The 171,336-nt window shown below is 60.8% G+C and carries 155 protein-coding genes and 6 pseudogenes (1 of these 161 cut by a window edge); 83 read left to right on the forward strand and 78 right to left on the reverse strand.

What is annotated here, in order from left to right; translation table 11 throughout:
* On the reverse strand, positions 1–322 hold the start of the coding sequence (locus G9X64_RS14540) for an alpha/beta hydrolase (protein ID WP_171376777.1). It extends 566 nt beyond the left edge of the window; the window shows 322 of its 888 coding nt (coding positions 1–322); the start codon lies at positions 320–322; the stop codon falls past the left edge of the window.
* A gap of 124 nt (positions 323–446) precedes the next feature.
* Between G9X64_RS14540 and G9X64_RS14545 the strand changes: the two genes are divergently transcribed.
* Entirely contained in the window at positions 447–1,388 is a 942-nt protein-coding gene (locus G9X64_RS14545; protein ID WP_171376877.1) for a LysR family transcriptional regulator, read from the forward strand.
* Between the two features lie 99 nt (positions 1,389–1,487).
* Here G9X64_RS14545 and G9X64_RS14550 read toward each other — a convergent pair whose 3' ends face one another.
* A complete protein-coding gene (locus G9X64_RS14550; protein ID WP_171376778.1) occupies positions 1,488–4,514 on the reverse strand; it encodes an alpha-mannosidase in 3,027 nt (1,008 codons plus the stop codon).
* A 267-nt stretch (positions 4,515–4,781) separates the two neighbouring features.
* Here G9X64_RS14550 and G9X64_RS14555 point away from each other — a divergent pair.
* Positions 4,782–4,989, forward strand: a pseudogene (locus G9X64_RS14555) (glycoside hydrolase family 32 protein); the annotation flags it as partial.
* 126 nt (positions 4,990–5,115) lie between these two features.
* Positions 5,116–5,301 (forward strand): hypothetical protein, encoded by a 186-nt coding sequence (locus tag G9X64_RS36550; protein ID WP_168308932.1) that lies wholly within the window; start codon positions 5,116–5,118, stop codon positions 5,299–5,301.
* 65 nt (positions 5,302–5,366) lie between these two features.
* On the opposite strand, the gene G9X64_RS14560 is transcribed toward G9X64_RS36550, so the two are convergent.
* Positions 5,367–5,909 (reverse strand): hypothetical protein, encoded by a 543-nt coding sequence (locus G9X64_RS14560; protein WP_171376779.1) that lies wholly within the window; start codon positions 5,907–5,909, stop codon positions 5,367–5,369.
* A gap of 149 nt (positions 5,910–6,058) precedes the next feature.
* Between G9X64_RS14560 and G9X64_RS14565 the strand changes: the two genes are divergently transcribed.
* Complete coding sequence (locus tag G9X64_RS14565) at positions 6,059–7,198, forward strand: ROK family transcriptional regulator (protein ID WP_168308931.1); 1,140 nt, start codon at positions 6,059–6,061, stop codon at positions 7,196–7,198.
* Between the two features lie 8 nt (positions 7,199–7,206).
* Here the strand turns inward: G9X64_RS14565 and G9X64_RS14570 are convergent, their stop codons facing one another.
* Positions 7,207–8,253: a Gfo/Idh/MocA family protein gene (locus tag G9X64_RS14570; protein ID WP_171376780.1), complete on the reverse strand. Its 1,047-nt coding sequence runs from the start codon at positions 8,251–8,253 to the stop codon at positions 7,207–7,209.
* A gap of 369 nt (positions 8,254–8,622) precedes the next feature.
* On the opposite strand from G9X64_RS14570, the gene G9X64_RS14575 reads away from it, so the two are divergent.
* The 6 genes from G9X64_RS14575 to G9X64_RS14600 all read left to right on the forward strand — a co-directional run bounded on the left by G9X64_RS14575 (position 8,623) and on the right by G9X64_RS14600 (position 15,140).
* Positions 8,623–9,921 carry a type 2 periplasmic-binding domain-containing protein gene (locus G9X64_RS14575; RefSeq protein ID WP_168315825.1) on the forward strand — a complete coding sequence of 433 codons (1,299 nt, stop codon included), beginning with the start codon at positions 8,623–8,625 and terminating at the stop codon, positions 9,919–9,921.
* 171 nt (positions 9,922–10,092) lie between these two features.
* On the forward strand, positions 10,093–11,022 hold the full coding sequence (locus tag G9X64_RS14580; protein WP_171376781.1) for a carbohydrate ABC transporter permease: 930 nt from the start codon (positions 10,093–10,095) through the stop codon (positions 11,020–11,022).
* Positions 11,019–11,861 carry a carbohydrate ABC transporter permease gene (locus G9X64_RS14585; RefSeq protein WP_011649125.1) on the forward strand — a complete coding sequence of 281 codons (843 nt, stop codon included), beginning with the start codon at positions 11,019–11,021 and terminating at the stop codon, positions 11,859–11,861. Before G9X64_RS14580 ends, G9X64_RS14585 begins: the two co-directional genes overlap by 4 nt.
* A 38-nt stretch (positions 11,862–11,899) precedes the next feature.
* Entirely contained in the window at positions 11,900–13,138 is a 1,239-nt protein-coding gene (locus G9X64_RS14590; protein ID WP_171376782.1) for an ROK family transcriptional regulator, read from the forward strand.
* Between the two features lie 63 nt (positions 13,139–13,201).
* Complete coding sequence (locus tag G9X64_RS14595) at positions 13,202–14,056, forward strand: sugar phosphate isomerase/epimerase family protein (protein WP_171376783.1); 855 nt, start codon at positions 13,202–13,204, stop codon at positions 14,054–14,056.
* A 22-nt stretch (positions 14,057–14,078) separates the two neighbouring features.
* On the forward strand, positions 14,079–15,140 hold the full coding sequence (locus G9X64_RS14600) for an ABC transporter ATP-binding protein (RefSeq protein WP_171376784.1): 1,062 nt from the start codon (positions 14,079–14,081) through the stop codon (positions 15,138–15,140).
* 171 nt (positions 15,141–15,311) lie between these two features.
* On the opposite strand, the gene G9X64_RS14605 is transcribed toward G9X64_RS14600, so the two are convergent.
* On the reverse strand, positions 15,312–15,785 hold the full coding sequence (locus tag G9X64_RS14605) for a ProQ/FINO family protein (protein WP_168308924.1): 474 nt from the start codon (positions 15,783–15,785) through the stop codon (positions 15,312–15,314).
* Positions 15,786–16,061: 276 nt separating this feature from the next.
* Between G9X64_RS14605 and panC the strand changes: the two genes are divergently transcribed.
* Entirely contained in the window at positions 16,062–16,991 is a 930-nt protein-coding gene (gene panC, locus G9X64_RS14610) for a pantoate--beta-alanine ligase (protein WP_171376785.1), read from the forward strand.
* On the forward strand, positions 16,988–17,809 hold the full coding sequence (gene panB, locus G9X64_RS14615; protein ID WP_171376786.1) for a 3-methyl-2-oxobutanoate hydroxymethyltransferase: 822 nt from the start codon (positions 16,988–16,990) through the stop codon (positions 17,807–17,809). Before panC ends, panB begins: the two co-directional genes overlap by 4 nt.
* Positions 17,810–17,830: 21 nt before the next feature.
* On the opposite strand, the gene G9X64_RS14620 is transcribed toward panB, so the two are convergent.
* The gene (locus G9X64_RS14620; protein ID WP_171376787.1) at positions 17,831–18,745 is read right to left on the reverse strand and encodes a hydrogen peroxide-inducible genes activator; all 915 of its coding nucleotides are present in this window, start codon (positions 18,743–18,745) and stop codon (positions 17,831–17,833) included.
* Between the two features lie 143 nt (positions 18,746–18,888).
* On the opposite strand from G9X64_RS14620, the gene katG reads away from it, so the two are divergent.
* Positions 18,889–21,075 (forward strand): catalase/peroxidase HPI, encoded by a 2,187-nt coding sequence (gene katG, locus G9X64_RS14625; protein WP_171376788.1) that lies wholly within the window; start codon positions 18,889–18,891, stop codon positions 21,073–21,075.
* A gap of 64 nt (positions 21,076–21,139) precedes the next feature.
* On the opposite strand, the gene G9X64_RS14630 is transcribed toward katG, so the two are convergent.
* The 4 genes from G9X64_RS14630 to G9X64_RS14645 all read right to left on the reverse strand — a co-directional run bounded on the left by G9X64_RS14630 (position 21,140) and on the right by G9X64_RS14645 (position 23,532).
* Positions 21,140–21,550, reverse strand: coding sequence for a type II toxin-antitoxin system VapC family toxin (locus G9X64_RS14630; protein ID WP_171376789.1), 411 nt, complete (start codon positions 21,548–21,550; stop codon positions 21,140–21,142).
* Positions 21,547–21,807 carry an antitoxin gene (locus G9X64_RS14635; protein WP_168308918.1) on the reverse strand — a complete coding sequence of 87 codons (261 nt, stop codon included), beginning with the start codon at positions 21,805–21,807 and terminating at the stop codon, positions 21,547–21,549. Before G9X64_RS14635 ends, G9X64_RS14630 begins: the two co-directional genes overlap by 4 nt.
* An 81-nt stretch (positions 21,808–21,888) precedes the next feature.
* The gene (locus G9X64_RS14640; RefSeq protein WP_171376790.1) at positions 21,889–22,449 is read right to left on the reverse strand and encodes a DUF3299 domain-containing protein; all 561 of its coding nucleotides are present in this window, start codon (positions 22,447–22,449) and stop codon (positions 21,889–21,891) included.
* A 108-nt stretch (positions 22,450–22,557) separates the two neighbouring features.
* Positions 22,558–23,532: a zinc-dependent alcohol dehydrogenase family protein gene (locus G9X64_RS14645; RefSeq protein ID WP_171376791.1), complete on the reverse strand. Its 975-nt coding sequence runs from the start codon at positions 23,530–23,532 to the stop codon at positions 22,558–22,560.
* A 53-nt stretch (positions 23,533–23,585) separates the two neighbouring features.
* Here G9X64_RS14645 and G9X64_RS14650 point away from each other — a divergent pair, with 53 nt between their 5' ends.
* From G9X64_RS14650 to G9X64_RS14660, 3 genes are read left to right on the forward strand one after another with little or no spacing between them, the layout of a single operon-like run.
* On the forward strand, positions 23,586–24,002 hold the full coding sequence (locus G9X64_RS14650; protein ID WP_171376792.1) for an acyl-CoA thioesterase: 417 nt from the start codon (positions 23,586–23,588) through the stop codon (positions 24,000–24,002).
* 29 nt (positions 24,003–24,031) lie between these two features.
* The gene (locus G9X64_RS14655; protein ID WP_171376793.1) at positions 24,032–25,561 is read left to right on the forward strand and encodes a class I adenylate-forming enzyme family protein; all 1,530 of its coding nucleotides are present in this window, start codon (positions 24,032–24,034) and stop codon (positions 25,559–25,561) included.
* Positions 25,539–26,744, forward strand: a complete 1,206-nt coding sequence (locus G9X64_RS14660) for a thiolase family protein (RefSeq protein WP_171376794.1) — start codon at positions 25,539–25,541, stop codon at positions 26,742–26,744. The genes G9X64_RS14655 and G9X64_RS14660 overlap by 23 nt, the downstream gene beginning before the upstream one ends.
* Before the next feature lie 20 nt (positions 26,745–26,764).
* Here the strand turns inward: G9X64_RS14660 and G9X64_RS14665 are convergent, their stop codons facing one another.
* A complete protein-coding gene (locus tag G9X64_RS14665) occupies positions 26,765–27,223 on the reverse strand; it encodes a carboxymuconolactone decarboxylase family protein (protein ID WP_171376795.1) in 459 nt (152 codons plus the stop codon).
* A gap of 381 nt (positions 27,224–27,604) precedes the next feature.
* Between G9X64_RS14665 and G9X64_RS14670 the strand changes: the two genes are divergently transcribed.
* Together G9X64_RS14670 and G9X64_RS14675 are read left to right on the forward strand one after the other, a co-directional pair.
* Positions 27,605–28,369: an SDR family oxidoreductase gene (locus tag G9X64_RS14670; protein WP_168315840.1), complete on the forward strand. Its 765-nt coding sequence runs from the start codon at positions 27,605–27,607 to the stop codon at positions 28,367–28,369.
* Between the two features lie 49 nt (positions 28,370–28,418).
* Positions 28,419–28,832, forward strand: coding sequence for a cupin domain-containing protein (locus G9X64_RS14675; protein WP_163873572.1), 414 nt, complete (start codon positions 28,419–28,421; stop codon positions 28,830–28,832).
* A 44-nt stretch (positions 28,833–28,876) separates the two neighbouring features.
* Here G9X64_RS14675 and G9X64_RS14680 read toward each other — a convergent pair whose 3' ends face one another.
* Positions 28,877–30,160 carry a cystathionine gamma-synthase family protein gene (locus G9X64_RS14680; protein WP_171376796.1) on the reverse strand — a complete coding sequence of 428 codons (1,284 nt, stop codon included), beginning with the start codon at positions 30,158–30,160 and terminating at the stop codon, positions 28,877–28,879.
* A 73-nt stretch (positions 30,161–30,233) separates the two neighbouring features.
* Positions 30,234–31,313: a YihY/virulence factor BrkB family protein gene (locus G9X64_RS14685; protein ID WP_171376797.1), complete on the reverse strand. Its 1,080-nt coding sequence runs from the start codon at positions 31,311–31,313 to the stop codon at positions 30,234–30,236.
* Between the two features lie 2,007 nt (positions 31,314–33,320).
* On the opposite strand from G9X64_RS14685, the gene G9X64_RS37000 reads away from it, so the two are divergent.
* A complete protein-coding gene (locus G9X64_RS37000; protein ID WP_281360233.1) occupies positions 33,321–33,446 on the forward strand; it encodes a hypothetical protein in 126 nt (41 codons plus the stop codon).
* Between the two features lie 1,076 nt (positions 33,447–34,522).
* Here the strand turns inward: G9X64_RS37000 and G9X64_RS14690 are convergent.
* The 18 genes from G9X64_RS14690 to oiaX all read right to left on the reverse strand — a co-directional run bounded on the left by G9X64_RS14690 (position 34,523) and on the right by oiaX (position 54,780).
* Positions 34,523–35,416: a protein-L-isoaspartate O-methyltransferase family protein gene (locus tag G9X64_RS14690; protein WP_246270956.1), complete on the reverse strand. Its 894-nt coding sequence runs from the start codon at positions 35,414–35,416 to the stop codon at positions 34,523–34,525.
* A gap of 330 nt (positions 35,417–35,746) precedes the next feature.
* Positions 35,747–36,256: a GNAT family N-acetyltransferase gene (locus G9X64_RS14695; protein ID WP_168315844.1), complete on the reverse strand. Its 510-nt coding sequence runs from the start codon at positions 36,254–36,256 to the stop codon at positions 35,747–35,749.
* Positions 36,257–36,396: 140 nt separating this feature from the next.
* Positions 36,397–37,467, reverse strand: coding sequence for an ABC transporter ATP-binding protein (locus tag G9X64_RS14700; RefSeq protein WP_168308907.1), 1,071 nt, complete (start codon positions 37,465–37,467; stop codon positions 36,397–36,399).
* Positions 37,468–37,487: 20 nt separating this feature from the next.
* Entirely contained in the window at positions 37,488–39,008 is a 1,521-nt protein-coding gene (locus tag G9X64_RS14705; RefSeq protein ID WP_168308906.1) for a DUF5060 domain-containing protein, read from the reverse strand.
* Between the two features lie 33 nt (positions 39,009–39,041).
* A complete protein-coding gene (locus G9X64_RS14710; RefSeq protein ID WP_171376799.1) occupies positions 39,042–39,926 on the reverse strand; it encodes a carbohydrate ABC transporter permease in 885 nt (294 codons plus the stop codon).
* Positions 39,923–40,822, reverse strand: coding sequence for a carbohydrate ABC transporter permease (locus tag G9X64_RS14715; RefSeq protein ID WP_171376800.1), 900 nt, complete (start codon positions 40,820–40,822; stop codon positions 39,923–39,925). The genes G9X64_RS14710 and G9X64_RS14715 overlap by 4 nt, the downstream gene beginning before the upstream one ends.
* Before the next feature lie 93 nt (positions 40,823–40,915).
* Positions 40,916–42,169 carry an ABC transporter substrate-binding protein gene (locus G9X64_RS14720; protein WP_171376801.1) on the reverse strand — a complete coding sequence of 418 codons (1,254 nt, stop codon included), beginning with the start codon at positions 42,167–42,169 and terminating at the stop codon, positions 40,916–40,918.
* A 71-nt stretch (positions 42,170–42,240) separates the two neighbouring features.
* On the reverse strand, positions 42,241–42,885 hold the full coding sequence (dhaL, locus tag G9X64_RS14725; protein WP_171376802.1) for a dihydroxyacetone kinase subunit DhaL: 645 nt from the start codon (positions 42,883–42,885) through the stop codon (positions 42,241–42,243).
* Positions 42,886–42,888: 3 nt separating this feature from the next.
* Entirely contained in the window at positions 42,889–43,893 is a 1,005-nt protein-coding gene (locus G9X64_RS14730; protein ID WP_171376803.1) for a dihydroxyacetone kinase subunit DhaK, read from the reverse strand.
* Between the two features lie 56 nt (positions 43,894–43,949).
* Positions 43,950–45,833 carry a D-apionate lactonase gene (gene apnL / locus G9X64_RS14735; protein WP_171376804.1) on the reverse strand — a complete coding sequence of 628 codons (1,884 nt, stop codon included), beginning with the start codon at positions 45,831–45,833 and terminating at the stop codon, positions 43,950–43,952.
* Positions 45,830–46,864: a Gfo/Idh/MocA family protein gene (locus G9X64_RS14740; RefSeq protein WP_168308900.1), complete on the reverse strand. Its 1,035-nt coding sequence runs from the start codon at positions 46,862–46,864 to the stop codon at positions 45,830–45,832. Before G9X64_RS14740 ends, apnL begins: the two co-directional genes overlap by 4 nt.
* 1 nt (position 46,865) lies before the next feature.
* Entirely contained in the window at positions 46,866–47,930 is a 1,065-nt protein-coding gene (locus G9X64_RS14745; RefSeq protein WP_168308899.1) for an ABC transporter permease, read from the reverse strand.
* Positions 47,927–49,477, reverse strand: coding sequence for a sugar ABC transporter ATP-binding protein (locus G9X64_RS14750; RefSeq protein WP_171376805.1), 1,551 nt, complete (start codon positions 49,475–49,477; stop codon positions 47,927–47,929). Before G9X64_RS14750 ends, G9X64_RS14745 begins: the two co-directional genes overlap by 4 nt.
* Positions 49,474–50,118, reverse strand: coding sequence for a DUF2291 family protein (locus G9X64_RS14755; RefSeq protein WP_171376806.1), 645 nt, complete (start codon positions 50,116–50,118; stop codon positions 49,474–49,476). Before G9X64_RS14755 ends, G9X64_RS14750 begins: the two co-directional genes overlap by 4 nt.
* A gap of 72 nt (positions 50,119–50,190) precedes the next feature.
* Positions 50,191–51,132, reverse strand: coding sequence for a D-ribose ABC transporter substrate-binding protein (locus G9X64_RS14760; protein ID WP_027664512.1), 942 nt, complete (start codon positions 51,130–51,132; stop codon positions 50,191–50,193).
* A 75-nt stretch (positions 51,133–51,207) separates the two neighbouring features.
* Positions 51,208–52,035, reverse strand: coding sequence for a phosphogluconate dehydrogenase C-terminal domain-containing protein (locus G9X64_RS14765; protein ID WP_003550403.1), 828 nt, complete (start codon positions 52,033–52,035; stop codon positions 51,208–51,210).
* A gap of 145 nt (positions 52,036–52,180) precedes the next feature.
* On the reverse strand, positions 52,181–53,518 hold the full coding sequence (locus G9X64_RS14770; protein ID WP_171376878.1) for a four-carbon acid sugar kinase family protein: 1,338 nt from the start codon (positions 53,516–53,518) through the stop codon (positions 52,181–52,183).
* A 5-nt stretch (positions 53,519–53,523) separates the two neighbouring features.
* Complete coding sequence (oiaX, locus tag G9X64_RS14775) at positions 53,524–54,780, reverse strand: 3-oxo-isoapionate-4-phosphate decarboxylase OiaX (RefSeq protein ID WP_171376807.1); 1,257 nt, start codon at positions 54,778–54,780, stop codon at positions 53,524–53,526.
* A gap of 178 nt (positions 54,781–54,958) precedes the next feature.
* Here oiaX and G9X64_RS14780 point away from each other — a divergent pair, with 178 nt between their 5' ends.
* From G9X64_RS14780 to G9X64_RS14810, 7 genes are all read left to right on the forward strand, one after another.
* Positions 54,959–55,663, forward strand: coding sequence for a transcriptional regulator NanR (locus tag G9X64_RS14780; protein ID WP_168309090.1), 705 nt, complete (start codon positions 54,959–54,961; stop codon positions 55,661–55,663).
* 191 nt (positions 55,664–55,854) lie between these two features.
* On the forward strand, positions 55,855–56,175 hold the full coding sequence (locus G9X64_RS14785; protein WP_168315856.1) for a hypothetical protein: 321 nt from the start codon (positions 55,855–55,857) through the stop codon (positions 56,173–56,175).
* A 190-nt stretch (positions 56,176–56,365) separates the two neighbouring features.
* On the forward strand, positions 56,366–57,124 hold the full coding sequence (locus G9X64_RS14790; RefSeq protein WP_168308893.1) for a FadR/GntR family transcriptional regulator: 759 nt from the start codon (positions 56,366–56,368) through the stop codon (positions 57,122–57,124).
* Between the two features lie 23 nt (positions 57,125–57,147).
* Entirely contained in the window at positions 57,148–58,122 is a 975-nt protein-coding gene (locus G9X64_RS14795; protein ID WP_168315858.1) for a sialic acid TRAP transporter substrate-binding protein SiaP, read from the forward strand.
* A gap of 294 nt (positions 58,123–58,416) precedes the next feature.
* Entirely contained in the window at positions 58,417–58,989 is a 573-nt protein-coding gene (locus G9X64_RS14800; protein ID WP_171376808.1) for a TRAP transporter small permease, read from the forward strand.
* Positions 58,990–58,993: 4 nt separating this feature from the next.
* Entirely contained in the window at positions 58,994–60,400 is a 1,407-nt protein-coding gene (locus tag G9X64_RS14805) for a TRAP transporter large permease (protein ID WP_168308890.1), read from the forward strand.
* A 9-nt stretch (positions 60,401–60,409) separates the two neighbouring features.
* Positions 60,410–61,444, forward strand: coding sequence for an L-idonate 5-dehydrogenase (locus tag G9X64_RS14810; RefSeq protein ID WP_171376809.1), 1,035 nt, complete (start codon positions 60,410–60,412; stop codon positions 61,442–61,444).
* A gap of 82 nt (positions 61,445–61,526) precedes the next feature.
* Here the strand turns inward: G9X64_RS14810 and G9X64_RS14815 are convergent, their stop codons facing one another.
* Positions 61,527–61,991: an Lrp/AsnC family transcriptional regulator gene (locus tag G9X64_RS14815; protein WP_003550368.1), complete on the reverse strand. Its 465-nt coding sequence runs from the start codon at positions 61,989–61,991 to the stop codon at positions 61,527–61,529.
* 125 nt (positions 61,992–62,116) lie between these two features.
* Between G9X64_RS14815 and alr the strand changes: the two genes are divergently transcribed.
* Genes alr through G9X64_RS14830 form a run of 3 tightly spaced genes read left to right on the forward strand, consistent with a single transcriptional unit; the run spans position 62,117 to position 65,631 of the window.
* Positions 62,117–63,250, forward strand: a complete 1,134-nt coding sequence (gene alr, locus G9X64_RS14820) for an alanine racemase (RefSeq protein ID WP_171376810.1) — start codon at positions 62,117–62,119, stop codon at positions 63,248–63,250.
* Positions 63,251–63,279: 29 nt separating this feature from the next.
* Entirely contained in the window at positions 63,280–64,554 is a 1,275-nt protein-coding gene (locus G9X64_RS14825; protein WP_171376811.1) for a D-amino acid dehydrogenase, read from the forward strand.
* Between the two features lie 54 nt (positions 64,555–64,608).
* A complete protein-coding gene (locus tag G9X64_RS14830) occupies positions 64,609–65,631 on the forward strand; it encodes a helix-turn-helix transcriptional regulator (RefSeq protein WP_168309089.1) in 1,023 nt (340 codons plus the stop codon).
* Between the two features lie 85 nt (positions 65,632–65,716).
* Here the strand turns inward: G9X64_RS14830 and aptA are convergent, their stop codons facing one another.
* Positions 65,717–67,051: an omega-aminotransferase AptA gene (aptA, locus tag G9X64_RS14835; RefSeq protein ID WP_171376812.1), complete on the reverse strand. Its 1,335-nt coding sequence runs from the start codon at positions 67,049–67,051 to the stop codon at positions 65,717–65,719.
* A 144-nt stretch (positions 67,052–67,195) separates the two neighbouring features.
* Here aptA and G9X64_RS14840 point away from each other — a divergent pair, with 144 nt between their 5' ends.
* Positions 67,196–67,744: a cupin domain-containing protein gene (locus tag G9X64_RS14840; RefSeq protein ID WP_171376813.1), complete on the forward strand. Its 549-nt coding sequence runs from the start codon at positions 67,196–67,198 to the stop codon at positions 67,742–67,744.
* On the opposite strand, the gene G9X64_RS14845 is transcribed toward G9X64_RS14840, so the two are convergent.
* Positions 67,741–68,523, reverse strand: a complete 783-nt coding sequence (locus tag G9X64_RS14845) for a pyrroline-5-carboxylate reductase (protein WP_168308885.1) — start codon at positions 68,521–68,523, stop codon at positions 67,741–67,743. The genes G9X64_RS14840 and G9X64_RS14845 overlap by 4 nt on opposite strands.
* Positions 68,524–68,824: 301 nt before the next feature.
* Here G9X64_RS14845 and G9X64_RS14850 point away from each other — a divergent pair.
* Positions 68,825–69,122: pseudogene (locus G9X64_RS14850) on the forward strand (hypothetical protein); the annotation flags it as partial.
* A 28-nt stretch (positions 69,123–69,150) separates the two neighbouring features.
* Here G9X64_RS14850 and G9X64_RS14855 read toward each other — a convergent pair.
* From G9X64_RS14855 to G9X64_RS36555, 6 genes and pseudogenes are all read right to left on the reverse strand, one after another.
* Positions 69,151–70,197, reverse strand: coding sequence for a hypothetical protein (locus G9X64_RS14855; RefSeq protein ID WP_210259672.1), 1,047 nt, complete (start codon positions 70,195–70,197; stop codon positions 69,151–69,153).
* A gap of 77 nt (positions 70,198–70,274) precedes the next feature.
* Positions 70,275–70,793, reverse strand: a complete 519-nt coding sequence (locus G9X64_RS14860; RefSeq protein WP_171376815.1) for a hypothetical protein — start codon at positions 70,791–70,793, stop codon at positions 70,275–70,277.
* A 112-nt stretch (positions 70,794–70,905) separates the two neighbouring features.
* Positions 70,906–71,487, reverse strand: coding sequence for a TadE/TadG family type IV pilus assembly protein (locus tag G9X64_RS14865; protein WP_168308883.1), 582 nt, complete (start codon positions 71,485–71,487; stop codon positions 70,906–70,908).
* A gap of 1 nt (position 71,488) precedes the next feature.
* The gene (locus tag G9X64_RS14870; RefSeq protein ID WP_168308882.1) at positions 71,489–72,019 is read right to left on the reverse strand and encodes a TadE/TadG family type IV pilus assembly protein; all 531 of its coding nucleotides are present in this window, start codon (positions 72,017–72,019) and stop codon (positions 71,489–71,491) included.
* On the reverse strand, positions 72,016–73,401 hold the full coding sequence (locus G9X64_RS14875; protein WP_171376879.1) for a TadE/TadG family type IV pilus assembly protein: 1,386 nt from the start codon (positions 73,399–73,401) through the stop codon (positions 72,016–72,018). The genes G9X64_RS14870 and G9X64_RS14875 overlap by 4 nt, the downstream gene beginning before the upstream one ends.
* Before the next feature lie 148 nt (positions 73,402–73,549).
* Positions 73,550–73,849 (reverse strand): annotated as a pseudogene (locus G9X64_RS36555) (hypothetical protein); the annotation flags it as partial.
* A 215-nt stretch (positions 73,850–74,064) separates the two neighbouring features.
* Between G9X64_RS36555 and G9X64_RS14880 the strand changes: the two are divergent.
* The 4 genes from G9X64_RS14880 (at position 74,065) to G9X64_RS14895 (ending at position 76,641) form a co-directional block, all read left to right on the forward strand.
* Positions 74,065–74,256, forward strand: coding sequence for a CsbD family protein (locus tag G9X64_RS14880; protein WP_168309086.1), 192 nt, complete (start codon positions 74,065–74,067; stop codon positions 74,254–74,256).
* Positions 74,257–74,320: 64 nt separating this feature from the next.
* Positions 74,321–74,659 (forward strand): hypothetical protein, encoded by a 339-nt coding sequence (locus tag G9X64_RS14885; protein WP_168308881.1) that lies wholly within the window; start codon positions 74,321–74,323, stop codon positions 74,657–74,659.
* A 233-nt stretch (positions 74,660–74,892) separates the two neighbouring features.
* The gene (locus tag G9X64_RS14890; RefSeq protein WP_168315923.1) at positions 74,893–75,297 is read left to right on the forward strand and encodes a host attachment family protein; all 405 of its coding nucleotides are present in this window, start codon (positions 74,893–74,895) and stop codon (positions 75,295–75,297) included.
* Positions 75,298–75,375: 78 nt separating this feature from the next.
* Positions 75,376–76,641, forward strand: coding sequence for a cation:proton antiporter (locus G9X64_RS14895; RefSeq protein ID WP_171376816.1), 1,266 nt, complete (start codon positions 75,376–75,378; stop codon positions 76,639–76,641).
* A gap of 63 nt (positions 76,642–76,704) precedes the next feature.
* Here the strand turns inward: G9X64_RS14895 and G9X64_RS14900 are convergent, their stop codons facing one another.
* The 3 genes from G9X64_RS14900 to G9X64_RS14910 all read right to left on the reverse strand — a co-directional run bounded on the left by G9X64_RS14900 (position 76,705) and on the right by G9X64_RS14910 (position 79,695).
* Complete coding sequence (locus tag G9X64_RS14900) at positions 76,705–77,169, reverse strand: hypothetical protein (RefSeq protein ID WP_376766397.1); 465 nt, start codon at positions 77,167–77,169, stop codon at positions 76,705–76,707.
* A 469-nt stretch (positions 77,170–77,638) separates the two neighbouring features.
* A complete protein-coding gene (locus G9X64_RS14905; RefSeq protein ID WP_171376818.1) occupies positions 77,639–78,502 on the reverse strand; it encodes a transglutaminase family protein in 864 nt (287 codons plus the stop codon).
* Positions 78,503–78,627: 125 nt separating this feature from the next.
* A complete protein-coding gene (locus G9X64_RS14910; protein ID WP_168313525.1) occupies positions 78,628–79,695 on the reverse strand; it encodes an AI-2E family transporter in 1,068 nt (355 codons plus the stop codon).
* Positions 79,696–80,293: 598 nt separating this feature from the next.
* Between G9X64_RS14910 and G9X64_RS14915 the strand changes: the two genes are divergently transcribed.
* Positions 80,294–81,322, forward strand: coding sequence for an extracellular catalytic domain type 1 short-chain-length polyhydroxyalkanoate depolymerase (locus G9X64_RS14915; protein WP_168313524.1), 1,029 nt, complete (start codon positions 80,294–80,296; stop codon positions 81,320–81,322).
* 256 nt (positions 81,323–81,578) lie between these two features.
* On the opposite strand, the gene G9X64_RS14920 is transcribed toward G9X64_RS14915, so the two are convergent.
* The 8 genes from G9X64_RS14920 to G9X64_RS14955 form a co-directional block, all read right to left on the reverse strand.
* Positions 81,579–83,024 carry an aldehyde dehydrogenase gene (locus G9X64_RS14920; RefSeq protein ID WP_171376819.1) on the reverse strand — a complete coding sequence of 482 codons (1,446 nt, stop codon included), beginning with the start codon at positions 83,022–83,024 and terminating at the stop codon, positions 81,579–81,581.
* Between the two features lie 23 nt (positions 83,025–83,047).
* On the reverse strand, positions 83,048–83,833 hold the full coding sequence (locus G9X64_RS14925; RefSeq protein ID WP_171376820.1) for a coniferyl-alcohol dehydrogenase: 786 nt from the start codon (positions 83,831–83,833) through the stop codon (positions 83,048–83,050).
* Between the two features lie 40 nt (positions 83,834–83,873).
* Entirely contained in the window at positions 83,874–84,923 is a 1,050-nt protein-coding gene (locus tag G9X64_RS14930; protein WP_168313521.1) for a branched-chain amino acid ABC transporter permease, read from the reverse strand.
* Complete coding sequence (locus G9X64_RS14935) at positions 84,920–85,828, reverse strand: branched-chain amino acid ABC transporter permease (protein WP_168313520.1); 909 nt, start codon at positions 85,826–85,828, stop codon at positions 84,920–84,922. Before G9X64_RS14935 ends, G9X64_RS14930 begins: the two co-directional genes overlap by 4 nt.
* The gene (locus G9X64_RS14940; RefSeq protein WP_168288522.1) at positions 85,825–86,553 is read right to left on the reverse strand and encodes an ABC transporter ATP-binding protein; all 729 of its coding nucleotides are present in this window, start codon (positions 86,551–86,553) and stop codon (positions 85,825–85,827) included. The genes G9X64_RS14935 and G9X64_RS14940 overlap by 4 nt, the downstream gene beginning before the upstream one ends.
* Entirely contained in the window at positions 86,550–87,305 is a 756-nt protein-coding gene (locus tag G9X64_RS14945) for an ABC transporter ATP-binding protein (RefSeq protein ID WP_171376821.1), read from the reverse strand. The genes G9X64_RS14940 and G9X64_RS14945 overlap by 4 nt, the downstream gene beginning before the upstream one ends.
* Positions 87,306–87,309: 4 nt before the next feature.
* Complete coding sequence (locus G9X64_RS14950) at positions 87,310–88,629, reverse strand: ABC transporter substrate-binding protein (protein ID WP_171376822.1); 1,320 nt, start codon at positions 88,627–88,629, stop codon at positions 87,310–87,312.
* A 69-nt stretch (positions 88,630–88,698) separates the two neighbouring features.
* On the reverse strand, positions 88,699–90,162 hold the full coding sequence (locus G9X64_RS14955; protein WP_171376823.1) for an aldehyde dehydrogenase: 1,464 nt from the start codon (positions 90,160–90,162) through the stop codon (positions 88,699–88,701).
* A gap of 247 nt (positions 90,163–90,409) precedes the next feature.
* On the opposite strand from G9X64_RS14955, the gene G9X64_RS14960 reads away from it, so the two are divergent.
* The gene (locus tag G9X64_RS14960) at positions 90,410–91,309 is read left to right on the forward strand and encodes a helix-turn-helix transcriptional regulator (protein WP_171376824.1); all 900 of its coding nucleotides are present in this window, start codon (positions 90,410–90,412) and stop codon (positions 91,307–91,309) included.
* 452 nt (positions 91,310–91,761) lie between these two features.
* Here G9X64_RS14960 and G9X64_RS14965 read toward each other — a convergent pair whose 3' ends face one another.
* The 3 genes from G9X64_RS14965 to G9X64_RS14980 form a co-directional block, all read right to left on the reverse strand.
* The gene (locus tag G9X64_RS14965) at positions 91,762–93,168 is read right to left on the reverse strand and encodes an adenylate/guanylate cyclase domain-containing protein (RefSeq protein WP_171376825.1); all 1,407 of its coding nucleotides are present in this window, start codon (positions 93,166–93,168) and stop codon (positions 91,762–91,764) included.
* Between the two features lie 348 nt (positions 93,169–93,516).
* Positions 93,517–94,626, reverse strand: coding sequence for a sulfite oxidase (locus tag G9X64_RS14970; protein ID WP_246270957.1), 1,110 nt, complete (start codon positions 94,624–94,626; stop codon positions 93,517–93,519).
* Positions 94,627–95,156: 530 nt separating this feature from the next.
* Positions 95,157–95,330 (reverse strand): hypothetical protein, encoded by a 174-nt coding sequence (locus tag G9X64_RS14980; RefSeq protein WP_171376827.1) that lies wholly within the window; start codon positions 95,328–95,330, stop codon positions 95,157–95,159.
* Positions 95,331–95,681: 351 nt separating this feature from the next.
* Here G9X64_RS14980 and G9X64_RS14985 point away from each other — a divergent pair, with 351 nt between their 5' ends.
* Entirely contained in the window at positions 95,682–96,158 is a 477-nt protein-coding gene (locus G9X64_RS14985) for an NUDIX hydrolase (protein WP_171376828.1), read from the forward strand.
* Positions 96,159–96,259: 101 nt separating this feature from the next.
* On the opposite strand, the gene G9X64_RS14990 is transcribed toward G9X64_RS14985, so the two are convergent.
* On the reverse strand, positions 96,260–96,745 hold the full coding sequence (locus G9X64_RS14990; protein WP_171376829.1) for a MarR family winged helix-turn-helix transcriptional regulator: 486 nt from the start codon (positions 96,743–96,745) through the stop codon (positions 96,260–96,262).
* Positions 96,746–96,944: 199 nt separating this feature from the next.
* Between G9X64_RS14990 and G9X64_RS14995 the strand changes: the two genes are divergently transcribed.
* The 7 genes from G9X64_RS14995 (at position 96,945) to G9X64_RS15025 (ending at position 107,013) form a co-directional block, all read left to right on the forward strand.
* Entirely contained in the window at positions 96,945–98,531 is a 1,587-nt protein-coding gene (locus G9X64_RS14995) for an AMP-binding protein (RefSeq protein ID WP_171376830.1), read from the forward strand.
* Positions 98,532–98,572: 41 nt separating this feature from the next.
* A complete protein-coding gene (locus G9X64_RS15000) occupies positions 98,573–99,397 on the forward strand; it encodes a p-hydroxycinnamoyl CoA hydratase/lyase (protein ID WP_168313314.1) in 825 nt (274 codons plus the stop codon).
* 37 nt (positions 99,398–99,434) lie between these two features.
* Positions 99,435–100,541 (forward strand): NAD(P)-dependent alcohol dehydrogenase, encoded by a 1,107-nt coding sequence (locus G9X64_RS15005; RefSeq protein ID WP_171376831.1) that lies wholly within the window; start codon positions 99,435–99,437, stop codon positions 100,539–100,541.
* 21 nt (positions 100,542–100,562) lie between these two features.
* Complete coding sequence (locus G9X64_RS15010; protein ID WP_171376832.1) at positions 100,563–102,002, forward strand: coniferyl aldehyde dehydrogenase; 1,440 nt, start codon at positions 100,563–100,565, stop codon at positions 102,000–102,002.
* A 424-nt stretch (positions 102,003–102,426) separates the two neighbouring features.
* Positions 102,427–104,355 carry a diguanylate cyclase gene (locus G9X64_RS15015; RefSeq protein WP_171376833.1) on the forward strand — a complete coding sequence of 643 codons (1,929 nt, stop codon included), beginning with the start codon at positions 102,427–102,429 and terminating at the stop codon, positions 104,353–104,355.
* Between the two features lie 82 nt (positions 104,356–104,437).
* On the forward strand, positions 104,438–106,732 hold the full coding sequence (locus tag G9X64_RS15020) for an FdhF/YdeP family oxidoreductase (RefSeq protein WP_171376834.1): 2,295 nt from the start codon (positions 104,438–104,440) through the stop codon (positions 106,730–106,732).
* Positions 106,729–107,013, forward strand: a complete 285-nt coding sequence (locus tag G9X64_RS15025; RefSeq protein ID WP_171376835.1) for a hypothetical protein — start codon at positions 106,729–106,731, stop codon at positions 107,011–107,013. Before G9X64_RS15020 ends, G9X64_RS15025 begins: the two co-directional genes overlap by 4 nt.
* 10 nt (positions 107,014–107,023) lie before the next feature.
* Here the strand turns inward: G9X64_RS15025 and G9X64_RS15030 are convergent, their stop codons facing one another.
* From G9X64_RS15030 to G9X64_RS15060, 7 genes and pseudogenes are all read right to left on the reverse strand, one after another.
* A complete protein-coding gene (locus G9X64_RS15030) occupies positions 107,024–108,022 on the reverse strand; it encodes an AraC family transcriptional regulator (RefSeq protein WP_171376836.1) in 999 nt (332 codons plus the stop codon).
* A gap of 997 nt (positions 108,023–109,019) precedes the next feature.
* A pseudogene (locus G9X64_RS37105) lies at positions 109,020–109,504 on the reverse strand (Ldh family oxidoreductase); the annotation flags it as partial.
* 80 nt (positions 109,505–109,584) lie between these two features.
* Positions 109,585–110,664 carry a quaternary amine ABC transporter ATP-binding protein gene (locus G9X64_RS15040; protein WP_168315889.1) on the reverse strand — a complete coding sequence of 360 codons (1,080 nt, stop codon included), beginning with the start codon at positions 110,662–110,664 and terminating at the stop codon, positions 109,585–109,587.
* Positions 110,657–111,544, reverse strand: coding sequence for an ABC transporter permease (locus G9X64_RS15045; protein ID WP_168315890.1), 888 nt, complete (start codon positions 111,542–111,544; stop codon positions 110,657–110,659). Before G9X64_RS15045 ends, G9X64_RS15040 begins: the two co-directional genes overlap by 8 nt.
* Before the next feature lie 203 nt (positions 111,545–111,747).
* Positions 111,748–112,749 (reverse strand): ABC transporter substrate-binding protein, encoded by a 1,002-nt coding sequence (locus tag G9X64_RS15050; RefSeq protein WP_168313323.1) that lies wholly within the window; start codon positions 112,747–112,749, stop codon positions 111,748–111,750.
* Between the two features lie 67 nt (positions 112,750–112,816).
* On the reverse strand, positions 112,817–113,611 hold the full coding sequence (locus G9X64_RS15055; RefSeq protein WP_171376837.1) for a pyrroline-5-carboxylate reductase family protein: 795 nt from the start codon (positions 113,609–113,611) through the stop codon (positions 112,817–112,819).
* 10 nt (positions 113,612–113,621) lie between these two features.
* Positions 113,622–114,251, reverse strand: coding sequence for a TetR/AcrR family transcriptional regulator (locus G9X64_RS15060; RefSeq protein ID WP_171376838.1), 630 nt, complete (start codon positions 114,249–114,251; stop codon positions 113,622–113,624).
* A 147-nt stretch (positions 114,252–114,398) separates the two neighbouring features.
* Here G9X64_RS15060 and G9X64_RS15065 point away from each other — a divergent pair, with 147 nt between their 5' ends.
* From G9X64_RS15065 to G9X64_RS15155, 19 genes are all read left to right on the forward strand, one after another.
* Complete coding sequence (locus G9X64_RS15065; protein ID WP_168313326.1) at positions 114,399–116,435, forward strand: NADH:flavin oxidoreductase; 2,037 nt, start codon at positions 114,399–114,401, stop codon at positions 116,433–116,435.
* A gap of 30 nt (positions 116,436–116,465) precedes the next feature.
* Positions 116,466–117,071, forward strand: a complete 606-nt coding sequence (locus G9X64_RS15070; RefSeq protein WP_168313327.1) for a dimethylsulfoniopropionate lyase — start codon at positions 116,466–116,468, stop codon at positions 117,069–117,071.
* A gap of 18 nt (positions 117,072–117,089) precedes the next feature.
* Positions 117,090–117,839, forward strand: coding sequence for an electron transfer flavoprotein subunit beta/FixA family protein (locus G9X64_RS15075; RefSeq protein WP_171376839.1), 750 nt, complete (start codon positions 117,090–117,092; stop codon positions 117,837–117,839).
* Between the two features lie 25 nt (positions 117,840–117,864).
* Positions 117,865–118,806 (forward strand): electron transfer flavoprotein subunit alpha/FixB family protein, encoded by a 942-nt coding sequence (locus G9X64_RS15080; protein WP_171376840.1) that lies wholly within the window; start codon positions 117,865–117,867, stop codon positions 118,804–118,806.
* A gap of 15 nt (positions 118,807–118,821) precedes the next feature.
* A complete protein-coding gene (locus G9X64_RS15085) occupies positions 118,822–119,517 on the forward strand; it encodes a dimethylsulfonioproprionate lyase family protein (protein ID WP_168313032.1) in 696 nt (231 codons plus the stop codon).
* A gap of 152 nt (positions 119,518–119,669) precedes the next feature.
* Entirely contained in the window at positions 119,670–120,797 is a 1,128-nt protein-coding gene (locus tag G9X64_RS15090) for an S-(hydroxymethyl)glutathione dehydrogenase/class III alcohol dehydrogenase (protein ID WP_171376841.1), read from the forward strand.
* Between the two features lie 3 nt (positions 120,798–120,800).
* Positions 120,801–121,637, forward strand: coding sequence for an S-formylglutathione hydrolase (gene fghA / locus G9X64_RS15095; protein ID WP_171376842.1), 837 nt, complete (start codon positions 120,801–120,803; stop codon positions 121,635–121,637).
* A 54-nt stretch (positions 121,638–121,691) separates the two neighbouring features.
* A complete protein-coding gene (gene gfa / locus G9X64_RS15100; protein WP_171376843.1) occupies positions 121,692–122,264 on the forward strand; it encodes an S-(hydroxymethyl)glutathione synthase in 573 nt (190 codons plus the stop codon).
* 3 nt (positions 122,265–122,267) lie between these two features.
* On the forward strand, positions 122,268–122,450 hold the full coding sequence (locus tag G9X64_RS15105) for a hypothetical protein (protein ID WP_171376844.1): 183 nt from the start codon (positions 122,268–122,270) through the stop codon (positions 122,448–122,450).
* 217 nt (positions 122,451–122,667) lie between these two features.
* Complete coding sequence (locus G9X64_RS15110; RefSeq protein ID WP_171376845.1) at positions 122,668–123,384, forward strand: GntR family transcriptional regulator; 717 nt, start codon at positions 122,668–122,670, stop codon at positions 123,382–123,384.
* Positions 123,381–124,292 (forward strand): dihydrodipicolinate synthase family protein, encoded by a 912-nt coding sequence (locus tag G9X64_RS15115; RefSeq protein ID WP_171376846.1) that lies wholly within the window; start codon positions 123,381–123,383, stop codon positions 124,290–124,292. Before G9X64_RS15110 ends, G9X64_RS15115 begins: the two co-directional genes overlap by 4 nt.
* Positions 124,285–125,802: an aldehyde dehydrogenase gene (locus G9X64_RS15120; protein WP_171376847.1), complete on the forward strand. Its 1,518-nt coding sequence runs from the start codon at positions 124,285–124,287 to the stop codon at positions 125,800–125,802. Before G9X64_RS15115 ends, G9X64_RS15120 begins: the two co-directional genes overlap by 8 nt.
* Positions 125,799–127,145: an NAD(P)/FAD-dependent oxidoreductase gene (locus G9X64_RS15125; protein WP_171376848.1), complete on the forward strand. Its 1,347-nt coding sequence runs from the start codon at positions 125,799–125,801 to the stop codon at positions 127,143–127,145. Before G9X64_RS15120 ends, G9X64_RS15125 begins: the two co-directional genes overlap by 4 nt.
* A 79-nt stretch (positions 127,146–127,224) precedes the next feature.
* Entirely contained in the window at positions 127,225–128,076 is an 852-nt protein-coding gene (locus tag G9X64_RS15130; protein WP_171376849.1) for a glycine betaine ABC transporter substrate-binding protein, read from the forward strand.
* Positions 128,077–128,194: 118 nt separating this feature from the next.
* Positions 128,195–129,301 carry a quaternary amine ABC transporter ATP-binding protein gene (locus tag G9X64_RS15135; protein WP_171376850.1) on the forward strand — a complete coding sequence of 369 codons (1,107 nt, stop codon included), beginning with the start codon at positions 128,195–128,197 and terminating at the stop codon, positions 129,299–129,301.
* A 5-nt stretch (positions 129,302–129,306) separates the two neighbouring features.
* Entirely contained in the window at positions 129,307–130,155 is an 849-nt protein-coding gene (locus tag G9X64_RS15140) for an ABC transporter permease (protein ID WP_171376851.1), read from the forward strand.
* Positions 130,152–131,003, forward strand: coding sequence for an ABC transporter permease (locus tag G9X64_RS15145; RefSeq protein ID WP_171376852.1), 852 nt, complete (start codon positions 130,152–130,154; stop codon positions 131,001–131,003). The genes G9X64_RS15140 and G9X64_RS15145 overlap by 4 nt, the downstream gene beginning before the upstream one ends.
* Positions 131,004–131,020: 17 nt before the next feature.
* Entirely contained in the window at positions 131,021–132,019 is a 999-nt protein-coding gene (locus G9X64_RS15150; protein WP_171376853.1) for a 4-hydroxyproline epimerase, read from the forward strand.
* Between the two features lie 29 nt (positions 132,020–132,048).
* Positions 132,049–133,062 carry a GlxA family transcriptional regulator gene (locus tag G9X64_RS15155; protein ID WP_168313039.1) on the forward strand — a complete coding sequence of 338 codons (1,014 nt, stop codon included), beginning with the start codon at positions 132,049–132,051 and terminating at the stop codon, positions 133,060–133,062.
* Between the two features lie 54 nt (positions 133,063–133,116).
* On the opposite strand, the gene G9X64_RS15160 is transcribed toward G9X64_RS15155, so the two are convergent.
* Both G9X64_RS15160 and G9X64_RS15165 read right to left on the reverse strand, forming a co-directional pair.
* Positions 133,117–134,187 carry an FAD-binding oxidoreductase gene (locus tag G9X64_RS15160; RefSeq protein WP_171376854.1) on the reverse strand — a complete coding sequence of 357 codons (1,071 nt, stop codon included), beginning with the start codon at positions 134,185–134,187 and terminating at the stop codon, positions 133,117–133,119.
* A gap of 10 nt (positions 134,188–134,197) precedes the next feature.
* A complete protein-coding gene (locus tag G9X64_RS15165; RefSeq protein ID WP_168315900.1) occupies positions 134,198–135,451 on the reverse strand; it encodes an aromatic ring-hydroxylating oxygenase subunit alpha in 1,254 nt (417 codons plus the stop codon).
* Positions 135,452–135,562: 111 nt separating this feature from the next.
* On the opposite strand from G9X64_RS15165, the gene G9X64_RS15170 reads away from it, so the two are divergent.
* Positions 135,563–136,450, forward strand: a complete 888-nt coding sequence (locus G9X64_RS15170) for a LysR substrate-binding domain-containing protein (protein ID WP_171376855.1) — start codon at positions 135,563–135,565, stop codon at positions 136,448–136,450.
* 11 nt (positions 136,451–136,461) lie between these two features.
* Here the strand turns inward: G9X64_RS15170 and G9X64_RS15175 are convergent, their stop codons facing one another.
* Together G9X64_RS15175 and G9X64_RS15180 are read right to left on the reverse strand one after the other, a co-directional pair.
* Positions 136,462–138,114, reverse strand: a complete 1,653-nt coding sequence (locus G9X64_RS15175; protein WP_171376856.1) for an acyltransferase — start codon at positions 138,112–138,114, stop codon at positions 136,462–136,464.
* A 263-nt stretch (positions 138,115–138,377) separates the two neighbouring features.
* A complete protein-coding gene (locus tag G9X64_RS15180) occupies positions 138,378–140,375 on the reverse strand; it encodes a putative bifunctional diguanylate cyclase/phosphodiesterase (protein ID WP_171376857.1) in 1,998 nt (665 codons plus the stop codon).
* A 180-nt stretch (positions 140,376–140,555) separates the two neighbouring features.
* Between G9X64_RS15180 and G9X64_RS15185 the strand changes: the two genes are divergently transcribed.
* Entirely contained in the window at positions 140,556–141,593 is a 1,038-nt protein-coding gene (locus G9X64_RS15185) for a class I SAM-dependent methyltransferase (RefSeq protein WP_171376858.1), read from the forward strand.
* A gap of 318 nt (positions 141,594–141,911) precedes the next feature.
* Here the strand turns inward: G9X64_RS15185 and G9X64_RS15190 are convergent, their stop codons facing one another.
* Entirely contained in the window at positions 141,912–142,769 is an 858-nt protein-coding gene (locus G9X64_RS15190) for an NmrA family NAD(P)-binding protein (protein WP_171376881.1), read from the reverse strand.
* A 130-nt stretch (positions 142,770–142,899) separates the two neighbouring features.
* On the opposite strand from G9X64_RS15190, the gene G9X64_RS15195 reads away from it, so the two are divergent.
* Complete coding sequence (locus G9X64_RS15195; protein WP_168315905.1) at positions 142,900–143,796, forward strand: LysR family transcriptional regulator; 897 nt, start codon at positions 142,900–142,902, stop codon at positions 143,794–143,796.
* 133 nt (positions 143,797–143,929) lie between these two features.
* Here the strand turns inward: G9X64_RS15195 and G9X64_RS15200 are convergent, their stop codons facing one another.
* The 3 genes from G9X64_RS15200 to G9X64_RS15210 are packed head-to-tail and all read right to left on the reverse strand — an operon-like array spanning position 143,930 to position 146,380.
* On the reverse strand, positions 143,930–144,400 hold the full coding sequence (locus G9X64_RS15200; protein ID WP_171376859.1) for a cyclophilin-like fold protein: 471 nt from the start codon (positions 144,398–144,400) through the stop codon (positions 143,930–143,932).
* A 13-nt stretch (positions 144,401–144,413) separates the two neighbouring features.
* Positions 144,414–145,160, reverse strand: a complete 747-nt coding sequence (locus tag G9X64_RS15205) for an SDR family oxidoreductase (protein WP_171376882.1) — start codon at positions 145,158–145,160, stop codon at positions 144,414–144,416.
* Between the two features lie 32 nt (positions 145,161–145,192).
* Positions 145,193–146,380 (reverse strand): MFS transporter, encoded by a 1,188-nt coding sequence (locus tag G9X64_RS15210; RefSeq protein ID WP_171376860.1) that lies wholly within the window; start codon positions 146,378–146,380, stop codon positions 145,193–145,195.
* Positions 146,381–146,474: 94 nt separating this feature from the next.
* Here G9X64_RS15210 and G9X64_RS15215 point away from each other — a divergent pair, with 94 nt between their 5' ends.
* The gene (locus G9X64_RS15215; protein WP_171376861.1) at positions 146,475–147,371 is read left to right on the forward strand and encodes a LysR family transcriptional regulator; all 897 of its coding nucleotides are present in this window, start codon (positions 146,475–146,477) and stop codon (positions 147,369–147,371) included.
* A 42-nt stretch (positions 147,372–147,413) separates the two neighbouring features.
* On the opposite strand, the gene G9X64_RS15220 is transcribed toward G9X64_RS15215, so the two are convergent.
* Both G9X64_RS15220 and G9X64_RS15225 read right to left on the reverse strand, forming a co-directional pair.
* Positions 147,414–148,160, reverse strand: coding sequence for an SDR family NAD(P)-dependent oxidoreductase (locus G9X64_RS15220; protein WP_168313018.1), 747 nt, complete (start codon positions 148,158–148,160; stop codon positions 147,414–147,416).
* 39 nt (positions 148,161–148,199) lie between these two features.
* Positions 148,200–148,598 (reverse strand): DoxX family protein, encoded by a 399-nt coding sequence (locus tag G9X64_RS15225; RefSeq protein WP_171376862.1) that lies wholly within the window; start codon positions 148,596–148,598, stop codon positions 148,200–148,202.
* A gap of 150 nt (positions 148,599–148,748) precedes the next feature.
* On the opposite strand from G9X64_RS15225, the gene G9X64_RS15230 reads away from it, so the two are divergent.
* Positions 148,749–149,129, forward strand: coding sequence for a winged helix-turn-helix transcriptional regulator (locus G9X64_RS15230; RefSeq protein WP_131602864.1), 381 nt, complete (start codon positions 148,749–148,751; stop codon positions 149,127–149,129).
* Positions 149,130–149,346: 217 nt separating this feature from the next.
* On the opposite strand, the gene G9X64_RS15235 is transcribed toward G9X64_RS15230, so the two are convergent.
* The gene (locus G9X64_RS15235; protein WP_065283244.1) at positions 149,347–149,841 is read right to left on the reverse strand and encodes an Lrp/AsnC family transcriptional regulator; all 495 of its coding nucleotides are present in this window, start codon (positions 149,839–149,841) and stop codon (positions 149,347–149,349) included.
* Positions 149,842–149,991: 150 nt separating this feature from the next.
* Here G9X64_RS15235 and G9X64_RS15240 point away from each other — a divergent pair, with 150 nt between their 5' ends.
* From G9X64_RS15240 to repC, 9 genes and pseudogenes are all read left to right on the forward strand, one after another.
* The gene (locus G9X64_RS15240; RefSeq protein ID WP_171376863.1) at positions 149,992–150,198 is read left to right on the forward strand and encodes a hypothetical protein; all 207 of its coding nucleotides are present in this window, start codon (positions 149,992–149,994) and stop codon (positions 150,196–150,198) included.
* Positions 150,199–150,225: 27 nt separating this feature from the next.
* A complete protein-coding gene (gene putA, locus G9X64_RS15245) occupies positions 150,226–153,933 on the forward strand; it encodes a trifunctional transcriptional regulator/proline dehydrogenase/L-glutamate gamma-semialdehyde dehydrogenase (protein ID WP_171376864.1) in 3,708 nt (1,235 codons plus the stop codon).
* A 431-nt stretch (positions 153,934–154,364) separates the two neighbouring features.
* Positions 154,365–155,375, forward strand: coding sequence for a LacI family DNA-binding transcriptional regulator (locus G9X64_RS15250; protein WP_171376883.1), 1,011 nt, complete (start codon positions 154,365–154,367; stop codon positions 155,373–155,375).
* Positions 155,376–155,418: 43 nt separating this feature from the next.
* A complete protein-coding gene (locus tag G9X64_RS15255; protein WP_171376884.1) occupies positions 155,419–156,711 on the forward strand; it encodes an ABC transporter substrate-binding protein in 1,293 nt (430 codons plus the stop codon).
* A 74-nt stretch (positions 156,712–156,785) separates the two neighbouring features.
* Positions 156,786–157,718: a carbohydrate ABC transporter permease gene (locus tag G9X64_RS15260; RefSeq protein ID WP_168313014.1), complete on the forward strand. Its 933-nt coding sequence runs from the start codon at positions 156,786–156,788 to the stop codon at positions 157,716–157,718.
* On the forward strand, positions 157,711–158,604 hold the full coding sequence (locus G9X64_RS15265; protein ID WP_062941619.1) for a carbohydrate ABC transporter permease: 894 nt from the start codon (positions 157,711–157,713) through the stop codon (positions 158,602–158,604). The genes G9X64_RS15260 and G9X64_RS15265 overlap by 8 nt, the downstream gene beginning before the upstream one ends.
* A 2-nt stretch (positions 158,605–158,606) precedes the next feature.
* Positions 158,607–160,301: a glycoside hydrolase family 32 protein gene (locus G9X64_RS15270; RefSeq protein WP_171376865.1), complete on the forward strand. Its 1,695-nt coding sequence runs from the start codon at positions 158,607–158,609 to the stop codon at positions 160,299–160,301.
* A 20-nt stretch (positions 160,302–160,321) separates the two neighbouring features.
* Positions 160,322–160,825, forward strand: a pseudogene (locus G9X64_RS15275) (ABC transporter ATP-binding protein); the annotation flags it as partial.
* 74 nt (positions 160,826–160,899) lie between these two features.
* A pseudogene (repC, locus tag G9X64_RS15280) lies at positions 160,900–161,240 on the forward strand (replication initiation protein RepC); the annotation flags it as partial.
* A 266-nt stretch (positions 161,241–161,506) separates the two neighbouring features.
* On the opposite strand, the gene G9X64_RS15285 reads toward repC, so the two are convergent.
* Together G9X64_RS15285 and G9X64_RS15290 are read right to left on the reverse strand one after the other, a co-directional pair.
* The gene (locus G9X64_RS15285; RefSeq protein WP_171376866.1) at positions 161,507–162,427 is read right to left on the reverse strand and encodes a helix-turn-helix domain-containing protein; all 921 of its coding nucleotides are present in this window, start codon (positions 162,425–162,427) and stop codon (positions 161,507–161,509) included.
* Positions 162,428–162,549: 122 nt separating this feature from the next.
* Entirely contained in the window at positions 162,550–163,272 is a 723-nt protein-coding gene (locus G9X64_RS15290) for an alpha/beta fold hydrolase (RefSeq protein ID WP_376766398.1), read from the reverse strand.
* 309 nt (positions 163,273–163,581) lie between these two features.
* Here G9X64_RS15290 and G9X64_RS15295 point away from each other — a divergent pair, with 309 nt between their 5' ends.
* The 3 genes from G9X64_RS15295 to G9X64_RS15305 all read left to right on the forward strand — a co-directional run bounded on the left by G9X64_RS15295 (position 163,582) and on the right by G9X64_RS15305 (position 166,412).
* Positions 163,582–165,054 (forward strand): FAD-dependent monooxygenase, encoded by a 1,473-nt coding sequence (locus tag G9X64_RS15295; RefSeq protein WP_171376868.1) that lies wholly within the window; start codon positions 163,582–163,584, stop codon positions 165,052–165,054.
* A gap of 35 nt (positions 165,055–165,089) precedes the next feature.
* Positions 165,090–165,485: a RidA family protein gene (locus tag G9X64_RS15300; RefSeq protein WP_312864041.1), complete on the forward strand. Its 396-nt coding sequence runs from the start codon at positions 165,090–165,092 to the stop codon at positions 165,483–165,485.
* A 93-nt stretch (positions 165,486–165,578) separates the two neighbouring features.
* A complete protein-coding gene (locus G9X64_RS15305; protein WP_171376869.1) occupies positions 165,579–166,412 on the forward strand; it encodes an AraC family transcriptional regulator in 834 nt (277 codons plus the stop codon).
* Between the two features lie 62 nt (positions 166,413–166,474).
* Here G9X64_RS15305 and G9X64_RS15310 read toward each other — a convergent pair whose 3' ends face one another.
* A complete protein-coding gene (locus tag G9X64_RS15310; protein ID WP_171376870.1) occupies positions 166,475–166,756 on the reverse strand; it encodes a hypothetical protein in 282 nt (93 codons plus the stop codon).
* Positions 166,757–167,294: 538 nt separating this feature from the next.
* Between G9X64_RS15310 and G9X64_RS15315 the strand changes: the two genes are divergently transcribed.
* Positions 167,295–167,669 (forward strand): VOC family protein, encoded by a 375-nt coding sequence (locus tag G9X64_RS15315; protein WP_171376871.1) that lies wholly within the window; start codon positions 167,295–167,297, stop codon positions 167,667–167,669.
* Positions 167,670–167,858: 189 nt separating this feature from the next.
* On the opposite strand, the gene G9X64_RS15320 is transcribed toward G9X64_RS15315, so the two are convergent.
* Positions 167,859–168,785, reverse strand: a complete 927-nt coding sequence (locus G9X64_RS15320; RefSeq protein WP_168313033.1) for an AraC family transcriptional regulator — start codon at positions 168,783–168,785, stop codon at positions 167,859–167,861.
* Between the two features lie 95 nt (positions 168,786–168,880).
* On the opposite strand from G9X64_RS15320, the gene G9X64_RS15325 reads away from it, so the two are divergent.
* Positions 168,881–169,627: an SDR family oxidoreductase gene (locus G9X64_RS15325; RefSeq protein ID WP_171376872.1), complete on the forward strand. Its 747-nt coding sequence runs from the start codon at positions 168,881–168,883 to the stop codon at positions 169,625–169,627.
* Positions 169,628–169,819: 192 nt separating this feature from the next.
* Here G9X64_RS15325 and G9X64_RS15330 read toward each other — a convergent pair whose 3' ends face one another.
* Positions 169,820–170,968 carry a site-specific integrase gene (locus G9X64_RS15330; protein WP_171376885.1) on the reverse strand — a complete coding sequence of 383 codons (1,149 nt, stop codon included), beginning with the start codon at positions 170,966–170,968 and terminating at the stop codon, positions 169,820–169,822.
* Between the last annotated feature and the right edge of the window lie 368 nt (positions 170,969–171,336).

A 171,336-nucleotide genomic window follows, 5' to 3' on the forward strand; every position in this document is an offset into this window, starting at 1 on the left:
TTCCACATCCTTCGACGATTTCGGAGATCACCAGCCGGATGTCTTCCAGGTAATCTTCAAACAGGATTTTTGTGAAATCCACCGACCTGCTTTTGTAGTGGCCCCGCAGGTTAATGCAATAAGAGTTCCATCCAGCCGATATGAAATGAGGAATGTATTTGCTCCACATCCAGCTCCCGGTAAAGGCGCCATGGACGAAGAGCAAAGGCGGCCGAACGGACTGTCTTGAATTACCGCACCCATAAAATATTTCCAGAAATAGGTCATTCTCTCCGATGTATTTTTCCGTGTGCTCGGGTCGTTCTTTTGCATAGTCCCGCATACCGCTCACTCCTTTGATACCGGCCGGCCGCGTGTCGAGACAGAGGATATTTCCTATGCAATATTGATCAATCCCGGCTCTTGGACTTACATAAAGGACAAGATGTCTTCAATTGGGTGCTGATGTGGAGAGTCTCGCAAGCGTTGTCGCCTTCGTTTACGCCGCCGAACAGCAGAGCTATGTCGCAGCCGCCAGGGTTGCCGGAGTTTCGCCATCCGCGATCGGAAAGGCAGTGGCGCGTCTCGAAAGCCGGCTGGGCGTGCGGCTCTTCAACCGGACGACGCGCAGTATCGGCCTGACCGAGGAAGGAGCGGTCCTCTACGAGCGCTACAAACGCATCATCGATGACATGGACGACGCAGAGGCCACAATCTCACGAAGCCGGGAGCGTCCAAGGGGGCGCCTTCGCGTCAGCGTCCCGCATATCGTCGGGCATCACCTTCTCATGCCGATCCTGCCCATTTTTGCCGAGCAGTTTCCGGAGATCGAACTGGACATCGATTTCGAAGACAAGGTCATCGACCTGGTCGCAGAGGGCCTGGATGTCGTCGTGCGGAGCGGTGAGCTTGCCGATGCTCGATTGATTGCCCGCCATCTTGGCGACCAGCATTTCGTCGTCTGCGGAAGTCCCGATTATCTCAAGCGTCATGGACGCCCGGAGACCCCGGATGACCTCTCCCAACATGCTTGCATTCACTTCAAATACCCATCCAGCGGCCGGCTCGCGCCGTGGGCATTCCGCTCACCATACGATCGGGTAATTTTCCCAAGGAGCCTTACATTCAACAATACGGACGCAGGGTTGCGGGCAGCACAGGACGGTTTGGGGCTCGCGCATCTGCCTGTCTACGTCGCAGGGTTCCATATGCGAACCGGAAGTTTGGTCCCGGTCCTGACCTCCTTCATGGTGCCGTACGGCTCGCTCTCCCTCGTCTGGCCCTCCAATCGTCAGCTTTCACCAAAAGTCCGCGCTTTCGTGGATTTTGTAGTTGCGAACTTTGCCGCCCGACCCGACGTTTTTCGACCGCTGGATGTGGCTGGCAGCTCATCCAATTCTGGGGGATAGCGGACGCTTTCAGGAGCGCCCGCCAATTCTTCAAATCGTGGTGCGACCGCCGTTCTTGCCATAGGCCATTTGATTCCCGGCACGTATGGCGGTCAGGCGTCAGCCATTTCGCAGCTTCCAGGTCCGGATTTCGAATGGCATGATGTCGGCAGGTCCCTTCCGCTCCATCGGCTCTTCGAGAATATTCAGCGGCTGCGATGCCGCCCATCCGGACGGCAGATCAAGGGAGAGGCTGCCGCGCCGGCCGGCCGGTTCATAGAGGCGCAGGATGAGGCCGTCGCCCTCTTCCGCCGGCTTCAGGCCTGAGAACGCGACGGGGATGCCGGTGACCGCAAGCGGTGCGAAAGTGGAGGCAGAGAGGCCGCTGGATTCGGCCGAGACGAGCGGCTGGTTGAGATCGATCGCCTCGTCGAGAACGCCGCCTTCATGCCAGGCGCCTTCATGCGGCATCAGCGCATAGGTGAAGCTCTGCTCACCTTCGTCGGCGAGCGGATCCGGATAGATCGGCCCGCGCACGAGGCTCATGCCGATCACGTTGCCGCGGGCGCTATGGCCGTATTTGGCATTGTTGAGCAGCGCGACCCCGAAGTCCGGCTCACTGATATCGACGAAGCGGTGCGCGACGGCCTCGAACATCGCCTGCTCCCAGGACGTATTCGTGTGCGTTGCCCGCTCGACGATGCCGAAGGCGCATTCGAAGGTCGCCTTGCGGGCCAGTGCTGCGACCGGGTTCAGGGTGCGCAGCAGTGTGCGACGGTCATGCCAGTCGATCGTCGTTTCGATGTCGAGCCGCCTGGCATTGGCCGTGAGCACATAGGTCTGCGTGACGCTGGAATTCCGGTAGCGGTAAACGACCCGGATCGCTGCGCGGTGCGGGCCGTCTTCAGCGAGGGTGATACTGTCAGGCGCGTCGAGGCGGACGGCCTTTTCGGAATAATCCGCGTCGATATCCCAGGCATCCCAGTTGCGCGGCTTGTCGGCCGGATAGACCCAGAGCTGGTTTGCCGAGCCGTCGACCGCTTCCCGACCCGTGGCCTTGTGAACGAGGCTGGCCACGGCCCCGTCCTTGCCGATGGTGACGGAGAGGTACTCGTTTTCGAGACGGTCGGGGCCGGCCTTGAGCCCGCCCGCCGGCTTGAGCGAGCCTTTGTCGAAGACAGCAACGGACAAGGGCGCGACGAGATCGGCGGCCGCAATGACCGTGCCGTCGGAGAGTGTCGCGCTGAGCGGCCTCGGCGAAAGCGACGGATTGACGACGACGAGGGCATCGCCAACCCCGCCCTTCGGCAGCTTGGCCGATAGCGCCCGCAATGCCATCACCTGTTCGGCCTTGGCATGGTCGATGACGCCGTCCAGTTCCTGCTCTGCATCCTGATAGACTTCGCGGATGCTCGAGCCCGGCAGAATGTCGTGGAACTCGTTCTTCAGCACCACGCGCCAATCCGCCTCGAGGCTTAGGGGTCTGTCTGCTCCGAGCATATGCGCCAGCGAAGCGATGGTTTCGGCGGTGATCAGCGCCCGTTCGGCCTGGCGATGTTTGCGCTTGACGCCGCTTTGCGTCGTCAGCGTTGCGCGGTGCAGTTCGAGATAGATTTCACCGTCCCACACGGGGAGGCTCTTTTCCCTCGCGGTGCGGTGCGCCTGCTCATAATAGCTTTTGACGGTGCCCCAGCGTGCCTGTGGGATCGCCGGGAAATCGCGCAGTTGCACCTCGCGCTCGACCATCTCCGGCGTGACGCCGCCGCCGCCATCGCCATAGCCGACGGCCAGAAGCGACGTATCGTGCTGCGTCTTGCCGCGGAAATTCTTCCATGTCGGCACGAAGCAATCGGGCTGCACGAAGCCGTTATAACCCTGCATCGGATTGTCGAACGTATGAGTCAGCACCTGGCTGCCGTCGAGGCCCTTCCACCAGAAGAGGTCGGAGGGAATATGATTGGTCTCGCTCCAATTGACCTTGATCGTGAAGAAGCTGTCGATGCCGCCCTGTCTCAGGATCTGCGGCAGCGCGCCTGAAAAGCCGAAGCAATCCGGCAGCCAGCAGACCGTATGGCGCGTGCCGAAGGTCTTTTCGAAATAACGCTGGCCATAGAGAACCTGACGGGCGAGGCTTTCGCCGGTCGGCATGTTCGTGTCGGGCTCCACCCACATGCCGCCGACGGTTTCCCACTTTCCGTCTGCGACCTTCTGCTTGATGCGATCGAGAAGCGCTGGGTCTTCCTCTTCCATCTGCGCGTAATAATGGGCAGTCGATTGATTGAAGCGGAAATCGTCGGAGCGCTCCATCAGCGACAGGGCCGTATTGAAGGTGCGCCGCATTTTCCGCCGCGTCTCGCGATAAGGCCAAAGCCAGGCGAGATCGATATGCGCATGGCCCGTCAGCAGCAATTCTCCATTCGGGGGAAAGCGCTTCTGCAGTTCCTTCAGCTTTGCCATCAGGGCATCGAAGGCTGCGGCTGCCGAAGCGCTTTCCTCGTCCGTGAGACCCGCCGGATTTTCCTGGAGCTCCGGCAGTTCCCAGATCTTCTGCTGCATGACCGCGCCAGATGTGCGGGAGATATAAGCCGCCGTATCCGACGGCCAATCGAGACTGCGCAATGCATGCTCGGCGGCATCCATCAGATGCGGCACGACTTCATGTTCACCCAGCGAATCGATTGCCTCGGCCACCTGCTTCAACAGAAGATGCAGGCGGTGAGCGGGACCATCGAGCCAGATCAACCGAGCCTTGTTGAGCCTCGGAGCGCGATTGGGCTCGCCGAACGGAAAGCGGGCGACGGTTTCCGTTGCGATCGAAAAGCGGCGGCCCTTCACCGGGAATTCCTGATGATAGGGATCGAGACCGAATGTTTCCGTTTCTCCATCGGGATAGCTTAGCGTAATCAGGCTCTCGCCGCCGAGATCGAGCTGCAGGCGAAGGTCCGCGAGAGGCCACGCCTGCGGCGCTTCAGCGGTCGCGGCAAAATGCACTACCCCCTGGTGGTGCGGCCAATCCTGGTGATGTGCGATCGGCTCGCCCTCGAAAGTCCAGCCGTCGATCACGGCACTTTGTCGATCTCGCCAATGCGCCAACTCGGCAATGCGAACTTTCAGACGATCGAGGCGCTGGGCAATGGTCAGAGGCATGGCTTATCCTGTTGAAAATCGACGGCTGACAATCTTGTCGTCATGCTTTTGGGGTCGTGGACATGGTTTTGGGGAGATGAAGATGGCGCCGACATCGCGATTGCCCGGCCCCTCCTCCAAGCGGGCTGCAGAGTCTTAGATTAAGTAACTTTGATTTGGCGTCAAGCCCGTAAGAGTGAACCGCTCCGGGTTTTACCGGATGTCGCCGTCACGCCACGTTCTTGCGAAAGCCGCTTGCTCGACCAGACGCTCTCGTGCGTGAGGCTTTTCCGCGATCCAAAGGTTTGGTGGGACGACGCAGCCAACGCCTATCGCATGATACTCGGCGCATCGATCGAAGGGATCCCGCGGTGTTGTTGTTCGGTTCCGGCGATGGCCTCGTTTGGCAATATCTCAGGCCGCTCTATCGTGCGTCGGTTAACTTCCCCAGGAAGGCGCGCGTGCGGTGGAATGCCCGGATTTCTTTCGGCTGAAACGCTGCGGCCTTCACCGAATAACGAGATCTTGATCAACAACAACAGTTATCGAAACCCCGGTCGGCCCTATTTGACCGAGAATTGCACTGATATCGCAGATTTCAGGCAGCGCTGGGGAGGGTGGAATGCTTCAAGTCCGCAAATTGTTGACAGCCGCGACAGCCGTCATCGTGGTTGCCGTATCGTCGTCATCTTGCACGACCTCGAATGACTCGATGCAAACCGGCTCGGTTGGATATAGCAGCGTCGACTATGCGCTCAGACCTGCCTGCCGCGACGGCTTCGGCAACGATCGTCCTTGCAGCTATTAGAGGCAATGGCTGCTCGACGAGCGACATCACCGGATGAGCCGTCGGAAGCAAATATTCATTCCGCTTCAGCCTTGTCGTGATCGTTCAAAGTAGCGATTCACGATGTCCTTGACTTCGCTTGAACTGAACCCCGTAACCCATCTGTGCGGTATCGCGATGGTCCTTTCAAGAGGCTGTCGCTTGCGCAACTGTTCAATCATCTCCGGATCAGCATCTTTGCGCATAGTCAGGTAGATAAATCCCGCATGCTCGGCTTGAGGGATATCAACGTGTTCGATCATTGACCAAGGGATGAACTTCGGCAGCATTTGACCAGCGATACCGTCGGGCCCGATCACCATTGTGGGCTTTCTGAAGTCCGCCTGCCGAGCCTTTACCGCCACATAAACGATGACGACGAGGAACAGGATCGCGAACAGGCCCTCTCCGACACCGCTCGTAGCTCTGCTCATTTCGATCTGCCCAAGGGCGATAAGTGAGAGGTAGACGAAAAGGAGCGCCATAACGCCAAGGAACATGAAGAGGTATCTAACGCTCCCTCGCAGTACGAGAATTGGCTGGATGGCGTTTGGGTCGCTGTCGGCGGTGGGAGAATGCTCATCAGTCATCGGTTGAATTCAACTCTCCACGCAAGTAATTCCGAGCACATCTTAACTGTGTAGAGCCGCGGCCCTTCGTTACAAGTATCTACTGGAAAATCGTTACGAACACCTGCAGGCGTGATACACAACCGAACAGTGCTCTAGGAAAGACGATCATGCGGTATCTTCGGTCAGGGCCGCGTCGGCTTCACACCCAGGAGATGGGCGGTCCGCGCGCCAAAACGGTGGGCCTGAGGTCCGGTGAAATCGCCGACCGGAATATTCGCGTCATTCTGGAGGCGATCCGCCGCCATGGCCCGCTGACGCGGATGGAGCTTGGCCGGCATTGCGGCCTGACCGGTCCCGGCATTACCAATATTCTCCGCCGATTGGCCGAGGAAAAGCTTGTCGCCTCCAACCGCCGCAATGGCCTCGGCGGAGGGGCCACGGCTACAGAGTTTGCCTTGCGCCCGGAAGGCGCCTTCTCGATCGGCGTCAAACTTCGCCAAAGGCGTGGCGAGGCTGTACTCATCGATCTCAGCGGCCAGGTCCATGACCGGGTCTATTTCGGCCCGGATCCCGCAGACAAGGTCAAGCTAGTGCATGCGGCCGTCAGGGATATGGTCGATCGCCACGCGACATCGCCGATCATTGGCTTCGGCATCGCCGCCAACGACTGGACGGAGGATCAAAGCGATCAGATCGCCGCGATGTCGACGATAGCGCGGCCCTATGTCGAGAACGAGTGCACGGCGAGCCTTCTCGCCGAGCGCACGATCGGCAGCTCCAGCAGGGAAGGCGGACTTGCGATGATCATCATCGACGACGACGTTCAGGCCGGCTTTCTCATTCGCGGTGTTCCCTATTCCGGCGTGCATGGCCGGGCGGGCAGCATCGGCGAAATGCTGACCGGCCCGGACAATGTTCAGCTGAACACCGTCGTCGGTTTCCAATCGCTGCGATCACGGATCGGCGACGAGGCATTCGCCCGCCTCCTGCAAGGGGAGGAATTCTCCTCGCCGTCACTGTCGCAATGGATACGGGAAGCCGCCGGCCATCTGCTCGATCCGATCATCGCCATGGCTGGTTTCCTCGCCCCGAGCGTCGTCATGATCGGCAGCGACCTGCCGCAGGGCGTGATCGAAGCGCTGATCCATCAGCTTTCGATCGAGCGGCGCGATACCTCGACGAGGCCGTTGCTGACGCCCTGGATTTCGCCGATGAAACCCGCGAGCTTCAGCGGCGGCGGCGTTGCGCTCGGTGCAGCGCTCCTGCCCTTCCTCAACACTTTGCTGCTGCCGCCGGCCTCGGCCTGATGGCCGGGTCAACCGAGCGCTTCATCGGCGTGGCGGAGGTCGGAGGCCAGCGCCTTGTCCAGGACTTTCTGGATATTGGCCGCCCGCCGGAACGAGGGCTCCTGGGTCCTGCCCGCCCGCACGGCCTGGACGAAACGTTGGTAGTTCGTCTCGACCGGATCGAAGGGAATGTCCTGCCAGGTCGCCGTGTGCACGTCTTCTCCAAGACAGGCGCGAAGCGTGGATTTTCCGGTATCGTAGATCATCTCGATCGAGCCGGTTTCGCCATAGACCCTGAGGCGCAGCTGATCCATCTGTCCGGCCGCCGTGCGTGTCGCCTGGATCGTCCCGATCGCGCCATTGGCGAAATCGACATTCATCGTGAAACTGTCGTTGGCGTCGAGATCATATTCGCCGATCCTATGGCCCGGTGCCTTGTCGAAGGTCTTGAGCCGCGCGAAGACATGGGCGATATCGAGCCCTGAACCGTAGGATGCGAAATCGACAATGTGGATGCCGATGTCGCCGAGCGCGCCATTCGATCCATGTTTTTTGCTCAGTCGCCAAAGCCATTTGCTCTCGCTCTTCCAGTCGCCCCAATGGCGGCCGACCAGCCAGCTTTGCAGATGGGATGCCTCGACGTGCCTGACCTCCCCGATTTCGCCGGCGAGTACCATCTGCCGGCCTTTCTGAAGGGCGGGCGAATTGCGATAGGTGAAATTGACCATGCCGACCTTGCCCGATCGCTCGATGGCCTCGGTCATCTCCATGGCCTTGACCGCATCGGTGGCGAGCGGCTTTTCGCAGAAGACGTGCTTGCCGGCGGCAATCGCCTGAAGCGTCGTCGGGTGGTGAATGCGGTCCGGCGTGACGTTTGCCACTGCGTCGAACTCGCCCCAGGCGAGAGCATCCTCGAGGGTCGTGAAGTGATTGGCGATGCCATGTTCGGTGCAAAAGGCCGCGAGCCTTTCCGGGACGATGTCGACGCCGCCCACGACGCTGACGCCTTCGATCGCCTTGAAGTTGGCGGCATGCTGGTTGGCCATTCCGCCGGTACCGAGAATGAGTAGACGCATCCTATCCTCCATGGAATTAACTTCCCCGCCGCAGTTCAGCCGGGGCAAAACCGCACTCACCCCATCGCAGCCATCCGCGATTGCCTCGTGCTCTTCTCAGGAAAATTGCGGTGGACGCGCCGCGCGCCAACAGGACGCTTCATCACTTCACGGCGCGGATCCTTTTCCGAAAATCGATCTCGATTTTCCGGAACTGTGCACTAGCTGCTGTTGATTGTCGCCAGCATCTCAACCTCCCAGGTCTGGCCTTCCAAGCTGTGGCTTGACATCAAATCAAAGTAACTTAATCTAATTAATGCAGCACGGAAATGAGGAGAGGTCAACTGACCGCCAAGGCTGTATCCGTTCAAAATGGGGAGGAGACCCATCATGAAGAGCGCCACCGTCAGCGCATTTGCGCTGAGCACATTGTTATTTTCAGCATCTGTTTCATTTGCCCAGGAACTTGCCACTAAGGACAGGATCGGCCTCGCCGATGCGCCAAAATCCCTCGTCGTCCGTTTGACGAACGATAGTCCGAACAATGCGGATCCGGTGATCGCCGAGGGCTACCAGAAGCTCTTCGTCGATTTCATCAAAAAGCATCCGGACTGGAAATTGCAGCTGCAATTCATGTCCTCGGACATTGGAACCGAACAGGCCAAGATGCTGGAGCAGGCCAAAGCCGGCAACGCGCCTGACTGCGCTGCGGTCGACTCGTTCGTTCTTTCGCAGTTCATGGTCAATAATGTTCTTGCGGACTTCACACCGTATTTTTCGAAGGAGGAGGTGGATGACCTGTTCCCCTTCATCCGCAGCGGCATCACGGATAAGGACCAGAAGGTCCGCGCCTGGTGGTGGGATACCGACCTTCGTGTGCTCTACCGCAACAAGTCGATCGTGGCGGATGCGCCGCAGACATGGGACGACCTGAAAAAGGCAGCGCTCGCCTCCACCAAAGAAGGCATGGAAGGTGTTCTCTTCAATGGCGGGCGCTGGGAAGGAACGACGTTCGACTGGCTCGCAAATTACTGGGCGCTGGGCGGCAAGCTTGTCGACGACTCGGGCAAGCCGGTATTCGGCGAAGGCGAGAACAAGGAGAAATTCCTGAAGGCGCTGAATTATTTCAAGGATCTCGTCGATTCGGGTGCCGCGCCCAAGCGTGTCAGCACGATCGCGAATTACGACGATATGAATGCTGCGGCCGCAGCGGCGACGACGGCCCTCTTCATCGGCGGCAACTGGCAATATGCGCAGCTGAAGGCCACGCTCGACGAGGACGAGTTCAACAACTGGACCTTCTCGCCGATCCCCGGCCCCAGCGCCGATCAGCGTTCGACCGGCACCGGCGGCTGGACGATCGCCTCCTTCAGCAAGGACAAGGACAAGATCGAGATGTGCGCCAACCTCGCACGCGAAGTCTATATGGGCCCGGCAAACGCGCTGCAGCAGCAGTTGCCGACCAGGAAGTCGCTGTTCGACAAATATGAGGTCTTCTCCACCGAAGCCAACAAGACCTTCGCCAAGGCTCTGGTCGACGGACAGGCACGCCCGGGTGTGCCGATCTATCCCGAAATCTCCAACCAGATCCAGATCATGATGGGTGACGTGCTCTCGGGCACCAAAAAGCCGGAAGACGCTTTGAATGCCGCCTTCAACGCAGCATTGGAGGCTTACAAGCGCCTCTAGTGCTTCTGAGCGTGACGGCGCCTGCCGCCAGGCGCCGTCGACCTACAGCGCCGCGCCTCTTTGGAGACGCGCAAAGGAGGCTGGAGACTTTGAACCTGCGCATCGTGCTTTGCGAATATTGATTCCGATTTTCCGGCCGATGTGTTAGCGAAACCCCGGACAGAGAAGCCAATGAGCCCCATTGCCATCGAGGCTGACAGCCCGCCTCAAAGCAGAACGTTCATGCGCCGTTTCGCCGGTGCGCCCCTGCCCTGGATCATGCCTGTGATCGTCGTCATCGGCATCTTCTACCTTTACCCCGTCATCGACGTTTTCAGGCTTTCATTCACCAACGCCACGCTGATCGGCGACAATCAGGATTATACGCTGGGGTCGATCACCAATGCGCTGAGCTCGCCGCAGCTGCCCGACATTTTATGGGCGACCCTGATCTTTGTCGGCGGCAGCGTCATCGGTCAGCAGATTTTAGGCCTTGCGGTCGCTGTCGTGGTTATCCGCGGCGAAAAGCGCGGCCTGTTCGGCACCACCATTTTGAGGACGACGGCGCTGGTTGCCTGGGTCGTCCCTGGAATTGCCGGCGGCATCATCTGGCAGATGCTCTTTTCCGAAGCGCCATACGGTGCGCTGAACAGCATTCTGCGGCTGATGCATATGCCGACGGTCGCCTGGCTCTCGGATCCGTCAATCGCACCGTGGTCTACCCTCATCTCCAACATCTGGCGCGGCACGGCATTTTCGATGGTCGTCATGTATGCGGCGCTGAAGTCGATCGATCCCTCGCTCTATGAAGCGGCGGAGGTCGACGGCGCGACGGCATCGCAGCAGTTTTTCTTCGTCACGCTTCCGCAGCTGCGCGCGGCAATCCTCGTCAACATGATCCTCATCACGATCCAGACGGTGAATACCTTCGATGCGATCATCACGCTGACGGGCGGCGGTCCGGGGCGTGCGACCGAGGTCATCTCGCTCTACGTCTTCAATATCGTCTTTAGAAACTACGACCTGTCCGGCGGCAGCGTGCTCTCCGTGCTCATGCTGATCATCAGCCTCGGGCTCGCCTTTATCTATGCATCGTTCCTGCCGAAGGAGGAAGAGCAATGAGTGGACGGACCGGAACGCGGCTCGGCGATGCCATGAGCTATCTGTTCATGCTGGTAATGTTCGTATTCTTCGCCGGCCCCCTCACCTATCTCCTGTCGATGGCGATGCGCGACAAGCGCGAGATTTATCGCGGAGCGGCGCGGTATATTCCCAACAATCCCACCATCGACAATTTCATCACCGTTTTGAACAACAGCTACTTTCCGATCTATCTCTGGAACGGCCTCAAGCTTGCCGCCCTTAGCGGACTGGGCGTCCTGATCGTCGCACTGCCCGCGGCATATGCCTTTTCCCGCTTTCAGTTCCGGGGCAAGGGCCTGTCGATGATGGGGCTGCTGCTTTTCCAGATGATCTCGCCGCTTGTCATCATGGTGCCGCTCTACCGCTACATGAACCGCCTCGGCCTGCTGGATACGCATTTTGCCGTCGTCATGGTCTATATCGCGCTTGGCGTTCCGCTGGCGACCTGGCTTCTGAAGAGCTCGGTCGACGGCATCCCGCGCAGCCTCGACGAAGCCGCCATGATCGACGGCTGCAACAGGTTCTCGGTCTTCTGGCGCATCATTTTGCCATTATCGGCGCCGGGGATAGCCTCCGTCTTCATCATCACGGTGATTGCCGGCTGGTCGCAATTTCTGGTGCCTTTTCTGTTGCTCACGAAAAATGATCTGATGCCGATCGGCGTCGGGATCTTTAACTTCCGCGGCATGCAGACCGACTCGTCCATCCAGTTGCTTGCCGCCGCCTGCCTGATCGCGGTCGTTCCGGCGATCGTCGCCTTTCTGTCGCTCCAGCGGCTGATCCTCGGTGCGATGACCAGCGGCGCGGTCAAGGGATGACGAGCGGTTCAGGCTATGCGCAAGGAAGGATTTCGAGCATGAACCAGACACTCGGCGCCAGGCTGTCCCCGGATCTGACCGGCGCCAATGTCGAAGATGCAGGTGAGCACAACAGGGCCGTCGTCCTGCGCTGCATTCATCGCCAGGCGCCGATTTCGCGGGCTGAAATTGCCAGGCGGACGGGTTTTACCAAACCAGCGATCGCCCGGATCGTCGATCGGCTGCTGGACGAGGGCCTGATCATGGAAGCCCGCCGGCGGCATGGGCTGAGAGGCCAGCCGGCGATCGAACTCGAAATCAATCCGGATGCCTGTTTTGCCATCGGCATCAACATCGATCGCGACCATCTGACGATCCTGGCCGTCGATGCCGTCGGCAACGTCCGCGCCCGCGTGCATCACGAGAAACGTTTCATCCTGCCTGCGGAATTCCTGCAGCTCACGGCCGACGCGATTTCGCATTTCCAGCGCAGCCGCCTCATCGACGATGCGCGCCTGGCCGGCATCGGCTTGGCGATGCCGGATTGGCTTGGCGAGATATCGCTCCTCGGCAAGCCCGAGGCTTATCAGGAATGGACAGCATTCGATGTGCGCGCCGCACTGGAAAACCTGACGCAGCATCCCGTCTTCATCGAAAACGAAGCCAATGCCGCAGCCCTTGCCGAACTCGATTACGGACTAGGCGCTGAAAGCAGCAGCTTCTTCTATATCGCCATCAATCCATGCCCGGGCGGCGGCCTCGTGCTCGACGGCAACGGTCATCGCGGCGCCATGGGCCTCAGCGGTGAAATCGGCTGGCTGCCGATCGCCGACGGCCGGGACGGGAAAGCCCATAAGGTTCAGCTTCTCGGCGAGATATTCTCGCTGTTCTTCCTCTATGATTTCCTCGCGCAGCACGGCGTCGAGGTGAGTGTTCCCCACGATCTCCTGACGCTGGATGCGCATGGCAGGCGCCTCGTGTCGCAATGGCTGAAGGAAATGAGCGCGCATCTGGCTGTCGCCGTCAAGCATATCGGCATGGTCGTCGACCCCGACGCCGTCCTCGTCGGTGGCAGATTGCCGATCCGCATAGTCGACGAATTGCTGCGCTACGTGCACGAGCATCTCGATGCCGAGGACACCAGTCTTCCCTCGCTTCATCGCGCTTCGCTCGGAGAGGATGCTTCGGCCATGGGAGCGGCGGCCATGCCGATGGCAGCAGCCCTGATGCTCGCGTCAGCCGACGCGGCGCAACGCACACGTTCACCACTCAAGAACATGGATCGCCTGAACGGTTGAAACGGCCGCAAGGCCCACGGATTTTGGTGAAGAACGGATTTTCGCGAAGATAGGAGAGTTTTGGTGAAGATCGGCTTTTACACCTCGACATTCAACGATCGCCCCCTGGAGGAAGTGGTTGATTTCGCCGCGTCGGCCGGGTTCGATGCCATCGAGATCGATGTCGGCGGTCATATCAAGACGCCCGATCGGGTGGAGGCCGCCGTCGCGCTCGCGCGTAGCCGCGGCCTCTTCGTGTCGTCGATCACCTATTTCGGCAATCAGCTCGATGCCGACCGGGCAAAACGAAAGGCACTTCGCGAAACGACCGCCGAATTCGCCGGCGCGATCGGGCAAGTGGGCGTCCCGATCTTCGTGATCTTCCCAGGCCGAGACGACACCGCAAGCGACGAAGCCAACTATGATGATTTCGCCGATTTTGCCAACGAGTTGATTGCGCAGACGGAGCCCTATGGCCTGACCTTCGCAATCGAGAACTGGCCGGGTCCGAAGGACAATTTCATCGGAACGACGCCGAAAGGATGGCAGGAGCTTTTTCAGAGGATCCGGGATCCCCGCTTCGGCCTGGAATTCGATCCCTCGCACCTCATCCGCATCGGCGTCGATCCCTATCAGGCGATGGAGGCGGTGAAGGATCGCATCGCCATCCTTCATGCCAAGGACACGGCAATCGATCGGAAGGGGCTGCAGGCTGTCGGCTATCACGGCAAGGGCTGGTGGCAATACAAGCTGCCCGGGCTCGGCCTCATCGATTGGCCGAGGTTTCTGCGCCAGGCCCGCGGGGCTGGCTTTGACGGCACGCTGTCGATCGAACACGAGGATGCCGCCTATGGCTGGCCGGGCAAAGACCTGGCCGCGCGCAAAGACGGCGAGCGCCTCGGCCTCGATTATCTGAGAAATGTCCTGAGCGGACTTTGACAGCGATTTCGGGAGGACGGTAATGGCCCATGTTTCGGTCAACAATGCGCGCAAGGATTACGGCGCGTTCAAAGCCATCAAAGGCGTATCGGTCGACATCGGCGACGGCGAGTTCGTCGTTCTGGTCGGCCCCTCGGGCTGCGGCAAATCCACGCTTCTAAGGATGATCGCGGGCCTTGAGGGCATCACCTCGGGGCAGATCCAGATCGGCAAGCATATCGTCAACGAGCTTGCCCCCAAGGACCGGGACATCGCCATGGTGTTTCAGAACTACGCGCTCTACCCGCATATGACTGTTGCCAAGAACATGGGCTTTTCGCTGCGGCTGAAACGGATGCCGAGGACGGAGATCGATCAGCGGGTCGGCAACGCCGCGAAGATCCTCGGTCTCGAAAGTCTCCTCGAGAGATATCCCAAGCAACTGTCGGGTGGCCAGAGACAGCGTGTGGCGATGGGGCGGGCGATCGTGCGCGACCCGGCCGTCTTCCTCTTCGACGAGCCGCTGTCGAACCTCGACGCCAAGCTCAGGGTGCAGATGCGCTCGGAGATCAAGGAACTGCATCAACGGCTGCAGACGACAACCATCTATGTCACCCACGACCAGATCGAAGCCATGACCATGGCCGACAAGATCGTCGTCATGAAGGACGGCCTGATCGAGCAGTCGGGTTCTCCGCTGGAATTGTACGACCGCCCGAACAATCTTTTCGTCGCCGGCTTTATCGGCTCCCCGGCGATGAATTTCATCAGCGGCAACATGACGGAAGATGGGTTTCGAACCGCCGACGGTCTGCTCCTGCCGAGTGACCGGCACCCGCCCGAAGCCGTGACCTACGGCATTCGCCCCGAGCATATCCGGTTGGACCCGGGCGGCATCGAGGTCACGACGGTGGTCGTCGAGCCGACGGGTTCGGAAACACTGGTCATCGTCCGGCTGGGGACGCAGACGCTGACCTGCGTCTTCAGGGAACGGATCAGGGCAACCCCCGGCGAGGTGCTGAGGATTGCGCCGATCCACGATACCGTGCACCTGTTTGGAAAGGACGAGCAGCGGATCACATCAGGTGAGGCGCCGTTGAACTGACCCGGCCGATTGCCCCTCCCCTTCGGCCGGCGCCGGCCGGGGGCGCGTTTTCCGCGCCCCCGATGCGGCTAAGCTCATAGAGCGACTCTGTCTCGCTTTAAATGACGGTTGCGCTACGCAAGCCCGCGCAATGACTTCAAGCCGGATATGAGACGCTGATGTCATCCTGCTCTAGCTAGCGGCGTTCCTTTTGCCGAGAAGGGCTGCGCGAATCTGTTCGCTTTTGCTCAACAGAGGAGCTGGGACCTCTGCTGTCTGCTCGGGCGCGTCTGTCTTACCGGTGGTTTGCTTGAGGCTCAGGAAGCGTTTTTGCGCGACCAGCCGGTCTTCGGACGACAGTGGTTCGACGGGTTCGCCGTCAAGACTGTGGCGCATGGAATCGGGTTGGGCGCTGGCGAAATAGTAGCGCCGGCAGTGGACATAGGCCGCGGTCGCTCGCCTGAGGGTCGTGACGCCCGCCTCGGGCTTCAAAAGCGGGCGGAGTTCGTTGAAAAGGCCGACGGCAAAAGGAAGGATCGGATCTCCCGCTTTGGCCGGAAGGACGCCGACCGGCCGGATCAACAGCGCGTTGACCGCGTTTGCCTTCTCCACGTCGAGCTCGGTTGCCGCAATCGGTCCGCGGCTGATCTTCCAGGGCTTGTCCATGCGTCCTCCATGTAACGTCCATAGCGATCGACTGTGATGTTATCTTGACGGACAGGGCGAGTAATGGAAGTCGCACATCGTCGGTTCCACTGCAAGCAGGTGAAACGCGCAAACAGGGCCAAGTGGCGAAAAGCCGTTCCCCGGAGCTGATATGGTCCGATGTCGTCGGCTGGCGTTCCATCTAATCGTTTTTATCGAGGAACATGCATTGACCTGCCGCATCGATTACACTTCTTATCCGCGCCCAAGATAGAGTGACCGGCCAGGGGAGGATATATGCGGGTTTTCTCGAGCATTGACGAGCTGCGCCACACGCTCGACGCGCTGCGGCGTCAGGGCCGGACCGTCGGCCTTGTTCCGACGATGGGCTATCTCCATGCCGGTCATATGGAGCTCGTCTCGCGCGCCCGCGCCGAGAACGACATCGTCGTCGTCTCGATTTTTGTCAATCCGCTGCAATTCGGCCCGGCGGAAGATCTCAGCAAATATCCGCGCGATCTGGAACGCGACGCCGCCATGCTGAGGCAAGCCGGCGTCAATTTCCTTTTTTCGCCTGGCGTCGAGGACATGTATCCCCGCCCGATGTTGACCGTCGTCGACGTTCCCGACCTCGGGCGCGAACTGGAAGGGGCGGTACGGCCAGGGCATTTTGCCGGCGTCGCCACTGTCGTCTGCAAGCTTTTCAGCATCGTGCAGCCGCAGACCGCCTATTTCGGAGAGAAGGATTACCAACAGGTCATTATCATCAAGCGCATGGTGGACGATCTGGCCGTGCCGGTGCGCGTGATATCGGTCCCGACGGTCAGGGACAGCGACGGTCTCGCATTGTCGTCGCGCAACGTCTATCTCAGCGAGGCGGAGAGGCGTGCCGCGGTGATCGTCCCTCAGACACTTGACGAGGCGGAGCGTCTGGTCGCCGGCGGCCTTGCCGATCCGGTGGAACTCGAGGCAAAGCTCACGGCATTTCTTAATCGCGAACCTCTGGCAAAGCCCGAGGTCGTCGCCGTCAGGGATGCCGCAACGCTGCGGCCGGTCACGTCGATCGCGGACCCTGTCGTCGTGGCGCTTTTCGTTCGGGTCGGCTCGACACGGCTGCTCGACAACAGGGTCGTCAGTGATGACCGAATTGTCGGAGACAACCGGGTTGCAGGGAACAAAAGGGTGATCGGCGGGCAGAGCTTGCCGGGAAAGGGAGTGAACAGATGAGCGCGGCCGGAATTCAGAAGCGCCTTACGCCAGCGCGCATCTCCGCCATGAAGGGCGGCAAGCCGATCGTCTGCCTGACCGCCTATACGAAACCCATGGCGCGGCTGCTCGATGAGCATTGCGACCTGCTGCTAGTCGGGGATTCGCTCGGCATGGTGCTCTACGGCATGGAGACCACCATCGGCGTCACGCTCGACATGATGATCGCACACGGCAAGGCGGTCATGCGCGGCGTCGGCAAGGCCTGCGTCGTCGTCGACATGCCATTCGGCACCTATCAGGAATCGAAGGAGATCGCCTTCCGCAACGCTGTCCGCATCCTGCAGGAAACTGGCTGCGATGCCGTCAAGCTGGAGGGCGGCGAGGAGATGGCCGAGACCATCGCCTTTCTGACGAAGCGGGGGATTCCGGTTATGGGCCATATCGGCCTGATGCCGCAGCAGGTCCAAACCGCAGGCGGCTATCGTTCGGTCGGCCATTCCGAACACGAGACATCGAAGATCCGCCGCGACGCCCACGCCATCGGCGGCTCGGGCGCCTTTGCCGTCGTCATCGAGGGCACGGTGGAGCCGCTCGCTCGGGAGGTGACGGTCTCCATGCACGTCCCGACCATCGGTATCGGCGCTTCTTCCGCCTGCGACGGCCAGGTTCTGGTTTCCGACGACATTCTGGGGCTCTTCAACGATTTCACCCCGCGCTTCGTCAAGCGCTACGACGAACTCGGCAAAAGGATTTCGGCCGCTGCGGCCGCTTATGCCGACGAGGTCCGATCGCGACAGTTTCCGGCAGCGGAGCATACCTTCAAACGGCGATCTTGAGGCGAGGCCATATCAGGTCCATCACCGGGCGGCATACTGTTCGCGCATGCTGTCGGCCGACCGGCGAACCGCCTCGGAAACCCGCTGGAGCTGTTTGGCCATGGGCGTCGAATTGCGCCAGATCATGCCTATCGTTCGCGACGGCTGCGGAGACTGAAAACGGGAGATCGACACATGCGCCGAGCGCGTTTCGAGGGGAACGGCCATCTCGGGAATTAAGGTGATGCCGATACCGGCGCTGACCATCTGGACCAGGGTGGAGAGAGAGCTGCCTTCCATGACTTCCCGGGGACGGGCCTGCCCTATCTTGCAGAATGACAAGGCCTGATCGCGGAAGCAATGGCCTTCCTCGAGCAGCAGTAACCGCATTTCGCGCAGCGCCTCGCGTTCGGGCACCGGCTTACCCTCGTCTTCGGGCCGCCGAACCAGCACGAACTCTTCCTTGAAGAGCTCGAGTTCTGCCAGGGAGGGTTCCGACACGGGCAAGGCAACGATTGCCGTGTCCAGCTGACCTTGCGCCAGCTCCTGAACCAGCTTTGACGTCTGCGTTTCGCGTACTTCGATCTGAATGCCTGCAAAGCTCCTGTTCAGATCGTTGATGATTGCCGGCAACAGATAGGGCGCAATCGTCGGGATGATGCCGATGCGCAGCCGTGTCAGGAAAGGATCGCGTGCGGCCCGCGCCAGATCCGCCAGTTCGTCCACGCCACGCAGGATATCGCGGATCCTGAGCGCGACGGTCTGACCGAAGGCGGTCAGCTTCACCTCGCGCGCGTTGCGCTCGAAAAGCTCACCGCCCAACTCCTGCTCAAGTTCTTTGATCTGCATTGACAATGCCGGCTGGGAGATCGCACAGGCGTCGGCAGCGCGCCGGAAGCGGCCATCTCTTGCCAGTGCTTCAAAATAACGGAGCTGTTTCAGGGTAAGGTTCTTCATAATCTCAGCTTATCGCAACGATCAGTAAATCCAACTTAAATTTATGAAGCGCTTCCGATATGAAGACTGCAAGGGGAGAGTGGGGCGCCAGCTCGGCTCATCTTTTTTACGCGCAGACAGATCAAGCAATGAAGGAGACGATCATGGATAACCCCACTGACAGCGCAGGCAAATGTCCTGTCGCACACGGCAATACGCCTCGCAGCAGATCCAATCGCGACTGGTGGCCGGACCAGTTGAACGTGCAGATTCTTCATCACAATTCCGGCCGCGCCGACCCCCTCGGCCAGGCCTTCGACTATGCCGAGGAGTTCAAGAAGCTCGATCTCGACGGCCTGAAGAAGGATCTTCACGCGTTGATGACGGATTCGCAGGATTGGTGGCCGGCCGATTTCGGTCACTATGGCGGCCTGTTCATCCGCATGGCCTGGCACAGCGCCGGCACCTACCGCATCACTGATGGCCGCGGCGGCGCCGGCCAGGGCCAGCAGCGTTTTGCGCCGCTCAACAGCTGGCCTGACAACGCCAACCTCGACAAGGCGCGCCGCCTGCTGTGGCCGATCAAGCAGAAATACGGCAACCGCATCTCCTGGGCCGACCTGCTGATCCTCACCGGCAACGTCGCGCTCGAATCCATGGGCTTCAAGACCTTCGGCTTTGCGGGTGGCCGCGCCGACGTGTGGGAGCCCGAGGAATTGTTCTGGGGTCCTGAAGGAACCTGGCTGGGCGACGAGCGCTACAGCGGCGAACGCGAGCTGGCAGAGCCGCTCGGCGCCGTGCAGATGGGCCTCATCTACGTCAATCCGGAAGGCCCGGGCGGCAATCCCGATCCGATCGCCTCGGCGCGCGACATCCGCGAAACCTTCGGCCGGATGGCGATGAACGACGAAGAGACCGTGGCGCTGATCGCCGGCGGCCACACCTTCGGCAAGACGCATGGCGCCGGCGACCCATCCCTGATCGGGGCCGAGCCGGAAGGCGGCGCGATCGAGGACCAGGGCCTCGGCTGGAAGAGCTCGTTCGGCACTGGTGTCGGCAAGGATGCGATCACCGCCGGCCTCGAAGTGACCTGGTCGCAGACGCCGACCAAGTGGAGCAACTACTTCTTCGAAAACCTCTTCGCTTTCGAATGGGAGCTGACGAAGAGCCCGGCCGGCGCGCATCAGTGGCAGGCCAAAAATGCCGAAGCCTCCATTCCGGATGCCTACGACGCCTCGAAGAGGCACCTGCCGACCATGCTCACCAGCGATCTGGCGCTGCGTTTCGATCCGACCTACGAGAAGATCTCGCGCCGCTTCCTCGAAAATCCCGACCAGTTCGCCGACGCTTTCGCCCGCGCCTGGTTCAAGCTGACCCACCGCGACATGGGACCGAAGGTGCGCTACCTCGGCCCGGAAGTTCCGGCCGAAGACCTGATCTGGCAGGATGTGATCCCGGCCGTCGACCACCCGCTCGTCGACGACAAGGACATTGCCGAACTGAAGGAAAAGGTTCTCGCCACCGGCCTCACCGTGCAGGAATTGGTCTCGACCGCCTGGGCGTCGGCCTCGACCTTCCGCGGCTCCGACAAGCGCGGCGGCGCCAACGGCGCGCGCATCCGCCTTGCCCCGCAGAAGGACTGGGACGCCAACCAGCCGGCGCAGCTCGCCAAGGTGCTCGGCGTTCTCGAAGGCATCCAGAAGGGCTTCAACGCCGCCCAGACCGGGGCTAAGAAGATCTCGCTCGCCGACTTGATCGTTCTCGCTGGTTCTGCCGGCGTCGAGAAGGCGGCAGCGGCCGGCGGCAACGCCGTCAGCGTGCCCTTCACGCCGGGCCGCATGGATGCTTCCGAAGCCCAGACCGACGCGCATTCCTTCGCAGCACTCGAGCCGCGCATCGACGGCTTCCGCAACTATGTGAACGGCAAGCGCCATCAGTTCATGAAGCCGGAAGAAGCACTCGTCGACCGCGCCCAGCTCTTGACGCTGACCGGGCCCGAGATGACCGTCCTCGTTGGCGGCCTGCGCGTGCTGAAGGCAGGCGACCCCGAGCACGGCGTCTTCACTTCGCGTCCCGAGACGTTGACGAACGACTTCTTCGTCAACCTGCTCGACATGGGCACGCAGTGGGTTCCCCTCGCCGGCAAGGAAGGCGTCTATGAAGGCCGCGACCGCAAGACCGGCACCGCCAAGTGGACCGGCACCCGCGTCGACCTGATCTTCGGCTCGCACTCGCAGCTGCGCGCCTTCGCTGAAGTCTACGGCCAGGCCGACGCCAAGGGGAAGTTCGTCAAGGACTTCGTCGCCGCCTGGAACAAGGTCATGAACGCCGACCGCTTCGACCTCGTCTGATCGGCAGCATTTCGCCCGGGCGCAGTTTCGGCTGCGCCCGGGCATTTTTTATCGGAGATCGGACCTACCGCCCGACCGTCCAGTCCTCGACACGCAGACCATCGACGCGGCGGAATTCCCCGACATTGTTGGTGACGAGAACCAGATCCCGGGTCCTGGCCTGAGCGGCGATCAAAACATCATAGGAACCGACCGGCGTTCCCTTTGCCGCCAATGCGGCGCGGATCTCGCCTGAGGCCAGCGCATCCTCACGTTCGAAGCCGACAGGCGGAAAATCCGCCATGAACAGGCGCAGGGTTTGAAGATTGTAGGAAATTTTCGCGCTTTTATAAGCCCCATAATAGAGCTCGTGCATCACCACGGTCGACAGCCCGATCGATCCTTCGTCACTGTCCATGACGCGAGCAAGCAGCATGTCGGATTTCCTGCCGATCAGAGCGATCACCGCATTGGTGTCGATAAGATGCGTGATCACTTGAACAGATCCTGAAGACCAGGCCTCTCCTGATCCTCCGGCTGCTCTCGCCCTTCCGCCATGAAATCGTCGCTGAGGCCGCGCTCCAAGGCACTGTGCAACGACGCCCACCGCACGCCGCGATCGGCCCGTGGCCGAAGGATCACCGCATCGCCCTCCCGCGTCACCTCCACCTGGTCGACGTCGAAGCGGAACTCTTTCGGCAGCCGGACGGCTTGCGAATTGCCGGATTGAAATACACGCGCATATTGCGGCATGAGAGCCCTTCGCAGTTTGTATATATGCTTTTGTATATACGCGATTGGCGGTGTTCATGCAAGAAGCCGTCTCTGCGCCTTCTACTGGCGAGGCAGAATGCCGAAAGGCGAAAGTGACAGCAGATCGGGATCAGTCGTCGCCGTTACTGTCGCTACCTGGGCACGGCTTATGCTGTAGCCGTAGGTGAGGACGCGGTTACCGTCGATCATGAAGAATTGCGCCTGATCCAGGCCGGGCCGCAGGGTACCCGTCACGGTGACGGTCTCGTACATTCTTGCCAGGTGCAAAGGCTCTTCCGGAACGACACGAACCAGTTGGTTGGGCGGAGGGGAAGGCATGTGGCTGCAGGCTCCGGCCCAAGGCACCAGCATGAATTCGTAGACAAGATCGCCGTCCTGATCGATCGGCAGAACAAAGCCCGTCAATTCGATCGGATGTTCCTCGCCATGCCAGGCGAGTGTTTCGCCCTGTGGGCCGCTCACCACCTTGCCCGACAGCGGTACTGCCGCTTTGGCCTGATCGGCCGGCCGCAAAGCACTCCAGAAGATAGGCTGCGCTGCTGCGAAGGCGTTAGAGACTGGCCATGCGGAACATAATGCCAGCGCCGCGAACGTCAGGAGGAAAGGTTTGTGCTTCATCATTGCATCTCCACCGGGCCGGCCGCTTTGACCACCTTGCCGCTGCCGCAGGGATGCTACTCCCGATCCCGCTTAGCCGTCAAAACGTTGTCGCGGGCCTGCTCATGTTCGTTAGGCCAGCAGCACTTTGCCGCCCGTCCGGAACGGAACGGCGGATCGCAGTGCTTCACTGACCTTTTCCAGAGGAAACACCTCCCGTACCTCGGTGGTGATGACCTTCGAGGCGATCTGCGCGGCGACCTCGGAATAGGCCTGTTGGACGTCGCCCATGGCTTGCGAATGTACCCATTCCCGGAGGTGAAAATAGGAAAAGGATATATCGGGATGGGACGCCCAGAATGAATTCGGGATGCTCAGCCCCGAGAGCAGACCGTAATGCACGAAGCGTCCGCCCGGCCGTAGCGCGCTTGCGAGGACTGCGGCGCGCGCACCTCCGACGCAATCGAGCACCGCGTCGAGCCCATGCCGGCCGGCGAGCCCGGCAACCAGATCGCTCTCGCTTTCTTCCCTGTCGATGATGACAGCCTCGACCCGGCCGCGCAGGCGCTCAAGTGATCCTTCGCTGCGGACGATGGCGACCGGCTCGACGCCGGCGGCATTAGCGAGACCGATCAATATCGCTCCGATCGAAGAGGCGGCGGCATTGATGGCGATGCGCATGCCTGGCCTCAGCCCGATCTTGGCATGCAGCATCAACCAGGCCGTCATCGGATTGACGTAGCTCGTCGCAGCCTCGAAGTCGCTAAGCTCGTCTAGAACACGAAGGCACCAGCCGGGATCGGTATCCTTGAATTCCTGCCACCCGCCGGCGCTACGCACCGGCAGCACGCGTGTCCCGGGGGAAAGCCCATGAACCTCTTCACCGCACTGTTCGACCACTCCGAATGCTTCGAAGCCGGGAATGAAGGGTAATGTCGTGCGTCCGCTATAGGCTCCCGATATGGTGATGATATCGGACGGATTGATCGCCCGCGCCAGCAGACGCACCCTCACCTCGTCGCGCCGCAGCGGCGGCAACGCAGCCCGCTCGAGCTCAACGACATCCTGAGCCGGGCCGAATTTTCGCACGACCGCCTGATATTGCATTGCATCCCCCACACACTGCGGTTAGATCACCCCGTCGAATTTTCGGTGATCGAATGAGCGTTGATGACAGGCCTTTAGCATCGTTCCGGGTCTCGATGCGAGACATCGACATCTATGGTCACGTCCACAACTCCCGTTATCTCGACTATTGCGAGGATGCGGTCGTCGAGTTCCTGCGGCAACGGCAAATTCTTAGCCATTTCCGTCACACCTCCTCCGGCGTCGCCTATCACGTGAAGAAGGCGGAGATCATCTTTCACAGCCCGATCGACCTTGACGATGTTGTCGAGGCAAAGGTGGACGTGGAGAAAATCGGGCGCACGAGCCTGTCCTTTGCCATAGAGCTCTTTCGCCAGCGCGATGGCGCCCATTGCGCATCGGCGCATTTCGTCTGGGTCTGCGTCGGCCTGTCCGACAGCCGCCCGACGCCCATCCCCGAAGTGACCAGGGCCGCTCTTTCTCCCGGCTGACGGCCGATCATTCAAACCAGCGGGTGTCCATGCCGATCCATGCGCAGCTTCTTCGACATGCAACGGAGGCACCGGACAAACCGGCACTGGTGATCGACGGGCGCTCGCTCAGCTATGGCGAGCTCTATTTGCGCGCCAAGGCAATTTATCGGTTTCTTCAGGAACTCCCCCGCTCGAACCGCCGCACATTCGATCTGCCCGGTGTGGAGACGCTTGTCGCTCTCAGCCTTGGCAATCATATCGGCTTTGCCGAGTATTTTGCGGCGGCGACCGCTTTCCCGAATGCCTGCGCGGTCATCGATCCGATGATGCCGCCGGAAAGGATCGAACGCATAATCGAGCGCCTGGCGCCTGACGTTCTGATCGTTGACGACGATGCCGGGCCGAGCGCCGAAATTGCCCGAAGACTCGGCATTCCCGTCGTCACCGCCGGAGCGGAGGCTTTCGACCTCGCCGCGGCGGGAAAGGAAGCCGAGCTGCCGCTCGATGCCGACAAGATCTTTCTGATCGGCTTCACCTCGGGGACCACCGCCGAGCCGAAGGCCTATTATCGCTCGCGGGAGCAATGGCGCCGGAGCCTCGATCGCGGACGCGTCGTTTTCGAGCTCGAAGAAGCACCCTCGACAATGTGCCCGGGAGCCCTCGCGCATGGCCTGGCGCTTTATGCATTGGTCGAAGCTTTGGATGCCGGCGGGACCTTTCATTCGATCAGGAAATGGGATCCGGGCGTGGTCGCACGCACGCTCTCCTCCTGGCAAGTCGAACGGCTGGTTGCCGTGCCCACCCATATAGCCGGCATTGCAAGGGCCTGGGCGGGCGAACCCGCTCTGACCTCTTTGCGCGATGTCCTCACCGCCGGTGCAAAGCTTGACAGGAACGGGGTCAAGTCCATGCGCCAACTGTTTCCGAATGCCCGCATCCGGGAATATTACGGCGCATCCGAGCTCGGTTTCATGACGGTCTCGACCCTTGTCGGCGGCGAGATCGATTTTCCGATCGAGCGGGTGGGGCAAGCCTATCCCGGCGTGGCAATCTCCATTCGCGATCCCAATGAAAACGACGTCGGGACCGATGTGGCGGGAACCATATTCATCGATAGCGACCTGATCGCGGATGGATATCTCTGGGGCGACGACGGTCAGGCCTTCCGGGTCACGGAAGCGGGAGCGACGGTCGGGGATCTCGGCGAACTCGATGCTAATGGCATGCTTCGGGTGATCGGCAGGGCGGGCGGCATGATGATATCAGGCGGTAACAACGTTTATCCTGCGGAAGTCGAGAGTGCGCTCAAAGCCTGCCCCGGCGTAGAGGATGCCGTTGTCTTCGGGTTGCCGGACGCCTATTTCGGCCAGCGGATCGTCGCCGTCGTCTCGGGAGAGACGATGGACCTAAAAATTCTGGCCGATCATTGCGCGAGCTCGCTCGCCAGGTACAAGATCCCCAAGCAATTCTACCATATAAGATCCTGGCCGATGACGAGCAGCGGGAAGATCTCGAGGGGGAAAGTGGAGACATCAGTGGTTTCTGGAGACGATCTTGTCCTACGCCTATCAGCCTGACGAGGATTGGCAGCCAGTCGTGGTTGCCGCCTACCGGTCGCCGATCGGCCGGGCGTTCGGATCGCTTGCGACTGTCGCGGCGGAAGATCTACTTGCGCCGATCATCCGTCGCATTGTTTCCGAAACGGGAATTGCGCCGGAAAACATCGATGATGTGCTGGTGGGTAATGCCGCCGGTGGCGGTGGAAATATCGCGCGGCTGGCGGCGCTTACCGCAGGTCTGCCCATGGCGGTTCCGGGTGTTTCGATCGATCGGCAATGCGGTTCGGGTCTGGAAGCGATCATCATGGCAGCCCGGCTGATCCAGGCGAAAGCCGGTTCGTGCTTTCTGGCCGGCGGCGTCGAGAGCGTCAGCACCGCGCCATGGCGCGTCGAGAGACCAAAGGCGAATGGGGCGCTGCCGCGATTTTACGGGCGCGCCCGGTTTTCGCCTGACACGATCGGCGACCCGGAAATGGGGATTGCCGCCGAAAACGTCGCCCGTCAGTTCAGCATATCGCGGCAGAGACAGGATGAATTCGCTCTGCGCAGCCATAGGCTGGCCGTAGCCGCGGCCGAGGCGGGCATCTTTCGACCCGAGATCGTTGACATTTCCACCGGCCACGGTCTGATCGAACGGGACGAGTGCCCACGCGCCTCCACATCGCTTGAGGCGCTCGCAAACCTCCGGCCGGTCTTCATGGCCGATGGTTCGGTGACAGCAGGCAATGCCTGCCCGCTGAACGACGGCGCCTGCCTGGTGCTGGTCATGAGCCGCGGAATGGCGAGAAGTATCGGTATCGAAAAGGGCCTTGCCTTCATAGACAGCGCCGCTGCCGGCGTGGATCCCAACCTGCTCGGCATCGGCCCGGTCGCCTCGACCAGAAAGCTATTGCAGCGTCAGCCAAGGCTCTCGCTCTTAGACATCGATGCCATCGAATTCAACGAGGCCTTCGCGGCCCAGGTTCTGGCATCGCTGGATCAGCTCGCTTTCCCTGTCGACGCGATCAACAAGGACGGCGGAGCGATTGCGCTCGGCCATCCATTCGGGGCCTCCGGCGCAATCCTCGTTACCCGGCTATACAGCCAGTTGATCCGCAACGCCGGCGGAAGCTGGGCGCCCGGCGCGACTGCCTTGGCCATGATCGGCATCGGCGGAGGCATCGGGCTGACCGCGATGTTCGAGGCTGCCCAGCTTTCCTGACCCGGCGAAGGCGCAGACCGTCAGGCGGCGGCGCGTTTGTGATCGGCCGGATGCTGAAGCCGGAAGCCGATCGCCAGCCTGTTCCAGGCGTTGATCATCGCAATACCGATCGAAAGCGCCACGAGCTCGTCATCCGAGAAGTTGGCATGCGCCTCTTCATAAACATCATCCGGCGCATGGCTTTTCGCGATCTGAGTAAGAGCCTCGGCCCAGGCGAGCGCGCCCCGCTCCCGAGTGGTGAAGAGCTGCGACTCCCGCCACGCGTTCAGAAGCAGCAGCCGGTCATCCGTTTCGCCGAGCTTCAGCGCGTCCCGGCGGTGCATATGCAGGCAATGCGCGCATCCGTTCATTTGGGAAACACGCACTTTGACGAGTTCGAGCAGCTTCGGATCGAAGCTTCTCGCAATCCAGGCTTCAACAGCCACGAGGCCGTCGATGCCGCTGTTCTTATGGGCCATGAAGTTCAGGCGCTTGATCATTGTTATCTCCATCGTGCGGATTGATGGCCGAAGTCACCGGCTTGCAAACCAGTGAATACGCCTTGCCTTGCGGGTCGGTCATCTGCCCCGACGGTAGGTTCGGCCGATGCCTGTCGACGTGATGTTCCTCCATTTCAGCCAACTGGCTCATCGCAGAGCCAGCTCGCCTACTACGTTCGCATAGGGTGACAGCGACCGAGGAAGAATAGTTTGGGGCCGCGATCCGGCGCATCCTCCTGCCCATCGGTTACACCGGCCGCACCGGCGACGGTCCCGAAGAAGTCGCTTCGCTCATCGAGGAGGCGGGGGCATGCCCAGCAGTTGCCTGCTCGCTTTCAAGTCAACAGAGGAAACTCCTCGTAAAGGACAAGGAGACTACCCATGAAAATCGTCGTTATCGGCGGCACCGGCCTCATCGGCTCAAAGACCGTGGAAAGATTGCGCAACAAGGGGCACGAGGTGTTGGCTGCTTCGCCGAATTCGGGCGTCGACACGATCACCGGCAAGGGCGTGACCGAAGCGCTCGCCGGCGCGCAGGTGGTGCTCGATCTCGCAAACTCGCCCTCGTTCGAGGACAAGGCCGTCCTGGAATTCTTCCAGACGTCTGGCCGCAATCTGCTCAAGGCAGGGGCTGCCGCCGGCGTCAAGCATCACATTGCGCTGTCGATCGTCGGCATGGAGCGGCTGCAGGGCAGCGGCTACATGCGCGCCAAGATGGCCCAGGAAGAGCTGATCAAGACGTCCGGCATACCCTACACCATCGTGCACTCGACACAGTTCCATGAATTCATTGCCGGCATCGCCCAGTCAGGCACTGTCGGTCAGACCGTGCATTTGTCGCCGGCCTACGTGCAGCCGATCGCCTCGGACGACGTCGCCGACGTCATGGCCGAGGTGGCGCTCGGCACGCCTGTGAATGGCACGATCGAGATCGGCGGGCCGGAGAAAGTCCGCCTCACCGAAATCGTGACGCGTCTCTTCAAGGCGACGAAGGATCCGCGCCAGGTGGTCGCCGATCCGCACGCCCCCTATTTCGGCGTCGAGCTTGAGGACAATTCGCTCGTGACCGGAGGCAAGGCGCGGCTCGGCCAGATCCGCTTCGAAGATTGGCTGAGCCGGCAGCCACCGCAGAAAAAGAGCGCCTGACGGACGAAGCCCGCCAGTGCGCTCGTTCCATTAACGAAGGAGACCAGACATGCTCAGAAAAATGATCTCGGCAGCGGCCTTCGCCCTTGTCCTTGCCGCTGGTACTCAAGCTCACGCCGGAGGTGGGAAAGCGAAGATAAGCGTCGTTTTCGACCAGAAGCTTCCCAATGTTCCCGGCAAGAGCATGAAGGCTGTGATGGTGGAATATGAGCCCGGCGGCCTGTCGCCCGGCCATACCCATCCGGATTCGGCCTTCATCTACGCCACCGTTCTCGAAGGGGCGATCCGCAGCGCGGTGAACGACGGCCCGGTGAAAACGTATAAGGCCGGAGAAAGCTTCGCCGAATTTCCCGGCGATCACCACAGCGTCAGCGCAAACGCCAGCGACACCAAGCCGGCGCGCCTGCTTGCGGTCTTCGTGCTGGACACCGACGAGACGGAACTGACGATCGACGACAAATAAAATGGTAACGATGCCCGGCGCCGCCGGGCATCGGTTTTCCCCGATCACGCAGCCTGCAGCGCCATCTCGAGGTCGGCGATCAGATCGTCCGGATGTTCGATGCCGATCGAAAGGCGGATCGTCGATTCCAGAACGCCGATGCGCTGGCGGACATCGGCGGGCACGCCGGAATGCGTCATGGTGGCAGGATGGCTTGCAAGCGATTCCGTGCCGCCGAGGCTGACGGCGAGCTTGAAGATCTGCAGCGCATTCAGGAATTTGAACGAGGCTGGCTGACCGCCGCGGATGTCGAAAGAGAAGGTGGAGCCGGCGCCGGTGCATTGCGTGATGAAGGTCCGGCCGGCCGGCGATTCCGGATCGTGGTAGGGCAGATAGTGGACCTTCTCGACCTTCGGGTGATCGCGCAGATAGTCGGCGACGGCCCGCGCGTTGCTGTTTGCCCGTTCCATGCGCAGCTGCAGCGTTTCCAGCGAACGGCCGAGCATCCAGCAGGAATGTGGATCGAGCTGGGTGCCGATCGCGCCGCGCAGGGCCTTGATCTGCCTGATCACCGCCTTGCGACCAAGAACGGCGCCGGCGATCAGATCCGAATGACCACCGACATATTTCGTCAGCGAATAGAGCGAGATATCGGCGCCGTGCTCGATCGGTCGCTGGAAGACCGGTCCGAGCAGGGTGTTGTCGCAGACGATGATCGGCATATGGCCCTGTCTTGCACCAATCATGTCGGCCACGCGTCGGATCATCGCGACATCGACCAGACCGTTGGTCGGATTGGCAGGCGTCTCGATCAGGATGACAGAGACGCGGCCCTTGGCCATCGCCTCTTCTGCCGCCTTTTGCACCGGTCCTTCGCTGACGCCGTCGGCAAATCCAATGGCGGCGACGCCGAAGTTCAGAAAAGTCTTTGCCAGCAATGTTTCGGTTCCCCCGTAGAGCGGCTGCGAATGCAGGATCGCGTCCCCCGGCCGGACGAAGGCGAACAGAGTGGTGGCGATCGCCGCCATGCCGGATGAAAACAGCACGCCGCTTTCCGTCCGTTCGTAGACGGCGAGCCTGTCTTCGACGATCTCGCTGTTTGGATGGTTGAAGCGTGAGTAGACGAGGCCCGCCCCCTTCCCTTCCGGCGGCTCGCGGCGGCCAGACACGTAATCGAAGAAGTCGCGGCCATCCTCGGCCGTGTTGAACACGAAGGTGGAGGTGAGGAACACCGGTGGCTTGACCGCCCCTTCCGAGAGTTCGGGATCGTAGCCGTAGTTCAGCATCTGCGTCTCGGGATGCAAGGCATGATTGCCGATATGGGTTTTGGAAGGATGCGGGGCGGTCATCATCGTCTCCTGTTTCGGGACTGGCGAAATGGCAGAATACATCAAAACCATACAAGAGGAGCAATCATCGCGGTCAGTTCATGGTCTCGCCCAGAGTGTCCGCGACATAGGCGCCGCGCGCACCCATTGGCAGTGGCGTTCCCGTCGTCGTGTCCTTCGCAGTCTGATGCTCCAGTTCGGCGTTAAGCTCCCCTCCGACGATGAGAATGACGACGGAAAGCCAGATCCAGATAAGGAAGCCGATCAGCGCGCCGAGCGTGCCGTATGTCGCGTTGTAATTGGCGAAATGGTCCAGATAGAAAGAAAAGCCGAGGGACATGGCGGCCCAGGCGATCGTGGTCAGAACCGCGCCCCACGTCATCCACCGGAGCTTGGCAGGCTCGCGGCTGGGGCCGAAGCGGTAGACCGATGTAACGGCCACTGCGACGACCAGCAGAAGCAGCGGCCATCGCAGGAGAAGGGCCATGTGCTCCTTGAACTGATCGAGCCAGAGATAGGAGAGAACAACCGGCATGACCCCGACGAGCGCCACCATGACAACCGTGAAAAGCATCGCGCACAAGGTGAAGCAGAGGCCGATCAGGTTCAACCGGACAAGCCCCCGCTTCTCTTCCTCCTCATAGGCTACGTTCATCGCGTCGAAGATCGCCAGCGTGCCGCTATGCGTGCTCCAGAGGGCGATGCCGAGGCCGACGAAGAATGTGATGCCGAGCGTTGCGTCGCGCCGATCGACGAGATCTTTGATCTGATTGGCAAGAAGATCGAACGCTCCTGATGGCATCAGGCCTGCCAATTCGCGAAGATGTTCGGATATGGTGGCCGGATCTGCAACCAGCCCGTAGAGTGATACCAAAGCCGCCATGGCTGGAAACAGCGCCAGCAGCAGATAGAAGGTCACGCCCGCGGCAATCAAAGTGACCCGGTCGGCGAGGACCTCGTGGAAGACGCGCCAGAACACGTCGCGAAGGCCGCTGAATGGGATAGCCTCGGGCGTGCTGGCACTGCGGCCATGATCGTCACCTGCGCGGCCGGGATCCCCAGACCGAGCGACCGACCTGCGCTCAGTCGCCTGCATCAGCACAAGTGCGCCAATCGCTGCGGCCATTATTGCCGCTGCAATGGGGAATCTCTTGAGGTGAAGCACATCAGGCATGAGGATGTTCTCCGAGCTGGTGCGGAGATAACGCGGGGTGCCGCTAAAGGATGCAAGCCGTTGCTTTCCTGCGGACATTTGATGCAGGCTGTGATTGCCTGCTTCTCTAATCGGATCAGGAGGCAGGGATTGGAACGATGGGACGGCGCCACCGTTGCGCCCATAAATCATTGATATCACTGCAGTCGAAACCTGCTACGGAAGCAAATCCAGACTTTAGTTTCGTTACCGCTGTGGTGAGAGTCTTTTCGACAGGTCTACCGATGGGGCGACTTGGCAGCCGAAGCGGTAGATTTGGTGCGCGGCTCATATCGAAAGCGCGACTTGGACCTGAATTCCACCTGCCGCCATCCGATACCGGCGCCTGTCGGCGACCCGCACCTACACGCGCTGTGCAGCAAACCCGCAAAAACAATAGCGCTGGTGACAATGGCCTGCAATAGCCGTTTGCGTTATCAACGGGCAAATACCGGATTTGCCCCTGCGAGCCGAATGCTTTCGCTCAGCGCGCCTTATGGCTAGGCGTCGTCGAGACCGAGACACTGCCCGGCCCGCAGACGCGATCTCCATGGCCCCGGCGGTTGCTTGATAGCGGGGCGGCAATCGGCAGAACGCGCCGCAATCGATCAAATGGCCACACGTAGTCAGCTGCGCCGCGAGGAGGTGGCATACGACGCGCGCCCCTTCGAACGTCGGCCAGTTCGTAGCCCGGCGTTATTTTGCCGTAGGCGGCCCTACCCGGCCGTCACCGCAAACGCTGCTCGGCATCCCGTTCACAAGGCGTAGGAACATCTTCCGACATATCGGCCGCGATGGACGCAGGCCTTCTAGACTGACTGACAGCAAGGGCTGCCCGTCATCAAATAGGGTGCATCGGTGATGGACGCGGCCCGTCTGACATGATGGCGCGGTTTTGGTGCTACGGCCATCTCAGGACAAAGCGGGCCTGACGCTGCCGTTCTTCAGCGCGGCTCGTTGCTGCAAGCAGATCGGTGGTCGCCGCTGCGTCAGATGCGCTGACGGCCCGCCGGCCGAAGTCAGCGACCGCCCCTTCGCAGTGGGCGGAGCCGCCAGAAGAATTCGGCTGTGAACTGCCGATCCTTCAAAGTCGAAGGACGACCCCTCCCCTTCCTGCCGGTTGCAGGAAGACCGAATGACGGTGAGGCAGCCGTACTGTCGGCCAACTGCTACACAGAAGCCGGCTTCATGGCGGATGGGCAGCCGACCCTGCGCCTTTTCCCAGGCGAATCCGCAAACCCTAGCTGCAAGGCTGAACGTTGCCTGATCATGCCGTTGTCCGCGGACAACCGGATGATCGACGTGGTAGCCGCGAGAGCGTTTGCACGTCAGCCGGGTTCCGCAGCAATTGGTTTGCACGGCTGTCGTTGCCGCAGCCACGGCTCTGCCTGACATCTGAGAGAAGCGGTCTCGTACGCCCTGCTGAACAGGCGGGGCGCATTCGGCTTCAAGCGTTCCGACAGGCCCGCATGCCGAAGCCTGCTCCTTGTCTGGCGAGGAGCGGAGCGCCGTCCAACCGGAAAATTGCGGCGCTGTAGGCGCCGCAGCTTTACTCATCGAAAGAGAATGCGGCAAGGATAGGGGCAGCCGCAGCGCCATCGTCCTTGCGGCTCTTGCGTCCCCTTATCGGGTCGGCAATCGAGGCTCCCGTCGCTCGACGAAAAGCTGCCTGGCTAACGGCAACGCGGCCCTCCAGCAGATCGGGTGACGCTGTTGATTTCACCAATTGAGTTAAAGGGAGGGCCGGCGGCCAGCCCTGTCCTTCGAGGCCCTGCGGGCGCGCCTCGGCTAAGGGTAGAGATGGGGGCACGTGGCGGCGGCGAACCCATCAGCCTGTCAGTCTATGATGCGTCGATCGGTTGGCTGGTCCAAGCTGTGTCGATTGGTCTGCTCTCCTGAGGTTTGTGGGCCAAGGCCGAAGCCTCGAATGGTGCAGCGGATGGCTGAGCGCTGGCCGCACCATCCGCATATGTTTGGACGGATGGTGCGGTGTTGTCGCGGTCGTCGGTGATTGGCGCCAGATCGGCCAGCTTGGTGGTCATCTTGTTCGATGTCTCGCCCAATCCGGCTGTCAGTCAGGTGGAGGCACTCGATGCCGCGCCGTCGATCGAGTGAAGGGTTGGGCAAGGCAGATCCAACGCGGATCGCCGTCGATCATTGCGGAAATCTCCGTTCGCGTCCAGTTCTTGGCGCGCCCGCAGTGCGATCCCTGGTTCGCGCATCAATTATTTCGTGATGGGGCAGATCGGTCCGCTGAAGGTCGCAGAATTGCCTCCGCCGGGATCGCTGATCGACAAGTTGTCCGCGGACAACCCCACGCCCAGCACCGATCGAGTGCGAGAGGAGATTGTATTTTCTTGGGCGTTCGTCTGCGACATCCGCGCAGCCACTAGGCTTGAATTCGCCGCATTGCAACATTACCTCGTGACAGACCGAAGCGCTTAACCCCTCCGAGCCGCTTCGGTCCGACGGACAGCACTCCTCCTCCCAGGCTGTCGGTCACTATCGAAGCCCGGCGCACCTCTCCCGTGCCGGGCTTTTGTCATTCTGGCAGTCGCCGTCGGACGGGCAACGAATCCTCAATTTCCATTCGTGTCGATCCGGTCCCGGCGAGCATGGGCCAGGGCGCTGCCGATCAGCTATGGTGTGGCCGCGGCCGCTTAATGACTTTTGCCATCGGTCTGAGCGGCTCCTTCCAGGAGGATGTGTCAAATGCGCTGGTCGGATCGTGTCAGCATCGCGGAAGCAGCAGGTCGGCTGTCGGTGCACCGTAACCCAGCGCATGCGGGCCACAGATTTCAACAAGCCGTCGGCGCTCAATCCCGTCTCGACTCCGCCTGCGTAGTCGTCGCTCGGATCCTTGGCGCCCTTGGTCCGATCATCAAGGATGAAGGCCGGCAGATTTCAGCAGCAGGCATCCCAGCGTTGGATAGGGCAGGGCGCCGGTGGCGAGCTTGTACAGGCTTCGAGATGGCCCAGCTCCGAACCGGCTTTTGGACGTTTTGCCACCCATGCTTCCCTGCGCCAGATGTTTGAGCGTGGTGACGCATCGTCGGTCAGAAGTGCGTCAGCTGATCGCGTCGATCGAAAGGCAGGATGGCGTCGAGAACATCGAGCTCTTTGGCGACCTGTGCCACATCGCTTTCGTTCCTTGCTCAGATCAGGCAGCCGACTTTCGCGGCGTGGATGGTTCAGACGTCGTCATAGCAGAGCGCCCATTGGTCGCCGATATACCAGCAGCGCCCTATCCGCGGTTCTGCTTTCCAGAGCAGGCTTTTGACGAACTCGATACCGCCGCGCCTGAATGCGGCTGTCAGCCCCTCGATCTCGTTGTCATCGATCGACAATCCACCATTGGCGCAAACGAAATAGGCTGCGCTGATCCAACGCGCCGCAAATCCACTCTCGCCGCGCTCAATCCGAAGTGCGGCGCCATGGGATGCATGACGGCCGCCCTTCGGCGGTCGGTCCTGGCGCGGTACGCCGAGTGGCAGCACCAGGCGCCCTCCAGGCCGAAGCCGTTCGATCCAGGGTTCCGCGGGCCGCGCGACGGCAAAATTCACATAGATCGCATCCACCTCTTGCTGCGGCCATTGGCTGCCGTCGGCGTTGATGACGCTGACATTGGCCCGATCGGCAAGCGCTTTTTGAGCGTGGCCAGCCAGATCGGGATCCATCTCGACGGCATAGACATGACCGGAAGCGCCGACAAGCTCCGAAAGAATGGCGCTGTAATAGCCGGTGCCGGCACCGATATGGGTTATGCGATCGCCGATTTGTATGTCCAGCTCAGCCAGGAGTCGGGCATGCAGCGAGGGACTACCATTGTTGACACCCTTTTCGGACTGCAGCGCGAATAGCACGTCCTGATAGGCCAGAACCAAGTCGGAGGAGGGGAGGGGACGATACCCGCCGCCGAGATTGGCGATCTGCCATGGCGGCGCGCCGAGGAATTTTTCGCGCGGGACAGTGGCAAAGGCAGCCTCGATCCGCGGGTTCGTCGTTGCGGCGGTTGCCGCCACCTGGTGGGCGTAAGCGCGGCGGATCACCGCCAGCTCGTCGGCTGTGAACATCGCAGTCGGCATGGGCAAATCTCCCGGCATGGCTTTGATCTATTTCTTTTTACGTCCTTGCGGCTCGAAATTCATCTCCACCCCGAACGGTTGACTCATGGGGCAAGGAACTCGTGACGGAAGCTAAAGGTCATTTCTCTTCCATTATGGAAAACTACATTGTTACTTCATGAGGTTAATATTCCGCAGGCTGCAAAATTCAACCTCGTCGCCGCATATCAAAGTGTAGCTGCAAAGAGGCCGCATCGGCTTGTCGGACCCCTTGCGACAGGCGACGCTGGGCAAGGCTGAACCGGTTCGGTCCTTGGATGCCAAGCACTCCCACAGCGCCATCGAACAGGTTCAGGCGTCGGGTATCGTGTGGTGCCTGGCGTCCACTCTGAAACGCTTCTTGATCCTGTCGACGGGCGTTCCATCTTGAAGCGGAACCTGGACCAGCCGATCATAGGTCTCGAAGCCCATCTTTGTGTAATAGCCAAGGCCGCTGACATTGTCGGCCCGAATGGTCGCATTGATGAATTCGAGCCCGAACTCTTCCGCTGCGGCTCGGGTTGCGGGGAAGAGAGCGCTGCCGACGCCTGGGGTTCTTGAGTTCAAGCGGGCAAAGGTGGCGATGTCGGCAACGCCTTTCGGCGGGTCGCCGTATAAGCTCAGGGATTGGAAGCCGACGAGCGACTGATGGTGCTCTGCAACATGGCAGGTAAGAGGAAACTCGCCGTCGATGAACCAGTCCGCGAACTCGGCAGCCGAAAGCGGCGTCTCGAGTGCGGTGGTTCCGCCGGCAATGATGATTTCGTTCAAAAGACTGCTCAGCTCCTCCGCGTCGGCGGAGACGGCTCTTCGAATGTGCATGTCTTGGCTACCTCGTCTTGAACGAACAGCCTATCGGCGAGATCAGAGATTACAAGTCACCACTCGTTCCGAAGACGAGGAATCATCAAGAACTCCCCATGCCATCAAGTTCCGGTTCCGCGCCTGCTGACGCGCCTTATTCAGGCGTTCAGGCGCTGCTGCGTCTGCCGGTCGAAGAAGTGAACCTTGGCCGTCTCGAAAGAAAGCTTCACCGGCTGTTCCGGCACCAGCTCGACACGTTCGCGAACCACCCATGTCAGCTCCCTGCCGTCGAGTTCCACGGCGACATGGGTTTCCGATCCCGTGGGTTCGACCACCTTGACCACGGCATCCACACCGTTTTCACCACCGAAGGTGATGTCTTCGGGACGAATACCCAGTGTCAGCGGTCTGTTGGCGGAATTGGCTGGAGCCCGCGAAAGCGCTACGCGTGACCCACCCGGCAGCGACAAAGCCGGGTTGCCTGCGCCCTCAAGAGTTCCCTCGAGAAAGTTCATCGCGGGGGAGCCGAGGAAGCCGGCGACAAAGATATTGCGCGGTCGGTCGTAGAGTTCGAGCGGACTGCCGATCTGTTCGACGCGGCCGCCGTGGAGCACGACGATCTTGTCAGCCATGGTCATGGCTTCGATCTGGTCGTGGGTGACGTAAACGATCGTGGTCTTCAGGCGCTGGTGCAGAGCCTTGATCTCCGCCCTCATCTTCACGCGCAGTTTCGCATCCAGATTGGAGAGGGGCTCGTCGAAAAGAAAGACTTTCGGATCGCGAACGATGGCCCGGCCCATGGCGACGCGCTGCCGCTGTCCGCCCGACAGCTGAGCCGGCTTTCGATCGAGAAGCGGCTGCAATCCGAGAATCGCTGCAGCCTCCCCGACCTTCTGTTCGATTTCCGGCCGCTTGACCCCGGCGAGCTCGAGCGCAAATCCCATGTTCTGGGAAACCGTCATCTGCGGGTACAACGCATAGTTCTGGAAGACCATCGCTATATCGCGATCCTTCGGCTGCAGATTGTTCACGACCCGGCCGTCGATGCTGATTTGACCGGCGGTGATATCCTCGAGCCCGGCAATCATGCGCAGCAATGTCGACTTGCCGCAGCCGGAGGGCCCGACGAGAATGGTAAATTCGCCGTCGGCGATCTCGACGTCGACACCATGAATGATATCGACCGGACCGAAGGATTTCTTGACGTTTCTGATGCTCAGGCCAGACATTTCGTACCCCTTGTCATCTTCTAGCGCTTCCTGCGTACGCGCAGCGCCTGGTACGGCTTGCGCGGAATCTTGACGCCGAAGGCCGCGTCCGGCTTGCCGCCGCGCACGACTGAGCCATGGCGCGTCGGATGCGGAACGGGAGCTGCCACCTTCTCGACCGGCGTGATCGTCATCTCCCATGTGTCGATGAGATCGACATCATAATCGTCGCCGTCGACGGGCAGTCCCGTGGACCAGATCACCGGCTGATGCTCGCCGAAATAGATCAGGCGGAAATCGCCGTCACCGTCGCGCGCGCCCGACACGCGAGACCAGGGCCATTCGCCGATGATGCCCAGCGGCTCGAGGCCGTGTTTGACATCGGCTTCCAGAAGGTCGCGGAGGAAGGCGATGCGCTTCCACGCTTCACCGCGCAGTTCCCCGCCTTTTGCCCACCAGATCAGATCCTCCGGATGGGAATAGGTTTCGCCATGGCCGGCATAGCCGCCGCGCGCCATCGTGATCCAGAAGCGATGCACGAGCTCATGCGCATTGAGATTGCCCCATGACTGCAGGATGTCGCCCTCATATTCGGGCTCGTCGTTGACGACAGGCTTGCCGTAGGCATCGCGCCATTCCTGCGTGCGCTTAACGTCAGGGTTTTGAATGCAGGTGTGCGTCACCCACGGCTTGCGATGATCGAAATTCGACGTCACGTCGCCATTATGGATGGAGCGGAGGTGCTGGTAGGGGTCGTTCTCTTCGAGGATGTGGAAGTAGCGATCCCACTGCTCCATCGGCTTCGTATCGATGAGAAAATCATATTCATTGGCAAGCGACCACCAGACGTTTCGGTAGGCGGCGAGACGAGCGGCCAGATATTCGACATAGCGAAAATCCTGTTCGGCCGACATGTCGGCATATCCCCATCGGTCATAGGGGTGGAAGATGATGATATCGGCTTCGATCCCCAGCTGGCAGAGCGCTGCGACCTGCTTCTCGAAGTGCTGGAACGAGGCGGGGTTCGGACGATCGAAGTCTTCCCTTCCATCCGCCCCGCGTTCGAAGCAGGCGTGCAGCGGCTCGTTGACGTTGTAGGGATAATCCTTCGGAAACACGCCCATCCGCATCTTGTTGAAGCGGGCCTTCTTGAGGGTTTCGAGGGTCTGCTTCTGCATGTCGAGCGGCTGGTGCGTCCACGCGTAGCAGGTCGTCCCGAAGGACAGGAACGGGGTGCCGTCCGCATAGGCGAAGTGGAATTTGTTTCGCACACGCACCGGGCCGTGATTGCCGGCTGAAGGCTCGGTCGCGGTCAATGCGCCGGTCTTGCCGTCGAGTGCAGCAGTCTTGGAACGGGTCAGAAAGGACCATTCGCCTTCGCAATCCGGCATGAAGCGGATGCGGTAGGTGCCGTTGCCGTCATAAAAGCCCGGCACGCGGACTTCGCGGCTCTTGTGGGTGAACACGGCATCGAATGCCACGTCGAGATAGGGATTTCCGCCGGAGGGTCCATCAAAGGAGGCCTCGAACACGCCCCATTTTTCGACTGTTGCATCAGACATAGAATATTCTCCTCGTGAATGCTTTTGCGGTCGCTAGCCTTTGACGGCACCTGAGGTGAGGCCAGAGACGAAGTAACGCTGGAAGATGAGATAGACGATCGTTGCCGGCAGGACGGTCATCACGATGGCCGCATTGAGCTGGCCGTAATTGCTCGAGAACTGCCCCTGAAACGACATCAGGCCGAGCGGTAAGGTCCACATGTGCTGATCCTGGAGCAGCACCAGCGCCATGGCGAATTCGTTCCAGGTGGAGACGAAGTCGAGGATGAGCAGTGCGGCGAGCACAGGCAGGCACACCGGCAGAAAGATCCGTCTGAAGATGATGAAGTGGCTTGCACCGTCGATCAGCGCTGCTTCCGACAGCTCCTTGGGAATGCTCTTGAAGAAGCCATGCAGGATGAAAACCTGATAGGGAACGCCGAAGGCGATGTAGGGGAGGATGACGCCGGGGTAGGTGTCGATGAGGCCGAACGAATTGACCAGGGTGAAGAGCGGCGCAAGCATTACCTGGAAGGGGATCATCGTGCCGAACACGACAAGCAGCAGCAGGGCCTTGGTGATCTTCAGCTTGATCTTGGCCAGGGCATAGGCGGCCATCGCCGAAAGGAACAGCCCGAGCGGCACCTTGATGATGGTTATGATGACGCTGTTGAAGAAGGAGTTTGCGAAGTTGCCGCGGCTCCATGCGGCGCTGTAGTTTTCGAAAGCGAGCTCGGTTGGCGGCACGAAGGCGCCCGTGCCCGTCACAGCCGCTGGCGTCTTCAAGGAGGTGAAGACGATGAAGACGAATGGCGCGACCCAGACGAGCGCCACGATAACAAGCGTGATCCAGAGGCCGATCAGAATCGGATCCCGCTTCATCGACGATGGTTCGACCTGCAGATGCACTGCGGTCTGGTCGGTCGGTACAGCTGTCACGATTCAACCTCCTCGTGCTTCTGGGTCCATTTGAGATAGGGAATGACGACAGCCATGGTGATCAGCAGCAGCACGACCGAAATCGCCGCGCCTCGTCCGAAATCGAAGATCTGCATCGCCTGCGTGAACGCCCAGAGCGCCAGCATCTGGGTAGACTGCGCCGGACCGCCGCCCGTCAGACCATAGACGATGTCGAAAGCCTTCAGGGAGGAGATGACGGAAAGAACGAGAACGATCGTGATCGTCGGGCGCAAGGCCGGCAATGTCACGTGCTTGAACACCGCCCAGCGGCCGGCGCCATCGATGCGCGCTGCCTCGACAAGCGTCTGAGAGACATTCTGCAGGCCCGCCAGGAACAGGACCATCGAGAAGCCGACCGTCTGCCAGAGATAGGCGACGAAGACCGAATAAAGGGCGATATCCCTGTTGCCCAGCCAGTCATTGATCCAGCCCTGCATGCCCCACGAGGTGAGCAACTGGCTGAAAAGGCCGAAGAACGGATCGTACATCCACTTCCACATGGTGGCCACAGCAATCGGCGCGATGATGACCGGCAGATAGAAGATGGCTCTGAGGCCATTGCGGCCGAATATCTTCTGATTGAGGCTGAGCGCCAGCAGCAGTCCGACCATCGGCGGGAAGATCAGGCTCATCGAGGTCCAGATGACGGTATTGCGAAAGGCAACCCAGAAGACAGGATCCTTCGTGAAAATCGCCGAGTAGTTTGCAAGCCCTACAAATTGCCGCTGCGGATCCAACCCGTTCCATTTCTGGAAGCTCAGGATGACGACATTGACCATCGGATAGAGGGCAAAGACGGCATAGATCGCCAGGGCTGGCACGAGCAGGATGAGCGCTTGGACGCGCGGATCATGTGTCGATTGTCGAAGTGACATGCTTTCCTCCTGGCAGTGAAGCGGCTGCCAGCTGATGAAAGAATGTGCCAGTCGATCGACAGCTGGGTCGATCGACTGGCACCTCGGGAGGAATCAGGTTCGGCTTGCGATAAAGCTCTGCAACTGCTTGGCCGCATCGGCCGGCTCGGTGTTGCCGGAGGCAACATCGTTGATGACCCGGAAGTATTCCGTCGTGACGTCGAGCGGGAACGCCTGGTCGCCGTTCATGTACACTTTGCCGTATTTCTGGAAGATACCCAGCCATTCCGCCTCGAGCGGCTTCTGGTTGGCATATTGTACGTTCTTGTTGACGGAGGTCGAACTCAGCTGGCCGAGCAGATCCTGCTGGACTTTCGTCGAGAGGAAGTAGTCGAGGAACTTCGCCGCTACGTCAGGGCTCTTGCTCTTGGTGCTGATGTAGTTGTACTCGGCGAAGCCGTAGAGACGATCGGTGTTGGTCGGGAAGGGGAAAATGCCGTAGTCGTCGAGATTGGCGCCGGAGCCGTTAAGCTGGCTGACCAGCCAGTCGCCTTCGAGCATCATCGCCGCGCGGCCTGCGGTGAAGAGGCTGTAGGACTGTTTGTTGTCGATGCCCATGAACGGCTGCAGCGTATAGTCCTTCGTCCACTTCGCAAACTCCGCGAAGGAGTCCGTCGCGCAGGGTTCCTTGGTCCAGTCCAACGTCATCGCCTTCAGCGCATCGTGCTTTTCAGCACCGCACTTGGTTTCAAGGATGACGTCCATGAGGCGCATGACGTGCCAGTTGACCGTGCCGCCGAAGGTGAAGGCAGGAATGCCTGCAGCCTTCAGCTTATCGGCCGCGGCAAGGAATTCGTCGTAGGTCTTCGGCTCTTCCGTGATGCCGGCCTGTTCGAAAAGCTTCTTGTTGTAATAGACGGCCTCACCCTTGAAGGTGAAGGGAACGCCGTGCTTGCCGCCGGGGTAGAGGTCCGCGAAAGCCGCTGCCGAGGGCAACAATTCGTCGTTCCACTTATACTCGGCATAATACTTGTCGAGGGGCAGGGACAGGCCGGCCTTCACATATTCGCCGCCGAGGCCGAGGCCGGCCCAGCTGAAATAAATGTCGGGCCCCTTGTCGGAGCCCGCAGCGACGCGCAAGGCGGTCTTGTGCTCGTCGACGGCGCGCTGGACGATCTCGACATGCGTTCCGGGGTTTGCGGCTTCAAAATCTGTCGCCACCTTCTTCAGAGCTGTATTGGCAGCATTGTTGTCGAAGTTGAGCGTCCAGAGCGTGATATCTTCAGCAAGAACCGGCGTGGCCGATAGTGACGCCACGGCGATCGCAACGATGCTCGCAGTTTTCAATTTCGCAGAAAGGGTCAGCATTACCGTCCTCCTCTTGTAAGCCGGTGCCCCTTGTTGCAGATAGTCATTGACATGTCAACTGGTATGATGAGCTAACCATCGTGGTGCTGGGCAAATTTGGCCATCGCGGCGATGATAATGACGGCCGAGGCGGCGCCGGGATCGATGTGCCCGATCACACGGTCCCCCAATCGCGAAGCCCGTCCCTTGGCCGCGGTCATGTTGCTGGTCGCTTGGCAGCCTGCGCGCGCTGCCCGCTCGGCCGCCTCGAAGCATTGGGGGACGGGCTTTCCCGACTGCCGGGCAGCCAGTGCTGCGTCAGCCGCGGGCCTCCAGGCGTCAACCATCGTCTTTTCACCGGGCTCGGCCTTTCCGCGTTCCTGGATTCCCTGCGCCATTGCGACGAAGACACGCAAAAAATCGTCATCGCTCAATGTCCGCTTGTCTTTGGCGGTCGCTCCGGCGCGCATGAAGGCCGTGGCATATAGCGGGCCTGACGAAGCGCCGACCGCATTCAGGAATGCCTTTGCCGCGACGTTGAATGCGGTTGTCGGGGCAGTCTCGGCGTCAAGTTCGCCGACCGCTTTCGCGGCGGCCTGGCAGCCTGCATCCATGGCAAGGCCGTGATCTCCATCGCCGATGGCGCCGTCCAACGCGCAGAGATGGTCGCTCTCTGCCGCAATATCCTCAGCTATCCCGGCAAACATGCGCTGCAGGTCTTCGGTCGCAAACGTCATCGATTACCTCACAAACATCGCGCAATCACAGGGGTGGTCGATCAATCGCTGAAGTTCGTCGTCAAGATGCATGAGCGTGATCGACGCGCCGGCCATTTCGAGCGAGGTGCAGTAATTCCCGACGAGCGACGTATGGATGACGAGCCCGGCATCGTCGAGCCGGGACTTCACGCGCCGCATCATGATGTAGAGTTCCATCATCGGGGTCGAACCCAGCGAATTGACGAGGACCGCGACACGATCGCCCCGATCTGCTTTGATTTCACCAAGAATGCTGTCCATGAGTTCGTCGGTCACCGCGTCGGCCGGCCTCAGCGGCTCACGCGCCACGCCAGGCTCCCCATGGATGCCCATTCCGATCTCCATCTCGCCTTCGCCGATCAGGAAGTTCGGCCGGAGGGTCTGGGGCAGCGAACAGGGCGAGAGCGCGACACCCATCGTATAGGTTCGCGCATTGGCATGGCGGGCTGCGCGCTCGACATCATCAAGGGAATAGAGAAGATCGCAGGCTGCGCCGGCGGCCTTGAAGATGAAGACGTTGCCCGCCACGCCCCGCCGCCTGTCCCGCTGATCGGCAGGGGCGGACGCCACGTCATCCGTGGTGAGCACGGTGCGCACCTCGATCTCGTCAAGCGCGAGCATCTCGGCGGCCATGTCGAAGTTCATCACGTCGCCGGCATAATTGCCATACATGAACAGGACACCGGCGCCACCGTCGACCGCCATGGCGCAGGCGATGATCGGATCGGGCGGCGGCGACGCGAAGACATTGCCGATCGCGGCCGCATCCGCCAGGCCCTTGCCGACAAACCCCAGAAATGTCGGCTCGTGCCCGGACCCACCGCCGATGACCAGCCCGACCTTGCCCTTGCGTGGCCCGTTTCTGGCAATGATCGCGCGGGGCATGTCTTCTACCGCGTAGAGATGGCGCGGATGCGCCGCCAGGATCCCCTGCAGCATCTCATCGACGGCATCTGCGCCGGAGTTGATAAGCTTCTTCGTCTTCACTTCGATCCTCCCAAGAGCGAGTTCCGATCGCATAGATGCAGCTGCACTGCTGGAGGTCAATCCGCCAGCGCGTGGTGCTGCAGCGGCAAGACGGCGACAGTCAATGGGGCAAGCAGCAGATCCCCGCTTGAGTCCTTCCCGGTCGGCCCGCATGCGCTGCAATCGACCTTTCGTTCTTCGCTCGTCAGATTGGCGATATAAAGTCTGTCGCCTGTAGTATCCCTTGCAACGAAAGACAGGACCTCGGAGGGCGAGGAGGAGACGCATTCCCGCCAGGTTGCACCAGCCAATCGACACAGTGTCCGGACAGTGTCGAACAGCGGGCGACGCCCGCCCGGTTCGATCGGTTCCCCCGAACCAGCGATCAAGCCAAATGGCCCGGATAAGGCCGATAGCGTCAGGCATTCCAGACCGGCATCCAGGACCCGTATCGCGTAACCAAGCGCGAAGGCCTCCGCGAAACGTCCATTATGGCGCGGGTCGCGATTGGCCATGGGGATGCGTGCGCCCACCGGATTGTTCATCGTGCGGCTGCCATAGGGGTTCTGCCGCATCGGGATCGTCGATGGGCCGATGCGGTAGGGTTTGTCGCCGTAGATCGCACGCACCGACCGCGTGATGAAGGGCAGCGCTTCCAATGTCTGCATGACGCTGAGATCGTCGGCGGCGTGGACGATCGGATTGGTGCAGTGGCTGACGAAGTCGAGCTGTCCATCGGGGACGCGCTTCCGGTTGAGCTCGGTGAAATAGCTCAGCATGCCGCCGCCGATGCGAATGCCGGGAAAGGCGGCGCGGGCAGCTGTATAGACCTCATCCAAAGGCGGGCATTCCGGCCATTTGCTGCCGGGCGGCGTCGACTGCCGGTCGACGGACGGTGAGATCATGATCGCATCCGGCCTGAATTCCGCCAGCCGCATCTGGCGGGCGATCTCGGCCGCCTCGCTTGACGGCGACGATTTGCAGGGAAGGGCGATCTCCAGCGTCGAGCTGCCGCGATGGACAGTCGCGATTGCAGCGAACCGCCTGAGCGCGTCGACGCCGTGCCCGGCACTAGGGTCGAAATGGAAGAGGAGTTCCTGGGGAGCGATCTCCGTCAGGACGGACTTTGCCGAGAGGGTCGCATCGGCCTCCTCGGGTGTAATGATCACGCCGATATCTGGCATGGCGCCGGTGCGCGCGCCGAGCTCGAGTTTTATAACGCCGCTCGACACGCTAGTTGGAGCATGCCGTGCTACCCCCCCGATATCCTTGATGATCAGCGACGTTTTCTGCCGGACCGGCCGATTGGCAGGAATCTGGTAAGGCCAGGGAAGGGCGAGCGGTCTGACATAGGTCTTGTAGGATGCGTCCGACCAGTTCCTCTGATCTTCCATTTCGAAAGTGTCGCCCTCCATCCGGCATTCCGCCTGAACGTCAGGCATGACCGCATGGGTGATGGCGCGCATGTCCTTGAACGGCTGCCAAGGCTCGATGACATCGGGAAACCGCGTTGCCACTATCCGGCCGTCGACATGCTCGACCGTTGCCGGCAAGCCCGCCACGCCGACGATCGGATGCAGGATGCAGAAGCCGCAGCGATTGGTCTCGAAGCCGGTCTCTGTGGAGGCTTCGGCCTCGAAGTCGAGTCGATCCGTATTTCCGGTGATGCGAACATCGATGATGAGTTTGGTATCATCCGGTCCCTCGCAGCAGGCCTGATAGGCGACCGCGAAACGGTCGTCACTCTGCTCGATCCGCAGATCGACAATTTCAGGGCTGTAGGTGCCCCAGTCCCGGTCGCGAACGAGGTACGAAATCGCTCGCAGCACCTCGGTCCCATCGTAGCGGATGGTGCGGAGATTGCCATTGGTGAGATCGGCTTCCAGTTTTCCGGCTCTCAGACGAACCGGCGGCGTTTCGACGAGGCGAGTGCCGTAGAGCTGGAACGCATCGACCGTCATCGCAGTATCGCTCCGACATCGATCGTCTGTCCCCTGGCCGCGCTGTCATAAGCGGCCTCGACGAGCGCGAACGTCTTCAGATTGTCGGCCCCTGATGTCGAGTGTTCGGCGCCGCGCTCCAACTGATCAACCCAATGCTGCTCGATCGCGTAGACGCTCTCCTGGATGTTGTGCCAGGGCCGCGAGGCCCATGACAGCAGCTTCGGCGATACGTCGGTGGTGGTAGTGCCCTTGGCGTTGGTGATTTCCAGGCCGTAACCCTGGGTCAGGCGGATCGTGCCCTCAGAACCGTCGAGCTCGATCAAGGTCTCGGGGAATGGCTCCCTGGAAAGCCTCGTGGCGTAGCTGACGTCGACGACCGATGTGGCGTCGTTTTCGTGATCGAGCAGAATGGTCGCGACATCCTCACCCTTGATTCTGGGATTGACCCGCTTGGTGCGAGCCGTGACAGATCGAACGTCGCCAAGGATATAGCGGGCGATATCGAGCGTATGGATGCCGAGGTCTTCGATGATGAACCGTTCCCCCTCGGCGAGATAAGGCTGGCCGGAAAAGACGTCGTAGGCCGAACGGAAAGAGAAACGGCCCCAGAAGGGCGTGCCGATCGCATCCGCATCCAGGGCCTTGCGGACCGCCTGGATGGGCGTCTGCCAGCGAAAGTTCTCGTGCACCATGAGGGGTATGCCGGCATTACGACACGCCTCGACCATCGCCTTCGCGTCCGACAAGGTCTTGGCGAACGGCTTCTGGCAGATGGCCGGCACCTTGTTCGCAGCCGCCAATTCGACGAGAAAGCGGTGGCTTTGGACCGTCGTGGCAATGTCGACGAAATCAAAACCGCCATCGGCGAACAATGCCTCGGCATCGCCATAGCGGCGATCGATGCCGAACTGATCGCCAACGATCTTCAGCCGCTCCGGGTCGCGGTCGCAGATCGCCACGATGCCGGCTCCTCGAACGTCGTTCCAGGCATGCATCTGGTTGATCGCAAAGAAACCGCAACCGATCAAAGCCCCTTTCAATTCCGTCATCTCAACCTGCCTTTGCCATCTGCATGAGGGTAACGCGCTGCTGCAGGCGGCGCTGCGCCTGGTCGACGACGACGGCGATGATGATGACGAGGCCCTTGATGACCATCTGCCAGAAGGAGGAGACGCCCATCATCACCAATCCGTCGGAGAGGATGCCGATGACGAAGGCGCCGATGATCGTGCCGCCGATCGTGCCGCGGCCGCCCGACATCGAGGTGCCGCCGAGCACGGCTGCGGCTATCGCATTGAGCTCGAAGCTTTCGCCGGTCGCCGGATGGGCTGCCATCAGTTCCGAGGAGATGACGACGCCGACGATTGCCGCGCAAAGTCCGGAGAACATGTAGACGAAGATCTTCACGACATCGACCCGGATGCCGGACATGCGCGCGGCCCGCTCATTACCGCCGACGGCGAAGATGTGACGGCCGATCGGCGTCGAACGCGCGACATAGGCGGCTAGCAGCGCGAGCACGATCAGGATCCAAATCGACACAGGCAGGCCGAGGATGCGTCCCGCCCCGAAGAAATCGAAGCCGGTTGTGGCATATTCAGGCCGGCCGACAAGGTTCGGAAACGTCTGGCCGTCCGACGACAGCAAAGCGAGACCGCGGGCGATATAGAGTGTGCCGAGTGTGGCGATGAAGGGCGCAACGTTGAGCTTGGTGATCAGCAGGCCGTTGATCAGCCCGATGAGCAGGCCGATCGACAAGGTGATCAGCACGATCTCGAAGAGGTTGAAAAAGATGGTGTAGCCGATCGGCAATTCGATGCCGTAAAGAATCAGACCGCCGGCGACCATGCCGCAAAGCCCGACGATCGATCCGACCGAGAGATCGATGCCGCCGGTGATGATGACAAAGGTCATGCCCATCGCCAGGAAGGCGTTCAGCGCCACGTGCTTCGACATCAGGATCATGTTCGCCGTCGAGGTGAAGTTCGGGGCGAAGATCGCAAAGAAGATGACGACGGCAAATAACGCGATGAACGTCCTGAGCTTCATCAGCGTCAGAAGCGCCGAGCCGTTGCCGCCCTTCGGCGCAAGAGTGGTGGAGGTAGCCGTCATCATGACGCGAGTTTCCCTTGATGTCCGTGTCCCTTGGCCGAAGCCGCGATAATGGCTTCTTCCGTGGCCTCGTTTCGATCGAAGACGGCGATCAGCTGGCCGTTGCTCAAGACCGCGATGCGATCGGAAAGCGCCATGACCTCCTCGAGGTCGGAAGTCGAAAACAGAATGGCGAGCCCGTTTGCCGCCAGCCGCCGCATGGTGCGGAAGACATCGGCCTTGGCGCCGACATCGATGCCGCGGCTCGGCTCGTCCATCAGTAGCACTTTCGGATTGGTCATCAACGCCTTACCGATGACGACCTTCTGCTGATTGCCGCCGGACATCGAGGTCACCTCGAAATCCGGGTTCGGCGCCTTGATCGACAGATCGCGGATTGCATCGCGAATGGCGTTCTTCTCAGCACTCCTGTCGATATGGAAGAGCCGGGTGAAGCGGCCAAGGCTCGCCAGTGTCAGGTTGGAGGCGATCGAGAGCACCTGGACCAGACCTTCCCGCTGCCGGTCTTCCGGAATGAGCGCAAGGCCGCGGCGGATACGCCGGGTGGTGTCGCGGGCACGAATATGCTTTCCGTCGATAAAGATCTTGCCGGTCGAGTGTGTGTGCCGGCCGATCACGCATTCGAAGAATTCGCTGCGCCCGGCGCCCATCAGGCCATAGATGCCGAGGATCTCGCCTGCCTTGACCGACAGCGAGACATCGTTGACCGAAAGCCCACCCGTCGGCCGCGGCAGGCGGATGTTTTCGGCGCGAAAGACCTCAGCCCCGACCGCGTGGTCCACGGATTTTGCAAAATCCTTGGCATCCGAGCCGATCATGGAGCGCACGATCCAGCGCGTGTCGATGTCGCGGACCATTGCCTCGCCGGTGACCTGGCCGTCACGCAGCACGGTGATGTAGTCGCCGATCCGCATCAGCTCTTCGAGCCGGTGTGAGATATAGACGATCGCCACACCCTGGGCCTTCAGCTCCGCGATCACCTTGAACAGGATCTCGACCTCGGCCGCCGAAAGAGCCGACGTCGGCTCGTCCATGATCAGGATCCGGGCATCGAGCGACATCGCCTTGGCGATCTCGACGAGCTGCTGCTGGCCGATCGGCAAGTCCTCGACCATCGTATCGGCCTCGATCCCGGCATCGAGACGCTTCAAGAACGCATTGGCCTTTTGCACCTGTGCCTTGTGATCGATGCCGAGGATGCCGCGGGTGATTTCACGCCTGGCGAAGATATTCTCGGCGACCGACATGTTGGCGAAGAGATTGAGCTCCTGGAAGATCATGCCGATGCCGTGCGCCTGCGCATCAGCCGGGCTGTCGAAGGAGACAGGCTTGCCATCCAGAATGATGCGGCCGAGCGTCGGACGCTCGACCCCGGCGATGATCTTCATCAGCGTCGACTTGCCTGCACCGTTTTCGCCGACAAGGACGTTCACTGCGCCGCGGCGAAGCTCGAGATTGGCGCGCTTGACGGCGACAATGCCCGAATAGACCTTGGACACGTCGTCGAGGCGCAGGATGATGTCGTCATTTTGTGCCTCTCCTGTGGTCATGGGCCAACCTTCAGTTCCGAAGGCGTTATGAGCGGCAGCTCACCGCTCTTCGGCAACGGAAAGGCGCCGATCGCGGTCACCGTCTTGCCGGCGAGGTCTTCACGCGGGATGGCGGAGAGAAAGGTGGTATTGGCCTTCTCGTTGAAGGCTTTGCCGAACTGCGCCCACTCGATCTGGTTCTTGAATTCGTTGAAATTGACGAATTCCAGCGTGTCGCGGAGTGCCGTGCCGCGCAGCGCCGGCCCGATCTGCACCTTCGCATCGGCCTTGCCGTCGCCATCGGCGTCGACATCGAGCGTCGCCGCGCGCGAGGCTGTATCGGCCGCGACAACCTTGCCGGTGATCTTCACCGCATAGGTCCATGGCGAGCTGCTCTGCTTGCGGGGATTACCATATTTCTCGCCTGCGGCGTCGGGGCTGGAGGTGGCCAGTTGCATGACGTCCTTGAGGTCGCCGGCGCGCTTTTCGAAATAGGGCACTGCCTCGGACTGCCAGATCGCCTCGACCTTTGCATTCGGGTCGAAGGCGGTCTTGGCCGCTGCCTCCGCCTTTTCTTCAGCGCTCGGCGTCTTGATGATCTTGCAACCGGGCAAGGCGGCCGCCACGACGGCGGCGAGCAGGGCGCCCTTCATTCTCAACATGCTTCAAACCTCGACGTCTTGCGAATCCATTGCGGAGAGTGCAGCGCTGCGCCCTCCGCAACTCGCTGCTGATCAGTTTGTCAGGGCAAAGGTTTCGAGCTTGCCGGCATTGTCGGCGTTGATGAGAACGCAATCCATCAGCTGCTTCTCTTCTTTTGGCGTCGTCTTGTTCTTGATGTAGGCGTCTGCCTGTTCCACCGCCAACTGAGCCTGCGCATAGGCTGGCTGCAGGACCGTTGCCTTGATACCGCCCGACTTGATGGAGTCGCGCACGTCGTTGGAACCATCGAAGCCGACGACGATCACGTCCTTGCGGCCGGCCGCCTGCAGCGCAGCGATCGCGCCCATGGCCATGGTGTCGTTGCCTGAAATGACGCCCTTGATGTCGGGATTTGCCTGGAGGATGGTTTCCATCTTCGAATAGGCTTCCGTCTGGCTCCAGTTGGCAGACTGCTTGGCGACGGACTTCAGGTCCGGATAGTCGTCGATGACGTCGTGATAGCCTTGCGAGCGGATGCCGGCATTGGTGTCGGACTCCTTGCCCACCAGCTCAACGTAGTTGCCCTTCTCCCCCATCAGCTTGACGAATTCCTGCGCCCCGAGCTGGGCGCCCTGATAGTTGTTCGAGACGATCTGGGCGACGGCAACGCCCGTCGCGTTGATTTCGCGGTCGATCAGGAAGGAGGGGATGCCTGCATCCTTTGCCTTTTTGACGGCGGCGACGGAGGCGTCAGCTCCGGCATTGTCGAGGATGATCGCCTTGGCGCCCCGCCCGATCGCCGTGTCGATCATTTCGGACTGCTTGTTGGCGTCGTCGTCATGCGTCATGACGAGCGTTTCGTAGCCGAGCTCCTTCGCCTTGGCTTCAGCGCCGACGGCTTCGGCCTTGAAGAAGGGATTGTCATGCGCCGGCGTGATAATGGCGATGAGATCGGCCGCAAAGGCCGGAAGAGCTGTTCCGAGCGCCAATGCGCCGGCAAAAGCTGCAAGTGTCAGTCTGCGCGTCAGTTTCATTGTTTCCTCCCTGTTGTGAATGAAGCCCCTTCTCCCTGGGGCGGTTAAGGGGAGGGCTTGCCTCCCCAAGCCGGTTCAGGTGATGCGCCGGATGCTTTCGGCGATCTCCTGCGGTTCGAATACCTTCTTCCAGTCGTCGCGCATCAGCGCCGGGATGCCGAACTCGATCGCCTTGTTACAGGCATCCGAAAACACGCCGTCGACTTCCTTGAAGATGACCGCGCCGAGCACGTTCATATGGCCGAGCAGGAAATCGCGGGCGGCCTGTTCCGGCACGCCGCGTGCCACGCATTCGTCCATGGCCTGTCGCATGACGACGAGCAGCGATGCGCAGACGGTTTCCGACAAGCCTGGTTCGAGCATGGCAAGCTGATCGACCGTGACCCGGTGCGAGCGCATGACCGGCGCCCAGATCAGCTTGGCGATTTCCTCGCCAAGCGCGTATGCGCTTTCGGGACCCTGCATCAGTGCCGAGACGATATGCTGCTTGGCGAAGAGGCCGCCGAAATGGTCCTTTTTCGCCTGCATGTCCGTCTCGTCATTGAAGATCGGCGGGTGGCAGGGATGGGTGACGAAATAGGTGAGATCATCGCGCTTCGGCAGGTGGCCGGCAAAAGGAGCCGCAGCGTCCAGCGCGATCACCATCGTACCTGATGCGAGCTTGTCGACGATGCCTGCCGCGACCTTGCCGATCGCCGTGTCCGGCACGGCGAGGATCACCACCTCAGCGCCGTCGAGCCCGACATCGACGGGCACGCAATCGACACCGAGATCATTCTTCAAACGGGCCTTGCCTGCGTCGCTCACCTCGACATGGCGGACCTCGAAACGCGAGCCTTTGAGATTTTTGGCAAGCCGGTATCCCATTTTCCCGCCTGCGCCGAAGAGGGCAATCTTAGTCATGTTTTCCTCACCTTTTCCATTCTCGATAGGATCACAAACTGGTATGATGAGTCAATCACCATATCACTATTAAATCTACCAGGACCGAGTTTTCTGCGTGAAGCCGGTTGATCGCGCGTTCGACCGATTAAGCCTCGGGAAACCATCAGTGTTTCCTTCCGTCGCGGATCTGCGTGAAATAGGCGTCAGTCCCGACCTGGCCGCCTTTGAGCGCGATCTGCAGGCCGTTGGTCGGCTGATAGTCGCCATGCGCGAGGCAAAGCGGAGAACCCGGCGTCTGGGGAAGCGGAAGAAGCGTCGTCAGCGCGTCGATCTTCAACTGCCTGAGCGCGTGACTTGATGTGTCGCCGCCGGCGACGACCGCACGCGAAAGCCCTTCGTTCTCGATCAGGCGGCGCAAGATCGTGCCGAGCGCGCTTCCGAGCCGGTGACGCGCACCCGGAAGCCGGTCGATGTCGGCGCCGCGGTCTGCAGACGGTCCAAGCGCGGTGTAGAGGATGACGCTCTTGCCCTGCTTGAGCTTCTCGGTTCCCGCCTCCACCGCAGCACTCACTGCGCCTTCGCCATGCTCCGAGACCAGTGCTAGCGGATCGAGCGCGATGCTCTCGAAGCCGTTCTCGACAGCCGTCCGGATCTGGCGCTCGGTCGTTGGCGATACGCTGCCCGAGACGACGGCGAGGCGATCAACCGGGCCGATATCGGGAAACTCCGCGCTGTTCGCGTCGATGAAACACCTCCGCCGCCACGCGCTGAGCAGGGCATATTCGACACCCGACGAGCCGGCGACGAAGCTTCCGGAGCGACCGGTGACACGAAGCAGCTGCCGACCCGCAGCCTCCTGTGTCGCCTCGGAATCGACGTCGATGAGCAGGATCCCTTCTGAAGCCGACGCCAGCTCGTCGATCCGCGCATCGGCGTCCGGTGCGGTGATGGCGATAAGATCGGCGAGCAGGACGGGAAGGCGGGTCTGCTTCGACAGATGCACCGCAAGGTCCGCCTCGTCCATCGGGGTCACCGGATGGCGGCTCATGACGGGATGGCGGTCGATGCGAAAGATCCGGCCTTGGTAAGCGGCAAAGAGATTGCCGAATGCCGTGTAGCGTTTCAGTTGCGGCGCGCCGACGATGACGGGAACGACGGATCGCCCGAACACCGATCGGCCGATTTCGATCGCTTTGCCGATATTGCCGATTTCGGGGCTGGAATCGAAGGTCGAGCAGACCTTGTAGTGGCAGATGTCAGCGCCCAGCGAATGCAGCCACTCGAAAGCGCGCGCAAGGTGCTCTTGCATCCATGCGGGGGTCTCGCTGCGGCTTGTCCCGGCAATGCCGATCGCGCGGCAATCTTTAAAGCGCGCAAACAGTTCCGGCGTCGGAACGTCGAGGAAGAGCACGGTCGAAACACCGTTCGAGGCCAGCGCCTCCATGACATCGGTGGAACCCGTGAAGTCGTCCCCGTAATAGCTGACGAGAGGTCCATCCATCGTGGTCACGCGCCCTTGCCGTCGCTGAATTTTGCAATCGAAGCGGCGAGCTCCGGATGATCTTTCGCGTAGGTCTCCAACGGGATGTCCGCGACTGCGGCCTGCCAGGCCTGCTGCACGGCCCGAACGCCGGCCGCCGGCCCGCCGGGGTGGCTGACGATACCCCCGCCGCAGAGATAGAGAAGATCGACGGTCCGGCCGGTCCGCTTGTAGGTCTCAGGCGCCTGTCCTCCCCACTGACCCGAGCCGGCAACCGGAAGCGGGCAATCGGAGGCATTAAACAGCGGCGTGCTGACGGCCTTGAAGGACGAGACGAAACTGTCGTCGGGTTCCCAATATTTGACCCTGATACCGTTGATCTGAAACTGGTCGACCCCGAGCAGCCGCCAGAATTGCTGATAGACCTTGAAGTCCATGCCGGCGCCCGGGTCGCGCGTCAGCACATCCCAACCGTTTCGATGCGCGTGCAGGACCAGATCGGAGCGCTTGCGCAAAAAGCTCATGCCGCCGAAGCCGATCGAGTTGATGTTGACGACGGCGCAGTTGCCGCCGGCCTTGGCGACGATGTCGTGGTTGCGCATCATCTCGTCGGGGTCGGCATGCGAGATGCCGAAGGCGTACATGACCTTCTTGCCGGTCTTCTGCTCGTGATCGAGAATGCGCGGCATGATCGCCGCAACGCGGTCCTTGAGCGGCGAATAGGCCGGACTCATCAGTTTTTCGTCATCCTTGATGAAGTCGACGCCGGATGAGATCAGCTCGCCGACGAGTTCCGCCGTCTCGTGTGGTCTGAGGCCAAGCGCCGGCTTGACGATCGTTCCGATGATGGGCCGACCGTCGACGCCGGTGAGACGGCGGCTTCCGGGGATGCCGAACTGTGGTCCCGGATGCGCGCTTTTGAAGGCGTCGGGCAGTTTCATGTCGACGATGCGGATGCCAGTCATGCCCTTGATGGAATAGACGCCGCCGATCGCAATGGTCATCAGTGCGGAGAGATCGGTCCCAATCGCCTCCAACGGAAAGGCAATGTCGACATCTGCGCGCTTGAGCAGCGTGCCGGGGGCGACCTCGGGCCAGGTCGGATGACGCGTATCTTCGAGTGGGCGGATCGCCAGGACGCGGGCGGCGACACGCGACTTCAGCTCTTCGGTTTCACCGGGAACGGGCACGAAGGTGCCGGTCGACTGGTCGCTCGCGATCTTTTCCGCCATCGCCTCGACGCTGCCGGGCGTTTCGATACGGTAGGTCAGGGTAATCATCATGAAACTGACGGTTGCTCCTCTCGCCCGGTAGATTACCATGGCGTCAACTCATGATCTGGTATAATGAGTATTCCAACTTATGAAAAGTAGAATCTTCGGATCCGCAAATTTTCGCCGCCAGCTTTGTTCTCGACCCGGAAAACTGTTAGGAGGAAACATTTTGAGCCAGCGAGATGTGATGACCCAGCCCCTCGAACAAATCGTCCGCCGGAAACTCTCTGACGAAGTGTTTGATCGACTTGAGCGAATGATCACCTCGGGCGAGCTTCAGCCGGGCGACGAGATGCCGTCCGAGCGCGTGCTGATGGAACGTTTCGGTGTCGGCCGGCCGGCGATCAGGGAGGCCATGCAGTCCCTTGCCAATAAAGGTCTGGTCAGCATTTCGCACGGTGAGCGGGCGAAGGTTCTCCGGCTGACGGCAAAATCGATATTCCGCCAGGTCGATCTCACCGCCAAGATCATGCTGTCGCAATCCTCGGACTCGTTGGAATACCTCAAGAGCGCCCGCATCTTTTTCGAACGGGGCATGGCGCGCGAGGCCGCGCAGCGCGCCACTGCAACCGATATCGCCGACCTCAGGAGCATCATCGAACGCCAGCGAATGTCGCTTGGGCGGGCCGAGGAATTCATCGACGCGGACATGGAGTTTCACACCCGCATCGCGCAAATATCGGGCAACCCGATCTACGTCGCCGTCAGCGAGGCGATGCTTGCCTGGCTGAAGGAATATCATACCGAGATGCTGATCTGGACCGGCAAGGAAAAATTCACGCTCGCCGAACACGACGAAATCGTCGACCGACTGGCCGCAAACGACGTCGATGGCTCGGAAACGGCACTCCTCAAGCATCTCGAGCGGTCGCGAGCGCTTTACGCGAAGTAACCTTCACGAACTCGGTCGCCCCGGGCCGGCACGCCTGGCCATCACTCACTTCCTGACTCTGCCTCACCCTTGATCCTTGGTCGCGACCGGGCTCCAGAGCCTATGGGGTGTTTGTAAGCAGAAAATGCGGAACAATGAGGTGTCGGCAAGGTTCTGCCTGATCACGCAAAGATCCCAAGGAGGACATCAGGATGCGTATGAAACTCATAGCAGCTTCGCTTCTCGCCATCGGCATGGCCACGTCTGCTTTCGCCCAGTCCAATCCGGCACCAGCCGGCGCCACGATCGATAAAAACCAGGCCGATCAGGGTGGCGGTGCAAGCGGCGATATGAAGGCCAAAAAGCCGATGGCGACCGATACCACCACGACCGGCTCCACGACTACCGGCACAATGAAGACCGACAGGCCCAAATGCCCCAATCCGGTCAACAACTCCGACAATCTCCAGACGCAGGGCGGCACGAGCAACGCCACGCCGATGGATGAGGCCTGCGCCGCGCATAACAACTGATTATTCCCTTCGCGAAGAACCCTGCCCCGGCGGGGTTTTTTGCATGCCTGCTCGGCCTATGCTGTGAACTCTCGTTTTGAGTTTATGCGGCGGATTGACGCACAACTCCCGCGGTGATATCTATGCCTGAATTGGTCAGGCCAGTTGACCAGCTGCGCGGCTTGAGGAGAAGCCGCCGGGGAGGCCCACGATGTTTTCGCCTGTTGAATCCCGCCGTCTTTATAGACAGGTCGCGGATCAGATTCGCTTGATGATCGCCAGCGGCGAGCTTGCCGTCGGCCAGCGGCTGCCGGCCGAGCGCGACCTGGCGGAACAACTGTCGGTCTCACGCCCGACCGTCCGCGAGGCGCTGATCGTCCTCGAGGTCGAAGGCCTCGTCAACATCCGCATGGGATCCGGCATCTATGTGGTGCGCCAGCATGCTGCGACCGTCACTGGGGCCGAGCGCGAACCGGTGGAGGGGGCCTTCGAGCTGCTGCAGGCGCGGGCCCTCATCGAATGCGCCATCGCCGAAGAAGCTGCCGGTCGCGCCACACCGGATGATATCGCTCTGCTCGATGAAACGCTGACGCGCATGGGGGGTGTGGTCAACGATGCAATCGCAGTGCTCGATGCCGATCGCGCCTTCCACACCGGCATTGCCGCCATCGTCGGCAATGCGACGTTGATCCGCGTCACGGGCGAGATCTTCGACATGCGCATGACCCCTTATTTCGCAAGGCTCGCCAGCCACTTCGAGGGGCCGACAACATGGCGTAGCGCCCTGGACGAGCATCGCGCCATTCGCGACGCGATCGCCGCCGGCGATGCAGCCGGCGCCAAGGCTGCCATGCGCGCCCATCTGACCATGTCGCAGAAGAGGTTTTCCGAGAGCTTCGGGGAGGAGTTTTCGGAGGAAGAGGAGCGCGGACGCGACAAGCGTCCGGCGAAGGGAACGACCAAGACTTAACCCAAGCTCGGGAGGAGAGAGCAATGAAAAGCAGACTGGCAACGATACTTTGCACCGCAGCCGTAATCATGGCGAGTAGCGCAATCGCGCAGGCCCAGACAGTGCTGAAATGGGCGCATGTCTATGAAACGTCAGAGCCCTTCCATACGGATTCCGTCTGGGCTGCGGAAGAGATCAACAAGCGCACCGACGGGCGCTACAAGATCGAGGTCTATCCGGCGTCGCAGCTCGGCAAGGAAGCCGACATCAACCAGGGCCTCAAGCTCGGGACGGTCGACATCATCATCTCGGGATCGAGCTTCGCGGCTCGTGACTACAAGCCGATCGGCGTGACTTACTTTCCCTATATCTTCCGCGGTCCCGATCATCTGATCGCCTATACCAAGAGCGATGTCTTCAAGCGCCTTGCCAAAGGCTATGAGGACAAGACCGGCAACCACATCACCGCCGTCAGCTATTACGGCACTCGGCATACGACATCAAACAAGCCGATCGCCAAATGCGCCGATATGCAGGGCCTGAAGATCCGTGTGCCTGACGTTCCGGCCTATCTGGCCATGCCGCGCGCCTGCGGCGCCAACACCACGCCGATCGCCTTTGCCGAAGTCTATCTCGCCTTGCAGAACGGCACGGTCGAGGCGCAGGAAAACCCGCTGACGACAATCGAGGCGAAGAAGTTCTACGAAGTCCAGAAGAACATCATCCTCACCGGCCACATCGTCGATCACCTCAACACCGTGGTCTCGAAGACACGGTGGGCGAGCCTTTCCGATGAGGACAAGAAGATCTTCGGCGAGGTCATGCAGGAGGCCGCCGAGCGCACGAGCAAGACGATCGCCGGCAAGGAAAACAGCCTCATCGCGACCTTCAAGGAAAAGGGCCTGAATGTCGCCGAGGTCGACAAGGCTGATTTCGAAAAGACCGTGATGGAAAACGTCAAGTTCGAGGACTTCGGCTACGAGAAAGCCGATTGGGAAGCAATCCGCGCGATCCAGTAAGCCCGCAAACTATCCTTTCGTCATGCCCCTCACCCTAACCCTCTCCCCGTTTAGACGGGGAGAGGGGACGTGCCAAACGCAACGTTGAGGGTTGAAGACGCCGGCGCGGCATATCCCTTCGCCCCGTTTACGGGGGTCCGAAGGACTGGATCGAGACACGTGGCTCGACCCAGGCAAGGGTGGCGGCAGCCGGATGAGGGGCAGGTGCCGCCGGGCAAAGGACGATGTTTGTCGACAACTGAAGGGCGCGCCGCCAAGCGCGCTCCTTCTTCCCCAACTGGAACAAGGCCGATCATGTCGCAAGAAATTCATACGCAAATCACGGCCGAAGAAATCGGTCACGAGTTCGAAGGGCACGCGCCGACCGCTAACGTCTCGGACTACGCCATCGAAGACTGGATCACGCTGATCGTCTTCTGGCTGATGGCCGGCTGCGTCTTCCTGCAGTTCTTCACGCGCTATGTGCTGAACGACAGCTATGCATGGACCGAGGAGATTGCGATCAACTGCCTGATCGGCGTCGTCTTTCTGGGTTCCGTCATGTGCGTGCGCACCTCGCGGCATATCCAGGTGGATGTGTTTTATCACTATATGCCTGCAGGCCTTGCGCGCGTGCTCGCCACTTTCGTCGATATCGTCCGCATCGGCTTCTTCGCCTATGGCTGCCACCTGATGTGGCGCTATGTCGACATCGTGGCGGATGAGGAGATGGTCACCATCGACCTGCCGCGCAACATTGTCTTCTATACCGTTCTCGTCGCTTTCGTGCTGATGCTGATCCGCGCGATTATGGTCTTCATCGCCAACATGCGCCGCGGCTACTCCGTTCTTGAGCGCCCCGAAGAATTCCAGACGATCGAGGGTTGATCCGATGCTCCTGCTTCTTGGCTCGTTCCTGGTACTGATGCTGATCGGGGTGCCCGTTGCCATCTCGATGGCTGTCGCATCCGTGCTTTACATCGTCCTTTACGGTGTCGCCCCCGACATCATCGTCGCCCAGCGCATGATCGCCGGCGTCGAAAGCTTCCCGCTGCTCGCCGTGCCCTTCTTCATCCTCGCGGGCAACCTGATGAACTCGGCGGGTGTCACCGGCCGCATCTATTCCTTTGCCGTCGCTCTCGTCGGCTGGATGAAGGGCGGTCTCGCGCAAGTCAACATTATCGGTTCGGTCATCTTCTCCGGCATGTCCGGCACTGCGCTCGCCGATGCGGCGGGTATCGGTACGATCGAGATCAAGGCGATGAAGGATCACGGCTATCCGGTCGAGGCCGCGGTCGGCGTGACGGCAGCCTCGGCAACGCTCGGCCCGATCTTCCCGCCGTCGCTGCCGTTCGTGATCTACGGCATGATGGCCAACGTCTCGATCGGCGCTCTTTTCATGGCGGGGATCCTGCCCGGCATCGTCATGACGCTGTTGATGATGATCACTGTCGCCGCCTTCGCCTATAAGAAGCGCTGGGGCTCGGACGCGCCGTTCGATATCAGGCAGCTGCTGTCGGCGGGGATGGAAATCGTCGTCGTCCTGGCGGTGCCGCTGGCCATCTACCTGATGATGCGTGCCGGTGTATCGATGAATGCCGCAGCCGGTATCGCCCTTGCCCTGCTTCTCGCGCTCGACTGGTATTTCCGCTTCTCCGCCGTCATGGCGCTGATGACGCCCGTCATCCTGATCGGCGGCATGACGATGGGCTGGTTTACGCCGACGGAGGCTGCCGTCGCAGCCGTCCTCTGGTCTCTGTTCCTCGGCCTGGTGCGCTACCGCACGATGACGCCCTCGACGCTCGCCAAGGCAAGTTTCGATACGATCGAGACGACGGCATCGGTTCTCTTCATCGTCACTGCGGCATCGGTCTTCGCCTGGCTGTTGACGGTGAGCCAGGCGGCCCAGCTGCTGTCCGATGCGATCCTGTCGATCACCGACAATAAATGGGTTTTCCTGATCCTCGTGAACCTGCTGATGCTCTTCGTCGGCTGCTTCCTGGATACGATCGCGGCTATCACCATCCTCGTGCCGATCCTTCTGCCGATCGTCCTGAAGTTCGGGATCGATCCGGTCCAGTTCGGTCTCATCATGACGCTGAACCTGATGATCGGCCTGTTGCACCCGCCGCTCGGCATGGTGCTTTTCGTGCTGTCGCGGGTCGCGAAACTCTCCGTCGAACGCACGACCATGGCGATCCTGCCCTGGCTGGTGCCGCTCTTCCTGGCGCTGATCCTGATCACCTTCGTGCCTGCCGTATCGCTGTGGCTGCCGCAGCAACTCGGGCTGCTGAGATAGGAGCGCAAGATGCGGACACGTGTGGCACGGCTTTACCAGAAGGGCGATCTCAGGGTCGAAACCGCCGCGGTTGCGGCTCCTGGTCCCGGCGAGGTGCTGCTCAAAATGGCGGCCGCAGGGATTTGCGGCTCCGACCTGCATTATTATCAGGACGGCGGTTTCGGCCCGGTCCGGGTTCGCGAGCCGATCATACCCGGCCACGAGGCATCGGGAACCGTGAGCCAAACAGGCGAGGGGGCCGACGTGACGGCCGGGACGCTGGTGGCGGTCAATCCCAGCCAACCCTGCGGGCATTGCGAATATTGCCACGTGGGAATGCCGATCCACTGCCTGGAAATGCGCTTCATGGGCAGTGCGATGCGCCTGCCGCATGAGCAGGGCATGTTCCGGGAATGGCTGGTGGTGCCGGCCAAGCAGTGCTTTGCAGTCGGAGTTGCGACAACTGCGGCAGAAGCGGCCTGCAGCGAGCCGCTCTCCGTCTGCCTGCACGCGGCATCGCGCGCAGGAGAGATCACAGGCAAACGGGTGCTGGTCACCGGCGCCGGCCCGATCGGCGCTCTGATGGTTGCCGTCGCCTCCTATTACGGGGCAAGCGAGATCGTCGTGACCGATCTCGCGGATGCGGCGCTCACCAGGGCCAAAGCAATGGGCGCCAGCCGCACGATCAATGTTTCCAAAAATGCCCAGTCGCTTGCGGAATTCGAGGTGGGGAAGGGTTATTTCGATCTCGTCTTCGAATGCTCGGCCGCCGCCCCGGCCATCCGTGGCGCGATTGCCGCCATCAGGCCGCGCGGAACGATCGTGCAGGTCGGCGTCACAGGAGACGTCTCGATCCCTCTCAACGCCATCGTCGGCAAGGAGCTTCAACTCCACGGAACGCAGCGATTCCACGAGGAGTTCGGTACTGCCGTCGAGCTGATCTCCAGCCGCAAGATCGACGTGCGGCCGATCATCAGCCACAGCCTGCCGCTCGAAGAAGCAACCGCAGCCTTCACGCTCGCCGGCGACCGCTCGGCCGCCTGCAAGGTGCAACTGATCTTTTAGAACGCAGCGGCTGCCGGTCCGTCGGCGGAGGGGAGGAATAGGGACTCTCATTGGCAGGCGATTAGGCTGCCTCGTAACGCGTCTAGCGTCGGCCTCGCGTGCGCGTCGCCAGAACATTGCGGATCGAGAAGCTGGAATGGATCCTGAGGACGCCGGGCAAGGTCGAAAGGATCTCTTTGTGGATCCGCTCGAACTCGCCCGCATTGGCGACCTCCACGCGCAGCAGGTAGTCCGAACCACCCGTCATCAGAAAACATTCCCGGATCTCGGGATGCCGGCGGACCGCCGCCTCGAGGCGATCGAGATAGTCCTCCGTCTGCCGCTCTAGGGTGATGTTGATGATCACGGCGATCATCTCATCCGCATTGCCGGTGTCTACCAACACCGTATAGCCACGGATCACGCCTGATTTTTCCATGATCTTGATGCGCCTGAGGCAGGCCGATGGAGAGAGACCGATCTCGGCGGCGAGCTTGGCATTGCTCATGCGGGCATCGAGGCGCAGCAGTCTCAGGATATTGCGATCGATGGCGTCGAGAGCGGGCATGAGAGATCGTTCCAAATTTTCGTTGATTATGCGGCTAATAAGCAAATCACACAATAATCGACTACCGAATGATCGGCAATTTCGCTCATTATTTCATAAACTCCTTGAAATCGAGAAGGGTGGACATGGATAGCGATATTTTGGTTTCCCGCACACGCACCGCTACGACCGCGCAGGGAGCCACGGGCTATCTGACGATCGATCTTGCCGCCATCGGCCGCAACTATCGCCAGCTCGTTTCGATGCTGGCACCGGTCCGCGCGGGCGCCGTCGTCAAGGCCGACGCCTATGGCCTTGGCGCCGAGCGGGTTGCGAGAACGCTTTACAGGGAAGGTTGCAGGCATTTCTTCGTCGCCCAATTTGTCGAGGCCGTGACGCTCCGACCGGCCCTTGCGCAGGATGCTCAGATTTTCGTGTTGAACGGCTTGCAGCCGGGTAACGAGATCGCCTGCGCCGAGATGGGCATCGTTCCGATTCTCAATTCACTGGCGCAGTGGCGGCAATGGTCGGCAGCTTCGCGCATTCTGAAGCGCTGCCTGCCAGCCGTCCTGCAGTTCGACACCGGCATGTCACGGCTCGGTTTTCCCCGGGAAGAGCGAGCGGAGCTGGCGGCGGCTCTTCGGGACGGCAGCAATGTCGAAATCCTGTTCATCATGAGCCATCTGGCCTCGGCCGATGACATCGACAGCGAACAGAACGGCGAGCAGTTTGCCGAGATGTCCAGCATCGCCGACGAATTTTCCGGATTCGATATTTCCTTCGCCAATTCCGGCGGCGTTTTCCTGGGCGACGCCTATCACGGCGTGCTCGCCCGCCCCGGCATCGCGCTTTATGGCGGCGCTCCGAACGCCGGTGAGAAGAACCCGATGGAGCCGGTCGTCAGCCTCGATGTCGCCGTCGTGCAGACGCGCACCGTGCCGGCGGGGGCGAAAGTCGGTTATGGCGGAGCGCATGTCACGCAATGGGAAACACGTCTCGCCACCATTGCCGCCGGCTATGCCGATGGGCTGCCACGATGCCTCAGCGATCGCGGCGCCGTCTATTTCAAGGGCATCCGCCTGCCGATCGTCGGCCACGTGTCGATGGACAGCACGACCGTCGACATCACAGCACTGCCCGAAGGGGCGCTGACCTTCGGCAGCCTTGTCGAAGTGCTTGGCCGCCATCAGACGCTTGAGGACATTGCCCGCGACGCCGGCACCATTTCTTACGAAATCCTAACCGGCCTGGGCGATCGTTACGACAGGCAATATCGCTAAGAGCCGGCGGCTCCATCATTGGGAACATCATGAAGGTCATCGTTCTAGGAGCCGGCATTGTCGGCGTCACATCCGCTTATCAGCTGGCCAAGGCCGGCCATGAGGTCACGGTCGTCGACCGGCAGCCGGGTCCTGCGCTGGAGACCAGCTTTGCCAATGCCGGCGAAGTCTCCTTCGGCTATTGCTCGCCATGGGCGGCGCCCGGCATTCCCATGAAGGCCATGAAGTGGCTGTTCATGAAACATGCGCCGCTCATCCTGCGCCCGAAACTCGACATGGCCATGCTCTCCTGGATGGCGAGGATGCTGTCGAACTGCACCTCCGAGCGTTATGCGATCAACAAGAGCCGCATGCTGCGCCTTGCCGATTACAGCCGCATCGCGCTGGCCGAACTTCGCGCCGAGACCGGCATCGCCTATGATGAACGCATGCAGGGAACCCTGCAGCTGTTCCGCACCCAGCAGCAGCTCGAGGCCTCGGCTAAGGATGTCAAGGCGCTGGCTGCCGACGGCATTCCCTATGAGGTGCTGGACCGGGACGGCTGCATCCGCTTCGAACCGGCGCTGAAGCATGTGCGAGAGAAGATTGTCGGCGGTCTGCTGACGCCGAAGGACGAAACCGGCGATTGCTTCAAGTTCACCAATGCGCTGGCGGCCAAAGCCGAGGAGCTCGGCGTGCGTTTTGCTTACGGGACGACGATCAAGGCGCTGGATGTGGAGGCCGGCCGGGTGCGTGGGGTCATCACCGATCGTGAGCGGATGAGTGCGGAGGCGGTGGTGGTCGCGCTCGGCAGCTATTCGCCGCTGCTGCTCAAGCCGCTCGGCATCCGGCTGCCGGTCTATCCCGTCAAGGGCTATTCGCTCACCATCCCGATCACCGATGCGTCACGCGCGCCGGAATCGACCGTCATGGACGAGACCTACAAGATCGCGATCACCCGGCTCGGCGATCGCATTCGTGTCGGCGGCATGGCCGAAATATCAGGCTATACCAATGATCTCGGCCTGGCCCGCCGCGACACGCTGGAATACTCGGTCACCGATCTCTTCCCCGGTGGCGATATTTCCAAGGCCTCCTTCTGGTCCGGCCTGCGCCCGATGACGCCCGATGGCACGCCGGTCATCGGCCCGACAAAGGTCGCCGGTCTCTTCCTCAATACAGGCCACGGCACGCTCGGCTGGACCATGAGCACCGGTTCGGCGCGGCTCATCGGCGATCTCGTCAGCGGCGGCCAGCCGGAAATCGACGCCAAGGATCTTGCAATCAGCCGCTACGGCCGAAACGCCGAGGCAAAAAAGAGATGAACATGATTGCACAAATCCATTATCACTTGTGTCCATCGTTTTTCGAGGTCGCGAATGTCCGTTAATTCTCATATACATAGCAATGGCAGCCTCGGCCGACAGCTGGCGGTGCAGAGCATGTTGTTTCGGGAAACGGCGCACAGCGGAACAGACCCCGACGAGCTCTCGGAAATATTGTCGACACCAAACTCCCCGATCAAGGTTGCCGCCGAAGGCAATATGCCGATTGCATACCACTGCAATTTCGTCTCCGTGGGAGAAGAGGTAACGGTAGCCGACTGTACCTACGAAGGCACAATCCTGATCAGGCGGGAGGCGCCCAGCGACAGGATGATCGTTTTTCTGCCGATGGCGGGCAACGCCTCCTTCGAAGGCATGCGGGAGCAAATATATTCCGTTCCCGCCCGTGGTACGATCCTTGAGGCAGGTCGTGTCGCGGGTGCCCGCCTGTTTGGCCCCCGCCGTCATTTCGGCCTGTTCGTCGATCAGGCGAAGATCGTCAGCCACCTCACGCATATGTTCGAACGAACGATCAGCGGCGATGTCGATTTTCATCCTCACATCGATCTGACAACCGGTCCGGGGCTTGTGTTACAGCAACTTGTCTCGAGCCTCCATCGCGGCCTCAGCGGCAACGGACCGCTGCAACGGTCGCCGCTGGCCGCCGGCTCACTCTGCGACGCGGCGATCTATCTGCTTCTGGAAACCTGCCCCAATCGCTATTCGAAAGAACTTGCGCTCCCTGCTCCGGCACCGGCCCCACGCCATGTGAAATGGGCGATCGACTTCATGCAGGAACACATCGCCGAGCCTATTTCGCTCAACGATATCGCAATGGCAGCCAAGGTAAGCGTTCGGACTTTGCAACAGGGCTTCCGGCAGTTCAGGGATACGACCCCGATGGCCTACCTGCATGAACTTCGCATGGTTGCCGCCCATCGCGATTTGCTCGAGTCTGACGCGAAGCAGGGCATCGCCGACGTCGCGCTCAGGTGGGGATTTACGCATCTGGGGCGGTTTGCAGCAGAATACAGGAAGCGCTTCGGCCAGTTGCCGTCAGAGACCTTGAGGCGCTGAGGTCCGATCTCGCTGTGCCGGAGGGTTCCGTCGACGATGGACCAGACGTCCGATCGCCGACGGGAGCAGAACGCGGGATGCGGATCTATGCAGCGCGCTTCAGGGCATCACCGAGTGTCGAAACAATCGTGTCGATCTGGTCTTTCTCGATAATGAGCGGCGGGGAGAGGGCGATAATGTCGCCGGTCACCCGGATCAGCAGGCCCTTGTTGAAGCAGTCAACGAAGATTTCGTAGGCGCGGGTTCCCGGCGCCCCGTCACGAGGAGCCAGTTCGACCGCGCCGACCAGTCCGAGATTGCGGATGTCGACGACATGAGGCAGCCCATTCAGTGAATGGAGCGCCTCCTGCCAGTACTCGGCCAAATCGGCTGCCCGGGTCAGCAGGCCTTCCTCCTCATAGATCTCCAGAGTAGCGAGCCCGGCGGCACAGGCGACCGGATGGCCGGAATAGGTATAGCCGTGGAAGAGTTCGATCGCGTTTTCCGGTCCGACCATCAGGCCGTCATAGATCTTGCGGCTGGCAAAGACCGCGCCCATCGGGATCGTGCCGTTGGTGATGCCCTTTGCCGTGGTGATCAAGTCAGGAACAACGCCGAAGTAGTCGGTCGCGAAAGGGGTGCCGAGACGCCCGAAGCCGGTGATGACCTCGTCGAAGATCAGCAGAATCCCGTGCTTGTCGGCGGTCGCGCGCAGCTTCTCCAGATAGCCCCTCGGAGGCAGGACCACGCCGGCCGATCCCGACATCGGCTCGACGATAACCGCAGCGATGGTTTCGGCGCCGTGCAACTGCACCAGGCGCTCAAGATCGTCCGCCAGTTCCACGCCGTGCGGGGGGAGCCCCTTTGAAAACGCGTTGCGTCCGATGTCGAGCGTGTGGCGCATATGGTCGGCCGGTATCTGCGGGAAGACCCGCCGGTTGTTGACGAGACCGCCGACGGAAATGCCGCCGAAGCCGACGCCATGATATCCCTTCTCACGCCCGATGATCCGCGTGCGGGTGCCCTGGCCGATCGCCCGCTGATAGGCGATGGCGATCTTGAGCGCCGTATCGACCGATTCCGAGCCCGAGCCGGTGAAGAAGATCCTGTCGAGCTTGGCCTCTGGGCCGCCCGGGGCGTTCGCAGCCAATTTCGAGGCGAAGTCGAAGGCGATCGGATGCCCCATCTGAAAGGTTGGCGCATAATCCAGCGTTGCAAGCTGTCGTTCGACGGCTTGGGAAATCTTCTTGCGGCCGTGGCCGGCATTGCAGCACCAGAGCCCGGCCGTGCCGTCAAGTACCTGCTTTCCATCGACGTCGGTGTAATACATACCTTCTGCTGCTGCGAGAAGGCGCGGCGTGGCCTTGAATTGCCGGTTCGCGGTGAACGGCATCCAGAAATTTTCGAGTACGGGCGCGTTCGTTTTGCTGAGCTGGTCCATCCTGGCCTCCTTTGGGGATGGCGCCGAGAATGGCAATTTCTTACTTTCAAACAAGTCCTTTTCTTTGTCGGTGCAAGTTGTTGAAATTCAAAGGATGGAAAGATATGATTTTGTATATTCTGGACAACACAAACGAACCGCACCATGTCCGTCGATATCGGCAGCCGTCTTCGCCATCTCCGCATCGCCCATAAGCTTTCCCAGCGTGAGCTCGCCAAGCGCACCGGAGTGCCCAATTCGACGATCTCGCTGATCGAATCGAACGCCTCCAATCCCTCGGTCGGCGCCTTGAAGCGAATTCTGGACGGCATCCCCATCGGCCTGGCGGAATTCTTCGCCTTCGAGCCCGAGCGTCCAAGGAAGGCCTTCTATGCGGCCGAGGAGCTGGTGGAGATCGGCAAGGGCGCCATCTCCTACAGGCAGGTTGGAGAAAACCTGTTCGGGCGCAGCCTGCAAATACTCAAGGAATGCTACCAGCCGGGCGCCGACACCGGAAAGGTTCCGCTTGTTCACGAGGGGGAAGAGGGCGGGATCGTGCTCTCGGGAAGGCTCGAGGTGACGGTCGATGACGAGCGGCGGATCCTTGGGCCGGGTGACGCCTACTATTTCGAAAGCAGGCGCCCTCATCGCTTCCGCTGCGTCGGACCGGTGCCCTGCGAGGTCATCAGCGCCTGCACGCCGCCGACGTTCTAGGTCCTGCCCTCGATCCGGGCAAGTACGCCGTCGAGTGCAGCGGTCAGTGCGGCAAGGCCGCCCTTCTTCTCGAAGTCTGAGAAAACCTGCTCGTTCAGTCCGCCCTTGGTCGCGAATTCGCGGCTCAGCGCGCTGAACGGTTCGTTGCCTGGGCTGTTCGCTTTTTGCGCAAGGCTTGCAAAGAGCGGGGCAATGTAGGCCTGTCCCTTCGCCTTTTCGAGGCCGCTTTTCTCCAGCCAGACGGCAATCTGCTCCATGATGCCGAAATAGGTCGACATCATTGCGCTCGCTGCTGCGAGAAGATCATATTCCTTCCTCGACTGGCATTGGACAGCGGTTCCGAGCGCATCGAAAAGCGCTGCGACGGCGGTATCGGGCGGATAGATGGCAGTGACGCCTTGCCGGCCTGCGACGAAGGGCAGGGGAATCGCCTGCACCAGATGCACGTCGGCGGCGATCCACTCGGAGAGGGCCTGGCGCTCCGTCGCCGCAACGAGGCTGACGATCATTTGGCCATCCCTGAATGATAGCGCACGCACGACCTCCTCGGCGACCTGCGGCCGTATCGCCAGGAACACCAAGTCGCTGCGCTCGACGACGTCCTGATTGTCCTTGGCAATTCTCACGGCGGTGAATTCTTCTGCCAGCGTCGCGGCGATGTGAGCGCTTCGTGGAGACACGTGAATCTCGGAGGCATAGGCCGGCTCAGTGAGAAGCCCGCGAACCATCGCTTCGGTGATCGCGCCGGTTCCGACGAACCCAATGCTGTCTATTGTCACTTGATTACTCCGCAGCTTGCAGCGGCCCTAGCGCGACATCGGTCGTGTAGTTCTCGCGCATTTTCGCTTGATTTGCCGACATGCTGCCGACGTGACTCCCTAGCCAATATGCGCCGAGATGAAAATAACAGAAACAGCCGGGGCCGACGAGTGGAACCGCACTCTTCGCCCGCTGCGCTTTCCCTGTATCGTCCGGTGACGGCGATGACGGCGCAATCTCCATTCATGATCCTGCTTCCGTTTCGGAATTCATACGCTTACAAGGTCGTGGCCTGTGAACATTCGACCGAACGGAAGGTTCGATATGCTGGCCCAGCAGCGGATCGGCCGGCTCGTCTTCGGGAAGCGGCCGCTGGCGGCGCGCGGATATCTGGAAAGCGCCGGCTTCCATCTCGTCGGATTGCCGGAGGTCTATATGCCTGAGACGGCCGGCAGCGAAAGGCAGGTCGTTGCCATCATCGATGCGGTTGCCGAGGAGCTCGCCGAGCGGGGGCTCGACCTGACGTTGAAGGAACGCCAAAAGCCTCTCCTTCGATTCCACCTACGAAGTGGACGAGTTCAAGTTCAATCCATACGGCATCGTCAGGCTCCCGGAGTGAGCCGGGGTTCGATCTCGGGTTTGCTCGCTCAATAGAGGCTGTAGTGATAATCGTAGCTGCGGAACCAGAGCCGCGGTTTTTTCGGCCCGTCGAAACTGAGCTGCAGCAGATTGCGCGGATGGGCGGTGTCGATGACCAGCTCGTCTTCGGTCTCGGGATAAGCGGCCTGGGACAGCGCGAAGCGCTGGAACACGTTGGTGAGCGCGGCTTCCGCGCTCTTCGGTTGATAGTCGTCGTCGAGCAGCAGCTCGGGCTCGTCTATGTGCTCCTGATGCAGCCAGTACCACACGCCTTCATTGGGTGTGGCAGGCCGGGCGCCGGGGTTGCCCTTGTCGCCCCAGCTATTGGCCGGCTCGTGCAGGCTGACGCCCGCCGGATCCCAGGCGAGGGCGCCAAGGCCATCGCCTACCTCGATGAACACCGCCACGCTGCGGTCGTAGCGAGCCAGTACGGTCTCCGGCAGCAACGTGTCCAATGCGGTCGGGCCGCCGCTGCGCGTATAACCCCAACCCTTGAGCAGCAATTCGCTCACCGTCCCAAGATCCTGTGGCCCCAGGAAATAGGAGTCGTCGATATGTATGCCCGCTTGGCCCAGCAGTTGGCGCAGCGGCGTGGGCAGTTGAACATGCAGGCGTCGTTCCAATTGCTGGAAAGCCGCTTCCGCCGTCGTGCCGGCGGGCAGGCGGGGAGCGGCCACTTCCGCCAGTTCGGTTTTCTCGGCAAAAGCCCGCACCCGTTCGATCATTGGCCGTGAGCCGTCATAGAGCGGCGCCGAAATCGGGGCCATGTCGCGCACGGTCCATGTCTTCGAGAACGATCCCGCCCGGCCCTCGGCATCCCTCAGCGAGCCGCGCAGTTGCAGCCGCTTCAGTCCCGGCGGCAAGTCGAACACCAGTGCGGGCAGTTTTTTCAAGCCGGGAAGCGTCGCCGTGTCGTTCAGCTGGGCCACCACCTTGCCATCCAACACGACGTCAGCGGTCACCTGCTCTCCGACACCGAGCCAAGGGTGGATGCCAGCCCTGCTTTCGCGGCCTTCGGCCTTCTGCGGAGGTTGGTTCGCCGCCGCCGCAGTCATGCTGGCTCCAAACATTGCCGACAGTGCTGCCCATAGCCCTGCCAGAAAGGATCGCCGTTGCAGCCTCTCGCTCATGCTCAATCCGTCTGCAGTTCCAGTGTCTTGGCAAGCTCTTCGTAAAGGCGGGCAGATCCCGCATTGTTCTCGCCAGCATATTTGGCGCTGACCGACCGCGCGGCCTCAGCTGCAATACGAAAGGCGTCTATCCGCTTCTGCGGGTCAGGCTCGGCTCCGCCGCCGATGTCGCCATCGATGAAGCTGCCGGCTCTGTATCCCTCGGCCAGATCGACGACGCCGATCTGGGGGACCCCATCCTTCATCCGGCCGAAGAAGGCGGGCCCGGGCCGGTCGCCATCCCGGCGACGCAGCATCCCTACTCCGGACGCCTTGCCGTCGACACAGGCTCCGATCCAGAAGGTGGGGCCGCTGGTCAGGGATGCCGGCGCGACGAATTTGCAATGACTGCCCGGATCCTGGGACCAATGAAGATCGGCCGGTGCTGCCCCGCCGGTGCCATTCAAGTACAAAATCATCACCAGGGCGATCGGCACGATAATCGACGACCGCCCTATGCCGCCGAAAACTCGTTTTGCCATGATTCGTGCTCCCGTGGTGAAGGGCCTTCCATATCGTCTACAATCACCATTGTCATGACTTGTTGGTTGACAATCCGGCGGACCTCCAGCCGATTGCGACAGACCCAGCAGCTCAATTGTAACTGATCTTGTCGCCGACTCTCGGGCGATTGAAATAATGGCGATCGAAGCTGTAACCATTCTGTCCGGTGAAGTTTGAAAAGAACGCCGACACCGGCGTTGTCAATGTGTACTGCACCCGGGTCAGCACCACCTGCACGCCGTTATCCTGGATCTCCGAAGGGATCTCGATTGTGCTCGCCGAGCCGGAGTTAAGTGCGGAGGTGTTGAGTGCTGCAGACCAGTTGACCGTCGCGCTGCCGCTCGTGCTGATGTCGTCCACCGCCAGCGTGATCGTCAGCCCAGTCGTGTCATAGGGCTGCAGGATGAAGCTGGCGCCGGAGAGAAGCTTGGCGACGTCGGACTTCGTCCAGGAGCCCTGCTGTGAAATCATGTCGCCTGTGGAAGAGGCGATCTCATCTATCTTTCGGCTGACTGTGAGCGCATGGCCGAGATCGACGGTGCCGAACAGGAGCATCACCAGGATCGGCAACACCAGCGCGAATTCCACGCCCGAAGCCGCCGACTGGTCGCGCACGAGATGACGGACGCGGGATCGGGCGAAACGGAAAAAGGACTGGCTCCGTTTCATCATGTCAGAAGGGCTCGTTACGGAACAGATCGGAAGATCCGAGCAGGTAGCGGCCGTCGGAAAGCTTGGCACTCGACAGGCTGAAGAAATTGACGACGGCTGTCCATGGCAGGAACGTCTGAACCAGGATGTAGTCGCTGCCCTTGCCGATATCATAGGTCTCGGTCACAGTGAGATTGCCGCTGTCGTCGATGGGGTCGGTGCTGGCGGCGGACGAGAGGTCGGAAAGCACGATCACCTTGACCAGCAGATCGCTGGAACAGCTGAACGAGAGAAGCATGTCGTTGCAAATTCTGGCCTTGAAATCGGCCAGCGTGATGTTGGAGGACGCAACCTCGCCGGTGCGGATCATCCGGGAGATCTTGTGAACCGAAGCGTCCAGCGCCGAGTTGACGAAGAACATCAGCGACACTTCGATAATGCCGAATATCATGATGAAGAGCGGCAGAGCCAGGATCGCAAATTCGATCGCAGCGACCCCTTTGCGATCGCCAAGCAGACGGCGCAGCGATGCGAAGCGTTTTTCTCGTCTCATTGGGTCAGCCGGACGGATGCGAGATATTGGGTGAAAAGCGCCGACAGCCCTGCGGTAATCTCGGTCGACGACGATGCTGATAGGAACAGGCTCTTGGAAGATGCGCAGTCGGAGAGCGCATAGGGGATGTAGTCGCGTCTCGTGATGCTGGTCGACACGCCGCTTTGCATGGTGCCGCCGTAGGTGCTTTTCCAGCTGGCGCTTGCCATGGTCGAGCCGACGGTTGCGTTGTAACCCCAGTCCGACGTGATCGGCAGGTATTCGGTGTAAAGAACCGCCATGGTGGCGGACTGGTTTTTGACGTAGGCGCACCAATCCGGATTGAGCGGCGCCACTTTGTTCCAGTAGGCGCCATACGTGGCCTTTCCGTTTTTCCAGGTCACCTTGTCGGTCACCCATTCGCGCTGCGACTGGACGCCGTCCGTCAGCAGGAGAACCAGCTTGAGCGGCGAGCCCGAGGAGGTTCCGTCCCCGCCGGTGCCGACTTTCTGCTTGAGCGTCGCAAGCGACACGTCAAAATAGGTGGCTGCCTTCGAGGTCGCGCTGGTGAGGCCGTAACTTGCGTCCGCAAGGCGATTGCGCGCCGTGTCCGTGCTGAGCGTCGGGGTCAGAACTTCCGTGAGGGTATCGCCGAGGCTATATAATCCGACCTTGATGCGTTGATGATTGCTGTCGGACGTGTCGATCATGTCGAGCACGTCCCTGACGGCGTCACCGGCAACATCGGCGCGCAGCTTTATGTTCTTGGCAGTGCTGTATTCGTAATTGTTGGCGTATTTCGTCTTGCCGACAGTGTGTGCGTCGCCCGTGTGGCAGGCGAACTGGCATCCGATGCCGGCATACATGGTCGACTGGCCGGCCGTTGTTGCAGCCAGAAGCATCGATGGCGATGTGTCGATGACGATATAGACATTGAGATAGGAGGTGGCCGGCCCCTTGACTGCGCTTGCCACGCTGACGTCGACGGTGTCGATGTTGGCGATCTTCATCAGCGTCGTCGGAACCGTGCCGCTGGCCGTCGCCGTGATCTTATGGTTTGACGTATCGATGTCGATGTCGCCAAGCGTATAGCTGTTTTCCACCTGCGCGTGGAACCAGTCTGCAACCTTTTCCTTGAGGGCGTCGGTGTCGTCGGTATCGATCTCTTTGACTGCGGCGATCAGGGCCGTGTCGAGGTCGCTCTGCATCCTCTGGCGGACATTGTAGGTACGGATATAGTCAAAGCTCGCACCGACTGCGACGAGCATCGGCACCAGGGTGAGGGCAACGACGATCGCGACATTGCCGCTCCTGTCCCTTCCGAGATCGCGAAGGGCGTTGAAGACCCGAGTAAGTGAATGCGAAAGACCCCAGCGCAAAAAGACCACCGTCACATAAGTCATACTAATGTGCAAGAAGTATCCGAATTGCTTAAGTCTTTGTTAATTACTGCGTTTTCCGTCCGAAAATGGCCGCCGACGCGCTATTTCCTGCGCATATTGTATATGTCTGCGAATTATGGATAGGTGCGGAATGACATGTCATGGCGTTTCACGCTGAGCGGATCGCGCGTGCGGCCGGAAGCGGGGGACACGCCCGGCGCCCATCCGCTACCTCTCCAGCGTTTTCGTTCAACAGCCCCTGCGGGGACATGTTCCGACTGTTGAAGAAGTCGCCCACTATGCAGATCCAGCCTTCCGACATCTGGGTCGGCATGGCCTGGGATTGGGCGCTCACGCCCTACCTGGCCTTGATCATCTCCAGCCCAAGCTTGCCGCAACGGTCAAGCCCAGACGGATCGACATCGGTGCGGACTGGTAACGACCCCTTGATCCGGCCGAACGCGGTGCGGATGAACAAGAGCAATGAAAATGATGCTAGCGGCCCCGCGTGTCGTGCGCTGGAGCGATCACCGTCAAGCTGATCGCTGGGGTATCAGGTGATGTCTCGAGTGCTGACTTCCCCTTTGCGCGGCTTCAAAAGAGCAATCGCTGCGGAGGGGCGTTCACGCGTGGAACGGATAGCGTTTTCATGACTTTCGTTTCAGCCAAACGAAGGAGATGATGATGGGAAGCACTGCAGACAAGATCAAGGGAACCACGAACGAAGTCGCGGGCAAGGCGCGGCAGGCCGTGGGCAAAGCCGCTGATAATCACGAGGAACAGGCAAAGGGTGCCCTTCAGGAAGCCAAGGGCAAGGCTCAGGTTGCCAAGGGCGATGTCAAGGATGCCGTGAAAAAGGTTGTCAATAAGGCATAGCCACTTCGCGCACTCAGTTAAGCGCGCGCTGGTCGCGGGCTTTTTTTCACGAAAGAAGAAAATCATGAAATGTGTAGCACTCGCCGTTTCGGCCGTCCTGGTCGGTCTTCTTACAGAAAACGCATCTGCCCAGGCAGTTGAGGATCCGGCAGTCAACGCCTGCAAGAACACAGGCCTTCTCGCCCTTCGGGAGCGTTCGCCGGAGATCACCGATCTTGTCATGGACATGGAAAGCCTCGCCATCAGCAAGTCCGATACTAAAGTCGAGGATGTGGCCGTGAAGACCGTCATTCTTGGAGAGGCCTACATCGCCCGGAAGGAAAAGACCGGAAAGCCGGACAGGTTCGTATGCTTGCTCGGCGACAAGGGCAAGGTCCTGCTGACGTTCTTCACCGCCCAGTAGCGCGTCAGCGAGCCCACCAATATGGCGGGAAGCTAGAACGATCGGAAAGGGTGCGTGTCCTCGTTTTGCGGCATATGGTGCGGGCGATGTGGCGACGTGCTTGACCGGGAGAACCAATTCACGTCGAAAAGCCACAATCGCCGTCTCTAGTACTTCTTCGCGGAAAACGCGACGTTCTCGTCGTTCGCGAAATTCCTCGTGAAGCGGCTCGAGCCAACTTCATGGGAAATCCAATGATACTTCCGCAAGGTACAGTCGTCGCCGTGACCGACGGTGAGAAACTAGACCTCTATCGCAACACCGGGACTGGCTCCGAACTCAGTCTAACCGCGCTGCCTGACATTTCCATAGAGGACGAAGCCAAAGGCTCGGGCGGTCGCCACGGAAGCACTTCGGCGAACCCGGATGAAAGCCAGATGGCGGAAGACGGATTTTCCGCTGGTGTCGCCCAATACCTCAACAAGCAGGTGTTGGAGGGCGGGATTGTCAATCTCGTGGTCATTTCGGCGCCGCGTTCACTGGGCGAACTGCGAAAGCATTATCACAAGTTCCTTTCCGCCAAACTGCTTCTGGAAATCCCCAAGGATCTGACGGGCCACTCTGCCCAGGATGTCGAAAAAGCTGTGCAGTCAGCTTGAAACCGTTTGTCCTCGGCACATTCGCGATACGATCCCGGGACCTCAGCAAGAATTGAATCATCGGCAAGGGCAGAGTGAATGGATTTGTATATCGTCACTCTGACCATCCTCGGTGTTGTCGTCCTTCTTACGGCCTGGTTGCCGCTGATAATGAGAAGGCTCCCATTGTCGCTTCCAATCGCATGCCTGGCCATTGGTGCACTGCTTGCATGGTCGCCGTTCCCACTTCTCCCGCGCTTCAATCCACTGGAAAACCGTGAATTTACTGAGCGGATGACCGAGATTGTCGTCATCGTCGCTTTGATGGGTGCGGGGTTGAAACTCGACCGTCCGATCGGATGGAAACGGTGGATGACGACGTGGCGGCTTCTCGGCGTAGCCATGCCGCTGACGATCGGCACTCTGGCATTCCTCGGGTCATGGATACTGGGTCTCGGAATGGCGTCTGCTGTTTTGCTCGGGGCTTGCCTTGCCCCGACCGATCCGGTGCTCGCCAGTGACGTGCAGGTCGGGCCACCACAAACGGGTGAGGAGGACGAGGTCCGCTTTGCTTTGACATCCGAAGCCGGCCTGAACGACGGCCTGAGTTTCCCGTTCGTCCACCTTGCCATCGCCCTGGCGCTTGCCGCGAAAGAGGGGACGGTTCTTTTGCAGCATTGGGCATTTCTGGATGTGTTCTGGAGACTGGCTGCGGGCGGCGTCGTGGGATGGGCGCTGGGAAAGGCCTTCGGTTTTTTATCGTTCAGGATGAGAGGAAGCAGCCTCGCGAAGACGCAGGATGGCTTCGTTGCACTGGGGATGACCTTCACCACGTACGGGCTGACGCAACTGGTTGGTGGCTACGGCTTTGTCGCCGTCTTCCTTGCGGCCGTCGCATTCAGGGCGAGTGAACGGGACCATGATTTTCATGAGCAACTGCATGATTTCGCCGAGCAAATAGAACGATTGCTGATGATGGTTCTACTGGTCTGCCTCGGTTCGATCGCGGCAAGCGGTCAGCTACTCGGGGGAATTGATTGGCGGGTCGCGGTCGTCGCCTTCCTGGCGATCGTATGTGTCCGTCCGATCATCGGCTGGCTGAGTCTGATTGGCTCCGGACATCCGCCAGGCGAAAGCCTGATCATCGCTGTGTTTGGCATCAGGGGCCTGGGATCGATCTACTACCTGGCATACGCAACGGGCCAAGCCGAGTTCGAGCGTGTCGAGACCGTCTGGGCAACGGTCCTCCTTATCGTTCTCACGTCAATCGTTGTCCACGGTGTCGCAGTCACCCCGGCGATGAGATGGATCGACGGCAGAAGGTCCCGCGCCCGCCGAAAGCACACGGCGCACGCTGTCGATTAAACGGTCAGCGAAGAGCGGAAACCGCAGAGCGGTGAACGCTCCACAACCGGGCACGCGCCACGGTCAGTTCCGACGCAGGTCAATTCGGCTTGTGACCACCGATCTGCCTGTTGTGGGATCGGTATCGATGGTCGTCAGCCGCATTCCCGACGCTCCGACTTTTTCGATCGTCATCTGGGCGCGTCGATCGCCATTTACGTTTCTTGCCCAGTTTATACCGAGGTTGATAGCGTCACCCTCGCGCTTGCCCCCAAGGCGGGCAGTGCCAGTGCCGGCGCCGACATAGGATCCAGTATAGGAATCACCTGTCGCCTTGAGATCGGCGCTAATGTCCCGGGAAAAAACGACGAGGCTAGTGCAACGCCCATCAAGTGCAAGCGAACTTGCAGTCGTGTCCGACCTGAAGCTGCAGGTGACATTGATCGTGGGTGCATTAATGCGCACCTCTTTACCGCTCCAACTGCCGGCAAGGGGCTGCAGGAAAGCGGACTCATCAGCATGAACGATGCCCACACTGACGCATACCATCGAGGCGATCGCGATGGATGTTGTAATGGCCTTATTCATATTCATAACTTTCAGATCACTGAACCCAAAGTAGCGGTATTCGGCAGATCGAGGAGGAGGGGCGGTGATACAACCTCCCGGCGATAATTTGGTTCCGGTTCCGATAAGACTAAGAACATTTAGTAAGGGATCGTGTTTGACGTCGCCTCCTTGGCGAGCCGCCGGCCTGATGGTCCTCGCTTGGATCGACGGCAGGCAACATCATCTGATGGCCACCTTGTTGAGCTGTTTTTCTCCCATGGAAATGAACCGATGATCCTCGCGTTGCAGCGCCGAGATGATCGCCACCGGCGAACTGCTGGCGGCCTCTGTCGATCGGCTTTACCTCGAGGTCGAGCCCGCCGTTCCGATGGTGATGGAAGACAATCTCGTTGAGGTCGTGCTCCGGAATGGCTAGACGACTCAAATCCTACTGGGGCCTTTGCGAAGCTCACGCGGATACCTCGACCTCCACGTCCATCGATATGAATGCATCGGACGCACCGACGAAGCTGCCGGCGACGGGAACGGATTGCGCGATATCGCGGGTGACGGCGACAGGGATGAGATTGGCCCCGCCCATGCTGCGGTTGGTCGGATCGAACGTGATCCATCCGGCGCCAGGAACGAATACCTCGACCCAGGCATGGGTCGAGCCCTGATCCTGCGAACCGAGCAATATTTGATCGGGATTGAACAGGTATCCCGACACGATACGCGCTCCAAAACCCAGTGATCGAACGGCTTCGGCAAACAGCACTGCAAAGTCGCGGCACGATCCCCGACCACGATCCAACGTCTGGGTTGGCGTCTGTGTGCCTTCCGCCTCACGGCTTTGATAGGAGATCGATGAAGACACCCCAGCGCTTATGTCCTTCAGAAGCGAGAGCGTGTCTGTCGAATTGCTTGCGACAAATCCTTGTGCCCACCGCTGAAGTTGCTGGGACGGGTCGGCATACTGCCGAGCCGTCAGCGCGCCGAGATCCGTCCATTCCTCGTCCGAATAGCGGAATGGAAAGGTGAGCGCGGAGGCAGCAATAGCAAAGACCGGCCATGCTGCGGCGGTAAGGTCGACCAGCGCGACGCTGTCGACGGTCAGGACATTGGTCATGTCGCTGAAAACCGCGGTGGCAACCGCGTTGCCGAATACATCGATCGCCCAACTGACCTGGGCCTGTGGTGTTATCGAGACCTCATGCGACAGCAGCCGGAGATCGGGGCTCTCGCGGGGCCTCAACATCAGCCGGTGAGGCCTGAGATTGACCGCATATCGGTAGTGATAAATCGTGCGATGGTGGATACGGATTTTCGACATGAGTGCTCTCGAGTCAGGGCATCGGCATTAGCCGAGCCACCACATCTATCACACAGGCTCGCGAGCTCTACGACCTCCTGCGCGTTGTCACTCCCGTCCCAAAGTGCCGGGAACCTGTGGAACTGTCATTCTATATCCTTGGACTTTGCTATTTCAGCGCTCTGCTGTTCCGCGAAAAGCGACCATGCCGCGATAAACAAGGCGGCAATCAGGGGGCCAATGACGAAACCATTGATGCCGAACAAGGAGATACCGCCCACCGTCGAGATCAACACCACATAGTCGGGCAGCCGCGTCCCCTGACCCACCAGTGGCGGACGCAGCAGGTTATCGATTAGCCCTATAACAAATACGCCGATGAGGACCAGGATCGATGCTTTCAACCAGGCACCCGTGAGGACTAGCCAGATGGCGGCTGGAACCCATACAAGTGCTGCTCCAATTGCGGGCAGCATTGACGTGAACGCCATGGTCACGCCCCACAACAGGGCGGCCTCGACTCCCAGAGCCCAGAATGCCACGCCGCCGATCGTTCCTTGGATCATAGCAATGATGATATTCCCCTTGACCGTTGCCCGAACGACCGCGGAAAACTTGTCGCGAAACTGTCGGGTATAGTCGTCGTTGAGAGGGATTGCATCTCGGATCGTCCGGCCGAGGTCAGCGCCATCCCGGAAGAGGAAGAAAAGCAGATAAAGCATGATCCCGAAGCTGACGAAGAATTGCAGCGTGTTTTGGCCAAAACTCAGCAGGCTGCCGGCGACCGACCGGCTTGCCTGTACTGCGCCTGAGGAGATGTTAGCGCGAAGTTCCGCAAAGCCGCCAAGTTTCAATGAGTTCAGCCAGTTGTCGACGAAGCCGGGCAAGGCATTCTGAATCCGGACCAGATAGTCATTGAGGTCGATTTCGTTGCTGCTTATCCGTTGGTAAAGACTGGTGCCTTCCTGGATAAGAGAAATGAGGATAATCAATGCCGGCACGATGACGAGACCGATGCACATCAACACCGTCAGCAGGGCAGCGATGCCTCGGCGGCCTCCCAGCAAATGCGCCAGTCGCATGTTCACTGGAAAGAAGATGATAGCAAGGATCACTGCCCAGAAAACCGCTGCGTAATAGGGGATAAGCAGCCAGATGAACGCGATCGTCACCAGCGCTAGCAGGACATAAAAACTCGTACGTTGGATAGACATGTCTGCCTTGTTCGCTGGCCAGTCTCCACCGCCACCGGCGTAGGAATAATAGTTCGCAAAAATCTCTCATGCTAACCATAGCCGCGTCGCGGCATAAGGCCAACGCGAATCCGGCGTGGAACGCGGACAACTTGACTACTGCAGGTATGCACCGACGCGATCTCGCTCATCACGTACGCCCCGAGCCGGGGCACCGTCTTCCGGCGAAGGTCTCATTCGCGAAATCGCTTTCGAGAACTGCGGATCGGCGGCCTTCAAATCGCTGCTGGCTATCGTCGACGCCGGCAGTTACCGCGCCACCAGCGCTCCCCTCCAATCGTGCTGAAGAAGAAGGCAATGGCGCAGTGGCTTGATGAAAACATCGTCTGTGTGACGACCAAGTTCCTTTGTTCTAGCGACGCTGGCGGGAAAGCCAAGGTCTAGGGAACAACGATGGTCCCGCGTGGTTCCCCTACCAGTGGATTGAACCGGCAGCCGCAGCCGCCGATGGGGCATTCCAAAAGGACACCTCGAGATCCGCGAACCGAGCAGTACGCGGGCGCGACGCCCCGCAGCCAGGTCTGCAAATGCTCCTATCGCAGGTTGAGGACCTTGACGTATGAAGTTCAGTTTCGGCAGATCGCTGGTGAAGGCCCTCAGAGTCCAAAAGAAAATCGGCAAGCTGATTGGGAAAGCTGTCGAAGCGACTCGAACCAAACCGAAACGCACAACCTCCACATCCCGTCCGGCGAAACCGATTTTGGTCGAGACAACCGCGTTTGGAAGCAATCCGGGCCGCTTGGTGATGAAATCCTTCGTCCCGACGACACGGCTGCCGAAGAACCCTGCACTTGTCGTCTTGCTTCATGGCTGCGGTCAGACTCCCGAAAGCCTGGATGTCGCGGCGGGCTTCTCCAAGCTCGCGAGAGACCGCGGTTTCGTTCTTCTTTATCCGCAGCAGACGAGAAGAAACAATTCGCAAAACTGCTTCAACTGGTTTCGACCAAGCGCCGTCGCCCGAGACCGCGGAGAGGTGCGTTCAATCAAGCAGATGGTCGAACACATATGCGAGCGACATCGCATCGACCGTTCGAGGATCTTCGTCGCGGGGCTGTCCGCCGGCGGGGCAATGACGGGCGCACTTGTTGCGAACTATCCCTCATTGTTTGCAGGCGCCGCGATCATCGCCGGCATGCCATTCGGATCTGCCCGCGACGCGATGTCCGCCATGCGCGCAATGAAGTCAGGTGCGACGCCGCCGCCAGGCGGATGGGGAAGAGCCATCGCTGAGATTTCGCCAGAAGCCAAGTCATGGCCCGCGATAACCATCTGGCAGGGCACGGAAGACCGGGTGGTCAGGCCCGTCAATGCACTCGCGTGTGTTGCCCAGTGGCTCGAAGTCCAAGGCATTGCAGAAAATAGCGGCCGTTTGGAGAATAAACCCTGGGGCATGTTGCAGTCGTGGAAGGTCACAGGCGAGCTGAAGGTGGCCCTCTATTCGGTCAGCAACATGGGCCACGGGCTTCCGATCAAGAAGCGCAAGAGCGTCACGGCGCTACGATCTGGAGACCCCTACGTGATCCCGGTAGAAATCTCAGCTCCAGTAGAGATGATGCGAGTGTGGGGTTTGTCGAGGCTTCGAACATAGTCAGCTCGCAGCAGGTTCGGCAGTATCTGTGAAATGCAGGTCACCGGCTGGAACCCAAGCGGGCGGCAGCCAAGCTTATCGCCCAATGGCTGGAGAGCTGAACGCGTATCGATCGAGGTAGCGGGTGCCGCCCACGCCATATCGAAGCGCTGAAGCATTTTCCTGAGCGCGGTGCGAAATCTCTTTCGCCGGTCTGAGCATAGGCCGTGCCACGACCGCAGTGGCGTCGTGGCACGGTGATGACTGTAAAACCTGCTCAGAAGGGATAGTGCTGAGCGGAATCCTCGACCGTGATCCAGCGCAGGTCGGTGAATTCGGCGATTGCCGCCTTGCCGCCGAAGCGGCCGTAGCCGCTGCCCTTGACGCCGCCGAAGGGCATTTGCGCCTCGTCGTTCACCGTCGGGCCATTGATGTGGCAGATGCCGGATTCGATCCGCGACGCAACCGCCATTGCCCGCTGGACATTGCGGCTGAAGACGGCGGAGGACAGGCCGTATTCGGTGTCGTTGGCGATGCGGATCGCTTCTTCCTCACTGGTAACGCGAATGATCGGCTTCACCGGGCCGAAGGATTCTTCCGCATAGACACGCATCTCGGGCGTGACATAATCGAGCAGCGTCGCCTCGACCACGGTGCCCGAGCGCTTGCCGCCGGCCACGAGTTTTGCACCCTTGGCAGTCGCATCGGCAATCAGTTCCTCCATTTTCTTCGCGGCGTCGAGGCTGATCAGTGAGCCGAGAACGACGTGGCCACGCGGGTCACCGGCCGGCAGCTGGCTGGCGCGGGCGGCCAGTTTGGCGACGAACTGATCGGCGATCGTCTCGTCGACGATGATCCGCTCCGTCGACATGCAGATCTGCCCCTGATGCATGAAGGCCCCGAAAATAGCGGCATTGACGGCACCGTCGATATCGGCGTCGTCAAGGATTACAAGCGGCGCCTTGCCTCCGAGTTCGAGGAGGGCGGGTTTGAGATGTTTGCCGCAGGTCTCGGCGATGATCTTGCCGACCTTGGTCGATCCGGTGAAGTTCACGCGCTTGACGGCCGGATGGGCAATCAGCGCCGCGACAATCTCGGGCGCATCCTCCGGTGCGTTGGTGAGGACGTTGATGACGCCGGCCGGCAGGCCCGCTTCGGTCAGCACTGTGGCAATCAGCCGGTGCGTGCCGGGGCATTGTTCCGAGGCCTTGAGGACGACGGTATTGCCGCAGGCGATCGGCATGGCGATGGCGCGGGTGGCGAGGATGACCGGCGCGTTCCACGGGGCGATCGCCAGGCAGACGCCAGCGGCCTGGCGAACACCCATGGCGAGCGTGCCGGGTTTGTCGGAAGGGATGATTTCCCCTGTGATTTGCGTCGTCATGGCGCCGGCCTCGCGCAGAATGTTGGCGGCGAGCATGACATTGAAACCGGCCCAGGGCGCGGTTGCGCCGGTCTCCTCGATCATCAGCTGGGTAAACTCGCCGACCTTCGAATCCATGATATCGGCAGCCTTCATTAGGATGGCGCGGCGCTGCCCGGGGCCGGTCTTCGACCAGGCGCCGAAGGCGGCGGCAGCGGCATTAACGGCCGCGGCAGCATCGTCCAGGCTTGCCGCGGCGGCGCGGCTGGCGAGCTTCTCGGTGAAGGGGTCGATGCGATCGTAGGTCCGGCCGCCGGAGGCCGCGCGGTCTGCGCCGTTGATGAGGAGGGAAATATTCATCGGAGGTCTCCTTGGGACAAGAACTAGAAGCCGAGGACTTCGGCGTTGATGGAAGCTTCGAGGCCGCCGTCGACGGCAAGATTGGCGCCATTGATCCAGCGGGCGCCATCCGAGCAGAGGAAGAGCACGGCTGGCGCGATATCGGCGGCGGTGCCGGCTCGGCCGACGCGGGTAATGTCGCTGTCAACCCTGGCATCGCCGAGCACGGCGCGGAACTGCTTGAGGATCGGCGTTTCCACCGGCCCGGGGCTCACCGCATTGACCCGGATGCCGTGGTTTTTAAACAGTGCCTGATGGGCGGCGCGCATGGTCCAGAGCAGCAGCAGCTCCTTGGAGAGCGGGTAGCCTTCCTCATCCTTGAGGCCGTGTTCGGCGACAACCGCCGCCACTTCGGGGAAGCCATCGATGGCGGTCAAGGATTTTGCCCGCTCGAGATTGGCGCGCCAGCCATAGCCGGCGATCGAGGCGACGTTGACGACGGCGCCGCCTTCGCGAAGGCGGGGTGCCACGGCTTCGGACAGGGCGCGAAGGCCATAGAAATTGACGGCGAGCGTCGAGGCGATACCGGTGCTGCCGGAAAGGCCGGCGACATTGGCGAGCGCGTCGAGGCGCACCGGAAGCTGCGCGACGATCTCGGCAACGCCTGATGCCGTGGACAGATCGCCCTTGATGAAGGCGGCGCTTCCACCCATCGGTTCGCGCACATCCACGCCGATGACCTCGGCGCCCATCTGACCGGCCAGCTCCGCCGTGCGGGCGCCGATGCCGGAAGCGACGCCGGTCAACAGGATTGTTTTACCAAAAAGCATGAACGTCACCTTTCGCAAGAGAGTCCGGAAATAAGCCGGCTCATTCTTCCCATTTGATTTTATGCGGACCGGGCAATTTCAGCCGATAGCCGACGGGCAGAAGTTGAAAGTCGAAGCGGCGCTCGATTTCGCCCCAAAGGCCGCGCGGCAGATAGAGCGAGAAGATCACGGCGGTGGCGCCGAGGCCGATCAGGTACCAGACGCCGGCTGAACCGAAGAAGGTCTCGATCACGAAGAACAGGATGGCGCCGAGGATGGCGCCTTCGAACTTGCCGATCCCGCCGACCAGCACCATGAAGATCATGTAGGCCGTCCACTGGACGCTGAAATAGGTCTTCGGCTGGAAGGTCGTGGCGGTCGCCAGCCACAGGCCGCCGGCGACCGCGATGCCGAAGGCGGCAAGCACGAAGAGCAGTCGCTTGGTTGCGATCACCCGCACGCCGACCGAGATCGCCGCCTCCTCATTGTCGCGGATTGCCTGCATGGCGGCACCCGCGCGGCTGCGCATCAGGATGAAGAGAGCGCCGAGCAGGGCGGCCATGGCCGTCAATGCGAGCCAGTAGATCGTCGCCCGCCGTGTGCCGCTGTCATAGACGTTGAGCGAGATCAGCGAGGTTCCCGTTTCCCCCTGGATCAGCCCATCAAGGTTGACGAGCAGATGGGCGAGTGTGGCGACGACCCACATGCCGATTGCGAACTCGCCGCCCTTCAGGCGCAGCATGAACAGCGAAAGCGGGATCGACAGCGCGCCGGTGACGATCGCGGCGGCAAACAGCGCGACGAAGGGATTGAGCCCCGCATCGGCAAGCCGGATGGTGAAATAGGCGCCGAGGCCGAAGAACACTTGCTGGCCGACCGAGACGAGCCCGCCGAAACCGGCAAGCGCATTCCACATGGCGGCAAGGATCACGTAGATGAACAGGGCCGTCATCCGGTCGATCGCGCCGGCACCGAGGACAGTGGGGGCAAACATCAGCAGGACGAGCACCGCGGCCATGCAGCCGAGCGCCACCCGCGACGATGTCGTCCAGCGCTCTATCGATATTCCGTTGGAGGCAAAGGTCGTGCTGGGGGTCGCGTTGGGGCTCATGTCGGGCTCCGGAGACGGGCGCGCAGGGAGGCGCCAAATTTGTCGAGAACCGGCATGCCGAACCCGGACAGCCGAATGAAAAGCACCAGCAGGAACACGGCATGGCCGCCGATCAGGAAGCCTTGCGGATGCAATTGCGCGCCGAGCGATTGGGCAAGGCCGAGAACGATGCCGCCGGCAAGCGTACCCCATAGTGATCCCGCTCCGCCGATGACGGCCGCCTCGAAGGCGAAGAGCAGCTGCGGACCGCCGGCATAGGGGCTGAAGGTTGCCCGCATCCCGAGAAAGGCACCGGCGATCCCGACCGTGACCATCGTGATCGCAGTGGCGACGGCGTTGACCCTGCGGGCGTCGATGCCGACCAGCCCTGCCGTATCGGGATCTTCTGCCGTGGCGCGGATGGCGCGGCCAAGGGCAAAGCGGCTCAGGAAGAACTGCAGCCCGCCGAGAATAAGGACTGCCGTCACCATCATCAGGACGGCAAGCTTGCCGACGAAGATGTGGCCCGGCAGTTGCCAGGATGCATAGGACAGGTTGCCGATGAAGGGCGCGAGCGACCTTGTGTCGGCGCCGAACTGCTCGAACAGCAGGTTGTCGATGACGATCGACAGGCCGAAGGTCGTCAGGATCGGCAGGAGCGTGCCGCCGCGGGCGCTGCGCTCCAGAATGAAGCGCTGCAGCAGCCAGCCGACGGCCGCCATGACCGGCAGCACGATCAGCAGGCCGTAGAAAGGCGGAATGCCGGCTTTGGCGGCGAGCAGCCACAGCCCGTAGGCGGCTGCGACCGCCAGGCTGCCATGCGCGAGATTGATGATCCGCATGACCGAGAACATGAAGGACAGGCCGCAGGCGATGACGGCGTAGTAACCGCCGAGCAGGATGCCCTGGAGCAGGGTGTTGATCACGATGCGCTCCTTTCGCCGGCTGCCCGGTGCAATCCGAAATAGGCTTGGGTGACGTGCTCGCGCGTGACGGCCGCCGCCGGCCGGTCGAGGACGATGCGCCCTTCCAGCATGCAGATGACACGGCTGGCTACACTCATGGCGCGGGCGAGATCCTGTTCGACGAGCACGATGGTCGTTCCCGAGGTGAGCAGCGCCTGCAGCTGGGCATAGACGCGATCGACGACCAGAGGCGAAAGCCCGAGCGAGACCTCGTCCAGAAGAAGAATATCGGGATTGCTCATCAGCGCCCGGCCGATGGCGGTCGCCTGCTGCTCCCCGCCCGAAAGATGCCCTGTCTTGGCGTGACGGCGGGGTTTCAGGTTCGGAAAGGCGTCGAGGACGCGGTCGATGCTCCACTCGCCCTTGCGTCCGGAGCTCTTTCCGAGAAGCAGGTTTTCCTCCACCGTCATCTGTGAAAACAGGCGCCGGCCTTCCGGCACCAGGGCGATGCCCTTGGCGATCCGCTTGTGGGACGGAACGGCGGCCAGATCTTCGTCGTTGAGGAGGACGCGGCCGGAGGATGGCAGATGAGCGCCGGCGATCGATCTGAGCAGCGTCGTCTTGCCCGCGCCATTTGCGCCGACCAGCGCCAGTACCTCGCCCTTGGCAAGATCGAAACTGACCCCGCGCACCGCCTGGAGCAGGCCGTGGCGGACGTCGAGGTCGCGGATGGAGAGAAGGCTCATGCGGGTGTCCCTCCGAGATAGGCCTTGACCACCTCCGCATTGCTCATGACCATTTTCGGTTCGCCATCGGCGATGATCCTGCCGGCGTCCATGCAGATCAGCCGTTCCGCCACCTGCAGCAGGATATGAACGATATGCTCGATCCAGACGATGCCGATGCCGCGGCGGCGCAATTCGAGAATGGTTTCGACGAGCTCGCTCGCCTCGCCATCGGTCAGGCCGCCGCCGATCTCGTCGAGCAGCAATAGCCTCGGCTGCGTGGCAAGCGCACGGGCAAGCTCCAGCCGCTTGCGGTCCAGCAGGCCGAGCGTGTCGGCGGGGCGGTTGGCGACTTCAAGTATGCCGCAAAGCGAAAGCGAGTCCACCACGCGCTCATAGGCCTCGTCGCGGCTTGCGGCATTGCCGTGCGATGCGGCGACGAAAACATTCTCAAAAGTCGTCATGCCGCCGAAGGGCTTGGGAATCTGATGGGTCCGGACGAGGCCGGAGCGGCAGCGTTCCGCCGCCGTCCGGTTGGTGACGTCGGCGCCATCAAAGGTGATGCTTCCCTCATTCGGCGGGAAAGCGCCGGCGAGCACGCTGAGCAGGGTCGTCTTGCCGGCGCCGTTCGGCCCGACAATGCCGACCGCCTCGCCATTGCCCATGGAAAAATCCAGATTCTCCAGCACCACCAGCGCGCCGAACCGCTTGTGGATTCCCTTGGCCGAGAGAAAGGCTCCCCCCGGCCGTCTTTGCGCTTCCTGTCGCTGCACTTGGTTATCCATTGTAAGCGGTGAGCTTGGCGCCGACCGGGACATTGGGGTCGGTGGCGTTTTCGGTGACGACGTAGTCGAGCGCGAATTTCGAGCCCTCCGGCGCTTTCACCCACTGCGTGCCGATGATCGGCCCGGGAGAGACGTTGGCGACGGGGCCGCTGGTGAAGTCGACCTTGCCGGCGATGGTGGTGGTCTTCAGCGTGCTGAGCGCCTTGGCGACGGCCTCCTTGCTCTTGACGTCGGTGCTGGCCTTCAGCGCATCGAAGCCGGCGTCGAGAAGTGCAAGGCTGGCGCCGAGCTGCTGCGTCCACTGCTTGCTGCTTGCTGTCTCGTAGCCGTCGGCGAGTTCGGTTCCCGATACGCCTGTCAGCGTCGATTTGTAGGGGAAGGCCTTGTGCCAGTAGGCGGCGCTGCCGATGTTCAGGCCGATGTCGCCAAGCGCCTCGATGTCGGAGGGAAACAGGCCCGTCTTGGCGATCTGGCAGATCTTGATCTGCTGGGTGAGGCCCTGCTGTGCGGCCTGACGCCAGAAGGCGGCGAAGTCGGGCGGTATCGGGAACGAATTGAAGATCTCCACGCCTTCCTGTCTGAAGAGAGCGATCTGCGCGGTAAAGTCGGTGGTTCCGGTTTCATAGGCGCCGGGATCGACGATGGTGAATCCCTCCTTGGCGAGCGCCGGCGCCAGATGGGCGCGGATCGCATTGCCGTCGGCGTCGTTGGGATACATGACGCCGACCTTCTTGTTGGTCTCGATCAGGTTCCACTGCGAAACATAGGCCTTGTGAAACTCTTCGACGCCGAAGCCGAAATGATAGGTCCATTTGAACGGCGAGGGTGCGCCCGGCTTGGCGCCGCGGCCGAAATACCAGGCTTCCCAGGGCATGACCGTCGAGAGGCAGGGAATGCCGGCGGCTTCGCAGGCATCGGCCACCGGATTGATGGTTTCGGGCGTCGAGACGGCGAGCATCAGGTCGATCGCCTGGTTGTTGATCAGGTCCTTCGCAAGCTGGCCGGCGCGCGAGGGATCGGATTGGGTGTCCTGGTCGAGAATGTCAACCTTCCAGGTCTTGCCGCCCGCCTGCAGGCCGTTCGCCAGCGCCTTGCGCGCCAGTTCCAGCACATAGCCGTCCGTCTCGCCGAAGCCGCCGAGAGGGCCGGTGCGCGGGCTGATGAAGCCGACCTTCAGCGTGTCGCTGCTCTGAGCAAAAGCCGTGCGGCCGGAAAGGGCCAGCGCCGCGCCGCCCGCCACGGTCGATGCGATGAAAGACCGGCGGCTCAGCGATGCCGCGTTGAATTTTCCGCTGCGGAAAGTGCCGTTCATGAATTCATTCCTCCCTCTTGATGCGGGCCTCCCAGCCCAGTCCCAGTGTTCATATCGGCCGATCTCAATTCAGATCGGGTAGTGCCGTGTCCCCGATGCCATGGTGATCCATCTGAGCTCGGTGAATTCATCGATCGCCGCCTTGCCGCCGAAGCGGCCGTAGCCGCTTGATTTGACGCCGCCGAAGGGCATTTGCGGCTCGTCGGAAACGGTGGCTTCGTTGATGTGGCAGATGCCGGATTCAAGCCGCATGGCGACGGCAAGTGCGGCATTGACGTCGGCGCTGAAAACGGCGGCCGACAGCCCGTATTCATTGTCGTTGGCAACCGTCACGGCCTCGTCGACGCTGCCGACCCGGACGATCGCCGCCACCGGCCCAAAGCTCTCCTCGCGGTAGATGCGCATGGCAGGCGTCACATGATCGATGACGGTCGCATCCATCAGCGTGCCGTGGGCCTCGCCGCCGCAGACGAGGACTGCGCCCTTCTGCAGGGCATCATCGACGAGCGACCGGACGCGGCGGACGGCTTCGGTGTTGATCAGCGTGCCGAGCGGCGTGTTGCCGTCCTTGGGATTGCCGGCGATGAGGGTTGCGGCTTTCGTCCGGAACTTGCCGACGAAGCCGTCGGCGATCTCGTCCATGAGGATGATCCGCTCGGTCGACATGCAGATCTGGCCCTGGTTCATGAAGGCGCCGAAGGCGGCGGCACGCACGGCTTCGTCGATATCGGCGTCGGCAAGGACGATGAACGGCGCCTTGCCGCCGAGTTCGAGCAGGCAGCGCTTGAGATGCCTTGCCGCGGATTCGGCAATGATCCTGCCGACACGGGTGGAGCCGGTGAAGTTGATGCGGCGGACGGCCGGATGGGCGATCAGCGTATCGACGACGGCGGCGGCATCGCTCGGCGCATTGGAAACGACATTGACGACGCCGCGCGGAAAGCCGGCGTCACGCAGGACGTCGCCGATCAGGCCATGGGTTTTCGGGCAGAGTTCGGAAGCCTTGAGGACGACGGTGTTGCCGCAGGCAAGCGGCATGGCGACGGCGCGGGTGCCGAGGATAATAGGTGCATTCCAGGGGGCAATGCCGACGCAGACGCCTGCCGGCTGGCGGACCGCCATGGCAAGGCTTCCCGGAATGCCTGAAGGAATGAGCTCGCCGGATATTTGCGTGGTCATCGCTGCCGCCTCGCGAAGAATATCCGCGCCGAGCCCGCAATTGATCGCCGCCCATTGCGCGGTGGCGCCGGTTTCGCCGGTCATGGCTGCAATAAGTTCGGGTGTGCGCGCTTCCAGGACGTCGGCTGCGGCATTCAGGAGCCTGCGCCGTTCGCCCGGGCCGGTCTGCGACCAGTCAGGAAAGGCGGCTGCTGCTGCATTGGCTGCCCTTGTCATGTCGGCGACGGATCCTGCCGAGGCGATCGTTGCGACGTCGCCGGTCAACGGATCGATGCGTTCGAAGGTGGCCCCTTCGGAAGCATCCATCGCCTCGTTGTTGATCATCAGCTTTGCCGAAAACACTGTTCCACCCATTCGTCCCGTATTGGCGCCACGTGTTGGCGCCAATACCGGTTTGTGTTGTTGCCATGGGAGAAAACGAGCGGACGCGGCGCCACGAGGGCTGCCTGACCGTTCCTGCATCTGTTGAAGAGCCTCCTCCCAAAGGCTGATGGAGAAAAGGTTACGCCGATCTGGCGCGGATGGAATGCGATTTATTGGGTTATTATTGTAATTATCCGGTGATATCAGCATTGTTTGAGGCGGGAATGGAGGAGAAGCGTTGGCTACGGACGGGGGGATTCATCATTATGCCAGGGGCGAGTGGCACGCTCCGTCGCTGTCGCACCGGCGCATCCGTTTTCAAAAAGGACTCTATGCCGATTTCCACCATTTCCTTCTGCTCGGCGAGGGGAGCGGGGAGCTTCATTTCGACCATGGCGAAGATCGGCCGCTGCACGGACCGCTGCTTGCCTTCCTGCCGCCGCAGGCGCGGTGCGACCTGTCGATATCAGCCGGAACCGCGGCTCATCTGGTCGGCGCTTCGCCGCAGATCATGGTCGATGCGATCGGCGACAAGGTGGAATCCTATTCGCTGCGCATCTTCACCGAGCAGCGCAAGCTGGTCGAGGCACTGGATCCCTCAGCAGTGGCCGAAATCAGCCCGCTGATCTCCGGCTTCGTGCGGGAACTGGGCGATCCCTCCCGCTCCTCCTGGATGGTCGCATCCGCCTATATCAGGCTCATCCTGATGGCACTGTGGCGCGGGTCCGATGGCGAGAGAAGCGAGCAACGCGGGCAGGGTGAAGTGGGATCGATCCTGCAGAGATATCGGCAACTGGTCGAAGCCGGTTTCCGCCAGCACCGGCCGATCAGCGATTATGCCGCAGAATTGGGAGTCACGGCCGACCGTCTGCATTCCATCTGCCAAAGGGCGCTCGGCCGCTCGCCGATCCAGCTCCTGCACGAGCGCGTGGTGCAGGAGGCAAAGCTGAGATTGGAACGATCAGCCCGCAATATCCAGGAAATCTCCGACAGCCTCGGCTTTCGCGATCCGACCTATTTCAGCCACTTCTTCAAGCGCAAGACCGGCCTTTCGCCCGCCGGCTACCGCGAAATCGCCCGCGCGTCGGCCGGCTCGGAAAACAGCATGCTGTCCTCGGGCTATGCGGATTGGCCTTAGGCTCGGGGCTTATTGGTTAGAGCTGGAATTTGTCGGGCTTGAATCGCAAATCATGCTGACATGGAATCCCAAGCCGGCGCTGGACTGCAATGCGCCCCCACAAGCAGTCGTTGGCCCGGCGTGAAGGAACGATTTCTACTCGGCGTCGTTTGCTGCCTTTTTGGCGCCCTTGGGAGGGATTCTTAAGCTGGCACCGGTAGGCCCGACTGTAACCTCTGGACCCAAGCCCATAACCGCGCCCAGGGCCGCTAGCGAACTGACCTCAGCATCCTTCTTGTTGTCCGCCTGAAACAGGCCTGCGCATGCTCCCTCGATCCATCGCTCGGGAAGGGCAGCTCTCCTTCCTTGGTGGTCATTTTGACCTGATGTGGTGGACGGCCTCCGCTCCCGGCATCGCAAGTCTCCGAGCCGAAGCCGCTCAAGTTGGCTTAAAGTCGAAGAGGATACCAAGCTCACGACAGCGCAAAAATCCTCACTTCCCGCCCGATGCCCTGAAGCTCCGCCATTCGGGAGGCCGAAGTGATGCCGCTGTCGCGGAGGATCTCTGAAACCTGGGCATCCCCAACGATCACCTCCGTCGTCATGATCACATTGGGATCGGCAAGGCCCTGGACGCGGGAGGCGATATTGACGGTTTGGCCGAAATAGTCCTGCCGGTCGTTCAGGTTGACGGCGAGGCATGGCCCCTCATGGATGCCGATCTTCAGGAGAAGATCGTCGCTGCCGTGTTCGGCATTTAACCGAAGCATCGCCTCGCGCATCCTGAGTGCCGCCGCCACCGCGCGGTCCGGGCTCGGAAAGGTCGCCATCACGGCATCGCCTATGGTCTTGACGACCGCTCCGGCCTCTGTGGCGACGATCTCGTGAAGAACCCGGAAATGCGCTCGCACCAGATCGAAAGCGGCAAGATCTCCGACGCGCTCGTAAAGCGCGGTCGATCCCCTCAAGTCGGTGAAGAGGAAGGTCAGACTGGTGATCTTTAGGCGCTGGTCGACGTCGAGCGTGTCGGTCCGATAGATGTCCCGAAAACTCTGGTTGGTCAGCAGACGCTTGGCTGTCAGAAAAGGCCGCCTGCGGCCCAAGAGGTCGTGCAGCTCGTCCCCTGCGATGCAGACATTCGGCACCACCCTGCGATCGGTGTGGTTCTCGAGGGTGAGCCGTAGTGAGCCCGGACGCAGGGTCAGCGTTTCGTTCAGCGCATGCGTCCGACTGATGATCATCGAGAGGGTTTGACGTTCGTCTGTGGGCTCGCCCTGCACGTCGATGAACTGCGCCGAGTGTGTAACCGCGTCGAAGATGATCACGAACTGCGCCGGCAGTTGCAGGGAGACAAAGGCCTTCTCGCCCGGAGCCAACTCGATCATCTCCAGCTGGATGCGCGAAAACCTCGCCTCCAGGTCCTCTGGCAGGTCGACCCCGGAGCTGAAGAAGATCTGGCGGTAGTACTCGAGCGGCGGCAACCGATCTGGGTCATGGGCGGCAATCCTGCGCACGCGCGGGCTGACCGTGAACGTGACCTCGACCATCTCGTCGAGGGTCGGCTCGTATCCGGCCGCGCAGAGCGCGCAATGGTACGTCTCGTGGACGACGGTTTTGAGGGTTGCGCCGCTGTCAAGGACGCCGCCGCAGCCTGGGCAAAGAACATTCCAGGTCATCTCGAATGCGCCTATGCGGGCTGCATGGAGAAACGCGGCGATGGTTTTCTCTTCATCGAGATGGTGCTTATCGGCAAAGGCGAGCGCATTGATGCGATTGAGCTCGCGGTCCGAGCCATGCATCACGACGTTCTCGATGCACTCAACCGCCTGCGGGTCGGCCGCCTGTCGCAGGGAGGCAAAAAGGACGTCTACTTCGCTCATTAGACAGGTCTCCGTGTGCAGAACCCACGGCGGACGACGCCAGGGCCGCGATCATAACACGGGACCGTCCCAATAGAAATCTATAGGCTCGGAGCTGCCTGCTGCCCAAGCGACTTGGACTGTTCATTTGTAGAGCGCCGCAGCCAACGATCCCCGACCGCTTCGTCGCAACATGGTCAATGACAAATCCGTGAGTGCTTCGAGCCAATGACGGCATCAGTGCTTCCGGTTTTCGCCAGCATAATGGTCATCGAGCCACCCGTCGCTGTTGCCGCAAAGCGGACGCGACCCAGTGACAACGCGGGTCGCAGTTGCGCCAAAAGCCGCCATTCCGCCCTATGCGGGTGATTAGATCACGAATTCCTCCTCGTACGTCTGTGGCTGGGGAACGACCGTAACCTCCACCGGAACGATCCAATTGGCCGCGTAGCTCTCGCAGTCGGAACGCTGGAGGTCGGGCTGCACGCACCCGGCCCAATCGATCGCGCGACATCGCAGGATATATCGCCCTACTTCTTCAGGGGTCCACATGTACTCCCACAAGCGCCATGCAAAGGGACGTTCTGTTTCGAGGAGCCTTCCCTCGCGCCAGCCCTTGCCATCTCCGGTGCAGACCTGCACCTGCCGGATAGCAACCTCTCCGCTCCAGGCGGCTCCGAAAATCCGGTACGGTTGGCCGGCAATGAGACGCGCCCCCTGTACGGGACGCGCGATCTGCGCTTTGACCTCCATCTCCGAAAGGGGGACCAGCCTGGGTTCCCCGAGGTTGCGCTCCCAACGGAAATAGTCGCGCGCCTGCCAGTAGCCAAGGAACGGTTGCTCCACAACCGTGATGTCAGTGATCCACTTGACCCAAGCCATGCCGAACCAGCCACCCACGACCGCGCGTAGCGGGTAGCCGTGATCGCGCGTCAACGGCTCCTCGTTCATCGAATAGGCAAGGATCGTGCTGTCAGCCATGGCCTTCTCAAGCGGTAAACTGCGCGCAAAAGCGATGGGGCCGGGAGAAGCCGTTTTCTTGTTCGTGTCGACGACGCCGCAGTCGGCGCCTGCTAGCAGAACCTCACATGCGGTTCGCTTGACGCCCGCCATTTCCAAAATCTCGCGCAGAAGAACACCTGTCCAGGCGGCATTGCCGACGGCTCCGTTCTGCCACTGTAACCCCTCCCTCGGCGGCACATAGTAGACGCGCCCATTCCCTGCACACTCGACGACGGCGGTGAAAGTCGTGCTTCGCATCGCCTTGATGCTGTCGAGGTCAAGTTCGATCGGCCGCTCCACCGCCCCGCCAACGCGCAATCTCCAGTCTTGCGCATCGAGTTCCGGCGACGGGAAATGGTTTCGCACGAAGAACTGCTCGGTTGGGATAAGCCAATCGGAGAGCGACGCAAACGGAAACTCGATGTTCGGTGGGGATTTCTGTCGAACTATCAGACTGGGTTGCTGTGGTGTCGGCATCGTCCTCGTCTCCCCTTTCAACAGCACAACGTCGGCTCTCGGTCGCGCGAATTCCGGTACGATCAGACTGCCCCTCGCAGTGCGTCGGTCGCATTCCGCCTTCGGGCCGCATTCTAGCACATACGGCAAGTTCCTCGGATCGACCTCGAACGGCAGCAAAGGGGCCGGCGGTATTGACCGCTTTGCGTCCAATTTCGGCCATTCAAGCCGACCTGCCGATTTCCTGAAAGCTGCCGGTCCGCTTAGGTTACACAGAGTCCGTGACTGGTGGGAGGTCGACGGTCAGGTTGGATAACGAGTAGGCCCCACGCCGACAACATTTTGCTCCTTGTCCGTAGTGAAAGTTCCCTTCGATTGATCCAATATTACAAGCACGTTGCCGAAAGGATCACAAACACGAGCACATCGCCCGATCGCGATGTCGAAGGGCGGTTCCACTGCCTTTGCGCCCGCTGCCAAAAGTTCTTGAAATGCCGCGTCTGCGTCATCAACGAGAATATCGGTCTCTGGACCAATACGAAGATGAACCACTAGCTCTGCGTCAGTTTCAGGCAACGCGAAGCCGGCGGATTCAGCATTCCGCCAGATGAGGGAATGGCCGAGCCGATCCCGATAAAGGATATGGCTTGCTCAAGATCGCTTACATGCAGCAGATAGTTGTCGAGTTTGCGGAACAATGGTTTTTTGGGGGCCTCGTAAGCCATTGCGGGACCTCGCGCAGTACAGCCGACTCACATCAGACATTACCCAAGATTATGCTTCCATGCGCGTTGTGCAACGGCTCAGCGACGGCTCGACTGATGTCCAGCTTCTGACTAGCTTGTATCGCGGGGACGGCAGCCATGGGCCAATGCCAGCCCTTGGCGCCGAGTACCCAAATATCCGCTTTCGCGTTGGGCGTCCTAGGAGCCGCCGGTCGGCTCCCGGCCCCGGAGCAGACTTTCATTGGGCAATCCGTGCTTCCGGTTTGCGCCGGAAGCGGACGTTATGCGCGTTGCGGAATTTCCTGTTATGCCAACCGACGACGCAAAGGATCATTTTGGAGGAGAGGGCGAGTGGCCGAAATTCCAATCCGTTGTTTTGGTGTATCGGTCGTCGTCATCCGCAAAAGAACGGCTGGGTATGAGGTGCTGCTTTTACGCCGAAATCACACGCTGGTTGGTGAGTGGTGCCAAGTGGCCGGCGGCATCGAGGACGGCGAGAAGGCCTGGGAAACCGCGTTGCGAGAGGTCCGTGAAGAGACGGGCCTGATCTGCGACTTTCTCTATTCCGCAGATATCTGCGAGCAATTTTATGAGGCTGATCGCAATGCCATCAGCATGCTGCCCGTCTTCGTCGGCGTTGTGAATGCCGAGCAGACAGTTTCTATCAACGATGAACACAGCGAATTTCAGTGGGTGTCATTTGCAGAGGCCATGGAGATGGTGCCGTTCGCTGGGCAGCGCCATGTTCTCAAACACGTCGAGGCGGAATTCGTGAATCGGGAGCCCATTGGGCATCTTCTCATCCATGAGATGTCGCGGAAAATTTAAGTTTCTTCGAAGCCTGTGACCGGTTTGGGCCGGGAGCGCTCATGATGCTTCTCGGCTGCAAGTGGGTCTGAACCCGGGCCTGCCGGGAAAAGCGACGGGTTTCAGTTCCCCTTGTAGATCCGCTTCAGCGCAGCCAGCAGCGCATCCATCTCATCGCGCGAAAACAGGTCGATGAAACGCTGCTCGTGCGAGTCGATCAGCTTGCGCGCCTGTGCGAGCATGGCGCGTCCCGCCTCGGTCAGATGAAGTTCCTGGCGGCGGCGGTCTGCCTGGGAAGGCCGGCGCTCGATCAGGTCGCGGGCTGCCAGGCGGTTGACGAGAGCCATCATGGTCGCGCGGTCAGTGCCGAGCGTATTGGCCAGGTCGATCTGCGATGCGCCGGTATTGACCGCAAGCAGCTCCATCACCGCGAGCTGTTTCTGCGTCAGCGCCAGCTCCTCCATGGTGTCGGCGAAGTCGCGATAGATCGCGACATGCGCCATGCGCAGATGAAAACCTAGGAGATCGCCGAGTCGGCCGACGTCGAGCGGCGGTGTTACGAGCGCCTCCTCGCCCTCGACATCGTCCTGCGGTACTTGCTTGGTCATTGTCCGTCTCGCCTGGTTCAGGCGCCATAACCATCAAAATCAGCGGGTTAGTCAATATCGCCGGTCTCGATTTCTCTCGCGCCCGTTCGAATGGGCGGATTGCCGCAAACGGCTCTTGCATCTCCGAAAAAAAATATTAGTATGTGTTGCATACAAAATTGGTGCCTGTTGTGGGAGCGGCGGGCATGGGAGGAAAATAATGGCGCATTCCTTTTCCGGGGTGGCTTCGTCGGCAGATTGCGGACTGATGAAGGATGATCCGATCCTCTACCGCGCCGGTGTCGCACCGGATCGTCGGGCCCTGTTCGAAATTGCTACCGGCCGGCAGCTCACCTATGCCGAGCTCGATGCGCGGATCGCCCGCTGCACCGGCTTCCTGACTGGTGTGCTTGGAGCGCGGCGGGATGGGGCGCGGGTCGCCATGCTGGCGCGCAACGCGGTGGATTCGATCGTGCTTGCCTTTGCCTGCCAGCGTGCCGGCGCCATCTACGTGCCGCTCAACTGGCGCCTCAGCGCCGCCGAGCTTCGGCCGATCCTTGCCGATTGCGCGCCGGCGCTTCTGGTTCACGACGAGGAGTTTTCGGCTGATGTGGCGCGCCTTGCGGACGCCGATCCCGAGATGGCGGTGATTTCGACGTCTAACGGTCCGGCCGGGCTCGCCGCCCGGATCGAGGCGAGCCTTCCGGCCGGACCGGTGTCCGCCGATGCCGATGGAGCCTGCGTCCTTCTCTACACGTCGGGCACGACGGGACAGCCGAAGGGCGTCGTCATCACCCGCCGCAATGCTTTTTTTGCCGCCGTCAATTTTTCCTTTGTCGGCGAGATCGGGCCTGAAACCGTCGCCCTGTGCGACCTGCCGTTCTTCCACACGATCGGGCTGATCGCTGTGGCGCGAACCACATTGATGCTGGGCGGCACGCTTGTCGTCTCCGACCGCTTCACGCCGGCGCGAACGCTCGCGGCACTTGCCGACCGGCAGCGTGCCATCACCCATTATTTCGCCGTGCCGCAGATCGCGCTCGCCTTGCGCAACGACCCCGCCTATAGCGCCGCGGCGCTCGCCGGCCTGCATGCGCTCTTCGTTGGCGGCGCGCCGCTGACGCAGGCGCTGATCGAAAGCTATCTCGATGACGGCGTCGCGCTTGTCAACGGTTACGGGATGAGCGAGGCCGGAACGGTGCTGCACGTGCCGATCGACCGGCGCGCGGTGCAGGATAATCCCGGCAGCGTCGGTCTTCCTGCGCCGTTGCTCGACATTCGCATCGTCGGCGAGGACGGCCGCGAGGTTGATGAAGGCGAGATCGGCGAACTCTGGCTGCGCGGGCCGGCGGTAACACCTGGCTACTGGAACAAGCCTCAGGAAAGCGCTGCCGCCTTCACCGAAGGCTGGTACCGCACCGGCGATCTCGGCCGCCGCGAAGCGAACGGCTTCTATCGCATCGTCGACCGGCTGAAGGACATGTATATCAGCGGCGGCGAGAATGTTTATCCCGCCGAGGTCGAAGCGGCACTCGCAAGTCATCCCGATATTCTCGATGCCGTGGTCGTAGGCATTCCCGACATCCGATGGGGCGAATGCGGCCTCGCCTATGTGGTGCTGCGGCAGGGTGCCGTGGCAACGGGCGATGACATCGCCGGCCATTGCGCGGCAAGGCTCGCCGCCTTCAAGCGCCCGGCGCGCATTCTCTTCGTCGAGGCCATTCCCCGCACCGCCTCCGGCAAGGTGCAGAAACATGTCCTGCGCCAGTTCCATTCCGACGAAACCCTTCAACGACAGGCCCTGTGACGCGGCCCCGGCATTCATGCCGAAACCCATGGAGTAACCTCATGACTGACATGCAATCGCCGGTTCTGGTCGAATTCGACAACGGCATCGCCTTCGTGACCCTCAACCGCCCGGAAAAGCGCAATGCGATGAATCCGGCCCTGAATGCCCGGATGCTCGAAGTGCTCGACGAGCTCGAGGGCGACGAGCGCTGCGGCGTCCTCGTTCTGCGCGGCGCCGGCGAATCCTGGTCGGCCGGCATGGATCTGAAGGAATATTTCCGCGATAATGACGACAAGCCGCGTGACATCACGCTGAAGGCGCGGCGCCAGTCCGGCAACTGGTGGGGCCGGCTGATGTATTTCGAAAGGCCGACGATCGCCATGGTCAACGGCTGGTGCTTCGGCGGCGCCTTTACGCCGCTGGTTTCCTGCGATCTCGCCATCGCCGCCGAGGAGGCGAATTTCGGCCTCTCCGAAATCAACTGGGGCATTCTGCCGGGCGGCAACGTCACCCGTGCGGTCGCTGAAGTGATGCGCCATCGCGATGCTCTCTACTATATCATGACCGGCGAACTGTTCGGCGGGCGCAAGGCCGCCGAAATGGGTCTCGTCAACGAGGCGGTGCCGCTGGCAGAGCTTGAAACACGGGTTCGCAAGATCTGCGCCAGCCTGCTCGAAAAGAACCCGGTGACGCTGAAGGCCGCCAAGGACACCTACAAGCGGGTGCGCAACCTGCCATGGGATCTCGCCGACGATTACATCTACGCCAAGCTGGAGCAGATGCTGTTTCTCGACAAGACCAAGGGGCGCGACGAGGGGCTGAAACAGTTCCTCGACGACAAGACCTATCAGCCTGGGCTCGGCGCCTATAAGCGCGGCCGCTGATAGCCGTTTACGAGCCGATCATCGGGAGGAGGAAGCAATGAAAATCCATGCTGCGGTGGCGCGTGCGCCGCATACGCCGTTTTCGCTGGAAAGGCTCGATCTGGAGGAGCCGCGCGATGGGGAAATCCTGGTTCGCGTCGTGGCGACAGGGGTCTGCCACACCGATATCGTCATGCGTGACCAGCATCTGCCGGTGCCGCAGCCGGTCGTGCTCGGCCATGAAGGGGCGGGCATCGTCGAGCGGGTCGGGCCGGGCGTTGCCAAGGTGGCGCCCGGCGATCACGTGGTCATGACCTTCAACTCCTGCGGCCATTGCCCGAGCTGCAACGATCACGAGGAGACCTATTGCCACGAATTTTTCCCGCGCAACTTCTTTGGTTCGCGCGCCGATGGTTCGAGCGGGCTCTCATGCGAGGGAGAGCGGGTTCACGGCAATATTTTCGGGCAGTCCTCCTTTGCCAGCCACGCACTGTGCCATGAACGCAATATCGTGAAAGTGCCAAAAGATGCAGATCTGGCGCTGCTCGGGCCGCTCGCCTGCGGCATCCAGACCGGCGCCGGCGCGGTCATGGATGCGCTGAAGATCGAGCCGGGAAAAGTGCTTGCGGTTTTCGGCATGGGCTCCGTCGGTCTTGCCGCCGTCATGGCGGCGCGGATCGTCGGCGCGTCACGGATCATCGCCGTCGACGTCAACGAGACGCGGCTGGCACTTGCAGCCGAGCTCGGCGCGACCGAGATCGTCAACGGCAAGGCGAGCGACGCGGTTGCCGCGATCATGGCGATGACCGGCGCCGGCGTCGATTATGCGATCGATGCCTCCGGCGTGCCCGCCGTCATCGACCAGTGCGTGCGGGTGCTGGCGCCGCGCGGCACATGCGGCATCGTCGGAGCCTCGCCGCACGGGGCGACGCTGACGCTCGACCTCACCCATATCCTGTCCGGCGGGCGCCGGGTCCGCGGCATCGTCGAGGGCGATTCCAATCCCGACGTACTGATCCCGCTGCTGATCGACCTGCATCGGCAGGGTCGCTTCCCCTTCGACAGGCTGATCACCTTCTATGATTTCGCCGACATCAACCAGGCGGTGGAGGATTCGGAAAAGGGCATCGTGCTGAAACCGGTCGTGCGCCAGCCGGCCGCCTGACACCGTTCAAGGGAGGAAACAATGAACACCGTCACCGCAATCGCCACCGATACCAGTCCCGATGCCATGAAGGCGCTGCTTAGCCGGCAAAGGGCGTCTTTCCTGCGGGAAGGGCCGCCGAGCATCGATACCCGCATCGATCGCATCGACCGCGTCATCGCCCTTCTCGTCGACCATAAGGATGCGATCGCCGCGGCCCTGTCAGACGATTTCGGCAGCCGCAGCGTCGAGGCGAGCCTGCTTCTCGACGTTTTCACCTGCGTCGGTTCGCTCAAATATGCCAAGGCCCATCTTGCCGAATGGCTGAAGCCCGAGCAGCACGAGGCATTGTTCCCGGACGCGGTGGCCGAAGTGGTCTATCAGCCGAAGGGGGTTGTCGGAATCCTCAGCCCCTGGAATTTCCCCTATCAGCTCGCGCTTGCGCCGCTTGCCGGCATTCTTGCCGCCGGCAACCGCGCCATGATCAAGCCGTCGGAGGTGACGCCGGCCTCGGCCGCCTTGATGGCGGAACTCATTGCCGGCGCCTTCGACGAAACGGAAATATCAGTCGTTCAGGGCGGACCGGCGACGGGCACGGCCTTTACATCACTTGCCTTCGACCATCTGATCTTCACCGGCGGAACCGCGATCGCCCATCATGTCATGCGCGCGGCGGCGGAAAACCTGACACCGCTGACGCTGGAGCTCGGCGGCAAGTCGCCCGTCATCGTCGGCCGCTCGGCCGATCTCGCAGACGCGGCGCGCCGCGTCATGACCGTCAAGGCCTTGAACGCCGGCCAGATCTGCCTTGCGCCTGATCATGTCTATGTGCCCGAGGAAAGCGTCGAGGCCTTTGCCGAACACGCGGTCGCAGCGATCGGCGCGATGTATCCGGCGCTGAAGGAAAATCCTGATTATACTTCGATCGTCAATGCCCGCCATTTCGCCCGCATCCAGGGACTGATCGACAATGCCAGGGCCAAGGGCGCCCGTGTTGTCGAGATCAATCCGGCGGCGGAGAATTTCTCTCAGCAATCGGCCCACCGCATGCCTCCGACCCTGATCCTCGATCCTACGGAAGAGATGCGCGTGCTGCAGGAGGAAATCTTCGGACCGGTGCTGCCGGTCCTTCCCTATCGCGATATTGCCGACGTCATCGATCGCATCAATGCCAAGCCGCGCCCGCTGGCTCTCTATTACTTCAGCCAGGATCAACAGGAGGAGGCCCGCGTCCTCGACAATACGACCTCCGGCGGGGTGACGGTCAACGACTGCATGAGCCACGTCACGGCGGAGGGCCTGCCCTTCGGCGGCGTCGGCCATTCGGGCATGGGCGCCTATCACGGCAAGTTCGGCTTCCTCGCCTTCTCGCATCCGCGCGCCGTCTATCACCAGAGCAGGATGGTGGAAGCGGAATACATGATGCGGCCGCCTTATGGCGAGGCGATGCGTGGCTTCTTGGCGGCGGCGATCTGCAAGTAGCCGAAAAAGCATTGGACGATGCCGTCAACAGCCGCGGCTGCTGACAGCGTGGATGGCTGCTTGCAACGAATGGCCCGATTGCGCAGGCTTATCCGGATAACGCTAGATTGTGTCATCAGGCTCCATGTCCAGACGCAGAGGATGCTGTTGTTATGCCCTATGCTTCGACTGCTAGCCGTTGGACCGCAGGGCGTTGCGGACATGATGTCTCCTGCCGACCCTCGGGCATGACCTTTCAATTCCGGTTTCGCCCACTTCTGATGTCGTAAATCTGGCAGCAGGCCTCTCTGCCCATAGCTCATCGTCGCGGCGGACGCCCGCTTTCCTGTCGTCGCGTTGCTGGCCACCAGCCTGGAGACGCAACTGCTGACGAATATAGGCTGACGGGTCTGCAGCTTAACGAAGCTCAAACCAGTGTTGCCCTATGATTGGGTCGGTAGATGTATTGGAACGTGGATCCAACGCGGTGAATGGCATCTGGACGCAATTCGGTGGCAACCTGTCATTCGTGTGCCTGGCGATTTCGCTCTGGGCGCATTTCTCGATCCAATTTCAGAGTCGTTCGGTCATACAGGAAAAAATCGCCTTCGGAATCATAGCCGGCGGTGCTTCCATCGGATCCATATTGCTGGCCGTCGAAGTCAATCCCGGCATCTATATCGACATGCGCTTTTCGCCGCTTGCTTTGGCGGGTATGTTTGGCGGACCGATCGCAGCGGCTTTTGCCGCTGCGCTGGCAATGGCCTTCCGCTTCTGTGTCGGTGGTACGGCAATGATCGATGGCCTGATCGCAATTGCTGTCGCAACCGGGATTGGCCTGGCTGCCAATGTCTGGATCCGGAAGAGATCTGCCGAGCTCATGGACGTTGCGCTGCTGAGCCTCGCGCTCGGCGCTGCACTTATCGTATTGATGGCGGTGCTTCCCACACTGGTCCACGCCCGCGTATTGGCCATCATCGGTTTTCCTATGACCGTTTTGAATTGCCTGGCGACGGTGCTGTGTGGTTTCGTTCTGTTGAAGACGCAGCAATGGGAGCTGGAGCGGAGCATCTTGGTGACCGCGTTTTCGCAGTCGCCCGACTATCTCTACGTGAAGGACAGAAACAGCCGGTTCATCACCGTCAATGAAAATATGAGCCGCCTTTTTCGTTTCAGAACCACGGCGGAGATGACCGGATTGTCGGATTTCAATCTTATATCGCGGCCGCGCGCCGAAGAGTTTTACTATCTCGAACAGCAGGTCATGGACACCGGGGTGCCTCTGATCGACTCCATCGAGCGCGTCGAAGGCAGATACCTGCTCGCCTCCAAGGTGCCGCTGAAGGATAGGCAGGGGCGGGTGATCGGCCTTGCCGGCGTCACGCGCGATGTGACGGAGCGGACCGCCCTGGAGCGGGAATTGCGCAAGAGCAAGAACGTGCTGTCACATGCGATGGCCGGCATGTCCGATGGCATCGCCATGTACGACAGCAAGGGTTTCCTCGTTTTTTGCAACGACCAGTACCGCACCGCCTTCCCGCTATCTGCGGACGCCCGCGTGGTTGGCGCGCATATCAGCGACATCCTTCGCCGCGTCGTCGAAACGGGCGAGCGCACCGGCATCCCGGACAATGACCGCGAGGAGTGGATCAAGGCCGCCAGCGCGACGTTGCACAGCAACAAGGACGAGGAGGTTCAGCTTCACAACGGCGACTGGCGTAGCATCCGGACAAGGCTAGCGGAAGACGGCACCGCAATGGCCGTTGTCTCCGACATCACGGCGACCAAGCAGGCGGAAATCGCCCTCAGGCTATCGGCGGAGCAGATGAAGAACCTCGCCGAGACAGATGGACTGACCGGCATCGTCAATCGCCGGGCCTTCGACGAGGCTTTCGCGCGCGAGACCGCAGGCAGCGCCAGGAAAGACACGCCGTTCAGCCTTCTGATGGTCGATATCGACCGCTTCAAGGCCTATAACGACACCTATGGTCATCCCGCCGGAGACCAATGCCTGCGTGTCGTCAGCAGGTGCCTGCGCCAGTCCGTCAGCCGGCCGGCAGACATCGTCGCACGCTATGGCGGAGAGGAATTCGTGGTTCTGCTCCCCGCGACCAGTGCGAAAGGGGCAATGATCGTGGCCGAACAATTCGCGCGTCTCCTAAGCCAGGAGAATATCGTTCATTCCGGCAGCGAATTCGGACGGGTGACGGCCAGTATCGGCATATCCTGCGCGACGGGAGCCACCTTGAGGATCAACCCGAACCGCCTCCTGACCGAGGCTGATGCGGCGCTCTACGACGCCAAGACCCAAGGCCGCAATCGCATCCTGGCACATTCGCCCGAGGAGCGGCACTCCATGAAGGACGTCGGTTAGATCGAATCCTTGATAGGTTTTTCCTATCGAGCCATCGCGCGTGCGCCCTTGATCTTTTCCCGGCTTCGACAATACAGGGCACATGGACACAAAATTCATTGGTAAGAAATCGGCGGCAGCCGGCGGCTGGGGCGCTTTGAAGAGCTGTGGGAAGCGTTTGCTTCAAAGCGGCATGCCGATTTCAGGGGCGCGGACGATGCTGAAGGCGAACCAGCCGGATGGATTCGATTGCCCGGGCTGCGCATGGGGCGATCCGGAGCACGGATCCTCGTTCGAGTTCTGCGAGAACGGCGTGAAAGCCGTCGCCTGGGAGGCAACGGAGAAGCGGGCCACGCCCGCCTTCTTCGCGGAAAAGACTGTATCGCAGCTTCGCCGGTTGACCGACTATGAACTGGAACTCAATGGCCGCCTCACGCATCCGATGCGCTACGATGCGGCGAGCGACCGTTACTTGCCGGTCGCATGGGAGGACGCTTTTGCCGAGATCGGCAGCATTCTGAGGGGTCTCGATAGTCCCAACCGGGCGGAATTCTACACGTCGGGCCGGGCGAGCAACGAGGCCGCCTTCCTGTACCAGCTGTTCGTGCGTATCTACGGCACCAACAATTTTCCCGACTGCTCCAACATGTGCCACGAGGCGAGCGGCATCGCCATGCGCCAGGCGGTCGGTGTGGGCAAGGGTACCGTGTTGCTGGAGGATTTCGAGGAGGCCGACGCGATCTTCGTGATCGGACAGAACCCGGGCACCAATCATCCGAGGATGCTCGGCGACTTGCGCCGGGCGGCGATCCGCGGCGCACGCGTCGTCGTCTTCAATCCCATCCGCGAACGCGGCCTGGAGCGCTTCTCCGACCCGCAGGACAAGATCGAGATGCTGCGCGGCGGTTCGACCGATATCGCCAGCCTTTATCTGCAGCCGCAGCTCGGCGGCGACATGGCCGCGGTGCGCGGGATGGCGAAGGCCGTTCTGGCTGCGGAAGACGCAGCGGTCGCCGCCGGCCTGCCCTCCGTTCTCGACCATGCATTTCTCGCCGAACACTGCGCGGGTTTTGCAGAATACCGGGCAGCGGTCGAGGCGACCAACTGGGCAGAGATCGAGGACCAATCGGGATTGAGCCGGCAGGAGATCGAACGGGCGGCCGATGTCTATATCAGCGCCGAGCGGGTCATCTGCACCTGGGCGATGGGCGTGACCCAGCATCTGCATTCCGTGGCGACGATCCGCGAGATCGCCAACTTCATGTTCCTGCGCGGCAATATCGGCCGGCCGGGTGCCGGCCTTTGCCCGGTTCGCGGCCATTCCAACGTGCAGGGTGATCGCACCGTCGGCATCAACGAAAAGCCATCGGACGATTTCCTCGATGCGCTGGAGAAGCACTTCCGCTTCACCGTTCCCCGCGAACATGGCCACAATGTCCTTGCCGCGATCGGAGCGATGCTCGACGGCTCGGCCGAAGCCTTCATCGGGCTTGGCGGCAATTTCGCCCGCGCCACCCCCGACAGCGCACTCGTTGAAAAGGCGCTGCGGCGGCTGAAGCTGACAGTGCACATCGCCACTAAACCCAATCATTCACATCTCATGCCCGGCGAGGCGTCCTTCATCCTGCCGTGCCTCGGGCGCACCGAGATGGATATGAATGCGGCAGGCAGTTCCCAGCTCGTGAGCGTCGAGGATTCGATGAGCATGGTGCACGGGTCAGCCGGCATCAATCGTCCGGCCTCGCCGCATCTCCTCTCGGAAGTCGCCATCATTGCCGGTATTGCACAGGCGACGGTCGGCTCCGCGGTGGTCGACTGGGCAGAGCTTGCCGACGACCACGACCGCATCCGCGATCATATCGAGGCGACCATTCCAGGCTTCGAAAACTACAATGCGCGCCTGCGCAAGCCCCGCGGTTTCCACCTGCGCAACACGGCCGCCCATCGGCAGTGGGATACGCCGGCAGGCAAGGCGTCATTCTCTTCCGAGCCGCTTCCGGAAGAGACGGTGCATCAGCGGGCGCGAAAGGGTGAGGGGCGCTTTGCCCTACAGACCTTCCGGTCGCACGATCAATACAATACGACGGTTTACGGCCTCGATGACCGATATCGCGGCGTTTACGGTGAGCGGCAGGTCATCTTCATTCATCCAGCCGACCTGACGGCGATGAATGCCGAAGCCGGTGACCGGGTCGACGTGGTCGGCGAGCATGATGACGGTGTCGAGCGTATCGCCGAGAATTTCCGCTTTGTGCCCTATGACATTCCGCGAGGAAGCATAGCGGGTTACTATCCCGAACTGAACGTGCTCGTGCCGCTTGGCAGCGCAGGCAGGGAAAGCGATACGCCCACCTCGAAATCGATCATGGTGTCCTTCCGCCGGCGAAAAGCCGCGTGAACGAAGAAGCGTCCGACGTCGATCGGTTTCTCGCTCTCGTCGCTGCGGCGCAAGGCAGGGATAACAGGCTGACATCCATACAGGCCGGTCTTCTGGTCACCGCGGAATTGGGGATTGCGGGTGACAGCCGCACCTTTGCGCGCATGCTGGGGATCGCGCATTCTCTCGTGCTGAGGGAACTCAACGCCCTGGCGGAACACGAGGGCGTGCTGCAGATTGTCAAGCGCGATCCAAGGACGATGAGAGTGCATTACAAATTGCCGCCGGGGGACGAGACCTAGACCCCTTGCGTTATCGCCGGATCACCCGCTTCCTGGTGTCGGAAGGGTATTCTCCGTATGTGTTTTTATAGACTGCGGAAAATCGGCCGAAATGAAAGAAGCCCCATTTGAGGCAGATGGCCTTCATGGTGTCCTTGCTCTCGGGATCGAGCAGATCCTGGCGCGCCGCACGCAGACGAAGGCTCAGCAGATAGGCGGCGGGAGAGGTTCCCCTGAAGGCACGAAAACCGGTTTCGAGCGCCCGGCTGGATACGCCGGCGGCTTCGGCGACCTTCAGCATGGTAATCGGCTGATTGATATTGGCGTGCATGAATTCGATCGCCCTGCGGACATGCCGGGGCGCGATCAGGGCAGGGCCGTTCTCCAGGAAATGCGACAGCCGGTGCGGTACCAGGCGCACGACCAGATCGGCGAGCGCCTGCGTCATATGCGCCATGGCGATCGGCGACTGCAGCAAGGGGCCATCGTCGCGCATGCCTAAGATGATCGTTTCCGTGAGATTGCCGATCAACCGGCCTTCCGGCTTGGACAGATCCAGTTCGGGCAGCAGGTCGAGGGAGCCGCTGAACGGCATCTCGAAAGTCTGGCCGATCGTCTGCAGGATGACAGGCCAGTTGATCAGCAACTCGTCGATGACGTTCGATCGCCCATGCATGATGACGCTGTTGGGCTCGAAATTGTTATAAAGAAGCAATTTTCCTTGTCCGGCCTCGGCGATGCGGGATCCATAGGCTACCCCCATGCCGCCGCTGCGCGGCACGACAATCGACAGATACTCCGACGTATCGACGGTCGGCTCGATATTGAACTGAAACTCCGCCTCATGGTAGCCCGTGAGCAGGACGGCCTTGTCACAGACCGAGAAATCCAGTCCCCAGTGGAAGTCCTGGGCGCTGCCGACGGGCTCGGCATCAAATGCGCCAAAAGCGCCGCCCAGCGTTTCGACCATGTTGTCGAAGGACGAACCGCTAAATCGAAATGAGAATGGCGCAGTGCTATGTTCCGTCATGCTGCTCCCGTTGTTCGATGTGGCTGTTTCGACATGCTCTTCTCCACCGCTCGCAGGTGCGAGTGCGACACGCGGCCGGCGAGAGTGTCGGATTGGTGCGCGTACCTCTGCCAGGGCAAGTCGCCATGGATGGTCGTCCTGCGCCGCGGCGCTTCATCAGAGCCTGCAGACGGCATGGATGAGCGGCCTTGGATGTATATTAGACGATTGTTGGATATAGTGCGGCAGCTTACAGCGGAGCAGGTGGATCTCCACGTGAGACTGGCATCGAGATCAGCGGTTTGTGCCGGCTGATGCAGGTCGAATTCGGGCATGGTAAAGGTCAAAAGACCAACCCGTTGAATACATTAGTTCCCATCCAGATCAGGAACTGACAGAACCCGCGGCCATTGGCAAGACTTCACGCTGTCGGCGATGACGACAACCCGCTGATAAAACGATTACGCTGAAGGAGCAATTTTACGGCTGTCTCCGCCACGCCACAGGTTCAACCGCGGCGATCTTGCCGAGATGTGCATCATCTGAAGCTTATAGAGAGCCCTCAATTCCAGAGCCGCGCAGTCGCCTGCCGAAGGTTCTATAGTGGACCGCTTAAAGATGGCCTTCGGCAGGCTGACAGGCATACAGGCATACGCACGGGATGGAGTGCGTATGTATGATCCCTTCCATCCTTTGGGGGTGATGGATGGACGGGTTTGGCTTCAGGACCGCAAACCATCATGGCCTTGGTCGAGATTGATCTTACTGTTCCTTAGCTATGGAGCAATTGTCAGGCCCCGATATTGTCGGCCGAGCGGCTTTTCGTGACGCAGTCTGGACTGATCTTGCGCAAAGTGTATATCAAGCCGCTCCCCTGAGGCCGTCTGTTCCGCGCAATGCGCTGCGCAAAGTGGATAGAGATCTTTAGTTTCTCATTTAGCCGAATGAGGACATCTTGGGCATGGCTCCGCATTGGTCCGCACTGCGCGCGGTCCTTCGGCTTGGTAAGGATTTGCTTTCACTGAAGGCACAAGCGGCCGATCGTTTCGAGCACCGCTGCGTCGACTTCGAGACTATTGGTTTCTGCGATGTGTGCGGACATCGCTCTGTCGCCGGGGATACGGACTCCCTTGGAGCGCAGCCGCTCCAATTGGGTCTTGGTTCGCTCCTGAAAATCCGGATCTGCGGCTGCAGGAAAGAGCGCGATCACGGTCATTCCGGCATTCACCAGATGCTCGCCTGAGAGAAAGTGGCCCGCATCGAGCGACCACGCCGCTCCGGAGAGACCCGCGGAAAGCATCTCGACGAAAAGGGCGATATTGGCGCCCTTATAGCCGCCGAAGGGAGGAGCGCGCCGAGCATCGCCTTGACTGGATCGGTGGTGATTGCGCCGGTCTCGTCGATGGCGATGCCGTGAGGGATCGGCGACTGCGCCTTTGCTGCCTCGGCAAGGGTTATGAAGGCCGTGGCACTCGTCGCCTGGTCGATGACGACGGGCGGCAAGGTCAGGCGGCCGACTTCTCAGTTCCGGAGATGGCGACGCGCCTCGCCAACGAAACGGAAAGACGGCCGCATTTGGAGCGTCAAAGTGCGACCGAGAGGGGGCTGTCGCGTCGGGGAGCCACCTCCTGCGAGTTCACCATCGCGCCCGCGAGCTGGCGGAAGGTGACAAGCCCCAAGGCTTCCCCGGATGGTGAGACCACTCTGGCATCGTCGTGTGCCGCCGATGCCAGGATCCGGACGGCGTCTTCGACGGTCGTGCCTGATGCGATCGTCAACCCGCTTGGCACCGCACCGGAATGCAAGGATGTCATGATGGCATCGACCTGGATGACCCGGCCTCGATTGACCTCCTTGACGAAGTTGGCGATGTAGGCGTCGGCCGGACGCAGAACGATGTCCTGGCTGGTGCCCTGCTGGATGACTTCGCCATCGCGCAGGATCGCAATCTGGTCGCCCAGCCGAAGGGCCTCATCGAGGTCATGGGTGATGAAGACGATGGTCTTCTTGATCTCCTTCTGAATGTCGAGAAGGACCGTCTGCATATCGGTGCGGATCAACGGATCGAGCGCCGAATAGGCCTCGTCCATCAGCAGAACCGGCGCATCGTTCGAGAGGGCTCGTGCCAGGCCGACGCGCTGCTGCATACCGCCCGATAGCTGGTTGGGATATTTGCTCTCGAAGCCCTTCAGCCCGACCCGCTCCAGCCAGCCCATGGCGACGTCGACGGCTTTCGAGCGCTCCATGCCCTGCACTTCGCGGCCGAAGATGGTATTGTCGAGAACGTTCCGGTGCGGCAGAAGCGCGAACTTCTGAAACACCATTGCCGTCTGGTGCCGGCGAAACGTCCGCAATTCGGTCTCGTTCATTTTCACCACATCGACGCCGTCGACCAGCACTTCGCCTGATGTCGGATCGATCAGACGGTTGATGTGGCGAATGAGCGTCGACTTGCCCGAACCCGAAAGGCCCATGATGACCTGGATGCGGCCCGAGGGTATCTCGACATTGATATCCTTCAGGCCCAGCACGTGGCCGTGCTTTTCGTTGAGCTCGGTCTTCGACAATCCCTTTTGGACGGCATCGACATGAGCGCCAGGATTGGGACCGAAGATCTTGTAGAGGTGGCGGATCTTGATGCCGCCGAAACGATGATCAGCCATGGACGATCTCCCGATGCTTCTGGAGCCGCTTGCCATACGCCTGGCTGACCCGGTCGAAGATGATGGCGATGCCGACGATGGCAAGGCCGTTGAAAATGCCCAGGGTGAAGTACTGGTTGGCGATGGCCTTCAGAACCGGCTGGCCAAGGCCCTGGACGCCGATCATCGAGGCGACGACCACCATGGCGAGCGCCATCATGATGGTCTGGTTGATGCCGGCCATGATGGTGGGAAGCGCCAGCGGCAGCTGGACCTTGAACAGCTTCTGCGAGCTCGACGTTCCGAACGCATCGGCTGCCTCGAGCACGTCCTTGTCGACCAGGCGGATGCCGAGATCGGTCAGCCTTATCATCGGCGGGATGGCGTAGATGACGACGGCAATCAGTCCCGGCACCTTGCCGATGCCGAGCAGCATGACGACAGGGATCAGATAGACGAAGCTCGGCATGGTCTGCATGACGTCGAGGATCGGATTGATAACACGCTGCAGCCGGTCGGAACGCGCCATCAATATCCCCATCGGAATGCCGATGGCGATGGAGAGCACGGTACAGACGAAGATCATCGAGACCGTCCGCATCGTATCGTCCCACATGTCGAAATAGCCGATCAGCAGCAGTGTGACGAGACAGCCGAAGACGATCTTCAGGTTGCGGCTCGCAAACCATGCGATGACAAGGATGATTGCCGTAATGATCGGCCACGGCGTCTGCGTCATGAAGCGGTCGGCGGCGATCAGGAAATGCTGCAGCGGGGAGAAGAGGCTTTCGATCGCGTCGCCATAGGTGCGGGTAAATGCGCGAAAACCGTCATCGATCGCCTTCTTCAGATTGCGAAGGGCGTCGTCATCCATATGCGGGAATTTATAAAACCATTCCATTCGGTTCCCCTTTTTCTTCAAAGAGCCGTGGCAGTCTTTTTGATTTTATCGGCAGCGAGAGGCGGCGCGCATTAAGCGCACCGCAGTAGTCAGCGTTAGAGCATGATGCCGAAAAGTGTGAGCGGTTTTCGGACGACATCATGCTCTCACTATTTAACTTAGAACAGGATTCAGATTTTAGGCCGAACAGGCCTCATCCTGTTCTAAAGAGCAGCTTCGATCTTCGTGGCTGCCTCAGGCGAGACCCACTTGGTCCAGAGGTCCTTGTTTTCTTTGAGGAAGTGCTTGGCACCGTCTTCGCCGGTCGCCTGGTTGTCGGTCATCCAGGCCATCAGCTTGTTGACGGTGTCGTTGCTCCAGGAGCGCTTCGTCAGGTAGTCCATGACTTCAGGGCCGACCTTTTCCGAGAAAGGCTTTGCAACCAGGGTGACGATCTTGTCGACCGGCCATGCATTCGGCTTCGGATCGGGGCAATCGGCGACGGTATTGCAGCGCTTCCATTCGGCGGCGTCGTTCGGCACACCGGCTTCCAGCTTGACCATCTCATACTTGCCGAGCAGCGCGGTCGGCGCCCAGTAATAACCGGCCCAGCCTTCCTTGCGTTCGTAGGCCTTGGAGATCGAACCATCGAGGCCGGCAGCCGAGCCGGTATCGACGAGGGTGAAGCCGGCCTTCTCGGCTTCGAAGGCCTTGTAGAGCTGCGTGGTCACCACGGTGCCGCCCCAGCCCTGCGGTCCGTTGTAGATGGCGCCCTTCTTCGGATCCTCGGGATCGGGGAAGAGTTCCGGATGTTTCAGCACGTCGCCGATGGTCTTGATGTCGGGATGGGCGTCGGCCAGATATTTCGGAATCCACCAGCCCTGCACGCCGCCATCGGGCAGTGGAGAGCCGACCTGGACGATCCGGCCTTCTTCCGTTCCCTTCTTGACGACGTCGGGGAGCAGGTCGATCCAGGCTTCCGGCGCGATATCCGGCTGGCCCTTTTCGGCCATCGAGGTAATCGTCGGGACGGTATCGCCGACGGTGATTTCGGCCTCACAGCCATAACCTTCGTTCAGGATGAACTTGTCGAGGTTGGAGAGAACCTCTGCACTCTGCCAGTTCATGCTGGCGATGGTGACAGTGCCGCATTCGGCGGCGCTGGCGAAAGATGCCCCGCCGATCAGGCCGAACGTCAGGCATGTCGATGCGAATAGTTTTTTCATTCTCGTTCCCTCTGTTTAGCGGCCGGTTTTGCTGAGCGGGGCGCCGCAGGACCCACTCCAACGGTTGTCAGGAAGCGTCTCCCATACTCACCGATTTCTTGAATGCCGCCGATAGTCCCTTCGCGACCGAAGCGTCGAACCCCGCAACGCGCATGCTTTCGATGGCCGCCGCAGTGGTGCCGCGATAGCCGACAAAGGTCTGAACGACATCGTCAGGAGATTCATCTTGGCGCTCCAGCAGGCGGCCGGCGCCTGTGATCACCGTGTTGACGGCGCGCCGCGCAATCTCCGCCGGCAGGCCATTTGCGATGGCATCGCTCATCATGGCGGCGGCGAGCAGCGCCGGGAAGGCCGGTCCGGACCCGGAAAGACCCGTGAGGTAATCGATGTCGCTTTCCCTTGCGACCTCGTCCTCAGATCCGCATGCCTGAAAAATCGCGCGGACGAGCGCCCGGTCGTCTTCGGTGACATCGCTCGCGCCAATCCACGGCGTATAGGACCTGGCCACTTCGGCGGCGGCATTCGGCAAAGCGCGGACGACGCGACCGGTCTTGTGGCGCTCGGAAAGTGCGCCCAAGCGGATGCCCGCCATGACTGAGATGACGAGCTTGCCGCCGGCATCGACCGTCAGAGCATGCCAATCATCAGGGCGGACGGAAAGAATGATCACGTCCGAGCGGTCGGCAAGCGCCTGATTGTCGGTGGTCAGGAAAGAATTCGGGAAACGGCGCGGCTGCTCGCTGCGATAGGAGAGGGAGAGATTTCGAGGTTCGACCAGGCCGGCATCAAGGATGGAGCCGGCGATTGCTCCGCCAAGCCAGCCACCGCCGCCAATGATACCGATCCTCAAGGAAGCGCTCATCCGGCCTTCCCTAACCCGGCCTATAGCCGTGCCGGGAGAAGAAGCGATCGAGCTCCCTCTGCTGCGGCACTTCGCCGGTGTAGATCGCGATATATTCGGGAATCCGTTTCATGCGGACGGCGAGTTCCTCCTTGGACTGCATGGAGATGTATCCGATCTGCACGAGGTAAGTTGTTCGCGCTCGGACATCTGATGTCGCTTCTGGTAGCCCGAACCGGATAAACATCCGCTTGAGGGCTTCCAGCCGAAGCTGATCGGCTTGCCGGACTTCGGCGAGAATCTCGTCGGACTGCAGCGCCCAGCTGCGCACAGCGAATTCGAACCTGGCGTCGAACAGATCATTGTTGAGCCAGCAGTCGAAGACGTTGAGCATCGCCTCGGCAAGCGATTCCGCGTAGGCTTCGGACTGCTTGACGATGTTGCCGGTGTTTTTGTCGCGCCACCGCGCCACGAGCCCGGCCAGCAGTTCCTCCCGGTCCTTGAAGAACCAGTAGAAGCTTGTGCGCGAGAGGTTGAGCTTCTTCGCCAGGGGCAGAATTTTCACCGAATCCACGCCGGAATCCAGCAGCGAGTGGTAAGCTGCTTCCAGCCATCCCTCCTGTGAGCCGCGCCAGCCAGTATCGTTCAATGCCTGATCCATGGGCTATCTCCTATCAAACTATCAAGCCGCGCACAAGAAAAATGTACATAAGTGTCGAAAACGACGACCCAAATGTTTTCAATATTGACACATATGTACATTGTGCTTAGCGTCTCCTCTGACGTTTTTAATCCGGAACCACGGCCCATGTCGAACGATCCCCTTCTTCAGCCCTATCAGCTCAAACATTTGACGCTACGCAACCGTATCATCGTGACCTCCCACGAACCGGCCTATCCGGAAGACGGCATGCCGAAGGAGAGGTATCGCGCCTATACGGTGGAGCGGGCAAAGGGCGGCGTGGCCTTGACGATGACGGCAGGCTCGGCCGCAGTTTCCAGGGACAGCCCACCGGTCTTCAACAACCTGCTCGCCTACAAGGACGAGATCGTGCCCTGGATCCGGGAAATGACCGACGCCGTGCATGAAGAGGGTGCGGCGATCATGATCCAGCTCACCCATCTCGGCCGGCGCACGCGCTGGGACAAGGGCGACTGGCTGCCGGTAGTGGCGCCGTCGCATCAGCGCGAGGCGTCCCACCGCTCCTTCCCGAAGAAGATGGAAGATTGGGACATCGAGCGCATCATCAAGGATTTCGCCGACGCTGCCGAGCGCATGAAGGCGGGCGGCATGGATGGCGTCGAGCTGGAAGCCTACGGCCACCTGATCGACCAGTTCACGTCTCCGCTCACCAACGAGCTCGACGGCCCCTATGGCGGCTCGCTCGATAACCGTTTGCGCTTCTGTCTTGATGTGTTCAAAGCGATCCGGCAAAGGGTGGGGAACGACTTCATTCTGGGCGTGCGCTATACCGCCGACGAATGTCTTCCCGGTGGCACCGGCAAGGGTGACGGCATCGAAATCTCCAAGCGGCTGAAGGAGAGCGGCCTCATCGATTACCTGAACGTCATTCGCGGCCACATCGATACCGATGCGGGCCTCACCGACGTGATCCCAATCCAGGGGATGGCGAATTCACCGCATCTCGATTTCGCCGGCGAAATTCGCGCCGCAACCAACTTTCCGACCTTCCATGCCGCGAAAATCCCTGACGTCGCCACCGCGCGCCACGCGATCGCCTCCGGCAAGGTCGACATGGTCGGCATGACCCGCGCCCACATGACCGACCCGCATATCGTCCGAAAGATCATCGAAAAGCGGGAAGACGATATTCGCCCCTGTGTCGGCGCCAATTACTGTCTCGATCGCATCTACCAGGGCGGGGCGGCCTTCTGCATCCACAATGCCGCCACCGGCCGCGAACTGACCATGCCGCATATCGTGGCGAAGGCCGACGCCAAGAAAAAGGTCGTCATCGTCGGCGCTGGCCCGGCCGGTTTGGAAGCGGCGCGCGTCGCCGGAGAACGCGGCCACCAGGTCGTCGTTTTCGAAGCAGCGAACCATCCCGGCGGTCAGATCCGCCTCACCGCTCAAAGCGAGCGCCGCAGGGAAATGATCAGCATCATCGACTGGCGCATGAGCCAGTGCGAGAAATACGACGTCACCTTCCACTTCAACACCTGGGCGGAAGCCGACACCATCGAGGCCGAGAATCCCGATGTCGTCATCATCGCGACCGGCGGCCTGCCGCACACCGAGGTCCTTGCCAGCGGCAACGATCTGGTGGTCTCGTCATGGGACATCATCTCCGGCGACGTGAAGCCTGGAACCAACGTGTTGATCTTCGACGACGCCGGCGATCATGCCGGCTTGCAGGCGGCAGAGTTTCTCGCCAAGGCAGGCGCCAAGGTCGAGATCATGACGCCGGACCGGTCCTTCGCGCCCGAGGTCATGGCCATGAACCTGGTGCCCTATATGCGCTCTCTGCAGAAGCATGACGTGACCTTCACAGTCACCTATCGTCTCGAAGCCGTCGAGAAGAGCGGCAACCAGCTCGTCGCACATGTCGGCAGCGATTACGGCGGGATTGCCAGGCAGCACAGCTTCGACCAGATCGTCGTCAATCATGGGACCATTCCGCTCGATGAGCTCTATTTCGAGCTGAAGCCCAGCTCGAGCAATCTCGGCGAGATGTCGCACGACCAGCTTCTTTCCGGAGAACCACAGTCGGTGATCCGCAATCCTGACGGCAAGTTCCAGCTGTTCCGGATCGGCGATGCCGTCGCCGCACGCAACACGCATGCAGCCGTCTATGACGGCCTGCGCATTGCGAAAGATATCTGATCGCAAGAGTGGGTCTCGGGAGGTGATGACATGAGTTTACGCAATGAAAGCCTCCAGGTTTTCGTGGACGCGACTTTCGTGGCTTTCGACCAGTTCACGAAGGCCCCGGAGGCCCGCCGCTCGATCCATCAGATTTCTGCGGCGCTGGAGCGTCCGGGAACCGCGCGTGCGTGGCCGGGAAGCCGATTGCCTGTGTGCGCTCTCCTTGATGTGGCGCTTTCCGTCGATACGTCCTATCCTTCGCTGACGCGTTTGATCGAGGGGTTCAAAGGCATCGAGCCAATGCTTGAATGGCGCCGGCGCACCAAGTATGACCACACGGCCAGCGGCAATTTTGTCGATGGGCATGCCAACGCCATGATTATCGGCCCGGGAGGATTGGAGGAGCGGAGCGACCTGTGGATCGGCGTGACGTTGATGGCGCCTCACGTGCGTTATCCCGATCACGACCATGCGCCCGAGGAAGTCTATCTCGTGCTTTCCGAGGGAGAGTTCCAGCAGGGGGAAGGTGACTGGTTTTCGCCGGGTATCGGCGGATCCTTCTACAATGTCCCAGGCATCAAACATGCCATGAGGTCGCTCGACACGCCGCTTTTCGCCTTCTGGGCATTACTTGCCGAACGGCCAGCAGTTTAGAAATAAAGGGGGTTGCCCATGAAGATTCTCGTGCCCGTCAAACGGGTTGTCGACTACAACGTGAAGATCCGGGTGAAGCCGGATGGCACGGGTGTCGAGCTTGCCAATGTGAAGATGTCGATGAACCCGTTCGACGAGATCTCGGTGGAAGAGGCGTTGCGGCTGAAGGAAGCCGGCAAGGCCGAGGAAGTGGTGGTGGTGTCGATCGGTCCGGCCAAGGCCGAAGAGACGCTGCGCACCGCTCTTGCCATGGGCGCCGACCGGGCGATCCTGGTCGAGACGGATGATGCGGTCGAGCCGCTGACTGTCGCCAAGATCTTGAAGGCTGTGGCCGACGCCGAACAGCCCGGCCTGATCATCGTCGGCAAGCAGGCGATCGATGACGATTCGAACCAGACCGGCCAGATGCTGGCAGCACTGCTTGGCATGCCCCAAGCGACCTTCGCCTCGAAGATCGAGATCGGTGATGGCAAGGCTCAGGTGACCCGTGAAGTCGATGGCGGCCTGCAGACGATCGAGGTCAAGCTGCCGGCGGTCGTCACCACCGATCTGCGCTTGAACGAACCGCGCTATGCCTCGCTGCCGAACATCATGAAGGCGAAGAAGAAGCCGCTCGACAAGAAGACGCCTGGCGACTTCGGTGTCGACACCACGCCGCGCCTCAAGGTGTTGAAGACCGAGGAGCCGTCGGGCCGCAAGGCCGGCGTCAAGGTCAAGTCGGTCGCCGAACTCATCGACAAGCTCAAAAACGAAGCCGGCGTGCTGTAATCAGGTTGGAACAGGAGCCATCATCATGACCATTCTTCTTCTGGCTGACCACGACAATGCCAGCCTGTCCGATCAGACCGCCAAGGCGCTGACGGCCGCCGCAAAGATCGCCAAGGAACAGGCAAGCGACATCCACATTCTCGTTGCCGGCAAGGCGGCCAAGCCTGCTGCCGAACAAGCGGCCAGGCTTGCCGGCGTCTCCAAGGTGCTGCTGGCCGAAAGCGACGCACTGGCCAACAACCTGGCCGAACCGCTGGCCGACCTGATCGTCTCGCTGGCTGGCAGCTACGACACGATCCTGTCTGCCGCCACCTCGGTCGGCAAGAACGTGCTGCCGCGCGTCGCCGCTCTTCTCGATGTCGCCCAGGTCTCCGAGATCATCGAAGTGATCTCGTCCGATACCTTCAAGCGGCCGATCTATGCCGGCAATGCCATCCAGACGGTGCAGGCAAGCGATGCCAAGAAGGTGATCACCGTTCGCACCGCCTCCTTTGCCTCCGCACCGGAAGGTGGCTCGGCCACCGTCGAGGCGATCCCGGCGGTTTCCGATCCGGGGCTTTCGACCTTCGTCGGCGATGCGCTGTCGGCCTCCGACCGGCCGGAACTGACGTCTGCCAAGATCATCATCTCCGGCGGCCGGGCGCTCGGCTCGGCCGAGAAGTTCAGGGAGGTCATCCTGCCGCTTGCCGATAAGCTCGGTGCTGCCGTCGGCGCATCCAGAGCCGCCGTCGATGCCGGCTATGCGCCGAACGACTGGCAGGTCGGCCAGACCGGCAAGGTGGTGGCGCCGCAGCTCTACATTGCCTGCGGCATATCGGGTGCCATCCAGCATCTGGCCGGCATGAAGGATTCGAAGGTCATCGTCGCCATCAACAAGGACGAGGAGGCGCCGATCTTCCAGGTCGCCGACTACGGATTGGTCGCCGATCTCTTCGACGCCCTGCCGGAATTGCAAAAGGCGCTCTAGCGGGGGAGACCGAACGTGGCGCGCGTCGTGGGACGTCCAATCAAACCTGGTGCCGACCTTCTCCTGAACGATGACGAAAAGCCGGCATACATACGGCTGCACGACATCGGTAGGGAGAGGCGCTCTCGGCCGCTGCAGGAATTCCTCAATGATGTCGGCGGCCTGATGCTGTCGGCGGAGGCTCCTGCCGTCGCCAGTTTCGTCGCGGGCAAGGTTCTCCAGAGGCTGCTCAAGACCGGGAAGGTGCGTCCGGAGGGCGGGCCTCTTCCCGGCGCGCCCGAAGGGCTGGATGACGCCATCGAACATCTTGCAAAATCGGGACGGAAATACGAGGCGATCGCCGGCCAGTTCCAGAGTCTCGCCGATAAGCTGCTCTGGAGACGCGGCCGCTCCGGTCCGTTCGCAAGCTTGAATTTCGGCAATACGCACTCCCATGCAGTCTTGGTCGGTCCCGGCGGCATGGAGGAACGCGCCGATCTCAGGGTCGGCGTGATCTATATGGATCGGTATACAAGATTTCCCGATCATGTTCAGACCCAGCCCCGCGCCTTCATTCTGCTTTCGCCGGGTGAAATCTGCCTTGGCAATTCCGAATGGTTTTCCGCCGGTATCGGCACGGTCTTTGCAAATGACGCCGGGCAATCCTTCGCGATAAGATGCACAGCGCGGCCGCTGCTGGCGGTCTGGTGCCAGATTGAGCGGGAGACGTGATGGGGTCCTTGCGACAATGGGTCCGAGATGAACGAAAAGCTTGAACGCCCGGGCTTGAAGTCTCGGCGGTAACGCAGCGAAGCAGATCGGCGAGAAGCCGGTCGATCCGAATATGCAGCATCAGAATTCAGTTTAAGAGGAAGGATATCAAAATGGACGTTCGCGCCGCCGTTGCCGTTCAGGCAGGAAAACCGCTCGAAGTGATGACCGTGCAGTTGGAGGGGCCGCGGGCCGGCGAAGTGCTGGTGGAGGTCAAGGCGACGGGCATCTGCCACACCGACGATTTCACTTTGTCGGGCGCCGATCCGGAAGGCCTCTTCCCGGCGATCCTCGGCCATGAGGGCGCCGGCATCGTCGTCGATGTCGGCCCCGGCGTCACTTCGGTGAAGAAGGGCGACCACGTCATTCCGCTCTACACCCCGGAATGCCGCGAATGCTATTCCTGCACCTCGCGCAAGACCAATCTCTGCACCTCGATCCGCGCGACCCAGGGCCAGGGCGTGATGCCGGACGGCACCTCGCGCTTCTCGATCGGCAAGGACAAGATCCATCACTATATGGGCTGCTCGACCTTTTCGAACTTCACCGTGCTGCCGGAGATCGCCCTTGCCAAGGTCAATCCCGACGCGCCGTTCGACAAGATCTGCTACATCGGCTGCGGTGTCACGACCGGCATCGGCGCCGTCATCAACACCGCCAAGGTCGAGATGGGCGCGACGGCGATCGTCTTCGGGCTCGGCGGCATCGGTCTCAACGTGCTCCAGGGCTTAAGGCTTGCCGGCGCCGACATGATCATCGGCGTCGATATCAACCCTGACCGCAAGGCATGGGGCGAAAAGTTCGGCATGACGCATTTTGTCAATCCGAAGGAGGTCGGCGACGACATCGTGCCCTATCTCGTCAACCTGACCAAGCGCCACGGCGACCTGATCGGCGGCGCCGACTACACCTTCGACTGCACCGGCAACACCAAGGTGATGCGCCAGGCGCTGGAAGCTTCCCACCGCGGCTGGGGCAAGTCCATTATCATCGGCGTTGCCGGCGCCGGCCAGGAAATCTCCACCCGTCCCTTCCAGCTGGTTACCGGCCGCAACTGGATGGGCACCGCCTTCGGCGGCGCGCGCGGCCGCACCGACGTGCCGAAGATCGTCGACTGGTACATGCAGGGCAAGATCCAGATCGATCCGATGATCACCCACACCATGCCGCTGGATGACATCAACAAGGGCTTCGAGCTGATGCACAAGGGCGAAAGCATCCGCGGCGTGGTTGTGTACTGAGCCATGAAGACGATCTCGACCGAAAATTCTCATGGCGGCACCCAGGGCGTTTACCTCGATCGCTCAGATGTCTGCGACTGCGACATGACCTTTGCGGTATTCCTGCCGCCACAGGCCAAAGCACGAAAGCTGCCGGTTCTATGGTACCTTTCCGGTCTGACCTGCACCCATGCCAACGTCATGGAAAAGGGCGAGTATCGGCGTCTTGCCGCAGAACTCGGCATGATCATCGTCTGCCCCGACACCAGTCCGCGGGGCGATGCCGTCCCGGATGAACCTGGTAATTGGCAGTTCGGAAAGGGGGCCGGCTTCTACGTCGACGCCACCGAGCCGCCGTTCGCGCAGAACTATCGGATGTACAGCTACGTCGTCGATGAATTGCCGAAGCTTATCGAGGCCGAGTTTCCGGTCGACATGACGCGACAGGGCATCTTCGGTCACTCGATGGGGGGCCACGGCGCGATCACGATTGCGCTCAAGAATCCCGAACGCTTCGGCAGCTGCTCGGCCTTCGCGCCGATCAGTCATCCATCGGTCTCCGGCTGGTCAAAGCCGGCATTCCAGAAATACCTCGGATCGGATGAAACGCGCTGGCGGGCATATGATGCCTGCTCGCTGATCGAGGACGGGCACCGGTTCCCGGAATTCCTCGTCGATCAGGGGACGGCGGATGGCTTCCTGGAGGATGGATTGCGCCCTGAAGAGCTCAGGCAAGCCTGCGAAACGGCCGGCATCAGCCTGCGGCTTCGCATGCAGGAAGGCTACGGCCACTCCTACTTCTTCATTTCGACTTTCATGGAAGACCATCTGCGCTGGCACGCGCGAAGGTTGGGAGACTGATTGCAGAGCTTGGCCGGGCATATCGCAAACGGCCCAGAAGGGGAGGAGAAACCCATGACCAGCATAGCCATACATCCGGCAGTGGATTCAGGCTTTCGGGCGACTGACGCTGCTTTCGCAGGCGGGACGCTTGTCTGCAAGTGCGCCAGCAACCCCGTGAAGGTCAGGATCAAGAGCGATATCGCCCACAATCATGCCTGCGGCTGCACGAAGTGCTGGAAGCCCGAGGGCGCAGTCTTTTCAGTCGTGGCAGTTGTGCCGACCGAAAGCGTCGAAGTTCAGGAGAATGGCGACAAGCTCGCTGTCGTCGATTCGGCTGCCTTGATCCAGCGCCACGCCTGCAAGGAATGCGGGGTGCATATGTATGGGCCGGTCGTGCGCGAACATGCGTTCCAGGGATTGTCGTTCGTCCATCCGGAACTGTTTCAGGAAAGCGGCTGGGCGAAGCCGGGCTTTGCGGCCTTCGTGTCGTCGATCATCGAAAGCGGCTTCGACCCCCCCAAGATGGACGCCGTCAGGGCGCAGTTGAGGACGTCCGGCCTCGAGCCTTACGATTGCCTGAACCCTGGCCTTATGGACTACATCGCAACCTGGGTCGCCAAGAAGAGCGGCGTCCTGGCCGCGTGATCGATGTCGGGGAGCGCCGAGCTCGGCGCTCCCCAGCAAAACCGCCGCTATCCGGATATCGAGATACGCCGTGATGACCGCGCGCCGGCCTGCCGGCGGCCAGGCTTCCGACGCCTGATGATCAACGTCGATGCGCACTGCATCAACCTCGATTGCAGAGAAATTCTCACCGACCTGCCACCATAATCCGCTTGGAAAGAAACCCCGCGATGGCCGTCGCCGTGGAGCGCCGATCATGGGTCGCGCTTTGAAATGACGCCCGAAAGGACATTGGGCCGCCTTGCTTGGAATTATTGTGTATTTAAGGAATAATAATTGTGTACATAAAGTACACAATTATTGACTCGCGGCGGGGGGCGTGCCATTTTTGCGGCGTAGAGCAACCAGCGGCCGGAGAGCGACGATGGCGAAGACACCGAAGAGCAATCTCTACGAAGATCTGAAACGACAGATTCTGACGATGGAGCTGGATCCGGATGCCGATCTGGATGAGGCCAGTTTAAGCGAAAAATACGGCCTCTCCCGGACGCCGGTCCGCGACATATTCCGGCGCCTTGCCGGTGAGGGCTATATCGACATCCGCGAGAACAGGGGTGCGCGGGTCATCCCGATGAACCACTCCACCCTGCGGAATTTCTTTCTCGTCGCGCCGATGGTCTACGCGGCGATCGGCCGTCTCGCCGTGCAGAATTTCAAGCCTGTCCAGCTTTTAGACCTGAAGCAGACCCAGGAGCGGTTCCGCGCCGCCAGCGACAACATGGACGCTCTGGCGATGGTCCTCGAGAACAATCGCTTTCACGAAATTTTCGGCGAGATGTCGGGCAACGTCTATCTGCAGCCAAGCCTTGGCCGGCTGCTCATCGATCACGCGCGTATCGGTCACACCTTCTTCCGGCCGAGGAACGAGGACATGAAGCGGCGGCTTCAAGTGGCCGTCGGCCATCATGACAGCTTCATCGATGCGCTCGGCGCTCACGACGAGAATGCCGTGGTCGACCTCGTCTTCGAGCACTGGGAATTGTCCCGCGAGAACATGGAAATGTTCATCGCCCCGCAAGGCCTCAAGGCGGACGCCTTCCTCGGCGGCCCCGCCACGCAACTCTTGGAGAAATCGTCGTGAAGTTTGAGGGGATCTATACGCCGGCGGTGACTCCGCTTGATCAAAATGGCCAGATCGACAGGGCTGGATTTGCCGCCGTGCTCGAGTCGCTGATCGAGGCAGGCGTCCACGGCATCATCGTCGGCGGCTCGACGGGCGAATACTACGCCCAGAGCAGCCAGGAGCGTTTCGAGCTCGCAGCCTATGCGAGGGAAGTCATCGGCACGCGGCTGCCGCTCATTATCGGAACCGGCGCCACGCGGACCGAAGATTCGGTCGAATACGCAAAGGCGGCGAAGGAAATCGGCGCGGATGCAATCCTGGTGTCGTCGCCGCCATACGCGCTGCCGACCGAGCGCGAGAATGCGGTCCACGCCCTGACCGTCGACCGCGCGGCGAACCTGCCGATCATGCTCTACAATTATCCGGCCCGCATGGGCGTGATGATGGGCGAGGAGTATTTCTCCCGTCTCGGCAAGTCCAGAAACGTGATCGCCATCAAGGAAAGCTCCGGCGACATGGGCAATCTGCACCTGCTTGCACGGAAATTCCCCCATATTGCGCTGTCCTGCGGCTGGGACGACCAGGCGCTCGAGTTCTTCGCATGGGGTGCGAAGAGCTGGGTCTGCGCGGGCTCCAATTTCCTCCCGCGCGAGCATGTCGCCCTCTACGAAGCCTGCGTCCTCGAAAAGAATTTCGATAAGGGCCGCGCCATCATGACGGCGATGCTGCCGCTCATGGATTTCCTGGAATGCGGGAAGTTCGTCCAATCGATCAAGCATGGATGCGAATTGATCGGGCTGAATGTCGGATCGGTCCGCGCGCCGCTGCGTCCGCTCAACTCCGAAGAAAAGCGAACCCTTCAGGCCGTCGTCGTCACCTTGAAGCGCACGGTCGGCCAGATCACCTCGGGAGCAAATCATGCATGAACCCTTGACCGCCTCCGAATACAAGGCGATCGCCGCCGGCCTTCAGTTTCCGACGAATGCCTTCGTCGACGGCGCATTTCGCCCGTCCAATTCCGGGCAGACATTCACCTCGACGAATCCCGCGACGGGTGAGGTTCTCGCCGAGATCGCCGCATGCGACGCCACCGATGTCGACGCCGCCGTCGCCAAGGCAAAGCAGGCCTTCGACGACGGCCGCTGGCGGCTGCGTTCGCCGGCAGAACGCAAGACGGTGCTCCTCAAGCTCGCCAGGCTGCTGGAGGACAATCGTCATGAGCTCGCCGTCATGGAGAGCCTCGACAGTGGCAAGCCTGTCGGCGAATGCCAGACGGTCGATGTTCCCGATACCATTCACACGATCCGTTGGCACGCCGAACTGATCGACAAGCTCTATGACAACACCGCGCCTGTCGGCGCCAACGCACTGACGATGATCGTGCGTGAGCCGGTCGGCGTCGTCGGATGCGTACTTCCGTGGAATTTCCCGCTTTTGATGCTGGCCTGGAAGATCGGCCCGGCGCTCGCTGCCGGCTGCTCGGTTATCGTCAAGCCTGCACAGGAGACGACGCTCACAACGCTGCGCGTCGCCGAACTCGCCCATGAAGCGGGCATTCCAGCCGGCGTGTTCAATGTCGTGACCGGAGGCGGCAAGGAGGTCGGCGAACCGATCGGCATGCACATGGATGTCGATATGGTGGCCTTCACCGGATCGACGCCCACCGGCCGCCGCTTCCTACGCTATGCAGCGGATTCGAACCTCAAGCGCGTCGTGCTCGAATGCGGCGGCAAGAACCCCGCGGTCGTTCTCGACGATGCCGAAGACCTGGACCTCGTTGCCGAGCAGGTTGTCAACGGCGCCTTCTGGAACATGGGCGAGAACTGCTCGGCCACGTCACGTCTCATCGTTCATTCCAAGGTTAAGGACGAGCTGCTGAAGCGCGTCGGCGCCTATATGCGCGAATGGAAGACGGGCGATCCGCTCGACCCTGCAAACCGCATCGGCGCGCTTGTCAGCAAGGCCCATTTCGAGAAGGTGAAATCCTTCCTCGACGACGCCAGGAAGGAGAAGCTGACGGTCACCCATGGCGGTGAAACGCATGGCGGCATCTTTATCGAACCGACAGTGGTCGAGGGTGTAACGCCTGCCAGCCGCCTCTTCCAGGAAGAGATCTTCGGCCCGGTGCTTTCGGTCACGACGTTCAATTCGCTTGCCGAAGCGATCGCTCTTGCCAACGACACGAATTACGGTCTCACGGCGTCCGTCTATACCGGCAGCCTGAGGAACGCCATCAGGCTCTCGCGCGAGATCCGCGCCGGCGTCGTCACCGTCAACTGCTTCGGAGAAGGGGACGCTACTACGCCGTTCGGTGGCTACAAGGAGTCCGGGTTCGGCGGCCGCGACAAGTCGGTCTTCGCCCACGATAACTACTGCGAACTCAAGACGATCTGGATCGATGTCTCGGAACGCTCGGTCGACGAGACCATCCGATGATCTCGAAGTCGGTCAAACGTTTGCCTGTTGAGAATGGCGTCTCGGGCTGGGAGGCGGTCAGCGAGCGTCCTTTCCCGGTCCGGCCCCTCGACGGCGACGTGACCGCGGATTGGCTGATCGTCGGCGCGGGGTTCGCTGGCCTCTCGGCGGCGCGCCGTCTTCTCGAACTTCGGCCAGATGACAAGATCGTTATCCTTGATGCAAGCGAAGTGGGGAAGGGGACGTCGGGCCGAAATTCCGGCTTCATGATCGACGTTCCGCACAATCTTTCAGGCGGGGAGTATTCGAGTGGAGAGGCGGAAGCCACTCGGCTGGAGATGGCCCAGAACCGCTCAGCGATAGCCTTTGCCGCGCAGGCAGCTGAGGAATACGGGATGTCGCGCGAGACATTCGACCCGGCGGGAAAGATCAACGCCGCGGCCACTGCTCGCGGCCTGAGGCTCAACCGGAGCTTCGGAGAATCCCTGATGGGCGCTGGCGAGAAGCATACGTTTCTCGACGCGAAAGAGATGCGGGAGATCACCGCATCGGATTACTACACCGGCGGGCTTTACACGCCCGGAGCGGTGCTTATCCAGCCCGCCGATTACATCCGCTCTTTTGCGGCGGGCCTGTCGGGCAGGGTCAGTATCTTCGAGCATTCTCCTGTCAATTCACTCAAGCAAGACAGCGACACCTGGAGCGCCATGACAAACCGAGGGAAGGTCACTGCTCCAAAGGTGATCCTTGGGGTCAATGGCCACATCGACGATTTCGGGCACTATCGCGGCCGCCTGATGCACATCTTCGCTTATGCCTCGATGACAGCGCCGTTTCCAGCAGACGACTTCGGCCAGAAGGCCTCAGGGCAGGACAAATGGGCGCTGCTCCCAGCAGATGCGATGGGAGCCACGATTCGAAAGATTACCTCCGCTGGCCAGTCGCGGATCGTAATCCGCACGAAGTACACCTACGAAAACAAGCTGGAGGCGTCGGACTGGCGCATGGGCAAGATGGCCAAGGCCCATCGAGACGCGCTCGACGCGAGGTTCCCGGGTCTCGCGGATGTCCCTTTCGAACATAGCTGGGCGGGTCGTCTGTGCCTCAGCCGGAACCACGTCCCCGCCTTCGGCGAGATCGAAGAAGGACTGTTTTCCGCATGCTGCGAAAACGGGCTTGGGACGGTCAAGAGCACACTCGCCGGCATGATGGCGGCAGAACTGGCGACCCGAACGGCCTCCCGGCATCTCGAACAATACATGGATCACCCTGAGCCTTCGAGGCTCCCGCCGGAGCCGTTCGCCTGGCTGGGCATCAACGCGATGATCCGTTTGCAGGAATTGCGTGCAGGCCGCGAGGGATGATCCCTCGGCCCGCGCAATATGAAGACTGCCCGCTCGCAGACTTCAATGACAATGGGAACGAAAAACAGGAGTAAGAACAATGAAGACCTTGTGGAAGGCGCTCTGCGCCGCTGCGATGATCGGAGTGAGCATCCTTCCTGCTCGCGCGGAAGAAAAGACGATCACCATGGGTACGATGTCGTGGGAGGACCTGACGCCCATCACCGGTATCACCAAGAAGGTTCTCGAAGACGCTGGCTATACGGTCAAGGTGACCGAGTTCTCCGAGTGGGGCATCGCCTACGCCGCTCTCGCCAAGGGTGACATCCAGGTTCTCACCTCGCAGACGGACTATGTTGCGCAGGACTACTGGGACAAGAACAAGAACCGCCTTGAAAAGATTTCGCCCGTTTCGCACGGCCTCTATCAGGGCGTTGCGGTTCCCAAATATGTCCCGATCGACTCGCTGGAACAGCTCAATGAAAACGCCGACAAGTTCAGCGGCAAGATCATCGGCATCGAACCGGGTTCCGGCCTGATGCGCGATACCTCGAACGCGGTTAAGGACTACGGCCTCAAGCTCCAGCTCGTCGAGGGTAGCACCGCCGCGATGACGGCGGCGCTGAAGTCCGCCTATGATCGCAAGGAGTGGATTGCGGTGACGATCTGGGAGCCGTCCTGGATGGTCCAGAAGTACGAGGTCAAGTACCTCAAGGATCCGAAGGGCGTATTCCCGCCGCCGCAGAGCTACTACTGGATCGGCCACAAGGGCTTCTCTGAAGAGAACCCGCATGCGCGTGAAGTGATGGCCAGCGTCTATGTGCCGATCGCCGACATCACCGCCATCAACGGCGCAGTCAATGAAGGCAAGACGATGGACCAGGCCGTGCAGGATTGGATCGGCGCGCATGCCGACCTGATCAAGCGCTGGGAAAACATCAAGAAGAACTAAACGCGTCGTGGCCGTCCGATCCGTCGGGCGGCCACAGCGCCGCGTCCTTTCAGACGCACAAAGGACGCTGTGAGGTTCAACGAGAGAAGCCAGCACCGATTGGCTCAAGGGGATCGCTATGAAAACCGTAAATGCCGATATCAATGACGTCCTGATCGACTGCCAATCCCTTTGGAAAGTCTTCGGTGACAAGTCCGCTGCGGCAATGAAGTCAATCAAGGCGCGCGGCCTCGGCAAAAAAGAGGTCCTGAAGGAGTTCAACTGTGTCGTCGGCGTATCCGACGCGAGCATTGAGGTCCGACGTGGCGAAATCTTCTGCATCATGGGATTGTCGGGAAGCGGAAAATCGACGCTCATTCGCCTTCTCAACAAGCTGATCACGCCGAGCTCTGGGAAAGTCCTCGTCAAGGGACGTGACCTCGCCGCCCTGTCGCCGGTCGATCTCCGGCAGATGCGCGCCAGGAACATCGGCATGGTGTTTCAAAGCGTCGCTCTGTTGCCGCATCGGACAGTCCTGGAAAATGCGGCCTTCGGCCTCGAGGTTCAGGGAATTGCCAAGCCGGAGCGAAACAAGACAGCCGTTGCAGCGCTCGAGAAGGTCGGCCTCGCCGACTGGGTGAACCGATATCCGAACGAGCTTTCCGGTGGCATGCAGCAACGCGTCGGGCTCGCCCGCGCGCTTGCTTCCGACCCCGAGATCATTCTGATGGACGAGCCGTTCAGCGCTCTCGATCCGCTCATCCGGCGTCAGCTTCAGGACGAATTCCGGCAACTGACGAAAGCCTTGGGCAAGTCCGCGGTCTTCATCACCCATGATCTCGACGAGGCGATCCGGATCGGCGACCGCATTGCTATCATGAAGGACGGCGTCATCATCCAGACCGGCACGGCCGAGGAAATCATCCTCAACCCGGCGGATGCCTATGTCGCCGAATTCGTCGCCGGCATATCCCGCCTCCATCTGATCAAGGCGCATTCCGTCATGCGCAGCGTCGCCGAATTCCAGCAGAGCGCGCCGAATTCCGACATCGCGTCGCTGGTGCGCACGACGCCGGACGCCGACATCGACGAACTCATCACACTGACGATGCAGTCGGAGCGCGACGCCATCGCCGTCGTCGACAATGATCAGATCGTCGGCGTGGTCACGCCACGCAGCCTGCTGATGGGCGTCAAGGGAACCTCCACCCACGATCTCCCGGCGGCGTCCCACAACTGGAGCTGATTGACATGGATAGTTCAGGCTTCACCGATCTTTTTGACGAATGGACGGACTCGGCGCTCGAGTGGGTGAGCGACAACGGCGAATTCCTTTTCGATTCTATCAGACAGGTTCTCGAAGGGCTCTATGACGGGATCCTCTGGCTCCTGCAGCTTCCGCCTTTCTACCTGGTCGCGCTGATCGTGGCGCTCATCGGCTGGCGGCTGGTCAATGTCTGGTTCGCCGTGTTGAGCGGCGCCGCGCTGGCGCTTTGTTTTTCCATGGGCCTCTGGCCCGAGACGATGAGCACGCTCGCGCTGGTCTTGACCGCAACCGCACTCGCCCTGGCGATCGGGATACCAATCGGTATTGCCGCCGGTTTCTTCCCCGCCCTCGATCGCTTCATGGAGCCCGGCCTGGATCTTATCCAGACGCTTCCGCCATACATCTACCTGCTGCCGGCGATTGCCCTGCTCGGCTACGGACCGGCGACGGCACTGATTGCGACGGTGATCGTCGCCGTGCCGCCGGCAATCCGGCTGACGTCTCTCGGTATCCGGATGACGCCCAGGGAGTTCATCGAGCTTGGAGAGGCGCTGGGGATGACGCCGGCCAAGATGTTCTTCAAGATCCGCCTTCCCTTCGCGCTGCCGAGCATCATGGCAGGGATCAACCAGAGCCTGATGATGGCCTTCGGCATGGTCGTCATCGCAGGCATCGTCGGTTCCGGCGGGCTTGGCGAGACGATCTATGGCGCGATCAGAACGCTCGACATCGCGACCTCCATCAATGGAGCGATCGCCATCGTGGTCCTGACCATGGTGCTTGACCGGATAACCCAGAGCGCCGCTCGCTTGGGAACGGTGAGGAAGTCATGAATCCGTCCAACCTGCAGTTTTCGCCCGGCGCTTTCCTGGCGCCGTTAGTCGATTGGCTCAACACCAACCTTCATCCGCTGTTTGCGGCGATCAGTTACCTGGTCGAAGCGCTCCTTTCCGGATTCGAGGCGGCACTCCTCTTCGTGCCGCCCTATGGGCTTATTGCGATCGTCGTCATCCTGGCATTCGTCGCCGTCGGTCTGCACGCCGCGATCCTTGCGGGTCTTTGCCTGGGGTTCTGTCTCCTCATGGGGCTGTGGACGGCATCGATGCAGACCCTCTCCCTGGTCACTGTCGCGGTTCTGATCTCCGTGCTCATCGCCTTTCCGATCGGCGTCCTGTGCTCGCGCCACAAGACATTGGAGGCGATGGTTCGTCCGGTTCTCGACGTGATGCAGACCGTGCCGCCATGGGTCTACCTCATTCCTGCGGTGATGATCTTCAGCCTTGGACGTGTGCCGGCAATCATCGCTACCATCGTTTATGGCATTCCGCCGATGCTCCGCCTGACCACGCTGGCGTTCAACCAGGTGCCGAGAGAATTCGTGGAACTCGGCAGCGCGATCGGCGCGCCGCCTCGTTCGGTGCTTTGGAAGATCGAGATCCCCTTGGCCAGGCAGACGCTCCTCGTCGGGCTCAACCAATGCATCCTTCTGTCACTGGCGATGGTGGTATTGGCGGGGCTCGTCGGCGCCGGCGGTCTCGGCGCCGAGGTGACGCGCGGCCTGACGCGCATGGAGATGGGGCTTGGCCTGCGGGCGGGCCTGGCGATCGTCGCCGTCGCTCTTCTGCTCGACCGGCTGTCCCGCGGCCTGCTCGACCGTGACAGGCTGCCGAAGACGAGATGAGCAAGAGACACAAAAAGATGAGAAACAGCTTCTTCTGCATCGACGCCCATACGTCGGGAAATCCCGTGCGCCTCGTCGCCGGAGGTGGTCCGCTGCTTCCGCATGCGCCGATCAGTGAGCGACGGGAGATTTTTGTCCGGGATCACGACTGGGTGCGCAAGGCGCTGATGTTCGAGCCAAGGGGGCATGACATCATGTCGGGCGCGATCATCTATCCGGCCTACCGGGAGGATTGCGATTTTGCCGTTCTTTTCATCGAAGTGAGCGGTTGCCTGCCGATGTGTGGCGCCGGCACCATCGGCACCGTGACCGCCGCGATCGAGGAGGGGCTCGTCAAGCCGCGGGAGCCGGGAAGGCTTGCCATCGAGACGCCTGCAGGAAGGGTCGACGTCACTTATGAGCAGAAGGGCGGATATGTCGAATCCGTTCGTCTCCACAATATTGCGAGCTATCTTCATGAGGCTGATGTCGAGGTCGATGTGTCGGGAATGGGCCGTCTGCGCGTCGACATATCCTATGGCGGCAACTATTATGCCGTCATCGAACCGCAGGAAAACTGGAGTGGCCTCGACGGCATGACCGCATCGGACATTGTCGGCTGCAGCCAGAAGCTCAGGTCGGCACTTGCCGATATCTGCGATCCCATTCATCCCCACGACGCCAGGATCCGCGGCGTGCATCATGCGATCTGGTGCGACCGCCCCGTCAACGACACTTCGGATGGGCGGTGCGCGGTCTTCTATGGCGAGAAGGCCATTGATCGCTCGCCGGGCGGCACCGGCACCTCCGCCCGCATGGCCCAACTCTATGGGAAGGGACGGCTTACCGTAGGGTCGAGATACCGGCATGAAAGCCTGATCGGAACCGTCTTCGAGGGCCGGGTCGTAGCCGAGGCACGCATTGGGCCCTATAGCGGTATTCTGCCGAGTATCGGAGGCTGGGCGCGCGTCATCGGCCATAACACCATTTTCGTTGACGATCGTGATCCGCTGGCGCACGGTTTTCAGATTCGTTGAATGCATTCAGAAACGGTGATGAGATGACTATGCGACCCGGGCAGCATCGGCAGGCAGACGGCGCCGCGAAGCCCGCTGCCCGGCTCAAGGTGGGTTTCGTTCTGGCGCGATCGTTCACGCTGTCGGCTTTCGCGCTCTTCGTGGACACGCTACGGCTTGCCAGCGATGAACAGGATCGTTCCGGAAGGGTCCTCGCCGACTGGCAGGTGATCGGCAGCACGCGTCATCTGATCACCGCGAGCTGCGGTGTCCAAGTCGCGCCGACGTCGGATTTCGTCGACCCGTCGCGCTTCGACTACATCGTCGTCGTCGGCGGCCTGCTGACGGTGGAAAATCCCGTCGACCAGCAGACCATCGCTTTCCTCAAGCAGGCGGATGCCAAGAAGGTGCCGCTGATCGGCGTGTGCACCGGTACGTTCATTCTTGCCGCGGCGGGCCTGATGAAGCGGCATGAATCCTGTGTGAGCTGGCTGCACTACAAGGAGTTCCGGGAGCGTTTCCCCGACCTTAGCGTTCGTTCCGACCGGCTCTTCAATCTCGACCGCCAGCGTGGGTCCTGCGCCGGCGGCAGCAGCGCCGCCGACATGGCGGCGTTGCTGGTCAGGAAATACATCAGCCGCGATGCCGAACGAAACGCGCTTGAGGTGCTGCAGATCGAGCGCGCCCGCGCACCTGCGGACGTCCAGCCCCGGCGTCCGCTCTATGACGATTATGACGATGCCCGCGTCAAGGCGGCGATGATCACGATGGAGCAGTTCGTCGACGGCAGCATGTCGATCGAGAAGCTTGCCTCTACGGTTGGACTCTCGCGACGGCAGCTGGAGAGGATCTTCATCGACAAGACAGGAATGTCTCCAGCCAAGGCCTATAGTCGCGTCCGAATGGAGCGGGCGAAGTCGATCCTTGCCCAGTCGAAGGCGCCGCTGATCGAGATCGCACTGGATGTCGGCTTCGAAAACGCCTCGCAGTTTACGAGAACGTTCAAGCGCACATTCGGGCAAACGCCTTCGCAGCATCGCGCGGCAGCTTTGAGAGCGCACTGAACGCGCAATGCCGGATCAGCTAAGTAGGCTCCTCGGGTGGTGCGTACCCAGCGCTCAGCGTTCGATGACAAGATCGCTGAGCGGCTTGGAGCAGCAGGGCAGGAAAAGGCCGGCGTCGATTTCCCGCTGACGAATTCCGCCATTGTGGTTCATGTCGACCGTGCCTGACGTAAGCTTCGACTTGCAGGTGCCGCAGACGCCATTCGCGCAGGACGACGGGATCCTGACGCCTGACTTCTTCGCACATGAGAGCACGCTCTGGTCGGCGGAGACGTCGATGCTGCGGGCCTGCTTCGAGAAGGTGACCTGAAAGACCTTGGCAGATGCCTCCTGAACCGCAGGGATTTCGGGTTCGTCGATGACCGCGGCGTCGAAGCTTTCCTCCAGGTAGTTCGAGCCGGGCACGCCGAGTTCGGCGGCAATGCCGCGCGCGGCGGCCATGAACGGGGCGGGGCCGCAGCACATCACGGTTCGCTCGGCGATATCGGGAACCGCAAGCCGCATGTAATCCTTCGAAATACGGCCGGTCAGACCGGGCCAGGACGGCTCGCCGGCTACGGTCTCCGGGAGGAAATGCAGGCGTAGGCCTTTCAGCCTGCGGGCGATGCAGGCCAGTTCGTCGCGAAAGATCAGATCCTGCGGCGTCCGGCCGGCATGCATGAAGACGACGTCGGCAGGTTCGCAACTGTCGGCGAGTTCCCGCAGAATGGACATGACGGGGGTAATGCCGGAGCCGCCGGACAAAAGCAGAAGCTTACGTCCCGACGTCTCGGGCCTGACGAAGTGGCCGAGCGGGCCGTTCGCCCTGACGGTCGCGCCGGGAACCAGGGTGTCATGAAGCCAGTTGGAGATCTTGCCGCCGGGAACGCGCTTCACCGTCACGGAGAAGGCGTTCGTCCGATGCGGCGAAGACGAGATGCTGTAGCACCTGTTTTCAGCGTCTCCATTATGTTCCAGGTCGAACAGAAAATACTGCCCTGCCTTGAACATGAACCGCTTGCCCTCACGGGAGGCAAAGGTGAACGTCTTGACGTCATGGGTCTCCTGCTGAACGTCGAGGCAGACGAGCGCGTCGTCTTCTTCAGGGTTCCATAGGTCGTGAAGGGCGGCCCTGGCTGCGGGCATCTGCGGGCTCCTAGTATCCATGGGCGCGCATCCGATCGATGTACCAGCTGGCGAACTTGTCGAGGTTCGTCTCGGAAAAGCGGGAGTAGGGGCCTGGCTGATAGGCCGGGTCGAGAGCGCCGGCATGGGAGCGCGCGACAAGGTCGGCATCCTGGTCCGTCGTCGCGACCCAGACATCCGTCAGCTTGTCGAGATCGTAATCTACGCCTTCGACGGCGTCCTTGTGGACCAGCCACTTGGTTCTGACCAGCGTCTTGCCCGCGGAGAGCGGAATGACGGTTGCCACCACGGCATGGTCGCCCATGAAGTGGTTCCAGCTGTTGTGGCCCCAAAGATGCGTGTCGCCGAGATCCTTGCGGGTCATGTGCCCAAGAAGCTTGGAGGATGCGGCGGTGGCATCATGGGTCTGGGATTCGCCGGCGCCGGCGATGATCAGCCGCTGGGTGCGGAAATTGGTGGCGCAGTCGGCGAGCTGCTCGACCGCAGCCGAGGGGAAGCCGTCAGACTCCCACGCCTTGGTCCGCTCTTCATACAGCCTGAAATGCTCCTCGGCCTGTTCGCGATCCTCCGGGCTCAGCGTCTCGGGATCGAAGCCGAAGTCGAGATCGACGAAGGATACACAAAGCTCCGGATGGTTCGCGGAGCAATGGTAGCATTCGCGATTGTTTTCCATCGTGAGCTTCCAGTTGCCGTCCTCGATGACATCCGTTTGGAAGGCGATCTTTGCGTTCCGGATGTCGTAGGGGGCGAGGCGCTCGGTCATGGTCTGTTCGAGGATAGCAATGTCCTCGGGCGGATTGTCGGAGAGACAGACATAAATCAGTCCGCCGATCGACTTGAAAGTGACGGGCTTGAGGCTCCGACACTCCTTGTCGAAGTCCTTGCCCATGTGAGGCGCGTAGCTGAGCTCACCCGTCAGTTCGTATGTCCATGTGTGATAGGGACAGACGAGTTTTGAGACGATCGTCTTGCCCGGATCGAGAAGGCGGGAGCCGCGATGGCGGCAGACGTTGTGCAGGACGCGAATTTCTCCGTCGTCGTCACGCAGAAGGATCAGGCTCGTCCTGCCGATATCGATGACCGTGGCGTCACCGGGTTCGGGAACATCGCAATCGAGACCGACACAAATCCAGTGATTGTGGAAGAAGACGTCGATGTCTGCTTCGAACACGTCTTCTCTGACGTAAAGGCCGGCCGGCAGAGAGTGACCATTGGCACGAGCGTCGAGAAGGGCGGAAATGGAAGACGGGAGCTTGTTTAGCATCAGAACCTCTTATGCGAGAGTTTCCTGAGATTGCCCTTGCAGAGCTGATATTTCAACGGCATAAAAAATTAGGTTCGCATGAGTTTTTATCATGCGATGAGGAGTTCTGTGATGCACTTTCGAAGACGGATCCCATCGCTGACGGCACTGGTGACCCTGGAGGCGGTGCTCAGAAAGAAGAGCTTCACCACGGCTGCGACCGAATTGGGTGTCACCCAGGCGGCGGTCAGCAGACAGATTGCATTGCTGGAGGAAGAATTCGGCCAGCCCTTGTTCGTGCGCAAGCATCGGGCGATCGAGCCCACGTTGGCATGCATCAACCTCGGAGCCACGCTGGCCAAGAGCTTTGCCGATATCGCCGAGAGCGTGGAAGCGCTCCAGTCGCGCAGCCAGGACGTGTTGACCATAGGGGCGACCGTTGCATTCTCTTCTTTCTGGCTGCTGCCGCGGCTGGCCGAGTTTCGCCGTGCGAACCCCGGCATCCTGGTGCGGGTGATATCCCAGGACAGCCCGATCGCTCTCGATAACGGAGAAGTCGATGTGGCAATTCGATATGGTGTGCCTCCCTTCAGCGATGGCACCGTCATCGCCTCGCACGGCGACGTCATCTGCCCCGTCTGCTCTCCCGACTATCTCAGGCGTCGCGGAGATGGCGCGCTCGGCTCCGCCGACGAATTCATCGAAACGGACGTTCTCGATCGTTCCTGGTATAGCTGGGCGCAGTGGTTTTCGCTCACCGGCGCCAACCTAGAGGTAAAGCCGTCGCTTCGGTTCAACCACTATACCGAAACCATTGCAGCCGCGCGCGCCGGCCAAGGTATTGCCTTGGGATGGCGCATGCTGGTGGGCACGTTTCTGGAGGATGGAACCCTGGTGCAGGTCGGCGGCGGCGAGCTTGCCGCGGAAGATCGTTACAACGTGATCGTGCCGGTCAAAGCCAAGCGAAGCAATGCACGCGACCTTGCCGCCGCCTGGCTGACGGCATCACTGCACGGGTGATCGACGCGTAGTCACAAGCCCAGTCCCACGGCTGCCGTCCGGTGAACGCCTTTAGGGACGAAGGCGAAACGATCTGCCAGGCCCAGGATATCGGCCGCCAGGTGAACGACGGAAAGCCACATTTCCGTCCCCTGCAAACTTGGTTCAGCACCGTCGGCAAAGGGGAATCCCTCGCCATCTCGCCATCTCTCCAGTGCCCTCGATATGACCTTGCGGGCGATCGCCTCGCCGTCGGCCCGCCTGTAGTCTGTCTGCCGGGCAATCAGCAGCAGAGGATGAATCGTATCGAGCAGGTTGCACGCATTGTATTTTGCAGCAACGAAGCCCTTGTGGTTGCGATAGTTGAGGTGAACCGTCTCGAGCGAGGCGTGCGGCTGGGGAAGTGCCACGCCGAACTGGGCGTAGGTGCCGCGCGTCAGGCGATAAAAGCCGTTCACCGGTTGAAGCCATCCTTCCGGCGCGGTCGGTTCACCCCATAGCCCCGAGACGCTGTTGGCATTCCGGCTCAGCCACTCGAAAAGCGCCTGCCGTGCCTGCCCGACGCCGAAATACTTCGCATTGTAGTACATGGCGGTTCCGATCGCATCGACAACGCTGCCGGCGTGCCATGCCCGGGTCGACCAAGGCAGGGCGCTCAGCCATTCATCCAGCTCCCTGGCGCCGAGCTCGACCGCATGGACCGGTTGGCGCGGACCGGAACCAAGCAGTTCAAGCGCATAGCCAACCGCAAGGACGTTATAGAGCGCCTTTGGATCATCCCGCAGCGCCTTGCCATGCATTCGCCCATGCTCTTCCGGGAAAAGGCCGGTCTCTTGGTCCTGAAGACCTTGGAGACGCTCGACTGTCTCCGCCGCATCGAGATGGGGTGGCAGGTGGCCGAAGCCGGCAGCGATCTCGATTGCATCGCAGAGATGTCGGATCGCCGGTCTGCGGATACCGTCTGCCTCCAGCGATTCATAGGATCCTTGCGTTTTCCAGCGTGCCAGGATCTCCGGCCACTGGTCTTTTGCTTTCTGGCCGAGCCTCACCAATTGATCTTCGATGTCGCCAGTGCCGGTTTTCCGGGGCGCCGAGCCTCGGCTTCGCAGCACCCGGGCGGGCACGCCACCGGCAATCGCCATGGCGGGAATGTCCCCCGTGACCACCGCTCCGGCGGCGATCACCGCACCGTTTCCAATCGTGGCGCCATCAAGGATCACGCAATTGGCGCCGACCCAGACATCGTCACCGATCACGATCCCGATGCTGATGACGCCCTGGCGGTGTATAGGAATGGTCGGATCGTCGAAGCCATGATTGAAGCCGACGATCGATGCATGCGAAGCAATCCGCACGCCATGACCGCACGTCACCGTGCCGGAAACACAGGCATAGGGATTGATGGTGCAATCGTCACCCAGGATCACATGGCCGCGAACGAGCGCGTGCCCGGCGATCCAGGAGCGCTCGCCCATCGTCAGGCTTTCGGTGAAGATTGCGGCATGCTCGGCAATGTAGGACGTCTCGGCCAGCTCCGCACCGCATGATCGCCTGAGTTCCGCCTTGCGAGAGAGGTGGGCCGGATGATGGAGGTCAGGCGCAATGTGTTCCCAGGTCAGGTATTGAAGCCTTCGCGCTTCCCTTTCTTCGCCCGCCGATGTTTGCTGGCTTCTGACGTGATCCATCCTGCTCCTCATTCCCAGGTTCAACCGCCGAATATTCGTCTGATTCAGCGATCCGTTGCCTCGCTGCATCAGACGGCCTGATCCGTCCAAAAGCAAGACTTCCGACAATGGCGGCGCAGCCCTCGTTGAAATGGCTCCAATTGTTTTGATCGGGTCCGGCCTCTCTGCGATCGATGCGTCCGAATTCGTGATTTGCAGAGACGTCATGCATCATGCGCCGATTGTCGGGAACGTGCTGAGCCATCTGCAAACCTTGAGGCGCCTTATGCCGCGCTCAGGAGTTCGGCGCTAACCGGCATTCCCATATGAAAGCCCTGGACGCGGTCGATGCGAAGATCCTTGAGAAGGGAAAATTGCGCTGCAGTTTCGACGCCTTCCACCAGGATCGTATTCCCTCGATTGCGGATGAGAGCAATCATGTCCTGAAGCATCATCAAACCGCGTGGGTTCGAGCAGTCGTGCAGGAAGGTTCTATCGACCTTGACCGTCTGAAACTCGATTGCCCTCAGCCAGGAGAGGCCCGCGAAGCCGCAACCGAAGTCGTCAAGCCAGATTTCGACGCCGAGTGCCCGCAGATCGGCAATGCATTTAAGCACCTCCGACTGCATATCCATGTCCAGGCCCTCGGTCACTTCCAGGGCTAGTCGCGACCCGCAGACCCCGCACCGAGCAAGGATATCAGCGACACTGGCAGCAAAGCCGGTGGAACGCAGTTGTATCGGCGACACGTTGACGCTGACGGTAGCCATGCGATCGGTCATCAGTATGTCCCGGCATGCCGTCTCGATCGCCCACCTGCCCAGTTCGAGGATAGCGCCACTTCGTTCTGCAATGGGGATGAATGTCTTCGGCGAAACCGCCGTGCCGTCCGGCATCCTGAGGCGCATCAAAGCCTCGACAGCTCTTGCTTTCCCGTTCGTCACGTCGAAGATCGGTTGGTACACGAGCGAGACAAGTTTGCGATCGATGGCGGCCGCCAGCAACGGGACGAGTTTACCAGCATGGTCGTCGGGGCGAGGCAATAACGGGTCAAAACTACGAATGCAGTTTCGGCCACTTGCTTTGGCATTGTAGAGAGCGAGGTCGGCTTCACGTACTATTCGCTCAACTTTCTCTCCAACTTTCTCGCGGGTTAAGGCGACGCCGATGCTGACGGTTACGATCGACATATCATCTGGTCGCTCGTCATGAGCAATCGCAAGAGACTCGACTTCCATTCTGATCTTCTCGGCGAGAGTCATCGCGACCCTGGGGAGGGCAGCCGGCATGACCACGATAAACTCCTCGCCACCATACCTGCCGATCATGCCATCGGACGACTCTACAACCGCCTTCAGCGCATTGGCGATGACAGTCAGGCATCGGTCTCCTTCCTGATGTCCGTAGCGATCATTGAAGCATTTGAAAAAGTCGACGTCGATGAGGAACACGGAGAAGTCGCGGCGTTCGTCTTTCCAGGCGGCCCAGTATTCGTCGAGCCGCCGATCCAGCGCGCGTCTGTTGCCTATGCCTGTCAGGTAGTCAGTATGTGAAAGCTCGAGCAGTGACCGTCCGCGCTCGGACGCTTCCCAGTGCTGGTGGCGAGCTTCCGCCGCGTTCAGCAACACGTTTCGACGCTCGACATTCAATCGCCAATTGACGAAGGACGTGAAGACAAAGCACGAAATGTAGAACAGCCCAAAGGCGAACTTGTAGGCTTGACTTGAAGGAAATAATACCTCGATCGTAATAAAAAATGCGCATAGAACGAGGCCCGAGGTGATCACCGAAAGCCGAAACGGGAAACTGAAAAAGAGGTTGGCGCCCATCATGAAGATGGCGCCGAATATCATGTAGTATGACATGGCGGTGACGTCGCGGGTGGCAATCGCCGGGTAAAGCCAGCCAACATAGCCCACAAGCAGTGCCGAGGCGCATGTGATGTCAAGCCAGACGGTTTTCGCTTTTGCCAGTCGCAAGATTTCGAACGCCAGCAGAGCGATCGTTGCAATGACGAATCGCGCGGCTATCGTCACAGGGGCAACGTCGGGGATCAGCCATCGGTCGGGAAGTGCGAAGGCCACATAAACGGCGACCGCAATCCAAAGACCATGCCGTGAGCTCCGCCTTCGGACAGCATCATTTTCAGTTTTCAGAGAATTGAGGGCCTCGGCGAATGAAAAGCTGGCGGTTGATTCATCACGTGGGACATTAGCGTAAGCCGCGATCATGCAAAAACACCGGGCTGACATCCATCTAAAGTATGTTGAAAAGTAAGCCATACTTCGGCGCCCTCCAAAATCGCGTTCGGCAATCTGCAACCGGTTTGTCTTATTGCTTAGCTTTGTTAGAGGGGCAGCATCCGACCCGCAATAGTAGAATTACCCTTATCCCGTGTAGATTCTAGTCGCATCCTATTTCGAGGTTGATTATGCTTAACGCTATGTCAAAGGGGTCTCGAAATGGCACAAAGCCTGGTCTTGGACGGTGAAAGTCTTGTTGCGCCCGGCGAAATTCGTCGGGTAGCAAGGAGGGTTGCTGCGCCAGATCCCGGCCACCTGATCGATGCCAGAGCCGAGCTTGCCCTCAGCCTTGACGTGTCGACCCGTCAGTTCAAATCCGGCGTCGAGCCTGATGCGATCATCGAGCGTCTTACCGACGCCTTGCATCAGATACGGCGGCGCTTTCATCCGGAGGTGTGGGACGTCATCGTCCCGATCGCGCAATCTCATCCGGTTGCTCACTTTCTTCATCAAGATCCATTGACCCGCTGGTCGTTCGAAAAGCCGCGCGGCTATTCTGGCGACGCACGTCTTCTCGACTTCATCTATGGCCGACCTGAAATCGAGAACGCCGTCGCATCATCGAGCAACTTGGGACGCTCGATCTATGCCTACACTCGAAATGCTTCGTCATCCGTCGCGGTAAGGGAGCGTCGAGACATTCTGGCTCGCCGCGTAGACGAAATCGCTTCTGCCCGGCCTGGTTCGACCGAAGTCCTCGCCATTGCCGCCGGGCATCTTCGTGAGGGGCCCTTGTCGCGCGCTCTGAGCGCCGGCGCGATCAGACGCTGGGTAGCTTTGGATCAAGACCCGATGAGCGTTGGAACCGTCGCCCGCGATTTCGCCGGCACATCCGTCGAGGCGGTGAACGGGTCGGTCAAATCCCTGCTCGGTGGGAGGCATGCGCTGGGAATGTTCGATTTCGTCTATGCCGCGGGTCTTTATGACTATTTGCCGGACGCTGTGGCCGTAAAGCTGACCAAGAAGTGCGTCAGCATGCTTAAGCCTGGCGGCACCTTCCTATTTGCTAACTTCTCCCCGGAGACGGAGGTCGACGGCTATATGGAGACATTTATGAACTGGGCGCTGCTGTTGCGGTCAGAACGAGAGATGGGCTTGATCGCCAGTGAAGGCGTGACCGAGGCGGATGTGAAAGTGTCTGTTTGGCCCGGCTCAAACCGCAGCATTGTCTACTGTGAAATTCAAAAACCGCAGTAGCCGCACGTTGGCTCGAAGGGCTTACCGTCAGCGTCTACTCGGCCACCAAGGTCTCGCTGCGCCAGGTTCCACCGGACAACGGGGCGCAACATGTTGCGCCCCTTGCTCATCGACGGTTATCGAAGGCTGTTCAGGCAGAGGCTCGACGTGTCGTCGCCACCGTCCAAGGGCGTGGGAAGCTATCTCCTGAAGAGTTTGAAATAGGCTGCCGTTCAATCCGGTAGTCTTCGGGTAGTCCCTCAGTTCAAAATCAGGGGTCGGCCCTATCAGAGGCTGCATTAAGGGCGTGGCTGCCCTCCGCCACGGCCTTTCAGCTGTTTATCGGCCGCGGCTAATCAGGCGGCCCATTGCTGTGTCCAGTGTGGTCGTGCCCTTCATCGGCTCGCCCTCGAACCGGATCCAGCCTTCGTTGAAGCCATCGATCATGCGCATCCGCGGGAGGGGGTTTTGCATGCCCTGGTCGGTGAAAATCTGCTCCCAGGTGTCGCGGGCGACCGGCCCCGCCCGGACGGGTTTGCCGAGGATGGATGATAGGACAGCGGCGATATCGTTGGGCGTGACGCCCTCTGGCCCCATCAACTCGATGACCTGCTTGCCCACCCACTCGTGCTGCAGCAGTTCTGCCGCCTTGGCTCCGACGTCAAGGACAGAAACCATCGGACAGGGCTGGTCGAGCGGCTGCAGGAAACTCGAGAGGACACAGGTCTCGCGCGCCGGCGCGATGTCCCAGGCCGTGTTCTCCATGAACCAGCCGGCACGCAGAAAGGCGATCGGCATTGGCAAAGCTGATAACTCCTGTTCAACGAGACCGAGCTGGCTCAAGAGGTTGGGTTCTCTGGCCTGCGCGCCGATGGTGGAGAGGCAAACGACCTTGGCGGGACGAGACGAAAGAAGCGCGGTCTTCAGCGCCGCAATGACAGCGCGCACTTCCGTAAAGCCGGGGGTCGGATCGAAGGTCGGCGGGATCAGCAGAAAGACGCCGTCGGCGCCGGCGAAAGCCTTGGTGAGCGCATCGGCGTCGGTCATCTCAGCCAAGGCCAGTTCCGCGCCTTTGTTTTTCCATTCCGCTGCTTTCTCCGCATTGCGCGCGACGGCGCGGATCGGCACCTCCGCCTCCAGCAGACGCGCGGCGACAATGCCTCCGACTTGGCCTGTTACTCCGGTGATCACAAACATGGTTAGACTCCTTTGCTTCCTGCACCGCCCAGCAGGTTGGCGGTTTGTTATGCTGATCATGTCCTTTGGCAGCATTTGACTGAAGCGCGCTTCTGTCACATGATTGGTGACTAAAAATCACGGATGCCCGATGTTTGACGGACGATTATTGAATGGCGTGAGCGTACTGGCCGCCGTTATCGAGAGCGGAAGTTTCGCGCGGGCGGCGGAGCTAATGGGACTATCGGCGTCGGGTGTCAGCCGCGCCATTTCCCGACTGGAGGGGCGGATCGGTCTGCGGCTGCTCGACCGGACAACACGCACGATGCGGCTGACCGATGACGGCGCGCGGTTCTACGAACAGGTGGCCCCACTCTTGAGCGGCATCGAAGAGGCTGCGCAGACAGCTGTTGGCGCCAGACAGGCGGTGCGTGGCCGACTGCGAGTCAATGTCGACCCGTATTTCTCACGCCTTGTGCTCGGCCCGCGGCTCGGCGTCTTCCTCGATCGCTATCCGGATATCCAGATCGAGGTCATCACCCGCAACGAGATCGGCGATCTTGTTGCCGATGGCATGGACGTCGCGGTGCGCTTTGGCGAGCCTGCACAGAGGTCGCTTATTTCGCGCCTGTTGATGCAGACGCGCGTGATCACGATTGCGGCTCCCGCTTATATCGAGCGACATGGTCGGCCGGGCCGTCCACAGGATTTGAGCGAGCATACCTGTATCCAGTTCCAGGACCCGCTGACGGCAAGGCCTTTCGAATGGGAGCTTCGGCGGGGTGAAGAGGTCGTCTCGATCGAGACCCGCAGCCGCATTTTAGTCAACGATGCCGGCACGACCTTGGCGACCTGCCTTGCGGGGATAGGCATCGCGCAGGTCTTCTCACTCGGGATGGCGGATCATCTGAACAATGGGCAACTCGTGAACCTCTTTCCCGACTGGTCGGACGAGACATTCCCGCTCTACGCCTTCTATCCCTCGCGTCAGCATGTTCCGGCTAAGGTCAGGGCCTTTATAGATTTCTGCGTCGAGATCATCGAATAGACGGAGGCGCCCGTCGAGCGCCTCTACTGGCTTAAGCTGGCCAAGGCTTTCTGGTTCTGGAAATTTATCGTCTATGGGATTCTTTCACGCTTGGGAGGAAGGCGAATTGATATCTCCGGCCATAAGGCCCTTGTCAGATTCGTTCTATGCGGACCGGATACGCGCCGCGCACTAGCAACGGCTCGAAGCCATTGTCGAAGCGGCCGAGCCGGATCAGCCCGTCCCAGCGGTAATCCGCGTGGAAGAGGGCCAGGTTACCCCACGGTTTGAAGTAGCAAAGGTCGCCCGGCTGCTCGTTTCCGAAAGGACCGCTGCCTTCTTCTGTGAGTTTGCGTGGCAGATGGACGATCTTCTCGTTCCTGCCATAATCCTCGATCTTGAGGTCTAGGGGCAGCAGGGAAGCGAGATCGCGCGCCGTAGGATTGTCATAGAGTGTCGCGGTCAGGGTCAGCTTGTTGAAGCCTATCCTGATCCTGACGTCGGTCGGCTCCTGATTGGCCGGATCGGGTCCTTCCAGCCCCCGAGCCGTCAAAGGCATGGCAGTGGCTGCCAAGGCTCCGCCCAGCACCGCGCGACGACTCATGAACTTGGATGTCATCGACATAGCACGCCTCGCGTCAGACAGGTTGAGCCGTGGGCCGGAACAGGATTTCGTTGATGTCGACATCGTCCGGTTCGTTCACTGCAAAGGCGACCGTTCGCGCGAAGGTGTCCGCGCTGATTGCGATTTTGCTGACGAACTCCTTGGTGCCCGCCTGGATGTCCTTTTCGCTGATGTGTTCGAGGAGTTCGGTGCTCACTGCGCCGGGTGATATGATCGTGGTGCGGATGTTGTATGGCTTCACTTCTTTCCGCAGCCCTTCCGAGAGGGCGCGCACGGCGAATTTCGTCGCGCAATAGACGGCGGCACCCGGATCGACCACGTGGCCGTAGACGGAGGACACGTTGATGATATGCCCCGACTTTTGTGCTTTCATATGAGGAAGCGCTGCTGCGATGCCGTAGAGCACGCCTTTGATGTTGACGTCGATCATGCGATCCCACTCGTCGACTTTGAGCCGCTCGAGCGGCGCAAGTGGCATCAGGCCGGCATTGTTCAGCATCACGTCGATGCGACCGAACGTGTTGACGGCCGTGTCGACGAACTTCTTGACTTGAAGTTGGTCCGTGACGTCGGTTTGGACTGCCTTGGCCCTATAGCCTTTCGCGGTCAGTTCCTCAGCCAGCTTGGCGATGCGGTCGCTACGCCGGGCGCCGAGGACGACGGAAGCGCCACGCTCAGTAAGGTGACGCGCCGTGGCTTCGCCAAGCCCGCTGCTTGCCCCTGTTATGACGACCACTTTGTTTTCAATTCCTTGGGACATGATGATCTCCTGTTTTGAGGTTTCTACAAAGTTCAGGAACGGCGCCCGGCGAGCGCGGCGAGGACGGCCGAACCGGCGAGAAGGCAGGCGGCCAGAAGGAAGGTGCTCCACCATCCCGCGGTGTCGAACAGCATGCCGCCAGCGAAAGCGCCGCCTGCAATGGCGAGCTGGATCAGCGCCACCTGCAGTCCACCTGCCGCTTCCAACTCACCAGGAACGATAGCGGCCATCCAGGTATTCCAGGCGACCGGAAGCGGGGTCGAGAAAAATCCCCACATGACGAGCAGGAATGCCGTAACCGCTGCGAACGGCCCGAGAGCGATCAGCAGCAGGGCAAGGACAGCAAGTGCAGCCGGCAATCCTATGAGAACGAGCAGGAGATGGCGCCGGGCGACGAAGCCAATGACGGAGGTTCCAGCCAGTCCACCGACGCCGAGGCCGAGAAGCACCATGGACAGAAGATTCAAGTCCAGTCCCGTGACGCCTTCGAGGAACGGACGAAAATAAATGGACAGTGCGTTCTGGCCAATGAAGGCGAGACCGGTCGCCGCCATTCCAATCGCGAATGTGCGATTGCGCAGCAGCCCGAATATTCTGGCCACCGAGACGGTTGACGTCGCTGGCATCCTCGGCAGGACGACCAGTTGCCAGACGAGCGCGGCAATTCCGATCGGCACCGTGATGAAGAATGTGCCCCGCCATCCGATCAACCCGCCCAGAAAACTCCCGAGCGGCGCGGCAAGGACGAGGGCGAATGCGGTGCCACCTTGAATAAGCGCAATGGCCTTGGGCAGGTCATGGCCCGATGCCAGGCGTGCCAGAATAGCCGTCGACAGCGACCAGAAGCCGCCGATCGACACGCCGACCAGGGACCGTCCGACGAGAAAGACAAGGAAGTTGGGTGCGAGGGCAACCGCCAGGCTCGATCCGACAAGAACCGCCGTATAGAGCAGGACGACAGACTTCCGGTCGATCTTCGCCAGCAAGGCATTGCCGAAAAGGCTGGTGATGACCGCAAAGACTCCCGACACGGTGATCGCCAATCCGGCTTGCCCCTCTGAAATAGAGAGGTCCCTGGCGATCGGGGTCAGAAGGCTCACAGGGAGAAATTCCAACCCCACCAGAAGGAAAGTGAGAAGCGAGAGACAGGTCACAGCAGACCATGAGGTCGTCTCGTCTTCCGTCAGTACGGTCTCATTCAATGTCAGCTCGACGGTCATTCACGTTCTCCTGTCCGTTGCCAGATAGATAGCCGGACTGGTTTTGCGCGACTAGAAGCTATAATCTGAATGTGGTGGTGAAGGAGATTCAACAATGCGGCGCGACGAGTTCACGGAAATGCGTGCGTTTCTGGAGGTGGCTCAAGAGCGGAGTTTCACGCGCGCTGCATCGAAACTGGGAGTCACGCGCTCGGCGCTGAGCCATACGATCAGCGCGCTCGAAGCCCGGCTTGGCGTCCGGCTTCTCTCCCGCACGACGCGTGACGTGGCTCCCACGGCGGCCGGTGCCCGGCTCATTGAAAGTATTCAGCCGCATTTCGAGAGCATCGCGGCCGGGATCAGTGCCCTCGGCGCGCTGCGCGACAAGCCTTCGGGCACAGTCCGCCTCGTATGTCCCGATGATGCCGTCGAGCTGGTCTTCCGTTCGAGGCTGCCGGCATTTTTACGGGATTACCCCGATATCACCGTTGAACTCATCGTCGACAACGGTTTTACAAATATCGTCGAGCGCCAATTCGATGCCGGCGTGCGGCTCGGCGAAGCGATTGCGCGCGACATGGTGGCCGCTCGCATCGGTCCCGACGTTTCCTACACCGTCGTCGGATCGCCGGAATATTTTGCGGGCCGCTCCGCGCCTGCGACCCCGCACGACCTGACGGACCACAATTGCGTCAACCTGCGGCTTCCGACGTCAGGTGGGCTCTATGCTTGGGAGTTCGAAAAGGACGGTCGCGAGTTCAGCGTTCGTGTGGAGGGCCAGCTCGTGATGAGCAACATAGGACCGGCGATCAATGCCGCTCTCGATGGCGCGGGGCTGTCCTATGTGCCGAGGGACCTCGTCCGGCAATATTTGGACGGCGGTCAACTGAAGGAAGTGCTGGCGGACTGGGCGCCGACGTTCCAAGGCTATCATCTCTATTACCCCAGCCGCCGCCATCCATCTCCTGCTTTCTCCGCCTTCGTCGAAGCCTTCCGATACCGGCAGAGGTAAGCCTCAAGGGGCGCAATCCGCTGCGCCCCTTTGCTCGCGTGGTTATCGAGCGCTGTCGATGATTGCGCCGCCGTCGGGAGCGAGGCTGTAGCCGGTGATGAACTGCGAATCCTTGCTGGCAAGGAACAGCACCACCGGAGCAATGTCTTCTTCCGGCGAGCCGAAACGAGCCAGCGCGCTCATCGGCGGAGGAACCTCCTTTTCCGCAGCGCCCCAGGTGTCGGCGATCGGCAGGACGTTGTTCACGGTGATCTTGTCGGCGCCCCATTCGCGTGCCGCTGTGCGGGTCAGCGCGCGCACCGCTTCCTTGGCCATGTTGTAAGGGCCATAACCAGCCAGTCCGCTGGTGGCGGCCATCGAGGCGAAGTTGATGATCCGGCCTTCTCCGCTTTCCCTCAGGTGAGGATAGCAGGCCTGCATGAAGAGCAGATAGGCGATCGGCCCGGTATCGAAGTTCCGTTGCAGTTGCTCGACCGAGAGGTCGATGATCGAAGACGAGACCGCGGAACCGTCGAAAGCATTGTTCACAAGAACGTCGATACGACCATAGGCAGCGACGACCTTGTCCACTGCGGCCGTGATCTGATCGGCTTCACCGACGTCGCAGACGACGCCGAGGGCTGCGCCGCCGGCTTCGAGGATATCCGCGACAACGCGTTCGACGCCTTCGGATGTCCGCGAGAGAATTGCGACCTTCGCGCCTTCGGCGGCAAAGAGCTTTGCGGTGGCGCGGCCAATGCCGCGGCTTGCGCCTGTGACGATGGCAACTTTTCCATTGAGTCGACCCATGTGTATCTCCATTTGTTGGGGCTTGGGATCATCGAGACGTCAGAGCGCAGCGGCCTGGACGTAAGGGGAGGGCATGTCGCGGGCGTCGTTCTGCGTCATGAACGAGGTGGCCAGCAGCGCGAGGCCGACCGCCGCGGGCAGGGCGCCGGCAGGTTTTCGAACGCCGATATGCGCGAGGCCCGATAGCAGCAGGTGAAAGAAGATGCCCGCATAGGCGAGATCGCTGAGCGGGACGCTGACGCGCGAAAGGATCGCGAGCGGGCCGAGGACCTTAACAATGACCATGAACGGAACGAGGTTGTTGGCGCTGTATCCGAGTTCCGTCAGCGCCTCACGAACCCACTTTCCCTTTGTGGCATACATGTAGGCTGAAGCGAGGTAGAGCACGGATAGAAGTGCCGTGCTGATCCAGTATCCGTAAAATTTGCATAAGCTCATCCCTGTCGCTGCTCACGCAGCAACATTCCTCACGTCGAGTCTGTCGGTTTCTATGTGAGAGGCGCTCCTTTTACTGCGCCCCTGATGCACGGATGGAAAATGTCGTCTAAGATCCATCTTTGCAAGTAGGATGAATTACTTGCAGCTAGTATGGAAAACCAGACTATGGCCGATGGCGACATCAATATGCATGAGGAGATGCGTCGCGCATTCGCGTTGCTCTCCGGCAAATGGAAGCTGGAAATCATGTGGCTGCTCCATCAGCGGATCCACCGGTTTGGCGAACTGAGGAAGGCTATCCCCGGCATCACCCAACACATGCTGACGGCGCAACTCCGCGAGCTCGAAGCAGACGGGCTGGTGTCCCGCACCATCTTTGCGGAGGTTCCTCCGCGCGTCGAATATGAGATCACGCAAAAAGCGCGGGGCCTCGGTCCCACCATGGAAGCCTTGACGGCATGGTGGAATGAGTACGGAAAGAGTGTGCCAGTGAAACCGAGCACACGCGGTCGGAAAGCGAGAGATGGCTGAACTGCCTGTGGGTCGTTTGCTATCCTTGCCGCAACCGCTTTAGCTATCGCTTCATGCGAATGATCGGAATGATCACATTGGCGCGTCAGCCGATGACAGATATCGCAGTTCGTCCGGCGGCAAATTGGACCGATTATGCGCAGCTCCGGTCGGCGCGCGTGTTGGATTCTTTCCAGCAACTCACCGTCAGCTCGTCATAGCCTCCCACGGATCACATTCACGAAAAACTCGAACCGGACTTGTCCCAGCCTTCCTTGATCGTCTCCATCGCGACGTTGGTCGAGGTGTTGGCAACGTGGGGCAGTGTCGAGATGCGCTCGCCGAGAACGCGGCGGTAGCGGCCGATATCGCGCGTGCGGATCTTCAGCAGATAGTCGAACCTGCCGGCGATCATATGGCACTCTTCGACTTCGCTGATCTTCTTGATGGCATCGTTGAAGCTTTTCAGCGCGTCCTCGCGGGTATCGGAAAGCTTCACCTCGACGAAAGCAATATGGTCGAGCTGCATTTTCGACGGATTGAGGACGGCCTTGAAGCCTTCGATATATCCTTCGCTGATCAGCCTTTTGAAGCGGATCTGGCACGGCGTCTTCGACAATCCGACACGCGCGGCCAGATCGGTGATCGACAGCCTGCCGTCCTCGGTGAGTGCGGTGAGGATCTTTCTGTCGAACTGGTCCAATTCACTAAAGATGTCGGTTTCAGTAGCCATTTGAACTCTCGCGGGCGGATTAATAAGTTCATACAGCCTGGAAACTGTTGAAATCAAGTGAGATTGCGATTTGCGATTATGATAGATTATCTGCCGGGCAGAAGAGTGCTGAAATCGGTATCGGCGCCGCGCTCAACACGGGGATCATACATGCACAACAAAGAAGCGGATGACGACCAGGCGCCGGATTTGCTCGCGCACTACCGGCCGCTGGCGATCAGGGCCGTGGCCGCGGCGCTCACCCTCAAGCGCGACAGACCGGATGCCCGCCCGCTGCGCGAGACGGAATGTTCCGGCCCAGCCTTCGCGGACGATGCACAATGGGACGACGAGCCCGGCATCTCATTCATCCGTTAAACCAGACATCGACTGATAGGTACTTTCATGTTGAACGCAGCGATTGACCCCGCCCCCTCCCGTGATCCCGCCGACGGCGCGCCGTTTTCCGGCTTTGCCCCGCCGATCCGACCGCAATCCGAACTTCGCCAGGCGATCACCGCTGCCTATCGCCGGCCGGAAACCGAATGCCTGCCGCCGCTCGTTGCAGCAGCGCGCGTCTCCGAGGCAAAACGCTATGACATTCGCAGCACGGCCCGCAGCCTGATCGAAGCATTGCGCGCCAAGCACAAGGGGACCGGTGTCGAAGGGCTGGTGCAGGAATACTCGCTCTCCAGCCAGGAAGGCGTGGCGCTCATGTGCCTCGCCGAAGCGCTGCTGCGCATTCCCGATACCGAAACGCGGGACGCGCTGATTCGCGACAAGATCGCGGAAGGCAACTGGACCTCCCATATCGGCGGCGGGAAATCCATGTTCGTCAATGCCGCCACCTGGGGGCTTGTCGTCACCGGCAAGCTCACCTCGACGGTCAACGACCGCAGCCTCTCGGCAGCGCTGACGCGGCTGATCGCACGCGCCGGCGAGCCGGTCATCCGTCGCGGCGTCGATATGGCGATGCGCATGATGGGCGAGCAGTTCGTCACCGGCGAAACGATCGCGGAGGCGCTGAAACGCGCCCGGCCGCTGGAAGCACGCGGCTTCCGCTATTCCTACGACATGCTGGGCGAGGCCGCGACGACGGGCGCTGACGCCGAGCGTTATTACCGGGATTACGAAAAGGCGATCCACGCCATCGGCAAGGCGTCGGACGGGCGCGGCATCTATGACGGCCCGGGCATATCGATCAAGCTTTCGGCCCTGCATCCGCGTTACGTGAGGTCGCAGGCCGGCCGGGTGATGAGCGAGCTGCTGCCGAAGGTCAAGGCGCTGGCCGTTCTCGCCAAGACCTATGATATCGGCCTCAATATCGACGCCGAGGAGGCCGATCGGCTGGAGCTTTCGCTCGACCTCCTCGAGGAGCTTTGCTTTGCCCCTGATCTCGCCGGATGGAGCGGGCTGGGCTTCGTCGTGCAGGCCTATGGCAAGCGCTGCCCCTTCGTCCTCGACTATATCATCGATCTTGCGCGCCGCTCCGGGCGCCGGATCATGGTCCGTCTCGTCAAGGGCGCCTATTGGGATGCGGAGATCAAGCGTGCCCAGCTGGACGGGCTCGACGGCTATCCGGTCTATACCCGCAAGATCTACACCGATGTCGCCTACATCGCCTGCGCGCGCAAGCTGCTCGATGCTCCGGATGCGGTCTTCCCGCAATTTGCCACCCATAATGCGCAGACGCTCGCCACGATCTATCGTCTGGCGGGTCCTGATTTCACCGTCGGCAAATATGAGTTTCAATGCCTGCACGGCATGGGCGAACCGCTCTACGACGAGGTTGTCGGAAAGGAAAAGCTGGACCGGCCCTGCCGCATTTATGCGCCTGTGGGAACACATGAGACGCTGCTCGCCTACCTGGTGCGGCGTCTTCTGGAAAACGGCGCCAATTCCTCCTTCGTGCACCGGATCTCCGATCCGAATGTCTCGGTCGAGGCGCTGATTGCCGATCCCGCCGAAATCGTCGCAGCCATGCCTGTCGTTGGCGCCCCCCACGCGCAGATCGCCTCGCCGAAGGCTCTTTACGGCAGCGCCCGGGCCAATTCCGACGGTCTCGATCTCTCGAACGAAGCCACGCTTTTGGACTTGTCGCAGGCGCTCGCTTCCACGGCTGCTGCCCCATGGCATGCGCTTCCCCTCCTTGCCGACGGCTCTATGGATGGGGTGACGCGCGATGTTCTCAATCCTGCCGATCACCGGGACATCGTCGGCACGGTAACCGAAGTGAAGGTCGAGGAGGCCGCACGCATCGTTCAAATGGCTGCGGATCATGCGCCGCAATGGGCCGCCGTGCCGCCGGCCGAGCGTGCCGCCTGCCTGGAACGGGCGGCCGACATCATGCAGGCTCGCATCAAGGTGCTGATGGGCATCGTCATGCGCGAGGCCGGCAAATCAGCGGCCAATGCCGTCGGCGAGGTGCGTGAGGCGATCGACTTCCTGCGCTACTACGCCGAGCAGGCCCGCAAGACCCTCGGCCCCTCGCATGCGCCCCTCGGCCCGATCGTCTGCATCAGCCCGTGGAATTTCCCGCTGGCGATTTTCACCGGACAGGTCGCCGCAGCCTTGGTTGCAGGCAATCCCGTGCTTGCCAAACCTGCCGGCGTCACGCCGATCATCGCTTCGGAGAGCGTCAAGATCCTCCACGAGGCGGGCGTGCCTGTCGGTGCCCTGCAGTTCGTGCCCGGCAGCGGCCGTCTCGGCGCCGGCTTGGTCGGGGCGGAGGAAACGGCAGGCGTCATGTTTACCGGGTCGACCGAAGTTGCCCGGATGATCCAGGCGCAACTGGCCGAACGGTTGTCGGCAAGCGGCAAGCCGATTCCGCTGATTGCCGAAACCGGTGGCCAGAACGGCATGATCGTCGATTCCTCGGCATTGGCCGAGCAGGTGGTGGCCGATGTCATTGCCTCTGCCTTCGACAGCGCCGGTCAGCGCTGCTCGGCGCTCAGGGTTCTCTGCCTCCAGGACGATGTCGCCGACAGGACCCTTAACATGCTGAAGGGCGCCTTCCGCGAGCTGACGATGGGCCGTACCGATCGCCTGAGCATCGATGTCGGCCCTGTCATCAACGACAGCGCAAAGACGGAGATCGACCAGCATATCGAGCATATGCGCGGCTTGGGCCGGAAGGTGGATCAACTGCCGCTGCCCGAAAGTGCTGCGGCGGGGACCTTCGTCCCGCCGACGATCATTGAGATCAAATCCCTGTCGGACCTGACGAGGGAGATCTTCGGCCCGGTCCTGCATGTCGTCCGCTTCAAGCGAAACGGGCTCGACCGTCTGATCGACGACATCAACGCATCGGGTTATGGTCTGACATTCGGGCTTCACACCCGGCTTGACGAAACGATCGCGCATGTGACCAGCCGCATCAAGGCAGGAAACCTTTATGTCAACCGCAACATCATCGGCGCCGTCGTCGGCGTGCAGCCCTTCGGCGGCCGCGGCTTGTCGGGAACGGGCCCGAAGGCCGGCGGTCCGCTCTATATCGGCCGGCTGGTGCAGCGTGCGCCCGTGCCGCCGCAGCAGGATTCCGTCCATACCGACCTCGCCCTTCGTGACTACATCGTCTGGCTCGACAAGAAGGGCCTGTTGGGCGAGGGGGAAGTGGCGCGTGGATATGCGAGCCGCTCGGCGCTCGGGCTCGAACGCGAACTCACCGGTCCGGTGGGCGAACTCAATCTCTACGCGCTCCATCCCCGCGGTCGTATTCTCCTCGTGCCGCAGACCGAAGGCGGGCTTCATCGCCAGATTGCCGCAGCCCTATCGACCGGCAACCATATCGTCGTCGACGCGGCTTCCCTATCGAAGTCAGTCCTGGCAGACCTTCCGGCGGCCGTCGCCGGCCGGATCTCCTGGACCTGGGATTGGGAAATGGACGGGCCGTTCTCCGGCGCGCTCGTCGAAGGGAATCGCAACAGGGTTCTCGCCGTCAATCAGAAGATTGCTCACCTGCCCGGTCCGCTGCTGCTGGTCCAGGCCGCGACGAGCGAGGAACTGGCGAGCGATCCCGAAGCCTATTGCCTCAACTGGTTGCTGGAGGAGGTGTCGACGTCGATCAACACCGCGGCTGCCGGCGGCAATGCAAGCCTGATGGCCATCGGCTGAGTAACAGGACGAGGGCGCAGAAAATGCGCCCTCGAAACTCTAGACGGAAAAGAGGCCCTCTTCCCGGAATTCAATCTTGCTTCCTCGGCCTATACGGCGTCGGGCGGCGATCCGCTGGCGACACGGTATTGCCGGCGTGAGGAACGACGATTGGAAAGGCAGTTTCGGGAAACCTCGCCGCCTTCATGTACTTGCTCGAACAAGTCTTTCCAGGTCATCGGCATCCAAGGACTCTACGACGGCCTTGCTGCCTGCTTTCCCCTCCACAGGTTGCCGTCTTCGTCCGCAAGCGCCCCACCTCGACAGGCATGAAGAAGCCCATCCCAAGGATGTTCATGGGCAAAAGGCGTGTTCGGTCGTGCAGTGCGCGTAAAAGCCGCTTGACAAAAAGCGTTCGCCGCGACTATTGGGTAATCGATCACCCAAGGAGGATGGTGCGGATCGTGGCAGTATCTCTTTCTGACATCGCGGAACGTGCGGGCGTCTCGGTAAAGACGGTTTCCGGCGCATTGCACGGTGGCTCCGCCCGCATGTCGGACGATACGCGCCAGAAGGTCAAGGCCATTGCGGAAGAGCTCGGCTACGTGACCAACCTTGCGGCGCGTGGCGTGCGTCAGGGCTGGCTGCCGCTGGTCGGCGTCGTCTCCGACGGCCTCATCACTTCGCCCTTCGCCACCGAGATCGTGCGTGGCCTCGACGGGGCGGCCCGCAGCGCCGGCATGGCGGTCTTTGCGGTCAACCACCGCAGCGGCCAGTCTATCGGCTCGGTGCTCGACGAGGTGCAGCAGTTCCGGCCGCGCGCCGTTGCTTATGCCGCCATGTACCACAAGGATGTCGCCCTGCCGGACAGGTTGGCGGGCGCCGTCGGCGTCATGATCAACTGCCGCGAGGCTGCCGGCCGCGTCACCGCGCTGGTGCCGGACGAAGAGGGCGGCGCGCGGGAGATCGTGCGTTATCTCCTCGTCGCCGGCCGCCGGCGCATCGCCTTCATCAACCTGCCAGGCATTCTCGCCGGCACGCTACGTGAGATGGGGTTTCGTGCGGCGCTTGAGGAGGCGGGCATCGACCACCTCGGGGTGTTTCCGGCGGTGCGCCGCAGCGTCTACAGCGACCGCGCGCCAAGCCTTGTTGCCTCTCATGTGGAGGCGCTTCTGAAATCCGGTCAACGGCCTGACGCCATCTTGTGCGGCAATGACCGTGTGGCGATGGAAGTCTATGCGGCGCTTGCCCGCGCCGGCCTTCGCATCCCGGATGATATCGCGGTGGCAAGCTTCGACAACCAGGTCGAGATTGCCTCGCGGCTGGACCCGCCATTGACGACGATGGCCCTGCCGCACCGCGCCATGGGCCGCCTTGCCATGGAGATCCTCCTGGCCGAGCAGCCCGAACCGCCGCATCTGCGGAAACTGCCGTTCCATCTGGTCGAACGGGCATCCGTCTGAACATCGAGTGTCTAACAGGAGGAGAATATCAATGAGCATTTCAATGGGTAATCGTTTACTTTCCGCACTCCTAGCGTCCGCCGCGCTGGTCGCGACCGCCGGTTTCGCCGAGGCGAAGACCGTCATCCACGTCATGCATCAGGGCGATCCCGGCTGGGTGAAGGCCTATGGCGACGTTGCCGCCCGCTTCGAGGCCGCCAATCCCGATGTCGACATCGAGATGATCTACGCGCCGCACGATGCCTATAACGAGAAGTTCAGCGCCGCCGTCATGGCCAAGCAGCTGCCCGATATCATGGAACTCGATGCTCCGTTCCTCGCCAATTATGTCTGGTCGGGCTATCTGCAGCCCGTCAAGCCGCTCATTGACAAGGACCTGCTCGATGACATGACGGATTCGAATATCGCCCAGGGCACCTATCCGATCGACAAGGATCTCTATGCGATCGGCCTCACCGACTCCTCGGTCGTGCTCTACGGCAACAAGAAATATCTTGAAGCCATTGGCGCCCGCATTCCGAAATCGGTCGATGATGCCTGGACCCGTGAGGAATTCGAAGGCTATCTCGAAAAGCTCTCCAAGCTCGAGGGCGTGAAGTGGCCGATTGACACCTTCCGAGGTTACGGCATCAAGACCGAGTGGATCACCTATGCCTACGGCCCCCTGCTCGAAAGCGCCGGCTGCGACCTGATCGACCGCAAGACCTGGAAGGCGAGCGGCACGCTCGATGGCGAGGCCTGCGTCAAGGCGCTGACGATGATGCAGGACTGGGTGAAGAAGGGCTGGGTCGTACCGACTTCGTCGGGGACCAACCAGTTCTATGCCGAGGGACAGCCGGCCGCGCTCGCCATGGGCGGCCACTGGTTCTACGCGGAGGCATCGGCAGCGATGAAGGACAATATCGTCGTCATGCCGCTGCCGAAGATCGGCGACAAGGGCGTGAGCCCGAACGGAACCTGGATCTGGGGCATTTCCGCGACCTCGGAAAACCCTGAGATCGCCGGCAAGTTTCTGAGCTTCCTGCTGAAGGACAAGGAATACCGGGAGTACGCCAAGACCCAGTCCGCCTATCCGGGCCTCAAGAGCTTCGCCGCCGGTTCCCCGCTCTATGCGGAAGGTGGTCCGCTCGCCGTCGCCTTTGAGCAGGCTTCCAAGACCGCGATCGCCCGTCCGCCGCACCCGGCCTATCCGACGATCACCTCGGCCTTCATGCAGGCCGTCGACAAGATCTTCAACGGTGGTGACGCGCAGGAAGCGCTGACGGCCGCCGCCAAGAAGATCGACGAGGATATCGAGGACAACGCCGGCTACCCGCCCTTCGACGAGCAGCAGTAAGGGGTTTTGACGGGGCCGGCTCGTCCTGCCGGCCCCTGGACCATCTCGGGAGGATGACCGATGAGGAGGAAACAATGACTTTGCAACAGACCTCCACGCCCGCTTTGCGACGTCCGGCCAAACGCCGCGACAACAAGCGGCTCTGGCAGGAAATGGCGATGATCGCACCTGCCTTTCTGCTTATGGCGATATTCCTGATCACGCCGTTTCTCTTGTCCTTCTGGACGGCGATGACCAACCAGCCGCTCGTGCCGCGCCCGACGCCGGTGCGCTTCGTCGGCCTCCTGAATTTCGAGCGCGTCTTCACCGATCCGCTGTTCTGGACCTCGCTGTGGAACGTTACGCGCTTCACCGTCTGGGTGCTGCCGCTGCAGTGCGGCCTCGCCTTCCTGACCGCGCTGCTCTTGCATCAGAAGCTGCCGATGCAAAACCTGCTGCGCGGCCTGTTCTTCCTGCCGGCGATCACCTCCATGGTGGTGGTCTGCGTCATCTGGGGCACGCTTTTCCAGTACCCGAGCGGCCCGCTCAACCAGATCGTCGGTTTCCTTTCCGGCGGCACGATCCAGCCGATCGACTGGCTCGGCGACCCCAGCTGGGCGATGTTCTCCATCGTGTTGCTTTCAGCCTGGCAGGCCTATGGCTTTCAGATGATCATCTATCTCGCCGGCCTGCAGGGCATTCCCGAAGAACTGTACGATGCCGCCCGCATCGACGGGGCAAGCGCGTTGCGCCGCTTCTGGCACGTCACCATGCCCGGCCTTCGCCCGACCCATGTCTTCGTGCTGGTCATCACCACGATCCAGGCCTTCAAGCTCTATACCCAGGTGGCAATCCTCACCCAGGGCGGCCCGAACGAAAGCACCGAAACCGTTGTCCACTACATGGTGCGCGCCGGCTTCGAGGAGCAGAAACTCGGCTACGCATCGGCCGTTTCCGTCATCCTCTTCGTCATCGTTCTTCTGATCGCGCTCCTGCAACGCAAACTCCTGAGGCGCTTCGATGTCTGATCTCGCTTTGACCCAGCCCGTCCCGCTGGCAATCGCAAGGGGCAACGGCAAGAGAAGCCTGCGCATCGTGCAGAGCCTCTGCATCCTGGTCATCGCACTGGTGATGATCTCGCCGCTGTTCATGCTGCTGATCGCCAGCCTGAAGGACGACCGCTTCCGCATCCTCGCCGACATGGGCAGCTTCCGCGCCTTCTGGGTCAGCGACCCGACGCTGTCGAACTACAAGGAGATCGCCCATTTCTCCGGCGAGCTGGCCTATGGCCGATATCTCTTCAATTCGCTGGTGATCCTCGTCGCCACAGTCGTCTCGGGACTGGTCGTCAATTCCATGGCGGGCTTCGTTCTCGCCTGGGGCTCGCTGCGCGGCAAGGCGGCACTCTTGGCGCTGGTCGTCGCGCTCTATGTCATCCCGCAGGAAAGCATCATCATGCCGCTCGTCGTCATGATGTCGCGGGCGGGGCTGACGGATACCTTCGCGGTGCAGATCCTGCCCTGGGTGGCAAGCCCGCTCTATGTCTTCCTCTTCTACCAGTTCTTCGCGCAGCTGCCGAAAGAACTCTATGAAGCGGCGGAAATGGACGGCGCATCGGCCTTCCGCATCTACCGGTCGATCTACATGCCGCTCAGCCTGCCGGCGCTCGCCACGGTCTCGATCCTCATGGGCATCGAAAGCTGGAACCAGTATCTGTGGCCGACGCTGGTCACCCAGACCGACTATGCCCGGCCGATTGCCGTCGCCATCGCCACCTTCTTCGGACAGGACAGCATCTACTGGGACCGCGCCATGGCCGCATCGGTGCTGATGATGATCCCGGTCCTCATTCTCTATCTGGCTTTCCAGCGCTGGTTCGTCAGTTCATTCGTCGGCTCCGCCGTGAAAGGTTGATCATGTCTATGCAGGCAGAATTCGAAACGTCAGCACCTGAAACCATTGAAGCGGAGCTGCCCGAAGGCACGGTCCTGCATCTCTGGTTGAAGGCGCGCCATGCCGGCGGCGAGGCGAAGCTCTTCGTAGCCGTTGATGGCAACGACATCGGCGAGCTCTCGACCCGCCGCACGGGGGAATTTGAGTTCTTCGCTGTGACGCTCGCGAAAGGCGGTCGTGCCACGCTGTCTTATGATGCGACAACCACAGCGCTCTCGGTCGCTTACGCCTTCCGGCCGGAAACCGTGATGAAGGAGGGGATCCGCGTGCTGCACAGCGATGCCCGCACCGCTGCCCCCGACGTCCCCGACAGCTACCATTTCCGCCCGCCCTTCGGCTGGATGAACGATCCGAACGGTTTTGGACGGTTCGGCGGAAACGCCCACCTCTTCTACCAGCATTATCCTCATGAGCCGCGCTGGAACACTATGCACTGGGGCCATGCCGTCTCGAAGGATTTCGTCCACTGGAGGCATCTGCCCATGTTCCTCTTCCCGGCGGCGCATCTATCGGAAAAGGGTGATGGCCGCGGCGGCGCCTTCTCCGGCTCGGCGATCCCCGGCCCGGAGGGCGAGGAAATCCGCGTCTTCTACACCGAGCATGTGCGTGACCGGCAACCGGAAGAGCAGATCCAGCTTTCCGCCGTCAGCCGCGACGGCATCGTCGCCGGCCCTTCGGAAATTGTGATGCCGCTGCGCCCGGAAGGCTTGAACCTCACCACCGATTTCCGCGACCCCTATGTCTTCAAAGGCCCGGACGGCCACTGGAAGATGCTGCTCGGCAGCCGCGACAGGCAGGGCGGCGTCGTACTGCTCTATGAAACTGCAGACGCGCAAGGCGCCGATGGCTGGACCTTCCTTAGCATCCTCCATCGTGAGGACGGTTTCGGCATGACGGCGGCGGAGTGCCCCTGCATGGTGCCGCTTTCCGGCAAAAACGCAGAACCCCGCTGGGCGCTGTTCTTCGGTCTGCTCACCAGCCGCGACCCGGCCACCGGCCGCCGCAACCTCACCTCCGTCACCGTCGGCGGTTTCGATGGCCGCACCTTCACTGCGGAGTTCGTGCAGGAGTTGGATTTCGGTTCGGATGCCTATGCCTTTCAGGCCTTCGTTGATGGCGACGAGCCGGTCGGCATCGCCTGGCTCGCCAACTGGACGGATTTTTCCAAGAAGGACGATTTCCCGACGACCATGACCCTGCCGCGCCGCGTGCTTCTCGACGGCGACACCGTGCTGACCCCGCCGGTCGCAGCCGTCGAAAGCCTGCGCCATCACTTGCTTGATGACACCGCGCTTGCCGCCGGCAAGACCGTGCCGCTCGGCACCGGCGCCGTCGAGATCGTGCTTGATCTCACCGCGCCGGGCGCCGCCTTCGATCTCACCTTCGATCATCCAGATGTCGATATAGGCGTGAAACTCGATGCCGATGGTCTGGCGATTGTCTTCGACGCTCGCACCGGCATGACGCCGCCACGTTACATCGCCACAGGCGCGAAACCGTCGAGCCTGCGCATCTTCCTCGATGCCGGCTCCATCGAGGTCTTCGCTGACAACGGCCGCTGGACGGGGTCCAAACGGATTCCGGGCTTTGCCGCCGCGCGTTCGGCAACGCTCGTCGGCGCCGTCGCCGGGGCCGGCGTCTGGCAACTGAAACTGTGAGGGAGGACAGACAATGGCATCGCCTTGGCACTACCATCGTTTACGTCACCCACGACCAGATCGAGGCGATGACCATGGCCGACAAGATCGTCGTCATGCACGCCGGCCGCATCGAGCAGATCGGCAAGCCCCTCGATCTCTACGACCGGCCGGCAAACCTTTTCGTGGCGGGATTCATCGGTTCGCCGGCGATGAACCTTTTCGAGGGTGGTGTCAGCGACGGCGGCTTCCGTATCGAAGGCGGTGTTTCCCTGCCGCTTCCGCCGCAACTTAGTCACAGCGCGGCACGCACCTATGGCATCCGCCCGGAAGACCTCGATATTGCGGAGACGGGCATTCCGGCCACCATGCTGACTGTCGAGCCGACAGGCGCGGAGACCCATCTTTCTGTACGTGTCGGCACGCAGACGGCAACCATCGTGCTGCACCGGCGGGTGGATTTAAAGCCCGACCAGCAAATCCGCCTCGCGCCCAAATCCGGGAAAGTCCACCTCTTCTCCGCCGAAGGCAGTCGGATAGACTGATCCCCCCCGCGCCTCCCGCCGAGCCGCGTCCGTCAATTGACGGCCAAAAAGCTATGCCCATCGATAAAAGATTGCTATCGCTAGTGCTGCGCGCTTGCCCTGAGATTGTTCCGTTCGGGCCGGGTGGAACCATAGGCAGTTGGCGCGAAATGATGACGGCCGCCGTTACAGTTCGATCTATGCTGGGCGTTAGCCCATCGGCGTATGCGGCGTATGAGGAGGCGTGCGAGACAATGGGGCAGGCGGGGGCGGCAATCGCTATCGCTTGCATTCTTGAGCGGACAATCAAATCAACTCGGCGGGCGGATATCTACGAGACTTTACCGCGAAGGCGCGGCGAGGGGAGTTTTCACTTGGACCGATGCTATTCGCTCAGGTCAGGGCGAATTCCTCGCCGGTCATACGAGCCGGTTGAGTAGGCTATTTGTCGCGGCCGCTCGAAAGCCGTAGCCGACTGTTTTCAAACGGTAAAATTATGAATACTCAGGAAGTTTCCGGCTGGCAACTTTTCGTCAAGGACTTTGCGATGGTTTACGCTCATCTACCGTTCTCAGCCGCAGCTCAGGTCAGAGGGAGGTATGTTATTTAGCTCTGAGAACCCGCCCATTCTCGGACGTGATGGTACTTTGCCTCAGACTTACTGCATCTCCATAATGTCCAAGACCTATGGTCGCCTCAGTTCTAGTGCTGAACAGCCGACGCTCTCGTCGCTCGCCAGGCTCCCGGCGTCACTCCGACAACGCGCCGGAACATTCGCGTAAGGTGACTTTCATCGGCAAATCCACACGCAAGAGCAACCTCCGACAGTTTATGGCCCCATAGCAGGCTTTCCTTGGCGCGCTCGATACGTCGTCTGAGGAGCCACTCATAGGGTGCAACGCCAGTAGAGCGCTTGAAACCATGCGCGAACTGGCTTGTGCGAAGACCGCATAGTTGGGCAAGTTCCGCAAGTCCGACGCCGCCAACGAGACTGGTCTCGATGACATCCTTGGCCAGCCGTTCCTGCCAGGTGCTGAGCCCCCCGACGATCGGGCGTCGAATGGTAAGATCGCCATAGTGGGCGCAAAGATAGATACCAAGGCTCCACATGTAATGATCGGCCATCAAGGGATCCATGGTTTCCGGGGCATCGAAGAACGGATAAATCCTGAGGGCAAGGCGTCGAAGGACCGGATCGTCGGTCATATGATAAAGGCTGTTACCCAGATGGGTAACATGTGGCACTTCCAGGTCGTCGGCGATTTCCCGCATAAAGCTGCGCTGCAAAATGACTTCTTGGGTATGCCGTGGCGTGGTAAAATCGATGTGGGCAAGTTCCGAAACATAGAGAAAGTGGGTTTGGCCCTTCCGGTTGGGATGAGAGTAGTAGCGCCCGTCGAGGAATACCTCGCTCCTCTCGTCATTAAAGTGGACACCGATGCTGTAGGCACCCTCCCAGGTCGGGAAATCTGGATTAGTTTCGGTCGGTTTGAACCCGTAATTTACATCAGCTGCGATTAATCTCGAACAGGAGAGGCCGCGAACCGACAATTTTAGCTCGGTCCTGTGGGGCAGACCAATGGGGACGGTTGCGACTTCCACAAGCTTCACGTTCAAGGTCATAGTAGCGTTCCACGTCAAACAAGATGGCGAAGCGCAAAATATCACGGCGGCTGAATTGTCAATTGAACGATTCTGCAGTGGTGGGACGCCGCGGCATAGACAACGGCGACCCGAGAAAGCAATCAGCCGCTCTTTTTGCTGTTGGCGGCCTCCTCTATGATCTTGGCGACTGCTTTCGGATTGGACACATAAACCGCATGGCTGCCGGGGATCTCGACGGTCTTGGCGCTGGCCCGCTTGGCCATCCCACGCTGGGCATCTGGTGGGATCATCTTGTCATCGGTAGCGACAAGATACCAGCTCGGCTTTGCTTTCCAGGCGGGCGAGGTAACCCGACCCTCGAGAGCGCCGACGCCCCATGGAACCTGAGAGGCCGCCATGAAGGCGGCGAGGTCGGGACGGACATCGGCGGCGAACGACTGTGCGAACTTCGCCTTGTCGAGGAACAGGAAACCATCGACTGGCGGTAGGATCGGTGGCGCAGCGGCTCCGGGGACCGGGTTCGCGATCAGGCTGGAGACGGATTCACCTGCGTCTGGCGCGAAAGCAGCAATGTAGACGAGCGACTTTACTTTTGGATCGGTCCCGGCCTCGGAGATGACGACGCCACCGTAGGAGTGGCCAACCAGGACCACGTCGCCGGCCGCCGCTGCGATGGCGCGTTTCGTGACAGCGACGTCATCTTCCAAGGTGACCGTCGGGTTCTGCACGATGGTGACATCGTAGCCGTCACTCTTGAGGATGTCGTAGACGCCCTCCCATCCCGAACCATCGACGAAGCCGCCATGGACGAGAACGATGGATTTCGGTGTGCTATCGGCTGCCATTGCTGCTGGTGCTCCCATGGTTGCGGCAAGCATCACACCCGATGCAAGCAAGTTGAAAAAACTGGACATTGGATGACTCCCTCATGTGTCCTTGGCGAACTGTTCGCCAACACACGATGACTAATCCGGCTTGCACGCTTTCAGGTTGAACGATCCTGCAGCGCCGCAGGATCGTTCAATGTCCCGATCCCATAGCTCAGCAGCAGCTAACATTGGCCGTTTCGCAAAACTTGTTGGCAGGACGGCGAGAGTGCCGGATCGGTGCTCCGGCTACTCAGTTGGTGATCGCGGGAGCAGCGGCCCGCTCACGGATAGAAGGAGCCGGAAATGAATGACGTTTACGATTGCATCATTGTCGGGGGAGGCCCTGTCGGGCTATGGCTTTCCTGCGAACTCAGACTGGCCGGATTGCGGGTGGTTGTCATCGAACGACGCACGCACCGGATCAATCAGTCCCGAGCACTGACCATTCATGGCCGGACACTGGAAGTCCTGTCACTTCGGGGGATCGAGGAGCGGTTCCTGGCCGTCGGAAAGCCAGTCAGGTCGGGCCATTATGCGGTCCTCGATACTCGGCTGGACTTCGACATTTTCGACAGCCGTTTCCCCTACACTCTGTTCATTCCACAGGAGACGACAGAGGCTCTGATAGAAGAGTTCGCATTCGAACTCGGCGTCGAGATCCTTCGCGGCGCCGTGGCAGAGCGGATCGTTTGCGAAAGTGATGGCGTCACCGTCTCCGGCGCCAGCGAGTGGCCATTTGAACTTCACGCACGTTACGTAGTGGGTGCAGATGGGGCGCGGAGCCTTGTTCGTTCGCAGACTGGAATCGAATTCGAGGGCCATTCCGGTAACGGGGCCTGGTTCCTGGGCGACGTTGTCCTGGCGTCTCCGCCGGACACGCCTCTGGTGTCGGCATTCAACGAGCACGGTTGTGTGCTGGTGGCGCCCCTTGGTGATGGGGCGCACTACCGGATTGTCGTCAACGAGGCGGAAGAGCGCGGTCGCACACGGCAGGATGCGGTGACACTCGAAGAGTTGCGCCAAGCCACGGCACGGATACTTGGCTCTGACTTTGGCGCCCATTCGCCTTTGTGGTTGTCGCGCTTCGACAACGAGACGCGGTTGGCGAAGGCCTACCGTCGTGAAAACATATTTCTGGCAGGCGATGCGGCTCACATTCATCTGCCGGCTGGCGGGCAGGGCATGAATGTCGGTATTCAGGACGCGATGAACCTTGGCTGGAAGCTGGCGGCGGTCGCCATGGGAACCGCGCCTGCAGAGTTGCTCGACACCTATGAATCCGAACGCCTGCCGGTCGGCGTCAATCTTCGCGACACGACGATGGCGCAGAGTCACCTGATCACCGCCTTTTCGGCGCGGGGGAGAGCACTTCGGGGCGTCTTCAACGACATGCTGAAGGTGCCGGCGATCAACGCATACTTTGCAAATCAGGTCTCGGGCTTTGCCGTGCATTATCCCGATCCGCTGCCCGGCTTTGCCCCGCCGCACTCCGCCCTTGTTGGTAGCCGAATTCGCGATATGCCGTTGAGGCTTTCTGACGGGACAGATGCGACGCTTTTCAGCCTCCTCTCGAAGGGGCAATGGCTGGATTTGACAATCTCCGACGGCGATAAAGTTGAGAGGCCCGATTGGCTGAGCTCAAATTCGATCGTTGAAGCGACAGGGGTTCCCACCGCACATGCGGCCACTCTCGGTGATATCGGTGCGCTCTTGATAAGGCCGGACGGCTACGTTGCGCAAACTGCGCTCAGCACCTCAATGCGGGGTCAGTCATGATAAGGCACCTCAATCCAGCCTCGATGCCAGCGCCCGTGGCACCGCTCTACGCTCAAATCTCCATCGCACCGGCAGGTCCCCTCGCATTCATCGCCGGACAAGTTGCTATCAATGCTGAAGGTCGGCTTGTCGGTAAAGGTGATCATCGTCTGCAGGCGGAGCAATGCTTCCGCAATCTGAAGAGCGCGCTCGATGCGCTCGGGGTCGGGCCGGAGCATGTCGTGCGAATGGGGCTGCACGTCGTCCGTCACAGCGACGATCTCGTCGGCCCAATATTCGAGGCCGGGCATTCCGTCTTCGGGCAAGGATGGCCGGTCTGCGCCAGCCTTTTCCTGGGCGTGGAGAGGCTCGGCCAAGCGGACTGGTTGGTGGAGATCGATGCCATCGTTTCCCTGGTCGCGGATTTTGGTGCGCTTCGTATATCGGTATAACCATCCGAGCCAGGACGGCAAAACAGCACCATGATCTTGCAAGGCGAGGCGCCCTGTTTAGAATCCATAACGGACTACGGAGAAGCCGAGCCGATGAGCATCATCATCATCACACCCGAGATCGATGACCCCGACATCGTTTCGAGTTCCGTTGTGGGCCTGACGATCGAACTCACGGCTGTCGGCGAAACCGAACCCCACAGTCACCGCAAAGCGCAACTGCTCTATGTGACATGTGGTGCGCTGACGGTTGAAGCCGCCGGCGGAATTTGGACCGTTCCGCCACAATGCGCCATCTGGTTGCCTGCGGGTGTGCTGCATCGGGCGCATGCCAGTGGCAGGATTGTCATGGCCAATCTCTACATAGAGCCCAACCTTGCAGCCTTTCTGGGCGAGAGTTGCGGAATATTGTTTATTCGTCCGCTGTTGCGAGAAGTCATTCTCGCCTTCGCATCAAACCCTGCCTTCCTAATCGCAGAGGAGGAAAGGCGTGCTCGGCTGTCGGAGGTTCTTCTGGACGAGCTTCGCGATGCCCCCCTCGAGCCGCTACGATTGCCAATGCCAGTTGACCGGCGGCTGCGGCGTCTTGCGGACGCACTCCTGGAGGATCCAACTGCCCGCTTCACGATCGAGGAATGGGGCGCGCGTATAGGGGCTAGTAAGCGAACCCTTACCCGCCTGTTTCAGCGAGAGACCGGAATGTCGTTCGGTCGATGGCGGCAACAACTGCATGTGGGCCTCGCGCTCCAGCGGCTGGCCGGCGGCGATGCTGTTACTACCATCGCCCTTGACCTTGGCTATGAGAGCGCGAGCAGCTTCATCACCATGTTTCGCCGCCATACGGGAGCAAGTCCGTCGCGGTATTTCGGTGAGGGTCGCTTCGGCGTGGGTTCACCCGAACTGCGTTCGCGTTATCTCGGTGGCTAACGTGCCGAAACGCTTTTGCACGACGTTCGCAGTCGGAGACTGCGACGTCCAACACGAGCTCTTCAGCGGTACTTGGAGCGGTCGATAACTCCCACGCTGGCAATGATTTTGCCAGCGGAGTTGCTGTTCAAGTCCTCCTCGCTCACGCGATCCGCACCGCCGCTGAGCGTGTTCCATATGTGGAGCGCTTCGGCAAATGTTCTCGGTGACGGTCCAGACATCAGATTTTTCGAATATTCCTCACGCGTGACGTACCCATCGCGGTTGGCGTCGTTGCCTCCGATGATGTTATGAGAAAAATGACTTTGAGCTTCAAATGACATCTGATCGAGCGTTGAGTTCATCAGATGGTCAAAGGATGGCTGAGCACCCCTGGTCTGACCGGCCGGCGAATTTCTGCCTCCCGGGTTCGAGGTAAGGTTCCTGAGAGAGTCTAATGGAATCGTAGACAAAGATTTCCCCTTTACTGTCGGCAGCTGTTGTTGATCAAAGGCTTCCCGATGCACGATTGACCGCATCTTCGAATCACAAACATTGTCAGAACAGTCCCACCGTTATTTGACGGCGGATATGGTCGATTGAACGATCCTGCAGGACGGCGGGTTTTTTTGAGCCGCAGTGCCGGAGCAGGCATATCCGGTCTGTTTGCCACCAACGGCGGAGGCGAAGCGGTGAACCCTGGTTTCGTGGCGGCAGTGAGAGTTGGGACTTCTGCGAGAGACTGAAAATTGCTGGGACAATTCAAAAGAACCAGCATGACATCCGGCCAGTCCCTGGCGGTCCACATGGGAAACGTCTCTCGTTCGTCTCCGCGCTGAACGGTTGCAGCCGGCGAAAAACTACACGAGGATCAGGACCAGCGAAACCTATTGGAGATGCAGCATGTTTACCCACGTGATGATCGGTAGCAACGACTTGGAGCGGAGCAAAGCCTTCTACGATGCCACGTTTGCTGCACTGGGAGGGGAGCCCGGTGAGGCGGACGCAAGAGGCAGGCTGATCTACCTTCACGAGGGCGGCCGGCTCATGGTCACGAAACCAATTGACGGCAAGCCGGCAACTGCGGCAAACGGTGGGACAATCGGCATCGCCCCGGCGAGCCAGGATCATGTTTTAGCGTGGCACAAGGCAGGCGTCACGTATGGCGGCACAGCAATCGAAAGCCCGCCTGCAGAACGTCCAAACGGCGCCTTTGTCGCGTACCTCCGCGATCCGGACGGGAATAAACTCACCGCACGGACACAACCGACGAAGTGAGTATGATTAACACCTTCATCTGAGTATGGCCTTACAGCATCCGCGCGGCCTTGCCGGTCTGGCGCGCGGCACTCTTGTAGTAGCTTGACGCCTGCTGAACTGAGCGATGACGTGACTGCTCCATGGCCTCGGGTATCCCAGTAAACAACCGATACCGTGTCACTGACCGGTCCGCAGCGGGCAGTGTCATCAGATCGCAGGCATGCGAGGGCGGTCACTGACGTGCATTCTAGCGAACCTGCCCGGGGAGCAACCGAGCCTTTTGCTGAACGCTGTGCTGAAGGCGCTGGCGGATTCGTAACCTATTTCATCTGCGATCCGGTCGAGCGACTTTGCGCCGCTCAACAATGCCTGCTTGGCAATAGCGATGCGCCACCGCGCCAGATATTCAATTGGCGCGCAACCAACAACCTCGTTGAACCGCGCGGCGAAACCCGATCTCGACATGCCAGCAATTCCTGCAAGATCGGCCACCGTCCATCTTGCTCGAACGTCCTCGTGGATCGCGCGCAGGACACGAGCCATGGCGGGATCGCGCAGCCCATTCAACAAACCCGTGGAAGCTGCGTTGTTTCCGATAATGTCCCACCTCAATGCCTCTACCAGCAGCGTCTCCAGCAAGCGCTGGATAATCAGTTCTTTGCCGGGATAGTCGGCAGCGCACTCCTCGGACAGCAGTTCGACCACGCGGCCAAATCGCGTCCCGCGCCCTGCTGAAGCGGGAATATGAAACACATCGGGCAGCAGCGCGAGCAGCAGCGGCGCGTTGACGCTCTCAATCGAGAAGCTCCCGCCCAGCGCCGCGAAATCCGGCTCTCCTTGTTGCTCGCCGTGGCGGACAGCTTCAGCCAGAGGTTCAGCGGGAATGCAGGGGACGTCGGGTTCGCTGCACAGGGAGAACGCCGGCGTAGTCGGCAGAAGGAGAAAGTCGCCTTCGGCAATCCGAAGCGGTTTCCGATCACCTAGGGTGACCCATGCTTCTCCCGTCAGGACGACCGTGAACCCGGGTGCATCATACGACCTGTAGCGAACGCCCCATTGGCCGCGCCCGGAGATTGGCTTCGCTATCGCGGCCCTGGGTCGCAAGAGGGCGACAATATCACTTAAAGGATCCACTTTTGGACGATCCATAACTTTTAATGGACGACAAACTATAGATCGTCTTCAGGCGACTGTCTATTCCTTGTCTGACCGCAACCAAGGAGACTGACATGACCAAGACCATCCTCATTACCGGTACATCATCCGGCTATGGCAAGACCACCGCCGAACACTTCCTTTCTCGCGGGTGGAATGTTCTCGCGACGATGCGGCGTCCTGACCCATCGTTATTTGCCGGAACCGACCGGCTGCGCGTGCTGCCGCTCGATGTCACCAGCCCCGATAGCATCGCAAGCCTTTTCGAATCTGTCGGTCCAATTGACGTGCTGGTGAACAATGCTGGGCTTGGCGGTGTCGGTGCATTCGAAGCGATGCCAATGTCCCTAATCCGGCAGCTTATCGAGACCAACACGATCGGCGTTATGGCGATGTGCCAGGCCGTCATCCCGCAGATGCGCGAGCGTCGGTCCGGAACGATCGTCAATGTCACATCGAGCGTCGCTTTGGGAGAGTTCCCGCTCGCAGCAGCCTATACCGCCACCAAACAGGCCATCGAAGGATTTTCGGCTTCGCTCGCACATGAGCTTGGCTATTTCGGGGTGCGCGTGAAGCTCGTTGAGCCCGGTTATGCGCCAACGACCCGGTTTGGGGCGAATGCCATCGTTCCTTTCTCGGAGCTCCTTCCCGGGGACTATGCAGACTTTGCACGGCCGATCCTTGAGGCGTTCGCGAATCCTTCCCTGACCACCACGGAAAGCGATGTTGCAGAAGCGATCTGGCAGGCCGTTCACGATACCGGGAACCGGCTTCGCTTTCCTGCTGGAGCGGACGCTCTCGCGCTTGCTCAAGCGCGCTGATGGAGAAGAGCAAGGGCAGGAATGGCCGGGATTAGCACAGCCTTCTGCCGCCTTCAGTCTTCCAGCCTAGCCGATCGCCAGGACCGCCCGTTGCAGCGTCCCGATCGCCGGTTTTCTGCTCGGATACCGAAATCGAGCGCGTTGTCCTCTAGGATTTTTTGCCCAATGACCGCTAAGGACGGACTCCTGCCATCAAAGAAGCCTAGCTGCGCGACCGCTGCGCCGGGTAGCGCTGTTGTAGTAGCTGGATGCCTGTTGCACCGAACGGTGGCGCGACTGCTCCATCGCCTCGGGCAGGGGGATGCCACGGTTTGCCGCCTCGGTCAGATATCCAGATCGTAGCCCGTGCGCGGAAAACTCCCCGGGCTCCATCCCGGCCATTTCCACCCGCTGTTTAATGATGGCATTAACCGACTGCGGATCAATCGCCCGCCGCGACACCGTGCCCCAGCGCCCGATCGCCCGAAACACACTGCCGTTCTCGATCTTGGCGGCAACCATCCAGGCAGTCAGCGCCTCCACTGGCCGACCGGTCAAGTAGACGATGTCGTCCTGCTCTCCAGTCGTCGTTTTGGTGCGGCCGAGATGGATGGCGAGAGAGGGGAGGGGAGGCCCGTCCGGCACCTCGATCGGAGCTTCCACGGTCAGTTGTTCCAGGCGAAGGCCTGCGATCTCGCTGCGACGGCGTCCGCCGGAGGCAAAAGCCACCATCAGGATGGCGCGATCCCTGACATCGCGCAGACTGTCGGTCGCGCAGGTCGCCAGCAGCTTTGCCAGCACGTCTGATGTGACCGCCTTGGCGCTCTTGCGAAGACGTTGTCTTGGCGCGGCTCGGATCGCCAGCCGAATGGCGGATTTGAGGGCAGGGGAGGCGAAGGAACCGTCAAAACCGCGCCACTTGGTCAGCGTCGACCAGTTGGCCAGGCGCCGGCGCACCGTGGCTGGCGCGTGCGGACCGACGGATTTGAGAAGCCCTTGGCTCCTGAGGTTTTCGTCGACGGTGGCTGGCATGCCGTGATCTGGATCAACGGCGCGCTTTTCCGGATCCCACAGATGCTGCGCGACAAATTTTAAAAGCAGCGCCTCGGGCGCCGGCCAGGGCAGGGATTTTCCGGTGGCCGCCATGCCCCAGGCTTCGAGATAGGCGAGATCCGAGGTCAGGGCGCGAAGTGTGTTGTCGCCCATGCCCTGGTTGACGAGATGGCGCAGTGTTTCGACGTCGTGGTCGGTGAGCAACTGGGCGAGCTCGTCGCGGCGGTCGATCGGCAGCACGGCGGCGATGGTGTCGAGTTCTTCGGCACGTCGCTCGACGGCGGTCATTGATTCTTTTGCTTTGGCCACAGGCATCCCAAAAGGCCTCCAGGGCCGTCCTTTGAGACGATTCTCCGTGATTTGCACGCCGAAATCAATCTACCATCGATAAGCGCTACTTATCGATGGTTACCTCTCGCGGTTAAGGCCGGTATCGGTGACGGAAGTTAACGGTGATATGGCTTCCAAGACAGAAAAGAACAGCGTTAATTCAGATGGTTAACGAGACGCAAATGCGACCAGCTTCCATCAAGTTGGCGATCACGGCCGCAGAATGAGACCATAGGTGTTGTTTTCCACGCAGAACTGAGCCGGTTAGGCACATAATTTCCATTGAGCATTGAGCCATGTGAACCTTCCCCCCAACGCGGTGAGCGACGGGGGCAACGGAGTGATCC

Source organism: Rhizobium sophorae (genome assembly GCF_013087515.1).
Lineage (GTDB): Bacteria > Pseudomonadota > Alphaproteobacteria > Rhizobiales > Rhizobiaceae > Rhizobium > Rhizobium sophorae.

Coding starts and splice junctions, on each gene's coding strand:
- G9X64_RS14550 (WP_171376778.1), bottom strand. CDS start 4,514: ATGCCTCTGACCATTGCCCAGCGCCTCGATCGTCTGAAAGTTCGCATT.
- G9X64_RS36550 (WP_168308932.1), top strand. CDS start 5,116: ATGCTTCAAGTCCGCAAATTGTTGACAGCCGCGACAGCCGTCATCGTG.
- G9X64_RS14560 (WP_171376779.1), bottom strand. CDS start 5,909: ATGACTGATGAGCATTCTCCCACCGCCGACAGCGACCCAAACGCCATC.
- G9X64_RS14565 (WP_168308931.1), top strand. CDS start 6,059: ATGCGGTATCTTCGGTCAGGGCCGCGTCGGCTTCACACCCAGGAGATG.
- G9X64_RS14570 (WP_171376780.1), bottom strand. CDS start 8,253: ATGCGTCTACTCATTCTCGGTACCGGCGGAATGGCCAACCAGCATGCC.
- G9X64_RS14575 (WP_168315825.1), top strand. CDS start 8,623: ATGAAGAGCGCCACCGTCAGCGCATTTGCGCTGAGCACATTGTTATTT.
- G9X64_RS14580 (WP_171376781.1), top strand. CDS start 10,093: ATGAGCCCCATTGCCATCGAGGCTGACAGCCCGCCTCAAAGCAGAACG.
- G9X64_RS14585 (WP_011649125.1), top strand. CDS start 11,019: ATGAGTGGACGGACCGGAACGCGGCTCGGCGATGCCATGAGCTATCTG.
- G9X64_RS14590 (WP_171376782.1), top strand. CDS start 11,900: ATGAACCAGACACTCGGCGCCAGGCTGTCCCCGGATCTGACCGGCGCC.
- G9X64_RS14600 (WP_171376784.1), top strand. CDS start 14,079: ATGGCCCATGTTTCGGTCAACAATGCGCGCAAGGATTACGGCGCGTTC.
- G9X64_RS14605 (WP_168308924.1), bottom strand. CDS start 15,785: ATGGACAAGCCCTGGAAGATCAGCCGCGGACCGATTGCGGCAACCGAG.
- panC (WP_171376785.1), top strand. CDS start 16,062: ATGCGGGTTTTCTCGAGCATTGACGAGCTGCGCCACACGCTCGACGCG.
- panB (WP_171376786.1), top strand. CDS start 16,988: ATGAGCGCGGCCGGAATTCAGAAGCGCCTTACGCCAGCGCGCATCTCC.
- G9X64_RS14620 (WP_171376787.1), bottom strand. CDS start 18,745: ATGAAGAACCTTACCCTGAAACAGCTCCGTTATTTTGAAGCACTGGCA.
- katG (WP_171376788.1), top strand. CDS start 18,889: ATGGATAACCCCACTGACAGCGCAGGCAAATGTCCTGTCGCACACGGC.
- G9X64_RS14635 (WP_168308918.1), bottom strand. CDS start 21,807: ATGCCGCAATATGCGCGTGTATTTCAATCCGGCAATTCGCAAGCCGTC.
- G9X64_RS14640 (WP_171376790.1), bottom strand. CDS start 22,449: ATGATGAAGCACAAACCTTTCCTCCTGACGTTCGCGGCGCTGGCATTA.
- G9X64_RS14645 (WP_171376791.1), bottom strand. CDS start 23,532: ATGCAATATCAGGCGGTCGTGCGAAAATTCGGCCCGGCTCAGGATGTC.
- G9X64_RS14650 (WP_171376792.1), top strand. CDS start 23,586: ATGAGCGTTGATGACAGGCCTTTAGCATCGTTCCGGGTCTCGATGCGA.
- G9X64_RS14655 (WP_171376793.1), top strand. CDS start 24,032: ATGCCGATCCATGCGCAGCTTCTTCGACATGCAACGGAGGCACCGGAC.
- G9X64_RS14665 (WP_171376795.1), bottom strand. CDS start 27,223: ATGATCAAGCGCCTGAACTTCATGGCCCATAAGAACAGCGGCATCGAC.
- G9X64_RS14670 (WP_168315840.1), top strand. CDS start 27,605: ATGAAAATCGTCGTTATCGGCGGCACCGGCCTCATCGGCTCAAAGACC.
- G9X64_RS14675 (WP_163873572.1), top strand. CDS start 28,419: ATGCTCAGAAAAATGATCTCGGCAGCGGCCTTCGCCCTTGTCCTTGCC.
- G9X64_RS14680 (WP_171376796.1), bottom strand. CDS start 30,160: ATGACCGCCCCGCATCCTTCCAAAACCCATATCGGCAATCATGCCTTG.
- G9X64_RS14685 (WP_171376797.1), bottom strand. CDS start 31,313: ATGCCTGATGTGCTTCACCTCAAGAGATTCCCCATTGCAGCGGCAATA.
- G9X64_RS14690 (WP_246270956.1), bottom strand. CDS start 35,416: ATGCCGACTGCGATGTTCACAGCCGACGAGCTGGCGGTGATCCGCCGC.
- G9X64_RS14695 (WP_168315844.1), bottom strand. CDS start 36,256: ATGCACATTCGAAGAGCCGTCTCCGCCGACGCGGAGGAGCTGAGCAGT.
- G9X64_RS14700 (WP_168308907.1), bottom strand. CDS start 37,467: ATGTCTGGCCTGAGCATCAGAAACGTCAAGAAATCCTTCGGTCCGGTC.
- G9X64_RS14705 (WP_168308906.1), bottom strand. CDS start 39,008: ATGTCTGATGCAACAGTCGAAAAATGGGGCGTGTTCGAGGCCTCCTTT.
- G9X64_RS14715 (WP_171376800.1), bottom strand. CDS start 40,822: ATGTCACTTCGACAATCGACACATGATCCGCGCGTCCAAGCGCTCATC.
- G9X64_RS14720 (WP_171376801.1), bottom strand. CDS start 42,169: ATGCTGACCCTTTCTGCGAAATTGAAAACTGCGAGCATCGTTGCGATC.
- dhaL (WP_171376802.1), bottom strand. CDS start 42,885: ATGACGTTTGCGACCGAAGACCTGCAGCGCATGTTTGCCGGGATAGCT.
- apnL (WP_171376804.1), bottom strand. CDS start 45,833: ATGACGGTCGATGCGTTCCAGCTCTACGGCACTCGCCTCGTCGAAACG.
- G9X64_RS14740 (WP_168308900.1), bottom strand. CDS start 46,864: ATGACGGAATTGAAAGGGGCTTTGATCGGTTGCGGTTTCTTTGCGATC.
- G9X64_RS14745 (WP_168308899.1), bottom strand. CDS start 47,930: ATGATGACGGCTACCTCCACCACTCTTGCGCCGAAGGGCGGCAACGGC.
- G9X64_RS14750 (WP_171376805.1), bottom strand. CDS start 49,477: ATGACCACAGGAGAGGCACAAAATGACGACATCATCCTGCGCCTCGAC.
- G9X64_RS14755 (WP_171376806.1), bottom strand. CDS start 50,118: ATGTTGAGAATGAAGGGCGCCCTGCTCGCCGCCGTCGTGGCGGCCGCC.
- G9X64_RS14760 (WP_027664512.1), bottom strand. CDS start 51,132: ATGAAACTGACGCGCAGACTGACACTTGCAGCTTTTGCCGGCGCATTG.
- G9X64_RS14765 (WP_003550403.1), bottom strand. CDS start 52,035: ATGACTAAGATTGCCCTCTTCGGCGCAGGCGGGAAAATGGGATACCGG.
- G9X64_RS14770 (WP_171376878.1), bottom strand. CDS start 53,518: ATGGATGGACCTCTCGTCAGCTATTACGGGGACGACTTCACGGGTTCC.
- oiaX (WP_171376807.1), bottom strand. CDS start 54,780: ATGATGATTACCCTGACCTACCGTATCGAAACGCCCGGCAGCGTCGAG.
- G9X64_RS14780 (WP_168309090.1), top strand. CDS start 54,959: ATGACCCAGCCCCTCGAACAAATCGTCCGCCGGAAACTCTCTGACGAA.
- G9X64_RS14785 (WP_168315856.1), top strand. CDS start 55,855: ATGCGTATGAAACTCATAGCAGCTTCGCTTCTCGCCATCGGCATGGCC.
- G9X64_RS14790 (WP_168308893.1), top strand. CDS start 56,366: ATGTTTTCGCCTGTTGAATCCCGCCGTCTTTATAGACAGGTCGCGGAT.
- G9X64_RS14795 (WP_168315858.1), top strand. CDS start 57,148: ATGAAAAGCAGACTGGCAACGATACTTTGCACCGCAGCCGTAATCATG.
- G9X64_RS14800 (WP_171376808.1), top strand. CDS start 58,417: ATGTCGCAAGAAATTCATACGCAAATCACGGCCGAAGAAATCGGTCAC.
- G9X64_RS14805 (WP_168308890.1), top strand. CDS start 58,994: ATGCTCCTGCTTCTTGGCTCGTTCCTGGTACTGATGCTGATCGGGGTG.
- G9X64_RS14810 (WP_171376809.1), top strand. CDS start 60,410: ATGCGGACACGTGTGGCACGGCTTTACCAGAAGGGCGATCTCAGGGTC.
- G9X64_RS14815 (WP_003550368.1), bottom strand. CDS start 61,991: ATGCCCGCTCTCGACGCCATCGATCGCAATATCCTGAGACTGCTGCGC.
- alr (WP_171376810.1), top strand. CDS start 62,117: ATGGATAGCGATATTTTGGTTTCCCGCACACGCACCGCTACGACCGCG.
- G9X64_RS14825 (WP_171376811.1), top strand. CDS start 63,280: ATGAAGGTCATCGTTCTAGGAGCCGGCATTGTCGGCGTCACATCCGCT.
- G9X64_RS14830 (WP_168309089.1), top strand. CDS start 64,609: ATGTCCGTTAATTCTCATATACATAGCAATGGCAGCCTCGGCCGACAG.
- aptA (WP_171376812.1), bottom strand. CDS start 67,051: ATGGACCAGCTCAGCAAAACGAACGCGCCCGTACTCGAAAATTTCTGG.
- G9X64_RS14840 (WP_171376813.1), top strand. CDS start 67,196: ATGTCCGTCGATATCGGCAGCCGTCTTCGCCATCTCCGCATCGCCCAT.
- G9X64_RS14855 (WP_210259672.1), bottom strand. CDS start 70,197: ATGACTGCGGCGGCGGCGAACCAACCTCCGCAGAAGGCCGAAGGCCGC.
- G9X64_RS14860 (WP_171376815.1), bottom strand. CDS start 70,793: ATGGCAAAACGAGTTTTCGGCGGCATAGGGCGGTCGTCGATTATCGTG.
- G9X64_RS14865 (WP_168308883.1), bottom strand. CDS start 71,487: ATGATGAAACGGAGCCAGTCCTTTTTCCGTTTCGCCCGATCCCGCGTC.
- G9X64_RS14870 (WP_168308882.1), bottom strand. CDS start 72,019: ATGAGACGAGAAAAACGCTTCGCATCGCTGCGCCGTCTGCTTGGCGAT.
- G9X64_RS14875 (WP_171376879.1), bottom strand. CDS start 73,401: ATGACTTATGTGACGGTGGTCTTTTTGCGCTGGGGTCTTTCGCATTCA.
- G9X64_RS14880 (WP_168309086.1), top strand. CDS start 74,065: ATGGGAAGCACTGCAGACAAGATCAAGGGAACCACGAACGAAGTCGCG.
- G9X64_RS14885 (WP_168308881.1), top strand. CDS start 74,321: ATGAAATGTGTAGCACTCGCCGTTTCGGCCGTCCTGGTCGGTCTTCTT.
- G9X64_RS14890 (WP_168315923.1), top strand. CDS start 74,893: ATGATACTTCCGCAAGGTACAGTCGTCGCCGTGACCGACGGTGAGAAA.
- G9X64_RS14895 (WP_171376816.1), top strand. CDS start 75,376: ATGGATTTGTATATCGTCACTCTGACCATCCTCGGTGTTGTCGTCCTT.
- G9X64_RS14900 (WP_376766397.1), bottom strand. CDS start 77,169: ATGGTATGCGTCAGTGTGGGCATCGTTCATGCTGATGAGTCCGCTTTC.
- G9X64_RS14905 (WP_171376818.1), bottom strand. CDS start 78,502: ATGTCGAAAATCCGTATCCACCATCGCACGATTTATCACTACCGATAT.
- G9X64_RS14910 (WP_168313525.1), bottom strand. CDS start 79,695: ATGTCTATCCAACGTACGAGTTTTTATGTCCTGCTAGCGCTGGTGACG.
- G9X64_RS14915 (WP_168313524.1), top strand. CDS start 80,294: ATGAAGTTCAGTTTCGGCAGATCGCTGGTGAAGGCCCTCAGAGTCCAA.
- G9X64_RS14920 (WP_171376819.1), bottom strand. CDS start 83,024: ATGAATATTTCCCTCCTCATCAACGGCGCAGACCGCGCGGCCTCCGGC.
- G9X64_RS14925 (WP_171376820.1), bottom strand. CDS start 83,833: ATGCTTTTTGGTAAAACAATCCTGTTGACCGGCGTCGCTTCCGGCATC.
- G9X64_RS14930 (WP_168313521.1), bottom strand. CDS start 84,923: ATGAGCCCCAACGCGACCCCCAGCACGACCTTTGCCTCCAACGGAATA.
- G9X64_RS14940 (WP_168288522.1), bottom strand. CDS start 86,553: ATGAGCCTTCTCTCCATCCGCGACCTCGACGTCCGCCACGGCCTGCTC.
- G9X64_RS14950 (WP_171376822.1), bottom strand. CDS start 88,629: ATGAACGGCACTTTCCGCAGCGGAAAATTCAACGCGGCATCGCTGAGC.
- G9X64_RS14955 (WP_171376823.1), bottom strand. CDS start 90,162: ATGGGTGGAACAGTGTTTTCGGCAAAGCTGATGATCAACAACGAGGCG.
- G9X64_RS14965 (WP_171376825.1), bottom strand. CDS start 93,168: ATGAGCGAAGTAGACGTCCTTTTTGCCTCCCTGCGACAGGCGGCCGAC.
- G9X64_RS14970 (WP_246270957.1), bottom strand. CDS start 94,626: ATGCCGACACCACAGCAACCCAGTCTGATAGTTCGACAGAAATCCCCA.
- G9X64_RS14980 (WP_171376827.1), bottom strand. CDS start 95,330: ATGGCTTACGAGGCCCCCAAAAAACCATTGTTCCGCAAACTCGACAAC.
- G9X64_RS14990 (WP_171376829.1), bottom strand. CDS start 96,745: ATGACCAAGCAAGTACCGCAGGACGATGTCGAGGGCGAGGAGGCGCTC.
- G9X64_RS14995 (WP_171376830.1), top strand. CDS start 96,945: ATGGCGCATTCCTTTTCCGGGGTGGCTTCGTCGGCAGATTGCGGACTG.
- G9X64_RS15000 (WP_168313314.1), top strand. CDS start 98,573: ATGACTGACATGCAATCGCCGGTTCTGGTCGAATTCGACAACGGCATC.
- G9X64_RS15005 (WP_171376831.1), top strand. CDS start 99,435: ATGAAAATCCATGCTGCGGTGGCGCGTGCGCCGCATACGCCGTTTTCG.
- G9X64_RS15010 (WP_171376832.1), top strand. CDS start 100,563: ATGAACACCGTCACCGCAATCGCCACCGATACCAGTCCCGATGCCATG.
- G9X64_RS15015 (WP_171376833.1), top strand. CDS start 102,427: ATGATTGGGTCGGTAGATGTATTGGAACGTGGATCCAACGCGGTGAAT.
- G9X64_RS15020 (WP_171376834.1), top strand. CDS start 104,438: ATGGACACAAAATTCATTGGTAAGAAATCGGCGGCAGCCGGCGGCTGG.
- G9X64_RS15030 (WP_171376836.1), bottom strand. CDS start 108,022: ATGACGGAACATAGCACTGCGCCATTCTCATTTCGATTTAGCGGTTCG.
- G9X64_RS15040 (WP_168315889.1), bottom strand. CDS start 110,664: ATGGCTGATCATCGTTTCGGCGGCATCAAGATCCGCCACCTCTACAAG.
- G9X64_RS15045 (WP_168315890.1), bottom strand. CDS start 111,544: ATGGAATGGTTTTATAAATTCCCGCATATGGATGACGACGCCCTTCGC.
- G9X64_RS15050 (WP_168313323.1), bottom strand. CDS start 112,749: ATGAAAAAACTATTCGCATCGACATGCCTGACGTTCGGCCTGATCGGC.
- G9X64_RS15055 (WP_171376837.1), bottom strand. CDS start 113,611: ATGAGCGCTTCCTTGAGGATCGGTATCATTGGCGGCGGTGGCTGGCTT.
- G9X64_RS15060 (WP_171376838.1), bottom strand. CDS start 114,251: ATGGATCAGGCATTGAACGATACTGGCTGGCGCGGCTCACAGGAGGGA.
- G9X64_RS15065 (WP_168313326.1), top strand. CDS start 114,399: ATGTCGAACGATCCCCTTCTTCAGCCCTATCAGCTCAAACATTTGACG.
- G9X64_RS15070 (WP_168313327.1), top strand. CDS start 116,466: ATGAGTTTACGCAATGAAAGCCTCCAGGTTTTCGTGGACGCGACTTTC.
- G9X64_RS15075 (WP_171376839.1), top strand. CDS start 117,090: ATGAAGATTCTCGTGCCCGTCAAACGGGTTGTCGACTACAACGTGAAG.
- G9X64_RS15080 (WP_171376840.1), top strand. CDS start 117,865: ATGACCATTCTTCTTCTGGCTGACCACGACAATGCCAGCCTGTCCGAT.
- G9X64_RS15090 (WP_171376841.1), top strand. CDS start 119,670: ATGGACGTTCGCGCCGCCGTTGCCGTTCAGGCAGGAAAACCGCTCGAA.
- fghA (WP_171376842.1), top strand. CDS start 120,801: ATGAAGACGATCTCGACCGAAAATTCTCATGGCGGCACCCAGGGCGTT.
- gfa (WP_171376843.1), top strand. CDS start 121,692: ATGACCAGCATAGCCATACATCCGGCAGTGGATTCAGGCTTTCGGGCG.
- G9X64_RS15105 (WP_171376844.1), top strand. CDS start 122,268: ATGTCGGGGAGCGCCGAGCTCGGCGCTCCCCAGCAAAACCGCCGCTAT.
- G9X64_RS15110 (WP_171376845.1), top strand. CDS start 122,668: ATGGCGAAGACACCGAAGAGCAATCTCTACGAAGATCTGAAACGACAG.
- G9X64_RS15120 (WP_171376847.1), top strand. CDS start 124,285: ATGCATGAACCCTTGACCGCCTCCGAATACAAGGCGATCGCCGCCGGC.
- G9X64_RS15125 (WP_171376848.1), top strand. CDS start 125,799: ATGATCTCGAAGTCGGTCAAACGTTTGCCTGTTGAGAATGGCGTCTCG.
- G9X64_RS15130 (WP_171376849.1), top strand. CDS start 127,225: ATGAAGACCTTGTGGAAGGCGCTCTGCGCCGCTGCGATGATCGGAGTG.
- G9X64_RS15135 (WP_171376850.1), top strand. CDS start 128,195: ATGAAAACCGTAAATGCCGATATCAATGACGTCCTGATCGACTGCCAA.
- G9X64_RS15140 (WP_171376851.1), top strand. CDS start 129,307: ATGGATAGTTCAGGCTTCACCGATCTTTTTGACGAATGGACGGACTCG.
- G9X64_RS15145 (WP_171376852.1), top strand. CDS start 130,152: ATGAATCCGTCCAACCTGCAGTTTTCGCCCGGCGCTTTCCTGGCGCCG.
- G9X64_RS15150 (WP_171376853.1), top strand. CDS start 131,021: ATGAGAAACAGCTTCTTCTGCATCGACGCCCATACGTCGGGAAATCCC.
- G9X64_RS15155 (WP_168313039.1), top strand. CDS start 132,049: ATGCGACCCGGGCAGCATCGGCAGGCAGACGGCGCCGCGAAGCCCGCT.
- G9X64_RS15160 (WP_171376854.1), bottom strand. CDS start 134,187: ATGCCCGCAGCCAGGGCCGCCCTTCACGACCTATGGAACCCTGAAGAA.
- G9X64_RS15165 (WP_168315900.1), bottom strand. CDS start 135,451: ATGCTAAACAAGCTCCCGTCTTCCATTTCCGCCCTTCTCGACGCTCGT.
- G9X64_RS15170 (WP_171376855.1), top strand. CDS start 135,563: ATGCACTTTCGAAGACGGATCCCATCGCTGACGGCACTGGTGACCCTG.
- G9X64_RS15175 (WP_171376856.1), bottom strand. CDS start 138,114: ATGGATCACGTCAGAAGCCAGCAAACATCGGCGGGCGAAGAAAGGGAA.
- G9X64_RS15180 (WP_171376857.1), bottom strand. CDS start 140,375: ATGGCTTACTTTTCAACATACTTTAGATGGATGTCAGCCCGGTGTTTT.
- G9X64_RS15185 (WP_171376858.1), top strand. CDS start 140,556: ATGGCACAAAGCCTGGTCTTGGACGGTGAAAGTCTTGTTGCGCCCGGC.
- G9X64_RS15190 (WP_171376881.1), bottom strand. CDS start 142,769: ATGTTTGTGATCACCGGAGTAACAGGCCAAGTCGGAGGCATTGTCGCC.
- G9X64_RS15195 (WP_168315905.1), top strand. CDS start 142,900: ATGTTTGACGGACGATTATTGAATGGCGTGAGCGTACTGGCCGCCGTT.
- G9X64_RS15200 (WP_171376859.1), bottom strand. CDS start 144,400: ATGTCGATGACATCCAAGTTCATGAGTCGTCGCGCGGTGCTGGGCGGA.
- G9X64_RS15205 (WP_171376882.1), bottom strand. CDS start 145,160: ATGTCCCAAGGAATTGAAAACAAAGTGGTCGTCATAACAGGGGCAAGC.
- G9X64_RS15210 (WP_171376860.1), bottom strand. CDS start 146,380: ATGACCGTCGAGCTGACATTGAATGAGACCGTACTGACGGAAGACGAG.
- G9X64_RS15215 (WP_171376861.1), top strand. CDS start 146,475: ATGCGGCGCGACGAGTTCACGGAAATGCGTGCGTTTCTGGAGGTGGCT.
- G9X64_RS15220 (WP_168313018.1), bottom strand. CDS start 148,160: ATGGGTCGACTCAATGGAAAAGTTGCCATCGTCACAGGCGCAAGCCGC.
- G9X64_RS15225 (WP_171376862.1), bottom strand. CDS start 148,598: ATGAGCTTATGCAAATTTTACGGATACTGGATCAGCACGGCACTTCTA.
- G9X64_RS15230 (WP_131602864.1), top strand. CDS start 148,749: ATGGAAAACCAGACTATGGCCGATGGCGACATCAATATGCATGAGGAG.
- G9X64_RS15235 (WP_065283244.1), bottom strand. CDS start 149,841: ATGGCTACTGAAACCGACATCTTTAGTGAATTGGACCAGTTCGACAGA.
- G9X64_RS15240 (WP_171376863.1), top strand. CDS start 149,992: ATGCACAACAAAGAAGCGGATGACGACCAGGCGCCGGATTTGCTCGCG.
- putA (WP_171376864.1), top strand. CDS start 150,226: ATGTTGAACGCAGCGATTGACCCCGCCCCCTCCCGTGATCCCGCCGAC.
- G9X64_RS15250 (WP_171376883.1), top strand. CDS start 154,365: ATGGTGCGGATCGTGGCAGTATCTCTTTCTGACATCGCGGAACGTGCG.
- G9X64_RS15255 (WP_171376884.1), top strand. CDS start 155,419: ATGGGTAATCGTTTACTTTCCGCACTCCTAGCGTCCGCCGCGCTGGTC.
- G9X64_RS15260 (WP_168313014.1), top strand. CDS start 156,786: ATGACTTTGCAACAGACCTCCACGCCCGCTTTGCGACGTCCGGCCAAA.
- G9X64_RS15265 (WP_062941619.1), top strand. CDS start 157,711: ATGTCTGATCTCGCTTTGACCCAGCCCGTCCCGCTGGCAATCGCAAGG.
- G9X64_RS15270 (WP_171376865.1), top strand. CDS start 158,607: ATGTCTATGCAGGCAGAATTCGAAACGTCAGCACCTGAAACCATTGAA.
- G9X64_RS15285 (WP_171376866.1), bottom strand. CDS start 162,427: ATGACCTTGAACGTGAAGCTTGTGGAAGTCGCAACCGTCCCCATTGGT.
- G9X64_RS15290 (WP_376766398.1), bottom strand. CDS start 163,272: ATGGGAGCACCAGCAGCAATGGCAGCCGATAGCACACCGAAATCCATC.
- G9X64_RS15295 (WP_171376868.1), top strand. CDS start 163,582: ATGAATGACGTTTACGATTGCATCATTGTCGGGGGAGGCCCTGTCGGG.
- G9X64_RS15305 (WP_171376869.1), top strand. CDS start 165,579: ATGAGCATCATCATCATCACACCCGAGATCGATGACCCCGACATCGTT.
- G9X64_RS15310 (WP_171376870.1), bottom strand. CDS start 166,756: ATGAACTCAACGCTCGATCAGATGTCATTTGAAGCTCAAAGTCATTTT.
- G9X64_RS15315 (WP_171376871.1), top strand. CDS start 167,295: ATGTTTACCCACGTGATGATCGGTAGCAACGACTTGGAGCGGAGCAAA.
- G9X64_RS15325 (WP_171376872.1), top strand. CDS start 168,881: ATGACCAAGACCATCCTCATTACCGGTACATCATCCGGCTATGGCAAG.